The sequence below is a fragment of the Halobacillus shinanisalinarum genome (assembly GCF_022919835.1).
In the GTDB taxonomy this organism is placed as follows: Bacteria; Bacillota; Bacilli; order Bacillales; family Halobacillaceae; genus Halobacillus_A; species Halobacillus_A shinanisalinarum.
This window is the reverse complement of sequence record NZ_CP095074.1, coordinates 461,371-691,491: the sequence shown is the minus strand read 5'-3', so window position 1 is coordinate 691,491 and position 230,121 is coordinate 461,371. Positions and strand designations below refer to the sequence as shown.

Annotated in this window: 236 protein-coding genes, 2 tRNA genes, 17 pseudogenes, 3 riboswitches and 4 other annotated features (2 of these 262 cut by a window edge); of the genes and pseudogenes, 203 read left to right on the top strand and 52 right to left on the bottom strand. The window is 39.7% G+C overall.

All coding sequences use genetic code 11. The features are described 5' to 3' along the window. The 7 genes from ytxC to MUO14_RS03750 form a co-directional block, all read left to right on the top strand. Positions 1-191, top strand: partial view of a putative sporulation protein YtxC gene (gene ytxC / locus MUO14_RS03780; protein WP_244753707.1) — the end only. 631 nt of this gene lie to the left of the window's left edge; only the last 191 of its 822 coding nucleotides appear in the window; its start codon lies beyond the left edge, outside the window; the stop codon is at positions 189-191. A 44-nt stretch (positions 192-235) separates the two neighbouring features. Beyond that, positions 236-459, top strand: a binding site (T-box leader). A 59-nt stretch (positions 460-518) separates the two neighbouring features. Beyond that, positions 519-2,465: a threonine--tRNA ligase gene (gene thrS / locus MUO14_RS03775; protein WP_244753706.1), complete on the top strand. Its 1,947-nt coding sequence runs from the start codon at positions 519-521 to the stop codon at positions 2,463-2,465. Positions 2,466-2,625: 160 nt separating this feature from the next. Next, positions 2,626-2,754 (top strand) — a sequence feature (ribosomal protein L20 leader region). An 80-nt stretch (positions 2,755-2,834) separates the two neighbouring features. After that, on the top strand, positions 2,835-3,338 hold the full coding sequence (infC, locus tag MUO14_RS03770; protein WP_244753705.1) for a translation initiation factor IF-3: 504 nt from the start codon (positions 2,835-2,837) through the stop codon (positions 3,336-3,338). 28 nt (positions 3,339-3,366) lie between these two features. Then, on the top strand, positions 3,367-3,564 hold the full coding sequence (gene rpmI / locus MUO14_RS03765; RefSeq protein WP_079530483.1) for a 50S ribosomal protein L35: 198 nt from the start codon (positions 3,367-3,369) through the stop codon (positions 3,562-3,564). Between the two features lie 35 nt (positions 3,565-3,599). Next, positions 3,600-3,956 (top strand): 50S ribosomal protein L20, encoded by a 357-nt coding sequence (rplT, locus tag MUO14_RS03760; RefSeq protein ID WP_244753704.1) that lies wholly within the window; start codon positions 3,600-3,602, stop codon positions 3,954-3,956. 116 nt (positions 3,957-4,072) lie between these two features. Next, a complete protein-coding gene (locus MUO14_RS03755; protein ID WP_318036013.1) occupies positions 4,073-4,303 on the top strand; it encodes a DUF1294 domain-containing protein in 231 nt (76 codons plus the stop codon). An 88-nt stretch (positions 4,304-4,391) separates the two neighbouring features. Continuing rightward, positions 4,392-4,961 (top strand): TVP38/TMEM64 family protein, encoded by a 570-nt coding sequence (locus MUO14_RS03750; RefSeq protein ID WP_244753703.1) that lies wholly within the window; start codon positions 4,392-4,394, stop codon positions 4,959-4,961. Between the two features lie 64 nt (positions 4,962-5,025). On the opposite strand, the gene MUO14_RS03745 is transcribed toward MUO14_RS03750, so the two are convergent. Continuing rightward, the gene (locus tag MUO14_RS03745; protein WP_244753702.1) at positions 5,026-5,421 is read right to left on the bottom strand and encodes a sigma-w pathway protein ysdB; all 396 of its coding nucleotides are present in this window, start codon (positions 5,419-5,421) and stop codon (positions 5,026-5,028) included. Positions 5,422-5,529: 108 nt separating this feature from the next. On the opposite strand from MUO14_RS03745, the gene MUO14_RS03740 reads away from it, so the two are divergent. Further along, positions 5,530-6,012: a dUTP diphosphatase gene (locus tag MUO14_RS03740; protein WP_244753701.1), complete on the top strand. Its 483-nt coding sequence runs from the start codon at positions 5,530-5,532 to the stop codon at positions 6,010-6,012. 74 nt (positions 6,013-6,086) lie between these two features. Next, positions 6,087-7,172, top strand: coding sequence for a M42 family metallopeptidase (locus MUO14_RS03735; RefSeq protein WP_244753700.1), 1,086 nt, complete (start codon positions 6,087-6,089; stop codon positions 7,170-7,172). A gap of 43 nt (positions 7,173-7,215) precedes the next feature. Here the strand turns inward: MUO14_RS03735 and sspI are convergent, their stop codons facing one another. Next, positions 7,216-7,434 carry a small acid-soluble spore protein SspI gene (sspI, locus tag MUO14_RS03730; protein WP_244753699.1) on the bottom strand — a complete coding sequence of 73 codons (219 nt, stop codon included), beginning with the start codon at positions 7,432-7,434 and terminating at the stop codon, positions 7,216-7,218. Positions 7,435-7,580: 146 nt separating this feature from the next. On the opposite strand from sspI, the gene MUO14_RS03725 reads away from it, so the two are divergent. The 3 genes from MUO14_RS03725 to pheT all read left to right on the top strand — a co-directional run bounded on the left by MUO14_RS03725 (position 7,581) and on the right by pheT (position 12,114). Further along, positions 7,581-8,315, top strand: coding sequence for a TrmH family RNA methyltransferase (locus MUO14_RS03725; protein ID WP_244753698.1), 735 nt, complete (start codon positions 7,581-7,583; stop codon positions 8,313-8,315). Positions 8,316-8,364: 49 nt separating this feature from the next. Then, positions 8,365-8,593, top strand: a binding site (T-box leader). 47 nt (positions 8,594-8,640) lie between these two features. Next, complete coding sequence (gene pheS, locus MUO14_RS03720) at positions 8,641-9,675, top strand: phenylalanine--tRNA ligase subunit alpha (RefSeq protein ID WP_244753697.1); 1,035 nt, start codon at positions 8,641-8,643, stop codon at positions 9,673-9,675. Positions 9,676-9,687: 12 nt separating this feature from the next. Continuing rightward, positions 9,688-12,114 carry a phenylalanine--tRNA ligase subunit beta gene (gene pheT, locus MUO14_RS03715; protein ID WP_244753696.1) on the top strand — a complete coding sequence of 809 codons (2,427 nt, stop codon included), beginning with the start codon at positions 9,688-9,690 and terminating at the stop codon, positions 12,112-12,114. Between the two features lie 70 nt (positions 12,115-12,184). Here the strand turns inward: pheT and rnhC are convergent, their stop codons facing one another. Then, positions 12,185-13,108, bottom strand: a complete 924-nt coding sequence (gene rnhC / locus MUO14_RS03710; RefSeq protein WP_244753695.1) for a ribonuclease HIII — start codon at positions 13,106-13,108, stop codon at positions 12,185-12,187. 146 nt (positions 13,109-13,254) lie between these two features. Here rnhC and zapA point away from each other — a divergent pair, with 146 nt between their 5' ends. The 12 genes and pseudogenes from zapA to uvrC all read left to right on the top strand — a co-directional run bounded on the left by zapA (position 13,255) and on the right by uvrC (position 26,797). After that, positions 13,255-13,539, top strand: a complete 285-nt coding sequence (zapA, locus tag MUO14_RS03705; protein WP_396265801.1) for a cell division protein ZapA — start codon at positions 13,255-13,257, stop codon at positions 13,537-13,539. 1 nt (position 13,540) lies between these two features. After that, positions 13,541-14,089, top strand: a complete 549-nt coding sequence (locus MUO14_RS03700; protein WP_244753693.1) for a CvpA family protein — start codon at positions 13,541-13,543, stop codon at positions 14,087-14,089. A 231-nt stretch (positions 14,090-14,320) separates the two neighbouring features. Continuing rightward, the gene (gene polX / locus MUO14_RS03695; RefSeq protein WP_244753692.1) at positions 14,321-16,036 is read left to right on the top strand and encodes a DNA polymerase/3'-5' exonuclease PolX; all 1,716 of its coding nucleotides are present in this window, start codon (positions 14,321-14,323) and stop codon (positions 16,034-16,036) included. A gap of 25 nt (positions 16,037-16,061) precedes the next feature. After that, positions 16,062-18,409 (top strand): annotated as a pseudogene (locus tag MUO14_RS03690) (endonuclease MutS2). A 23-nt stretch (positions 18,410-18,432) separates the two neighbouring features. Beyond that, positions 18,433-18,840, top strand: coding sequence for a DUF350 domain-containing protein (locus MUO14_RS03685; RefSeq protein WP_244753691.1), 408 nt, complete (start codon positions 18,433-18,435; stop codon positions 18,838-18,840). A 212-nt stretch (positions 18,841-19,052) separates the two neighbouring features. Then, complete coding sequence (locus MUO14_RS03680) at positions 19,053-20,762, top strand: AMP-binding protein (protein WP_244753690.1); 1,710 nt, start codon at positions 19,053-19,055, stop codon at positions 20,760-20,762. Between the two features lie 87 nt (positions 20,763-20,849). Next, positions 20,850-21,449, top strand: a complete 600-nt coding sequence (locus MUO14_RS03675; RefSeq protein ID WP_244753689.1) for a fatty acid metabolism transcriptional regulator FadR — start codon at positions 20,850-20,852, stop codon at positions 21,447-21,449. A 6-nt stretch (positions 21,450-21,455) separates the two neighbouring features. Then, entirely contained in the window at positions 21,456-22,229 is a 774-nt protein-coding gene (locus MUO14_RS03670; RefSeq protein WP_244753688.1) for an enoyl-CoA hydratase, read from the top strand. A gap of 17 nt (positions 22,230-22,246) precedes the next feature. Continuing rightward, positions 22,247-23,020 (top strand): electron transfer flavoprotein subunit beta/FixA family protein, encoded by a 774-nt coding sequence (locus MUO14_RS03665; RefSeq protein ID WP_244753687.1) that lies wholly within the window; start codon positions 22,247-22,249, stop codon positions 23,018-23,020. Positions 23,021-23,047: 27 nt separating this feature from the next. Beyond that, a complete protein-coding gene (locus MUO14_RS03660) occupies positions 23,048-24,028 on the top strand; it encodes an electron transfer flavoprotein subunit alpha/FixB family protein (RefSeq protein ID WP_244753686.1) in 981 nt (326 codons plus the stop codon). Positions 24,029-24,261: 233 nt separating this feature from the next. Beyond that, positions 24,262-24,576 (top strand): thioredoxin, encoded by a 315-nt coding sequence (gene trxA / locus MUO14_RS03655; RefSeq protein WP_244753685.1) that lies wholly within the window; start codon positions 24,262-24,264, stop codon positions 24,574-24,576. Between the two features lie 430 nt (positions 24,577-25,006). Further along, entirely contained in the window at positions 25,007-26,797 is a 1,791-nt protein-coding gene (gene uvrC / locus MUO14_RS03650) for an excinuclease ABC subunit UvrC (RefSeq protein ID WP_244753684.1), read from the top strand. Positions 26,798-26,810: 13 nt separating this feature from the next. Here uvrC and MUO14_RS03645 read toward each other — a convergent pair whose 3' ends face one another. After that, positions 26,811-27,113, bottom strand: coding sequence for a DUF2507 domain-containing protein (locus tag MUO14_RS03645; RefSeq protein WP_244753683.1), 303 nt, complete (start codon positions 27,111-27,113; stop codon positions 26,811-26,813). After that, the gene (locus tag MUO14_RS03640; protein WP_244755753.1) at positions 27,017-27,244 is read right to left on the bottom strand and encodes a YslB family protein; all 228 of its coding nucleotides are present in this window, start codon (positions 27,242-27,244) and stop codon (positions 27,017-27,019) included. Before MUO14_RS03640 ends, MUO14_RS03645 begins: the two co-directional genes overlap by 97 nt. 289 nt (positions 27,245-27,533) lie before the next feature. Here MUO14_RS03640 and MUO14_RS03635 point away from each other — a divergent pair, with 289 nt between their 5' ends. The 6 genes and pseudogenes from MUO14_RS03635 (at position 27,534) to MUO14_RS03610 (ending at position 34,106) form a co-directional block, all read left to right on the top strand. Continuing rightward, positions 27,534-28,154 carry a succinate dehydrogenase cytochrome b558 subunit gene (locus MUO14_RS03635; protein ID WP_244753682.1) on the top strand — a complete coding sequence of 207 codons (621 nt, stop codon included), beginning with the start codon at positions 27,534-27,536 and terminating at the stop codon, positions 28,152-28,154. Positions 28,155-28,214: 60 nt separating this feature from the next. After that, positions 28,215-29,965 (top strand): annotated as a pseudogene (sdhA, locus tag MUO14_RS03630) (succinate dehydrogenase flavoprotein subunit). 15 nt (positions 29,966-29,980) lie between these two features. After that, on the top strand, positions 29,981-30,745 hold the full coding sequence (gene sdhB, locus MUO14_RS03625; protein WP_244753681.1) for a succinate dehydrogenase iron-sulfur subunit: 765 nt from the start codon (positions 29,981-29,983) through the stop codon (positions 30,743-30,745). 117 nt (positions 30,746-30,862) lie between these two features. Beyond that, on the top strand, positions 30,863-33,190 hold the full coding sequence (locus MUO14_RS03620; protein ID WP_244753680.1) for a sensor histidine kinase: 2,328 nt from the start codon (positions 30,863-30,865) through the stop codon (positions 33,188-33,190). Continuing rightward, a complete protein-coding gene (locus MUO14_RS03615; RefSeq protein WP_244753679.1) occupies positions 33,187-33,837 on the top strand; it encodes a response regulator transcription factor in 651 nt (216 codons plus the stop codon). Before MUO14_RS03620 ends, MUO14_RS03615 begins: the two co-directional genes overlap by 4 nt. A gap of 95 nt (positions 33,838-33,932) precedes the next feature. Further along, positions 33,933-34,106: a helix-turn-helix domain-containing protein gene (locus tag MUO14_RS03610; RefSeq protein ID WP_244753678.1), complete on the top strand. Its 174-nt coding sequence runs from the start codon at positions 33,933-33,935 to the stop codon at positions 34,104-34,106. A 1,569-nt stretch (positions 34,107-35,675) separates the two neighbouring features. Here the strand turns inward: MUO14_RS03610 and MUO14_RS03605 are convergent. The 4 genes from MUO14_RS03605 to MUO14_RS03590 form a co-directional block, all read right to left on the bottom strand. Then, entirely contained in the window at positions 35,676-36,293 is a 618-nt protein-coding gene (locus MUO14_RS03605; protein ID WP_244753677.1) for a hypothetical protein, read from the bottom strand. A 242-nt stretch (positions 36,294-36,535) separates the two neighbouring features. Next, a complete protein-coding gene (locus MUO14_RS03600) occupies positions 36,536-37,585 on the bottom strand; it encodes a hypothetical protein (RefSeq protein WP_244753676.1) in 1,050 nt (349 codons plus the stop codon). 477 nt (positions 37,586-38,062) lie between these two features. After that, on the bottom strand, positions 38,063-38,554 hold the full coding sequence (locus MUO14_RS03595) for an ImmA/IrrE family metallo-endopeptidase (RefSeq protein WP_244753675.1): 492 nt from the start codon (positions 38,552-38,554) through the stop codon (positions 38,063-38,065). A gap of 258 nt (positions 38,555-38,812) precedes the next feature. Continuing rightward, positions 38,813-39,235: a helix-turn-helix domain-containing protein gene (locus tag MUO14_RS03590; protein ID WP_244753674.1), complete on the bottom strand. Its 423-nt coding sequence runs from the start codon at positions 39,233-39,235 to the stop codon at positions 38,813-38,815. 164 nt (positions 39,236-39,399) lie between these two features. On the opposite strand from MUO14_RS03590, the gene MUO14_RS03585 reads away from it, so the two are divergent. From MUO14_RS03585 to spoIIP, 38 genes and pseudogenes are all read left to right on the top strand, one after another. Beyond that, positions 39,400-39,624 carry a helix-turn-helix transcriptional regulator gene (locus MUO14_RS03585; RefSeq protein WP_244753673.1) on the top strand — a complete coding sequence of 75 codons (225 nt, stop codon included), beginning with the start codon at positions 39,400-39,402 and terminating at the stop codon, positions 39,622-39,624. 69 nt (positions 39,625-39,693) lie between these two features. Further along, positions 39,694-39,834, top strand: a complete 141-nt coding sequence (locus MUO14_RS03580) for a hypothetical protein (protein WP_244753672.1) — start codon at positions 39,694-39,696, stop codon at positions 39,832-39,834. A 73-nt stretch (positions 39,835-39,907) separates the two neighbouring features. After that, a complete protein-coding gene (locus MUO14_RS03575; RefSeq protein ID WP_244753671.1) occupies positions 39,908-40,429 on the top strand; it encodes a helix-turn-helix transcriptional regulator in 522 nt (173 codons plus the stop codon). Positions 40,430-40,566: 137 nt separating this feature from the next. Then, positions 40,567-40,833, top strand: a complete 267-nt coding sequence (locus MUO14_RS03570; RefSeq protein WP_244753670.1) for a hypothetical protein — start codon at positions 40,567-40,569, stop codon at positions 40,831-40,833. 241 nt (positions 40,834-41,074) lie between these two features. Then, the gene (locus MUO14_RS03565; protein ID WP_244753669.1) at positions 41,075-42,100 is read left to right on the top strand and encodes a DnaD domain-containing protein; all 1,026 of its coding nucleotides are present in this window, start codon (positions 41,075-41,077) and stop codon (positions 42,098-42,100) included. Between the two features lie 45 nt (positions 42,101-42,145). Further along, positions 42,146-42,379 (top strand): hypothetical protein, encoded by a 234-nt coding sequence (locus MUO14_RS03560; protein ID WP_244753668.1) that lies wholly within the window; start codon positions 42,146-42,148, stop codon positions 42,377-42,379. Positions 42,380-42,874: 495 nt separating this feature from the next. Beyond that, entirely contained in the window at positions 42,875-43,303 is a 429-nt protein-coding gene (locus tag MUO14_RS03555) for an LptM family lipoprotein (protein WP_244753667.1), read from the top strand. Between the two features lie 67 nt (positions 43,304-43,370). Next, positions 43,371-43,562, top strand: coding sequence for a hypothetical protein (locus tag MUO14_RS03550; protein WP_244753666.1), 192 nt, complete (start codon positions 43,371-43,373; stop codon positions 43,560-43,562). A gap of 29 nt (positions 43,563-43,591) precedes the next feature. Then, complete coding sequence (locus MUO14_RS03545; RefSeq protein ID WP_244753665.1) at positions 43,592-43,855, top strand: hypothetical protein; 264 nt, start codon at positions 43,592-43,594, stop codon at positions 43,853-43,855. Positions 43,856-43,869: 14 nt separating this feature from the next. Then, positions 43,870-44,979 (top strand): hypothetical protein, encoded by a 1,110-nt coding sequence (locus tag MUO14_RS03540; protein WP_244753664.1) that lies wholly within the window; start codon positions 43,870-43,872, stop codon positions 44,977-44,979. Between the two features lie 12 nt (positions 44,980-44,991). Continuing rightward, a pseudogene (locus tag MUO14_RS03535) lies at positions 44,992-47,176 on the top strand (VirD4-like conjugal transfer protein, CD1115 family); the annotation flags it as partial. Positions 47,177-47,553: 377 nt separating this feature from the next. Then, entirely contained in the window at positions 47,554-47,742 is a 189-nt protein-coding gene (locus MUO14_RS03530) for a hypothetical protein (protein ID WP_244753662.1), read from the top strand. A 15-nt stretch (positions 47,743-47,757) separates the two neighbouring features. After that, a complete protein-coding gene (locus MUO14_RS03525) occupies positions 47,758-49,656 on the top strand; it encodes a pLS20_p028 family conjugation system transmembrane protein (protein WP_244753661.1) in 1,899 nt (632 codons plus the stop codon). A 39-nt stretch (positions 49,657-49,695) separates the two neighbouring features. Beyond that, complete coding sequence (locus tag MUO14_RS03520; RefSeq protein ID WP_244753660.1) at positions 49,696-49,998, top strand: DUF5592 family protein; 303 nt, start codon at positions 49,696-49,698, stop codon at positions 49,996-49,998. After that, positions 49,999-50,205 (top strand): hypothetical protein, encoded by a 207-nt coding sequence (locus MUO14_RS03515; RefSeq protein WP_244753659.1) that lies wholly within the window; start codon positions 49,999-50,001, stop codon positions 50,203-50,205. After that, a complete protein-coding gene (locus MUO14_RS03510; protein ID WP_244753658.1) occupies positions 50,196-50,633 on the top strand; it encodes a hypothetical protein in 438 nt (145 codons plus the stop codon). Before MUO14_RS03515 ends, MUO14_RS03510 begins: the two co-directional genes overlap by 10 nt. A 6-nt stretch (positions 50,634-50,639) precedes the next feature. Next, positions 50,640-52,555 (top strand): annotated as a pseudogene (locus MUO14_RS03505) (VirB4 family type IV secretion system protein). Between the two features lie 3 nt (positions 52,556-52,558). Further along, entirely contained in the window at positions 52,559-53,659 is a 1,101-nt protein-coding gene (locus MUO14_RS03500) for a lysozyme family protein (protein WP_244753657.1), read from the top strand. A gap of 27 nt (positions 53,660-53,686) precedes the next feature. Beyond that, the gene (locus tag MUO14_RS03495) at positions 53,687-54,262 is read left to right on the top strand and encodes a hypothetical protein (protein WP_244753656.1); all 576 of its coding nucleotides are present in this window, start codon (positions 53,687-53,689) and stop codon (positions 54,260-54,262) included. Beyond that, positions 54,263-55,126: a hypothetical protein gene (locus MUO14_RS03490; protein ID WP_244753655.1), complete on the top strand. Its 864-nt coding sequence runs from the start codon at positions 54,263-54,265 to the stop codon at positions 55,124-55,126. 240 nt (positions 55,127-55,366) lie between these two features. Further along, a complete protein-coding gene (locus MUO14_RS03485; RefSeq protein ID WP_244753654.1) occupies positions 55,367-55,624 on the top strand; it encodes a hypothetical protein in 258 nt (85 codons plus the stop codon). After that, on the top strand, positions 55,621-56,778 hold the full coding sequence (gene mobP2 / locus MUO14_RS03480; protein WP_244753653.1) for a MobP2 family relaxase: 1,158 nt from the start codon (positions 55,621-55,623) through the stop codon (positions 56,776-56,778). The genes MUO14_RS03485 and mobP2 overlap by 4 nt, the downstream gene beginning before the upstream one ends. 10 nt (positions 56,779-56,788) lie before the next feature. Beyond that, entirely contained in the window at positions 56,789-57,217 is a 429-nt protein-coding gene (locus tag MUO14_RS03475) for a hypothetical protein (protein ID WP_244753652.1), read from the top strand. 62 nt (positions 57,218-57,279) lie between these two features. Continuing rightward, positions 57,280-57,561: a hypothetical protein gene (locus tag MUO14_RS03470; protein WP_244753651.1), complete on the top strand. Its 282-nt coding sequence runs from the start codon at positions 57,280-57,282 to the stop codon at positions 57,559-57,561. Continuing rightward, positions 57,548-59,527, top strand: a complete 1,980-nt coding sequence (locus MUO14_RS03465) for an ImmA/IrrE family metallo-endopeptidase (RefSeq protein ID WP_244753650.1) — start codon at positions 57,548-57,550, stop codon at positions 59,525-59,527. Before MUO14_RS03470 ends, MUO14_RS03465 begins: the two co-directional genes overlap by 14 nt. Positions 59,528-59,600: 73 nt before the next feature. After that, on the top strand, positions 59,601-60,545 hold the full coding sequence (locus tag MUO14_RS03460) for a toprim domain-containing protein (protein WP_244753649.1): 945 nt from the start codon (positions 59,601-59,603) through the stop codon (positions 60,543-60,545). Positions 60,546-60,711: 166 nt separating this feature from the next. Further along, positions 60,712-61,806, top strand: coding sequence for a hypothetical protein (locus MUO14_RS03455; RefSeq protein WP_244753648.1), 1,095 nt, complete (start codon positions 60,712-60,714; stop codon positions 61,804-61,806). Next, positions 61,772-61,987, top strand: coding sequence for a hypothetical protein (locus MUO14_RS03450; RefSeq protein WP_244753647.1), 216 nt, complete (start codon positions 61,772-61,774; stop codon positions 61,985-61,987). The genes MUO14_RS03455 and MUO14_RS03450 overlap by 35 nt, the downstream gene beginning before the upstream one ends. A gap of 90 nt (positions 61,988-62,077) precedes the next feature. Next, positions 62,078-62,233: a hypothetical protein gene (locus tag MUO14_RS03445; RefSeq protein WP_244753646.1), complete on the top strand. Its 156-nt coding sequence runs from the start codon at positions 62,078-62,080 to the stop codon at positions 62,231-62,233. 194 nt (positions 62,234-62,427) lie between these two features. Further along, on the top strand, positions 62,428-62,769 hold the full coding sequence (locus MUO14_RS03440) for a hypothetical protein (protein ID WP_244753645.1): 342 nt from the start codon (positions 62,428-62,430) through the stop codon (positions 62,767-62,769). A 408-nt stretch (positions 62,770-63,177) separates the two neighbouring features. Further along, positions 63,178-64,098 (top strand): F510_1955 family glycosylhydrolase, encoded by a 921-nt coding sequence (locus tag MUO14_RS03435; protein WP_244753644.1) that lies wholly within the window; start codon positions 63,178-63,180, stop codon positions 64,096-64,098. Between the two features lie 98 nt (positions 64,099-64,196). Beyond that, entirely contained in the window at positions 64,197-64,748 is a 552-nt protein-coding gene (gene resA, locus MUO14_RS03430) for a thiol-disulfide oxidoreductase ResA (RefSeq protein WP_244753643.1), read from the top strand. Beyond that, positions 64,741-65,451, top strand: a complete 711-nt coding sequence (locus tag MUO14_RS03425) for a cytochrome c biogenesis CcdA family protein (RefSeq protein ID WP_244753642.1) — start codon at positions 64,741-64,743, stop codon at positions 65,449-65,451. The genes resA and MUO14_RS03425 overlap by 8 nt, the downstream gene beginning before the upstream one ends. Before the next feature lie 72 nt (positions 65,452-65,523). After that, positions 65,524-66,336, top strand: coding sequence for a prolipoprotein diacylglyceryl transferase (gene lgt, locus MUO14_RS03420; RefSeq protein WP_244753641.1), 813 nt, complete (start codon positions 65,524-65,526; stop codon positions 66,334-66,336). Between the two features lie 201 nt (positions 66,337-66,537). Further along, a complete protein-coding gene (locus MUO14_RS03415) occupies positions 66,538-67,920 on the top strand; it encodes a sensor histidine kinase (RefSeq protein ID WP_244753640.1) in 1,383 nt (460 codons plus the stop codon). Next, positions 67,917-68,588: a response regulator transcription factor gene (locus MUO14_RS03410; RefSeq protein WP_244753639.1), complete on the top strand. Its 672-nt coding sequence runs from the start codon at positions 67,917-67,919 to the stop codon at positions 68,586-68,588. Before MUO14_RS03415 ends, MUO14_RS03410 begins: the two co-directional genes overlap by 4 nt. Before the next feature lie 346 nt (positions 68,589-68,934). Then, positions 68,935-70,791: a copper-translocating P-type ATPase gene (locus MUO14_RS03405; protein WP_244755465.1), complete on the top strand. Its 1,857-nt coding sequence runs from the start codon at positions 68,935-68,937 to the stop codon at positions 70,789-70,791. 290 nt (positions 70,792-71,081) lie between these two features. Next, complete coding sequence (spoIIP, locus tag MUO14_RS03400; protein WP_244753638.1) at positions 71,082-72,230, top strand: stage II sporulation protein P; 1,149 nt, start codon at positions 71,082-71,084, stop codon at positions 72,228-72,230. Positions 72,231-72,395: 165 nt separating this feature from the next. Here the strand turns inward: spoIIP and MUO14_RS03395 are convergent, their stop codons facing one another. Together MUO14_RS03395 and MUO14_RS03390 are read right to left on the bottom strand one after the other, a co-directional pair. After that, a complete protein-coding gene (locus tag MUO14_RS03395; protein WP_244753637.1) occupies positions 72,396-73,523 on the bottom strand; it encodes a class F sortase in 1,128 nt (375 codons plus the stop codon). A gap of 378 nt (positions 73,524-73,901) precedes the next feature. After that, entirely contained in the window at positions 73,902-74,558 is a 657-nt protein-coding gene (locus tag MUO14_RS03390) for a DUF4396 domain-containing protein (RefSeq protein WP_244753636.1), read from the bottom strand. Positions 74,559-74,706: 148 nt separating this feature from the next. Between MUO14_RS03390 and MUO14_RS03385 the strand changes: the two genes are divergently transcribed. The 5 genes from MUO14_RS03385 to MUO14_RS03365 all read left to right on the top strand — a co-directional run bounded on the left by MUO14_RS03385 (position 74,707) and on the right by MUO14_RS03365 (position 78,413). Continuing rightward, positions 74,707-75,024: a metal-sensing transcriptional repressor gene (locus MUO14_RS03385; protein WP_244753635.1), complete on the top strand. Its 318-nt coding sequence runs from the start codon at positions 74,707-74,709 to the stop codon at positions 75,022-75,024. Between the two features lie 15 nt (positions 75,025-75,039). Further along, positions 75,040-77,445: a heavy metal translocating P-type ATPase gene (locus MUO14_RS03380; protein WP_244753634.1), complete on the top strand. Its 2,406-nt coding sequence runs from the start codon at positions 75,040-75,042 to the stop codon at positions 77,443-77,445. Between the two features lie 22 nt (positions 77,446-77,467). After that, a complete protein-coding gene (gene copZ, locus MUO14_RS03375) occupies positions 77,468-77,671 on the top strand; it encodes a copper chaperone CopZ (RefSeq protein WP_244753633.1) in 204 nt (67 codons plus the stop codon). Between the two features lie 382 nt (positions 77,672-78,053). Beyond that, on the top strand, positions 78,054-78,206 hold the full coding sequence (locus MUO14_RS03370) for a hypothetical protein (protein ID WP_244753632.1): 153 nt from the start codon (positions 78,054-78,056) through the stop codon (positions 78,204-78,206). After that, positions 78,207-78,413, top strand: coding sequence for a hypothetical protein (locus MUO14_RS03365; protein WP_244753631.1), 207 nt, complete (start codon positions 78,207-78,209; stop codon positions 78,411-78,413). Positions 78,414-78,548: 135 nt separating this feature from the next. Here the strand turns inward: MUO14_RS03365 and MUO14_RS03360 are convergent, their stop codons facing one another. Then, positions 78,549-79,442 carry a plastocyanin/azurin family copper-binding protein gene (locus MUO14_RS03360; protein ID WP_244753630.1) on the bottom strand — a complete coding sequence of 298 codons (894 nt, stop codon included), beginning with the start codon at positions 79,440-79,442 and terminating at the stop codon, positions 78,549-78,551. Between the two features lie 213 nt (positions 79,443-79,655). On the opposite strand from MUO14_RS03360, the gene MUO14_RS03355 reads away from it, so the two are divergent. The 3 genes from MUO14_RS03355 (at position 79,656) to MUO14_RS03345 (ending at position 83,099) form a co-directional block, all read left to right on the top strand. Next, entirely contained in the window at positions 79,656-81,122 is a 1,467-nt protein-coding gene (locus tag MUO14_RS03355; RefSeq protein WP_244753629.1) for a UDP-N-acetylmuramoyl-L-alanyl-D-glutamate--2,6-diaminopimelate ligase, read from the top strand. Between the two features lie 4 nt (positions 81,123-81,126). Next, positions 81,127-82,308 carry a D-alanyl-D-alanine carboxypeptidase family protein gene (locus MUO14_RS03350; protein WP_244753628.1) on the top strand — a complete coding sequence of 394 codons (1,182 nt, stop codon included), beginning with the start codon at positions 81,127-81,129 and terminating at the stop codon, positions 82,306-82,308. A 62-nt stretch (positions 82,309-82,370) separates the two neighbouring features. Beyond that, positions 82,371-83,099 carry an urease accessory protein UreH domain-containing protein gene (locus tag MUO14_RS03345; RefSeq protein WP_244753627.1) on the top strand — a complete coding sequence of 243 codons (729 nt, stop codon included), beginning with the start codon at positions 82,371-82,373 and terminating at the stop codon, positions 83,097-83,099. Between the two features lie 54 nt (positions 83,100-83,153). Here the strand turns inward: MUO14_RS03345 and MUO14_RS03340 are convergent, their stop codons facing one another. After that, the gene (locus MUO14_RS03340; protein WP_244753626.1) at positions 83,154-83,924 is read right to left on the bottom strand and encodes a YwmB family TATA-box binding protein; all 771 of its coding nucleotides are present in this window, start codon (positions 83,922-83,924) and stop codon (positions 83,154-83,156) included. A 173-nt stretch (positions 83,925-84,097) separates the two neighbouring features. Between MUO14_RS03340 and MUO14_RS03335 the strand changes: the two genes are divergently transcribed. The 29 genes and pseudogenes from MUO14_RS03335 to MUO14_RS03200 all read left to right on the top strand — a co-directional run bounded on the left by MUO14_RS03335 (position 84,098) and on the right by MUO14_RS03200 (position 106,367). Further along, a complete protein-coding gene (locus MUO14_RS03335) occupies positions 84,098-85,204 on the top strand; it encodes a multicopper oxidase family protein (protein WP_244753625.1) in 1,107 nt (368 codons plus the stop codon). A 547-nt stretch (positions 85,205-85,751) separates the two neighbouring features. Beyond that, on the top strand, positions 85,752-86,450 hold the full coding sequence (locus tag MUO14_RS03330; protein WP_244753624.1) for a response regulator transcription factor: 699 nt from the start codon (positions 85,752-85,754) through the stop codon (positions 86,448-86,450). 1 nt (position 86,451) lies between these two features. After that, positions 86,452-87,840 (top strand): sensor histidine kinase, encoded by a 1,389-nt coding sequence (locus MUO14_RS03325; protein WP_244753623.1) that lies wholly within the window; start codon positions 86,452-86,454, stop codon positions 87,838-87,840. Continuing rightward, positions 87,837-88,043 (top strand): hypothetical protein, encoded by a 207-nt coding sequence (locus tag MUO14_RS03320; RefSeq protein ID WP_244753622.1) that lies wholly within the window; start codon positions 87,837-87,839, stop codon positions 88,041-88,043. The genes MUO14_RS03325 and MUO14_RS03320 overlap by 4 nt, the downstream gene beginning before the upstream one ends. A gap of 25 nt (positions 88,044-88,068) precedes the next feature. Beyond that, positions 88,069-88,263 carry an SHOCT domain-containing protein gene (locus tag MUO14_RS03315; RefSeq protein ID WP_244753621.1) on the top strand — a complete coding sequence of 65 codons (195 nt, stop codon included), beginning with the start codon at positions 88,069-88,071 and terminating at the stop codon, positions 88,261-88,263. Between the two features lie 184 nt (positions 88,264-88,447). Further along, a complete protein-coding gene (locus MUO14_RS03310; protein WP_244753620.1) occupies positions 88,448-88,705 on the top strand; it encodes a hypothetical protein in 258 nt (85 codons plus the stop codon). 85 nt (positions 88,706-88,790) lie between these two features. Next, entirely contained in the window at positions 88,791-89,387 is a 597-nt protein-coding gene (locus MUO14_RS03305) for a class I SAM-dependent methyltransferase (protein ID WP_244753619.1), read from the top strand. Positions 89,388-89,534: 147 nt separating this feature from the next. After that, positions 89,535-90,469 (top strand): annotated as a pseudogene (locus MUO14_RS03300) (cytochrome c oxidase assembly protein). A gap of 132 nt (positions 90,470-90,601) precedes the next feature. Continuing rightward, on the top strand, positions 90,602-91,096 hold the full coding sequence (locus tag MUO14_RS24235) for a prolipoprotein diacylglyceryl transferase (RefSeq protein WP_255822157.1): 495 nt from the start codon (positions 90,602-90,604) through the stop codon (positions 91,094-91,096). After that, a complete protein-coding gene (locus tag MUO14_RS24230) occupies positions 91,036-91,428 on the top strand; it encodes a prolipoprotein diacylglyceryl transferase family protein (RefSeq protein ID WP_318036011.1) in 393 nt (130 codons plus the stop codon). Before MUO14_RS24235 ends, MUO14_RS24230 begins: the two co-directional genes overlap by 61 nt. A 920-nt stretch (positions 91,429-92,348) precedes the next feature. After that, positions 92,349-92,663 carry a DUF2933 domain-containing protein gene (locus MUO14_RS03285; RefSeq protein ID WP_244753616.1) on the top strand — a complete coding sequence of 105 codons (315 nt, stop codon included), beginning with the start codon at positions 92,349-92,351 and terminating at the stop codon, positions 92,661-92,663. A 314-nt stretch (positions 92,664-92,977) separates the two neighbouring features. Beyond that, entirely contained in the window at positions 92,978-93,577 is a 600-nt protein-coding gene (locus MUO14_RS03280; protein WP_244753615.1) for a peroxiredoxin family protein, read from the top strand. Next, on the top strand, positions 93,568-94,371 hold the full coding sequence (locus MUO14_RS03275; RefSeq protein WP_244753614.1) for an RnfABCDGE type electron transport complex subunit D: 804 nt from the start codon (positions 93,568-93,570) through the stop codon (positions 94,369-94,371). Before MUO14_RS03280 ends, MUO14_RS03275 begins: the two co-directional genes overlap by 10 nt. Positions 94,372-94,608: 237 nt before the next feature. Continuing rightward, positions 94,609-95,154, top strand: coding sequence for a sulfurtransferase (locus MUO14_RS03270; protein ID WP_244753613.1), 546 nt, complete (start codon positions 94,609-94,611; stop codon positions 95,152-95,154). Continuing rightward, positions 95,151-95,441, top strand: a complete 291-nt coding sequence (locus MUO14_RS03265) for a sulfurtransferase (RefSeq protein ID WP_244753612.1) — start codon at positions 95,151-95,153, stop codon at positions 95,439-95,441. Before MUO14_RS03270 ends, MUO14_RS03265 begins: the two co-directional genes overlap by 4 nt. Positions 95,442-95,894: 453 nt before the next feature. Next, a complete protein-coding gene (locus MUO14_RS03260) occupies positions 95,895-96,371 on the top strand; it encodes a cytochrome c maturation protein CcmE (RefSeq protein WP_244753611.1) in 477 nt (158 codons plus the stop codon). Next, a complete protein-coding gene (locus MUO14_RS03255; RefSeq protein WP_244753610.1) occupies positions 96,359-98,356 on the top strand; it encodes a heme lyase CcmF/NrfE family subunit in 1,998 nt (665 codons plus the stop codon). The genes MUO14_RS03260 and MUO14_RS03255 overlap by 13 nt, the downstream gene beginning before the upstream one ends. Next, entirely contained in the window at positions 98,340-98,579 is a 240-nt protein-coding gene (locus tag MUO14_RS03250) for a hypothetical protein (RefSeq protein WP_244753609.1), read from the top strand. Before MUO14_RS03255 ends, MUO14_RS03250 begins: the two co-directional genes overlap by 17 nt. After that, entirely contained in the window at positions 98,561-98,836 is a 276-nt protein-coding gene (locus tag MUO14_RS03245) for a cytochrome c-type biogenesis protein (protein ID WP_244753608.1), read from the top strand. The genes MUO14_RS03250 and MUO14_RS03245 overlap by 19 nt, the downstream gene beginning before the upstream one ends. A 16-nt stretch (positions 98,837-98,852) precedes the next feature. After that, positions 98,853-99,206, top strand: a complete 354-nt coding sequence (ccmI, locus tag MUO14_RS03240) for a c-type cytochrome biogenesis protein CcmI (RefSeq protein WP_244753607.1) — start codon at positions 98,853-98,855, stop codon at positions 99,204-99,206. Next, on the top strand, positions 99,196-100,155 hold the full coding sequence (locus tag MUO14_RS03235; RefSeq protein WP_244753606.1) for a hypothetical protein: 960 nt from the start codon (positions 99,196-99,198) through the stop codon (positions 100,153-100,155). Before ccmI ends, MUO14_RS03235 begins: the two co-directional genes overlap by 11 nt. After that, complete coding sequence (locus MUO14_RS03230; RefSeq protein ID WP_244753605.1) at positions 100,155-100,856, top strand: ABC transporter ATP-binding protein; 702 nt, start codon at positions 100,155-100,157, stop codon at positions 100,854-100,856. Before MUO14_RS03235 ends, MUO14_RS03230 begins: the two co-directional genes overlap by 1 nt. Next, positions 100,843-101,520: a heme exporter protein CcmB gene (locus tag MUO14_RS03225; protein ID WP_244753604.1), complete on the top strand. Its 678-nt coding sequence runs from the start codon at positions 100,843-100,845 to the stop codon at positions 101,518-101,520. Before MUO14_RS03230 ends, MUO14_RS03225 begins: the two co-directional genes overlap by 14 nt. 1 nt (position 101,521) lies before the next feature. Beyond that, positions 101,522-102,199 (top strand): cytochrome c biogenesis protein, encoded by a 678-nt coding sequence (locus tag MUO14_RS03220; RefSeq protein WP_244753603.1) that lies wholly within the window; start codon positions 101,522-101,524, stop codon positions 102,197-102,199. 22 nt (positions 102,200-102,221) lie between these two features. After that, positions 102,222-102,335 carry a CcmD family protein gene (locus MUO14_RS24685; RefSeq protein ID WP_396265798.1) on the top strand — a complete coding sequence of 38 codons (114 nt, stop codon included), beginning with the start codon at positions 102,222-102,224 and terminating at the stop codon, positions 102,333-102,335. A 26-nt stretch (positions 102,336-102,361) separates the two neighbouring features. After that, positions 102,362-102,883, top strand: a complete 522-nt coding sequence (locus tag MUO14_RS03215) for a TlpA family protein disulfide reductase (protein WP_244753602.1) — start codon at positions 102,362-102,364, stop codon at positions 102,881-102,883. An 18-nt stretch (positions 102,884-102,901) separates the two neighbouring features. Further along, positions 102,902-103,645, top strand: a complete 744-nt coding sequence (locus tag MUO14_RS03210; protein WP_244753601.1) for a hypothetical protein — start codon at positions 102,902-102,904, stop codon at positions 103,643-103,645. Positions 103,646-103,680: 35 nt separating this feature from the next. Beyond that, positions 103,681-105,618, top strand: coding sequence for a copper resistance CopC/CopD family protein (locus tag MUO14_RS03205; protein ID WP_255822155.1), 1,938 nt, complete (start codon positions 103,681-103,683; stop codon positions 105,616-105,618). A 149-nt stretch (positions 105,619-105,767) separates the two neighbouring features. Further along, a complete protein-coding gene (locus MUO14_RS03200) occupies positions 105,768-106,367 on the top strand; it encodes a zinc dependent phospholipase C family protein (protein ID WP_244753599.1) in 600 nt (199 codons plus the stop codon). A gap of 269 nt (positions 106,368-106,636) precedes the next feature. Here MUO14_RS03200 and MUO14_RS03195 read toward each other — a convergent pair whose 3' ends face one another. Continuing rightward, positions 106,637-106,876: a hypothetical protein gene (locus MUO14_RS03195; RefSeq protein ID WP_244753598.1), complete on the bottom strand. Its 240-nt coding sequence runs from the start codon at positions 106,874-106,876 to the stop codon at positions 106,637-106,639. A gap of 441 nt (positions 106,877-107,317) precedes the next feature. On the opposite strand from MUO14_RS03195, the gene MUO14_RS03190 reads away from it, so the two are divergent. From MUO14_RS03190 to MUO14_RS03180, 3 genes are all read left to right on the top strand, one after another. Continuing rightward, complete coding sequence (locus MUO14_RS03190) at positions 107,318-107,662, top strand: four-helix bundle copper-binding protein (protein WP_244753597.1); 345 nt, start codon at positions 107,318-107,320, stop codon at positions 107,660-107,662. Positions 107,663-107,889: 227 nt separating this feature from the next. Further along, complete coding sequence (locus MUO14_RS03185; RefSeq protein ID WP_244753596.1) at positions 107,890-108,735, top strand: Na+/H+ antiporter NhaC family protein; 846 nt, start codon at positions 107,890-107,892, stop codon at positions 108,733-108,735. Then, complete coding sequence (locus tag MUO14_RS03180; protein ID WP_244753595.1) at positions 108,711-109,433, top strand: Na+/H+ antiporter NhaC family protein; 723 nt, start codon at positions 108,711-108,713, stop codon at positions 109,431-109,433. Before MUO14_RS03185 ends, MUO14_RS03180 begins: the two co-directional genes overlap by 25 nt. A 520-nt stretch (positions 109,434-109,953) precedes the next feature. Here the strand turns inward: MUO14_RS03180 and MUO14_RS03175 are convergent. Continuing rightward, the gene (locus MUO14_RS03175) at positions 109,954-110,829 is read right to left on the bottom strand and encodes a cell wall-binding repeat-containing protein (protein WP_244753594.1); all 876 of its coding nucleotides are present in this window, start codon (positions 110,827-110,829) and stop codon (positions 109,954-109,956) included. 559 nt (positions 110,830-111,388) lie between these two features. Here MUO14_RS03175 and MUO14_RS03170 point away from each other — a divergent pair. After that, positions 111,389-112,204 carry a ZIP family metal transporter gene (locus tag MUO14_RS03170; RefSeq protein ID WP_244753593.1) on the top strand — a complete coding sequence of 272 codons (816 nt, stop codon included), beginning with the start codon at positions 111,389-111,391 and terminating at the stop codon, positions 112,202-112,204. A 96-nt stretch (positions 112,205-112,300) separates the two neighbouring features. Next, positions 112,301-112,507 (top strand): annotated as a pseudogene (locus MUO14_RS03165) (helix-turn-helix domain-containing protein); the annotation flags it as partial. Positions 112,508-112,774: 267 nt separating this feature from the next. On the opposite strand, the gene MUO14_RS03160 reads toward MUO14_RS03165, so the two are convergent. Continuing rightward, on the bottom strand, positions 112,775-113,299 hold the full coding sequence (locus tag MUO14_RS03160) for a spore coat protein (protein WP_244753592.1): 525 nt from the start codon (positions 113,297-113,299) through the stop codon (positions 112,775-112,777). 231 nt (positions 113,300-113,530) lie between these two features. Here MUO14_RS03160 and MUO14_RS03155 point away from each other — a divergent pair, with 231 nt between their 5' ends. After that, positions 113,531-114,115 (top strand): YdhK family protein, encoded by a 585-nt coding sequence (locus MUO14_RS03155; RefSeq protein ID WP_244753591.1) that lies wholly within the window; start codon positions 113,531-113,533, stop codon positions 114,113-114,115. 298 nt (positions 114,116-114,413) lie between these two features. Here MUO14_RS03155 and MUO14_RS03150 read toward each other — a convergent pair whose 3' ends face one another. Further along, positions 114,414-114,638 (bottom strand): hypothetical protein, encoded by a 225-nt coding sequence (locus tag MUO14_RS03150; RefSeq protein ID WP_244753590.1) that lies wholly within the window; start codon positions 114,636-114,638, stop codon positions 114,414-114,416. A gap of 353 nt (positions 114,639-114,991) precedes the next feature. After that, on the bottom strand, positions 114,992-115,711 hold the full coding sequence (locus MUO14_RS03145; RefSeq protein ID WP_244753589.1) for a ZIP family metal transporter: 720 nt from the start codon (positions 115,709-115,711) through the stop codon (positions 114,992-114,994). Positions 115,712-115,911: 200 nt separating this feature from the next. Here MUO14_RS03145 and MUO14_RS03140 point away from each other — a divergent pair, with 200 nt between their 5' ends. The 11 genes from MUO14_RS03140 to ccsB all read left to right on the top strand — a co-directional run bounded on the left by MUO14_RS03140 (position 115,912) and on the right by ccsB (position 126,257). Then, positions 115,912-116,241, top strand: a complete 330-nt coding sequence (locus tag MUO14_RS03140; RefSeq protein WP_244753588.1) for an ArsR/SmtB family transcription factor — start codon at positions 115,912-115,914, stop codon at positions 116,239-116,241. A 49-nt stretch (positions 116,242-116,290) separates the two neighbouring features. Beyond that, the gene (locus MUO14_RS03135; protein WP_244753587.1) at positions 116,291-117,238 is read left to right on the top strand and encodes a cation diffusion facilitator family transporter; all 948 of its coding nucleotides are present in this window, start codon (positions 116,291-116,293) and stop codon (positions 117,236-117,238) included. 205 nt (positions 117,239-117,443) lie between these two features. Further along, positions 117,444-118,058, top strand: a complete 615-nt coding sequence (locus MUO14_RS03130) for a copper resistance CopC family protein (RefSeq protein WP_244753586.1) — start codon at positions 117,444-117,446, stop codon at positions 118,056-118,058. 14 nt (positions 118,059-118,072) lie between these two features. After that, positions 118,073-119,221, top strand: a complete 1,149-nt coding sequence (locus MUO14_RS03125) for a copper resistance D family protein (protein ID WP_244753585.1) — start codon at positions 118,073-118,075, stop codon at positions 119,219-119,221. 301 nt (positions 119,222-119,522) lie between these two features. Further along, the gene (locus MUO14_RS03120) at positions 119,523-120,218 is read left to right on the top strand and encodes a DsbA family protein (RefSeq protein WP_244753584.1); all 696 of its coding nucleotides are present in this window, start codon (positions 119,523-119,525) and stop codon (positions 120,216-120,218) included. Beyond that, complete coding sequence (locus MUO14_RS03115; RefSeq protein WP_244753583.1) at positions 120,211-120,648, top strand: disulfide oxidoreductase; 438 nt, start codon at positions 120,211-120,213, stop codon at positions 120,646-120,648. Before MUO14_RS03120 ends, MUO14_RS03115 begins: the two co-directional genes overlap by 8 nt. Before the next feature lie 67 nt (positions 120,649-120,715). Further along, the gene (locus tag MUO14_RS03110) at positions 120,716-121,036 is read left to right on the top strand and encodes a YnfA family protein (RefSeq protein ID WP_244753582.1); all 321 of its coding nucleotides are present in this window, start codon (positions 120,716-120,718) and stop codon (positions 121,034-121,036) included. A 452-nt stretch (positions 121,037-121,488) separates the two neighbouring features. Then, positions 121,489-122,346 carry a cation diffusion facilitator family transporter gene (locus tag MUO14_RS03100; RefSeq protein WP_244753580.1) on the top strand — a complete coding sequence of 286 codons (858 nt, stop codon included), beginning with the start codon at positions 121,489-121,491 and terminating at the stop codon, positions 122,344-122,346. 138 nt (positions 122,347-122,484) lie between these two features. Further along, entirely contained in the window at positions 122,485-122,856 is a 372-nt protein-coding gene (locus tag MUO14_RS03095; RefSeq protein ID WP_244753579.1) for an ArsR/SmtB family transcription factor, read from the top strand. After that, complete coding sequence (locus MUO14_RS03090) at positions 122,849-124,981, top strand: heavy metal translocating P-type ATPase (RefSeq protein WP_304654213.1); 2,133 nt, start codon at positions 122,849-122,851, stop codon at positions 124,979-124,981. Before MUO14_RS03095 ends, MUO14_RS03090 begins: the two co-directional genes overlap by 8 nt. 94 nt (positions 124,982-125,075) lie before the next feature. Then, positions 125,076-126,257 (top strand): c-type cytochrome biogenesis protein CcsB, encoded by a 1,182-nt coding sequence (gene ccsB / locus MUO14_RS03085; RefSeq protein ID WP_304654212.1) that lies wholly within the window; start codon positions 125,076-125,078, stop codon positions 126,255-126,257. Positions 126,258-126,475: 218 nt separating this feature from the next. On the opposite strand, the gene MUO14_RS03080 is transcribed toward ccsB, so the two are convergent. Together MUO14_RS03080 and MUO14_RS03075 are read right to left on the bottom strand one after the other, a co-directional pair. Further along, on the bottom strand, positions 126,476-127,195 hold the full coding sequence (locus MUO14_RS03080; RefSeq protein WP_244753578.1) for a YwmB family TATA-box binding protein: 720 nt from the start codon (positions 127,193-127,195) through the stop codon (positions 126,476-126,478). A 198-nt stretch (positions 127,196-127,393) separates the two neighbouring features. Continuing rightward, a pseudogene (locus tag MUO14_RS03075) lies at positions 127,394-127,934 on the bottom strand (aldehyde dehydrogenase family protein); the annotation flags it as partial. Here MUO14_RS03075 and MUO14_RS03070 point away from each other — a divergent pair. After that, a pseudogene (locus MUO14_RS03070) lies at positions 127,928-128,474 on the top strand (aldehyde dehydrogenase family protein); the annotation flags it as partial. The pseudogenes MUO14_RS03075 and MUO14_RS03070 sit on opposite strands and share 7 nt — an antisense overlap. Continuing rightward, positions 128,449-128,595 (top strand): helix-turn-helix domain-containing protein, encoded by a 147-nt coding sequence (locus MUO14_RS24520; protein ID WP_318036010.1) that lies wholly within the window; start codon positions 128,449-128,451, stop codon positions 128,593-128,595. The pseudogene MUO14_RS03070 and the gene MUO14_RS24520, both read left to right, overlap by 26 nt. Positions 128,596-128,706: 111 nt before the next feature. On the opposite strand, the gene MUO14_RS03065 is transcribed toward MUO14_RS24520, so the two are convergent. Continuing rightward, a complete protein-coding gene (locus MUO14_RS03065; protein ID WP_244753577.1) occupies positions 128,707-128,880 on the bottom strand; it encodes a hypothetical protein in 174 nt (57 codons plus the stop codon). Between the two features lie 36 nt (positions 128,881-128,916). Then, positions 128,917-129,279, bottom strand: coding sequence for an ArsI/CadI family heavy metal resistance metalloenzyme (locus MUO14_RS03060; RefSeq protein WP_244753576.1), 363 nt, complete (start codon positions 129,277-129,279; stop codon positions 128,917-128,919). A 43-nt stretch (positions 129,280-129,322) separates the two neighbouring features. On the opposite strand from MUO14_RS03060, the gene tnpA reads away from it, so the two are divergent. The 3 genes from tnpA to tnpC are packed head-to-tail and all read left to right on the top strand — an operon-like array spanning position 129,323 to position 131,576. Continuing rightward, the gene (gene tnpA, locus MUO14_RS03055) at positions 129,323-129,625 is read left to right on the top strand and encodes an IS66 family insertion sequence element accessory protein TnpA (protein WP_244751848.1); all 303 of its coding nucleotides are present in this window, start codon (positions 129,323-129,325) and stop codon (positions 129,623-129,625) included. 11 nt (positions 129,626-129,636) lie between these two features. Next, positions 129,637-129,975 carry an IS66 family insertion sequence element accessory protein TnpB gene (gene tnpB, locus MUO14_RS03050; RefSeq protein ID WP_244751847.1) on the top strand — a complete coding sequence of 113 codons (339 nt, stop codon included), beginning with the start codon at positions 129,637-129,639 and terminating at the stop codon, positions 129,973-129,975. A 38-nt stretch (positions 129,976-130,013) separates the two neighbouring features. Next, positions 130,014-131,576 carry an IS66 family transposase gene (gene tnpC / locus MUO14_RS03045; RefSeq protein WP_244755462.1) on the top strand — a complete coding sequence of 521 codons (1,563 nt, stop codon included), beginning with the start codon at positions 130,014-130,016 and terminating at the stop codon, positions 131,574-131,576. Between the two features lie 164 nt (positions 131,577-131,740). Here the strand turns inward: tnpC and MUO14_RS03040 are convergent, their stop codons facing one another. Beyond that, positions 131,741-132,061, bottom strand: coding sequence for an ArsR/SmtB family transcription factor (locus MUO14_RS03040; RefSeq protein WP_244753575.1), 321 nt, complete (start codon positions 132,059-132,061; stop codon positions 131,741-131,743). A gap of 192 nt (positions 132,062-132,253) precedes the next feature. Here MUO14_RS03040 and MUO14_RS03035 point away from each other — a divergent pair, with 192 nt between their 5' ends. The 9 genes from MUO14_RS03035 to MUO14_RS02995 all read left to right on the top strand — a co-directional run bounded on the left by MUO14_RS03035 (position 132,254) and on the right by MUO14_RS02995 (position 139,372). Next, positions 132,254-132,598, top strand: coding sequence for an ArsR/SmtB family transcription factor (locus tag MUO14_RS03035; protein WP_244753574.1), 345 nt, complete (start codon positions 132,254-132,256; stop codon positions 132,596-132,598). A 13-nt stretch (positions 132,599-132,611) separates the two neighbouring features. Next, complete coding sequence (locus MUO14_RS03030) at positions 132,612-133,910, top strand: arsenic transporter (RefSeq protein ID WP_244753573.1); 1,299 nt, start codon at positions 132,612-132,614, stop codon at positions 133,908-133,910. Positions 133,911-134,171: 261 nt separating this feature from the next. Beyond that, entirely contained in the window at positions 134,172-134,591 is a 420-nt protein-coding gene (gene arsC, locus MUO14_RS03025; RefSeq protein ID WP_244753572.1) for an arsenate reductase (thioredoxin), read from the top strand. An 87-nt stretch (positions 134,592-134,678) separates the two neighbouring features. Continuing rightward, positions 134,679-135,047 carry an arsenite efflux transporter metallochaperone ArsD gene (gene arsD / locus MUO14_RS03020; RefSeq protein WP_244753571.1) on the top strand — a complete coding sequence of 123 codons (369 nt, stop codon included), beginning with the start codon at positions 134,679-134,681 and terminating at the stop codon, positions 135,045-135,047. 17 nt (positions 135,048-135,064) lie between these two features. Continuing rightward, positions 135,065-136,840, top strand: coding sequence for an arsenical pump-driving ATPase (arsA, locus tag MUO14_RS03015; RefSeq protein WP_244753570.1), 1,776 nt, complete (start codon positions 135,065-135,067; stop codon positions 136,838-136,840). Positions 136,841-136,860: 20 nt separating this feature from the next. Next, on the top strand, positions 136,861-137,808 hold the full coding sequence (gene trxB / locus MUO14_RS03010; protein WP_244753569.1) for a thioredoxin-disulfide reductase: 948 nt from the start codon (positions 136,861-136,863) through the stop codon (positions 137,806-137,808). Between the two features lie 42 nt (positions 137,809-137,850). Continuing rightward, positions 137,851-138,120 (top strand): iron-sulfur cluster biosynthesis family protein, encoded by a 270-nt coding sequence (locus tag MUO14_RS03005; protein ID WP_244753568.1) that lies wholly within the window; start codon positions 137,851-137,853, stop codon positions 138,118-138,120. 120 nt (positions 138,121-138,240) lie between these two features. Beyond that, positions 138,241-138,558, top strand: coding sequence for a YnfA family protein (locus MUO14_RS03000; protein ID WP_244753567.1), 318 nt, complete (start codon positions 138,241-138,243; stop codon positions 138,556-138,558). A 478-nt stretch (positions 138,559-139,036) separates the two neighbouring features. Then, on the top strand, positions 139,037-139,372 hold the full coding sequence (locus MUO14_RS02995) for a DoxX family protein (protein ID WP_396265831.1): 336 nt from the start codon (positions 139,037-139,039) through the stop codon (positions 139,370-139,372). A gap of 383 nt (positions 139,373-139,755) precedes the next feature. Here the strand turns inward: MUO14_RS02995 and tatA are convergent, their stop codons facing one another. After that, positions 139,756-139,953: a twin-arginine translocase TatA/TatE family subunit gene (tatA, locus tag MUO14_RS02990; protein WP_244753566.1), complete on the bottom strand. Its 198-nt coding sequence runs from the start codon at positions 139,951-139,953 to the stop codon at positions 139,756-139,758. 175 nt (positions 139,954-140,128) lie between these two features. Continuing rightward, positions 140,129-141,373: an amidohydrolase gene (locus MUO14_RS02985; RefSeq protein ID WP_244755461.1), complete on the bottom strand. Its 1,245-nt coding sequence runs from the start codon at positions 141,371-141,373 to the stop codon at positions 140,129-140,131. 863 nt (positions 141,374-142,236) lie between these two features. Between MUO14_RS02985 and MUO14_RS02980 the strand changes: the two genes are divergently transcribed. From MUO14_RS02980 to MUO14_RS02970, 3 genes are all read left to right on the top strand, one after another. Further along, on the top strand, positions 142,237-142,752 hold the full coding sequence (locus MUO14_RS02980; RefSeq protein WP_244753565.1) for a hypothetical protein: 516 nt from the start codon (positions 142,237-142,239) through the stop codon (positions 142,750-142,752). Positions 142,753-143,043: 291 nt separating this feature from the next. Further along, positions 143,044-143,307 (top strand): hypothetical protein, encoded by a 264-nt coding sequence (locus MUO14_RS02975; RefSeq protein WP_244753564.1) that lies wholly within the window; start codon positions 143,044-143,046, stop codon positions 143,305-143,307. Positions 143,308-143,889: 582 nt separating this feature from the next. Continuing rightward, positions 143,890-145,320 (top strand): YVTN family beta-propeller repeat protein, encoded by a 1,431-nt coding sequence (locus MUO14_RS02970; RefSeq protein ID WP_244753563.1) that lies wholly within the window; start codon positions 143,890-143,892, stop codon positions 145,318-145,320. 67 nt (positions 145,321-145,387) lie between these two features. On the opposite strand, the gene MUO14_RS02965 is transcribed toward MUO14_RS02970, so the two are convergent. Beyond that, entirely contained in the window at positions 145,388-145,615 is a 228-nt protein-coding gene (locus MUO14_RS02965; RefSeq protein ID WP_449768900.1) for a recombinase family protein, read from the bottom strand. 234 nt (positions 145,616-145,849) lie between these two features. Here MUO14_RS02965 and MUO14_RS02960 point away from each other — a divergent pair, with 234 nt between their 5' ends. Further along, positions 145,850-146,050 (top strand): hypothetical protein, encoded by a 201-nt coding sequence (locus MUO14_RS02960; protein ID WP_244755751.1) that lies wholly within the window; start codon positions 145,850-145,852, stop codon positions 146,048-146,050. Then, positions 146,050-146,649, top strand: a complete 600-nt coding sequence (locus tag MUO14_RS02955) for an ATPase (RefSeq protein WP_244753562.1) — start codon at positions 146,050-146,052, stop codon at positions 146,647-146,649. Before MUO14_RS02960 ends, MUO14_RS02955 begins: the two co-directional genes overlap by 1 nt. A gap of 156 nt (positions 146,650-146,805) precedes the next feature. On the opposite strand, the pseudogene MUO14_RS02950 reads toward MUO14_RS02955, so the two are convergent. Beyond that, a pseudogene (locus tag MUO14_RS02950) lies at positions 146,806-147,413 on the bottom strand (recombinase family protein). Positions 147,414-148,045: 632 nt separating this feature from the next. Here MUO14_RS02950 and MUO14_RS02945 point away from each other — a divergent pair. The 8 genes from MUO14_RS02945 to MUO14_RS02910 all read left to right on the top strand — a co-directional run bounded on the left by MUO14_RS02945 (position 148,046) and on the right by MUO14_RS02910 (position 152,500). Beyond that, positions 148,046-148,306, top strand: a complete 261-nt coding sequence (locus tag MUO14_RS02945; protein WP_244753561.1) for a metal-sensitive transcriptional regulator — start codon at positions 148,046-148,048, stop codon at positions 148,304-148,306. Positions 148,307-148,394: 88 nt separating this feature from the next. After that, positions 148,395-148,874, top strand: a complete 480-nt coding sequence (locus MUO14_RS02940) for a DsrE/DsrF/DrsH-like family protein (RefSeq protein WP_244753560.1) — start codon at positions 148,395-148,397, stop codon at positions 148,872-148,874. Between the two features lie 79 nt (positions 148,875-148,953). After that, entirely contained in the window at positions 148,954-149,253 is a 300-nt protein-coding gene (locus MUO14_RS02935; protein ID WP_244753559.1) for a rhodanese-like domain-containing protein, read from the top strand. An 11-nt stretch (positions 149,254-149,264) separates the two neighbouring features. Then, on the top strand, positions 149,265-149,840 hold the full coding sequence (locus MUO14_RS02930) for a sulfurtransferase TusA family protein (RefSeq protein ID WP_244753558.1): 576 nt from the start codon (positions 149,265-149,267) through the stop codon (positions 149,838-149,840). Between the two features lie 27 nt (positions 149,841-149,867). Then, positions 149,868-150,266 (top strand): DsrE/DsrF/DrsH-like family protein, encoded by a 399-nt coding sequence (locus tag MUO14_RS02925; RefSeq protein WP_244753557.1) that lies wholly within the window; start codon positions 149,868-149,870, stop codon positions 150,264-150,266. Positions 150,267-150,285: 19 nt separating this feature from the next. Next, entirely contained in the window at positions 150,286-151,419 is a 1,134-nt protein-coding gene (locus MUO14_RS02920; RefSeq protein WP_244753556.1) for an MBL fold metallo-hydrolase, read from the top strand. A gap of 19 nt (positions 151,420-151,438) precedes the next feature. Beyond that, positions 151,439-151,666: a sulfurtransferase TusA family protein gene (locus tag MUO14_RS02915; RefSeq protein ID WP_244753555.1), complete on the top strand. Its 228-nt coding sequence runs from the start codon at positions 151,439-151,441 to the stop codon at positions 151,664-151,666. Between the two features lie 54 nt (positions 151,667-151,720). Beyond that, the gene (locus MUO14_RS02910) at positions 151,721-152,500 is read left to right on the top strand and encodes a sulfite exporter TauE/SafE family protein (RefSeq protein WP_244753554.1); all 780 of its coding nucleotides are present in this window, start codon (positions 151,721-151,723) and stop codon (positions 152,498-152,500) included. Here the strand turns inward: MUO14_RS02910 and MUO14_RS02905 are convergent. After that, positions 152,497-152,667 (bottom strand): hypothetical protein, encoded by a 171-nt coding sequence (locus MUO14_RS02905; protein WP_244753553.1) that lies wholly within the window; start codon positions 152,665-152,667, stop codon positions 152,497-152,499. The two genes, MUO14_RS02910 and MUO14_RS02905, sit on opposite strands and share 4 nt — an antisense overlap. Before the next feature lie 106 nt (positions 152,668-152,773). Here MUO14_RS02905 and MUO14_RS02900 point away from each other — a divergent pair, with 106 nt between their 5' ends. The 19 genes and pseudogenes from MUO14_RS02900 (at position 152,774) to MUO14_RS02810 (ending at position 165,051) form a co-directional block, all read left to right on the top strand. Next, the gene (locus MUO14_RS02900) at positions 152,774-153,343 is read left to right on the top strand and encodes a class I SAM-dependent methyltransferase (protein ID WP_244753552.1); all 570 of its coding nucleotides are present in this window, start codon (positions 152,774-152,776) and stop codon (positions 153,341-153,343) included. Positions 153,344-153,396: 53 nt separating this feature from the next. Further along, entirely contained in the window at positions 153,397-153,786 is a 390-nt protein-coding gene (locus tag MUO14_RS02895; RefSeq protein WP_244755459.1) for a DUF302 domain-containing protein, read from the top strand. 425 nt (positions 153,787-154,211) lie between these two features. After that, the gene (locus MUO14_RS02890) at positions 154,212-154,619 is read left to right on the top strand and encodes a MerR family transcriptional regulator (protein ID WP_244753551.1); all 408 of its coding nucleotides are present in this window, start codon (positions 154,212-154,214) and stop codon (positions 154,617-154,619) included. 2 nt (positions 154,620-154,621) lie between these two features. Continuing rightward, complete coding sequence (locus tag MUO14_RS02885) at positions 154,622-154,882, top strand: thioredoxin family protein (protein ID WP_244753550.1); 261 nt, start codon at positions 154,622-154,624, stop codon at positions 154,880-154,882. A gap of 64 nt (positions 154,883-154,946) precedes the next feature. Then, a complete protein-coding gene (locus MUO14_RS02880; RefSeq protein WP_244753549.1) occupies positions 154,947-155,867 on the top strand; it encodes a hypothetical protein in 921 nt (306 codons plus the stop codon). A gap of 385 nt (positions 155,868-156,252) precedes the next feature. Next, the gene (locus tag MUO14_RS02875) at positions 156,253-156,411 is read left to right on the top strand and encodes a hypothetical protein (protein WP_244753548.1); all 159 of its coding nucleotides are present in this window, start codon (positions 156,253-156,255) and stop codon (positions 156,409-156,411) included. A 52-nt stretch (positions 156,412-156,463) separates the two neighbouring features. Continuing rightward, positions 156,464-156,637, top strand: a pseudogene (locus tag MUO14_RS02870) (heavy-metal-associated domain-containing protein); the annotation flags it as partial. Positions 156,638-156,930: 293 nt separating this feature from the next. Beyond that, positions 156,931-157,266 (top strand): NAD-binding protein, encoded by a 336-nt coding sequence (locus MUO14_RS24680; protein WP_396265830.1) that lies wholly within the window; start codon positions 156,931-156,933, stop codon positions 157,264-157,266. 159 nt (positions 157,267-157,425) lie between these two features. Continuing rightward, positions 157,426-157,698, top strand: a complete 273-nt coding sequence (locus MUO14_RS02860) for an HU family DNA-binding protein (protein WP_244753546.1) — start codon at positions 157,426-157,428, stop codon at positions 157,696-157,698. Positions 157,699-158,253: 555 nt separating this feature from the next. Then, on the top strand, positions 158,254-159,777 hold the full coding sequence (locus MUO14_RS02855; protein ID WP_318036008.1) for a recombinase family protein: 1,524 nt from the start codon (positions 158,254-158,256) through the stop codon (positions 159,775-159,777). Positions 159,778-159,802: 25 nt separating this feature from the next. Then, positions 159,803-159,904 (top strand): annotated as a pseudogene (locus MUO14_RS02850) (LuxR C-terminal-related transcriptional regulator); the annotation flags it as partial. Positions 159,905-160,094: 190 nt separating this feature from the next. Continuing rightward, complete coding sequence (locus MUO14_RS02845) at positions 160,095-160,544, top strand: MarR family winged helix-turn-helix transcriptional regulator (RefSeq protein WP_244753545.1); 450 nt, start codon at positions 160,095-160,097, stop codon at positions 160,542-160,544. 21 nt (positions 160,545-160,565) lie between these two features. Then, positions 160,566-161,386: pseudogene (gene racE / locus MUO14_RS02840) on the top strand (glutamate racemase). A 95-nt stretch (positions 161,387-161,481) separates the two neighbouring features. Further along, complete coding sequence (locus MUO14_RS02835) at positions 161,482-162,594, top strand: GerMN domain-containing protein (protein ID WP_244753544.1); 1,113 nt, start codon at positions 161,482-161,484, stop codon at positions 162,592-162,594. 141 nt (positions 162,595-162,735) lie between these two features. Further along, positions 162,736-163,494, top strand: a complete 759-nt coding sequence (gene rph, locus MUO14_RS02830; RefSeq protein ID WP_244753543.1) for a ribonuclease PH — start codon at positions 162,736-162,738, stop codon at positions 163,492-163,494. A gap of 4 nt (positions 163,495-163,498) precedes the next feature. Next, positions 163,499-164,095 (top strand): XTP/dITP diphosphatase, encoded by a 597-nt coding sequence (locus MUO14_RS02825; protein ID WP_244753542.1) that lies wholly within the window; start codon positions 163,499-163,501, stop codon positions 164,093-164,095. Between the two features lie 14 nt (positions 164,096-164,109). Next, positions 164,110-164,637 carry a metallophosphoesterase gene (locus MUO14_RS02820; RefSeq protein ID WP_244753541.1) on the top strand — a complete coding sequence of 176 codons (528 nt, stop codon included), beginning with the start codon at positions 164,110-164,112 and terminating at the stop codon, positions 164,635-164,637. Between the two features lie 94 nt (positions 164,638-164,731). Beyond that, positions 164,732-164,805, top strand: a tRNA-Gly gene (locus tag MUO14_RS02815). A gap of 172 nt (positions 164,806-164,977) precedes the next feature. Next, a tRNA-Arg gene (locus MUO14_RS02810) sits at positions 164,978-165,051 on the top strand. 691 nt (positions 165,052-165,742) lie between these two features. On the opposite strand, the gene MUO14_RS02805 is transcribed toward MUO14_RS02810, so the two are convergent. The 9 genes and pseudogenes from MUO14_RS02805 to MUO14_RS02765 all read right to left on the bottom strand — a co-directional run bounded on the left by MUO14_RS02805 (position 165,743) and on the right by MUO14_RS02765 (position 173,267). After that, entirely contained in the window at positions 165,743-166,198 is a 456-nt protein-coding gene (locus MUO14_RS02805; protein WP_244753540.1) for a CBO0543 family protein, read from the bottom strand. Between the two features lie 27 nt (positions 166,199-166,225). Continuing rightward, positions 166,226-166,729, bottom strand: coding sequence for a CBO0543 family protein (locus MUO14_RS02800; RefSeq protein ID WP_244753539.1), 504 nt, complete (start codon positions 166,727-166,729; stop codon positions 166,226-166,228). 288 nt (positions 166,730-167,017) lie between these two features. Beyond that, on the bottom strand, positions 167,018-168,022 hold the full coding sequence (locus MUO14_RS02795; protein WP_244753538.1) for a DUF3231 family protein: 1,005 nt from the start codon (positions 168,020-168,022) through the stop codon (positions 167,018-167,020). A 335-nt stretch (positions 168,023-168,357) separates the two neighbouring features. Then, entirely contained in the window at positions 168,358-169,599 is a 1,242-nt protein-coding gene (locus MUO14_RS02790; protein ID WP_244753537.1) for an MFS transporter, read from the bottom strand. A 292-nt stretch (positions 169,600-169,891) separates the two neighbouring features. Next, on the bottom strand, positions 169,892-170,362 hold the full coding sequence (locus MUO14_RS02785) for a DUF2254 family protein (RefSeq protein ID WP_244753536.1): 471 nt from the start codon (positions 170,360-170,362) through the stop codon (positions 169,892-169,894). A 148-nt stretch (positions 170,363-170,510) separates the two neighbouring features. Next, complete coding sequence (locus MUO14_RS02780) at positions 170,511-170,681, bottom strand: hypothetical protein (protein WP_244753535.1); 171 nt, start codon at positions 170,679-170,681, stop codon at positions 170,511-170,513. 117 nt (positions 170,682-170,798) lie between these two features. Continuing rightward, on the bottom strand, positions 170,799-171,485 hold the full coding sequence (locus tag MUO14_RS02775; RefSeq protein ID WP_244753534.1) for a Na-translocating system protein MpsC family protein: 687 nt from the start codon (positions 171,483-171,485) through the stop codon (positions 170,799-170,801). A gap of 213 nt (positions 171,486-171,698) precedes the next feature. Then, positions 171,699-172,433, bottom strand: a complete 735-nt coding sequence (locus MUO14_RS02770; protein ID WP_244753533.1) for an N-acyl homoserine lactonase family protein — start codon at positions 172,431-172,433, stop codon at positions 171,699-171,701. A gap of 104 nt (positions 172,434-172,537) precedes the next feature. Next, a pseudogene (locus tag MUO14_RS02765) lies at positions 172,538-173,267 on the bottom strand (SDR family NAD(P)-dependent oxidoreductase). 89 nt (positions 173,268-173,356) lie between these two features. Here MUO14_RS02765 and MUO14_RS02760 point away from each other — a divergent pair. Further along, positions 173,357-173,959, top strand: coding sequence for a TetR/AcrR family transcriptional regulator (locus MUO14_RS02760; RefSeq protein WP_244753532.1), 603 nt, complete (start codon positions 173,357-173,359; stop codon positions 173,957-173,959). Positions 173,960-174,111: 152 nt separating this feature from the next. Here the strand turns inward: MUO14_RS02760 and MUO14_RS02755 are convergent. Continuing rightward, a pseudogene (locus tag MUO14_RS02755) lies at positions 174,112-174,276 on the bottom strand (DUF4269 domain-containing protein); the annotation flags it as partial. A 623-nt stretch (positions 174,277-174,899) separates the two neighbouring features. On the opposite strand from MUO14_RS02755, the gene MUO14_RS02750 reads away from it, so the two are divergent. Beyond that, positions 174,900-175,124 carry a hypothetical protein gene (locus MUO14_RS02750; protein ID WP_244753531.1) on the top strand — a complete coding sequence of 75 codons (225 nt, stop codon included), beginning with the start codon at positions 174,900-174,902 and terminating at the stop codon, positions 175,122-175,124. 366 nt (positions 175,125-175,490) lie between these two features. Here the strand turns inward: MUO14_RS02750 and MUO14_RS02745 are convergent, their stop codons facing one another. Then, the gene (locus MUO14_RS02745; RefSeq protein ID WP_244753530.1) at positions 175,491-175,889 is read right to left on the bottom strand and encodes a ferritin-like domain-containing protein; all 399 of its coding nucleotides are present in this window, start codon (positions 175,887-175,889) and stop codon (positions 175,491-175,493) included. A 98-nt stretch (positions 175,890-175,987) separates the two neighbouring features. Between MUO14_RS02745 and MUO14_RS02740 the strand changes: the two genes are divergently transcribed. After that, positions 175,988-176,359, top strand: a complete 372-nt coding sequence (locus tag MUO14_RS02740; protein ID WP_244753529.1) for a VOC family protein — start codon at positions 175,988-175,990, stop codon at positions 176,357-176,359. Between the two features lie 103 nt (positions 176,360-176,462). Here MUO14_RS02740 and MUO14_RS02735 read toward each other — a convergent pair whose 3' ends face one another. The 7 genes from MUO14_RS02735 to MUO14_RS02705 all read right to left on the bottom strand — a co-directional run bounded on the left by MUO14_RS02735 (position 176,463) and on the right by MUO14_RS02705 (position 187,256). Beyond that, a complete protein-coding gene (locus MUO14_RS02735; protein ID WP_244753528.1) occupies positions 176,463-177,512 on the bottom strand; it encodes a homocysteine S-methyltransferase family protein in 1,050 nt (349 codons plus the stop codon). A gap of 146 nt (positions 177,513-177,658) precedes the next feature. Continuing rightward, complete coding sequence (locus tag MUO14_RS02730; protein WP_244753527.1) at positions 177,659-178,789, bottom strand: 5-methyltetrahydropteroyltriglutamate--homocysteine S-methyltransferase; 1,131 nt, start codon at positions 178,787-178,789, stop codon at positions 177,659-177,661. 64 nt (positions 178,790-178,853) lie between these two features. Continuing rightward, positions 178,854-180,059, bottom strand: a complete 1,206-nt coding sequence (gene metC / locus MUO14_RS02725; protein WP_244753526.1) for a cystathionine beta-lyase — start codon at positions 180,057-180,059, stop codon at positions 178,854-178,856. Positions 180,060-180,203: 144 nt separating this feature from the next. Next, a complete protein-coding gene (locus MUO14_RS02720; protein WP_244753525.1) occupies positions 180,204-180,365 on the bottom strand; it encodes a YezD family protein in 162 nt (53 codons plus the stop codon). A 122-nt stretch (positions 180,366-180,487) separates the two neighbouring features. After that, a riboswitch (SAM riboswitch) is annotated at positions 180,488-180,595 on the bottom strand. A 116-nt stretch (positions 180,596-180,711) separates the two neighbouring features. Then, the gene (metH, locus tag MUO14_RS02715) at positions 180,712-184,164 is read right to left on the bottom strand and encodes a methionine synthase (protein WP_244753524.1); all 3,453 of its coding nucleotides are present in this window, start codon (positions 184,162-184,164) and stop codon (positions 180,712-180,714) included. Further along, positions 184,145-186,007 carry a bifunctional homocysteine S-methyltransferase/methylenetetrahydrofolate reductase gene (locus MUO14_RS02710; protein ID WP_244753523.1) on the bottom strand — a complete coding sequence of 621 codons (1,863 nt, stop codon included), beginning with the start codon at positions 186,005-186,007 and terminating at the stop codon, positions 184,145-184,147. Before MUO14_RS02710 ends, metH begins: the two co-directional genes overlap by 20 nt. 112 nt (positions 186,008-186,119) lie before the next feature. Further along, positions 186,120-187,256, bottom strand: coding sequence for a methionine biosynthesis PLP-dependent protein (locus MUO14_RS02705; RefSeq protein ID WP_244753522.1), 1,137 nt, complete (start codon positions 187,254-187,256; stop codon positions 186,120-186,122). Positions 187,257-187,393: 137 nt separating this feature from the next. Then, positions 187,394-187,501: riboswitch (SAM riboswitch) on the bottom strand. A 342-nt stretch (positions 187,502-187,843) separates the two neighbouring features. Next, positions 187,844-187,940: riboswitch (SAM riboswitch) on the top strand. 523 nt (positions 187,941-188,463) lie between these two features. On the opposite strand from MUO14_RS02705, the gene MUO14_RS02700 reads away from it, so the two are divergent. From MUO14_RS02700 to cobA, 12 genes are all read left to right on the top strand, one after another. Continuing rightward, entirely contained in the window at positions 188,464-189,729 is a 1,266-nt protein-coding gene (locus tag MUO14_RS02700) for an ammonium transporter (RefSeq protein ID WP_244753521.1), read from the top strand. 32 nt (positions 189,730-189,761) lie between these two features. Continuing rightward, a complete protein-coding gene (locus tag MUO14_RS02695) occupies positions 189,762-190,736 on the top strand; it encodes a DUF294 nucleotidyltransferase-like domain-containing protein (protein ID WP_396265797.1) in 975 nt (324 codons plus the stop codon). After that, on the top strand, positions 190,733-191,458 hold the full coding sequence (locus MUO14_RS02690) for an exonuclease domain-containing protein (RefSeq protein WP_244753519.1): 726 nt from the start codon (positions 190,733-190,735) through the stop codon (positions 191,456-191,458). The genes MUO14_RS02695 and MUO14_RS02690 overlap by 4 nt, the downstream gene beginning before the upstream one ends. Before the next feature lie 34 nt (positions 191,459-191,492). Beyond that, positions 191,493-191,744, top strand: coding sequence for a MerR family transcriptional regulator (locus MUO14_RS02685; protein ID WP_304654211.1), 252 nt, complete (start codon positions 191,493-191,495; stop codon positions 191,742-191,744). Between the two features lie 168 nt (positions 191,745-191,912). Next, positions 191,913-192,233, top strand: a complete 321-nt coding sequence (locus tag MUO14_RS02680) for a MerR family transcriptional regulator (protein ID WP_244753518.1) — start codon at positions 191,913-191,915, stop codon at positions 192,231-192,233. A gap of 324 nt (positions 192,234-192,557) precedes the next feature. Then, positions 192,558-193,697 carry an NAD(P)/FAD-dependent oxidoreductase gene (locus MUO14_RS02675; RefSeq protein ID WP_244753517.1) on the top strand — a complete coding sequence of 380 codons (1,140 nt, stop codon included), beginning with the start codon at positions 192,558-192,560 and terminating at the stop codon, positions 193,695-193,697. Next, entirely contained in the window at positions 193,658-194,899 is a 1,242-nt protein-coding gene (locus tag MUO14_RS02670; protein ID WP_244753516.1) for a (2Fe-2S)-binding protein, read from the top strand. The genes MUO14_RS02675 and MUO14_RS02670 overlap by 40 nt, the downstream gene beginning before the upstream one ends. Positions 194,900-194,955: 56 nt before the next feature. Then, on the top strand, positions 194,956-197,094 hold the full coding sequence (gene nasC, locus MUO14_RS02665) for an assimilatory nitrate reductase catalytic subunit NasC (protein WP_244753515.1): 2,139 nt from the start codon (positions 194,956-194,958) through the stop codon (positions 197,092-197,094). Positions 197,095-197,139: 45 nt separating this feature from the next. Continuing rightward, a complete protein-coding gene (locus tag MUO14_RS02660) occupies positions 197,140-198,567 on the top strand; it encodes an MFS transporter (RefSeq protein WP_244753514.1) in 1,428 nt (475 codons plus the stop codon). 118 nt (positions 198,568-198,685) lie between these two features. Continuing rightward, positions 198,686-201,100 carry a nitrite reductase large subunit NirB gene (gene nirB / locus MUO14_RS02655; protein WP_244753513.1) on the top strand — a complete coding sequence of 805 codons (2,415 nt, stop codon included), beginning with the start codon at positions 198,686-198,688 and terminating at the stop codon, positions 201,098-201,100. A gap of 21 nt (positions 201,101-201,121) precedes the next feature. Further along, positions 201,122-201,448 carry a nitrite reductase small subunit NirD gene (nirD, locus tag MUO14_RS02650; protein WP_244753512.1) on the top strand — a complete coding sequence of 109 codons (327 nt, stop codon included), beginning with the start codon at positions 201,122-201,124 and terminating at the stop codon, positions 201,446-201,448. A gap of 19 nt (positions 201,449-201,467) precedes the next feature. Further along, positions 201,468-202,247: a uroporphyrinogen-III C-methyltransferase gene (gene cobA / locus MUO14_RS02645; RefSeq protein WP_244753511.1), complete on the top strand. Its 780-nt coding sequence runs from the start codon at positions 201,468-201,470 to the stop codon at positions 202,245-202,247. A gap of 86 nt (positions 202,248-202,333) precedes the next feature. On the opposite strand, the gene MUO14_RS02640 is transcribed toward cobA, so the two are convergent. Beyond that, the gene (locus tag MUO14_RS02640) at positions 202,334-202,957 is read right to left on the bottom strand and encodes an NAD(P)-binding protein (protein ID WP_244753510.1); all 624 of its coding nucleotides are present in this window, start codon (positions 202,955-202,957) and stop codon (positions 202,334-202,336) included. A 264-nt stretch (positions 202,958-203,221) separates the two neighbouring features. On the opposite strand from MUO14_RS02640, the gene MUO14_RS02635 reads away from it, so the two are divergent. Both MUO14_RS02635 and MUO14_RS02630 read left to right on the top strand, forming a co-directional pair. Then, positions 203,222-203,725, top strand: coding sequence for a DNA-deoxyinosine glycosylase (locus tag MUO14_RS02635; protein WP_244753509.1), 504 nt, complete (start codon positions 203,222-203,224; stop codon positions 203,723-203,725). Positions 203,726-204,559: 834 nt separating this feature from the next. Continuing rightward, on the top strand, positions 204,560-204,763 hold the full coding sequence (locus MUO14_RS02630) for a hypothetical protein (protein ID WP_244753508.1): 204 nt from the start codon (positions 204,560-204,562) through the stop codon (positions 204,761-204,763). 48 nt (positions 204,764-204,811) lie between these two features. Here the strand turns inward: MUO14_RS02630 and MUO14_RS02625 are convergent, their stop codons facing one another. Beyond that, complete coding sequence (locus MUO14_RS02625) at positions 204,812-206,110, bottom strand: hemolysin family protein (protein ID WP_244753507.1); 1,299 nt, start codon at positions 206,108-206,110, stop codon at positions 204,812-204,814. 513 nt (positions 206,111-206,623) lie between these two features. Between MUO14_RS02625 and MUO14_RS02620 the strand changes: the two genes are divergently transcribed. From MUO14_RS02620 to yihA, 5 genes are all read left to right on the top strand, one after another. Next, a complete protein-coding gene (locus MUO14_RS02620) occupies positions 206,624-207,604 on the top strand; it encodes a tetratricopeptide repeat protein (RefSeq protein ID WP_244753506.1) in 981 nt (326 codons plus the stop codon). Positions 207,605-207,776: 172 nt separating this feature from the next. Beyond that, positions 207,777-209,063 (top strand): trigger factor, encoded by a 1,287-nt coding sequence (gene tig, locus MUO14_RS02615; RefSeq protein ID WP_244753505.1) that lies wholly within the window; start codon positions 207,777-207,779, stop codon positions 209,061-209,063. Between the two features lie 322 nt (positions 209,064-209,385). Beyond that, complete coding sequence (clpX, locus tag MUO14_RS02610) at positions 209,386-210,663, top strand: ATP-dependent protease ATP-binding subunit ClpX (protein WP_244753504.1); 1,278 nt, start codon at positions 209,386-209,388, stop codon at positions 210,661-210,663. Between the two features lie 249 nt (positions 210,664-210,912). Further along, on the top strand, positions 210,913-213,243 hold the full coding sequence (lon, locus tag MUO14_RS02605; RefSeq protein ID WP_244753503.1) for an endopeptidase La: 2,331 nt from the start codon (positions 210,913-210,915) through the stop codon (positions 213,241-213,243). Beyond that, positions 213,233-213,826: a ribosome biogenesis GTP-binding protein YihA/YsxC gene (gene yihA, locus MUO14_RS02600; RefSeq protein WP_244753502.1), complete on the top strand. Its 594-nt coding sequence runs from the start codon at positions 213,233-213,235 to the stop codon at positions 213,824-213,826. Before lon ends, yihA begins: the two co-directional genes overlap by 11 nt. Positions 213,827-214,240: 414 nt before the next feature. Here yihA and MUO14_RS02595 read toward each other — a convergent pair. Continuing rightward, positions 214,241-214,526, bottom strand: a pseudogene (locus tag MUO14_RS02595) (transposase); the annotation flags it as partial. A gap of 114 nt (positions 214,527-214,640) precedes the next feature. On the opposite strand from MUO14_RS02595, the gene MUO14_RS02590 reads away from it, so the two are divergent. After that, positions 214,641-214,844: a transposase gene (locus tag MUO14_RS02590; protein WP_396265796.1), complete on the top strand. Its 204-nt coding sequence runs from the start codon at positions 214,641-214,643 to the stop codon at positions 214,842-214,844. Positions 214,845-214,960: 116 nt separating this feature from the next. Here the strand turns inward: MUO14_RS02590 and MUO14_RS24965 are convergent. Continuing rightward, a pseudogene (locus MUO14_RS24965) lies at positions 214,961-215,116 on the bottom strand (IS5/IS1182 family transposase); the annotation flags it as partial. Between the two features lie 325 nt (positions 215,117-215,441). On the opposite strand from MUO14_RS24965, the gene MUO14_RS02580 reads away from it, so the two are divergent. The 3 genes from MUO14_RS02580 (at position 215,442) to MUO14_RS02570 (ending at position 217,751) form a co-directional block, all read left to right on the top strand. Next, positions 215,442-216,254 carry a transporter substrate-binding domain-containing protein gene (locus tag MUO14_RS02580; RefSeq protein ID WP_244753501.1) on the top strand — a complete coding sequence of 271 codons (813 nt, stop codon included), beginning with the start codon at positions 215,442-215,444 and terminating at the stop codon, positions 216,252-216,254. A 77-nt stretch (positions 216,255-216,331) separates the two neighbouring features. Continuing rightward, positions 216,332-216,991 carry an amino acid ABC transporter permease gene (locus MUO14_RS02575; protein ID WP_244753500.1) on the top strand — a complete coding sequence of 220 codons (660 nt, stop codon included), beginning with the start codon at positions 216,332-216,334 and terminating at the stop codon, positions 216,989-216,991. Positions 216,992-217,010: 19 nt separating this feature from the next. Continuing rightward, on the top strand, positions 217,011-217,751 hold the full coding sequence (locus MUO14_RS02570) for an amino acid ABC transporter ATP-binding protein (protein WP_304654210.1): 741 nt from the start codon (positions 217,011-217,013) through the stop codon (positions 217,749-217,751). Between the two features lie 514 nt (positions 217,752-218,265). Here MUO14_RS02570 and MUO14_RS02565 read toward each other — a convergent pair. Further along, entirely contained in the window at positions 218,266-218,748 is a 483-nt protein-coding gene (locus MUO14_RS02565; RefSeq protein WP_244753499.1) for a LiaI-LiaF-like domain-containing protein, read from the bottom strand. Positions 218,749-219,071: 323 nt separating this feature from the next. Between MUO14_RS02565 and hemA the strand changes: the two genes are divergently transcribed. From hemA to spoVID, 7 genes and pseudogenes are all read left to right on the top strand, one after another. After that, on the top strand, positions 219,072-220,445 hold the full coding sequence (gene hemA / locus MUO14_RS02560; RefSeq protein ID WP_244753498.1) for a glutamyl-tRNA reductase: 1,374 nt from the start codon (positions 219,072-219,074) through the stop codon (positions 220,443-220,445). A 14-nt stretch (positions 220,446-220,459) separates the two neighbouring features. After that, positions 220,460-221,277: pseudogene (locus MUO14_RS02555) on the top strand (cytochrome c biogenesis protein). Positions 221,278-221,298: 21 nt separating this feature from the next. Then, complete coding sequence (hemC, locus tag MUO14_RS02550; RefSeq protein WP_244753497.1) at positions 221,299-222,228, top strand: hydroxymethylbilane synthase; 930 nt, start codon at positions 221,299-221,301, stop codon at positions 222,226-222,228. Further along, complete coding sequence (locus tag MUO14_RS02545; protein WP_244753496.1) at positions 222,228-222,986, top strand: uroporphyrinogen-III synthase; 759 nt, start codon at positions 222,228-222,230, stop codon at positions 222,984-222,986. The genes hemC and MUO14_RS02545 overlap by 1 nt, the downstream gene beginning before the upstream one ends. Positions 222,987-222,992: 6 nt before the next feature. Next, positions 222,993-223,970 (top strand): porphobilinogen synthase, encoded by a 978-nt coding sequence (gene hemB, locus MUO14_RS02540; protein ID WP_244753495.1) that lies wholly within the window; start codon positions 222,993-222,995, stop codon positions 223,968-223,970. Between the two features lie 26 nt (positions 223,971-223,996). Next, a complete protein-coding gene (gene hemL, locus MUO14_RS02535; protein WP_244753494.1) occupies positions 223,997-225,280 on the top strand; it encodes a glutamate-1-semialdehyde 2,1-aminomutase in 1,284 nt (427 codons plus the stop codon). 412 nt (positions 225,281-225,692) lie between these two features. Further along, a complete protein-coding gene (gene spoVID, locus MUO14_RS02530; protein ID WP_244753493.1) occupies positions 225,693-226,733 on the top strand; it encodes a stage VI sporulation protein D in 1,041 nt (346 codons plus the stop codon). On the opposite strand, the gene MUO14_RS02525 is transcribed toward spoVID, so the two are convergent. Then, positions 226,730-226,918, bottom strand: coding sequence for a hypothetical protein (locus MUO14_RS02525; protein WP_244753492.1), 189 nt, complete (start codon positions 226,916-226,918; stop codon positions 226,730-226,732). The genes spoVID and MUO14_RS02525 overlap by 4 nt on opposite strands. 132 nt (positions 226,919-227,050) lie before the next feature. Then, positions 227,051-227,273, top strand: a binding site (T-box leader). 53 nt (positions 227,274-227,326) lie between these two features. Between MUO14_RS02525 and MUO14_RS02520 the strand changes: the two genes are divergently transcribed. Continuing rightward, a complete protein-coding gene (locus MUO14_RS02520; RefSeq protein WP_244753491.1) occupies positions 227,327-229,969 on the top strand; it encodes a valine--tRNA ligase in 2,643 nt (880 codons plus the stop codon). A gap of 58 nt (positions 229,970-230,027) precedes the next feature. Further along, positions 230,028-230,121 carry the 5' end (the start) of a bifunctional folylpolyglutamate synthase/dihydrofolate synthase gene (locus MUO14_RS02515; protein WP_244755452.1) on the top strand. It continues 1,208 nt past the right edge of the window, so 94 of the gene's 1,302 nt are visible here — the first part of the coding sequence; the start codon lies at positions 230,028-230,030; its stop codon lies beyond the right edge, outside the window.

Here is a 230,121-nt window from a genome sequence, read left to right as displayed (position 1 = left end):
TAAAACAGTATCCTGACCCTTTTCTGGGAAAATTGCCGATTGACTTTGGAATTACTCCAGCACTTATTTATGCCCCGGAGGAGCTTATTATCTATTCAGACCAATCGGATGATGCGAAACTAGATCTTCTTACAAATTTATTTGAAGAAAAAGCGATTTGGAAGCCATTAGCAGAATTTCCTTTTAATTAGACTTGATTTCGTTCTTGTTTCCGGCTATAATACCTACATATTATCTAGCTGCATTAATGAGGACAAGAACACTAATTGACGCTTGTGTAGAGAGAGGAGTCATGGCTGAAAGCTCCTTCTTGACGGTTTAGCTGTTTACCACCTCTGAGCACTGTTTGTGAAAATTTATGAGTAATAAACAGCGTTTGGTCCGCGTTAAGGATGAATGAAGCCGCATGTTTGCGGAAATGTTTGGGTGGAACCGCGAGTAATCACGCTCGTCCCTTTTGCTTAGTTAAGCATGAGGGACGAGCGTTTTTTATTTTTTTAAAAAAAGGAGTGGCAAACATGGCAGAACCGATTCAAATTACTTTTCCTGATGGCAATAAGAAGGAATTTTCTAAAGGAACAACAGGAGAAGAAATTGCACATTCTATTTCTCCAGGCCTTAAAAAACAATCCCTAGCCATTAAATTAGATGGCGAAGACTATGATCTAAGACGTCCAATTGAAAGGGACGGAGCGGTTGAGATTCTAACGTACAAAAATCCAGAAGGAATCAATGTACTACGTCACTCCACTGCACACCTAATGGCACAGGCGATTAAGCGTTTGTATGGTGAAGTTAAGCTGGGTGTAGGTCCTGTTATTGAAAACGGATTTTATTACGATATTGATCTTGATGTATCATTAACGCCTGAAGACTTGCCTAAAATTGAGAAAGAAATGCAGCGAATTGTAGATGAGAATTTGGAAGTTGAACGGATCGAGTTGTCTCGTGAAGAAGCAATTGAAAAATATAAAGAACTTGGTGATGAATTAAAGCTTGAACTGATACAAGATATTCCTGCTGGGGAGTCCCTGACTATTTATAAGCAAGGAGAGTTTTTCGATCTTTGCCGTGGTGTTCACGTGCCACAGACGAGTAAAATTAAGATTTTTAAACTGCTGAACATTTCAGGAGCATACTGGCGCGGGGATAGCGACAATAAGATGTTGCAGCGTATTTATGGCACAGCTTTTGAGAAACAGGCACAGCTCGACGAGTATTTACATCTCCTCGAAGAAGCGAAAGAGCGTGACCATCGTAAATTAGGAAAAGAATTAGGATTATTTACAGTTAATCAGCAAGTTGGTCAAGGTCTGCCGCTATGGCTGCCTAAGGGTGCGACAATCCGCCGGAACATTGAGCGCTACATCGTCGATACAGAAGAACGGTTAGGTTATGACCATGTTTATACACCTGTACTTGGGAGTGTTGATTTATACAAGAAGAGTGGACACTGGGATCATTATAAGGACGATATGTTTCCGACATTGGAAATGGACAATGAAGACCTGGTGCTTCGTCCAATGAACTGTCCTCACCATATGATGGTCTATAAAAATGAGTTTTATAGTTATCGTAACCTACCTGTCCGTATTGCTGAACTGGGAACAATGCACCGTCATGAAATGTCTGGAGCACTTGCTGGGTTGCAAAGAGTACGGGCGATGACATTGAATGATGCCCATATTTTTGCTCGTCCCGATCAATTGAAGGATGAGTTCAAACGAGTGGTTCGACTTGTTCAGGAAGTTTATCGTGATTTTGGCATTAACGACTACAGCTTCCGCTTATCTTATCGGGATCCAGAAGACAAAGAGAAATATGTTGATAATGATGAAATGTGGGAGAAAGCACAAGCGATGCTTAAAGAAACAATGGAGGATATGGAGCTTGATTATGTTGAAGCCGAAGGAGAAGCAGCGTTTTACGGACCGAAGCTTGATGTTCAAGTGAAAACGGCGCTCGGTAAAGAAGAGACACTTTCTACTGTTCAGCTCGACTTCCATCTTCCGGAACGCTTTGACTTAACTTATGTAGGTGAAGATGGAAAAGACCATCGTCCTGTTGTCATTCACCGTGGTGTTGTTTCAACGATGGAACGTTTCGTTGCTTTCCTGATCGAGGAATATAAGGGGGCCTTCCCAACATGGTTGGCACCTGTCCAGGCGAAGATTATCCCAGTTTCTGCAGAAGTCCATCTTGACTATGCAAAAAAACTGGAAGATGAGTTGAGAGAAGCAGGGGTACGGGTAGAAGTAGATGAGCGAAACGAGAAAATAGGCTATAAGATCCGTGAGGCCCAGACACAAAAGATCCCATTTCAGCTTGTGGTGGGAGATCGAGAAATTGAGAACCAAGCTGTTAACGTCCGCCGTTATGGAGAACAAAATTCGGAAACGAAAACTGTTGCAAGATTTAAAGAAGAAATCAAAAATGAAATTGACTTAAAACTTTTGAATAAATAAGGTAAAAGCGTCATCCCTCTCGGTGACGCTTTTCAATTTTCCTTGATTATTATGGTGAAATCTTATATTATGTATGAGGAGCCTTACGAATAAGTAGTTTGCTATTGACGTAAGATGTGCAAGCATGCTACTATTGTTTAAGTAACTGAATGAACGGATCTGAGACAAGAAGAAGCACCCGCTTCTCACCTGATCGACGCGAGATGTGCAGTTGGCAGGTTACTTATCCTTTGTATTCTATAAGGGAAACGTGTGGGTGCAGTATGTGTACCGACACTTTTTTTATGGATTCAAAACCACTTGTCGATGACGGATCTCATATAAGTTTCTAAAATATGTTGGAGGTGGCTGACTATTAGCAAGGATAACATGAATGTTAATGAGAAAATTCGCGCACGTGAAGTAAGACTCATTGATGTAAACGGTGAGCAGCTCGGAGTTAAATCTCGTAATGAAGCACTTGATATTGCGACAAATGCCAATCTTGACCTTGTCATGGTGGCTCCGAATGCGAAGCCTCCGGTTTGCCGAATCATGGATTATGGTAAGTACCGTTACGAGCAGCAGAAGAAAGAAAAAGAGGCTCGTAAGAATCAAACGATTATCAAGCTTAAAGAAGTTCGCTTAAGTCCGGGAATTGAAGAGCATGACTTCAATACAAAGCTTCGTAATGCTCGTAAATTCCTAACAAAAGGCGATAAAGTGAAAGCATCTGTGCGTTTCCGCGGTCGTGCGATCACTCACAAAGAACTTGGACAAAAAGTTCTTGAACGTCTGGCTGAAGAGTGTCAGGACGTTGCTACCATTGAGACCAAACCAAAAATGGAAGGTCGTAATATGTTTATGATGCTTGCTCCTCTTGCGGAGAAGTAAGTAGAATTAGTAAAAGGAGGAAATTGTCATGCCTAAAATGAAAACCCATAAAGGTTCTCAAAAACGTTTCAAGAAAACAGGTAGTGGAAAGGTGAAGCGCTCCCACGCGTTCACAAGCCACTTATTTGCCAATAAATCTACGAAGCAAAAACGTAAATTGCGTAAGGCTACATTGGTATCTGCCGGAGACTTCCGTCGTATCAAGCACATGCTTCCGAAAAAATAATAAACGAATCAAGATTCATATAGGAGGGAATTCCAATGCCACGAGTTAAAGGTGGAACAGTGACACGTAAACGTCGTAATCGTGTCCTTAAACTAGCAAAAGGTTATTATGGTTCAAAACATGCTCTATTCAAAACTGCAAAACAACAAGTAATGAAATCAGGTCAGTATGCATACCGTGACCGTCGTCAGAAAAAACGTGACTTCCGCAAACTTTGGATTGCGCGTATTAATGCGGCAGCACGTATGAATGATATTTCTTACAGCCGACTTATGCATGGACTTAAGCTTGCGGGTGTAGAAGTAAACCGTAAAATGCTTGCAGACCTTGCCGTCAATGATGAAAAAGGGTTCTCAAGCCTAGCAAGTCAAGCAAAATCAGCTCTTAAATAAAAAGATCCAGTGCTCAGGTGGACTCAGGTTATTGAGTTGCTTTCTAGCAATTGGTTCTATGAAAAACCATTTCCGATCGGTAGGAAATGGTTTTTTTAAATTTCGGAGGTACTAATGTGGAAGTAATAGTATATGTTGTTTTAGGTATAAACCTTTTCTGCAGTATCGTACTTTTCTTTTTAGTGGGATCGGACAAAAGAAAGGCTAGAAAAGGGCAATGGCGTGTGAAAGAGAAACACTTGTGGTTATTTGCTTTATTAGGGGGAGCTATAGGGGGACAGCGGGCATGCACACTTTCCGACATAAGACAAAACAGACCCGCTTCAGATTCAGTTGGCCCGCGCTAGCTTTCTTACAGGTTGCTGTTTTACTGACACTGATTTGGTTCTATATCCTATAATATTGTCATAATCTGTAGGCAGGGAGGCGAAGTGGATGGCCGAAGCATCAACTGCCGTTCTGGCATGGATAGAACATCAAGGAGTATGGGCACCGCTTTTATTTATCGTTATTCATTTGTTGCGGCCCTTGTTATTTTTGCCGGTAATGCTTGTTTGTATAACAGGTGGTCTGCTGTTCGGACCTGTTGCTGGTACTGCCTATTCAGTGATTGGAACATTATTGTCCAGTTTGCTTTTTTACCGTATGATTCGTTTTGTTCCCTTCGGTCTGAAAAAAATGCAGGCTATGTATCAGAAATGGAATAAGCGAAGATCGCAATTAACGGTGAGGCAGGTTGCCATTCTCAGATTAATTCCTTTTATCCACTTTCATTTGTTATCGTACTGTTTGATTGAAATGAGTACAGATTTTAAAGACTATACAAAATCATCGTTGATGGCTAATTTCCCTTTGGCTGTCGTGTACACTTCAGTGGGACAATGGATTACACTGTTATCTATCCCGATGTTACTGGCATTATCAGGAGTTCTTGCATGGGCATGCTATATGGTAAGGAAAAAATATGAAGTTATGATCTGGCAGGATTTTTTCCAGCCAAGCTAAGTTAAAAAACAAGTTCAGTTCCCGGAATTCCGGGAACTGAACTTGTTTTTATTACTAAAGTAGCTTACTCATCAATGGGACGGATATTCAAGCGGTTAATCGGATACTTCCATTCAATCTCGGCATAAGGGTATCTCATTAACACTTGCTCTTCAAGGAAATATAAGTCATGTCTCTCAAGTCCCTTTAACTTTTCTGGGTGATGGGCGGAAATGTTTATATTAACGACTTCAAAGGATTCCTCTGTTGTACCAAGATACTTTTCACCTTCAAAAATTAGCCCTTTATAGGTAATTAAAAAATTCTGCTTCGTATTTTCAATTGTGTCATGAAAATAAAACTCTTGTTTATTCCGGGCATGGTCAAGTTTTCTCCTTGGATTGATAATAAATTTGTAGACTGTGTAAATAATGAAGAGTATAGCTATAATTAAGAGTAACCGAAATAGTATAATAATCATGGTTATCGTCTCCCTGTGATCGGTTGTTAGCTCATGTACGTTTTACAGTGCCGTTATGTTTCAAAAAATGATACATTTATATAGAAGAACTTTTCAAGGAGGATACATATGAATTGGGAACCTTTTTATAGTATGCAACATCAACTAGATGCTCATATAGCATCAGCACACGATCTGGAAGGTGTAAATGTCGTAGATCATAAAATAGTAGCACTCCTGGTAGAAATTAGCGAACTTGCAAATGAAACACGCTGTTTTAAATTTTGGAGTACAAAACCGGCGAGCGAGAAAGATGTGGTACTTGAAGAATATGTAGACGGCTTACACTTTATCTTATCCCTTGGACTCGACCTAGGTTTTCGCTATCAGACATCACCACTTAATGAGGTTACAAACGAAACACAAGCTTTTCTATCTATTTTCACAACCGTCGAGAATTTTAAACGTAAAAAAGACAAAGCAAGCTATACTGAGTTGTTTACCGCCTTTTTATCTCTTGGAAAAATACTAGGATTTCAGGAAGAGGAATTACAAGAGGCTTATAAGCGTAAGAACGAAGTGAACTTTCAAAGACAAGATGAAGGATATTAGACGTAATTTTTTGTGAATTCACAAAAAAACCTATATAATAGGGACTAGTGAGTAAAAAGGAGGAAATGTTACATATGGCTAAAAAAGACGAAACTTTGGTAATGCTTCAAGATTTAACTGATGCAAACGGAATACCAGGGAATGAAAGCGAGCCCCGTGATGTAATGAAAAGGTACATTACTCCCTATGCTGATGAGGTGTACACAGATAATCTCGGAAGCTTAGTTGCTAAAAAGACAGGGAACAAAAAAGGTCCGAAAGTAATGGTTGCCGGTCATCTCGACGAAATAGGCTTCATGGTCACACGTATTGATGACAATGGCTATATTTACTTTCAGCCCGTTGGTGGCTGGTGGAGTCAAGTTATGCTGGCGCAACGAGTGACAATCATGACTCGGGAGGGCAACTTAACTGGGATTATCGGCTCGAAACCTCCACACATTTTACCTGCGGACCAGCGTAAGAAAGCTGTCGACATCAAAGATATGTTTATTGATATCGGCGCCTCCAGCAAGGAAGAAGCGAGGGAATTTGGAGTTGTACCAGGGGATTCCATTGTTCCTTACTTCGAGTTCACGCAAATGAAGAACGAAAAAATGTTACTTGCTAAAGCTTGGGACAACCGAATTGGCTGTGCCATCGCGATTGAAGTATTAAAGCGTTTAAAATCAGAAAAACATCCAAACATTGTATACGGTGTGGGTACAGTTCAAGAAGAAGTGGGTCTTCGAGGGGCACGTACCTCTGCACATTTAATCAACCCTGATATTGCTTTTGGCGTAGATGTAGGGATTGCTGGTGATACACCTGGCGTTTCTGACCGTGATGCTTCAAGTAAAATGGGCGAGGGACCGCAAATTATTTTATATGATGCTTCCATGGTCTCCCATAAAGGAGTTCGGGACTTTGTTGTTGAAACAGCAGATGAAAACGCAATCCCTTATCAATTTGATTCCTTGGCTGGAGGAGGAACAGATTCTGGGGCTATTCATTTAAGCCATGACGGTGTCCCTGCCCTGTCCATTACGGTTGCCACACGTTACATCCATTCACATGCAGCGATGCTCCACCGTGATGACTTCGAAAATGCAGTGAATTTGATTGTAGAAGTGATTAAACGTCTGGATGATAAAAAAGTAAAAGAAATAACGTTTAACTAGGTGAGGCCTGAAGAAAAAGCCATCCCACAAGGGGTGGCTTTTACTATGCTTGCTTGTTTTGTAAGCTTTGCTCAAGAGTTTCAAGCATCTCTTGTTTATCTTGTTCGTTGGCTTCTTTCCAAATCATTTCAAATAAAACACCAAGTCCAGGAAGCATTTTTTCTTCCCCATTTTGAACAGCGTCTACAATTGTTGCTTCAAGCTGTTCGGTGTTGTGACCCGAAACATTGGAAAGGATTGCTTTTCTTAAGTTTAAATCCATTTTCTGATAACCTCCACTCTGGAATTACGTTTAGTTTGACCAAATGTGAATAAGCTATGTATGATAATAAAGAAATCTACGTGATAAAGAACGTTCAGAAAGTCCGATTTATTACCTTCTTGAATATGTACTATAAGGAGAACTTTATGATTACGTCAGTTAATAACTCAAAGGTGAAAGAGTGGAAAAAATTACATAAACGGAAATATAGAGATAAAAGTGGAACGTTTTTAGTGGAAGGTCTTCATTTAGTCGAAGAAGTTCTAAAAAGTGAATGGAAGGTCCTTGAAATTATTATTAGAGATGGAGAAAACTTTAATTTAGAATTAAAGGAACAGGTTACAATTGTAAACAAGCAAGTGTTTCATGCTGTTTCACAAACGCAAACACCACAAGGTATCGCCGCAATCGTTGAGCGTAAAAGGGATCATTATCAACCATCAGGCCTCACATTGCTGATTGACTCTGTTCAAGATCCTGGCAATTTAGGGACACTGATTCGGACGGCAGATGCTGCTGGATTTGATCATGTCGTCGTCGGAGAAGGTTCTGTGGATCCTTTTAATGAAAAAACGATTCGTTCAACGCAAGGATCGTTGTTTCATATTCCTGTTTTTCAAGGAAATCTGGAAAGTTTTGTAGACAAGCTAAAGGCAATAGGAGTGACAGTGTTTGCATCTGCCCTGGATAATGCCACGCCTTATAAGCAACTCACTAAGCCTGATCGTACGGCGCTGATCGTCGGTAATGAGGGCCAGGGAATTAGAGGAGAATTGTTATCCTCTGCTGACGAAAAGGTGTACATACCGATTTATGGTCAGGCAGAATCTTTAAATGTAGCGATTGCTGCGGCTATTTTAATGTATCATCTAAAAGAGTAGGCTTGCATATCTGAATTTCTTTCTCTATAATTAATGAACAGTTATATAGTAAATAGCGAGGAAAGAGCAAAGTAAATGACTGCACCATCGATTGAGGGAGGAAGTGCCTTGGACTGAGAGCATTTCCATCGTGGCAGTTGTTGAAATTTCACTCTTGAGCTGACACTCTTTAGAAGGTGTCCGGATTCCTATCCGTTATCTAAATCTTGAGTGGGCACAGGTAGTGTGTGTCAACAAGGGTGGTACCGCGAAACGATTAGACAAGTCTCGTCCCTTTTTTAGGGGTGAGGCTTTTTTATTTTTGATTTTGAAGGAGGAGCTTCGTATGAAGGAACGTTTGCAGGAATTAAAGCAAGAAGCGTTATCGAAAGTAGAGCAAGCCAATGATGTCCAGGCGCTTAAAGATATTCGTGTCGAGTACTTAGGGAAGAAAGGCCCTATTACTGAAGTATTACGCGGGATGGGGAAGTTATCGAAGGAGGAAAGACCCGTAATCGGGCAACTGGCGAATGAAGTCAGGGAAGAAATTGCTGAGGCAATAGAATTTAAACAAACACGTTTTGAAGAGGAAGAACTAGAGAAACAGCTTGAGGCAGAAAGTATTGATGTAACCTTACCTGGACGTCCTGTGCAAGTCGGCGGCCCTCATTTGTTAACATCTATTGTTGAAGAAATTGAAAATTTGTTTATCGGAATGGGATTTGAAATAAAAGAAGGTCCTGAAGTGGAAACCGATTATTATAATTTTGAAGCCTTAAATTTGCCAAAAGGTCACCCTGCCCGTGATATGCAGGATTCTTTTTACGTTACAGAAGAGCTTCTTCTGCGTACACATACCTCACCTGTTCAGGCCAGAACAATGGGATTGAAAAATGGATCAGAGCCAGTGAGAATGATTTGTCCAGGAAAAGTGTATCGTCGTGATACCGATGATGCGACACATTCCCATCAGTTTACTCAAATTGAGGGATTATTAGTTGATAAGCATGTTCGTATGAGTGACTTAAAAGGAATACTTGATGCTTTTGCTAAGCAAATGTTCGGGGCAGAGCGTGAAATTAGACTCCGTCCAAGCTTTTTCCCATTTACAGAGCCGTCTGTTGAGATGGATATTTCTTGTAAAATGTGTGGAGGAGAAGGCTGCTCCGTTTGTAAAGGTACGGGCTGGATTGAAATTTTAGGAGCGGGAATGGTTCACCCAAACGTACTCGAAATGGCTGGTTATGATCCTAAAGAGTATTCAGGCTTTGCCTTCGGTATGGGCCCTGAACGGATTGCTATGCTGAAGTATGGCGTGGATGATATCCGAAACTTCTATATAAATGACCACCGATTTTTAAAACAATATCATAAAGCGTAAGGAGGATCATACATGCTAGTATCGTTAAATTGGTTAAATCAATACATTAATATTCGTGATTATCAGCCGGAGGATCTTGCTGAAATCATCACGAAAACAGGTATAGAGGTTGAAAGTGTAGAACCTGTTGCCGAGAAAGTGACAGGTGTTGTCGTCGGACATGTAGTTTCGTGTGAACAGCATCCTAACGCAGATAAATTATCGCTATGTCAAATCGATGTCGGCACTGAAACGTTACAGATTGTCTGTGGCGCTCCGAACATTGCAGAAGGGCAGTATGTAGCGGTAGCTGTTCCAGGAGCAGTGCTGCCTGGTAACTTTAAAATTAAGAAAACAAAACTGCGTGGGGAAGAATCGAATGGAATGATCTGTTCTATGCAGGAGCTTGGCGTGGACGAAAAAGAGGTTCCGAAAGAATATCAGGATGGCATTTATGTTTTCCCTGAAAACGTTACAGTTGGTGACGATGCTATTTCTTTATTAAACTTAGATGATATCATTATCGAACTCGGTTTAACACCGAACCGTGCAGACTGTCTCAGTATGGCTGGGGTGGCCTATGAAGTTGCTGCAGCACTTGACAGGGAGTATGAGCTGGCCGAAGAGGATGTTCATCCGATTGCAGAGCAAGCCTCTGATTATGTTACGGTTCATGTTGAGGATGGGAAGGCAAACCCTTATTACGGTGCCTTCATTATTAAAGATGTCACAGTAGGTTCAGCACCATTATGGATGCAAAATCGCCTGACGGCTGCGGGTATTCGTCCGATCAATAACGTTGTCGATATTACGAACTATGTTCTGCTCGAATACGGCCAGCCGCTTCATGCATTTGATTACGATCGTTTTGGGTCAAAAGAGATCGTAACACGCAGAGCGAAAGATGGGGAAACGATCGTTACCTTAGATGAACAAGAACGAACATTAACTAGCGACCAGTTAGTCATTACGAATGGTACGAAGCCACAGGCAATCGCCGGCGTAATGGGCGGCGGAGAATCGGAAGTGAACAAGGACACGTCAACCATTCTTTTAGAAGCAGCTTATTTTGACCCGGCTATTGTGAGGAAATCCTCTAAAGACCATGGGCTTCGGAGTGAATCAAGCACACGTTTTGAAAAAGGCGTCGATCCAAACCGTGTTGAACGTGCTGGGAGAAAAGCATGTGAACTTTTTGAAAAATACGCTGGGGCAAGTGTGCTCTCTGGTGTAGTCAGCTATGATGAGTTAGACCGTTCCGAAAAGAAAGTAACCATTCAGACAGGACACATTAATGATCGGTTAGGAACAGAGATTACAAATAAGGAAATTGCTACTATCCTTAAACGATTGCAGTTTAACTTTAGTGAGTCAGGAGACAACTTTCACGTATCTGTTCCCACCCGTAGAGGGGACGTAGTCCTTTTTGAAGATATGCTTGAAGAGGTCGCACGAATTTACGGTTACGATAACCTTCCATATACTTTCCCATATGGTTCTTCTCAAGCAGGCGGCTTATCCCAGACACAGCAGTTAAAACGAAAAATGAAGGCTTATTTCGAAGGAGCAGGTTTAGACGAGGCGATCACGTATTCTCTAACAAGTGAACAGAGGGCTTCCATGCTTGTTAGTGGAGAAATAGCGGCACAAGCGAAGAAACCTGTTAAGCTTTCTATGCCAATGAGTGAAGACCACAGTCATCTAAGGTTAAGTATCTTGCCAGAAATGTTGCAATCACTCGCTTATAATGTGGCAAGAAAACAAAGCGATCTTGCTTATTATGAGATTGGAACTGTTTTTATCAGCGAGGAAGAACAAGTCACGAAACAGCCGAATGAATTATTGCGTGCTTCTGGTGCTTTAACAGGGGAATGGGTCGCTCATCCTTGGCAACAGGAGAAGAAGCCCGTTGACTTCTTTGTTGTTAAAGGAATTGTAGAAGGGCTAGCGGCTCAGTTGGATATACCTCTTACATTTGAGAAAAATAAACTTGACCGGATGCACCCAGGACGGACAGCTCTCATAAAAACTAATGGTACGGTCCTAGGATTCTTAGGTCAAATTCATCCGAAGCTGCAAAAGGAATTAGGCTTGAAAGACACCTATGTATTTGACATTAATGTGAATGAGCTCTTTAAATTGTACACGAAAGAAGAAGCATTCCAAGTGATTCCAAAATATCCTGCAGTTAGCCGGGACATCGCTTTAGTTGTTGATGAAGCAGTGCCTGCAGGTGAGATTGAAGAAACGATTCAATCTGCTGGTTCCCCACTCATTAAAGCCGTTCAAGTCTTTGATGTGTACCAGGGTGAACACCTTGAACCTGGCAAAAAGTCACTGGCCTATAACCTCGTTTATTTAAATCCTGAGCGAACATTGAAGGACAAAGAAGTAGAAGAGGCTCATAACAATATTCTAGATGCAGTAAAACAAACTCACCGAGCTGAACTTCGTGGATAAAGCGCAGGTTTAGTGAGAGTACATGAAACAGATCAAAAACAAGAAGCGTGCCATGGCACGCTTCTTGTTTTTAAGTTAGTTTACGAGCTTTTTCCAGTGTAGCAAAGTGTATCTTTGCAATTTCGCGAAGTTTCTCTTCACCGTACACATTGATAATCTTGGCTGCTGCTTTGTCGACAGTTCGGGAAGCGCCTTTAGGGATGGGGAGTCCTGTATCCATTTCTATCTGGTCCATTGCTTTAACGAAACTGGATCTCGCGATAATGGAAGCAACCGCAACTGAAGTGGAATAGCTTTCTGCTTTCGTCATAAAATAAACGCCTTTCTGAAGTGTTTTTCCTTCTGATTTCAGATGCTTTTGATACACGCTTGGCTGTGAGAATTGATCGACTAAAATAGCTGGTTTTTCTGGAGATATTTTTGTAAGTAAACTCTCTAATGCTTTGTGATGGAGCATTGTTTTCATTTTACCCTGTGTCCAACCCTTCTCCTGCCAAGTATTATACTTTGAATTATTTAAACGCAAGAGACTGTATGGAATGTTCATGTCAACGATTTGTTTGGCTATATGAGTAATTTGCTTGTCAGATAAGTGCTTAGAATCCTTGACTCCGATAGCTTTCAGCTGGCCGATTTGATGATCTTTTACAAAGGCTGCAGCGACTGTAATCGGTCCGAAGAAATCACCTGTACCCGCTTCATCTGAGCCAATATGAGTCTCGGAAAATAGCGAATCTGATGGGTGAAAGCGATGTGCTTTTGTGCTACTTGAGGAGGATGATGAAGGCATGGATGCTCCCCACCTTTTTGATTCCATTTCAGGAGATGTACCTTGGAAAAGCACTTTGCCTGACTGGTAGGCAGTTATGGTACAATTGATAGTTTTCGCTGCAAAGGCTGCATTAGCAGGAGTATTTGCTTTTAGATCTTGTTTATAAAAATGCTTCATTTCTTGAAGTTTATTTTTAGATAATCTTAATACAACTTGTGGCATATTCAAGTCCTCTCTATATGAAAAGTATAGAAATAGTATAGCAAATTAGGAGTGGAAACAGAACAAGGATCAAAAATAGCTTTTTGGTTTCCCAAATGTTTCGCTTCATGTTACTATTATGCTTAGGACTTGAGAATCAAGGGGGTATGGATGTGTCCCAATCAGATAAAAACAGAAGAAGAATCACAGTTGAGATTAACAATCGATCCTATACGATCATTGGTCAAGAAGAGCCGCACCATATCCGCATGGTATCCAGTCTTGTTGATCAGAAGATGCGTGAAATACATGAAGCTAATCCTAGTTTAGATACGGCTAAGCTGGCCGTTCTAACAGCAGTAAATACAATGAATGAATATATTAAATTGAAAGAAGAATGTACAGAATTAATGAATTATATAGATAAGATAGAGAAAGAGGACGACAACTAACATGATTGATTTACTACTTCTCATTATTTTATTTCTAGGAGTTATGGTGGGATTTAGAAGGGGCTTTATTCTTCAGTTGTTTCATCTAATTGGATTTATAGCTGCTTTTATCGTCGCTGTAATGTACTACGACAATTTAGCGCCTAAACTTATTCTCTGGGTGCCATATCCTGAACTTCCAGAAGGGGAAACCTGGGCGATATTTATGGAAAACCTGCCGCTTGAGCAGGCATTCTATAATGCCAGTGCCTTTGCGATATTGTTTTTTGGTGTGAAAATTATTCTGCAGATCATTGCTTCCATGCTGGATTTTGTTTCAGACTTGCCTGTACTGAAATCACTAAATAGTTTGCTGGGCGGTATTTTAGGTTTTGTAGAGAGATACTTTCTATTATTTATTCTTTTATACATAGCGGCACTAGTACCCTTAGGATTTGTTCAGAACGCCTTGGATGGTTCATTTCTTGCCCAGTTTATTATTGAGAGAACACCAGTACTCTCGAGCCAGATAAAGACGATGTGGGTTGAACAAGTGATTAGCTTGTTATAAAGGCAAGGGATCGCTATTTCTACTTTGTAGCGCTAAAGCCGTCCACACATATTTGAGCAGAAGTCAATCACCTTAAGGAGAGAGTACTTCCTCTTGACGGCGTTGGAAATGTATGTCGTGGCTGGTTTGGATAGTTGCGCTTTCAAAGAAAAGGTCGCTGTGAAAATTTCATAGCGGCCTTTTCTTTGTTCTTAACTGTAAAATTATTTTTATGAAAGGATAGGGTAATTTATGGCTATTGATAAAAAGAAAGTGGTTAAACTACTTGAAACCATTGCTGTTTACTTAGAACTTAAAGGGGAAAATCCATTTAAAACCTCTGCTTACCGAAAAGCTGCCCAAGCACTAGAGAGAGATGACCATTCATTAAATGAAATTGAGGATTTCAAAAAAATGAAGGGGATCGGTAAAGGGACAGCAGCAGTCATTGATGAATACATTGAAAATGGGGAATCAGAAACTCTTCGTCAATTACAGGCAGAAGTGCCAGCAGGATTAATCCCATTGCTGGACATTCAAGGGTTAGGCGGAAAAAAACTAGCAAAGCTTTACCAACAGTTAGGTGTAACAGATGCTGAATCATTAAAGGAAGCCCTCGAACAAGGAAAGGTGGAAGAGCTTGAAGGATTTGGCAAAAAGTCTGCAGAGAAAATACTGAAGACATTAAAGGAAGCTGGTTCAAGGCCTGAACGGCTGCCAATCGCACTGATGCTGCCGATCGCAGAGAAAATCGAAACCTTTTTAAAAAAGACAAAAACAATCAAACGCTTTTCCCGTGCAGGCAGTTTACGAAGAATGAGGGAAACAATTAAAGATCTCGACTTTATCATTGCTTCAAACGACCCAGTTCAAACAAAAGACGAACTGCTGGCCTACCCAGAAGTGAAAGAAGTGGTTTCCTCAGGTGAAACGAAAGTGTCTATCATTGTTAATGAAGGTTATGATATTGGCATTGATTTTCGAATCGTTGCACCACATGAATTTGCCTCAACTTTACATCACTTTACTGGTTCCAAAGACCATAATGTAGCAATGAGACAGTTAGCTAAACAAAAACAGGAGAAAATAAGTGAATACGGAGTGGAGAATGCGGAGACCGGTGAAATCCTAACCTTTGAAACAGAAGAACAGTTTTTCCACCACTTCGGCCTCCACTTTATCCCGCCAGAGGCTCGTGAAAATACTGGAGAAGTGGATGCGTTCAAAGATTCGATTACGCTTCTTAAGGAAAGTGATATCCGCGGTGATCTTCACATGCACTCAACGTGGAGTGATGGTGCACAATCGATCAGAGAGATGGCGGAGCAAAGTAAGGCAATGGGATATGAATACATTGCGATCACAGATCACTCCAAGTATCTACGAATAGCCAATGGACTAAATGAAGAGCGATTACGCATGCAAAGGAAAGAGATTGAAAAAATTAATAACGAGATGGAAGACTTTCATATTCTTGCTGGTATCGAAATGGACATTCTTCCTGATGGATCTTTAGACTTTGATGATGATTTCCTAAAAGAGATGGATTATGTCATCGCATCGATTCACTCAAGTTTTAATCAGTCAGAAGAACAAATCATGAAGCGGCTATCTGCGGCACTTGAAAACCCGCATGTTGATATGATTGCCCATCCCACTGGCCGGTTAATTGGCCGTAGAAGTGGTTACAACGTTCAATTGGACAAGTTGATTGAAGGGGCGAAGCAAACAGGGACAATTCTTGAGTTGAATGCTAATCCAAACCGATTGGATCTAAGTTGGGAATGGTTAATGAAGGCACAACAATCCGGTGTTATGATCGCTATTAATACGGACGCTCATAGTTATTCAATGCTCGAACATATGGAAATTGGTGTGGGAGCTGCACGAAAAGGATGGCTGCGTAAGGAATCGGTTCTCAATACGATGACGAAGAAACAGTTGATGAAACGTCTTGGCATCAGCTAGTTATAAAAAAGGAGACTTAACTTACATGAATCAACGAATCCTTCATGTTTTAGAATATAAGAAAATCATTGATCAATTAGGTAGCCAAGCCGCTTCCTCTCTAGGAAAGGAGCGGGCACTGGCATTAAAGCCCTCAACTGAACTTGAAGAAGTTATTCAGTGGCAGAAAGAAACAGATGAAGCAGCACAAATCATTCGGCTCAAAGGTCATGTACCTCTTGGGGGGATTTTTGACATTAAGCCTAGTATAAAACGGACGACTATCGGTGGCGTGTTAAGTGCGGTTGAATGTTTGGACATTGCCAGTACTGTATATGGCGGTCGCCAGCTGAAACGTTTTGTCGAGGATATGGAAGAACCAGAAATGCCAATTTTACGGGAGCTAGTAGAGGAAATCGTTCCTCTACATGAACTGGAAAGGAAAATAAGAGGCTGTATTGATGACCATGGAGGGGTTATGGATGGAGCTTCTGATAAACTACGTACGATTCGTTCAAAAATTAGGACATCGGAGAGCCGTGTTCGTGATAAAATGGAGACGTTCACGAGGTCAAAAACCAAAATGTTGTCTGATGCTATTGTGACGATCAGAAATGAACGCTATGTATTGCCAGTAAAACAAGAGTACCGTGGTTCGATTGGCGGTATTGTACATGACCAGTCGGCGTCAGGGGCAACACTTTTCATTGAGCCACAAGTGGTCGTTGACTTGAATAACCAGCTTCAGGAAGCACGTGTACAAGAACGACAAGAAGTGGAACGTATTTTAACAGAATTATCCCAGGAGATTGCCGAAGAGCAACAACCTCTCTATTCTAATGTAGGCATATTTGCCCATGTTGATTTCATGTTTGCGCGAGCGAAGCTGGGCAGGGAAATGAAAGCATCTATGCCGTATATGAACGATCGAGGCCGTGTTAATATCAAGCAGGCCCGACACCCGCTCATCGATCCAGAAGAGGTTGTACCAAACGATATAGAGATGGGTATAGACTTCACATCTATCGTCATAACCGGGCCAAACACTGGTGGTAAAACCGTCACGTTAAAGTTACTCGGATTGTTTACGTTGATGGCGCAGTCCGGACTTCAGGTACCCGCTATGGATGGTTGTGAACTGGCAGTTTTCGAACAAGTCTTTGCCGATATAGGTGATGAGCAATCGATTGAACAAAGTTTATCTACTTTTTCTTCTCACATGACTAATATTGTGGAGATATTGAAGCATGTAAATGACCGGACTCTCGTTCTATTTGATGAACTTGGTGCAGGTACTGATCCGCAAGAAGGTGCAGCTCTTGCCATGTCCATCCTTGATGAGGTAGTTAGCCGTGGAGCAAGGGTGATCGCAACAACCCACTACCCTGAATTGAAGGCGTACAGTTATAATCGTGAAGGGGTTACCAACGCTTCTGTGGAATTTGATATCCAAACACTGAAGCCGACCTACCGTTTGCTGATAGGTGTTCCAGGACGCAGTAATGCATTTGAGATATCCAGAAGACTGGGGTTAGATGAATCGATTATTGAGACGGCTAAGCAGCAAGTAGGCGTGGATTCTCAAAGTGTTGAAAATATGATCGCCTCATTAGAAGAATCAACGAGAAATGCAGAACGTGATTTTGACACAGCTGAAAAAACGCTAGAAGAGTCGGAAGAGCTGTACCGTGACTTACAAGCTCAGTGGAGACAGTTTGAGGAAAAAAGGGAACAGCTATATAAAAAAGCTGAGGCTAAAGCAGAAAAAGCTGTTGAAAAAGCGCGCCAAGAGGCCGAGGAAATTGTCCACCAACTCCGTCAAATGAAAAACCAGGCTGAGATTAAAGATCATGAATGGATTGAAGCGCGTAAAGCCTTGGATGAGGCCAAACCTGCCTTAACAAACACAAAAAATGAAAGTACCAAACCGCAAACTAGACAAGAAACAAGAGAATTAAAATCTGGAGATGAAGTAAAACTGTTGACACTAAATCAACAAGGCGTGGTAATTGAGCAAACGAATAGTAATGAATATCAAGTCCAGGTCGGTGTGATGAAAATTAAAGCCAAACGTAAAGAGCTTGAATTTATCAAGGCGAAGCAACCGTACAAGGAAAAACCAATGGCCACCGTTAAAGGTAAAGGGTATCATGTGAAAACGGAGCTTGACCTTAGAGGAGAAAGATATGAAGAAGCATTAAATCAGTTGGAAAAATATATCGATGATGCACTTCTAGCGAATTATCCGAGTGTTTCCATTATACATGGGAAAGGGACAGGAGCTTTAAGAACAGCTGTCCAAAACTATGCTAAAAACCATCGTCAAATCGCTTCCTATCGTGCTGGCGGAATGAATGAAGGGGGAGTGGAGTCACTGTCCTTGAACTAAGGTAAAGTCTTATAAAGGAGAGCTTATCATGACAGGATTTTGGGAGCATGCACTCGTGGAAACAGCGGCAAGTTATAGTGTTGTTGTACTATGCTTGGTCGTATTTATGGCTGTATTCGAATTGGTGACCACGTATAATAACTGGAAAGAAATCAAGAACGGAAATGTGGCTGTCGCAATGGCGACTGGTGGAAAAATATTTGGGATTGCTAATATCTTCCGATTCTCTATACAAGAAAATGATTCGCTGGTTCAAACAATGGGATGGGGTTTGTTCGGATTTCTGTTGCTGCTTATCGGGTATTTTATTTTTGAATTCCTTACCCCCTCATTCAAGATCGATGATGAGATCGCAGAAGATAACCGTGCGGTAGGTTTCATTTCTTTTATTATTTCTGTCGGACTGTCTTACGTTATTGGGTCAAATATTATTTGAAGGGTGGAGTAAAATGGAAACCCTTGCGAAAATTTTAATCGTAATCGCAGCACTTTTTATAGTAATCGGTATTGTGTACATGCTGTTATAAAGAAGCTCTCCTTGTATAGGGGAGCTTTTTTAAAATAAAAGTTCAAAAGCTTTAAATTATATTTCAAATTTGCTGAGGATATAAGTATAATAATAATAATACGAAGTGGGAGGGATTTTTAATGGAAAATGCTCAACGACCGTGGCTAAAAAATTACCCGCCTGAAATTCCGATAACGATGCAATATGATAAACGACCATTGCATCGTTTCCTGGAGGAAAGTAGTACGTTATACGGAGAAAAGAAAGCGCTTCACTTTATGGGGAAAGAAATGACTTTTAGCGAAGTATTTAAAGAGACACAACTCTTTGCGAGCTATTTACAAAAGCTAGGGATTGAAAAAGGCGACCGTGTTTCAGTTATGCTTCCGAACTGCCCACAATCGGTCATTGCCTATTATGGAATCCTTATGGCAGGCGGTATCGTTGTGCAAACCAATCCATTATATATGGAACGCGAACTTGACTATCAGCTTAAAGATTCTGGGGCAAAAATGATCGTTTGTTTAGATGTTTTATATCCAAAAGTGGCTAATGTCAAACCGAATACCCCTTTAGAACATGTCATTGTAACAGGTATTAAAGACTACCTCCCCTTCCCTAAAAACAAAATCTACCCTTTTATTCAAAGACGTCAATATCAGCTGTTAGTAAAACCAGAGCAATCTCAAGATACTCATTTGTGGAAGCATATCCTGAAAAATAGCAGTGGGCAAGTATCGCCTGTTGATATTGATCCTGTTGAAGATCTGGCTTTACTACAATACACTGGTGGGACTACTGGCTATCCAAAAGGGGTCATGCTCAGCCACTATAACTTGGTAGCTAACACACAAATGTCGATGGCTTGGATGTATAAATCACAAAAAGGCGAGGAAGTTGTTCTGGCTATTTTACCATTTTTTCACGTCTATGGGATGACATCGGTGATGAATTTGTCTGTGATGATGGGCTCAAAAATGATCTTGATGCCCAAGTTTGAACCAGAAGATGTACTAAAGGCAATTGAGAAGCTAAAGCCATCCTTGTTTCCAGGAGCTCCCACTATCTATATTGCTCTGTTAAATCACCCTGACTTGAAGAAATACGACTTATCTTCTATTGAAACCTGTATTAGCGGTTCCGCACCTTTGCCTGTTGAGGTACAGGAGAAATTTGAGAAGATTACCGGCGGGAATCTAATTGAGGGGTATGGTTTAACAGAAACCTCACCTGTGACTCATTCTAACTTTATTTGGGAAAACCGAGTGAACGGAAGTATCGGTGTACCATGGCCAGATACAGACGCTATGATTTTTAACATGGAGACGGATGAGGAAGTTGAACTTGGCGAAATAGGTGAGATTGCCGTAAAAGGACCTCAAGTCATGAGAGGATATTGGAATCGTAAAGAGGATACAGACAACGTGCTTAATACGGAAGGCTGGTTCCGGACAGGTGACATGGGTTATATGGATGAAGAGGGCTATTTTTACGTGGTGGACCGAAAAAAAGATATGATTATAGCCGGAGGATTTAATATTTATCCTCGTGAGGTAGAAGAAGTTTTATATGAGCATGAAGCTGTGCAGGAGGCTGTAATTATCGGTGTACCAGATGCCTACCGTGGGGAGACAGTAAAGGCTTTTATCGTAAAGAAACAAAGTATGGATGTAACAGAAGAAGAATTAAATGAATTCTGCCGCAATAATCTGGCTGCGTTTAAAGTGCCGCGCGTCTATGAGTTCCGCAATGAATTGCCAAAGACGGCTGTAGGTAAAATCCTGCGCCGAACACTTGTTGAGGAGGAAAAGAAGAAGTTGGGAGAAGCTGAACCTTTGCAAAACTTATAGATTGTTGACAGAATATTTTTTAATCTGTATCATGAAAGTGTGAATGACCATTCATTCATTTTCACAATAAATAAGGCAGGAGATATTATGAAGAAAAACAAACCTAAATACAAACAAATTATTGACGCTGCGGTCGTTGTTATTGCTGAAAATGGATATCACTCTTCACAAGTTTCAAAAATAGCTAAAAAAGCGGGAGTGGCAGATGGAACCATTTACCTTTATTTTAAAAATAAAGAGGATATTTTAATCTCTTTATTTCAGGATAAAATGGGCCAGCTTATAGAGAAAATTGAACTAGAAACAACTTCCCGGCAGACAGCTGAAGAGAAATTGCTCACTTTAGTACAAACGCATTTCGAACAGCTGGCTGCCGATCATCACTTAGCCATTGTTACACAACTTGAACTTCGTCAATCGAACAAAGAGCTTCGTTACAAGATCAATGAAGTGTTAAAGGGCTACATGATAGTAATTGATCAAATCTTAGATGAAGGCATCAAAGAGAAGATTTTTCGCGACAACTTAAATCGAAAGCTCGTTCGTCAATTAATTTTTGGTATGATGGATGAGGCGATAACCAACTGGGTTATGAAGGAGCAGCGTTATAACATAGTAGACCAGGCGAAGGATGTCCATAGTTTTATTATTAATGGACTGGCCCTTTCGCGAGACGTAGAGGAGTGAAAGCTAATGTCGACTGTTCAATTCCAAAAAGAAAATCACCTTGCACGAATTACCATTCAAAGCCCACCGGCAAATCCTCTCTCTAGTACATTACTACATGATCTAGCAGAAATAATGGATGAAATAGAGAAAGATAGCAGCATCAAAGCCATCCTTATTAAAGGTGAGGGGAAATTTTTCTCAGCAGGGGCAGACATTAAAGAATTTACCTCCTTCCAAGATGCATCAGATTATGAGAAGCTATCTAGTGAAGGCCAAGAACTTTTTAATCGTATTGAGAACTTCCATATCCCAGTAATTGCTGCTATTCATGGAGCGGCCCTCGGTGGAGGACTTGAATTAGCGATGTCCTGCCATATTCGCTATGTTGCAGAAGACGCGAAGCTAGGGCTTCCGGAATTAAACTTAGGAATTATCCCTGGTTTTGCCGGCACCCAGCGTCTTCCTCGTTACGTTGGCACACCTAAGGCTTACGAAATGATTTTGACAGGTGTACCTATTAATGGTGAGGAAGCCGTTGCTGCAGGGCTTGCTAACAAAAGTCTCCCTGTTGATGAATTGTTCGAAGCAGCAGAGAAGCTTGCTTTACAAGTAGCAGCCAGAAGCGGCCCAACCATTCACCAGGTTATGAAGCTAGTCCCCTATGCCCACACAAGTCAATTTCCAGAGGGCGGTAAAGCGGAGGCTCGAGCGTTTGGGGAGGTCTTTGGAAATGATGATGCGAAGGAAGGCATTAAGGCCTTTATGGAAAAAAGAAAACCAGCATTTAAAGATCAATAGTTTAGGAGGAAATCATAATGAATATTTATGTATTGCTTAAACGTACGTTTGACACAGAGGAAAAGATTTCAATCAGTAATGGCCGCATTGAAGAGGATGGGGCAGAGTTCATCATCAATCCTTATGATGAATATGCGGTAGAGGAAGCGATTAACCTTCGCGATGAGCATGGCGGAGAAGTTACTGTTGTTACAATTGGAGAAGAAGACTCCGAGAAACAACTGCGTACAGCACTTGCTATGGGAGCAGATAAAGCTGTTTTAATTAATACAGAAGATGATCTAGAAGAAGGCGATCAGTATACAACAGTTAAAATTCTTGAAGCTTTTTTTGCAGATCGTGAAGTAGATATTATTCTAGGAGGAAACGTAGCAATTGATGAAGCGAGCGGGCAAGTTGGACCTCGCCTAGCCGAACGCTTAGATATTCCTTTTGTTACAACGATTACGAGTATTAAAGTGGATGGGGAAAATGTTCAGATTGAACGCGATGTCGAAGGAGATGTTGAAAAAGTAGAGACAACACTACCTATACTCGTAACTTGCCAGCAAGGACTGAACGAACCTCGCTATCCTTCTCTTCCTGGCATCATGAAGGCAAAGAAAAAGCCACTTGAAGAGCTTGAAATTGATGACCTGGACCTAGACGAAGACGATGTTGAACCAAAAACGAAAACAACAGAAATCTTCTTACCACCTGAAAAACAGGCAGGTAAAGTATTAGAAGGCGAAACAGAAGACCAAGTAAAAGAGCTTGTATCTCTATTAAAAACGGAAGCGAAAGTACTTTAATAAACGGGATAGGAGAGGAGACTTGTTATGAGTAAAAAGGTAGTAGTAATCGGAGAAGCACGTGAAGGGTCGCTTAGAAATGTAACCTTTGAGGCCATTGCGGCAGCTAATATTGTCAGTGATGGAGGTGAAGTTGTAGGAGTACTCTGTGGAAATGGCGATTTAAGTGAAATGGGACAAGAAATGGTTTACTATGGAGCTGATCGGGTAATCACTGTTTCAAACGAAGAATTGAAAACGTATACAACGGAAGGTTACGGTCAAGCTGTTTACGCTGTCATTGAAGATGAGTCACCTGAAGGAATTATTATGGGGCACACGTCGCAAGGAAAGGATTTAACACCGAAACTTGCCAGTAAGCTTGAGTCAGGTCTGATTTCCGATGCAACAGAAATTGTAGCGGAAGGCGGAAACATTGTATTTACAAGACCGATTTATTCAGGGAAAGCTTTTGAGAAAAAGGAAATTACGGATGGACTTGTTTTTGCAACCATCCGTCCAAATAACATTCCAGCGCCGAATAGAGATGATTCTCTTGCGGGTGCAGTAACAACAAAAGATGTTGAAATTAAAAGCATTCGTACCATCGTAAAAGATATCATTCGTAAATCTTCAGATGGTGTTGATCTTTCTGAAGCTAAAGTTATTATCGCTGGCGGACGCGGTGTGAAGAGTGCCGAAGGATTTGAACCTCTGGAAGAACTTGCAGACGTTTTAGGAGGTACGGTCGGGGCATCAAGGGGAGCCTGTGATGCTGGATATTGCGACTACTCATTGCAAATTGGTCAAACGGGTAAAGTCGTGACTCCTGATTTGTATATTGCTTGCGGAATCTCAGGAGCCATTCAGCACTTAGCTGGAATGTCGAACTCCAAAGTTATTGTCGCGATTAATAAAGACCCTGAAGCGAACATCTTTAATGTAGCGGATTATGGCATTGTTGGTGACCTTTTTGATGTCGTACCGCAACTAATTGAAGAAGTTAAACAAATGAAAGTAAATGCATAATTCATTTAGAAAAGGCCGAAGCTAAGCAATGCTTGCTTTGGCCTTTATATATTTAATCAAGATGTCGCAAGTTTTCTAAAGTCTGGCTGCAATGTACTGCCTCTATCGACATAAAGTCAATACGCAACGCTGCTTTTCTTATGCTTACTCGGCTAAACGGAAACATATTGTTAGTCACTAAAAATAGAAAATGATATACTCGTATCAGACTAAATGGTCGAGGAGGAATGAAGATGGCAATTGTTAAAGGAACAGATCAAAACTTTACAGAAGAAACAAATGAAGGTCTTGTTATCGCAGATTTCTGGGCACCTTGGTGCGGACCCTGCAAAATGATTGCACCAGTTCTTGAGGAAATAAGCGAGGAGCAAGGCGATCAAGTGAAAATCGTAAAATTAGATGTTGATGAAAACCAAGAAACTGCAAGCAAGTTTGGTGTAATGAGTATTCCAACACTTCTTCTTTTTAAAGATGGAAAAGTTGTAGACCAAGTAATCGGGTTCCAACCTAAAGAAGCACTGGATGAATTAATTACGAAACATTCTTAATTGAAAGTAGAAGTAAAAAAGCCACGTTGCTGAGCAGCGTGGCTTTTTATCCCTAAAGACCGAGAACACCCCCATCTTCTTTAGGTGGGGGGTGTTCTCGGTCTTGACTTTCTGCTTGCCATCTTCCCTAAAAGCAGAGCAAGTTGTGGAACGATAATCAATGCCGATGTGAACGGCAGACTAAATATCTTACGAATAGTATGTCCCCATGCCTATAAGGCGGAGGGTCTAGCGGAGTTGTACCTAGGCAAACGTGTCAACTCCACGAGTGTTAAGCATGGCTTTGACACACTCGAAACCCCCACCTCTAAGCGTAAGCATAGGCGGGAGAGCATTCATCGCAATTTTAAGTAGGCACTTATTCCCCGCTTCAAGATATAAATGTGTTACGTTGCTGCGAGAACGTCTAACAAGTTGGAGTGATGCGAACATGAACGCGAATATTAAAGAGAAGCTTGCCGTTTTACCTGATCAGCCTGGGTGCTATCTTATGAAAGATAAGAACGAGACAATTATTTATGTAGGAAAATCGAAGGTACTAAAAAATCGGGTCCGCTCCTATTTTACAGGAGCCCATGATGGGAAAACACAGCGGCTGGTAAGGGAAATTATTGATTTTGAATACATTGTGACAACTTCGGATATGGAAGCTTTAATTTTAGAAATGAATTTAATAAAAAAATATGATCCAAAATACAATGTGCTTTTAAAGGATGATAAAACGTATCCCTATTTAAAGGTAACAGCTGAAAGACATCCGAAGTTGATCGTGACGAGAAAGGTGAAGAAAGATAAAGGAAAATATTATGGCCCCTATCCAAACGTAATTGCAGCTAGGGAGACGAAAAAACTGCTTGACCGTTTATATCCACTCAGAAAGTGTAATACGATGCCTGACCGTGTGTGTCTTTATTATCACATGCACCAATGCTTAGGTCCGTGTGAGTTCCCTGTGTCGAATGAGACCAATCAGGAAATCGTGCAAAGTATTACCTCGTTTCTAAACGGCGGTCATAAAGAAATAAAGAAAGACTTGCAGCAGCAAATGTATAAAGCATCGGAAGAGTTGGATTTTGAACGGGCTAGTGAATTACGTGATCAAATTGAACATATTGAGTCGGTTATGGAACAACAGAAAATGACATTGAATGATGAGGTCGATCGTGATGTCTTTGGGTATTCCTATGATAAGGGATGGATGTGTGTCCAAGTCTTTTTCATAAGACAGGGGAAGCTGATTGAAAGAGATGTGGCTTTATTCCCGTTTTTCGATGATCCCGAAGAAACGTTCCTTAGCTATATAGGGAGGTTTTATCTGCATCAAAATCACCCTTATCCAAAGCAAGTCCTTGTTCCTGTAGGGACGAATTCAGAAGTCTTAGAAGGAGCCATTGATACAAAGGTTGCTATCCCGATGCGCGGCCGAAAAAAAGAGCTTGTGGAATTAGCCAAGAAAAACGCGAATATAGCCCTAGAGGAAAAATTTGCTTTAATCGAAAGGGATGAGGAGCGGACGATCAAGGCGGTGGAAACACTGGGGGAACATTTAAATATAGAGACGCCCCACCGTATTGAAGCATTTGATAATTCCAACATCCAAGGTACAGATCCTGTATCAGCTATGGTCGTGTTTATTGATGGAAAACCAAGTAAAAAGGACTATCGTAAATACAAGGTTCGTGACGTAAAAGGCCCCGATGATTATGACACGATGAGAGAAGTCATTCGCAGGCGTTACAGCCGCGTATTAAAAGAAGGCCTCCCCTTGCCTGACCTGATTGTAGTTGATGGAGGAAAGGGGCAGATGACGGTAGCGATGGACGTACTTGAAAATGAATTAGGTCTTGATATCCCATTGTGTGGGCTTGCTAAGGATGATCAGCATAAAACGAGTGAATTACTCTATGGCGAGACACCTTTACTAGTCAGCCTAGAACGAAATTCTCAAGAATTTTACCTGGTTCAGCGTATTCAGGATGAAGTTCACCGTTTTGCTATTTCTTTTCACAGACAACTTCGTAGCAAAGGGGCCATTCAATCCGAGCTGGATGATATTCCAGGGGTAGGTCAAAAACGCAGGAGGCTGTTGTTGCGCCACTTCAAATCCGTAAAAGACATAAAGGATGCCTCTATGTCTGATTTAACCCGCCTGGGAATTCCAGAGCCAGTAGCTGATCAAATTTTGACACATTTGAATGAAGAGGAAAAGCCAGCTGAATAATCAGCTGGTCCACTCACCCCTTTATTGCTGTGATTTCAACCACGCTACCTTTAAGATTCTTTTCTTCTAGACATTCATATGTATCACCAGTAATAACCTGGGTCATTTGTGCTAAAAATCCACATTCTAGTCGAAAATCAACTTGGTATAGCTTTTGACTTAAACGTTTTTCAATGATATGCCCTTTTAATTGAAAAATAATTTCTTTTTTCTTTTCTTTTATAAGTGTGAGCTCTCCCCACCCCATGTATTGAAAGAATTCGTAGAGTTCTTCCCATGTTGAAAGGTTAGTTTCGCGGGCGATGTTTTTGCCCATATAATATAAAAGATAAGGGCATCTTTACCAAGAAAATCGGGCAACGTATAGTAACGCAGTAAATCAAAGCCTGCGCCAGTTGCTACTAGTGATGAGATATTGTCTGTGGATAGCTTAGCTGTTTCTCTCATGACGCTCATTCCTTTCTACACAATTATTATCGCTTGAATTATAAAAAGTCGCAACAGTAATTCATAGATTTCGTCTATTTGAAGAATTGTGTACATTTAAGCAATTTTTAGATCGTTTTCTTGACGCTATTAAATGATAGAAGTACAATATACGTGTCACAAATTGTACATTTGCCAGTTTTGTGTCAGGAATAAAGAGCTTTCCTATATTTTTAATGCGTTTTAAAAGCGCTTTACTATCTGTAAAATGTACATAATTCTAATCGTTATCATCTTGAGGGGGGTAAACATGGCAGGAACACGCGGATATGTTAACCGGAGATTACATTCATTATTAGGAGTACTACCAATCGGAATATTCCTGATCCAGCATTTAACTGTCAATTTTTTTGCAACTCGTGGACCAGAGGCGTTTAATGCGGCAGCTCATGTTCTGGAGAGCTTGCCGTACCGTTACGTATTGGAGATTTTTATTATCTACTTACCACTATTATTCCATTCTATTTATGGGGTATATATTGCGTTCACGGCCAAAAGTAACTTGTCGAATTTTGGACATTTCAGAAACTGGATGTTCATGTTCCAACGTTTCACGGGTATTATTACGCTCATTTTTATTGCTTGGCACGTATGGGAAACTCGTATCGCTATCGGGTTAGGCTGGGCTGAGCTGAACTATCAGTTGATGGAAGGCATTCTTACAGAGCCATTCTTTTTCTGGTTCTACATAATAGGTGTCATCTCAACTACATTCCACTTTTCTAATGGTCTTTGGTCATTTTTCGTCAGCTGGGGGATTACAGTTTCTCCACGCTCACAACTTGTAATGACTTATGCGAGCATCATCATTTTCGTAGCGATCTCTTACGTGGGTGTTCGTACGTTAATTCAGTTTGCTTACGGTGTTTAAAACTTCATTTTTATTTTTCGAAAGCAGATATATTGAAAGTTAAGGGAGTGAGTTTGAATCATGTCAAATAAAAATATTGTTATCGTTGGTGGAGGTCTTGCCGGGCTGATGGCAACAATTAAGGCAGCAGAACAGGGCGTTCATGTCGATATGCTGTCAGTAGTACCGGTTAAGCGTTCTCACTCTGTTTGTGCCCAAGGAGGTATTAACGGTGCCGTTAATACAAAAGGTGAAGGTGATTCACCTTGGGAACATTTTGATGATACGGTTTATGGGGGGGACTTTCTAGCGAACCAGCCTCCTGTTAAAGCCATGTGTGATGCTGCACCAAGCATCATTCACCTATTAGACCGTATGGGTGTTATGTTCAACCGGACACCAGAGGGATTACTTGATTTCCGTCGTTTCGGTGGTACGCAACATCACCGTACCGCTTTCGCTGGGGCTACAACTGGCCAACAGCTGCTTTACGCACTTGATGAACAAGTTCGTCGCCACGAAGTAAACGGATTGGTCACCAAATATGAAAACTGGGAATTCCTTTCTGCTATTGTTGACGAACAGGGCGTTGGCCGTGGGGTCGTTGGTCAGAACTTGAAGGATCATGAAATTAAGGCCTTCCCTGCTGATGCCGTAATTATGGCATCGGGGGACCTGGTATTATTTTCGGTAAATCAACAAACTCTGTCATTAATACAGGGTCTGCTGCTGGTGCTCTTTATCAGCAAGGTGTAAAGTACGCAAATGGTGAATTCATTCAGATTCACCCAACGGCCATCCCTGGTGATGATAAGCTGCGGCTCATGAGTGAATCAGCTCGTGGTGAAGGTGGTCGAATTTGGACTTATAAAGATGGTGAGCCCTGGTATTTCTTAGAGGAGAAATACCCGGCATACGGTAACCTCGTTCCACGTGATATTGCTACACGTGAAATTTTTGATGTGTGTGTAAATCAGAAGCTGGGAATTAACGGTGAAAACATGGTTTACCTTGATCTTTCTCATAAAGATCCTAAAGAATTAGACGTTAAGCTGGGCGGAATCATTGAAATTTACGAGAAATTCGTAGGGGATGACCCTAAGAAAGTACCGATGAAAATTTTCCCTGCTGTTCACTATTCAATGGGCGGTATGTGGGTGGATTTTGACCAGATGACAAACATTCCTGGGATCTTTGCTGCTGGAGAATGTGATTATAGTCAACATGGCGGAAACCGCCTGGGGGCAAACTCATTACTTTCTGCCATTTATGGCGGGATGGTGGCTGGTCCTAATGCTGTGAAATATACAGAAGGCCTTGAAACAATATCAGACGATATGAGTTCGAATCTATTTGATGAAAAAGTAAAAGAGGAACAGAATAAATTTGAAGCGATCATGAGCATGGACGGCGATGAAAATGCCTATCAAATCCATAAAGAACTTGGTGAATGGATGACAGACAACGTAACGGTTGTTCGTGACAATGAGAAGCTTCTTCAAACGGATGAAAAAATTGTCGAGCTGATGGAACGCTATCAGCGAATAAATATAAACGATACATCTAGGTGGAGCAACCAGGGTGCCATGTTCACACGTCAGCTTTGGAACATGCTTCAGCTGGCTCGCGTTATTACACAAGGTGCGTACAACCGTAACGAAAGCCGTGGAGCGCATTTCAAACCAGAATTTCCTGATCGAAATGATGAGGAGTTTTTGAAAACAACTATAGCTTCTTATGACAAAGAAAATAATAAACCTGTTATTAGCTACGAAGCAGTAGATACATCCTTAATCGAGCCGCGTAAACGCGATTATTCGAAAAGTAAATAAAGGAGGACAATCATCATGAGCGAAAATAAAACGATAACGTTTATCATTACGCGTCAAGACGATCCCGACTCTAGTCCTTACGATGAAACGTTTAACATTCCCTATCGCCAAAATATGAATGTCATTTCCGCATTAATGGAAATCCGCAGAAATCCGGTTAACGCTGAGGGGAAAGAAACCACACCCGTTTTTTGGGAGATGGGATGCTTAGAAGAAGTGTGCGGTGCATGTTCCATGGTTATTAACGGAACACCTAGACAATCCTGTACAGCTCTTGTTGATCAATTAGAACAACCTATTAAGTTAGCTCCTATGACAACATTCCCTGTTAACCGAGACTTGGCTGTCGATCGCAGCCGCATGTTCGACTCCTTGAAAAAGGTGAAAGCATGGGTGCCTATTGATGGAACTTACGATCTTGGACCAGGGCCGAAGATGCCTGAAAGCAAACGCCAATGGGCATATGAGTTATCTAAATGTATGACTTGTGGTGTGTGTTTAGAAGCTTGCCCTAACGTAAATAGCAAGTCTGATTTCATTGGACCTGCTGCTTTATCTCAAGTTCGTCTTTTTAATTCTCATCCAACTGGAGCTATGAATAAGAGTGAGCGTTTGCAAACAATCATGGATGAAGAGGGATTAATGGGATGCGGTAATGCCCAAAACTGTGTACAAGCATGCCCTAAAGGAATTCCTTTGACGACTTCCATTGCTGCACTTAACAGAGATACAGCCATTGAATCGTTCAAGAGTTTCTTCGGAAGTGACCAGCGCGTTTAATTCCAACTTAAAAATGCTACTGTATTCCGTAGGGTACAGTGGCATTTTTTTGTTTTATGCAGCCTATTGTCATAGTATAATAGATAGGATTGATCTCAAGTAGAGGTGAAGAGAGTGATGCGTGTGTTAAGTTGGAAGCAAACGTTACTGGTTTTATTTATTATCCTCTCAGCATGTTATATTACAATGATATCAGTGACTCAACCCTTTATAGGGATTGAACTAGAGCAAAATAGGAATAATGAATGGATCATTACTCAGGTCAAAGGAGATAGTTGGGCTGATGAGAAGATGATTCCTATTGGTGCCGAACTAACATCAGTTGAAGGATCAATCCCCGATGAGCATTACACGGTTCGAATGTTTCAAGAGTTAGAGAATGCCAAGGTATTTACAGTTGAGAATGCGGGTGAGAAGGTAACTTATTCATCAATAAATGAATCAACTTTCTTACATTGGACATTGTTTATTATTTTACCTCTATTATTTCTATGTGCGACATTTTGGATCTCCAAGATTGTGCAGAGTAAAGTGGCTAAACGCTTCTCTGCAAACCAGCTTATGCTGTTCTTTCTGTTAATTGCGCTTGGTTATCTAAGTAATAGTGGGGCTGTACGTGATGACTTATATAGTATCTTTCTCAATTCCATATTGTTTTTACTATCGCCAGTCGTGCTCATTCATTTTCTTTATAATTATTTCTCGGAGCTTAGAGTACATTGGTTCTCGAAAAAAATCTATCAAATATTATATATCCTCGTTACTCTGGTTACAGTTGCAGAAAGTTACTTTCTAATAACAGTTAGGTATCCAGCTTTCTTTTACCCTGTCCCTGGAACAATGCTTCTTATGCTTTATATCGTTTTATTTTTTATTATCTTTAAAGGGTTATCGATTTATAAGGATACCTCTGTAGGTACTGTATTTAAATATATCGGTGTAGGAATGTCAGTGGCCTTTTTCCCTTATATTTTCCTATATTTAACACCAGCTTTAACCATTCATGCAAAAATTATTCCCCTGGAAATAGCGGCTCTATTCTTAATCGCTTTACCAGTGACCTTTATGTATTTAGTGACGCGTGAGCGGTTAATCGATATCCATTTTGTGATAGGGCGTCTTCGTTATTATGCGTTAATATCAGCACTGCCCGGTGTATTGATACCTATCATCATTTCAATGATTGTTGAAAAAGATCTGACCATGATTGAACACTTACAAGTCTATCTAACTACACATTTCTTGCTGATTATACTATTGTCAATTAAAGAAATACTTGATTTCCGCTTGCAAAAATTTCTGTTTGTTGCAAGATACAGTTATCAGGAGAGTATGCATAGGATTTCTAAAGAAATGAAGGATCAATCGAATGCTGTTGATCTTATGAAAGTAATGCGTAAAGAAATTGGCAATGTATTAAAGGTGCGGGACATGTATATTTATTCCATCCACAACGAACGTAAGATGTATTGTGTGTATGACCCTATTCCCGCCGATATATTATGTCACTTTGATGACTATTTTCCTAACCGCCACTATGACGTTGGAACAATTCTTGAAACCGATAAAGGCTTTGGAGTGATTGTGGGTTTTACTTTAGATAAAATTACAATGCTTTGGTGCAGGGGAAAAAAAGATTATACTAGCTTAAACCGTGACGAGAAAACATATTTGCAAACCATTGCGCAAAACGCAAACATCGCCATTGAAAATATGAATTTAATTGCTGATTTAGTTAAAGAGCTCCGTACATTAAGAAGTGATCAAACCCATAAATATCCAACCTGGCTATCAAGGTTACTCTTCACTATCGCGGAGAATCAGCGAAAACAGCTATCTATTGATCTCCACGATACGGTTCTACAAGAACAACTCTATCTGTACAGACGAATGGATGATTTAATGAACAAACGAGCGGACTTACCAAAGACTCTGGATGCAGAGCTTTCCATGTATAAGGAGTCCCTTCTAGATAACATCCATTTAATTCGGGAAACGTGCAATGAATTACGTCCGGCGTTTATTGAGGAGATAGGACTCGTTCACTCATTAGAAACCTTAATAGAGCAATATCAGCTGCGATCGAATTTCACGGTCTATTTTACAAGTGAAGGATTTAATGCGAAGCTCGATCAGGAACATGTATTGGCCATCTTCCGAATTATTCAAGAGCTCTTAACCAATGCAATGAAGCATTCAAATGCTAAAATCGTTAAACTTAGTCTTTCCAACAATCATCATCAAGTTATACTTTTATATTCAGATGATGGGAAAGGAATGGATTATTCTTTCCAGCGTGACCTTTTTTCTCATATTGGGCTATCTGGAATCGAACAGCGAGTCAATGGACTGAACGGTTATTTAAAAATAGAGACGGCCCTGGACGAGGGCTTTAAATCAATTATTACTTTTCCCAACAAGGCTACAAAGGAGGTTGAAGTATGACACGGATTTTAATCGTTGACGATCATCCTGCTGTGGGGGCAGGAACAAAGGCTATGCTTGAGCAAGAGGAAAATATGAAAGTAGATGTAACCGACAGAGCAAATCAAGTAGAAACATTAATGAAGAAACAGGCTTATGACATCTTGCTTCTAGATTTATACATGCCTGGTATCAGTGGTGTAGACCTAGCTAAAAAACTTAAAAAAGATGCCCCGGATTTGACCATTTTAATCTATACAGGATTTGATTTAAATACACATTTTAATATGCTTGTTGAAGCAAACATAAACGGGTTCGTTAGTAAGACAGCGACTAGTGACCAGTTAGTTACATCGATTCGTTGTGCGCTAAGAGATGAAGTCGTCATCCCACTTCACTTATTCAAACAGCTTAGAAGATCAGAGGCTAGTATCAATCAACCTACTGACAAAAAACAAGCGACTGGCCCTTCTTTAAATGAAAAGGAACAATCAATCCTTAAGGAAGTGGCATCAGGATTGACTAATCGCGAAATTGCTCAATCTTTGCATATGTCTCAACGTAGTGTTGAATACACTCTAACAGGTATTTTTAATAAATTAGCAGTGAAGTCACGTACCGAAGCGTTATTTAAAGCACAAGAGCGTGGACTCGTGTCTAAGTCATAAACGGCCGGCACAGGGTGATGTTTTTCCACATAAGATATCATGACTAAATAATTCCCCTCATGCATCAGCTCTAGACAACAAGGAGGGGTACGCTTGTGAAGGAAGACGGCTACAGGCCAACACAAATTCTAACCAAGCGGGAGCGAGAAGTTTTCGAGCTTCTAGTGCAAGACAAAACAACAAAGGAAATTGCAAGTGAACTGTTCATTTCTGAGAAAACAGTTCGCAATCACATTTCCAATGCTATGAGTACCATTTGCAAACCGTAAGAAAGCCCGAGGGGATAAGGTTTCCACTCGGGCTTTATCTTTTGTTTATTCAGCTTATATTGTGTTATATTGTATGAACCTCTTTACAAAAGCTCAAATCTTTGGCCCAGCGCTTAAAATGTATGTATCGCTTATATCGTATTTAGGGATCCTATGAAGATTAAGAGCGGCAAAAGGGTAATGTACTAAAGTAGAGTGTTTCCCGAGTTCTTGGAACGTCTGAAATATAGAAACTTTTTACCTACATGATGAATGTAACAAAATTCATTGTAAAATTTCTCACGCTGAACTACTTTTTGCTATTTCACGAGCCTACTGCATTTCTCGATACCTTCATAATTTATTGATAAAGGTTTACTCTGTAAAAATACTTCGTGCTAATTTAAATCCATAAGCCGTTTAGGTGATACTATAATCCTCTTAAAGATACCAGTATGATATCTTTAATTAAGGGTAAGTTGTTCTGTGATTTAGCAAATATTTGTTATAAGACTACCCCTGCTTTGGAATTTTTTCACGTTTGAAAAAATAAAATTACTCAACTATTATGCTTTCACTTGTAAGGATCGGATTGTTAAAATGATTTTTATCAAGATCGTTTTTATCCATAGGGACCTGATCTATTAAGCTAGTCCTTAAGTGATTATCAGTTTGGATTATTTTTATCTTATATTTGTACTTCAGGTTATTGCCTTCATCATAAATCTTTACAAATCCATAACTGTCAGAATTAATCTCATCATACACTTCTTTCATTATTTTAAAATTCTCACTGAAATGTTTCCCTATTGAATGCTTACTCAATGTGTTATTGAAATTTCCAATAACTTTTATCTGTTCAACTTTATCAGTGTACAATTTAATTATAAATTTAAAATTATTCAATGGTAGCGGGGAATTAAAAATACATTGGTGCACTTCAGTCCCGTCCTGTTGAATATCCTTATAGAAAGACAACGAAGGTGAAATTAAATAAAACAGTTTAGTGTCACTGTTTTTTATAAGGAAATATGAATTCAATAAATCATTAATTTTGGGTAAGTACCCTTTACTATGAGGGTTCTTCAATAATCTGATATTCAAAATAAAATAACTCATCAAGACAAAAATAGTTACTATGATTAAATAGAAGATATAAATGCTGAAAACTATTGACGATTCTATTTCAAGTTCAATCTTAAAACTAAAATTAAACTTTGTGTAATAACCTACTAAAACACCAACAGTGAAAACTATAGAAAACCCTGCGAAAATAAAAGTATAGTATATGTATTTTATGAGGTGATCATTCTTAGTTTTTTCTCTATAATCTATTATATGACTAATGGTATCATTAGTTGATAACGTTATAGGATAATAAATTCTTTGAAGTATATTAGATGCTAGACTAAGTTTATTTTCGATAAAAAATGCAATTAATAATGTGATAAATCCAATGAAGCTCATAATCCCTGCAAATAACCAACTAATTAATGAAAATTGGCTTTCTAAAAAAGGATTGGGGGGATTGAGTAGTCAATATTGATTACCAATATTATGACTATTAGGTAAATTATGGCTAGGGCTAGTCTATGAAGAGCTTTGTACAAGATGACTATCCACTCCCTTTAAAAATTCAAGGACCTTTTGTTTATCAGAATTATTAGGAACACCAATAAGGGAACTTTTATCAATATGAATATAAGAATTGTTGATTTGTATAGTAAAGCTTGTAATATTGTTATAGTTCTTATTGATAAAATCTTTATATTTTCTATTTTTAAGATCAATGAGGTTTATTGTTTTTAATCCATTAGTATCATTAATGTCTAGGGAGGAAATTTTAAAGTCGTTAATTTGTTTCTTATCCTTTAAAAATAAATTAAAAACGTCAATTTTTTCTAATTCACTATCTAAATAATATTTTATTGTAGCTAGCAAGTGGTTGATTTTACTTTCCGAATCACTAAATATGAGCAGAATATTTCTTTTATGATCTATAATAAAGGAAATAGAGGTTTGCTTCTTAGAAATTATTTTGTCGTATAGTCTTATACTATCTAACCACGTGTATTTTATGTAAAATACATCACTACTTAATGATATCATTTCGAAATCCTCAAACCTGTCTGGCTTGAGGATTTCTAGTTCTTTTTTATATACGGGTGAAGTGAATTTGTAAATAACACCATCACTTTCGATGAACATTTTATTTCTCCCCCATATTCTGAAATTTACTTATTCTTCATCGATAGGATCATCTTCATCTTCAATAAAGGATTTTAACCTCTCTAGTGAACCATAAGCATTATTATACCCTATTGCATCAAAAATTATTTGCATTTGTTGAGTAACGTTTTCTAAGTCTTGACTACTTAATTCTTCAGGATCAAGCAGGTCTAGTAAATCATCTGACAGTTGTCCGACGCTTGTAGCTATTTCTTTGTAGACTAACTTATCCCTCGAGCAAACTTTTCGTAAATAGTATCTAGTGTTCTTTTGGTTTCATTCATATCATAAATGCCACTGGTACACATTTGAATATAGCAATCTTGAATGATTTCCATAACCTCTTCCTTAAACTCAGACTCAAATTGGTCGATAACAACAATTTTTAGAGTATCCATGTCTCTTTCTTTTACAGAAAAGGCACCGGAAAAATTTCTGTTATTATAAGTCATTTTAAGTTTAAATACTATTATTGAACTTCCCATAGTAATATACTCACAAGCAGACTGTGATGACAGTATATTACTTCCATTTAATGTGATCTTCTTAATACCTTCACTGTTTTGAAGGCGTCCCTCGGTATCAAATTTAATTTCTTCGAATTTAACCTCTATCCCATGTTTGCTAAGTCTATTATATATAAAGTCTAAGAAAATTGCAGTATTATAGCTTGCATTGCCAAGCTGGAAAGTTTGATTTATGTTCTCTCGGATTGTATATTGTGAAATAGGCCAGTTTAAATTATTTTTCAAGTAAGTACTTACGACATCATGAATAGTTTCATTCCCAGCATGAATTGTAAGTTTTTCTTTAATCTTATTAATAATAACAGGGATTCTATATACTGCAGTAAGGCTGTCAGTGTTTAGAACCCCACCGTGTCGCCATTTCTCCGCATATTCTTTGATCCGTAAATTAAATCTGTACTCATCTTCGGTTTCACAAGAGTCTTCTAATATTATAATGTAATGATTTTGAAATGGGACGCTATCAAACTTTTCGGATTGGTCTGTTTGAAAAAATTCTGTAGATCTTACCCTATAAGTATATGCTGGCCACCCCTTTTGATTAGTCATTACTGCCATTTCTACAAAGTCTTCTATTTCTCCCTCTTCAATAAAATCTGCAAGATCTAAGAAGTCAGGTAAAAGGTCCTGTTTGTTCTTTTGCTTTTTACCTCTACTCCATTTTGGGTTTGTTCTAGCAATGACTTCTTCAACATTTTGTGTGTTCAGTCTTTGGAAAACCCTCTCTAATAATGCGTTCAACATATTGACACTCCTTCTTTTATTTTAAGATTGGCTACTGTTACATTTACATTTTTTATCGTTGGTAAGCTGTACCACTGTGGAAAGTCTATCAGTAGTTTTATTTACTTTTTGTTCTTTGTTATTAAACGGAGCTCTGTGCCTTTTTATTTTACAATGATACATGCAAAATTCCTATACTTTCGAAAAATAAAGACAAAATATGATCAAAAATATTCCATTGGTTTCTGTGTTAAGAGCTGCCCAGCGAATGAACATGTAACGTTAGGTGTTTTGTGACCATTTTATTTGCATCACGTTAATTAGAAGGATGGGGATCTAACTGGACTTATGCTAATAGCTTGACCGTTGATTGTTAACAGAAAATACTAAGGATATTACTATTTTTCAGGGATAACCCAAATTATACCAAGTGAGAAGCGTACATTTGCAAACCATGACGAAGATAGCTCGAGGGGCAATGATTTAACCCCCAGGTTATCATTGTTTATTCAATATATATCGATTTTCCCTTTCTTTAATCTGCTGAAGGCGTTTCCTACAAAGCTCAGTTGTCACTCTAAAATCTTTTACCCACTGATCTAGTAGGTTAGGGTTGTTAATATCGTATTGAGAAATCATATGGTAGGGAAGGGCTGCATAAAAAGTAAAATGCCGGGCATCTCGTTCCTGGAGCTCACGAAATGCAGGAGGCATCATGGTTTGTTTCCCTACATGTCTAAGAAGATGACAAAACTCATGATAAAATTGCTCACGTTGAACTTCTTTAGTGCGCCTTGAATCCACCGTGATGGCCCGGAACCTTCCAAACACTTCATAGTGTGGGGATACAGGCTTACGGTGTAAAAAAGTTTCGTACTTCCGAGCGATGGTATAAGCCATGAGTTGTGAGGGTATAGTTATATGTAATTTTAAATACCAATCCGAGACCCAATCCTCTAAATGGGTTGTTGTATAAGTTGGAAAATACAAGATAAGCACCGTCCTTGCTAATTATTATAGGAACAAACGTTCGATTTATCAATAAAAAAATAAAGCATATTTAATGCCTTATTAAGGTAACCCTATTGTATTTTCTATATGAGTATATTTATAATCTACTGTTAATAAACCTTTTTCCTAGAGTGCCTGCATTGATAAAGATCCTAACCTTCACAGATATACAAATAAGTATTTACTTTACTGCTAGTGGTAATAAGTGCCGAGGCAGACGTTATTATTTTCTTCAGTTTAAATATCATCAACCTCTTTATGATCTTTACTCTTAAGATTTTTATCCCTACTCTTATTATATAAATAATCAAAATAATCCTCTAAACTACGAATATCTTCAGGAGACATCTCTTTCCATTTTTCAATATCCCAAAAACCCGCATCCTCAACTCCGTATTTTATAAAGAGGTTATTCGTTTCCCTAATAGGATCAAAGTTACTGTGAGTATCGTTATATTGATATTGCTCTTTTCCTAATAAGTAATCAATTGAGCAGTTAAAGAAGTCAGAAATTTCCCTCAGTGTATTATAGTCAGGTTGACGATTGCCAGATTCATATTTTGAAATTGCTGAGTAAGATAATTCAAGTTTCTTTGCAAGGTCTTCTCTAGATAATTTCTTTTTCTTCCTCAAAAGCGTTAACCTTTTATGAAAATCCATCGGCAACCCTCCGTTTACGACATTATAATATAATTTAATTTTACCCTATTTGTCCAATTTGATAAATAATATTGGACAAATTGGGGATTTTTTATTGACAATGGACGTTATGTCCATTAAGCTTTTCCTTAACAGGACGAATTGTCCAATGGAGGAGGGATAATTTGAGAATTAAACTTAAGTCTGTTCGCTTGGAAAAAGGCTTGAAGGATGTAGATTCATTAGCAGGAAAGATTGGTATTTCGGCATCGTATTATTACAAGATTGAAAAGGGATCTCGAAATCCTGGTATTGATTTAGCGAAAAAAATTGCAGATGAATTAGATCACACTGTTGATGATCTTTTTTTAAATCCAGATTTGGACACTTCGTCCAATGATGTTGTTTAGCTAATTATCTAAAGATTGATAGGGCTGTCCTCATTGATCCGTAGCATACACATAAAACGAGGTGATGATATGGCTAAACAAAAACAAAAGCAGTCGCCACTTAAGCTTGTGAAAGAAACGTTTGGTGATGTCCCAGCCAAGAAAGCTTTTCAACATGCTTTAGCCCCTTACTTCGATAAGAAGGAAGAGTATCAGACTAGCACTAAATAGTCATCCTGTAAAATTTTATATTGGCCCACTGTATTTTAGAACAGGTCCCAAAATACAAAAAAGGAGGGGGGCCATGAACTTTGGACAAGCTTTAAAACAACTAAGAGCAAGGCAAGGACTCACACAGGAACAAGTTGCTCATGACTTAAACATCAGTAAGCAGTTAGTATCACATGTAGAAACAGGAAGACGAAGGCTACATGAAGAAATAGCAAGAAAATCACTAAGTTGCTATGACGATCCCATTTACGCTATGAACGTTATGTATGAATTCTCAAATGGTTTTACAGCACCTCAACTTACTGGGACAAGCATTGAATGGCATCGGTTATGTATTAAGGAAATTACTGTTAGAGAAATGGAAAAGGCTTTGGCTATTCTAAATGAAGTCAGCCTATGTAAACCACCGAAGGAAGCAGACTGGGAAGAGAGAAAGAGGATCGCTAGCGCGGTTGATGAGCTCCTAGACACTGAAATCGCTATAAGTAATATGAAAGTAATTTTAGCCTCTGAGTATTCGATTTCATTAAGAAAACATATGAGTAGAAAAATTCCAGATTGGAAAGAGAAGGGCTGGATTAGGGGACAGATTTAAAAGCTATGAAGGAGCAAGAGATTTAACGATCATCATCCTTTATTAGTCGCATTAGCCATGCTGTATCGAAAAAAGTTTTTTAGTAACTGCCAGAAATCTTATTAAGTTCACTCGAAAAAATTGAAGGGAGGAATTATATGACAGAGAAGGAAGTTCAGAATCCTATAAATATCATTGCACATCAGTATGACGAGATCTTAACCGAGAGAGAATTGCATGTATTTGAAAAGGTACGTGATCAGCTTTTTATAGGTATGGTGAATGCCGCAACGGAAAGAGGGCTGAAGGTAGGAACTTCAATATCACCGGAAAATTTACAGTATTTTATGAAAAGAGCAGTTGACGGAGCATTGGTCGTAAATAATCTCAAACATAAAAAAACCGTTCAGGGCTGCAACCCATAAACGGCACGACAATATTTATAATATATCATGCATGGTTTGTCATCACAAGCTGTTGGGAGATGGAGAGATGAAATAGTGAGAAACCATTTTTATTTCATCTAAAAGGTGTATTAATTACCTAGAAACTGGGTCTTCATCGGATTTCTTAAAGTCAAGCTAAGGATGGATAGGGATTCTAGGTATTAAGGTATTTGTTTATTTTTATTCTGCTAAAGAAGATAACTCAGGAGGAGGGGTATAATTGCAAGGGTGGATAAAATTACATCGAAAGATCCTTCATAGTGAAATATTTGAGAATGAAAAGATGTTGAAGGTTTTTATATACTGTTTAACAAAATCAAGTCATAAGGAAGCAGAAACAAGGGTAGGAAGACAGAAGGTTCAACTGGAGCCTGGTCAATTTATCTTTGGCAGAAAAAAAGCTTCTGCCGAATTAAATATGAATGAATCAACAGTTCGAGATTATCTGAAAATCTTACAGGAGGACGGTGTAATAACCATCCATTCCACCAACAAATATAGTGTTATAACCGTTGACAACTGGGCAATCTATCAATCTAACGAAGAAGATGACGACAACAAAACAACACCAGAAAGCCAGCAAAAAGACAGCCCCCTACCATCAAAAGGACAGCAAAAAGACACATTCAAGAATGAACAAGAACTTAAAGAAGTTAAGAATGTAGAAGAATTTATACCTACTTCTACAACTGGGCACGCACAGGGGGATGCGATTCAATTTTATCAAACTAACTTTGGCATGATTCGTCCTCAAATCTCTGAGGAGCTCTTAACTTGGATTGAGGATCTTGGAGAGCAAATGGTTATTGAAGCCATGAAACGTTCTTTGGACCGCAATAAACCAAGCTGGGGCTATGTCAAAAGTATTCTCCACTCTTGGGTGAACAAAGGTGTGGAAAGTCTTGATCAGGCTCAGGGTGAAGAGGTTGAGTATAAAAATCAGCAAAATAGCCGGGCTTCGTTCTCCAAACGACCATATAACCAAGAAGTCTTGCCAGAGTGGTTTAAACCACGTGACCGACAACAAACAGACGAAAAACCGAAGGAACAACCAAGTCTTGAGAGTACGGCCCGAACCATTGAACTTGGAATAAAGTTAAAACGATCTCTAGAGGATATTCTTGAAGCAATTGATTACAGGTACGACCTATCAAAAGGGGATATTATTGCTATTAGTGAAGGGAGAAGATCAGCAATACAAATCTTACAATTCAAATCAAATCTAAGGATTGTAGGGGACCCCTGAAACTTAATTCAATATTTTCTAAAGGAATATGAGGAGGGGAATTATATGGGAAAGTGGAAAAAACACTTCGCTTTTTATGACATTTCATCCCAAGCCGATAACATCAAAACCTTTGAAGGAAAACGTTATGATGTACATGGTCTTTGGGCCATTGATAAAGATGGTCATTATGAGAAATTGGCGAGTATTTATTATCGTATTCGAACGGTAAAGGATAAAAAGTTTAGGACGATTGCCAAACGTCGAAATCCTAAAAGTGAGTTACAACAAGTCATATAATATATAACGATTCTAATACGTGCTTAAACTAGCACCTTTTGATCTTTGAAAAATACATATCTATGCTAGGGGGCGGAACGGTCGCAGGACATTCCTAGCAGTCGATAAACGTTCGATGCGTGGTACGTGAAATGCATCTAGTGACCGGTATGCGTTGTATTGATGATGGTGGCCTTTGCGAAGATGAGGTGAGATTCCGAAGAAATCTTCTAAAGAGCAACCTAGATACATAAAGTTCTTCGTATAAGCTAGAAACGTTGTACATTGCAGAGCTTCATGAAATTCATGATGCAATCTGCATAGGGTTGATTGTATCCAGCCATAAACAATTACTTATTTAAAGAAAACAGAGTGACAATTTGCTGTTTAAACATCTAACAGTCAGTTTGAGCATTTCTGCTTTAAGATGGTCCTACGTTTCTTTCCAAAACGTGGATTTTTGTTTGAGTAGGTGTTAGAATCGTTATACGAACCACTCAAGAAGGGATTGATCCGATGAAGAGACGATGGATCGGTGGTTTGGCTGGATTACTGTTGGCCTTTATCCTCGCAGGTTGTGGAGCCACAGGTCAAGTCGAGTCTTTATCACCAGAAGAAATGGAAAGTTACATTAAAGATAAAGAAAAAGCTTATATATTGCTTAATAATACTGAAGATAAAGAAGAGCGTAAGGCAAATATTAAGCTTGTAGAAGAAACCATTGAATCTATTAATGTGATGGAAATAAACGCTAAGTCAAAAGATATGCTTGATAATGGTTTAAAACCTAAAGATTTAGGCCTAAAGGATATTCAATTTGGTACTTTAGGTATTTATAAGGACGGAACTTTAGAGGAATATGTATCTTTAAGAAATGCCGATCATCCTACCGAAGATGAAAAGGAGAAGGCACTTCAACAATTTATTGACAATATAAACTCTTAACGCGAAGGGATCTTCTTAAGATCGCTTCTTTTTTTATGTCTAAATTCCTTGAAGGAGGTGATAAACAATGGGAGCGACGAACCGCGAAGTCAAACAATCGAAAGATCTTGTCCAAACACTTTTAACAGTTCAGGACTTTTCTTACAACGATTGGCTGCATGAGAAGCATCAGGAGTACATTCGAGAGAATCAAGATGTTGTGATGGAATCCCTGATACGGTACAAGGAATTGAAAGAAGAGAAAGACCACAAATACTAATACTAAAAATCAAAAAGGGAGAATCCAAGATGAATGTGTTTACGAATGACATTGTGCTATCTGCGATTAGTAACTTACAGGCCACCGGAGCTTCCATTCTTACGGCGATGCAGCTACTCGGAATTATTTCTGCAGCCATTGCCTTTGGAATTGGTGCTTACCACTTGATATGGGGTGGTGTTCGAGGACGCCAAAGTTCCTTGGTATGGTTTATAGGCGGTTCAGTTGGTTTGGTGGTCTTGATGGGGGCTACTGCGATCGCTGAGTATATTGATAGCCAGGTTGTCTTTTAAAGGAGGAAATACGAATGCGAGTTTTATTTACCTCTAAGATAGATGGGGATATTAACAGCTTTCAACCCTATCTTTTTCAGGAAGCCGTTGAAAAAACAGAGGAGTTGGACACAAAATGGAAGAAGAAAAACGCTGAACCAGTTCCCCTTGATTTCATGATCTCTAATGATGAGGGGGACAAATTGTATAATGGAACGTATGTTGTGGGGTCCGAAGAAACTACGAATATTTACGACCATGTATGTCGGAAGCTTATTCAGATGCCGATGAACCATAAACAACAAGAAACTGAACGCGACATCCTTCTTCAAAATTTAACGGCTCATACGCCCACGACTTATCAGCTTGATGTGACGGAACACCTAAAAGAGGATAGATTGAATCAAACGGGGTGGAAAACCTTAAGCAAACGTCAAAAAATCATGACCGGTTCCTTTGCTGGCCTTGTCATTGTAATGATCGTCATGTCCGTGGCTCTCGTTTTTATGTTGCGAAGTCAATCGCAAGCCATGCAACAGATGGATCAGGAGCTAAATGAAGTAAAAGCTACGAAAAATGTTTATGAAACGGCCGTAACGGGTGATATAACGGAGGCTATTGACAAGCTTCAAGCTCAAAGAAAGCTTAGTGATAGCGAACATGAAGCGCTTATTCACTTTCATTTATCAAAAAAGAATTATGAAGAAGCTATCAAGGAAGCTGGAAAGGAACAAACTTCGTTCTTAGCTGACCAAATTATGCAACTGCATGGAGTCGGAGAACTCCAAACCTTCCAAGAATCGTATCCAAGCCCGGCTGGTGCGTTTGAAATCGCGTATCATTCGGAAGCTTATGAAGAGACTATAGCTGTTGAGGACGTTCCGATGACAACAGAACGCTATAAGGAAAAAGGAATGGCATATTTAAAGCTTGATCAACTGGAAGAAGCGAAAAAAATGGCCAGCGAAGCAAAAAGTGATGGGCTGAACGAAAAAATCAGCTCATATGAACAGTTAGAACAAAAAATAACTCAGATTAACAGCCAAATCAAAACAGAGAAGCAATCAGATCAAAAGGACCAAGATAAAATTAAAGAATGGGAAGAACAAAAAAGCGAGCTTCAGAACAAACAAAATAATTTGTAGGGGGCGATCATCTTGAAATCATTCGTCGCTAAAAGGCAGGTGCTTATCCCATTGAGCATCTGCCTTTTTATAATCACGATACTCGCAGCCACATTTATATTGAACTTGGGATTTGCGATGTGGGCCACGGTTCAAACTTTTCCGGAGTTTAGTCAACCGTTCGTCATGAAGGCAGCGTACCTCACAGATTTTCACTTTAAACACTATCCATCGTTTTACGCCACAGCATCCGTGATTGGTCTGGTGGGTATCGCGTATATCAACTATAAACTGCGCAGTAACTTCCATCCTATTGGTACGGACGAAAAAGGGTCCCAGCGTTTTGCGACACGCAAGGAAATCAAAAAACAATATAAATCGATACCCGATCGTACGCAAACCTACCAGGGCCAGGGAGGTCCTGTGTTAGCTAGAAAAGCAGATAAGGCATACATTGATCCATCGCCAGTGAATAACTTGATTATCGGAACAACGCGAAGTGGGAAGGGACAAACCTATGTGATCCCAACCATCGATGCCTATTCCCGTTCGGAAGATCAGCCTTCCTTAGTCATCAATGATCCCAAAGGGGAGCTATTCGCCTCAAGCCGACAAACACTGGAGAGTCGAGGCTATGAAGTGGAAGTGCTCAATTTGATGAATCCGATGCAAAGCATGAGCTTTAATTTGCTAGAACTTGTTAAACAATCCTATTTGGATGGAGATTATTCAACAGCTCAAACGCTTTGTGAAACAATAACCCATATGTTGTATCACAATCCTCAAGCGAAAGAGCCCATGTGGGATGATTCCGCAAAATCGCTTGTTAATGCGATGATCCTCGCAATTACTGAAAAAAGTATCACCGAAGGAACCGAAGATAAAATCACCATGTACGCTGTTGCCAATATGCTATCTGAACTAGGAACGAAAAACGAAATTGATGATAATGGTCAGGAGTATAATGCGCTTGATCAATACTTTCAAGAGCTGCCGCAAGCGCATGTGGCTAAGGAACAGTATGCGACGAGTAACTTTTCCAAAGGAAATACACGATCCAGTATCTTTACGACCGCCATGAATGGTTTGACGAAATTTACCATGAGTGAGACAGCTAAGATGACAGCGAAGAACTCATTGGATTTGAAGAAGGTTGGTTTTGGACAATCCATGAAAGGTCGGGGTACACCGTTTTCCAAAGTGTATGTTATGTTCCCCGATGGTGCAACTGAAGTCAATCAGTCTGGAGAGAGTGGAACATGGACGATCAACTTCTCCTCCAAATTGAAGCCGGGAGATACCCTTACGATATGGCAAGATCATGAGCCGTTATCCGCGAAACAAAAACGGAAGCAACCCGAAGAGCCATGGAAACCCCTAGAAGGAAAAGAAAGAAGTCTGCTCAAGGTTCAAGTGAAGGAAATGGATGAGGAATCTGGGAAGGTTTACTTTTCCCTCCCATCCGGTTCTGTTCACGATCTAACGGTTTATCAGATCTGTTATTTTACCAAACCGATTGCGCTTTTCATGGTTACTCCGGACTACGATACATCGACTCACGCGATCCCATCGATCTTTGTGAGTCAGTTGTATTACGTCTTATCAAAAAATGCAGCGATTGCCAAAGGGCAAAAGTGCTTGCGTGAAGTGGTATTTATGTTAGATGAATTTGGTAATATGCCGGCCATTGCGGATATGGATAATAAGATTACAGTGTGTCTGGGGCGAAACATTCGTTTTCATTTGGTTGTTCAGTCCTACGCGCAATTAAAAGAATTATATGGAGAAGATGGACAGGCAACCATCCGTGGAAACTGTGGGAATGAGATTTATATTTTAAGTGCGGATTATGATTCCGCATCTTATTTTTCTTCCAAACTGGGCAAACAAACACTAAATACGCAGACCCGTTCAGGATCAACCTTTTCGCTCGACAAATCAAAAACTGAAAGCACTGAAGGGCGGGATCTCTTAACGGCCAATGAACTCCAGGAGTTAGAAGAAGGGGACACCGTAGTCCGTCGTGTATTGAAACGTCGCGATAAGAGAGGGAGGAAAATCCGAGCGTTTCCCATTTACAATACGGGCAAGCACAGCATGAAATATGCGCATACGTACTTGAGTCAGGACTTTGATACGAGTAAGGCGATTACGGAAGAAGAGATTGATACACCGCATCGGGGTGTTCGACCGCAGGACTTAGTGATCGATTTTACTTTCAAAGCTATAGCTGCAAAGGAAAGAAAGAGGTCTATAAAGGCCGATGAAGAACATACAGACGAAGGTCAGCCATTTCATGAAGACTCATGGAAGCAACAACAAAAGGTTGGTCAGTTTTTCGATGCGGTTACACTTCACATGATTCAAAAGCATATTGCTCCTCAACTGGATCACAGTGAGGAAGAGATGAATGAAGAGCCGTTGGAGGTTTTTCTATACAATTTGAAAATGTTGGGGGATGGCCAGGAAATCAGTCGGCAAGTTTATGGCCATATTCGTAAACAAATTGATAAATTAAGTCAGGAAAAAGATGCAACGGTTACTGAGGAAAGAGAACAAGCCGAACTATAGCTTGGAGAGAAAGGAGATATGAATATGACACAAACTCTGGACCAGGTGATGGATCTGTATAAAAACAACATCGAAGGTGGGGAAGAGGTGATTATTACGTTGTATGATGCAGTCGTTAAACTATTTGAAGGGAGCGAGACGCCGGTGGTAGTGGTAGTCGAACCGACGACAGATCATGTGAACACTACCCTTGTCGCCTTCTTAGATCAATAAGAAAGGGGTGAGCCAATGTCGGATGAAGAACTATTAGAGAAACTCCTCCAATTTTCAGAAGTCCTTCATACCAACAACATTTTTAGTTCGGGTCTCCGCATCATGGGATGGGGGATTATACTTTTCCTGAAAATGATTGTAGATAGTCTAGAAGGTATGGTAGATAGTGTGCTGACGTTGACTAATTTCTTTAGGAGTGAACCAGTGAAATCCTTTCTGGAAACGATTCAACCGGTCCTTTATATTTTGTTGGCTTTTTCTTTAGCAATAATCGGGTTGCGTTTGATCTTCAATAAGGAGAAAAATCGGGCGGAGATCCCCATGAACATCTTTATCTCGATCATGACGATATCTCTTTTAACATTTGGGATGGGGAAAGTCGATGAATTTACTGGAGATGCAATCGATGTTGCCCAGGTTGATACAGAGTCTTTTACAACTTCAGATCGGGTGATGATGAAGTATATTACAGACATTGCAGTCTATGATGAAACTGGATGGGAAACATCGGATATAGAAAAACGACATCACGTCAGCCCAGATAACATCGACAAAATTTCTATAAATGAGACGATCACGAGAGAGTTTGAAAAAGCAAATGGTGAACAACTATCATCTGAAGGAAAAGAAATTCTAATGAACAAAGTTGGTTTGGAATCAAACGGCGAAGAGGGTCTAGTTGAGCTAGGCAAAAGTAGTCTATTTGATTTTTTACCCGAACACTATTATCGCTGGGATGTGGAGTGGTTCACCGCGATAGTGACGCTCGGGGTTATGGCTTTTACGATGGTCTTGATTTCGATTAAGGTCGCGAAACTTTGTTTCGAGCTTGGATTTAATCACATCGTGGCGCTTATTATGGCGTATGCTGATATTTCTACCGGTCAACGCCTTAAAGCGATCATTAAAAACATTGGCAGCATTTTTGCATCGCTGATTATGATTTTCTTAAGTTTACGCGTCTATATGTATTACACCACTTTTATCGGTGACCACTTAGATGGTATAGCTTATTTAATTGCCCTTGTGGCAGGGAGTTTGGCTGTAATCGATGGACCAAACATTGTCCAGAAGCTCTTTGGTATTGATGCTGGACTAAAAAATGCCTGGCATGTAGCCATGGGCGGTTACTTGGCATCGAAAACGATTGGTCCACCAGCGAAGAAGGCTGTTGGAGCTGTAGCTAGTGGAGGAACTAGTGCGGTGATGCATTCAGGAGCTGGTGCAGCTGGAGCCCTTGCCGGTATGGCTGGTGGTAAAGGAAAAGGATCTTCTCAGAATGTTGAAAGTCCTAGTCCTACTCAAGGAACACCAGGAAAAGACTTTGGAGAGAAACTTGATCAAAAATCTGGAATTATTCAGTCCGATAAGGGTTCTGAACAACACTCTCAGCCCGCCTTACAGAAAAGCAAACGGGGTCAACAACTAGGTGAAGCTTCTTCTATTCCACGGAATCAAGAGCAACAATCAGATCATGTATCTGGTGTCTCCACACCTTCTATTCATGAAGAAATGCGGGACGAAGAACGAAAGCAACAATCGCCTAATGACAGCCGAACCCCTCGCCTACATGAGGAAATGAAACAAGGCAATCGACAAGTGGCTGCTTCCATAGAATCTAAGGAGCCAGTAGATCAACGCTCAAGCGTGATGCCGTTCGTTGAACAGGGGCAGAAAAGTCAACAAGCAATTCATGGAGATCAATCGAAGGCTCCAACAAGTACAGACGATATTCCCATGCCGAATCAGCATCGCACCGAACAGCGCACTATGGGTCAATATATGAAAGACCGGGTGAAGGACCGATTTAACAACAATCACAAGGTTCAGGGTGCTAAACGCACTTATAACCTATCACGCAATACTACGGAAAACTGGAAACATAAAATCCAAAAACGCGAACGAGGCTCTTAACCTTGTTGGCGTTTTTGTTTTAGAAAGGGAGATGGTACCTTGCATTATAAAATTCCTTCTGAAATCGGAAGTGAACTGAAGATCAACCGTCTGTTTTACCTGACAGACTTACTTGTCGTTTTAATTCTGGGAGGGATCGGTTTTACCTTGCGTTATGTCGTCCATCCCTCTTTGATTTGGTATTACGCAATCTTTTGGATCATCTTGATGTTGACATGGCTTGTGCGGCCAAAATCTAACCCGAAAATGCGTATGGTGAAGGCTTTGAGTTTAGCTGTGTTTCGGGATCGCCTTACCTATTGTTCTATGGATACGGAAGAAAAAGAGAAAGGAGAGTCCTAAATGGCCTTTTCTGAAGAACATGAAGAACAGCACGCCCTCTTTGATGAACAGCCGTTCAAGAAACGAAAAAAGAGACACAAAGGATCAAAGTCTCAGAAGAAAAAGCGATCGAAGGCCAAAGCGTCTATTGCTGATATTCTACCGATTCGAGATATGACCGATGATGGGGCTTTTCAACTTCAAGGAGATAGGGTTATATGGATATGATGCAGCTGCAAAGCAAGGATATATACTCACCTTCTATGGATGAAACGGAATACGACATCATGGTGATGGCTAAGTTCTTTCAGTCCTTTGCCTCTGACATTAAAATTATGTCGATGAATTTTCCGGTGGATATGCAGCAACAGCTTGACGCGGTGGATCGGAGGGTCAAACAAAATACTTCTCCCTTATATGAACGTTTCTTATTAAGAAAACGTGATGAATTAGTCTTTTTAGAACAACACCGAACGAACCGGGAGTTTTATTTATATATGTATGCCTCCAGCATCAAGCAACTCTCCGAATACCGGAACAACTGCCAGCGTTATCTCGGCCAGATTGCCCCATTACTTCCTTTAACGGAAGAGAAGAAACTTGATTTACTCTATAAGCTTTATAACCAAAATTCCAAACTGGAAAAGAGGGGGTAAAGAACCGTGTTTCAATTTTTTCAACCAAAAACGGATCAAGAAAAAACAAAGGCTAAGGGCTACAATCCGTATTTGCTGGCTCACATCCAACCACAAGGGGGATTAACTTCCAGGAGTCTTTTATCCGAAAAGGGGATGGGTACGAGGCATGTGTTCATGTGTATGCCTTTCCCAAAAATGTATCAGACTTCTGGTTAGAGCCGATCTTCAATATGGAGAATGTGATCACAACCATGGATGTTGTATCGGATGATCGGTACAAAGTACGCGATGGGCTAAACAAAGGGATGGCGGAACAAAGCTCTCGAATGATCAATGAAAAAGACAATGCTGGTACCATCGAAGCCCAAAACAATTACGACGATTTAAGAGAACTCTACAATCAAGTGTCAGAGCAAGGAGAAATCGTTAAGCGTGTGCATCTCCGTCATTACGTGAGTGCACCAACGAAGATTGAATTAGAGGATAAAGTGAAGGCTGTCCTATCAACATTGCAAGACGAGAATTTTCGAGGATCGATTTTCTTAAATGAACAAGAGTACGAATGGAAAGCTCTTCTATCAAGTTACAGCGACCAATCCACGTATCGTAATAAACGGGAAGGGCAGCCCATCCCAGCGTTAGGATTAGCTGGCGGTTTTCCGTTTCACTTTACGAGTTTACATGATCCTTACGGAACGTTTTATGGAACAACTTTGACTGGGGGGAATGTGGTTTTTGATTTGTTTCATCGCGATAACCAACGAAAAAGTTATAATGGCGTGATGGTTGGAGCCATGGGTGCTGGAAAATCAACTACCCTCAAGAAAATCATGCTCGATAATGCTATTAAAGGATACAAAGTACGAACCTTTGATGTAACGGGCGAATTTGCGGAATTAACGGAAGCATTGGGTGGAAAACAAATATCCTTAGATGGATCCGACGGGGTGATTAATCCGTTGCAAGTATATCGGACAGCAGAAGATGAAACCACATCATTTACACAGCACTTATCCAAGCTGACGACGTTCTATAAGTTCCTGGCCCCGGAAGCTAATGATAGTGAACTTAAAGAGTATGAGAATCTTTTACGAAAACTCTATGAAACTATTGGGCTCTGGAATGAGGATTCAAACATTACCCAGCAACCGGTGCATCATTATCCGATCTTTTCCGATTTCCTTACCTTTATTCAAGATCAGCTATATGAAGACATCAAGGGAGGGAAGCAATGGGAACAGGTGAGTCCGGAACGAAAGAGGCGTCTCGAAAGCATTGAGTTAAATATTCGTAACCTTGTCGAAACCTACGCTCACTTGTTTAATGGCACATCTACGATTGAACACTTTAACGAACAACAAGTCGTCACCTTCACACTTCGTGGTTTGTCCCAAATGCGTGCAGAAGTCTTTCAGGCCCAATTGTTTAATGTGTTGAATCTCCTTTGGGATTCGATGCTCACGAACGGTGCTCCTCAATTCGACGCCTACAACCGGGGAGAATTGGCTTTTGAAGATGCGGTTCGTTATTTGATCTTAATGGACGAAGCTCACCACATTATCAACACGAAAAAGAAAAGTGAAAGTGCCCTTGAATTTCTCACGAAATTTAGCCGGGAGGCTAGGAAGTACTTTGGCAGTTTGTTGTACGCGAGTCATACGATTCGCGACTTTGTACCCGAGGGATCCGATCAAAGCATGGTAGAAGAAATTAAGAAGCTCTTTGAGCTAACGCAATACAAGATCATTATGCAGCAGGATAGCAACAACTTAGATATGATGCAGCAAATCTTCGCCGGTCAATTAAGTCAAAGTGAGTTACATGAGATCCCGTATTTGCAGACCGGAGATACAATGCTGAGCATCCGTGCGGTTGAAAATATTCGCTTTAACGTGGAGGTATCGGACGAAGAATTAGCTTTATTTGGAGGAGGTGCTTAACTCATGCCATGGTCGTTAGTGCTGGGGCTTGTCCCGAGAAAAGTGTGGCTAGGGTTGGTTGGATTGGTCATGGTTCTTTTTCTCCTTCAAATGGTCTTATATGCATCGGCTATCGCTACGTTAATCGGCTTTCAAAAGAGTAAGGCTAGTGAAGATGTTCAATCGGTCGATGTGGTGAATGGGACCGCCCAAGTTTCAACTGCCGTGGAACAATACCGTCCATTGTTTGAAAAGTATGCAGCCAAATATGGGGTCTCCGATTACGTGGAGCTGTTGCTGGCCAAGACAATGCAAGAATCTGGTGGGAAGCTTGACGATGTGATGCAGGCCAGCGAATCTCTAGGGTTACCTCCCAATACGATTGAGGACCCCAAACGAAGCATTGATGTCGGGGTTCAATATTTTGCAGATATGTTAGAGAAAGCCGGGGGAGATGTGAAGCTAGCTCTTCAAGCGTACAACTTTGGAGGAGGGTTTATTGAGTACGCCAAGGAACATAACCACGGCGAATATAGCAAGGAATTAGCGATCGAATTTTCTCAGATGAAGTATCAAGAGTTGAAGCATACGGGGATGTATTCATGCATTAGTCCAGAGGCAGCTGCCCTTCAAGCTTGTTACGGCGATATTGGATATGTGGAAGCTGTTCTTCGTTATCTTAAAGGAGGTGTTGTCGAAGGAGATATACAGCCAACGGGAGAGTGGGTACGTCCGATTGCAGGAACCTTAAACCAAACATCTAACTATGGGATGAGGAGTGATCCCTTCAATGGAACATCGACGATGCACCGAGGGATCGACTTTGCCTGTACAAATGCCGTGACCCCTATTCGGAGTGTTGATCATGGTCAAGTGGTCAGAGTAAGCAACGGAGGAACGGGTTACGGAAATAGCGTGATCATTAAACATGACGAGAACTTATTTAGTCACTACGCGCATCTCTATTCTGTACAAGTAGATCAAGGGGAGACCGTTCAAAAAAGTGAAGAAATAGGAAAGTGTGGGACCACCGGAAACTCGACTGGACCCCATCTACACTTTGAAGTATTGACGAAAAATCAATATCGAACGGACGTAAACCCGGCTCCTTATATTGATCTGTAAACAAGTTGTGTACAGGGAGGGAAACGAATGAATAAACGGGTCGTATTCATTTTGTTTTTGGGCTTTTTGATCGCTTCGACAGGGTTTAATGTGTACATCCAAGTCACGGCATCAGACGACGATTTACAAGCCAAAATTCAGCAACTTCAAGCCGACAAACAACAAGTTTTGAACAAAAAACAGGAACTGAAACAGATCATGGATCAACAACGTCCAGCTAAGATTCAGACTCATCATCGTGTATTAGTTGATCTTGTATCTATGTTTGTTGAGACGGCTTTTGTACACAGCGAAGAAACCTATCAGGAACGAAAAAAGCAAGCCCAATCAATCATGAGTAATGAGCTGGTCAACACATTTTTTCCTACAGAAACCTATAAAGGACAAACGAAATCGAGCGTAGATCATGTCCAACTATTTATTGAAACGGGCCACTTTAGAAGCAACGATGCAACGGTCCTTGTTCGGTTTCAGCACACCCTACATTCTTTACAGAATGATCAAGAACAAGTTTCGAAAGTGTTCTTAGAAATATATGTCCATAAGCAAGATGGACGATGGAAAGTGATGGACTTTAAGGAAGCCACGCAGGAGGGGAAATAAATGAAAAAACAGACGAATGTGGTGAGGGAAGGCACGTCAAAAATGTACTTAATTGGACTAGGTACCATGACGGCGGCCCTTCTCTTTTTCTTATGTTCCGGTTTTGTATTTGGAAGTCAAAATCAGGTGAACGTTCAACAAACTCCGTTGAATGAACAACTAAACTTGAGTGGATCTGGAGAGATGATTATTGAAGAATGGACCTATAATCCGAACCGACAGCTGATGGTTGTCACCTTAAATATAGACAAATCAACAGACCTATTAGGTGATCCATTGACCTTTATTGCGCAGGAGAAAGCCAATTCTCAACGGAAGGTACCCACGACGATTGAGTACCATGATGAAGGCCAATATGTGATCAGTATCCAAGACGTGAGCCCCTCTTTTGAGGTGATGGCGTTAGACGTTCATAAGCACAAAGAAAAAGATGAAGAGCTCCTTGATGATCCTCAACAGGAAATGAAGGGAGGTGAAGAAGTCAAAGAGTTAGCGCGCATCTATGCCGATCAACGAAAAGTCAAAACCGATTCAACATTGACCATCCAAACGGAACAAGAATATGAAATAGCTGCCCTATCAAGAGATATCAAAGGGGCTAAACAAACGATGCAAGATAAGGAAAAACAGATTCAAAGAATCGAACAAAAACTACATGACATCGATCAAGAACTGGTGGAATTAGAATCAAAACGTCTGTATGAAACGGGTGAGGAAAAGGAACAAACCAACGCGAGAATTCGTCAACTAGAAAACGAAAAGGATCAACTCAATCGAGAAGCCACAGAGAACGAAACGACGATTCAAACCATACAGAAGAAGCTCACGATGTTGAAGGAAAAACGAGACATGATTGATAGATAACCATGAGAAAAAGCATCAACACAAGGACCACACATCCATGTGCAGGGACCACACATCCATGTGAAAACACGAAGGTGTGTTCCTATTTTAGCAACACAGTGACCGCACATCTGGAGATTTTCTTGTGCCCTCGTTTTGCCCGGCTCTGCCGGGATTCACACGCCAAGTGGGAACAAAAACCCCTTATGCTCTTCTCTTTATTCACTAGATTTAGGAACTTGATCAAAAGGAGTGATTTATATGGATGTAAGAGTTCGTTATATGGATCCAAAAACTGTTCAACTTATTGATGAACTTGCGAAGGAAAAAGGGATGAGTCGGCAAGAGTTTTTACACGCAAAGTTGCATCAATTAGCCCTCTTTCATGAAGAGAATCATCGTGAACAAAGACTGCAGCAGTTAGTTGATCGAAACATTCAAACGATGGCCCATTGTTATACAGCGATTCGAGAAATGAACGATCTTTTACAGTTTGAAGAACCAGGTGAAGAAACATGAGTGAAACTGTAACGCCTGGAGTGGTTTTAAAAACGAAATTCGTGACTGCAAATAAGAAAGGGTTTCAAGATTACGTCCGGTACGTGGACCGTGAAGAGGCCAAAGGAAAGGGGGAAACTCATAGGTCCATGTTTAGTTTATATAATCACTACATGGACGATCCAGATAAAACATCTGCTTTGTTTACTCAACAGTCGGATCATTTATCTGTTAAAGGAAAACAGGGTATTAAATCATTGTTTGAACAGGCTCAAAAAAATAACAGCATTATGTGGCAGGACGTGATTACATTTAATAATGATTGGCTTCAAAAACGAGGTGTTTATGATCCAAAAACTCACACTTTAGATGAAGACGCCTTGAAACAAGTAACACGTAAATCCATGAAGGCCATGATGAAAAAAGAAGGGTTAGAAGAGAGTTCCGTCTGGTCGGCAGCCATTCACTATAATACGGACAACATTCATATTCATGTGGCCACGGTCGAACCCCATCCAACTCGTGGGCGAGGTAAGCGTAAACCGAAAACGTTAGATGCGATGAAGAGTGAAGTCGTGAATGGATTAATGGATCGTACGCAGGAACGCAATCAAATTAACTCTTTGATCCGTGAGCATATGGTGAATTCAAAGAAAGAGAATAGCAGTATGAAATGGAGAAACAGAGAGATGAAGCCTTTGTTCCTGGAAGTGTACAATCATTTGCCTGAAGATAAACGCCAGTGGCACTATGGCTATCAAACATTGAACCCAATACGGCCGAAAATCGATGAGCTAACATCAAGGTACTTAAACAAATATCATTCAAAAGACATGAGACAGCTCCATGACAAATTGGATAAAGAGGTGAATGAATTAAAGCAAACTTATGGGGATGGACCAAAGGATAAAAAACGCTATCAGCATTACAAACAAAACAAGCTGGATGACCTCTATAAACGAATGGGAAATGCGTTCTTACAAGAAATGAAAGCTTATGATAGGCAACGTATTCCTATTCATGAACCAGGTCACTCCTATAAGTCTGTGCCTCCGGGTGTTCATTTACAACGATCTTTGCGAAGGATTCAACGCTCCATGGGTCAAACCTATGATCAGTTTATGAACGACTTGGACCATCAGAAATTGGAACGAGATATTGAAAGAGAAAGGTAGGTTGTTGATCATGAGGCAACGTCAAAATGTAACACTCCATGAGGAAACGATTAGATTAATGAAAGGGTATCAGGAGCAACATCATATTCGTTATCCAGGGGAAGCCTTGGACCGGATGGTTGCGGAGTGGGAAGAGCAACAATTCAAGGATCATTCCCAAGAATATGTCATGGGGTTGATGGCTCAACGTTTTCAGGAGGTGTTTTCCGATGAGATGAAACGGGTCAAGTTGGCAGCCAATCAAAGTGATAAAAACACGCAAGTTCTGCTGGAATTGATGAATGGATTTGCGATGGATCAAAACCTAGAAAGTTGTGTGACGACTCCAATATTTGAAAGTCAGGCGATGAAGGATGCCAAGGAAGCTGTCGAAGAACGAATCAGTAATCAAAGGCAAAAAAGAATCAGCACCAGAGAGTCACAAGCTTCTTCATCCTAACCAACCATCGGTGATGTAGCCGATTCATTATAGATTAAAAAATGACCAAAGGAGGAGATTTTATGATGTTGTTTAATAGCCGTTATGAAGTAGGCGTGTTTAAAAGTTTAGGGGATAACCAAGAGCTCGTGATCGAAGTTGGCCAACAGGAATACACCTTAACGTTGAGTGATGATGAAATGGCTGATGTGGAACAGCATTTGGTCAATCAAGAAAACTTACTCATCCCGTTCGATAAAAAGAGCAAGCAGCTGATGTTAAACACAGATCCAAACTATGAGGAAGAGGATATGGAAGAACTCATGAACATCAGCGAGGGAGGTGATGCTCATGGCCAAAAGTAAACGTACCTATCCCAAAAAGTCACCCGAACAGGTTCAAGAGGAGATCAATAGACTGACAGAAGGAATGGAAGAACGTATCTCGAACCACTTTCATTCGCCCGATCAGCTAAAAGAGTATTTGGATTTTATGGGAAAGTTTTACCGGTATTCCCCCAAGAACACCGCGCTTATTGATTCACAGTTTTCTGGTGCTGAAGCTGTTGGCTCGTTTGCCTTTTGGAAAGAAAAAGGGTTCCCCGTTAACAAAGGTGAACAAGGCATTAAAATTCTCGTACCTAATCGATTGGGCCAGCAATTTAAAAACAATGAAGGGGAATGGAAGTCCTTACAACACGCCACCAAACAAGAGAAGGAACAGGTTAAAGACGGTCAACTCGACAAACGAGAGGGCCGTCTTGTTTTTTCTATCGGGAGTGTTTTTGATGTGTCGCAAACGAGTGCATCCCAAAAAGACCTCCCTCACATATTCCCGAACAAATGGATCGATGGAAAGGTCGAAAACTATAAACCGTTGCGTCGAGGTATGGAGGCTATTGCGGATAAGAACAACATTCAAATCGTTGAACCTTATGAAGAGCTAGGGGCTGCCAAAGGAGTGAGTTACACCGGGAGAGGTGAAGTCGCCCTCAACCCTCGGAACTCAGAACGTCAGGATACGAAAAGCCTGTTGCATGAACTCACGCATGCGAAGCTCCACACGGAAGAAAAACGAGATCATTACACCAAGCCGGAAAAGGAATTTCAGGCAGAAATGACAGCCTATACGGTGGCCTCCTATTTCAATATTGATACCAGCGATTATTCCCTAGATTACCTTCATCAGTGGACGAAAGACCATGAGTTTAAGGACTATGAAGGGTTATTGCAGGAAGTTCAAACGACGGCCAAAGAGTTTATTTCAACGATTGAAGATTCATGGGAAAAAGAACAGGAAGGGGATAAAGACATGAAAATGACAACACCGTCCAATGAAAAAAGAGAGCGGAATATGGGCCAACAGATACAGGTGCAGGAAAACAACCAAGAGAAAGAAAAGGGAGTCTTCGATCCACTGCCAAATCCCAAACCTTATCAAGAAATGATCATCCTTGTAAATAAAGAGAGTCAGAATGTTAAAACCGTATCCATGGAAAGTCTTATAGACGTAGCCACACTACAGGTAGAGCAAAAAGAAATCAAACCGTTAGGGGACATCAGTTATCCGCAAGTCAAGCAAGATGAGCTGGTCAAAAAATTTAATCAAGCTAACGAAAAGGGCAAGGGTGCCTTTGTCGCTCTTAGTCCCGAACACCAAAAGAACCCGGAAACATTGCCTTCTTCCATGAGGAAGGCAATTGAAGGCATTTCAATCACTTCTGAAGTATTCAAGGAAGCCGATGCAAACAACGTAACGCCGGAGCACCCTTCTTTACAAAGATCACAACCATCCATCGAAAAAGAACCAAAGCAGGAAGAGGAAAAATTACCATCGGAGAAGCTACGTGACATGTACCGTCGGCAAGTCAGCACAACTGAACGAAACGAGAGCCCTTTTGAACCTAAATCTGAAAAGGAAAAAGGGGAGAATGAACTCGATAAACAAGCCTATAAAGATGCCTATAAAAAAGAGTTGATGAACTTTATTGAACCGAAGGTAGGAAAGGGACTGGATCAAGAGGAAAGCAACGATCGACAAGAACGTCTGAACCAAATGCGTGTCTTTGAAAAGACACATAGCATGGAATCCGTTTATAAACTAAAAAAAGAATCGCTGCAGGAATTAAAAGAGCTGCCGTTATCCGAATATGGTCAACAACGTTTAGTCCAGGTAGAAATGACATTAGATCAGGAATTTAGCGATCAGAAGGGGAAAAACGGAGAAAAGAGGAAAGGCAAGTCTGTAGAAGAAAAAGCAGATGAAAGTAAACAGGGATCTTCCCAACCAAAGCATAAAAAGCAACGGCAAAAAGTTGAAATGGAACGCTAGACAGGGAGTTTTATTCCCTGTCTTTTTTATTTTTTCTATTTGACATTGACATTCAAAAAGGAGGAAGTGCTGCATGGTGAAGCATGTAAGCGCGTCACAAGTGGAAATCGCACGAAATGTAGATTTGATAGACTACTTGCAGCGTAAAGGAGAACCGTTGAAAAGAGAAGGAAGGTATTACCGCCACCAAAAACATGACAGCTTAGTGATTAAAGATCAGATGTATGCCTGGAACTCGCGGGAGGAAAAGGGGGCTGGTGTGATAAACTTTGCCAAAATGTTTTATGGCATGAGTTTTCCAGAAGCTGTGTTAGATTTAAATGCTCAAGGTTATAAAATGAAAACCGATGGACAAGAGAGAAAATCGAAAGAACCCTATTACTATCCCGAGCAGTATGAGGTAGCCGGCAAAGAGAAAGCCAAAGACTATCTCACTAAGGAACGGAAGATCCACCCTAAAATCGTCGAATGGCTTGATCAAAAAGATTTAATTGCAGAAGATAAGCTCGGCAATGTCATATTTAAGTGGAAGCAACGTGGAGAAATCGTTGGTGCTGATCGTCAAGGTACTATCCCGATGAAAGATGGTACTATGTTTAAAGGAATTGATAGAAATAGCTACGGATCAGCTGGCTTTTCAATAGATATTGGAAAGCCGAATTCAATTTACTTATTTGAAAGTCCGATTGATGCTCTATCTTATTGGAGTATTAAGCAAGCAAGGCTTCAAAATACTCGCTTAGTTTCCATGTCTGGCTTAAAACGCCAAACGATGATCGATGAGATCAAACGCTTGGGGAAAGAAGGTCATACGGTTCGTCATGTAACTTTTTGTACTGATAATGATAAAGCTGGTTATAATTTTGCCAAGAAATATCAAAGGGTAATGACGGAAAACTTGTGTAGTACTAGCCTGCCAACATCTAAAGATTGGAATGATGAGCTGAAGAAAAGAGATAAACTAGGAAATGCAGCAAAAGAAAGTCGGAAGGATCAGTTGGGAATAGAACGGGGATAATGTGATGTTTTAATTTAGTAGTACAGAACGGGCAGCCATATGGTATTCTTTATACATTGAAAAGGCAACCGTGGTATATTGTAAATTTGAAATCTTGTTGATCACTGTGAAACAAAAAATGATCAGGTTAGTTTTATTACTCGCTTGATATTGGGGAGGTACTTGGATGAATAGAACTAGTGAGAGTGACATAGTCTTATCATCAATATCTAATCTTAGAAAGGACTATGATGAAGTATTAGGTTTGCTTCGCGATGAGGACAATAGACAACGTAATAACACATTGCTTTGGATTTTTAAGCCTTTCTTGAGAGCTTTATTTAATTATACTCCTTTCATGCCGAAAGACAAAAGTACTCTGTTAACAAAAATAACATCCTCTTCTCTTCTACAGCACTTAGGTATTATAGGGATTATTTTTAATAACAGTAATTTATTAAATAATCTACTATGGATAGCTGCAATAGTATTTTTTATCATATCGGTTGTGATAAATTTTAAGAGAGAAGTGACTATATATGATGAATACTTTGATATCTCTGCCTTCAGAAATTTAGAAAAAGTAATTCATACAAAGTTAGTATCAAAGTATGTTGAATCTGCTCCCTTTACGTTTAATTTACTGTACGACTATATTAGGGATTTAATTCAAAATTCAAGTGAGCACTTGGCTCAAATGATTAAAGACAACAAACAAAAAGAGGAAGAGAACAGTAACTTACGCCAGGAGTTAGAGAGGGCAAAAGTGACAGTAAGTTCTATGAGGAGATCTCTAAACCATCAAATCAACCTTCAAAGCCACTTAAACCGTACGATTTTAAGGATAACTGAGGGAACATTTGATAAAGATGATTTGATGATAGTATGTGAATTTTCTTTATTTAAGGAAGAAGGAGACAAGCTTACTCTTGATGCATCCCATGGTCTGACAAGGACCCCTACTGAACTAAAGATTGACGAATTATCTGATAGGCAAAAGGATTGGGCTGTTATTCGTGCATATTTAGACGAAAAAGAGGGAATATATGATGATGAATCTCATAACAGAAAAGTTGTTTCAAAACGTTTTCAAATGACGGACAATACAATATATGTATATAGCTTCCATTACGATAGCAACCGCGAGAACGATTATGGTATAATAAAGACACAAGAAGCCATTAAGACATTATACACTCTCATCTCTTTCTGGCATTCTCAACACACCATATCAGAGGAGGGCAAACATGATGAAAACCGAAGTATTAAGAAAAGAAACTAAAAAAGTCGATGCCGTAACCTCATCCTGGGATATACTAAAGTCTGCCAAAGAATTGGAAAAAAGAATTGATATTACTTTAGGTTCTGAATCAAGAAAAAACGATTCTCAATCTTCTCAAAAACATGAACAATTTTTAAGTGAACTTCAGGAAATGGAAAAGTTCCTTGCTCACAGTAATTAACCAAAAAGAACTATCCTTTTATTTGGATAGTTCTTTTTTTTATGCGGGATAATACCCTAATAAGGAATAGACAATTAGGAGTGTCCCGTGATGAGCAAACAGAAGTCTTCAAATGTTATTCAATTGTTCCCAAAAGCAAAACAGGTGGAAGTAACATCTGCTAAGGACTTATTGAAGGAAGCTGATCTTTTAATTAAAGACATCGATGAGTTATTAAATGATGAAAAAAATAAGAATAAAAGGTGATAAATGGGATCATTCTATCTAATTTTATCCCTGAACAAAAATGTCTCTTCACAATCTAAAAGGAAGGGTAGTTGGAGGAAAGTATTCAGTTGATGTGTTTTTATTATTGAAATATGACAGAAATTATGAAGAGCTAGTGTTAAGATGGTCTCCATTGATTTTGCCTCTCATATGTTCTCAATAACTGTTAAGTTATGGGGGTATTAAATTTAACTAGAAAATTTTCAATTATGCTAAGCAAAAGTAAATATAGCTGGTCCTATCTTGCAAGTTATATTGAAAATGAAGAAGTGCAACCATCTTTGACAATCTATAGTAAATCTTCCGAGGGAGATCACTTTATAAAACCAACTACAGCTTTGACTTTACGTGGGGAGAAATCAATTAGAAAATTGTATGATTATTTAATTTTGTTGGATGAGGAACACGATTTCTTTAATAAAGGCAAGTTCAGTAATTTAACAGAAACCTTTCGTCCATGTACTTTAACTGTTAAAGATCCTTTAACTATTATAGCTCTTAAAGAGGGGATTTAATATTTATTGAATCAGATTATTGTACAGAGAGTTATTACAAGCCTCCCAAAGAAATAAGCCTTGATTTCAATGCTATTGATCAGCTTTATTTCTTATTACAGCATATTTATGGGGTTCCAATTCACACGAATCCCGGTACTAAAGTACTAAAGAAAATAAAAGTGATAAGGAAAAAACTTCTTCTAATAGTGAAAATAAACAGATGTCTAAAGTTCAATCTGGATGGGGACTCCTAAAGTAAAAGGGGTTCTTTTTAGTTTCTGCTAAACATTTTGGAAGATTGCATACAGGATTGAATCCGTTTTTTACATAAAACCCCAAAGGAGTACCTTATAGACTCTTCACAAAATCTCCACAAAGTCAGTTTATACTCTTTATAGAAAGTAACTCTTATTAAGGAGAATGTTTATGAAATTTTTGTTTTTTGCGTTCATTTTAATTACTGTTATAACAGGCTGCAGCCAGGCTGACTCTAGCGATCAAGGGGCCTCTAAGGAGATAACGTCTCCTTTCCAAGGAAAAGTGGAACATGTTCATGGGATGGGATATTTAGATGAGGATACACTTGCCTTTGCTTCTCATACCGGATTAAAACTCTATCAGGATGAGAAGTGGGCCCAAACAACCTCACACAAAAACGATTATATGGGCTTTAATGTGGTTGACGAGGGTTTTTATACTTCTGGTCATCCAGGGCAGGAAAGTAATTTACCGAATCCTATTGGTATCCAAAAGGCAGCAGGTATTGATAAGGGGCTAAAAAGCTTGGCATTAGAAGGTGAAAGTGACTTCCATGCCATGGGTGTAGGTTATAGAAATCATTCGATTTATGTACTAAATCAACGCGCGAACTCACTAATGGATCTAGGACTTTATAGAAGCTTCGATGATGGAAAGACATGGGGGAAATTAAGGGCTGAAAACTTGCCAGAAAACATCTTTCAAATTGCAGTTCATCCGGATAATGAACAGATGGTTTCTGTGGCCACAAAGACTGGAATTTATCTTAGTAGAGACGCGGGAGATACATTTAAGTTGATCTCCGAAGAAGGGCAAGGAAGTGGCTTGTTTTTTACAAAAGAGAAGTTATATTATGGTATCTACAATAATGAGGGACAATCCTTTAAGGCTTATAGCTTGTCCGACGGATCGAAACAAGAGTTGTCACTGCCCGAGCTCGAAGAAGATGCCCTAATGTATGTAGCTAAACCCCCCAAACAGAATGAAAAGATAGCGATTTTCACCGTTAATGGGAGTAGTTTTGTGTCAAAAGATAGTGGTCAAACGTGGACCCAAATTTTAGAAGAAGGGGAAACAATTATAAATTAAAAAGTCACTAGTCTTATTAGACCGTGACTTTTTAGTCCGTAATAGGTTTGGATAGGTATGCAATAAAAAATAGATGAAGAAAGAAAGGTGTGTCTAGTGTGAAGAATCGCAAGAAACGATTCATCATGCGTGTTTCGATTTTAAGCGTATTTGCTCTTATAATTGGATTTGTTTTATACCAAAACTTTACAAAGGATTCAGGTGTTGTTAATGCGGGGGACATGGCACCTGACTTTAATTTGGAGACACTCTCTGGAGAAACCATACAATTAAGTGATTATAGAGGACAAGGGGTTTTCTTAAATGTATGGGCTACATACTGTAAACCCTGTGAGAAAGAGATGCCTTATATTGAAAATCAATATAAGTATTTTAAAGATAAAGGTGTAAAAGTGTTGGCCGTGGATGTGGGAGAAAGTGAGGTAACGGTAAGATCATTTGTAGAGCGTAAAGGAATGACATTTCCTGTTCTAATGGACCACGGGGAGCAATTGCTAGATATTTATGGTATTGGCCCTATTCCAGTAACATTTTTGATTGATGAGAATGGGAAAGTCGTTGATCGTATCACTGCTGGGATGACGGAGAAAGAAATCCATGATTATATGAAGAGAATACAGCCAAACGATTGGAGAAGTTCGAATGGCTGATGTCAATATATTGTTGGCCTTCGGTGCGGGGTTTTTATCCTTTATCTCCCCCTGTTGCTTGCCTCTGTACCCAGCGTTTTTATCGTACATAACAGGAATGTCGGTTGATGAATTGAAAACTAAAAACCTGTTGACTCAAAAACAGCCCCTCCTACACACATTATTTTTCCTTGGTGGATTCTCGGTTATCTTTGTTGCCATAGGATTTTCTACTTCATGGATTGGAGGATGGTTTATTCGCTATGATGATCTGATCCGGCAATTAGGGGCGATTCTAATTATCTTTTTGGGTCTAGTTACGGTTGGAATCTTTAAGCCAGGACTCTTCATGAGAGATTATAAAGTCTCCTTTAAAAATCGTCCTCAAGGGTATGTTGGGTCAAGTGCTGTAGGAATGGCTTTTGCGGCAGGGTGGACACCATGCACGGGACCTATCCTTGCTGCAGTTATAGCACTTGGTGTGTCATCTCCGAACCAGGCGGTCATCTATATGATTAGCTATGTACTAGGATTTGCTATTCCGTTTCTTATCATGGCACTGTTTATTGGACGTTTAAAGTGGATCAAGAGGCATAATAGAAAAGTTGTGAAATTTGGAGGATATGCCATGATTTTTATGGGGGTCTTTTTATTTTTTGGATGGATGACTCAACTGACTTCATTTATAACTAACGAATTTTTCGGGGGATGGACGGGATTCTGAGTAATAAAAGAGTTATTCTGACTTGTAGTTCCAACTTTTAATACCAAATGGTAAAAACTAAGGAGTGATGATATGGAATCATCCATTGAACCGTTAGGTCGGGTAGCTATCGAGTTCGGTCCCCTCACTATTTATTGGTACGGGATCATTATCGCACTAGGGGCATCTTTAGGTTTATATATCACCTTAAAGGAAAGTGAACGTGTAGGTATCGATAAGAATCACTTTATGGATTTAGTTCTTTATGCTATTCCGATTTCAATTGTATCTGCAAGAATATATTATGTTTTGTTTAAATGGGGTTACTACAAAAATAACCCCAGTGAAATTATAGCGATTTGGGAAGGGGGTATTGCCATACATGGGGCTCTGATAGGGGCGATCCTCACAACTGTGGTTTACGCAAGAAAGAAGAAAATCCCTTTTTGGAAAATAGTAGATACAGCTGCACCAGGGTTATTAGTCGGACAGGCGATCGGCCGGTGGGGCAACTTCATGAATCAAGAAGCCCATGGTGGACCTGTTACAAGGGGGTTTCTTGAAAGTCTCTCCCTTCCAGATTGGCTTATTAACCAAATGTACATCGAAGGAACCTACTATCACCCAACTTTCTTATATGAATCGATATGGAATGTTGCGGGTCTCGTCCTCTTGCTTTTTCTGCGACAAAAGGTGAGTTTGAAGCAAGGAGAACTTTTTCTTAGTTACGTAATCTGGTATTCAATCGGAAGATTCTTCATAGAAGGGATGCGTACAGACAGTTTAATGTTAACTTCCTCTCTACGGATGGCCCAGGTAATATCAATCTTGCTTATAATAGGTAGTCTTCTTTTTTGGTGGTATCGAAGAAAATTCAAAGAGCCTTTGCCTGAATATGGAGAGTAATACTAACTATGTTACGCCCAGTAATCCAATAATTAGTGTAGCAATGCATATCCACTAAAAACATATTGTTACTAATGCAGGGTTTGAATAGCTATAGTTCGGAGTTTCATAACTTCATTGCGTTTTTGATTGTAATGAAAACCAAGGAAGTTAAAGAACCTTTGAATCGTAATTAGGAACAAGTTTTTAAAAGGAGTACATATGAAAAATAAAATTTCACTGAAACTAGGGTTTCTATTTTTAATTTTAATGGTGCTTATTGAATTGATTTTATTTTTTGTTCTGTATACAAATTTGTCAAACCAGAGAATTGATGAAGTGTTGAATGGTTTGTTAGCTAGGGGCGGAGGGCATCGGGATGTACTTGAAAATAACTTTGACCCTTCTACCCTTGCTCATGTAGCTCTGATGGAATCAGAGGCTATGACAGATGTAGTTATAACTGATACGGGAGGGGAAATAATTGCTGCTTCTACTGAATTAGAACCTGGTATGAAAGAACTGATTAACCTTCCATTAGGTAACCTGACTCACCATGGAAGAGTAATTGAAAAAAGGTGGAAAACAGAGCCTTATGTTGCCACACTATCTCCTATAAAGGTAGGAGAAGAATTAGAAGGCTACGTGTACATGTTCTCACCTTCTTTCATTATTTCTGAAATTATTTCACAATTATCAAATCAATTCATCTTAGTTATGGGTATTACCTTAGTGATCACCATCGTTACCGTCTATATTCTGACAAAGCTCATTACAAAACCCCTGATTCACATGAAAGAAGAGACGGAGAAACTTAGTAAGGGAGAAACGAGGATAGACTTAAAATATAGTCACAATGATGAGCTTGGAGTACTCGCTCAGTCCATCACACGATTGGGTAGGGACTTAGACCGATTAAAACACGAAAGACATGAATTTTTATCATCCATCGCGCATGAATTGAGAACACCTCTGACCTATTTGAAAGGGTATGCTGATATTGTTTCCAAACCTGAAATGAATTCAGGAAACAGACAGAAATACTTAACTATTATTAAAGAAGAGGCCAAAAATCTTACAAACATGGTAGAACAACTGTTCCAACTAGCAAGAATCGACGAGAATTCTTTTTCTATCCAGCGAAAAAAACAAGTTATTTTCCCATTACTTAGACAAGTTAGAAATCGTATGTATCCTTTGTTAGAAGAGAAAGAGATAGAGTTGTATATCAGCTGTCCTGATGATGTATCTATATATATTGATGAAACACGTTTTCAACAGGTGATGAACAACATCATAGACAATGCCATTACATATAGTCCTCAGAAATCTACTATTTCTATTCGTGTCTTAGCAGAAGATAGTTATGTAGTGATAACTGTAACGGATGAAGGGCCTGGTGTCCCAGAAGAATCCTTGCCTTATCTTTTTGACAGGCTTTATCGTTTAGAAAAATCAAGGTCAAGAGCCTATGGTGGTTCAGGAATAGGTTTAGCCATTGTTAAGGAAATTGTGGAGGTCCACGACGGGAGGGTATTTGCACGAAATCTAAAACATGGAGGGCTATCGATCATCATGCATTGGCCAAAGGAGGAAGAAGAGTGAAGAGGTTACTTCTAGTAGACGATGAACGAAGAATGCTGGACTTACTGGGGCTGTATTTGGAGCCCCATGGGTTTCAATGCGACAAAGTATTAAGTGGTCACAAAGCGTTGTCATTATTTAAAACTTATCACTATGACTTAATTTTACTTGATATTATGATGATAGATATGGATGGTTTTGAAACATGTCGACGTATTAGGGAAATCACGGATATTCCTATCATCATGATTACGGCAAAGGACCAAAAACAAGATATCCTCCGTGGTTTAAAAGCGGGGGCAGATGACTATATTACGAAACCCTTCGATGAGGATATTATGTTGGCACGTATCCAGACACAATTGCGTCGGGGTGGGAAGAAACAGAATGTGTGGGTCTATGATCGCTTAATTTGGAACCAAGATACCTACCAGCTTCTATACCTCGATAAAGAAATTAATGTTACTCCTAAGGAATTTCAATTGATAGGGCTCTTAATGAAACGACCTAATCATGTATACGACAGAGAGCACCTTTTGGAGTTGATTTGGGGCAGTGATTCAGAAACAGAAAGCAGGACTATTGATTCACATGTCCGCAATATAAGGGAAAAGATTAGACAAAAAGGGTTTCCGATAGATAAGCATCTAAAAACTGTCTGGGGAATTGGATACAAATGGGTAAGCTAAGATAAATTCTTTTCTAAATGCATAGCTTATTTATGTTTCTTTTATACCCGTGTAGGGTATGAGTATAAAAGCAGGCGGCATAGGTGAACATAAATAATGCATATAGGAGGTTTTTAGAGTGCCAAAAGAACACGAACATCACCATAAGGAACAAGAAGGTAATGGAGACGAACATTCTCATGACGCACATGAGCACCATGAGGGCCACGAAAATCATAACCATAACGAAGAGGATGGACACGAAGGCCACGACCACCACGATCATCACGCACACATGGTGGAAGATTTTAAAAAACGATTTTATATATCCTTGATTTTCACGATCCCCATTCTCTTTCTATCCCCGATGATACAGGATTTCATCGGTTTGGAATTTTCCTTTTCATATGATCAGTATGTGTTATTCGGTTTAGCTACCTTTGTATTTTTTTATGGCGGCTGGCCATTTCTGACAGGGGCCATTGACGAGTTGAAAAATAAGAATCCAGGGATGATGACCTTGATTGGTCTCGCCATTTTCGTCGCTTATGGCTACAGTTCTATGGTCGTTTTTGGCTGGGAAGGCCGTAACTTTTTCTGGGAACTTGCAACCTTGGTGGATATCATGCTGCTTGGTCACTGGATTGAAATGAAGTCGGTTATGGGGGCTTCCAATGCGTTACAAGAACTTGTCAAGTTAATGCCTAGTGAGGCTCACCGAGTAAACGGAAATGGGGAGACAGAGGATGTACCGATTCATGAACTGAGTAATGAAGATCATGTGTTAGTGAAGCCCGGTGAAAAAATCCCGGTTGACGGTATCATTATGGAAGGTAAATCTGCTATAGATGAATCGATGCTAACAGGGGAGTCTGTGCCGGTAGAAAAGAATCAGGAAGATGAAGTCATCGGTGGTTCGATCAACAAAGAAGGAAGTCTCACGATTCAAGTGAAAAATACGGGAGATGACACGTACCTTTCTCAAGTCATTAACTTAGTAAAGGAAGCACAGAGTTCGAAATCTCGTGCTCAGGACCTAGCCAACCGGGCTGCAAAATGGCTGTTCTATTTAGCATTAGCGGCAGGGATTACTACTTTTATTATTTGGATCGCTATCGGATCAACTATTGATGTAGCTGTCGAAAGAATGGTGACGGTCATGGTCATTACATGTCCGCATGCCTTAGGTCTGGCAGCACCATTAGTTGTTGCTGTTTCAACGGCCATTTCAGCAAAAAAAGGTCTTTTAATCCGGAATCGCACCCAATTTGAGAATGCACGTAATTTAGATGCTGTCATTTTTGATAAAACAGGAACACTCACCAAAGGCGAGTTTGGCGTTACAGATGTGATCCCTGCACAAGGGTATGAGGCCAATGACGTGATTTATTGGGCGGCAAGTGCTGAACAGAATTCTGAGCATCCCTTAGCAAGAGGTATTATCCAAAAAGCTGAGAATGAAGATGTTTCCCTAGATGCTGTAGAAAACTTTGAATCGATGACAGGAAAAGGTTTGCAAGGTGATGTCGCTGGAAAAAATGTAAAAGTAGTCAGCCCAGGATATATGAAAGATGAAAATATTTCCTATGATACATCACCTTTTGAAAATCTTTCTGAAGAAGGGAAAACCGTTGTATTTGTTGTCCTCGATGGTCAATTAGCCGGCATGGTTGCTTTAGCTGATATGGTTCGGGATTCAGCGAAAGAAGCCATATCTGCACTTAAGGAAAAAGGCATCCATTCCATTATGCTGACAGGAGACAACCAGAAAGTGGCCGATTGGGTCGCAAAACAGTTGGATATGGATGAAGTGTATGCTGAAGTATTGCCTGACCATAAAGCAGATCAGGTGAAAAAGGTGCAATCAGATGGAAGAAAGGTAGCGATGACAGGGGATGGGGTTAACGATGCACCTGCTTTAGCAACAGCTGATGTAGGAATAGCTATTGGCAGTGGTACGGATGTGGCTGTGGAGACTGCAGACATCGTACTCGTTAAGAGTAACCCAAAAGATATTGTATCGATTGTAGAATTATCTAAGAACACGTATAAGAAGATGGTTCAAAATTTATGGTGGGCAGCAGGATATAATATCGTAGCCATTCCATTAGCAGCAGGTATCCTTGCACCTATTGGGATTATTTTAAGTCCAGCAGTTGGAGCTATTCTTATGAGCTTGAGTACCATTGTTGTAGCCATCAATGCCAAGTTACTCAAAGCATAGGTGACTAACCAAATAAATAGCCACTATTTATTAGAAAACAAGTCGGAGCATAGACACTCCGACCTGTTTTCTATGATGTTGTTATATATGCTCCCGTCAATAATAGGACTGCTATCACTATAGAATGAAAGAAACAAATATATTTGATAAAGATAATATATGTCTGATAAATATAAACCGAATAGATTCCAACAGTTAAAGGGATGTAGATACAAGGATAATTTGATTAATATATGTTAGTAGAAGCGCATAGACTAGACTATTAAATTGTTAGTTTAGGAGAGATATAAATGCATAAACAACGCCCTACTTCTTTCATTTCAAAATCTATGCGACTAATTATCAAATATACTTTGCCTATGATTGTTATTCTCTACCTAATCGTTACGCTTATCACAAGTACTGGATTAAAGGAATATTTTGTTTCTCCTTTTATTTATTCCATTTCAAAGGCAGCGCCTGAAGAGGCGGCACTTTTTATCATGGCCCAGGAGATGACACCCTTAAGGGTGCATTATTCTGACAAGGTAACGAAACAGTTTGACTGGATGGAAATGGCTACAAACGTGGATGTTGGGGATATCCGTAGTTTGTTAGGAAGAGAGATCCCAGGGCTTGAACGTTATCACACTGAAATTGCCATAGCTGGTAAAGGAACTGATTTAAGTACTCTTCCGGTGGAATCCCTTCCACCAACTGAAGAACAATTACAGAACCAAGAGGTCAACCAAAGCCAGCTAGACTTAGCTGAAGAGGAGGGGACGCCTCAAAAAAACGAAGAAATATCTAAAAAGTCAGTTTATATCTATCAGTCACACAGCTGGGAGGCTTATAAACCTTTAATCAAAAGTGAGCACCCTAATGCATCTAGCACAAATGAAAAAGTCAATGTCATAGCAGTGGGAACTAAATTGAAAGAAGAGTTAGAAGGCCGAGGAATAGGGGTCAAACATGATAAAACCAACGTAACGAAAGGTTTAAAAGAGAGGAATTTGGATTATACTCATTCATACGAATTTTCAAGAGGGCTTGTTCAAGAAGCTCTTGCACAAAACGATAATTTATCATATTTAATTGATATCCATCGAGATTCTCAGCCTAGAAGTATTACCACAACGACGATAAATGGAAAAGACTATGCACGACTCTTTTTCATAGTCGGTAAAGAAAATGAAAAGTTCGAACAAAATTTAGAAGTTGCTAAGGAGATTAATGCGGCACTTGAACAAAAATATCCCGGAATTAGCCGAGGAGTTTTTGTCAAAACGAAATTAGAAGGGAACGGGGTCTACAACCAAGATCTAACGAACCGTGCCATGCTTTTAGAATTTGGCGGCGTTGAGAATAACTTGAACGAACTTTATAATTCGATTGAAGCTTTTGCAGAGGTTTTTTCCACCTATTATCGAGGTGATGCAGAGAAGGTAAATGCGAATTAATGTTGCCAGTAAAATGAACAATACCCCGGACCGGGATCCTGAATAAAAACATTTGCTCTAATTCTGCAATCATGTAACCACCACAGGACATCCAGATTATAGATGTCCTGTGGTGGAGGTTACTGTTAAATAATAATATTCATGTTTTTAGGTATAGGTGGCCTTTTATTCGGATTTGCCAGGTTTGGATGGGACGGATTCGGTTCCATCCAAATATACCGTTGTTACATAGTAAGTGTATTTGGATGCTTTAGGATCGGTATATGTTTTGCGTTCGTGTTCGGAGATACTTGCGACTTTTTCGAAGTCTTCTCCGTTTTCACTGCGGTATACGCGGTAACCTGCGACACCGTCTACACGTACAGCGTGCCATGTAACGAAGGTTCCATTTACTTTGACACTGGTCGGTGCTTTAATATCATAATCTGTATCTTCTTGTGGTTCTTCTACATCTTTTTCTTCGTCAAGTGATGTTTTCAACTCAGAATAAACGACGAGTCGGTCCAGATAGGTTCTCTTTTCATCGTCAAAGACCCCGGTACAGGTGATTAGGTTAAGCCTTTTCTTGTCTGTTTTTCCGAAGATCTCTTTAATAGGCGCTTCGTCGGCTGGATAGCTTTCCAACTTCTGAACCACGTAGGTCAGCTCTTTGCCTTCTTCGTTTGTGACGATGATTTCGTCGCCTTTTTGTAGATTTTTTAAGTAGTAGAATACAGCTGGGCCTGATCGGTTGTCAACATGTCCGGCGAGGACGGCGTTTCCTGTGTTGCCTGGTTTCGTCCCTGGCTCGAACCAGCCTGCCACTGCATTATTTTTCGGTACACCCATTTGTCCGTTTTCAAGTACCCCTACTTCATTCACGGGTGCGTCGATACCGATACTTGGGACCTTCACATTGGTAGGGACGATTCCGTTGCTCATATCTGGTCTTTCGCTTTCGAAGTCCATCTCTTTGATGTCCCCCGATTTATCAACGACTGTAAATTCTTCTGATTTTAGTGAGAGATCAGAAGACTCATTTCCTGAGTCCTCTTCCTTGGTTGCCTGCTCTGGGGTTGAATCATAGGAGGAGCCAAAATTTGCCCACACATTTGAGTTGTACCCTGCAAGCAGGAGGGCCGCTAAGCCTACAATGATAAAATACGTTCTCCATTTCATGCCCATCACCTTTTCTTGTTTATTTAGAGAGGTGTTCCCTCCGTTAACATCCTTCCGGAAAGCTTGGTATGCTTTTTTCTCCAACTCCATAATGATCAAACATTTAATGACATCTTGTTCATTCGCGGCTATCACTTTTTCTTCTCTAGCTTCAGGTTGTGTTCTATTTGTTTTCTTACTTTGCTATCGTGAGTGGAGGACAATTGGATCACTTTTTTTATGAACTTTTTTGATTTTCTTGTGGTTTTTTTGGAATGGCTGTCTTGGTGATAGTTAAGGGTTTATTTCCTTTCTAATCTAGAGCCTAAAATTTCCCTAAAACCAGGTTTTTTAGCAACGGGTTTATAATAGCTCCTGTTGCCATATGAAGAACGGGAAGAGAAACAACGGTTACGGGCCTCCACATATCATGCATTTCAATTACATTTCATTATTAATGAGCCCCCCTTGTAGTGTATTTATCATCTTACTTCATAAATAATATACAACAATACTTTTTCTTCTAGTGAATCGCTACATTTCTTCTTTAATACCTCTCCTCACTAGCCACCAATTGGCAGGATAGCTGGTCAGGAAGCCTAAAACTAAAGCAATTTGCATCATAAACCAATACGTTGGCTCAATTGGTTTTGGGGGAGTGGTAAACAATACATAATGCACAATCGCCATCCACCCAAACATACCCACTTCAAAAGCAATCAAGGCTAAAGAATCAGCTTTAATGGCAGCTTTAATAGATTCCATAGCGCCTTGATCTTTATTCATCGGATAAATGGCATAAAATTGAAAAATAATACCAAATACATAGGCTAAAATAAATTCAACCGCATAGTGGGCAAACAATGTGGATCCCGCTATGGTAAAAGCTGTTAAAGCGACAATCGGAACGCCTACCGCATCACCTAATGTACAACCAGAAGAACAGTGACTGGTAGATGTAAAAACTTTTGCTGGTCTTCCTCTGTTATCTTCTATATCTAAATTTTTGGCTTTTAACCGGCCCCATTTAAAATAAGTCCATACGGCAAACGGTCCAAAGAATAACCCATTGATTGGCCAAACAAAATTCATAATTTTCATCAGCTGAGGATGTTTTAAAACATCGACTATGATGATTATGGAACATAAAAAACCTATTCCTAGCGCAACCCACGAAATAAGGGTTAACATTAGATCACCTCTCATTAATTATTTGTATAATATATACCCAGTATCAGTATTTATATAAACATATAGTGCCTTTAATTATTAAGGTAAATATCTATTGACTTATAATACCTGTATAGGGTATATTGTAAAAAAGGAGGCGTCATAAATAATGGAAGAGAATGTTTTGCCTGAAAATAGTGGAAAACAACCAGTAACTCCTAGAACAGATGATGAGAAGCAGGCCGTGTTAAATCGATTGAAGCGAATTGAAGGCCAAGTAAGAGGGATTCAAAAGATGGTGGAAAATGACCGTTATTGCGTGGATATCCTTGTGCAAATTTCGGCGATAAATAAAGCAATAAATAAAGTAGGCTACTCATTATTAGAGCGGCATACACATCACTGTGTTGCAGATGCGATAGAAAAAGGAGAAGGCGAAGAGGCTATTGATGAACTCATGAAAGTTGTTCAGCAGTTCTCCAAATAAGGGGGCATGAAATCGATGAGTGAACAAAAGAATGTCAATGTTGGAATTACAGGCATGACGTGCTCTGCCTGTGCCACGCGTATTGAAAAAGTATTGAATAAAATGGATGGCGTTGAGGCCAATGTGAACCTGGCCATGGAAAATGCTCAAATTAACTATAACGAGGATCAGGTTCAGCCTAATGATCTCGTCGAAAAAATTGAAAAGCTTGGATACGGTGTCCAAAAGGAGAAAGTTGAACTCGATATTCATGGGATGACGTGTGCGGCATGTTCCACACGTATTCAAAAAGGCCTAAGTAGGATGGCCGGAATTGAAATGGCCAACGTGAATCTAGCGACGGAAGCTGGCGTTGTTGAATATGATCCAGGTTTCGTTTCCCTTGATGATATTACTGAAAAAGTGAAGAAACTCGGTTATGAAGCTGTTGTTAAAAAGGATCGAGAGGAGCAAAAGGATCATAAAGAAGAGGAAATTAAAAAGAAGAAAAGGCATCTATGGATTTCGGTGATCCTTTCACTACCATTATTGTACACAATGGTAGCTCACTTGCCGTGGGATCTTGGCATACCGGTTCCTGAACTACTGATGAACCCATGGTTTCAATTTTTACTCGCAACACCAGTCCAGTTCTATATTGGAGCACCGTTTTACCTCGGGGCTTATCGTGCTTTGAGTAACAAAAGTGCGAACATGGACGTACTTGTAGCACTCGGGACGTCTGCGGCTTACTTTTACAGTGTGGTCGAGGCCATCCGTTGGCAACTAAATCCCGATGTAATGCCGGAGTTGTATTTTGAAACGAGTGCAGTGCTAATCACACTGATATTGGTAGGGAAATTATTTGAGGCCCTTGCCAAAGGCCGAACCACGGCTGCACTTACGAAACTTCTTAATTTACAGGCAAAAGAAGCGACTGTCCTTCGTGATGGGAAAGAGGAAAAGGTACCCGTTGAACAAGTACAGGTTGGTGACGTGTTACTAGTTAAACCGGGAGAGAAGATTCCTGTTGATGGAAGCGTAACGAAAGGTCAATCCTCGATTGATGAATCCATGATTACCGGTGAATCTTTACCGATAGAGAAATATGAGGGAGATACCGTTATTGGTTCAACGATTAATAAAAACGGTACATTACAAATGAAGGCGGAGAAAGTCGGGAAAGACACCGCACTTTCTGGCATTGTAAAAATTGTTGAGGAAGCTCAAGGTTCAAAAGCACCCATCCAACGAACAGCTGATGTGATTTCCGGTATATTTGTACCGATTGTTGTTGGTATCGCAGCGATTACATTTTTAGCTTGGTACTTGTTTGTTTCTCCTGGTGAACTACCAGTAGCACTTGAAGCTGCGATTGCAGTACTAGTGATTGCATGCCCCTGTGCACTCGGTCTTGCCACACCGACATCCATTATGGTTGGTACCGGTAAAGGAGCCGAGCAAGGAATCCTCTTTAAAGGGGGTGAATATCTAGAAGGGACACAGCAATTAGACGCCGTTCTACTGGATAAAACGGGTACGGTTACAAAAGGAAAACCTGAAGTTACAGATTTTGTTGCGTTTGGAAATGATGAAAGTGAGTTATTAGCTGACCTGGTTACAGCAGAAAAGGCATCGGAACACCCCTTGGCAGAAGCTATCGTGGAATATGGGGTAGAAAAAGATGTAGAGATAAAAGAAGCTGATCAATTTGAGGCTATACCTGGACACGGGATTCAAGCCAAAATAGACCAAAAGCAAGTATTCGTTGGAACTAGAAAGCTGATGAATCGTGAAGATATCAGCTTTGAGGAGCATGAAGAGAAGTTATCTCAACTTGAGGAAGAGGGCAAAACGGCCATGCTCATTGCCGTAGATGGTACGATCAAAGGTTATGTTGCCGTTGCTGATACGGTAAAGGAAACGTCTAAGCAAGGAATCCGTGATCTGAAATCACTTGGAATCGATGTGTTTATGATTACCGGCGATAATGAGCGAACGGCACGGGCCATTGCTGAACAGGTGGGTATTGATGGCGTTTTTGCGGAAGTGCTACCCGAAGAAAAGGCGGAGAAGGTTAAAGAACTTCAGCAACAGGGACAAAAAGTAGCCATGGTCGGAGATGGAATTAATGACGCTCCTGCCTTAGCAACGGCTGATATCGGTATCGCCATAGGAACTGGTACAGACGTTGCCATTGAAACGGCAGATATTACACTGATCGGCGGTGACCTTGAACATCTCAGTAAGGCGATCATCCTCAGTCGGAAAACGATGAAAAATATTCGCCAGAACTTGTTCTGGGCGCTTGCTTACAACTCTGCTGGTATTCCAATTGCCGCAATAGGGTTGTTGGCTCCTTGGGTGGCTGGTGCAGCGATGGCGTTCAGTTCCGTCAGTGTCGTTAGTAATTCGCTGCGTTTGAAACGAGCGAAAATATAAATTTATGAAGGGAAGATGTACGATGCAAACAACATTAAACGTAAAAGGAATGACTTGTGGTCATTGTGAGTCCTCAGTAAAAGCAGCGCTTCAGGAATTAAACGGTGTTCAAGATGTAAATGTTGATCTTTCTACAGGTAAAGTGGATGTCTCTTATGAGGGCGATGTCAGTGATGATCAAATGAAAGAAGCAATTGAAGAACAAGGCTATGATGTTGTTTCCTAACCTGAGACCATAACTCTTTTAAATTAAAAAGGCCTTTAGCTACAATAATGTATCTAAGGGCCTTAACTATATTATTTATTCTACATTATCTCCAGAATGTTTAATTAAAAGCTTTTTGTAGTCCTTGATTATGCTTATCCTCCTCTCCATAATGGACATAAATGGATCCTATAAGTTAATACTCCAATTGTATATAGTGAAATTTTAGCTTTCAGCTTTAAATAGTGGTAATTGTAATTGTTACGATTTAAAAGTTGGAACGTAATTCCTGCTTTTTTATTCTCTTTAACAAATTTAATTTCTAATGAGGAGACTACAGGAGTTCTCGGATTTTTGTATAAATTAGGAACAATAGGGAAAAAAATATTAGGAGTGGTATTGAGTGCTGAACACCGTTGATGTAGGACTTATGGCTAATCACCTTGATGCTCATAAAAGCATCATAAAAAGATTAGAACTTTATTTGAATAATGCAAAGAACCAACAACTTATTCATACTTTAGAACAGCAAATTGGCATTATGAAAAACCAGTAGGTGAAACAACTTCATAGTGGAATGGCTATGCAGCAGTCACATATTGGTAACCAATATGAAATGCTTGCCGAACAATTAGGCTGGTTAAATCCTCCACAAGCAACAAACCTAGAGCAAACCAATTCAATGAGTCCCTTGAAAAATACCCCGCACATTGGTGCAATGAAGAATCACCAGTATGGGGACCAACATTACTTTCAACAATAGGGTTGTAAAAATGTAGCTTGCTATACCTTAAGAAAAGGGAAGCAAGCTATTTAATTATTTTTTAAGATTTTAGATTGAGGTAGTTATCCAGCCAGTACTATATTGTTCCGTCTCTTGCAATGAATATCTGGCTTCTTAGGAGACCTTAATCGTTCCAAACATTCCTGATTCTTGATGTCCTGGCAGCGTACAAATAAAACGATATGTGCCACTTTCAACAGGAACAAAGGAGACACTTTTTTCTTCTCCAGGCGCAGCATGTACATGAATGTTATCATTCTCCTCACCATGATCATGGGTTTTATTTTTCTCAGCTTCCTCTACAGTAAGATTTATAATTTCCAAGTCGTGTTGTATCTCACCATTATTCTCCAATGATAATGTTACTCTCTCCCCAACCTGTATTTTCGTCTTATTAGGTGAAAAGGTGAACTCATCAGCTTTAATGCGTAAGTTATTTCCCTCTTCGTTATGTTCTGAATGACCTTGTTGGCCAGATATTGTTTGAGGGAAAATGGGACCTAATTGATTAAATGCAACAAAGATTAATCCCAAAAGAGCCACCGTTAAAAGTGGATTCCTAAACAAGGGTGTCTCACTTCTCTTTACTTCTTTTTGGATCATATAGAGAAGGAGTACCATAGTCGCGAGAAACAACGTAAACATAATTTTTACGATGGCATCACGATACTCTGGCGCAATCATTTCACCCAGCATTGCACCCATCATTCCCCCCATGAGACCGGACAGTAACCCATCAAGTACCGCCATAATACTGATGGGTACACCAGCTAAGAATCCAACAACCATCCCAGCAAGCATCCCCAATACCGTTGATAAAAATAAATTACCTGAAAATAGAATCCCCAAAATTAACCCCATCATTAGACCGACGCTCATTCCAAGGGTCATCGCAATCATCATGCCGGTCATACAAGTCACTTTCTTTTTGTAATAAACAGTCTTACCAACAGCTATGCCCGAGAGCAAGAGAATGGTTACAAGTATCAAGTATAACGGTGTGACCAATGTTGGTTCCCCTTTCTGCTTGTCCAGTATGTTTAACTATATGTATGTTTCAGCGCAAAATATTCTAGGGGGCAAGTCCCATGACAGTTATATTTGTTACAAATGATTAACAATATTAAGTGTTTATGACATGTAATGAAACTACACAGTTTCTGCACAAAAAAGATTTAAATTCAAAGGAGGGTTACATTGTTTTTAAGAGGAGTATAACCAATGAAATTAGAACATCTGATAGAGGAATTTGAAACAGAAATTGAAGACAAGAGTATGAGAAAAGATATAACCATTCAAGGAATTGCTGATAGCTCAATGGATGTTGAAAAGGATTTCGTATTTGTAGCTATAAAGGGCTTTAATGCAGATGGTCATTCATTTATTGAACAAGCTATTCAAAGAGGAGCTTGCGCTGTAGTAGGAGAAGAGGCTATTTCTAATTCATCCATACCCTATATAAGGGTGGAAAATAGTAGAAAGGCTTTAGGGGTTATAGCTAATAAATTTTATGGTTCTCCCTCCAAAGACAAGTTGTTGATTGGGGTTACCGGTACGAATGGGAAAACAACTACAAGCTATTTATTGAAACACATATTAGAAGAAAGTGGCGTATCTTGTTCGATGATTGGAACCATTCAAAATGTGATCAATGGGGAAGTCACTCAGTGTGTGAATACCACGCCCAATTCTCTTGTTTTACATGAACTTCTTTCCAAGAGTAGAGATGAAGTCATTATTATGGAGGTTTCATCACATGGATTAACGCAACATCGTGTAGAAGGATTGAAGTTTGATTATTGTTTATTTACTAACCTTTACCATGATCATCTCGACTATCATGCCTCCATGGAGGAGTATTTTCGTGCAAAATCTTTGTTATTCGATAAGTTAAAGGCGCATGGACAAGCCATCGTAAATACAGATAGTTTTTGGGGTGAAAAGCTATCTGCAAGGTTACAGGACAAAGGAAAGAGACCGTATACTATCGATGAATCTGAAGATAGTGATTTAAGATTGCTTAATTTCAATTTGGAAAATTCTACAATAACAGTTAAAGATAATAACGAATTGATCCATATCTGTTCTCCTTTATCTGGGGTTCATAACATGTACAATGTTGCAATGGCCTATGCAACAGCTAAACATTTAAAGATAGCTAAGGAACGTATTCTTAAGGCCATCTATGAATTTACAGGAGTGGATGGTCGGTTTGAAGTTTTCCAACAAGATAATGGTACTACTGTTGTAGTTGACTATGCACACACACCAGATGCTATTTTTCACTGCTTACGTACAGCAAGGCTCTGTGGTGCTAAAAGAGTCCTCCATGTTTTTGGATTTAGAGGGGACAGGGACCCAACAAAGAGACGAGAAATGCTGTCCATCACTTCAGAATTAAGTGATCACTATATTCTAACGGTAGATGACTTAAACACTGTTTCTCACAAAGAAATGATCGAAACGCTCAAATCCCTAAGTGATACCTTTGGGAATGAGAAGGGGGCAGTCGTTTCGGATCGAACTTTGGCCATAAAACAGGCATTGGATCAGAGTGAATCAGGGGATTGGATTGTTATTACTGGGAAGGGACATGAAAAGTATCAACAAAATTATGATCTGCCAGCTGAATCTGATAAAGATACAATCATGTACCTAAACAATATGAAAAAACGGTTATTGGAGTAGAAAAATGAAAAAAATGATATGGTTTATAACAACTATTCTAGCAGTAAATACCTTAATTACTACTGAAGCTCTTGCTCAATCCGATACTTCCCCGCCGATGATAGGTAGTGAGGCTGCCATCATGATTGATTCAAAAACGGGAACCGTACTTTATGATAAAAATGCAAATCAAAAAATGTATCCGGCTAGTTTAACCAAAATTGCAGCAGCTATCTATGCGATAGAAACCGGTAATCTAGAGGATGTTGTAACGGTCAGTCAGAAGGCAAGAAACACGGTAGGTACAAGGGTCTATTTAGAAGAGGGAGAACAAGTCTCTTTGAAAAAGCTGATTCAGGGATTATTGGTTAACTCCGGAAATGATGCGGGTGTAGCCATTGCGGAACACTTAAGTGGAAGTGTGGAACGTTTTTCTGCAGATTTGAATCAATACTTGAAAAATGTGATTGGTGTGGCGAATACCAACTTTGAAAATCCGCATGGCCTCTTTCATCCTAACCATGTAACAACGGCTAAGGATTTAACTAAAATAACCCAGTATGCCATGAAAAATGAGGTTTTTAGGAAAATATTCGGAACCGAAGAATTAAAGTGGAACGGAGAAAGTTGGGATACGACGCTTTATACCCACCATAAATTAATGAGACAGAAAGGTTATGAATGGATTACGGGAGGAAAGACAGGTTATGTAGATCAATCAGGATTTACTTTGGCAACCACAGCTGAAAAAGAGGGGTTAAGTGTCATCCTCATTACCTTAAACAGTGATTCGCAGGCGGACGCTTATAACGATACTATTAAGCTATTAAACTATGGTTTTGAACACTTTAAAACAGAGAGTATTTCAAAAGGAGCTACATTTACAGTAGATGGGAAAGAGTATAAAGCATCTAAAAGGTTACTTTTTACTCAACGCGTAAATGAGAAAGTGAGTAAAAAAATCAAAAAGGATGGAACTTTAGAAATTGTTAACCAGGACGGGACCGTACTAACTTCATTTCAGTTAGATAAGGTCAAAAAAGAAAAATCAATGGATGTGCAGACCTCAACAGCTCCAAAAAACGTAGAAGCAGGCTTAGCCATTGGCCCTAATCTCCCGAAACTATTATTTGTTGCCATAAGTATCGTTTTAAGTATCGTTTTAAGTATCGTTGGACTATTCTATAGACACCTTCGGAATACTTAGCGTAAAAACGAAAGTCACATCTCTTTTTCTTTGTATTATATTTTGTTTATGGGGTGGAGCTCATGTACCAAATCTTCAGTAATATCAGCAACTTTTTTAGCCAACCCTTTTTTAATTTAGCCAATCAATGGGAAGGCATTCCTCTCTTATCGGCTTTTCTCCTTGGTTTAGTTGGTGCCGTAGCTCCTTGTCAGTTTACTGGAAATATAGGTGCTATTACGATATATGGTAACCGTTCATTGCAAAAAAATGTTCCTTGGATGCATGTATCTCTTTTTGTATTAGGAAAGCTTGTGGTGTTCTCTGGACTCGGGCTCGTGGTTTGGCTACTTGGAAAGGAGTTTCAGGCAAACTTCACATTATTTATCCCTGTGATAAGAAAACTAATCGGACCGATTTTGATTTTAATAGGGCTTTTCATGGCAGGTTTTTTTAAGATGCGTTGGAGTGTTAATTTCGGAAAAATCCCAGAGCGATATATGAAGGACAGTAAGATCGGAAGCTTTTTAATGGGAGTAAGTTTTACTTTAGCTTTTTGCCCGACCATGTTTATTTTGTTTTTTATGACCCTAATGCCTGTAGTTTTATCCACTTCTTATGGAGTAGTTTTACCATCAGTCTTTGCGATTGGAACATCTGTACCACTATTACTTTCCATCTTCATCATTTGGTATTTTGAATTGGGTGGAAAGTTTATGAAACAAGGTCGAAAAATCGGTTCCGTTGTTCAGCGAATAGCTGGGTGGATTTTGATTATCATCGGTCTATTGGATACCTTAACTTATTGGTAAAAGTATTTGTCGCCCTAGTTCTAACTGGGGCGTTTTTTTTTAATGCTAATCGATTTAATAAAGGATGAGCAGTGGGGAACCGATTTCCACAATCGTTTTGTTTGTTTTTTGATCCGATTTAATAGACATTTGCAAGTTCATCATTTGACCTTCGCTCATAATTCCATTGGATAGGCGGTCTGAATAACCTTCAAATATCATTTGGCTGTCATCTTTATAATTACTTCTAACTGTTCCATCTAACTCCTTAAAAATCTTTTCCAAATAATTCGCTTGTTTGTCCTGATTCATGACCTGACTCAGCTCTTTCTGAAGGGTGAAGTTAAGTGATGGTGTAATGCCAGCTTCCTGTAGCCGATTCTTAATCAACTCCCAGTCCGTTAGAAATGCCTCCTTATTTCCATCACTCCCCGTTACTTTTATTAAAAGAAAGGCCTCATAGGATTTGGAATCTTCCCCTTTTGGTGTTCCAACCCATTTCATCTGAAGTTTACTCGTTTTGGACAAAGGCTTTTCCCCAATAAACTCCATCACCTGGTGGTTGCCGGGATGGCTTACTTCAGAGAACGTGATAGAAAATGATTTCTGTAACTCCTCTCCCATTGACATAAAGGCTTCTTTATTGATGGAATGAGGTACCTTACTTCCGTGAGCAATCTTATACTCAGTAAATCCGCCCATTTTCTCTACAGAGTTGATTAGGTTTGACGGGTCATTACTTGAAGAAAAAGTTGGAGTTATAGTAAAGGCAAAATAAAGTACAACGGCTAAAAAAAGCCCTAAAATTGCTGACTTCCTGTTTATTATAAACCATCGATTTCTCATGTCTCTTCCCCCATTTCTATCAACAAGGATGAACAGAAAAAGGCGGATTTATACATTGAAAACTAGATTGATAGGGAGTATCTATATATGGACGTTATATTAGGAATTGCATAATTTCTCGACAAATACTTGATAGAATACTAGGAGAATAATCATTAAAGGGAGTTGAAAGTATGAATAAGAAATGGGTCACTATCCTAACAATGACAATAGTATTAGGTGCTATATTTGCCTTTAACCAATGGGCTATTCCGTCTGAGGCTCAAAATGATTCTTCAGATAAGCCCCCAGCCAAATACGCAGATATTGAATCACCTGGCCTGGAAACAATGAGTGGGGAAAAGGTAAATGGGGTCAGGAAGTATGAGTTAACGGCCGAACCTGTGACTCAAAAATTCATCGATGGCTATAAGGTAAAAGCTTGGGGTTACAATGGTAGCAGTCCTGGGCCAACACTGGTGGCCAAAGAAGGCGACACAGTAGAGATCACCGTTAACAACAATCTACCTGAAGCAACATCTATACATTGGCATGGACTTGAGGTTCCAAATGATATGGATGGTGTGCCAATGGTACAGGATTCTCCGAAAATTGAACCAGGTGAATCTTACACTTATAAATTTAAGTTGGAACAATCAGGCACGTACATGTACCATTCGCATACAAATGTGTCTAAACAGGAGTTAATGGGCTTGGCAGGATCTTTTGTCATTCAACCTAAAAAACAAAATCAACAAGTAGATAGAGATATTGTCATGATGTTGCAGGAATGGACTCTAAAAGGTGCAGGTGGTCATGGATCTATGGATATGAACACGGGGAATGGCATGAATATGGAGCAAGAAAACAGCGACGAGAATCATGACGATGACAGTATGAAGGCGGATGGAAACAAATCAGGGGTCTATGAGATTAATCCTATGGGAATGGAGCCGAACATGTTTACGATTAACGGCAAATCTTACCCTTCAACGGAATCGATCAAGGTTACAAAAGGTGAGACCGTTCGTATTCGATTTACAAACCTAAGTGGCAATTCTCACCCTATGCATATGCACGGTGATGATTTTAAAGTCGTTGCGGCGGATGGCAATCGTATTAGCAAAGCAGCCCAACTTGAAAAAAATACTATCAATATTGCACCAGGGGAAACATGGGATGTTGAGTTCACTGCTGAAAACCTTGGCAAATGGCCGATCCATTGTCACAAACCTCACCACACCATGAATGCTAATGGTGAAACAGGCGGTATGTTCACCATCATTGAAGTTACTGAATAATAATTGATATAACAGAACCGACAATCATAGTATTGCTCATTTGACGTTAATGTACTTGATTGAGTGCAATTAAGGAAGTAAATAGATAGGAGAATTCGAAAAGTACAAATCACCAATTAGTGATTTGTACTTTTCCTTATTCATTAATTTATAACTATTTCAACCATATATCCCCTCTCCGTTCTCCTGTGTAACTTTCAATTTGTTAGCGTTTGTTGAACCAGCCACATAAATTCCTCAAAAATTTTGTGTACAATAGTAAATGTTCTATATAAATCAACTAGACTGGGGAATATAAAAGATATTAATGAAGAGATGTGCATCTTATCGTTAATTGCGGCTTAATCCTAATACCACTTCAAGTTCTTGTTCATAGTAAAGAAGAGGACGCTAGTGAAGAGACAATATATTATTGGGGTGCACAGATGATCTAAATGCCTCGTAAGTGGAGAATCTAGGTATTGTTGTTACAATTGAGAGAAAATCAAAAGGCATGTTAAAATATTTAAATTTAATATGGCCTTTAAAAACAAATGAGGGGTGTAGAGTGGATTATAGAATCCTTGTTGTTGATGATGAATGGAACATGAGGAATTTAGTTAAGATCTATTTGTCTAAAGAGAAATATCAAATTGATGAAGCCAAAGATGGTAACGAAGCCATACAAATGGCTCAGCAAAGCCCTTACGATTTAATGGTTTTGGATATCATGCTTCCAGATATTAATGGGTGGGAAGTTTGTTTAACCATACGCCAAACTAAACAAATGCCTATTCTAATGTTGACGGCTCGAAATGATATTAAGGATCGAGTACACGGTCTAAATCTTGGTGCGGACGACTACTTGGTTAAGCCCTTTGCTTCTGAGGAATTAGTTGCTCGAGTCAAAGCCTTACTTCGCCGCCAGAAAATCAATGAGGAAACAAATGATACTTTCTTACATTTTGAAAATTTATCAATTAATGAGGAGAGTAGGGAAGTTAAGGTTTTGGAATCTCCAGTTGAGCTAACTCCAAAAGAGTTTGATATTCTTTATTTAATCGCTAGCCAACAGAAGCGAGTGTTTACTCGAGAAATTTTATTAGACAGCATTTGGTCTCCAGGTGAATTTCGCGATTTACGAGCCATCGATACACATGTGAAAAATATAAGGGAAAAGCTACGAAAGATAGGACTATCATATAATCCTATAAAGACGGTTTGGGGTGTAGGTTACAAATTTAATATTTCAGAGGATTGGAAGTAAGATGAATAAAGTTGTTCTAAAACTTGGCGGGACCATTATGGCATTGTTTCTAATTGTGTTACTGCCATTAGGATATGTTGCCAACCAAATATTCACCAATTTTTATTATAGTCAAGTTCAAGAAGATATCGAAGACCTTTCTCATAAGTTTGCACTTACAATCACTTCGCTTGAAGACGAGGATTTTACCAGTATGTTTAAAACACTTGCTGATTTAACGAATAAAGAAATTTTAATTATAGATCCAGATGGAAAAGTCATCGTTAACTCTGGTGTCCAGAATCCCACTCTATCTAAGGAAGACATCAAACAATTATCAGGAGGGAAGCCCCTCCAAAAAAGATTTGATAATTCGAATAGAGAGAATAGTTACTTAGGGTCTGGTCATCCCATTATTCAATCGAATACGTTTAAGGGCGTTTTCTTTGTCTTGGCTCCCATAAACGATATTCAAGAACCTGTTGGTAAAATTAGAGATTTGCTCATATTGTCGGCTGTAGGTGCGCTATTTTTAGCCCTTGGATTTACATTTGTACTATCCAAAAAAATGTCAGACCCATTATTGGAAATGGAACAAGCGACTCGGGAAATTTCAAAAGGGAATTTGGATACAAGGGTGGATATTTCTTCTGGCGATGAATTAGGTTCATTAGGGAGAGCGATTAATGATCTTGCATTTGAAACAAATCGATATCGAAGTAATCGAAGAGAATTTTTTGCCAACGTATCACATGAATTACGCACCCCCATATCGTATCTAAAGGGATATTCCCAGGTGTTGAAGCAAGGTCTTTATCAAACGGAGCAGGAAAGGTTGCAGTATCTTAACATTATTGAAAATGAAACAGATCGGATGGTTAGGCTAATCAATGACTTGTTTGAATTGTCAAAAATGGAAGAAGGGAAAATAGAACTTCAAATGTCGAACCTCAACCTTGCAGAGGTTTTAGAAACCTCCTTTTTAAAAGTTAAAATAGAAATAGAGAAAAAAGGATTAACATTAAAAGGTCAAATAGACAATGGTGTCCCTGATATAGAGGCTGATGGCATCCGTATGGAACAAATCTTCACCAATCTGTTAGCTAATGCCCTTCGGTATACGAAAAAAGGATCCATTCATGTTGATGTTTGGCATGAAGAAGATCATGTACATGTGATTATTGAGGATACGGGTGTTGGAATTCCAGAGGGAGAACTTCCCCTCATTTTTGAACGTTTCCACCGTGTCGAAAAGTCTAGGTCGCGAGATCTGGGGGGGACAGGTTTAGGATTGGCTATTGTAAAGAATTTGGTTGAACTCCAGCATGGGGAGATCTCAGTGAGTAGCCAGGTGGGTATAGGAACGAGATTTGAGCTACGTTTCCCAGTAGCTGGTAAGGAGGCAACATGAAAAAAATAGAATGGTTAATAGCAGCGCTGCTGATTTTAATAGGTTTGATTTGTCTAACCGTTTCCTCCACAGTGATGTGGGGGACTGAATCGATAGAGACCTATCTGAAAACGTTCATACAGCTTTGTCTGTGGATGGGCATACCGATTTTAATTATAGGGATTATATATATCTTGTTTCTAAAGAAAAGAAAGGATAAATAATTTAACTTAAATGGAGTGAAGGTATATGATGATGGGCCCAATTGGTATGATTATATGGATCATTATTATAGGATTCATTATTTATGGGATTATTCAATTAATAACCAAATCATTTGAAAGAAAAGAAGATCCATCACTGCAAATTCTCAAGGAAAGATATGCAAAAGGTGAGATTAGTGAACAAGAATATGAGGAGAGAAAGAACACATTAGAAAGATAGTTTATATGCATTCACAAGTATGACAAATGTGTATAAGTTCACCCTTTATTGTACCATTCCATCCTAAGTAACATTAAGGTAGAAATCGGGTTTAAATAAAATGTGGAACTATTTATTAATCCTCACAAAATCAACAAAATCTTTGTTTACACTAAAACTGTAGAGAAAGAAAGGAGGAAAAACCATGAAACTAAAAAGAGTACCTTTTGTTTTGTCGCTTTCCTTGGCGGCGGTATTGGTTGTAGGACAAGGTGTATTAGCTGAAGAATCAGAAAGTGACAGAACGGGCAGCATGATGAACGGGAACGGAATGATGAACATGATGGAAAATGGAAACATGTCCCAAATGATGGAAGCCATGAATTCACCAGAGGGACAAAAGATGATGAGGACCTGCGGTAATTTTATGGAATCCCAGGAAGATGGCAAAGGAAGTAAGTGAGTTTTTAACCCCCCCTATTTAGGATAAGGCCTCATTCTGTGAGGCCTTATTTTAATCTAAAGGTGATATACAGAGGTGAATCGAAATGGGAAAATGGTTTTCGCGGATTTATGATATAGCAATGACCCCTTTGGAACAGGCCATGTTCAAAAAGGTTAGAAAAACACTCGTAAACGAAGCAACGGGGAGAGTACTAGAAATCGGCTCAGGTACAGGTGTGAATTTTCCTCACTATAAGAAGGCAGCACGGGTAGATGCAATCGAACCCAACCCTTTGATGAGGAAACAATCACTTAAACGTATCAAACAATCCCAAGTGAGAATTCAAACCTACTCAGTCCAGGCGGAAAAACTTCCATTTGACGATAATACATTTGACTCCGTAGTAGCCACGCTTGTGTTTTGTACGATTCCAGACCCTGTACAGGCTATCAAAGAAATCCAGAGGGTCAGTAAACCGGAAGCGAGCTTATTCCTTTTTGAACATGTAAGGATGGATCATCCCCTACTAGGGAGAATGCAAGATGGATTAACTCCTATATGGCTACGGATGTGTGATGGATGTCACTTAAATCGAGATACTTTAGGGTTATTAAAAAGTATGAATGTATCGATTTCAAGAGTCGATTCTCTATATAGAGGGCTTTTTTTAGCTATAGAATGTTCAAACAACACACAATGACATCAATAACCTTCCACATAAAAGGGGTGTAGTGGCAACCTCTGTCTCACAGATAGGGAGAAGCAAACTAAGCTTATGTTTTTACATAGATTTTTCCATATTAACAATGTGTAAGTTAGAAAAAGTCAAAACAAGGGGGTTACAAACATGAAAGTAAAAAATCATCTTAAAATATTAGGCTTAATACTATTTTTATTTGCCTTTTTACCGATTCAAACATTTGCTCACAACCCAGAAGTAAGGGCAAATGGAGACGAAAATTTATTTCAACAGTACACATGGTTTGAGATATTGAATCCAATCTTACTTGTTTCCTTAATAGTGGTCTACATTGTTTATCTTCGAACAATGCGTAAAATATCAAATACACGTTTAGGAGAGCGTAATCTTAAGAAAAAAATATGTTTTCTCCTGGGTTTATTAACCATTTATATTTCACTAGCAGGCCCTCTTGCTATCTTATCCAATAATCTTTTATTTAGTGCGCATATGCTCCAGCAGTCTTTTATGTATATCGTCATGCCTCCTCTCATTTTATTAGGCATGCCACAGGAATTTTATCAACTTTTGGATGAAAAGTTATCTAAACCAAGGTTCTTACGTATTTTAAAATCTCCTTTGTTTAATTTACTGTTATTTAACGTACTTTGGTCCTTTTACCATATACCCTCAGTATACGAATATTTTTCGGGCCAATTTATTTTATTGGAAATCTTGCATCTAGTCTTAACTGCATCTGCTTTTTTAATGTGGATTCAGGTGTTTGCACCGGAAGATAAGATTAATGAAATGTCCTATATAAAGAAGATTGGTTATATGTTTGCGAACGGAATATTAATTACACCAGCCTGTGCTTTAATTATTTTTGGGGTGATGTGATATATCCTTCCATATCTGAAGCACCCCAACTTTTCCCATGGTTTACCGACCTACAGGATCAGCGACTAGGGGGAATCATTATGAAGGTCGTTCAGGAGTTTTCCTATGGTACCGTGATAGCCTATGTATTTTTTAAATGGGCGAGATTGGAGAGAGCGAAGGATGCGCAAGTTGATGAGTATCCAAATGTGGTAGTAGAGTGACATTTAGGTTATTTGATTACTGTATTTAAAAAGGCAGGACCTAGCGAGAAAACCTAGTAACAATAGATGTGGCTCCTTATCTGAGTGGTTAAAAATTAACATGTAAAACATTTATGAAAAGAGGAATTTCAGATGAAACCCCTATTTAGTTTTGGTCCTATTACGATCCACTTTTTTGGTTTGATGATAGCCCTTGGTGCGTTGGTAGGCCTTTTATTATTTATAAGGGAAGCCAAACGAAGAAATTTAAATCACAACTTACTAACGGACATTGTTCTGTATTCATTAATAGGTGGCATCATAGGAGCACGGACTGTTTATATAGTCGTGTATAATCCTTCATATTATTTGGTCAACCCTATACAAGTATTTTTTATCCAAAATGGCGGACTATCCATTCACGGTGGGATTATAGGTGGATTATTGGTCGGTTATTTATTATTAAAGCGTCATAAGTTGCCAATCTGGAGAACACTGGATCTCGTTGCACCATCGTTAATTTTGGCGCAAGGTATAAGTAGGATTGGGTGTGATGTATTTGGCGGTCCAATTTCTAGTACTCTTCCTTGGGGGATGGAGATAATGGGGAACTGTTGCATCCCGCTCAAGCGTATGAGTTTTTATTAGACTACCTCCTGTTCGGTTATTTATGGTTACGATTGAAAGTGACTTCCTATAATGGTCAGGTCTTCTTGCATTATCTGATTGGATATATGACTATTCGTGGTATCGTGGAATTTGCTAGAATAAACCCTATGGTTATTGGTCCTTTTAGTGTAAGTCATATCATGAGTTTAATAGGTATTACTGTTGCCATTTTCCTTATCAGATACCGTAAGGGAAGTGAATCAGTCGATAAGGATAATCCAATTAAAAAAAGTGAATATATCAAAACTGGATTATTTGTGATATCCATTATGGTTTTTTCCTTACTTCTTTATTACGGAGTACAAGGGTGACAAATAGCAAAACATTCCTGATGTCATTAGACAGATAGTGAGGATCTAGAAAAACGAGCAGTGGATAGTTATATAGCCATTGCTCGTTTTTTATTAATTACAATAAAAAGATATTATGTAGTAATGGTCAACTGAAGGAGGGTAAGCAATTTAGATGGAGAACAGGTTGTTTTGCTTACTCCTGTAGAGTCCTAACATTTTGGAAGTTTCTCAACAAAAGGTTTATTAATGTGGATTAACGAGCAAGAATTACGATAGCCACATGACTAAAGCTTCATCATTCCTTCCATTCTCTTTAGACGTTTATCTATCATATCCAGTTTTTGTTCAATTTGTTTGGTTGTCTTCATATGCTCCATCATCATTTGTTTCATTTGTTCCATTTTATCCATCTCCCCAAAAAAACTGCTAATCACACCAAGTATCGTTAAGGTAATAGAAAGCATAAAGGTCAGGTCAGTATAATGGGAAAAGGGTTTTTCTTTTTTATGTTCTTTAAATGCCGTTATACTAGTTGCCATATTCGAGCATACACGGATTAAAACTCGTCAAAATGCCAGTCAAAAAAGTAACCATTAATGCAAATTAAAATTGAAACTCCGCTAATTGCCCGATTGTTTCCATCGCCATTCCATTTTTGGTAATACCCCCTTACAAGATATATAGGACAAAGTCAAAATCCTATAAACAAGATTTTATGATCAATTAAAATGAAATTAAACATGATCAGTTATCCCATTGGACCTGTTGAAGATTCGACTGGCTAAAGGGAAGGGACATTTGGAGAATTACCAGGTCTGTGATGGAATTGGTGGTTTTAATCTTTTATAAATTAAATCATTATATCTGATTTCCTCAAACTTTTCCCACATTTATGGCCTATACTAAAAACACCTAAATTAAAAGGGGGTGTAAGACAGATGAGTTGGGAGTTACTTATCCTGTTAGCTTGTCCGTTGATGATGATGTTCTGTATGAAAGGGATGTTTAGCGGTAACAAAGACAGGGGCGAAAAAGGTAAGGAAACAAAAAGCGCGGAAATTCAGCCAAAAACTTCTCCCCAGGATGTTCAATCTCTCCAAATCAAAATGGCCGAATTGATGGAAGAAAACCAAAAATTGATGAAGGAAATCAAAGACATGAAAGAAACCCAGTCATCGAAAGAATCCCCCACAAAAAATGTAGTCGGAATAAAAGAAGGGCAAGAAAAAAAGACGAATACAGAAGTATCGTAAATGGCTGTATGGGATCAACACGGATTAGGCGATAGGCGAGGAGGCATAGCCTGCTCGCCTTTTCGTTCTGATAAGCCTTCTATACACTTTGCTAAACGTAGTGATTCATCTGTAGAAATAAGATTTATGTGTGTTCGATCACCTCTTTTATATCTAGGAATAACTCATGGAATTACATCAACCTCACAAAATCTACACATTTTTTTGTTTAAATCATAGTGCTCCAATTGTAAGTTTTCACAGGGAGTAAAATAGTTGTTGGGTTATCGGATTACAAACCAATAGACAACATTCATTAGAAAGGAAGGCAGGTTATGAAGCACAATAAAAATCAAAAAGGACAAGGGAAAAGCTGGACGCTCTGGTTATCCGGTATTGTCGGCTTAGTATTGATTCTAACAGTTTTAGGATTCATCCAGGGGAAACAAATCACTAATACCAATGAAGCCGGGGTTCCGGTAGGAACCAAAGCCCCTAATTTTACTTTGGAATCTACCCAGGGACCCATCTCCTTAGCAGATTACAAAGGAAAAAACGTGGTCATATACTTTTATGAAGGAAATGGCTGACAAGCCTGTGTGGATCAGCTCGTTGGGCTGAATGAAAAAGTTGAAGAATATGCGAAGCACAATACGAAAATCCTAGCCATCACTACAGATCCCCTTAGGATGTCTAAACAGGTTGTACAAAAGTATAACATTCAAGTCCCTATATTGTATGATCCGAACCAGAGGGTAGGGAAACCATATGGTGTGACGGATGTGCCTGGTGGGATGGACATGGGTCCGGTAGATACCCACTCGATTTTTGTCATCGATCAGGAAGGGATTGTACGTTGGTATGAAATTTCTCCACAAGAAATGTATGTCCCTATCGAATCGGTTAATGAGGAGTTACAAAAGGTATGGGAGTGATTCGAGACCCGCGTATCATGCAGATTATGCTCCTTGGTACGTATGCGTTAACCGGAAAAATGTTATTGCAACTTCAATTCACAGTTATACAAATGGTTGTGACGCTAACTGTATGTATCTTGTTGGAATGGTTTTTTGTATATTTGAAAAATGGAACGGTCATGTGGCCGCACAGTGCGGTAATCACCAGTCTTGGTATCGTTTTGGTGTTACGGGCGGATACGGTTATTCCGTTTATAATGGCTTCGCTTGTGGCCATCGGCTTCAAACATTTGCTTCGGTACCGGGAGAGTCATATTTTTAACCCTTCCAACATCGGAATTTCGATGATTGTCGTTCTGTTTCCACTTACAACCTCCACAGACCCTGTCCAATGGGGATTCTATCTTTGGATTCTTGCTGTGATGTCTTTAGGAGGACTGTATTTGGTTCATAAGGTCCACCGTTTACCACTCGTATTATCGTTCTTTTTTAGCTTTGTGGGAATCCAGTGGATACGCCACATAATTTGGACTGATGCTTTGAATGCAAGTTTTAGCTCTTTTATGTGGGCCGGATTATTTGTTTTTACATTTAACATGATCACTGATCCAAAGACATCCCCAAAGGATGTAAAGAAACAGATCTACTTTGGATCTTCTATCGCTTTGACTTCTCAGGTCATCATCCACCTGAACATCCATAGCGCTTTGTTCATTAGTTTAGCTATCATATGTTTAGGACAGTTCCTTTGGAAGTGGGTCCGTGACCTTAGCATGTCTAAAGGAAAGCAAGCCTCTGTTAAGACGAATTGAAAAACGTGAAAGAAATGATTGTATATCAGTGTGATTGAATAGGGGTTTAAAGCCATGAAAAGGTTAATCCATTTCACTATCTTTATATAAAATTAGGAGTCTTCACACTTTCACCAAATTTTTTTGTCAGTCTATGAATAGAAAGTTAATAGGATAACTTTCTGGACATTCATACCCCTTTAGTGGTGATGTCATCATATAGTTGAATAATCTGGAGAAAAGAAAGGAATGAGACGTATGGAGAGATGTAACGAAACTCTTGTTTCAACGCAGTGGGCGGATGATCACAAAAGTGATTCAAATGTACAGCTTGTTGAAGTAGATGTAAACAATAGGGCTTATGAGTCCGGCCACATCGAAGGGGCGATTGCCTGGAATTGGTCGACACAGTTGAACGATCAGATTCGCCGTGACATTTTAGATCAAGACCAAATGAAGGAATTGCTCGAGCAGTCGGGTATTACACCTGACACACTCATTGTGCTATACGGGGACAACAATAACTGGTTCGCTGCGTTTGCTTATTGGCAGTTGAAGATGTTTGGTCACGAAAAGGTGAAGCTTATTAATGGTGGGCGCGTAAAATGGGAAAAGGAAGGACGCTCCTATACAGAGGAAAATTTCAGTGTTGAAGGAGTTAACTATCCGTTACCAAAAGAGGTTCATCCGTCCATTCGCGCGCTACGTCCAGACGTAGTTGGTGCACTCAAGAGTGCAACAGCATTTATCGACGTTCGAAGCCCTCAAGAGTTTACAGGTGAGATCATCGCTCCCCGGGTATGACGGAAACCGCACAACGCGGTGGCCATATTCCTGGTGCGGTTAACATTCCTTGGAAGACGGCAACAAACGATGATGGTACTTTCAAATCAACGGAGGAATTGAGAGATATCTATGCTGATAAAGGTGTAACCCCTGATAAAGAAGTCATCACTTATTGTCGTATTGGAGAACGGTCTGCACATACATGGTTCGTGTTGCACGAATTACTCGGCTATAGAAATGTCCGTAATTACGATGGTTCATGGACAGAGTGGGGCAGTATGGTCGGCGTGCCTGTTGAACGGTAGCCCTTCTTTTAGGTATTGGATGGTTTTCAAAGGTACATGATAATGTGAAATAAATTAAGGTGAGAGATAGCGTGGGATGGTTCCTCAAAAGAATCTAAAAAAGAAAGAAGCGCAAGGTCTTCAAATTTAACTCCCATTGATCAATTAAAAATTCGTCTAGCAAACGGTGAGATCACAATGGATGAGTATCTCCGAACAAAAGCAGTCTTAGAAGAATAGAAACACAAAACCCAGCAGCTTTATGAAGGCGCTGGGTTTTGTGTTATTCAAGCCAATTATATCCGTTAATCTTTTTGGTATGAAAATGTTTGGCTTTCCTCATAAAATATACATATTTTTTGACTATAATCCAATAAGGGTAAAGCTCAAAGGGAATATTTATTTGGTTTTCCAAATAGGGATTTTGTCCATGCAGGAAAAAGGAAACAAAAACGAAGAGGACGAGGTGGTTATATGAAAAGACGATGGAAATTAATTCTCGTGGCAAGTCTTTTCTTTGGTGTAATAGGGACGCTGATTTATACCAGCATCGGAAATGCTGCTACATTTTATATGACAGTGGACGAGCTGAAGGCCAAGCAAGAACAGGCAATTGGAAAGCCTATCAAGGTTAGCGGAAAGATTGTCGGCGAGTCGGTTCAATTTGATGCAGATAAGATCTTGCTAACATTTGAGTTACGTGGGGAAAATGGGGGCACTTATCGCGTCCCTATCAAGTATGAAGGAGTTAAACCCGACACGTTAAATGATGGCTGGGAGGCCATTGTAGAAGGTGAGCTAACAGAAGATGGTACATTAGTTGCTTCCGAATTGTTAGTGAAATGTCCTTCGAAATATGAAGCGATGGAGAAAGAAGGGCAAGAACCTCCACCTAGTCATCCTGAATCAGAAAAAACACAAAAAGGTGGTTACGAGGAATGGGAGAAATAGGCCACTGGGCCCTTATATTTGCACTGATAATTGTTTCTTACGGTTTGATTTCGCATTTAATAGCGATACGAACCGGTAGTGGAAAGTGGCTACGGAGTGCGAAACATTCCGTACTGATACTAGCAGGACTCACAACGCTTGCATCTGGATCTCTGATTTACTTATTAATTATCGGAAATTTTGACTATGAGTATGTTGCTCATTACTCAAGTACAGACATGGCGCTCTTTTACAAAATTTCTGCATTTTGGGGAGGGAATGCTGGTTCCCTATTACTTTGGTTATGGATCCTCAGCATTTATACCGCACTAGTCACATGGTCCAAACATAGAGAAAGCGATCAATACTTACCGTGGGTATCCATTTTCTTGTTGGTCATCAATTTGTTTTTTCTTCTTATCCTCAATACGATTGAATTCCCATTTGCCTTAAATCCCGAGGAAGTAAGTGAAGGAAATGGATTAAATCCACTGCTACAAAATCCGGGAATGGCCGTACATCCGGTTACGCTTTATTTGGGGTATATCGGGTTTGCTATTCCGTTTGCTTATGGCATGGCAGCTTTAATGTTGAAGAAAGTTGATGCTACTTGGCTAAAAGTAACTAGACGTTGGACATTAGTCTCGTGGTTATTTTTAAGTATCGGAATTATTTATGGTTCTCAGTGGGCTTACGTTGAATTAGGATGGGGAGGGTTCTGGGCCTGGGATCCTGTAGAAAACGCTTCCTTACTACCTTGGTTGACAGGCACAGCTTTTCTTCACTCAGCGATGATTCAGGAAAGAAAAGGAATGATGAAAAGATGGAATATATCGCTTGTGACTACGACGTTCCTTCTTACTATATTTGGAACCTTTCTAACGCGTAGTGGTCTGCTTTGGTCGATTCATGCTTTTGCGAACGGTCCGATTGGAGCCTACTTCTTAGGATTTATTGGCGTATTATTAGTTGGTTCACTAGCCTTGACTTCATCACGTTGGTCCTTATTAAAAGCAGATGGCCAATTTGAGTCCCCCGTTTCAAGGGAAAGCGGTTTCTTGTTGAACAATCTTTTACTCGTCGTATCAGCCTTTACTGTGTTTTTGGGTACGGTCTATCCGGTACTTTCGGAAGTGGTCACAGGTTCAAAAGTGATGGTTGGCGCCCCCTACTTCAACCGTGTGAATGTTCCGATATTTATTGCGTTAATTCTAGCCATGGGTATCGGCCCTGTTCTAGCTTGGAAGCGATCCAGTTTAAAGGCATTGAAGTATAATCTAGGGGTGCCCCTTGTCATTGCATTCATCATAGCGGTCGGATTAATAGCTATAGGTATTAATAACTGGATGGCTGTTTTATCGATTAGTAGTGCTTTATTTGTAATGATGACGATCATACTTGAGTTTTCTAACGCTGTCCAAGCAAGGATGAAAGCAACTGGGGAAGGCCTTATCCGTTCTTTTCTTATGTTATTTGTAAAAAACAGAAGAAGATATGGTGGCTATATTGCGCACCTTTCGATTGTTTTTATTGTCATTGGACTAACAGGAGCTAGTGCTTTTTCTGTAGATTTACAACGGGGTCTTAATACAGGAGAAAAAATGGACGTTGGCAAGTACACTCTGGAGTATCGAGGGCTAGGAGAAACAACAACGGATTTAAAGCGAATCGTATATGCAGAGTTTCTTGTTGAGAAAGGTGGTAAAGAAATGGGTGTGATCCGTCCTAGTAAAGAGTACTACACGAATGGAAACCAACCGGCAACTGAAGTTTCGGTCGTCAGCACCTTAAAGGAAGACCTCTATGTCGTTCTAAATGGTTGGGTAGAAGAAAGTGGGAAAGCCATTATTCAAGTAAAGATTTTCCCTCTTATTTCTTGGACATGGTTTGGGGGATACCTATTAATTCTTGGTTCCTTAATCGCGTTATGGCCAGAAAGATCCCGTAGAGTAAGAGAAATCCCTCGGTTGAAAATGGAGTCGATACAAAATGGCAGTAAAACTTAAAAGGTTCTATCTATATTTAACCACGATCTTGTTTATAACCATTTTTCCACGGCAGGGTCTTGCACTTGAGGATAAATTGTCTGTGACAAGAAGTGAGGTATTGAACGTAGCAAAAGAAATCCATCCACCGGGTTGTACAGACTCGCGGACGGCTGATTACTGCCAGCGATCTAGTGCTTACGAAGTTCGGGGGAAATTCAGGGCTTGCTTGAACAGGGCATGAACAAGGGACAAGTTATCGATCATTTGGTTCAAAAATACGGTGAACGTATCTTAGCTGCCCCAGCTGCAGAAGGGCTCCATCTAATCCCCTGGCTTCTTCCGGGAATAGTTATGGTATTGGGTGGTGTACTTGTTGCAATCCTTATTTATCGGTGGGTGAAAAAGAAACCCAATGATTCAGAAGAAGAAAGTCGTTCCCAAGCATTTACAAAAGAGGATGAATTAAAGGTTCAGGAAGAATTAAAGAACTGGTTATAAGAAGGGGAGAGTACGAATGCCAACAACGATTATTATCATATTAGGAGTAGTCATATTAATGATTATTCTTTCTCCTTTTTTATCCAAAAGGTCTGAAAACCAGATCTTCAGGGATCAAGGAAGTGACGACCAGGAGAAAGAATATATTTTTTCTCAGTTGGCTGATTTAGAATATGACTTTCAGATGGGGAAGCTGTCTGAATCTGATTTTAACAAATCGAAAAGTGAATTAACCGCTAAAGCTACAAAGTTTGTTCAACCAACGGAAAGCAGATTAGAACAAACGCAAGCAGAGGTAGATCATCAAATAAGAATTCGTTTAAAGAAAAACGGGTTGGAACCCAAGACGGAGGGCCGTTATGAAAGTTAGACAATTTCCCTATATCCTTGTCATCATGGCTATATTTTCTTTTATGATTTATCCATCCCAAGCGTTTGCAGATAGTAAGTATCCTGTTCGGATAACTAATCAGACCATGGTCGTCTTCCCAGTCGATGAAAACACCATCCAAGTTGTTCAAAGTATGAGTTTTAAGAATAACGGGAAGCAAAAAGAAGAAAAACTACCCATTTATCTTCCAGAAGATTATGCTGATTTACAGCTTGGAGAAGGATTAACAGAGGAAAATATCGAGAAAACAGCAAAAGGAATCATTGATAAGACCGGTCTTGATGGTGGAAAAGAAAAACAACTCGTTGTTTTTTATAAGATGCCCATGTTCAATAGCTCTTCCCAATTTGCAATTGAACAATCCTATGTAACAGAGAAGGTTCAGGTTGCTATTCAAACGGGCGTTTTATCATTTACAGCAAGCGAACTGCTGCCACAGTCTGAACTATTTGAAATGAACGGTAAAGAATTCCGGCGTTTCACTCATGTAGATGTTCACCCAGGTGAACCATGGACGCTTTCCTTCCGATTATTGAATACATCTACACAGTCACCTTCAGAAGAGGGGGAACAGAACAATGCAAATAAACCAGGAGCAAAATATACGGAAGACGGATTGAAAATTATCGGAAATGACGGTTTTGGCTATGGAAAGGCGGCTTTTACTATTGTCATTATTATTGTCGCACTTGCAGCCGCCTTACTAGGATTAAAGCGAGACTTACTAAAAACAACTGGGGATCATAGAAAAGTCAAACGATCATGGCTTGTGGATGAAAAGGAAATGCTGTTTGAAGAAATCATTCAGTTGGAAAGAGATTACCAGTCCAACCTAATAACAGAGGGAACGTACGAAAAGACAAAGGAAAAAACAAGGGAACATCTTGTTCGAGTGACAATGGAATTGAACAAGGGGTCCCAGGGATAATGGAATTAAAAAATGTCAATTTATTAATGAACGAAAAAAACGTGCTACGATCAATCAACCTTCATTGGAGACAAGGGGAGTCTATCGCGTTAATAGGGGCCAATGGGGCAGGTAAATCCTCCTTACTTAAAGTGCTGTCTACCTTGGTCAAGCCCAGTTCGGGTAATATAAAATACCCTGTCGGTATTTCGATAAGACAATGGAAGGAATCGCTAGGGATAGTGTTTCCGGAAACATTTCTATATGATGGGCTAACCGGGTATGAAAACCTGCAATTTTACCAGAAGTTGTACGGGAAGGTTGACAAAGATGGAATTGCTCAAGTTTTGGAGCAGGTAGAACTATCACAAGTTCAACATGAACTCGTAAGTTCCTACTCTAAAGGTATGAAACAACGGTTATCTATAGCAAGGGCCCTCGTTCACTATCCGACATACTTTCTTTTAGACGAACCCTTTGATGGACTTGATTTGGCTTCAAAAAAGATACTTGAGGACCTTTTACAGCAAATGCACAAAAAGGGTATGAGCTATGTTTTGGTTAGCCATGATACTGAGCATGCGTGGAAACTGTGTGACCGGGCGCTTCTTATGCATAAGGGCAGTATTGTATTAGAGGAGAAGTGTACTAGGGAAGGCTATCTTCGTTTCTCAAATCTATATAACACCTTGTTTAAGGAGAATCAACATGATATTTCTTAGACAAGTTTCTTTAATAATAACTCGTGATTTACGGATTGAATTTAGAAGTAAGTCGCTTTTGCTATCAATGGTTGTTTTTGCATTATTATTTCAGGTATTTCTTCAGATTGTATTCGATGCTAAAACACAGGCCATTCAAATGGTTTCCCCAGGTGTTTTATGGTTGCCTGTATTGCTATCAGCTATGCTTGGTTTTAGCAAGTATGGGTCAGCAGAAAGAGAAAACGGAGCTATTACAGGTCTGTTGGTGTCTCCCATGGACAAAGGGGCGCTATTCTTAGGGAAGCTAATAGGAAATTATCTGCTCGTTTTTATTGTAATCATGACTTCTGTACCCATTTTCTTTTTATTTTTAAAGCAACCATACCCCGACTCCATTGGATTGTTGATAGCTACACTTCTATTAGGAAGCTGGGGTTTCGTAGCAATAGGTGTTTTTTTCACTACTCTAGCACAATCAAGCAGTGTCACTGAGTTGCTTGTGCCGATTATGATTTTTCCATTAGCTGTACCTTTATTTTTAGCAATAATCCAGTTAACGGAAATGGCACTATACCCGACACTTGGTATGGGAGAAGACTTATGGATTTTGTTATTAATCGGGTATAATCTTATTTTCACCATTGTCCCTTTATTCTTATTTGATCTATTGCTGGAGGTTTAGGATGATAAAAAAATATGTAAATCAAATGAAGTTATCTTTAACTGTAGTAGCAGGAATTTTAATGGTTATCCAAATATATATGGCGTTTTACTATGCTCCGACAGAGAAATTTATGGGGCATATCCAACGGATTATGTATTTCCATGTTCCAAGCGCCTTTGTCGCCTTTGCTGCGTTTGGGATTGTATTTGCAGCTGGTCTTATGTACTTATATACAAAAAATAAGAAGTGGGATTACTTAGCGTTATCATCGGCAGAAATTGGGGTTGTTTTTACAACATTTGTACTCATCTCTGGCTCCCTTTGGGCACGACCCGTTTGGAACGCCTGGTGGGTATGGGATGATCCACGGTTGGTTACATCTTTAATCATGTGGTTTATTTATGTTGCTTACTTGATGATTCGAACCTCTGTTCAAGGAGAAGAACGCTATCGTAAGTTTTCAGCTATTTTTGGAATCATAGGGTTTATTGATGTACCATTAGTTTATTTTTCGGTGAAGTGGTGGAGAACCATCCATCCAAAGGTCATTGATAAACAAGGCGTACACATGCCACCAGAAATGGCTCAAACATTATTCTTTAGTATCTTTGCGTTTTTGTTTCTCTTCGTAACCTTACTGCTTTATCGCTATGTACTTGAAGACCAACGAGAAAAAATAAAAGAACTAAAAAAATAACCTGGAAAAGGACGGTATAACTATGACTTATTTGTTTGTAGGTGTATTCATTCTATGGATTGGTATTTTATTCTATATGGGTCGACTATACAGCCAACAAAAGAAAGTTTCACGTAAGTTAGACGAGTTACAGTGAAAAATTTTTAAGAAAGGGGAGGGAAAATGCTTAGGAAGATTATACGGATCACTTCTCTTATCGCCATTTTAGCGGGGTTTACTTATGTAGCAATTAATTTAGGTCAGAACTCAACTGCGGCTGAGATAGGGGACCCTGCACCTGATTTTACTCTGGAAGATATGGATGGAAATATGGTTAGCTTATCGGATTATCAAGGGCAGTTTGTCGTTTTGAATTTTTTTGCATCCTGGTGTCCACCTTGTAGAGAGGAAGCACCGGAACTGCAAGATTTTGAGGAACAGTACGGAGATCAGGCAAAATTGTTGTTCCTCGATCGTGCAGAACCGAAGGTAAGCGTCCAAGAACATATTGAAGAGTTTAATTCTACGTCAACTTATCTGCTAGATTATAACGACTCTATGGCGAAGCCGTATGGGGTCAGAGGGCAACCCGAAACCTTTTTCATCGATGAGAAAGGAGTGATCCGTTACCATCATGTTGGGCCCATGACGACGGAATTTGTGGTTGAAACAGTAAACAAGTATAGAAAGACACCGTTGAAATAAATCATTTGAGGGATATTCATGAATATAAGCTTATTTAATCAACTTGTTGAACTGTTTAATTTTTTAACAGATCCACTATGGGAGTTATATAACTCCCATAATGGTTATGAGGGGGAACCGTTTCTAGGTGCTGTATTGTTAGGAGCTATAGCAAGTACCTATCCTAGTCAGATTGCTGCTCACTTAGGTGCTGTTACTTATATCTCTAGCGAAATGGTTCACCGGATTAATTGGTGGAAAACGGTTATTGGTTTCTTTACGGGTAAATTGGTAAGTGTTTACTTGGCAGTAAGCCTTATTTTATGGTCAGAGAGTACGTGGGTCACTTCTTTTTTTGAGAATATAAGGCCTTTAAGTGTCCCAGTTTTTTTGCTATTAGGGATATCCCTTCTAACACCTATTATTATTAAAAGTTTCCACAAAACAGCAAAAAAGAAAAAAGTAAAAATAGGGAACGGTCCATTTTTAAAGGGAGGATTAATAGGTTTCATACTCTCTCTTTTTATGGATCATGGTGTCATCAACCTTTTACGACTATACACTCCATGGTTAGCTAATGAATCTGTAGCCAATAGTTTGTTCATTTCTTTTTTATTTGCTTTTACATCTTTTGTGCCTGTTTGGATATTCAGTATAATGGGTTACGGTTTTAAAGTGGATACCTTTTTAAGGAAGCATTCCACGAGGAAATCACTTCACCTATTTTTTGGATTTTCACTTATTATAATTGCATTAAATCTCTTTTTTCTTTATCAAAAGTAATTAGAAAAGAGCTAGAAAGGCAGCTGTAGATTACTATGAATAGATTTACCTTACGGACAAGCATATTGTCTTACTTTATTTTGTTCTTCTTTTTGTTATTTGCTTATGCCTCACCTGCAGGGGCCCATTCTTCACTAGAAGAAACGTTCCCTAAAGGGGGTAAAGTTTTGGAGGAACCACCCTCAACGATTGAGGTTTGGTTTCAAGATCCCGTCGTTACTCACGAGGGTTCTATCAAGGTGATCAATTCAAAGGGTAAAGAAGTCCCTATTTTAAAGACTGAACGAGATCCTAAAGATGCGGGGCATGTTATCACAACATTAGATAAAGAATTAGCACCTGGAGAATTCACAGTGAAAATTAACGTAATTGCTCAAGATGGGTTTATCATTGAGGAGGAGTTTAGATTTTCGATTAGTAATGCAGCAAAGTCTGAATCTGAGGAATTAAAACTAGTTAAATCAAATGTTTCTGATGGAGAAATACACAAAGGGCCCCTGGGACAAATAGAATTATGGTTCAATCAACCAGTTGAGGTAAGAGCCATTGGCATTTTTAATCATCATTATCAGCCCGTTGGAACGAAAAAACCACAGGTCGATTCAGATAACCCAAGGCACATAACTGTTCCAATTTCAAACAAGCTTTCTCCTGGGACTTATCAAATAACTTGGAGTGCCTCACCGGCTAATCAAGACATGCAGACCGTTCTAAATAACACACAAGATGTGTTTTATTTTGCAGTTGACAAGTTTTCTTCGATGACACCCGTTCAAGCAAATACGGGTAATTTTGATTGGAAGACTCTAAGTTTCTCCTTTGGACTTAAGCAATTAGCCTATTGGTTAACATTTATTGGGTTAACAATCTTGTTCGGAATATCGTGGTTTTATTCCATTCTCTTAAAAAACAGGGTCGAAGAAACTCCGCAGAAGAGCACACAGCTTCTATTTTATCTAGTCAGCCTAGTAGGAATGACTTTACTAATTATTCATCATAGATTAGATCTTCCTGAATTAGCAATAAAAGAATTTTTATTGTTAAAGTTCACATGGATCCCTATTTTACAAGTGGTGCTTCTCACCCTAGGTATGTGGATAAAAAAGATACGTTTATTATTATTTGGTATGGCCTTAATATTATGGCCCTTTATCATCGGTCATGCCTCTTACCCACGTTACGGTGGTTATTTTACTATGATCATGACTGCTTTTCATGTTATTGCTGTCGCCATTTGGATGGGGGGGCTTTTTTCACTCATTGCCAAACCGAAACATCATGAGAAAAAGGAATGGCTACAAAGAGTCGGTCCCTCTTTTTCTAACTGGGCCATGATAAGTGTTAGTGTCATCCTATTTACAGGTATATGGATGACGGTCGAGTTTTTGCCCTCTACTTCATTAGAAAGTCTGTTAGAAAGCGAATGGGGTAGGTCTTTACTAATGAAGACCGTACTGTTCTTTTTATTAATCATAATAGGATATGTCCAACGAAAAACGGTTAAGCAGCTTAGTTCCAAATTTACGTTTTCCTTTTTCAAAAGAGTTAGAATAGAAGCAGTATATGGGCTCATCATTTTCTTTTTTGCGGCATCTTTAGTTGCGGCTAACCCTAGTGCAGCTGAACAAGGAGTTTATAGGGAAACACCAGAAGCACCAAATAATTTGGATTTGAATGTTGAAATTACTCCGCTAGAGATGGGGTTAAATACCATTACGTTAGAATTCAAAGAAAACCCTAAAATTAGAAATGTGAAAGTCGAACTGAGTATGCCACCTACATGGCAAGTTGAAAATAATGCGTTTCAAGTTGGGAAAGGAATATATAAATTGACCGGAAATTTACTACATGGTGCTGGAACGATTAATATGAAAGTGAAAGTTCTGATGGAAAATGGGAAAGAGGTTCGGTTACCATACACGATTGTGGTGCCTGGAGAAGTACGTAATCAAAGCGAAAATACTTCCATTTGACTAAAAGATATTTGAACTGTAGTGGAGAAACTTGTTTGGTTAAATAATACTCCTCAAATAAATTACTGAACATAACAACCGATCTAAGTTTCTTCCATGATACAGGGGTTTGTATTTGTACCAAATAATAAATCGATAGGGGGTGCTTTATGAATACAATACACCATGGCTTCTGGACATATTTTATCTTTCGAAAAAAACGGCAACTGGTTAAGTGGTTTGTCATAGGTTCAATTGCACCAGATATTATCTATTTTGTGATGTTTCTGTATTTAGGGGTACAGAAGGAAATACTAACCCTTTCTTTATTGCTAGATCTATTTAAGATGCCAATGTTTGGATTTCCTTCAGATAGTTCAAACATGGCTTTGACTCAATTACATGACTTTATTTTAGAAATGTTTCAGCATCCCATTGTAGAGATTTTACGATTTACTGGACATTCCTTGCTCGTTTGGACCATTCTTTCAGGTCTGGTATATTGGAGAATGGGTTTTAAGCTTTCTCCACTTAAGGCTTTTTTATTGGGATGGTTAGGACATATCCTTACAGATCTATTAACCCATGCAACGGATGCTACACCCATTTTATATCCTTTGAGTGATTTAATTGTACGAAGCCCAATTTCATACTGGAATCCGGATTACTATGGTAAAGAGTTTAATATAGTCAATAACATCCTACTTGTTTTGGCAACTGTTTATTTAATAATAAGGTTTCTGCAAAGGGTGACAAATAGGGGGAAATAAAGTTTTCATAACAAAGCTTTATTTGACAAGAATCGTTAACCTATGTATAAGTTGTTTCATCAATAGAATTATAAAATTATTGGAGAAAATAACAAGAATTCCACTTATTTTTAGGATGTGGGATGTAACTGAAGGTTGGAAGGCGATAACCACTGAATAGATAAAATAGAAGCAATGGACCGCAGACAAAAAAATATTGTTTTTCTAAGTCTTTCACAATACACATTCATCAACTTTTTGACTTGGATTAGTATTTATAATACATCCCTTTATTCATAAATTAGCGCTAGTAATATTATCCCCCCTGTCACTATAGGAACAACTCCTAACTTAACATACTCTGACGTAACATCCATTATAAACACGAGGATAAAAAGGATTACTCCATAGGAGATCATAAGTTTTGCAAGACTTCGAGCTGCCCTTGTAAATTTAAGGATTGTTAAAGCGAAAATTATTGTGGTAAGTGTGATTAGGATGGATAAGGCATTCTGTACTAAGAAGTCCATGCTCACACCTCCTCCCCTATATAAAGTTAACTACTTGAAACATATTTCCCCCTTATAGAAAATCCCTATTAGATGGTTGAAAAATACCCCTACTCGGTTTAATTCTATACATATAACTTAATTACCTTCCCATACCCATTATACTGACTGGTTATCTACAGAGGAGTTGAACTCCTTAAACGAGAGATCATCTTTCGGAGATATATTGGATTGTCGGTTTTCTAGCGCTACTTTCACTATTTAGGGGGATGTCTTTATTATTAGAACGAGTGTTTAATGTAAGGGTGGCTAAACACTTCTACTGATGTCTGACCTCCTTCATTGTTTCTCACTAACAATATAATTGATAATTTTGCAGATTTAGTGCAGATAATTCAGCCGATTGATTCAGTATTGATATGTGGAGAATGGTTAAAGTATTAGGGATAAGGAGGTATTAAAATGGGAGTATTATCAACATCACCGTCAAACATGGATACATGTATTGAAGCTTGTTTTCAATGCCTAAGAGCATGTGAAGAATGTCTGACAGCTTGCTTGCAAGAACCTGATGTACAAACAAGGGTTAAATGTATTCAAACATTAAATGACTGCGCTGAGATTTGTAATCAATCAGTACAGTATATGTCGCGTAACAGTGCATTTTCACCCCAATTGTGCGGCCTATGTGCAACGATTTGTGAGCAATGTGCAGAAGAATGTGAGCAGTTAAAAGACACGCATTGCCAAGAATGCGCAAAAATCTGCCGGCAATGTGCAGAAGAATGCCGTAAAATGGCTGGTTGATTTTTAACTGCTAAGTAGAGTTTCGGGAAACAATTCCCGACACTCTACAGGTGTTCATTAAAAAGTTTTTATAATTATAGAGTATAAAGTGAAACTCCAGTCAATGACGAAAAGATTGACGAGATTGGCAAACCAAGGGGAGGTATAGTCAATTTTAATAAGGGCATAGATAAATTGGAAAGTTGTGCTAGTGAGCACAGAATCATAAGTTGCGAGGTGAAACAATTATGGATTACTCATTATGGCTTTCTATCGTTCCTTCTATTATTGCTATTGCATTAGCAACCTGGACAAAACAAGTGATTCCATCCTTGTTGATAGGTTTATGGGTAGGTAGCTTTATAATAACTGGTTCCTTCCTTGGCTCTATTTCTCAAACCGTAGAATATATTGTGGGGGTTCTGTCTGATCCAGGTAACCTCGATATACTTCTTTTTTTATTTGTGTTCAGTGGTTTGGTGGCTCTTATCCAACTTTCTGGGGGTGTCCAGGCTTTTGCACGTTTCATGGAAAATTACATTAATAATGCAAAAAAGACTTTAATTGTTTCTTGGCTTTTACTACCTATAACCTTCATTGACTGTGGATTTCGTGTAGTAGCAACAGGATCTATTATGAAACCCTTGGCAAAAAAATTCTCGGTTTCTAGGGAACGTTTAGCGTATATGTTAAATAATTCTGCTAGTCCTGTCATTGTGTTAATTCCTGTTGCTACAACTTATATCGGTTACATCCTAGGAGTAATAGGAAAAGGCATGGATGCAGCTGGGGTTGAGGGTTCAGGATTTCAGCTTTTTTTAGCCAGTATACCATTCCAGTTCTTTAGCTTTACCTCGGTTGCCGTGGCACTACTTTCCGTGATTGTCGGATGGAATTTTGGGAAAATGAAACAAATGATCCAATCATCAAAAGGAGATTGTACTAAGTTAAGAAATCAAGGTAAACCTTCTTTATCAACCGCCCATTCTATGGAAATGTCCAAAGAGATTGGAAACACGGATAAGGCGGACACTTCCAAAGACCAAATGGGGTTACTTCAAAAGGAGATATGGAACAAATGGATATGGGTGTAGGTGAACCATCTATAAACCCCAGATTGTTTAACCTACTACTTCCAATTGTTGTATTAATCCCCTTAAGCTTTTATTTAATATGGTGGAGTGGTCAAAAGGAGACTGAAAGTCAAAGTATTATTGAAATATTCACCGCGGCTAATCCTTCAAGGTCCATGTTCCTAGCGTTATTCATCACAGTGATGTTTACGGCTGCATTATATCTAATTCAGGGGATTAAATTGAAAGAAATGACTGACAAGTTTATTAAAGGCGGCAATAAGTTAATGACAACCATTGTTATATTAGCAGTTGCATGGCCTATATCGGACGTATCACAGGACCTCGGGTTGACGGATCTGATTCAAACCACCTTAGGTGGAACACTTACGCCTGTATGGGTGCCGGTGATAGTGTTCATTGTATCCGGAGCTGTAACTTATTTTATTGGTTCTTCTTGGGGGGCATGGGCCTTAATGATGCCTATTGCTATTCCACTTGCTGTGGCTACAGGTGGTAGTATCCCTCTGGCAGTAGCTGCAGTTCTATCTGGAGGTACGTTCGGTGATGTTACCTCACCAGTGTCAGGAATGACTGCAATGTCCGCCGGTGCTGCAGGGGCTGACCATATGAAATATGTTCGAGCGATGACACCATATAACCTCATAGCCGCATCATTAGCAGCAGGACTATTTTTCGTAGTGCCATTTTTCAATTGAGAGAGGACATCGTTATCGTATGATTTGGATGGAAAAAAAAGAGAATCCTAAACCCGTATCTCACTATCTAGCTGTTTGTACAGTGTTGAAGTACGCTGCGTCAGAGACGTCTGGGAGATCATCAGCTTTTGTTGCAACAACAGGGAGTGTTTAATCTGAATATGTTCCAAGTTCCAATCTGTCTACATGTAACAGGGTACGAGGTTTGATGTTCGATTGTATAATGATATCTATAAGATAGATCTGCAAGGAAAAACCAGTTTGATCTAAATCCCGGTCGGTCCCTATCGTTTTGCCCTCCCCCGCGTTTAGAGGGAAGCTTGCATGACTAGGGGAGGCAGTAAAAGAAACAATTGTGTAGAAACAGAAAAAGCGCACAGGCACTATGTACATTGCCAACATGCGCTCAAAATTGCCATCCTCGTGCAGGTGCAAGCCGACAAATGGCTTTCTTAAGTTCTTCTTAAGTTCCAATACCGATAGAAAGATTTGACTTGAGTCGCAACGACACAGTAAAAGTCTAATTCCCCGCCTCCTTAATCAAACGTTCTTCCAGTTTCACTTGAGTGAGATCAGATATGTCATCGAAGTCCCCAAGGATAAATCCATGCATAAAAGGTGGTCTTGGCGGTTCCCTCAAAACAGGATTGAGTTTTAATAAATATTTATCCACGATCTTTGGAACTTTGGAACGTCTAACGAGTAAAAGTGGGGTGTGTTTACCAATGTGGCCGAGTAATGAGCCGGCAACGACTTTCCGCCATGATGAGGTCGTACCGAAAGAAAAGGCGTGCCCACCTCTTTTCTTTCGACTCCAGCCTATTTGACTTTCAGACGACGACCTCACTGCAAACTTCACACTGAGATCATACGGAGTATTAGCCTCAAGGTGGTCCACATCTTCTACAATTGATTTAATTTCTTTTTCTACAGATGTACTAATGGATTTTTCTGATCCAAACAATGTGATATTACGATCTGAAAATCGCCTCAATATTCGCCGCGTTTCCTTAGGTACAGAATTTCTATAGACAAAAATAATCGGTATTCTAGTGTGAGCAGTATAGTACAAGGCAGGCAAAGCTTCTTCCCCATCATCAGCAGAGGCAACGATGAGGTGTTGTTTCCCAAGTTCTCCTTCCGGAGGAATGGTAACCAGCCGAAACTTAGCAACTTCAGCGGCTGTTTGGAAAACATTCTCCGAGCCAAGACGCAAAGTCGAAAAGCCATGTTTTTTTAGTTCATTTTCTACATTTTCACTAATAGGACCAACTAAAATCACCTGTGCTGGAACACCTTCACCTGTTGGAGCAAGCCTAATGATTTCGCCTAATGTTTCTTTTATTAATCTTTCTTTTTTGGGTGAGCAAAAAAGAGGCACCGATGGGATGATCAATCAGGGGCGCCCCGATATAACTGAAATGAAAAATATTTGCAGGCACCAAGATAACGGTTGGAGGACGCCAGAATACATTTTTACTCGGGTATACTAGCTGTGAAACCTTTGTAGAAAAGACATATGGATCTTCTTCGTATATTCTTGTTGTATCGACCGTATCAAAAGTCGAACCCATAATATCTCCACCTTTCTTTTGTAATGATTTCATTTAAAAGCGATAGTTAGTGTTCATGTCGTACTTATTTTATATGTTTCATATTCATGCGGAGTTCTTAGAATGCAGTATCTACGCTATTTGGGACTACTCCAAGAACGTGTAAAGGAAAAATCCCCATTAGTTCGAAACTGTTAGAGTTAGCTTTTCATTCAACGGTTTTGGATCTCCAAATCAATCACGTAGTCTAGTGCAATTATTCCTCCTGCAATAATTGACTTTAATTTTCCTATAACTTAAAATGTTTACCTAAAGAAACTTTTTAGACCTAGTGAATAAGATATTAGGAAATTAAAATGCTCTCCGTTATTGAGGGATCTTTAAATAGGGGGAATATTAAATATGATTGATTTCTTTCTAGACCAACATCCAATAGCTCAGGCTTTAATCGCCACATGCTTTACATGGGGTATGACAGCACTTGGCGCTGCCCTAGTATTTACCACTAAAACACTGAACCAAAAACTGTTAGATGGGATGCTGGGTTTCGCTGGGGGAGTCATGATCGCCGCAAGTTTTTGGTCCCTTCTTTCCCCAGCCCTTGATATGGCTGAGGCTGACGGCATACCTGCCTGGATTCCCGCAGCAGTGGGATTTTTATTAGGAGGATTTTTTCTATGGGGAATTGATAAAATCCTTCCGCACCTTCATCCTACTTCACCTGTCGGAGAAGCAGAGGGGATTCATCCGAATAAAAAAAGGCGAAGTACTTTATTAGTGCTAGCGATCACGTTACACAACATACCTGAGGGGCTTGCCGTGGGGGTTGCATTTGGGGCTATCGCAGCTGGATTCCCTTCAGCTTCCTTAGCAGGGGCTATTGCTTTGGGAATCGGCATTGGTATTCAAAACTTTCCTGAAGGGGTTGCGGTTTCGATGCCCCTTCGAAGGGATGGGATGTCCCGAAGGAAGAGTTTTATGTACGGACAGTTTTCAGGGATGGTTGAGCCTATTTCTGCCGTTATAGGGGTAATGGCCGTTACATTAATCGAGCCTCTTTTACCCTATGCCCTAAGCTTCGCTGCTGGTGCCATGATTTTTGTCGTAGCTGAAGAGGTCATACCAGGCTCTCAAGAAGAGGGAAATAAGGATTTAGCATCGATGACCTTAATGATAGGTTTTACAGTAATGATGATTTTAGATGTAGCACTTGGATAAACAGAATCTACTCGGGAAAGACCAGAGTAGACTCAAAAAAGTAAATGTCAGAGAATTAAGTATCCATGAAAAGTTAAATCGGTACCCGTATGTTCTATGCGTCAACGTAAAGGAATAGGACTTGCCAAAAAAGGGGGTAAATATCGGGGGCGGGTAAAAAAATATATTCGAAACATTAAGGTACGACTATGCCTAAAGCTTTATAAAGAAGGGAATATGACCGTAAAGAAAATTTGTGAAACTACAAATGTGTCAAGGTCAACCTTGTACAGAAAATTGAAAGAAGGAAATAAGAGAAGATAACCATAGCATAAAGTTAATATTTCCCATTTATCCTTCAATTTTTGAATCGTTTCCGTACCCTCTTTAAACAATGTTGCATCGACCAGCATATCTCCCCTTTATTTTACAAGTAAGTGAGGTTCATGGACACTGTGGAATTGATGCGCTTGGTTTCAATAGCACTACACCTGGCCCACTCATTATTCTCAGACAAGGGGTAATGAATGTGAAGTAAGCAATAATACTGAGTAAATTATAAAGCCAGTACCTGTGAAAAGGAACTGGCTTTTACTTATTTAATATATGCTGAAAATGCTGGTACGTATTGATTTGATCCTGAACGGATACATGCGGTACAAATGCCCAACCCATTCTTTTGATAAGTTCACCATATCTTTCCTGAAATGCAGCTTGTTGCAGTGCCATCTCAATGTGTGCGTGTCGAACATTAGGGTCTTTCATCATTAAAGCAGAGACAAAGTTGTTATCTGCCATAGATTTTGCTCCGGCCCGTGCTTCTAAAGCGATCGATTTATTGTTTAATGTATTCCTTCCCCATGCTTCTTCTCGACGATACTGATTCCCTGTATAGAATTCGAGAGGTGGAACTTCAACATATTCGTTTTGGTACGGATTGATCAGCATTAACATCACTTTAACGTGAGTACGCATTACCTCGATTTGAAGATCAATGATTTGCTTTAATTCAGTATTTGTTACTTCAGTATGGTAATATTTAAGTTTATTAAGCATCCCTTCGTGGGTTGACAGATGTTCAGCCATCAGCCCGAGGTCTGTAGCCGGTAGAGTCATGGATATCTCCCCCAAAATAACGTCATCTGCCTATTACCATATGAGAAAGAAAGAGAATTGGTTCTTAATTAATGTGGGAAAGATAACAGTCGTTCTACAAACGCATAAACATTGATTAGCAATGTTGTTAGCAGGATATCCCCAGGTGTACACCCTACAGATTAAACAATTGACCTTTATACTGCAGGGGGGTATTATATAATTAAGTCAAAATTTTGAAGGAGGATTAACATGAAAAGGAAAAAATTAATAATGATTGCAGTTTTATTACTCGTTTCCGTATTTACATTAGCTGCGTGTGCTAGTGATAATGGGGAAAGTAACTCAGCCGATAATGAGGAAAATAAGGAAATGGGTTCAGGTTCTGATGAAAGTATGGATATGGAGCATTCAGGCTCAGGAGAAATTCCGGAAGATTTAGCAGTTGCAGAAAATCCAAAGTTTGAAGTTGGAGACCAGGTTATCCTTACAACAGATCACATGAAAGGGATGGAGGGTGCAGAAGCTACCATTACTGGTGCCTACAATACTACAGCTTATGTTGTCTCCTATATACCCTCAACTGGCGGTGAAAGAGTGACAAATCATAAATGGGTCATACATGAAGAAATAAAAAATGCTAGTGAAGAGCCTTTGGAACCCGGAACAGAGATTACATTAGATGCATCACATATGGAAGGAATGAGAGGTGTTACTGCCAAAATTGAATCGGCCAAACAAACGACTGTGTATATGGTCGATTACATTTCGACGGTCACCGGTGAAAAAGTTAAAAATCATAAATGGGTCACAGAAAGCGAAATATCAGCCGAGTAATCTGGACTGTTTATAATATAAACGAAGTAATATCTTCAATATTTATAATGACCCCCGTGTTATATTTTCCAATGGATCAATGTTCTCTCCTTAGAAACGTACGTCTGATATGATGACCTTATGAGAAGGGTGGAATCAATTTCAATTAGTCAATTTCCCTGATAATCTGATTGTTATATAGATTCCGTCCTTCTATTCTTTTTTAATCTAGATTCTCAATCACATTATTGAATAAAGAGGTGTAAGGTCTCTCGAGGTAGGAATTACTTTATAGATGAAGAACTTAAAAAAGTGCAAATTACCAATCATTGGTTTGCACTTTTTTGGCCACTGTCATCATTTCTTCCATTCTCTTTAACCGTTCATCAATCCTATCTACCTTTTCTTTTATTTGTCTGGTTGTCTGCATATGTTCCATCATCATTTGTTTCATTTGTTCCATTTTGTCCATTTCCATCATCGGCATATTCATTTCAGTTCGTCCTGTGTAATAAGGGTAATAATGCGGGTGTTGATAATACAATTTTTCCTCACTCCTACTATGGGCGTTTTAACATTATTATATGGATACTTCCAACACATGTTCTTTATTTTTTACAGGGGTTAATGGTGAAAAGATTATCTTATCAAAAGGTAGGAATAATCAATTAGTGGCCTCCCCAGTAATTCTAACTGTTACAGATATTTCTTCTTTCTCTTCTTTTTCACCCAAAGTGTTCAATTGGACTACAACCAGAGAAAACAGTCCTTGTGTTTGTTGACTTTTACAAAAGTGAATTTTTTTTAATAAGGCTTTTATTTCTTTAACCGACCCATTTGTATTATTGATGGAGTGTTATCGCAACCCGAAAAATGTTGGACATAAAGAATTTGGACTTAGCTCAGTGTTAACGTAAATAAGTATATAACAGCCAAACCCACCATACCTACAATTAAACTGTATAACATGGAGGACTGTTTAACGGATTCCTTAAAAATCTCTTGTATGGCAACCATGAAAATAACGGAAATCGTTATATTTACAACGAATGCTAGTAAGTAAGGGAAGTCCATTCCGATAAAGTGGCCAAATAGAGAACCCATTGCGATAGGAAAAGAAACGATCACGGTACATATCATCCAGGTTCCCATTCCAAACCCAGCTAGAAATAAAGGGGTAAATATAATAATCCCTTCGGGAATGTTATGTAAAAAAAGAGTTAGTAGTATAACGTTTCCCATATCAGTGTCCTCCATTGCACCAAGGACAATTCCCGTTGGAATATTATGAACGGATATACTTAGGGTTAAAAGAATCCCGGTTCGAACAAAGATGTCTTTTTGAGGACTTCGGGTAATAATCGTAACCTTATCTATTAAGCGATGGATAAGGCGAAATAGTGCAATCCCTGTCATGACTCCCACTAGAAGGATGATCCATCCCCCTAGCCGTAGACTTTCAGGAATCATTTCAAAAAACAATAAACCCATGATTAAGCCTGTACACAATGAATAAATAAAGCTTTGTTGAACGCCTTTCATCATCCAAGCGAAAATTCCACCAATCCCTAATCCAGCTCCAGAAGCAATAGCTCCTATAATCCATGCAGGTCCCATTCAATCTCTCCATCATTAATCTGGCATTTCGAGTGAAGGTCAAGCCTATCCTTCCTTATAACTGGTATATGTTTGACGAACATTTATCATGCTTGTAATATGATCATATGTGAATATATACATATGATGAAGGGAACTATAATAAAGGGGAGCTAACGAATGTTCCAAGTAAGTAAATCAAGAAAATTGAGGTGATATACATGGAGGAATCAAAAGAAAAGGGTGATATGGATCAGCCTAATGAACTTGATGAAGAAACCTTATTTATTGTTTCACAAACATTTAAAGCCCTGTGCCATCCTACACGAATTCGCATCCTTCATTTGCTTTTTCAAAACGAATACGCCGTAAATGAAGTAGCCGAACATCTGAACCTTAGACAGTCAACCGTCTCGCACCAACTCACGTTTCTCAAAAACCTACGCTTAGTAAAGTCCCGTAGAGACGGCAAGAGTTTGTATTATTCCCATGATGATGAACACGTTATGAATATGCTAAACCAAACCATTAAGCACGCCAGTCACTGTTAAGAAACATTAAATGAATATGAATGACAAATAAAATTAGGAGGAATGACAATTGGGACATGACCACGGACACGATCATTCGCATGGTGCAAACAAAAAAGCCTTAACGATTAGTTTTATCATTATCACTCTGTATATGATTGTGGAAGCCATTGGGGGATTCTTAACCAACAGTCTTGCTCTCTTAGCTGATGCGGGACATATGCTGAGTGACTCCGTTTCGTTAGGGGTTGGTCTTATAGCCTTTATATTGGGAGAAAAGGTGGCCAACTATAGCAAGACTTATGGATATAAACGGTTTGAAATCCTAGCTGCCCTCTTCAATGGAGTTACACTCATATTAATTGCGTTGTACATTTTTTATGAAGCTTTTCAGCGCTTTACGGATATCCCTGAAGTAGCTTCTGTTGGAATGCTAACGATAGGTATTATCGGTCTTGTTGTAAACCTCGTTGTTGCTTGGATTTTGATGCGTAAAGGGGATACCAAGGAAAATATAAACTTACGAGCTGCTTTTCTACATGTTTTAGGTGATTTATTAGGATCTGTGGGGGCTGTTATTGCTGCCCTGCTTATCATGTTCTTAGGGTGGGGATGGGCCGACCCTCTTGCAAGTGTCATTGTAGCTGTCCTTGTATTAATTAGTGGTTGGCGTGTAGCCAAGGATTCTGTTCACGTCTTAATGGAAGGGACACCTAAAAACGTAAACGTTCAAGATATCACAGACACGATAGAAGCGATTCCTGAGATTTTAGGCATCCACGATTTACACGTATGGAGTATTACAAGTGGGCAAAATGCTCTCTCCTGTCATGCTGTGGTTACGGAAAATTTAACAGTCCAAGAGTGTCAGGAACTATTAAGAAATGTTGAATCCCAACTAAAGGATAAAGATATAGGCCATGTAACGGTCCAAATGGAAACTAGTGAACACCCTCATGAGGATTCTCTTTTATGTAAAAGCGAACATGAAAAGCACACTGACCAACATGATCATTAAAATTGTATGGCTTGCCTCCATCGCTACAGCTTTGGGGGCTTATTTGTGTGATGTGAAGTGACTCTTCCCTCGTTTTTGAACACTTTCAAACAATTAATAGATTTAAAAGCCTTTCTTGTTATGAGGTGATATTCTGAGTGTAATGGGTGCTGTTATAAGCTTGAAAATTCTTTAAAAAACCAATGATTGCAGAAAGGAAGGTTTGATGAACAAAAAAGTCTCAGCTTTGTTTATGGTATTAGCATTGATCGTAAGTATGATTCCAATGAAGTCCGCAGAAGCACACTCTGTATTAGAAAATTCAACACCAAAAGAAGGAGCAACTCTAGAAAAGCCGGTAGAACACATTGAATTATCTTTTAACACGAAAATTGAAAAAGGAAGTACTCTGTATGTTCTGAATCAAAAGGGAGAAAAAATTGAGCCAACCTCAGTTACCGTCAAAGGTAATGTTTTGCAAGCTAGTTTTAAAGAAAGCCTTGCATCAGGTACATACCAGGTAAAGTGGAAGATTCTTGGAGCCGATGGCCATTTAATTGAAAAACAATATAGCTTTACGGCATCGACGACTCATGAGGGATCACCAGACACAAATAATCCAGGCAACTCAGGCCAAACAGATAAGGCAAATCCAGAAACTGAAAACCCGGGTAATTCAACCTCCCAACAACAAGAGACAGATGAAAAAAAAGCTTCACAGCAGGTTAAGAGTGAAAATGAATCCAATCCATCTCCATTCATGTATGGAATGATTATAGTTATACTCATTGCCGGGGCCTTATTATTGTTCTGGATGTTATTTAGTAAGAAAAGACAATAAGGGTGTGTTCAATCATGATAATTGTATTAACGTTATCTGAAATCTTACTATATATTTGTTTTTCTATGTTAATCGGGGCACTCGTTCTTCTCCTTGTCCCAGAAGGTTACAGACCTCAAATTCTAATACCTAAAAAGTTATTTTATGTAGCCACAGGAATTATCCCTATAGCTGCTTTATTTCCAGTTATCCGAACGACCTCCATCTTTTCGGAAGATCGGGATATGTGGTTCATTTTTAAAAATGTATTATTAACCTTTGAAGTAGGTCAATCCTGGGTGTTTATTACCCTTATATCAGTTATCCTCATTCGAGTAATCATAACAAAGAATTTCAAAGGCAATCCTGTCCTACTCGCTTTAGCTCTATTATTAACCATGCTGATGCTTTTGGGCTACACAAGATCTAGTCATGCAGCAACCATTACAGAATGGCAAGGTTTTCTGGCTCATACATTTCACTTTTTGGCTGTTACGGTTTGGATAGGCATTCTTTTTGTGGCCAGCTGGTTTTCCAAGACAAAGGATAACTGGTTGCGTTTCCTTAAATGGTTTACCCCTGTTGCAGTAGTTTGTTTAATTATTGTATCCGTGGCAGGATATTTTACGATGAGTATTGATATTAATTCATACGACAATCCTAACGCCTCAATTTTTCAAGAGTACCAGAATAGTTTAATCGTTAATTATGGACAGGCTCTGCTTTTTAAGCATTTATTCATGATTTCCTTAGTATTATTCGCGATAATTAACGGAATTATTTTTCGAAAAAGGAATAATGATGCATCTTTTAACCCCTTAAAGTGGGCGCGATTAGAAAGTATCTATGCGTTAACCATCTTTGGACTTACCGCATTCATGGGGCAGTCATGGCCTCCTCATCAAATCTATAGTTTGATCAAGTCTTATGGGGCTTCACCTCTATACACAACGTTCACGCAAAGCAACCTGGTCAATACTATTCAAAGTGCGGAGATGCAGGAAGTTTTTAACGTAAGTTTCTCATTTGGATTTATGAGTTACCTCCTATGTATCTTGGGCGTTTTATTTATGGCTATGACAATTATAGCAGCCGTAAAACGTTCCTCGGTTGCTATGGCCTCAAGTGCTACGTTACTTATGGTTTTATCATTCTATTTTGCTTTAATGATGGCAATTCAATAAAGCATTTGGTCTGATGATATAAGGAATTTAACCATACATGTCCCTAACTAGATTATGTGAAAGAAAAAGGAGTCTTTTTATGATGGATCCATTTTTTTGGTCTGTTATTCTCATGGCGGTAGGTGTTGCTGTCATCTTTATTATTTTCTTAACTATTCTCCTAATGCGAAATAAGAGAAAATGATCTGATGAGAAGGCAGAGTTATAATCAGGATAATCCCCAGCTATTTTTTCGTGAAAAGGATTCTAAATTAAACGTCCCTTACCGTTATAAAACTAATTTATTAAGGAGTGATGAAATATGACTAATAAGAGAAAGAATCCGATGCCCGTGATTGTGGTGGTTACTCTGGTCGTTATAGGGTTGATTACAGCACTTGTTGTATTAAATAGTCAAAGCAAAAGTGCAGTAGAAAGCGATAATAATACGACAAGTGAGTCCCCTTCGATAAAGAACCACCCTACTATAGGTGAAGACGATGCACCTGTACAAATCATTGAATTCGGTGACTACAAGTGCCCTTCCTGTAAGGCATGGAACGAGCGTGTCTATCCGCAATTAAAAAGGGAATTCATTGATACAGGAAAAGTTAATTTAACTTACATTAATACTTTGTTTCATGGAGAAGAATCTGAATTAGCTGCTAAAGCTGGAGAGGCTGTGTATAAACGAAATCCGGAAGCTTTTTGGGAATTCCATAAAAACCTTTTTGAAGCTCAGCCTAGTCAAAATCATGATCAGAAATGGGTGACTGAGGGTAAAGTTCTTGAAATAGCCAAAGAAAGTGTGCCTTCGATTGATCTGGCTCAAATGAAAAAGGATCTTCACTCTGGTGCGATTGCTCAAGAAGTCCAAAACGACATGAACCTAGTTAACGAATATGGTATCCAACAAACCCCTACTATCATGATCGAAGGTCAGATTGTAGAAAACCCGTTTGATTACGAGGCCATTTCTAACTTAATTAACCAGAAACTGGAGAACAAGAATGGATAAAGCCGTAGGAAATCGTAAAAAACGTTCGTCTTATGCTCTTTACATCGCTTGGCTTGTCTCTGTCCTTGCCACTCTTGGCAGCCTCTACTTCAGTGAAATCCGGGGATACGTTCCTTGTGAACTCTGTTGGATTCAAAGGATTTTTATGTATCCAATGAGTATCATCCTTGGCATTGCCACGTTTTTCAATGATCGTAAAGTTATTAAATATGTGTTACCTTTATCCATTATTGGAGGGTTTGTTTCTATTTTTCATTACATGGAGCAGAAGGTACCTGGATTTGCCGAAATCAAGCCGTGTACTCAAGGGGTCGCTTGTAGCTCTGAATATATAAATTGGTTTGGTTTTATAACTATTCCTTTCCTAGCATTACTCGCATTCAGTCTCATTACTATATTTCTGTTTGCAGGGAGAAAGAAAAACGTATAAAAGACCATCCATAAGGAAGGCAAATGTTTAAAGTGAAATGTATTGATATATAAGGGAGTACGTGACTATGGTTATTTTACTTTTTCTTCTGGCCGGGCTAGCTGAAATTGGTGGCGGATATCTGATTTGGCTTTGGTTGAGGGAAGGAAAACCTTTTTATTGGGGGGTGTTAGGCGGATTATCCTTAGCTATGTATGGTGTTATAGCTACCTTTCAAACTTTCCCTTCTTTTGGGAGAGTTTATGCGGCCTACGGAGGAGTTTTTATTATATTATCTGTCCTTTGGGGATGGGGCATTGATAAAAAAACGCCTGATTTTTATGACTGGGTAGGTGCAGGTATATGCTTAGTTGGAGTGTCAGTAATGTTGTTTGCACCACGCCAATAAAAAAGGGGGTTATCAAAGTATCATACAATCAAATATGTCACCTAAAGCTATCGTTGAAGTTTGGGGAAATACAGTCGATGTCTTTAAGAGACACAAGATTCCACTAGCTGAAAAAGCTATAGAAACATTGGTTGAAACCGATACATTGACTCCTCTTCTTCAAGAACTCAATGCTATTGTTGGAAGTTCAACGGATACTTGTATAGAAGGTGGCTGACAAATGCCATCTCAAAGGGAGTAGGTTACTCCTTTAATCGCACATATTTTAATTAATCCTTTAAGGAGAGCTTTATTGGAGAGGTATAAAAGGAACACCCATGGCTAATAGGTTGTTCCTTTTTTTACGGCCATTTAAATACTGTATAGTATTTCTTGCATCTTAGTTAGATACACTCAAACGAACGTTTTACTAAAGGATAAGTTGGAAATAATGTGGTAAGGGAGGTGATGAAATGGGGTCATTAAGTGCTAAAAATGGAGCATGGATTAGTACTTTTGCCTATTTACTTGTTTCGCTCGTAAAAATCATCGTTGCTTGGCAGGTTAATTCCGTGGCATTAATGGCCGATGGGTTTAATAATTTTACGGATATTATTACATCGGTTGCCTTAATTATTGGACTTAGGATTGCAAAAAAAGACCAAGATGAGAACCACCCATACGGCCATAGAAGAGCAGAAAACATAACCTCATTAGTCGCTGCCTTTGTCATTGCTACAATAGGGATACAAATTTTAGCTGATACCGTTCGTGCAATTTTAAATCAAGATTTTGTTACACCGGATCCTCTTGCAATATGGGTTGGACTCGGGAGTGGTCTGTTCATGATTTTGATCTATTTTGTGAACAAAACCATTGCCTCGAAAGTCGATAGTCAAGGATTAAGAGCGATAGCAAAAGATAATTTATCGGATTCGATCGTAAGTTTTGGAACAGTCGTTGGTATCGCGGGCGCTCAATTCGGTTTATCATGGCTTGACCCAGTCACAGGAACAATCATAGGCTTAATCATTCTTTGGGCAGCATGGGGAATCTTTAAAGAAACCGCCTTAATTTTAACTGATGGGATCGATCCAGAAAAGATACGCCAATACAAAGAATCGATTTCAGATGTTCAAGAAATAGTGAAGGTCAATGATGTGAAAGCGAGAGTCTCAGGAAATAAAGTTATTATAGATGTTGCTGTTACTCTTCAATCAGATTTACCAATAAAGGAAATGACTCAGGTAAGCGAAAAAATTAAAGAGTTAATGCAAAAGCAACATAACAGCCTCATGACATTTGTTGAGATAAAACCTTCAGTTAAATAATTGGGAACTGGAGGTTTTTAATTTCTTCACAAAACCTAAACGAAAACAAAGTGATATTAACAAGCTGAAGCAGTTGATAAAAAGCGTTGTATCGCATATTATAATAATCAAATGATTATTTGATTAAGGGGTGGAAAAATGAGTTCTAGTGATCGCTGCGAAATATTTTGCTTTGATGAGAAAAAGGTCAAACGTGTGCAAAGCCAATTGGATGAAATAGATTTTGAATCCACAGTGACGATATTTAAAGCTCTTGGTGACCCAACGAGAATCAAAATTGCCTTTGCCCTGACACAAGAGGAAGAGTTATGTGTGTGTGACGTTGCCAACATTATAGGTTCTTCTCTGGCTACGGCTTCTCACCATCTTCGTCTACTGCGAAATCTAGGTATTGCAGGTTACCGAAAAGAAGGGAAGTTGGTTTTTTACTCGTTAAAAAATAAACATCTTGGATCTTTAATTCCAACCGTTTTAGAGCATCAACAGGAAGAAGTGGTTTCAAATGGCTGACAGTTTACAAATGGCAGAACCAAAAACGAATTTCCGTGTTCAGGGTTTTACCTGAGCAGATTGCGCTGCTCAGTTTGAGCAGAATGTCAAAGATTTGCCGGGCGTACAAGATGCCAAAGTGAATTTTGGTGCTTCCAAAATCGCTGTTTACGGAGAGGCCTCCTTGGAAGAGGTAGAAAAGGCAGGATCCTTTGAGGGATACAAAATTTATCATGAAAATGAACAAGTCGATGACGAGAAGGTTCCATTTTGGAAAAATAAAGCGATGATTCAAATTGCCTTGGCAAGTGTGTTGGTGCTAGTAGGATGGTTGCTGAGTCTTAATACGGAAGAAAATGTGGTACCCATTCTCTTATACGGTTCAGCTATGGTAATCGGGGGTTATAGTTTATTTATCAAAGGACTTCGCAATTTAGTACGTTTCAGATTTGATATGAACACTTTGATGACTGTAGCAATCATTGGTGCTGCTGTGATTGGGGAATGGAGTGAAGGTGCGATTGTCGTATTGCTGTTTGCGATCAGTGAAGCACTTGAGTCTTATTCCATGGATAAAGCTCGTAACTCCATTCGTGACCTAATGGACATCGCACCCAAAGAAGCTCTCATTCGCCGAGGGAATGAAGAAATGACTATATCCGTCGATGATATTCATATTGACGACATTATGATCGTCAAACCCGGACAAAAGTTGGCCATGGACGGTTTGGTTGTCAAAGGAGCATCAACCATCAATCAGGCAGCTATCACTGGTGAATCGATTCCGGTTTCCAAATCAAAGGATGACGAAGTCTTTGCCGGGACCTTAAACGAAGAAGGGTTGTTGGAAGTCCTTGTCACGAAACGGGTGGAAGACACGACCATTGCTAAAATTATTCATATGGTTGAAGAAGCCCAAGCTGAACGTGCGCCTTCTCAAGCCTTTGTCGATCGTTTTGCAAAATATTATACGCCGGCGGTCATCGTCATAGCCTTATTGATTGCCATTATCCCTCCTCTTTTCCTTAACTGGGGATGGAGCGAATGGATTTATACCGGGCTTGCGGTTTTAGTTGTCGGTTGTCCTTGTGCATTGGTGATTTCAACCCCCGTATCAATCGTCACTGCAATTGGGAATTCTGCCCGAAATGGCGTGCTCATTAAAGGCGGTGTGTATCTTGAAGAAGCAGGTGCACTATCTGCGATTGCCTTTGACAAAACTGGTACGTTGACCAAAGGGGTTCCAGAAGTAACCGATCTGGTTTATTTAGAAGAAGAAAAAAACCGTGATCTTCTGGGCGTTGCGGCGGCCATTGAAAAAGGCTCCCAACACCCGTTAGCCGCAGCCATCGTTCAAAAAGCCGAAGATGAGCAATTAGATATAAATTCTTGGTCGATCGATGAATTTCACTCTTTAACCGGGAAAGGTGTGCAAGCCAAACTCAACGACGCGACCTACTATGTCGGCAGTCCGAAACTCTTTAACGAATTGTTACCATCGGGTCTAGATAGTGAGGTATCATCTCAGATTGAAACGCTACAAAAACAAGGCAAAACCGTAATGGGCCTTGGAACGAAGGAAAAGATTCTCTTACTCATTGCTGTAGCTGATCCGGTTCGGGGAAGTAGTCAGGAAATTATTCAGAAACTGCATAAACTCGGGATCAAAGAAACCATCATGCTTACCGGAGATAACGAAAATACGGCTCTGGCGATTGGAAAACAACTTGGCATAAGCAAGGTAAAAGCAGAGCTGCTTCCTGAAGATAAGCTGAATGCGATTAAGCAATTAAAGGAACAGCATAAGGTGGCCATGATTGGTGATGGCGTTAATGATGCGCCCGCACTAGCTACAGCCGACTTAGGCATTGCCATGGGAGGGGCTGGAACTGATACGGCTCTTGAGACAGCAGATATTGCTCTTATGGCTGATGACCTGGATAAACTACCGTTTACCGTCAAGTTAAGCCGAAAGGCACTGCAAATCATCAAACAAAACATTAGTTTCTCACTAATTGTAAAGGCTGTGGCCTTATTGCTAATCATTCCGGGATGGCTAACTTTATGGATTGCTATTCTGGCAGATATGGGAGCAACACTTTTAGTCACCTTGAATGGGTTAAGGCTCCTTAAAACAAAGAAATAATGCAGAACAAAATATCTGAAAGCCGGTCATTTTATCAAAATGACCGGCCTTTCTATAACAAGTCCGAATTAGTAACAGGTAAGGAGGATATACAATGGAGTTGACTACAATAAGCAGTAACTTGCTTTATGCTGCATTTATTATTTATTTAATTGCTACATTTTTCTTCGGAGGAACGATTCGTGATAAGAAAAGGAAGAGTGCGGGGAAGGCGGGCAACATTGGCATAGCCTTGACTATTATAGGGTTCCTTAGTCAAGTCGGTTACTTCTTTACAAGGTGGGTTGCGAGTAATCACGTTCCTGTTAGTAATTTATATGAATTTACAACATTTTTTGGCATGATGCTTGTCCTGGCGTTTATTGTTATGTATTTTATTTACCGTATCAACATTCTAGGACTGTTTGCACTGCCTATAGCCCTGCTAATTATTGTTTTTGCTAGTATGTTTTCAAGTGAAATATCCCCACTTGTTCCATCATTGCAGTCCCATTGGCTTTATATCCATGTAACAACGGCATCACTTGGGGAAGCTATTTTATCGATTAGTTTTGTGGCAGGGTTGATCTTTCTAATCCGCCAAACGGACCAAAGTAAAGGATCTAAGCATACCTTTTGGCTAGAGAGCGTGATTTACATGCTAGCTGCAGCTTTAGCGTTTATCATCATCTCTTCAACCTTCAATGCGATGAATTACGAAGCCACATTCGAAGCTCCTGTTGAAGGACAAACTGTGGAGATTACTTACCAAATGCCAGCTATAGCTGGGCCAACAGACGGCGAGTTACTTACTGATAATATGACTCCACTTTTTAATGTGCCAGAGTGGATGCGTGGTGTGGATGCAGCTGTTAAATTCAATACGATCCTCTGGTCCTTCCTTGGGGGCCTTGTTCTTTATTGGCTGATACGTTTAATCTTAAGAAAGCGCATTGGGGCAGCAATCCAGCCTCTATTGAAGAAAGTGAACCCAGAACTTGTTGATGAAATCTCTTATCGGGCAGTGGCGATTGGGTTCCCTATTTTTACCCTAGGTGCGTTGATTTTTGCGATGATATGGGCCCAAGAAGCTTGGAGCCGTTTCTGGGGATGGGATCCTAAAGAAGTGTGGGCTTTAATTACCTTCTTTTTCTATGCTGCTTTCCTGCACCTCAGACTTTCAAGAGGATGGCATGGAACGAAATCAGCATGGCTTGCTGTAGGAGGGTTTGCCATCATTATGTTTAACTTACTTGCTGTAAACTTAATCATATCTGGTTTGCATTCCTACGCGTAAGTGATCCTTTTGCTGTGATGAAAGAGTGTGCCAAGTTTGACTATGATCATTGTAAACAATTTACTGAAGCAGGTCGTAAATGTGCCGATGAGTGTGAAAACTAGGCGTATAGAAAGTAAATAAAAACACAGGCAGTCATAATTGTTAACTGCCTGTGTTTTAGTTTGTAAATGTTTTCTTGTGCTGAAATGCAAAACTTGCTGATTATACCTAGGGCATCAATATTCTGTAATTATAATAGGGGAACCAATTGTTACTTCTGTATGTGCGCCCCTGTCTCGATTAGCAACTTGCATATTCATGGCTTGTTTATCTCCTAACGGAACTTTAACATCCCACTTGGATGAATAGGCGGAAATAGAAACAAAATTATCCTCATATATACCATCGACAGTCTTCCCAGACATAGACCGTATAAGGTTTTGAGCTTCTTTTTTTATACTATTGTTGTGACCTTCTACTGTATAAAATACCTTATGTTTATCCATTTTTGATTTATAAAGATTATAGACTTGCTCCCAAACATCAATGCTCCATTTCTCCCCATCGATATTATAATTAACACTTAATTTATAATTTCCTTTCATGGGGTAATAGATGATCGATATTTGTTGATCTACATTAGCTCCCTTATCTTTGACACCAACCATTTTATAATGGTTTCCTTTAAATTGTTCCTCGGACCATTCAAAGCCTTGTTCACGGGACTTTATTTCTTTCACCCTATTTCGAACACTTTCTATACTATCAAATGCTACGATTGATTCCTTTATGGCCATGGACCAGGACGCTATTTCTATATCTGCTTCTTCAGCTTTTTCAGTAATCTCCAATATTTCAATTGGCTTTGCTGCACTAGTTAATTCACTGGATATTAAAAAGAAGGAAATAAATATTGATACGGGTATCATTAGATAATATAATTTTTTCATACTCATCTTTTTCACTCCCTTTAATAACATCTTAGCCGGGGAGAAAAAAGATATACTAGGTTAAGAGATTCTGTTAAGCCAGATTCCCATTTTCCTGACGTTACCCCTCTGTTGAGTGAGATTTTAAGGTTGGGGCATTAAAGAAGACCTCTAGTAATAAATAGAAAGAGCATTTGCCTAATAAAAGACAAATGCTCTTCTTCATTAAATACTAAGCGATACATATTTCACTTCTAAATATTCTTCGATGCCTTCTTGCCCGCCTTCGCGACCCAAACCACTTTGCTTCATACCGCCAAATGGTGCTTGGGCTGCCGATGGAATGCCATCATTCCATCCAATAATTCCGTATTCAAGTCCCTCTGAGATACGGGTGCCCCTTGATACGTTTTGTGTAAAGAAATAAGCTGCAAGACCAAACGGGGTATCGTTGGCTGCTTTTACTGCTTCATCATCATGGTCATATTTTGCAATGGGAAGAATCGGCCCAAAAGTCTCCTCATTCATAATAACCATGTCATAATTGGCATCAGCTAGTATAGTTGGCTTATAAAAGTAAGTACCTTTATCTGTATCTGCTTGGCCTTCACCACCAGTGGTTACCCTCGCTTCTTTTTTCTGGGCATCCTCCACAATTTACGGACGGATCGTTCCTGGAAAAAGGGAAAACCACCGTATTATGGCGTCCTGCTTTTTCAAAACCTTCATTATTGATTAAAGGACCGACATCAATACCATCTTCTAATGATTAAACAACCCGTCGGCGTTGTTGCGGCAATTACACCATGGAACTTTCCAGCAACTATGATTACAAGAAAGCTTGGGCCAGCTTTAGCTGCAGGTTGTACGTTTATCGTAAAGCCACCTGAAGAAACACCCCTCACGTGTATGAGACTAGCAGAATTAGCCGAAGAGGCAGGCATTCCAAAAGGTGTTTTCAATGTCGTGAATGGAAATCCAGAAAAATTCTCAGAAACGGTTATGTCCGATATGCGTGTTCGTAAATTGACATTCACCGGTTCAACGCCTGTCGGTAAGCTGTTAATGAAGCAGGGTGCTGAGCAAGTCATGAAACTTTCCCTTGAACTTGGCGGGCATGCACCAGTAATTGTATGTGATGATGCAGATCTCGATCAAACCGTCGAAATTGTTAATGGCGGCTAAGTTTAGAAATAGTGGCCAGACCTGTATTGCAGCTAACCGCGTTTATGCTCAATCAAGTATTTACGACGAACTTGTTAGACGAATGACCGCCGAAGTTGAAAAGCTTAACGTTGGTAACGGATAAAATCATTTATGATGAAGTTGTAAGATTGCTTAATCAAAAAGAATCTGTGATGAATATTCATAGAAAGACAGGTCTTTCTCGTAATACGATTTATGCTATTAAGGATAAGCTTAAATAGAAAGGTATTTAATTTGAATTACCACGGTATAATTACAATCCCGGTAGAGCCAAACGGGTAAAATTTATTAAACTCCCCAAACATCCTAAATTTGGGGAGTTATTAATAAACTTAACAACACGTGGCACAACACACAGAGTTGGTGTTTTCATTTTTCCAAAGATTCATTGGCAGTTTCAGTTTCTTCTTAGGGGTTGCTTCTAATTTCCAACCATTAAGGTTAACTTCATTCAATTGCTGCTTATTGTCTTCAATCCTTTTAGTTATCGCATAGATATTTTCCATCGTCTTCCCTCCTAATTGCAGCATACCTGCTCGGTTTTATTTTTTTTCAGCGTCTTGTTTCGTATAGAAAAATTCCCACTCGTTACCGTCAGGATCGGTAATCCAGAACTTATCTTGAAGAGCGTAACAACAATTGGTGTTCATTTCATCATGCGTGAAAAAACCTAATTTTTCTAGACGCTGTTTATGATGATCGATATCTTCTTGTTTCTCCACCTGTATTCCAAAATGGCCTACCTGATTTCCAGACACTTCAGATCTTACATTCAGCGTAAAGTTTAGTTGCAAAGCTTCAGGCATGTACTTAGCGTAATCTTCCTTTACTTTTACGGGGGTTTCACCGAAAACCTTCGTATAAAAGTAAGCGGAAAATAATGCCCACCTTCTAATCCTCCTCATGGCTGTGAGATACTACAGTCAGAATTTCTTAGGAGGATTGCTGATGAGCCAAACGGATAAACAAGCTCTTTGGGAAGATCGGCTGATTCATTTCCATGAATCCGGTCAGACGGCCAAAGAATGGTGTAACAACCATCATATAAATATTCATACCTTTCGCTATTGGAAAAGGAAGATTCAAGTATCAGCTGAGCCGGCGCCTTCCTGGGTGGCTGTAGAAGTTGAAGAAGAGTCTTCGCAACCATCTGTACATATTTCCATCGGAAAAGCGACGATTGAAACATCCGAAGATGTCTGTCCGGAACACTTGGCCAAAGTGTTGAAAGTAGTCCAGGCTGTATGTTGAACGTGGCGCACGTGGAGAAGGTTTACCTCGCCCAGGGCAGTACAGACTTGCGAAAGTCGATTGACGGTTTGTCGATCCTAGTCCAGGAAGCGTTCGAGTTGGATCCCTTTTCTCCCTGTCTGTTTGTCTTCTGTAACCGAAAACGGGATAAAGTGAAAATTCTCCAGTGGGATCACAACGGATTCTGGCTTCATTATCGTCGCCTGGAAAAAGGAACGTTTCATTGGCCTTCAGACGATGACGCTTCCGTCATGCCTGTCAGTCGCCGTCAATTCCGGTGGCTGATGGACGGGCTGCCTCTTCACCAGCGAGGAGCCCATCGGGCTGTTCACGCAAGAACATTGATTTAAAAGAAGGAATTCGTCTATTTATGTCGAATCCTTTTTTTATGGACACAAAGACGAAGATCCCAAAGACAATGGAATCACTGGAAAAACGTTGTCTATCACTCGAAGATGAAAACGCCAAACTGGCAGCCAAGGTAGAATGGTATGAAGAACAATTCAAATTGAGCCAGCAGAAGCGTTTCGGTGCTTCGAGTGAAAAGATGAACCCTGATCAGATTTCCCTTTTCGATGAGGCAGAAGTCACTTCCAATTCGAAGGAAGAGGAGCCGACCATCGAAACGATTGAATATAAACGGAAAAAACGAAAAGGGCAGCGTGATGAGATGATGAAAAGCCTTCCTACAGAAACGGTGGAATACCACCTCGAGGATCAGGCTTGTTCGTCATGTGGTCATGACATTCATCAAATGAGTACGGAAGAGCGTCGTGAATTAATTGTGATTCCCGCGCAGGTGAAAGTGAAAAAACACGTGCGCCATGTATACAGTTGCCGGCAATGTGAACAACACGGGGTAGAAACCCCTATTCACACAGCTCCTATGCCAAACCCTGTTCTTCCGAAAAGTCTCGCATCCCCTTCAAGTTTGGCATTTTTCATGAGTCAGAAATATGTCGAGGCGTTGCCTCTCTATCGTCAGGAAAAGCAGTTGGAACGTATGGGAATCCCTTTATCCAGAGCCACCATCGCCAACTGGATGATCCACGCAGCGCACCACTGGTTGAAGCCTTTGTTTGACCAGCTTCATCAAGCCATGGTGAAGCATTCATCGGTGCATGCGGATGAGACACCTCTTCAGGTGTTGCGGGAAGATGGAAAGGCAGCTGAGTCTAAGTCCTATATGTGGCTGTACTGTACCGGTCGCAACGGACCGCCCATCGTTCTGTATGATTATCAGCGTACGCGAGCTGGTAAGCACGCGAAGCGATTCCTTACATCGTTTTCCGGCTTCCTCCAAACCGACGGGTATGGAGGCTATCATAAAGTGGACGGCGTAAAGCTGATGGGCTGTTGGGCTCACACCCGCCGAAAATTCGACGAAGCTCTGAAAGCAGCCCCATCTTCTTCGACATTGGTAAATAGTGTCGCCAGGGAGGCGCTTCAGAAGATTCAGCGATTGTATGATATCGAGAAGAAAAGCAAAACGTGGACAGACGAAGAACGCCTGGAGTATCGGAAAGAGAACAGTAAACCGATATTGGAGGACTTTTTGGAGTGGCTGAAGAATCATAAAGCCAAAGTTCTGCCGAAGAGCAAGTTAGGGGAAGCCATCACATACTGTTTGAATCAATGGGATCAACTGGTCGTCTACCTGCAAGGTGGACAGGTAGATATCGATAACAATCGAGCTGAACGATTCATCAAACCATTCGTGATCGGCCGCAAGAACTGGCTGTTTTCAAATAGCCTGAAAGGGGCTGAATCAAGCGCCATCATTTATAGTGTTGTAGAAACGGCGAAAGCCAACGGCTTGAACCCTCTCTACTATCTTACGTATTTATTCGAACAACTTCCTCAGATGGATCTTGACGATTCAGAGGCTTGGGAAAAGGTTCTTCCCTGGTCCTCATCGTTACCCGAAATCTGTCAAGTTCCAAAGAAGTAATTCCATAATAGAACAAGCCCTCATCTATTCATAGGTGGGGGTTATTTTGCGCTTACGTATAAAACTCAATAGACTTTTCAAGGTCAACTACATTTAACCCAACGTGTACGTTCATTTAATCTCCTCCATTTAATCAATTTTTTTTGATTTATAAGATAAAAAAATTAATCTCGACGAAATAGGCAACAAAGCTCTTCGGATAGTAGATGATTGATCTCGGAATGATTTAATGTATAGTAACTCCAAGTACCACGTGTTTCTTTTTCAATAACTTGGGCATCCATCAATATCTTTAGATGGTATGATAACTTCGATTGAGGCAGCTGTAACTTTTCCGATAGGTCACAAACACATACTTCACCATTCTCTGTGATTTCGTGTAAGATGTGGAGCCTTCTTTGATCAGCAAGGGCTTTAAATTTCTTTTCATATTTACTAAACGTGCTCTGTAAGGATACATCGGTTAATTGTATGTGTTTGGTCATTTCGAATCCTCCTTTAATCAATTTATTTTGATGTAATAATTAGAGTGTAATGGATTATATTCTCGAAAGCAAGTATTAAATCAAAAAAATTTGATATTAAATAAGGTGTGGAAGATTAGCTAAATAATAAGAGTAATTAATTGTTGCAAATATAAGTATATGCTAATATACTAATCGTGCGAGGTGATGTTCATGGAAAAAACAATGATTGAATTAGAAAATGCTGCTCAAACATTGAAGCTATTAGGCGATAAAACGCGCTTAACAATTATGGGGTTAGTAAAGGATGGAGAATGTTGTGTCTGCGAATTTGTAGAGGTCTTGCAAATGAGCCAGCCTTCCATCAGTCAGCACTTGAGGAAGCTTCGGGATGCGGGACTTGTAAAAGAACAACGGAAAGGACAATGGATCTTTTACTCATTAAACACTTCTCATCCGACATACCCAATCATTCAACAAGTTTTAGAACAAATACCTGATCAGAAAGAGAAATTACGTGCATTGGAGGAAGCTGGTCTACGTATCCAATGCGATTAGTAGGGGGATTCATTTGAATTTAGCGATTATAGCAACGATTATTTTTTTACTTACACTGGTGTTAGTGATTTGGCAGCCCAAAAACTTAGGAATTGGCTGGTCCGCATGTGGGGGAGCCATCCTAGCCTTACTGTTTGGTGTAGTTGATTTCCAAGATGTATTGGCGGTAACGGATATCGTTTGGAATGCCACCTTAACCTTTGTAGCGATTATTATTATTTCACTTATACTTGATGAAATTGGATTTTTCGAGTGGGCCGCCCTTCATATGGCGAGGGTAGCCAAGGGAAACGGGAAAAAGATGTTTGTGTATGTCATTCTTCTAGGAGCTATTGTTGCGGCTCTTTTCGCCAATGATGGGGCTGCACTCATTCTTACTCCAATCGTTCTAGCGATGGTAAGAAATTTAAACTTTAAAGAAGCCATGATTTTGCCGTTTATTATGGCAAGTGGTTTTATCGCAGATACGGCCTCGTTGCCCTTTGTTGTGAGTAACTTAGTGAATATCGTATCGGCAGATTTCTTTGGCATTGGATTTATTGAGTATGCGACACGGATGATCATCCCGAACCTCTTTTCGATAGGGGCGAGTATCCTCGTGCTTTATTTGTTCTTTAGGAAGAGCATTCCAGAGAATTATGATTTAAGCCAACTTAAGGAACCAACACAGGCGATTCAGGACCATAAAATGTTCCGTTTATCCTGGGGTGTGCTTGCTGTATTACTTGTTGGTTATTTTGCCAGTGAACCTTTAGGGATTCCGGTATCCATTATTGCAGGAATTGTAGCGATCTTCTTCCTTCTCATGGCGAGAAGAAGCGCTGCAGTTGAGACGGCAACGGTTGTAAAAGGAGCTCCTTGGGCGATTGTCTTCTTCTCAATCGGGATGTATGTGGTCGTTTATGGGTTGCGTAATGTAGGCTTAACGGATGTGCTGGCCAGTGTTATTCAATATACGGCTGAACAAGGACTATTTGTGGCCACCATTTCAATGGGATTCATTGCAGCTATCTTGTCATCGATTATGAACAATATGCCGACCGTTATGATTGATGCGCTTGCCATCGCCGAAACAAATACATCGGGAATTATGAGGGAAGCGTTAATTTATGCGAACGTCATTGGCTCCGATTTAGGACCGAAAATTACACCGATCGGTTCGTTAGCGACACTGCTTTGGCTGCATGTTCTTTCAACCAAAGGCTTTAAGATTTCATGGGGATATTACTTTAAAGTAGGTATTATCCTTACGATACCGACGTTGTTCATAACGTTAACAGGTTTATATTTATGGTTAACGCTCATTTTATAAGAAAACGATGGTCACTTTTAGCTTAATAGATCATGCCATGTCCCAAGGAGGACGAAAGAATGCCACCTTCTATTAAAGTTGCTGTGTTACTAAGTTTCTTGAGTGTATTTTTGATATCTACGGGGATAGGGTTAAGAAGTATAAGTCCTTACGCCCCATTGTTAGGATGTTCTCTAGGGACCATTTCTCTCTTCCTAGCTGGGCATTATAAGGGAGTATTAGAAGAAAAAACAATTAGAAACAAAAAGGAGAATTCACCACATGTCTAAGAAATCAATATACTTTTTATGTACGGGTAACTCTTGTAGAAGTCAAATCGCAGAAGGCTGGGCCAAAAAACATCTTGGCGATGAGTGGGATGTAAAAAGCGCTGGCATCGAAGCCCACGGATTAAATCCAAAAGCCGTTAAATCCATGGAAGAGGTAGACATCGATATTTCAAACCAACAATCTGATGTCATTGACCCTGAAATCTTCAATACGGCAGATCTAATCGTCACGTTATGTGGAGATGCAGCAGATAAGTGCCCGATCACGCCTCCTCATGTTAAACGAGAGCACTGGGGATTTGACGATCCTGCTAAAGCTGAAGGAACGGAAGAGGAACAATGGGCTGTTTTCCAACGTGTTCGTGACCAAATCGGTGAACGTATCCAACGATTTGCTGAAACCGGTGAATAAAACTTTCATAGCCAAGACATCTTATGTTTTGGCTATTTTCCTAAATACTATATAAGTATATAGTTATTTTATAATGGAGGGATCTTTATGAATAAGCTTGAAATTTACGATCCAGCGATGTGCTGTTCTACGGGGGTCTGTGGTCCAAGTGTAGACCCGGAATTAACCCGTGTCGCAAGTGCTATTTTTTCTCTACAAAAAAGAGGTTTTGATATAGAACGATACAATTTAGCCAATGAACCTGGCAAATTTACTGAAAATAAAGCCGTGACAGATTTTCTTCAGGAGAAAGGTCCTGATGCACTCCCTGTCATTTTATTAAATGGAGACATTGTAATGGAATCCACGTATCCAAGTAATGATGAGCTATCAGAGTGGTTTGACATCGACACAGAAGAATTAAATGATCGACCTAAAAACAACAGTGTCACGATTGATATCAGTGAACTGAAATAATAAAGGTGTGGAAATGTATGTTTCAATCGTTTAATCCAAAGACTTTTGAGAACACCCAATTCTTGTTTTTTACAGGAAAAGGAGGGGTCGGCAAGACATCGACGGCATGTGCAACGGCCATCCATTTAGCCGATGAAGGAAAAAAAGTGCTGCTTGTCAGCACGGATCCTGCATCCAATTTACAAGATGTATTAGAAGTTGAGCTAACGAATACACCAAGGCCTGTTCCTAATATAGAAAACTTGGATGCTTCTAACATCGACCCGGAAGAAGCAGCCGAAATGTATCGGGAAAACGTTGTTGGTCCTTACCGTGGCAAATTGCCTGATACAGCGATAAAAAGTATGGAAGAACAGTTATCTGGTGCATGTACAGTGGAAATGGCTGCATTCGATGAATTCTCGAATATTATTTCAGACCCAGCCATAAGGAATCGTTACGATCACGTGATATTCGATACGGCACCAACCGGACATACGTTGAGACTGTTACAACTCCCAACGGCTTGGAATGAATTTTTGGAAGAAAGTACCCATGGCGCCTCCTGTTTAGGGCCTTTATCAGGCTTGCAAGAGAAAAAGGAGCTGTATGAACAAACCGTAAAGTTCCTTTCGGATAAGGACCAAACGGCTTTAATTTTGATTACTAGACCCGAAACGTCTTCTTTATATGAATCCAATCGTTCTGCCAATGAGTTAAGGGAAATTGGTATAAAAAATCAAATGCTCATTGTTAATGGATTATTGCAAACGCATCTTTCCTACGATGAAGTTTCATCGGCTTTTTACCAGCGGCAACAAGAAGCTCTAAAAGGCTTTCCAAAGGGACTTAAACAAATGCTCGTTTACTCGTTGCCGTTTGTTTCCTACTCGCTTACAGGGGTTGAGAACCTTCGTTATCTATTCAAGCAATATACCATGCCGGCAAAAGTAGAGACTCAATCCCAACAAGAGAACCTTCAGTTGCCTAAATTGAGTTCTGTAGTTGATCGCTTTTCTGAAAGTCAAACAAGAGTTATCTTGACTATGGGAAAAGGGGGCGTTGGGAAAACAACGGTCGCTTCCTCCATAGCCGTAGGGTTAGTTGAAAAGGGTCATAAAGTGCATCTAACGACGACAGATCCAGCTGCGCATTTGGAGTACACGTTTTCAGATACATTCGATCATGAGAAGCTATCGATTAGCTCGATTAATCCTAAAGATGAAGTGACAGCTTATAAAGAAGAAGTATTGTCACAAGCAAGCGAAAGTTTGGATGAACAAGGTCTCGCCTATCTCAAAGAAGATCTTGATTCCCCTTGTACGGAAGAAATTGCTGTCTTTCGAGCTTTTGCTGAGCAGGTCGCGAAGTGCGAAGATGAAATTGTTGTCATCGATACGGCTCCTACAGGGCACACGTTATTACTTCTTGATTCCGCCGAGAAATATCATAAAGAGCTGACGAAATCGACAGGAGAAGTACCAGAAAGTGTAAAAACATTACTCCCACGGCTACGAAATCCTAAGGAAACAAGTGTCGTCATCGTTACGCTAGCCGAAACGACTCCGGTACTTGAAGCCGAAAGACTGCAAAAAGATCTGGTGCGGGCCAATATTGACCCTGAGTGTTGGATCATTAATCAAAGTTTACACGCAACAGAAACCCAAGACCCTGTGTTAGCCGGAAGAGCCAAAACCGAAAGAAAATGGATTGAAAAAGTGAGAGATGAATTGGCTCAAAACGCTGCGATTATTCCATGGATCAGTGAAGAGAAAATCGGTTATACCAAGCTAAAGGAATTCATAATAAACTAACTAAGTATGGAGGCATCATCATGGAGAAAGTCATCATTTTAGGAACAGGACCAGCTGGATTAACGGCAGCTGTCTACCTAGCTCGAGCAAATATGGAACCATTAGTCATCGAAGGACCTGAGCCAGGAGGTCAACTTACCCTAACAACAGAGGTAGAGAATTTTCCGGGGTTTCCTGATGGCATCATGGGACCAGAACTTATGGATAATATGAAAAAACAAGCTGAGCGATTTGGAGCCACGTTCAAACGTGGCTGGGTAACCGATGTACAAGTGGAGCAACGTCCTTTTCAATTATCTGTAGACGGTTTGGGAGAGCTTGAAACGCAATCATTGATTGTCTCTACAGGAGCATCAGCCAAATTGTTAGAAATCCCTGGCGAGAAGGAAAGCATCGGAAAAGGTGTCAGCACTTGTGCGACCTGCGATGGCTTCTTCTTTAGAGGAAAGAAAGTCGTGATCGTTGGTGGAGGAGACTCTGCGATGGAAGAAGCGAATTTCCTTACGAAATTTGCAAGCGAAGTCCAAATCGTTCACCGTCGTAACGAATTAAGGGCATCTAAAATTATGCAGGATCGTGCCCGTGATAATGAGAAAATCACTTGGGCTCTTAACAAAACCCCTGTTGAAATGGTATCGGACGGGATGAAGATTTCTGGGTTAAAAGTAGAAGATAACGAGACAGGTGAAGAAGAGCTGATTGAAACAGACGGCATTTTTGTTGCGATTGGCCACAATCCTAATACCGAATTTTTGAAAGGGAAACTGGATATGGATGAGAAAGGCTATCTTTTAGTCGAACCCGGGACGACGGATACCAATATTCCTGGCCTATTCGCCTGTGGGGATGTTCAGGATCAAAAGTACCGTCAAGCCATTACGGCTGCAGGAACGGGATGTATGGCTGCCATGGACTCTGAACGATTTCTTGAAGGAGAAGCCGTTATAGATTGGAGTCAAAGTCTGTAGGTCGATTTTCGAGTTATTCAACTAATGAGAGGAGAAAAAATGATGAAAATTACTGAAGATGCCAAACAAACGTTAAGTAAACTTATAGGGGAAAAGGGAGCCGAAGGAATCCGCGTTCACTCCGTAGGAGGAGGTTGTTGCGGTCCCCAAATAGGGCTATCCCTTGATCAACCAGAGGAATCCGACACGGTTGAAGAAGTAAATGGGATTCGCGTCGCGATCGATCAACAAGTAAAGGACACTGTTGATCAGGTAACTTTAGATAAAAATGGAGAACAATTGGTGCTGTTAGGGTTAGATAATTGCTGTTAAAAAAGGTCTCTTCGGAGGCCTTTTTATTTAACCTGGAGATGCGTTCTTACAACCATAATAGGCGATTTGAGGGCCAAATGTTAAATTGATAGATATATAAAAGAGGGAGGATATATATTTATGGTTATTATGCTTTTTCTCCTAGCAGGACTAGCTGAAATTGGTGGTGGATATCTAATTTGGCTTTGGTTGAGGGAAGGAAAGCCTTTTTATTGGGGCATATTTGGAGGAGTATCTTTAGCATTATATGGTGTAATCGCTACGTTTCAAACGTTCCCCTCTTTTGGAAGAGTTTATGCAGCTTATGGAGGAGTCTTTATTATATTATCTGTCCTGTGGGGATGGGGAATTGATAAGAAAACACCAGATACATATGATTGGTTAGGTGCTGCAATATGTGTAGTTGGAGTGTCAGTGATGCTTGTGGGGACCTCGTAATTAAATAAACTCATAAGGCCTCAAGGCTTGCTCCATAATAGATAGAGGTTGCGGAAAAGTGCAAGCTTAGTTTCTCAGCATTTAAGCGAGAAATTAAGCTTTTTATCTTTCAAAATCCTTATCGTTGTAAATCCGCATTTTCCGGACGCTACCCCTTAATGGTCTTGAAATAGCGTAAAATGATAAGAATGTTCCTCAACGTAGGGATTTCCGGGATTTTATGGTAAAAACTGTGGTAAAAACCTGGCCAATTCCTTAGGCTTCCATTTCTTATGGTGATGTTCTGGTATTAATTTATTGACATAAGTTAATTATTAAAATAAATTTGATTACTAAAAGTAATCAAATAAAGTACATAGTCAGTTACTCGGTTTTAGAGAGTATTATTTCAAGGAGTGGTAGGATGGTAAGCAAACAAGAGACAGGAACTATATCTTAAGGATTGTTTTAGGTTTTATATTTTTTATGCATGGATTAGATAAAAGGAGGAATAGGTAATACTGCTGGTTTCTTTGAAAGCATTGGCGTTCCCGGCTTTTTAGCCTACATCGTTGCGACTATAGAGCTTGTTGGTGGCATTGCGATGGTATTAGGAATCGGAACGAAATTGGTTTCCATTTTATTTGCAATTATTATGATTGGCGCCATGTTTACGTTGAAATTTTCGGCTGGATTTGAGCTAGATTTGGCCTTCTTAGCCATGTCCGTTTATATTGCTCTATCAAATAGAGTTTCATTTTCATTAGACAACGTGATTTTTCCTTCAAAACAGATTTCCCTTAACCATAGCTATAGAGGCATAAAAGTACAATAAAAGAGGAAATAAGTGGTTTTTTTAGAGGCTAGTTTTATTCTTTATGTTCGACTAGCTTTAAGCTTCTTGAAAATGTTCCGATGAATCAGACCTAAAATGGGAATTAATGCCTCGACGCGTGAAAATACTAACATACGAAAAAGGACGCCCTTCTCATACATGAAAGCGTCCTTAATCAAATTAAGAGTTGATATGTCATGTTGCAGTGTTAGTATGGCTTATTTCTTGCGTTTTATGTACAGAGAACCATTTTAGTTAGAAAAATCCCCTTTGGTCATAATTGGCATTGCATTATGGGCCCCCCAACATTTTACTTTCCACTTGCATTAGCATTTTTGTCAATTAATTCATAGTCCTAGACAATTACTAAATCCCCTTTTAATTTATTTGTCTGATTTTTCTTTCTCAGTAGATGTTTCTGACTTTGTATCATCTGTGACAAGATCTTTAGTAGACTTTTTAAATTCTCTTAATGTTGATCCAAATGCTCTTCCGATTTCCGGCAGCTTAGAAGGTCCAAAAATAATTAGGGCGATAATTAAAACTAGTATCAATCCCGGCATTCCAATATTTTGTAGCATAGTTTCCTCCTAGGATATTTTGTCGTTCCTTCTAGACGTTTATGATCATTTTTAGAATAGCTTTCTTAAATCAATACTCTGAACAAGTTTTTAATCTGTGATTACAGTTATAAACCTTGGATAATAGCTGCGGGTGCTACATAAAGCACCACTTAGAATTGATGATCAATTTTATCTAATTTTTATGGCTGTTTCTTCTAGACTTCACGCTATCAAGAGAGCCCGAAGAAAGAGTACCCTTGTGCAGCACAGCAGCACGCTCAGGCAACCTGGCTACGGTTTCGGCTGAGCAGCTTGCCGGAACGAGAACGGCAGTCGCAGCGTCGCCAACCTTCGGCCATATTTGTTTACCGGACTCGTCTAGCGGTGTAATGCCGCCGGTAGCAAGGGAAAGTGCACGGGATAGGTTGTATTCATTGGACCACCCATACAGCTTTGCAGCGAGATGTGCCTTCTGTAGCGTATCGCCGATCCCGAATGGTGACCAGTGATCCGTAATACTGTCATTTCCAAGCATGATGTTCACCTTCTGCTTCTGAAGCAGCGGGATCGGCATAACGCCTTTGCCGATTGGAGGGTTTGATGCAATGGAGATACCTAGCGATGCAAGGCGGTTTGCCATTTCAACGTCAGCGCCATCCGTTAATGAGGCGAGAGAGAACGCGTGGCTAATCGTCACTTTACCCTGCAGACCGGCTTCCTCAGTCAGATCTGCCAATCTGCGAATGGCCTTCACGCCCGTATCGCCGGATTCATGAAGGTGAATATCAATTCCAGCTTTGTTGTCCACCGCGATTTGTACCATAGTTTGCAATGATTTTTCCATATCCCCGTCAACCAAGGTTGGATCTAGTCCACCAACATGCGTAGCTCCATGCTGCATGGCGTCGCGCATCAGTCCCTCTACATTTGAACGAAGCAAGCCATGTTGAGGAAAGGCAACGATTTCATATGATATTTTATCTGAATAGTTCTCTAATGCACGCTTTAGGTTCTCAAGATTTTTCAGACCAACTACTGGATCGATGTTACAATGGCTCCTGGCATATGTTGAGCCGTAGCCGAGAATCAGCTCAATTAATTTTTCTGCACGCTCCTGAGCGGTTGGAAGGAGTTCCAAAAGCAGTGTCTGCTCCAATTCAATCATGTCGAAAATACCGTTTTCTCTTTTTGCTGCCGCTTTCCAAGGGCCGCCATAATAGGTTTTATCCAAATGAATATGCATGTCTCTAAAAGAAGGGAGAAGTAGCATTCCTTTCGCGTCATAGCAATCGATCCCTTTTTCATAAGGGGCTGAAGTGTCAAGAATCTTGGTAATAGTCCCTTTATCAACTCGGAGGTTGCGCAATACGGTGTCGGTAGCAACGACTTGGCCATTTTCATACTGATATCCACTTTCCACTCGAACATTCAACACCATATAGGAACTGTTTTTTCCCGGTTTTTTGCTGTTATGTTTATCCTTTTTTTCCTTGGCATCAGCGCTTGCCGTTTCAGATACAATTAATCCCATCGTACCCGGTACACCGAGAACAGCGGAAGCGCCTCCAATTTTTCCCGCGTTACTTAGAAACTTTCTACGGGTCAAACCTTTGTTTTCCTGATCCATTTGGAAATCCTCCTCTTGTAAAGTTGTTATTTAGACAAACAATTGAAATACCCTCCTGAAATAACATAGTGTTTAGCTTCTTGCGAACACTTCTGCTGTGTAACTCCCCTGGACAAATTGATCAAATTGCTATTACCTATTAAGACACTCGTTAGTTTCCACTTGTTTTTGCTTTGTCACCGATTCTTTTTGAATAGAATAAACGTTCAGTACTAGAGTACCCGCCACTGTTCCGTAGAGCAGTCTGTCTCTAGTACCTCCCTTTAAAGTAGGTTAGAATAATTATACTAAATATTCCGACATTTAACACCTCATAGACGCCATTTTTGAAAAACATTTTAAAAAACTTCTTGGTCTATGCTTGATGGTGGGGTATTCCATGGTTTTGTTAAAAACCGCGAAAGAATAGAGGAATTGATTAAGTCGTAGACGATTGGTAGTAAAGGCACCTCTTTCAACAGAGGCGCTTTTTATTATGATTACCAATATATTCACTAAACCAAACAGGATCCTTATATTCCTTGTTTATTTATTTTTTCATTGGTAAACGAATTTCTCCACTTTACTTTGGTTTTTGTGACACTTTTAGTTTTGTTTATATTCTTCAATAAACATTTACCCAAAAAATAATCCAATGCATACAATATTTAAGGCAAATGTTCGGAGGGATCGCTATGCATGATTATTTAAATCAAATTCTAACCTATTGGCAAGGAGCCCCGCTTGAAGGGGCAAAAACAATCATTGATAAATACGGATACCCGCAGGAAGCAACGATAAGTAGACTAATATGGTATAACAATGGACCATGGAAACGGACGATTGTGTTTAAGGATCCAGTACCTCATAACTTTCCAACCCCTCATCTGGACTTTCTTGAGCAAACCATAGATTATGAAGTGCCCGTACACTTATTTGATGAAGTCGCCGCCTTTGATGGAAGTGTATATCCAGATCGGACTACAGGTGAGGCATCGGCAAAGTGCCATAAGGAAGCCATGAATTTCTTGTCTTTAAATTTGCTAAATGACATTGTAACTGGTGGGCGTGATGTTGCAGGGGCAAAAGTCTTTTATGCCCGGACAGCAGCAAATTTTAGTAAACACAACATTACATCTCCATATACAGAAGGATTGCTTTTCCCAAAGCAATATAACACTGCAGATCCTGGCATCATATATTTTAAATAAGGTTCCTAAATAGGTGTCAGGCTTTTTGAATTTTGTATCAGTGGAAATTTTTATTAGGCCCTATATGGTTAGTAATGGTGTATTGTTTTATCTTGAAATTAAGGATTCCAATGTTCTTTCTTATTTTTTCTTTGATCCGTCATGAGGTGCAGGGAAATTGGATTAAATGGTAAATAAAAAAAGATCCTAACTACACAACCATCTTAGTAAACTGAAGGCTTGGGTTATTAGTTTCTATTCTAATTTTCGGACTGATTGAATTCATCTTCCCTGGTTTCGTCGGTGCGGACCATGGGGGGTAGCCATGAGGATAGTGGCGGTGCAACCGGGGGAATCAGCGGTATCGGGGCGGCAGTGGCTATATTTAACTTTATTTTTATTGCCTTAATTATACTGGCTGTCATCGGCTTGCTTATCGGTTTGGTCGGGATAACCATCCGTTATTTTAGTCGGCACGATCAGGATTTTTTCGACGATGACCGCAATAACGATCGGGATGACGACGAGGAGTACGATCGATACCGTGGAAACAGAAATCGATCTCGTCGCAGGTAGGCAAAGCCGATGTGGTTAAAATTAAGAGGTTTATCCTGGTCGTCACCAATATCCTGCTGAGCCTTTTACGGCTGATAATTAATCGTTTTTTTAATTATAATATCTCTTTGACCCTCCGCTTTTTAACGGTAATAAAGCTAATGTAAAACTTTCTATCTAATAGCAGGCGAAGTTTCAGCTAAATGTCAATGGAAGCGACAAATATACAACCTTTGAATCTTGTCCATGACATTGGGGTTACGTGCCAGTTAGAAATGATTAAGAGTAACATAGCTATAACTCAGGTACAGTGACGCATAGGTTCTTTAACATATTAATGTGATACCTTGAATTTTCCATCTATCAGGTTTGTCTTATCATTTTTTTATATAACAGCCATTAATGATTCTTATAATTTAGGGGCCATTTTCTATGGTATTGTAAAAAAAAGCGCGAGAGGAGCATGGAGAAAGTGCCCTACCAACCAGAAATACTCTTGGGAGGTTTTTTAGATGAAAGCAAAAATCATGGTTATTAGCAACACTCTTGATGACCATAGTGGTTCTTGCAGCGTGTTCGAATGATAAAAGGAGGTATCTTTTCATGATACGACAATATCGAAAATCATCTTATGTCATGCTGCTTATTGTTACATTATTACTGTTAGTCGTAAGTGCATGCAGCAGTAAACAGAACGCTCAACCTGAAAGTGAAAATAAAGAAAATAATGCAGGCACAACTGAAGAAAATACTAATACGGAGAATAAACAAATCCCTCTGATCTATGTAAACAATCGAGAAGCAAATACAGTCCAAATCATTGATCCTACAACATACAGTGTTGTCAGCACTTTAGAAGTAGGAGAAAAACCTACATATGTTCAAGTAACCCCTGATGGAAACTATACGTATGTTGTTAACAGCAAATCGGAGGATGTTTCAATTATCGATACCAAATCAAATAAAGTAATTAAAACAATTCCAGTCGGTAAAACGCCTAAAGGAGTGAACTTTACAACAGACGGGAAATGGGCCTATGTTATAAATGAAGGTGAAGATACTGTAACCGTCATTGATGTTGAAGAAATGAAGGAAACTACCGTCATTAAAACAGGCAAATTCCCTCATAACGGCATTTCCAGTCCGGACAGCAGCAAATTTTATGTGACAAATACAGCTTCAAATTCTATATCCGTTATTGATACAGAAAGTCAATCTGTTATCGATACAATTGAAGGCGTAAACGATCTGCCGCATAATTTAACGATTACACCTGACGGAAAAACACTTTGGGTAACGTTAACAAAATCGAATGCTATTGGAATTGTTGACTTGGAAAAAGGAGAAATGGTTGAAACGCTCCCTGTTGGCAAAGGGCATCACGTGATTGATTTAACGAATGATGGTAAAGTTGCTTATGTTGCGAATATTGGAGCCAATACTGTTACAGTCATTGATACAGCATCAAAAGAAGTCGTGAAGTCCATTAAAGTGGGACAAGGTCCGCATGGTATTGCGATCACACCGGACAATAAGGAAGTCTATGTACCTGTTACAGAAGAAAATAAACTTGTTGTCATTGATACAACAACAAATGAAGTGATCCACACCATTGAAACAGATGCCTTCCCATTTTTCACAGCAACAATAGGCAGCCGTGGTACAGCACATTTTACTGAAGCATCAATGAAGGAAAGTCATCATTCAGAAGAAAATTCATCCGGAACACAAGAGGCTTCAGATGACTCACAACAAGAAGCATCAAAAACGGTTCTTGAAAGCTCCCCTCTTTTAAAAACTGATGAAACCTATACGTATACATTTAATGAATCTGGGGAATATACTATTCACTGCGACCCTCACCCATATATGACAATGACGGTCAATGTTAAAGATGGTGAAAAAATGGAGGAACAAACAGTCGAAATAAAAGACTACACTTATATACCAGAAACACTTGAAATTACACCTGGTACAACAGTAAAGTGGATCAATAAAGATACGGTCCAGCATAACGCTGTAATTGAAAAGTGATATTCATAGAGGCACTCATCTTGTTATGATAAGTGCCTTCTTCTTTAATTTATTCTTCAACAAATGGTTATTGAACCCCTCGCGTTCGTTTGTGTGCATTTTCGTTATGATTTTGCACCGTATCTCCCTCACGTAGATACTTCATCATTTCGGTGAACGCCGGTCTATCTTTTTTCGTTCCCGTGATTTTTTCCGAGTAGATATTTTTCTCCTCCACACCGTATTGCTTTAACGCGTCAAATTGCATATGTAAATTTTGATCCTTTGTGCTGACTCGGGCATACCCAAATAACATATTTTGTAACTCCTTTTGAAGTTTGTTATTTCTATGTTGTCAAAAAGGTTAAATGATGTATATAATGATATTTTGTTTTTGATACGCCTTTTGAAACTGCGTAGGTGCTGATATGTGGGTGAATAATTTTATAAACTTTTAAAATACCATTCGTTATCAAAAACGAACGAACACTTATGACAGTAGGAATGGTGTCTGATATAATTTAGATATAAAACAAAGGTGGTGTGTTGTATGCTAGAACGTGAAAGCGAATCCCAAGGGAGAAAATTTGCTTGGGTAGATAGATGGGCAAAGATGACTGGTGATCGGGCAAAAATTGATGCTAAAGCAAATAACACATATATTGTTTATGAAACAGAAAACGGACTCGTAAAAGAATATCCGGATGGAACGATTGTCAAATTTGATACAAAACCAACTGGTGATAATTAATGGGGTATGACAAACTCCCTCCTATGATGTATGTTTTCGCTGGAAACAACGGTAGTGGAAAAAGCACGCTACGTAGCCTGCTAATCGATAAGTTAGGCATTGATATCAATATTGATCCGGATTCAATTGCTCGAAGACTGGACCCGAAAGCACCCGAAACCAAACAATTTGCAGCAGGAAAAGCAGCTGTGAAACTGGTCTATGAGTGCATTAAGGAAGAGAAGAGCTTTTCGATCGAAACTACGCTGGCTGGGAAAAATGCCATCCATCAAATGACCAAAGCCAAAGAAGAAGGCTTTGAAATCACAATGTTTTACGTTGAATTAAGCCACGTAGAACAAAACATTGAGCGAGTGGCATTGCGTGTAAAAAATGGCGGGCACCATATCCCGACAAGCGACATCCTGAAAAGGGATACGACTTCTAAAGAGAACCTGCTTCGAAATTTATCCCTCGTTGACAATCTTGTCGTCATCGATAACAGTAAATCAGATGGAGAACTGGTTTTAGAAATCTCCAATGGCCGTATAACTTTTGAAGTTGACGACCTTCCTGACTGGGCATCCCCTATAAAAAAGACATTCAATACGACAACATAAAAGATTCTCCTGTTAATTTAATAGGAGAATCTTTTTGCATGTGTCTAACTATGGCTTTCCTACCCCCAGCTATCCATTGCAACTAGCATCTATTATAATGAAGGTTTTCGTTATAAAGTTGCTTTGTTACTCTAACCGAAATACTTGTAACCACCGTTACACCTGATTTTCTTTAAGTTGTTTCACCAATTTATAAAAGGTGGTCTTTTTAACGCCAGCCTGCTGCATGGCCCGTGTCGCTGTAATCTCACCACTCTTCCATTCATAATAAGCTTCCATGAACTCATCCGTAGTCTTTGCTTTGGGACGGCCAAAAGTTTTCCCTTGCTGCATGGCCACATCAATTCCTTCACGCTGTCGTTTTCGAATCCGGTCCCGTTCTTCCTGTGCCATCCAAGAAAGGATTTGCAAAACGAGGTCGGCTATAAAGGTCCCCATGCTATCCTTATATTGGGTGGTATCGAGTAGTGGCATGTCCAACACTACAATGTCGGCTTGAAGCTCCTTTGTAATGGCATTCCATTCCTGCACAATTTCCTCTTTATTCCGACCGAAGCGATCGAGGGAATGAATGTACAGCACATCCCCGGGCGAAGGATTCGTTTTAAGAGCTGGTACTGCTCCCGTTGAAAATCTTTGCCACTCACTTTATCAATAAAGATATCACGTTTGTTGATCCCTTGTTCTTTCATCGCGGCGACCTGGCGTTCCTCACTTTGGTCTTTGCTACTCACTCGTATGTATCCGTAATGCCGAATTTCCATTTAAGGGTACCCTCTCTTCATTTGGTTTTCTCCCATAAAGTATACCTGCTTTCGTTCGTTAATGTACATGGAAAAACGTGAACGTTCGCAATAAATTTTTTGGGTTTATGAACGCTTAATTTTATAGATTTAAGAGATCTGTGGACTGTTCGTAAAAGTGTACTTTTACAAACGGAACAAAATCATTTTACAGAAAAGGGCTATTGTTAAGTATTGGTTAAGGTCCATGGGAAAGCTGTATTGTAAAAGGGAATTTTTATGTAATGTTGGGACTAATTATTGCTATAATCGTTTTTAATTTGATTGCCTTTAGAACAAATAGGCGATTGAGTATAAACCAAATCGTACATATATGGATGTTTACCATCGCTTTGCATGGACTTGCTGATATGCGCCATTTATCAGGTTTATTTTTTTTAGGAAAGCATATGCCTTCAGTTAGAATCTTTACTTACAAATCTTTTTAGGACCTTCTGAAGCTAAAGGGAATGAAAATTGATTATATGTCGTGTGTTTTTAAAAACTATAAAATTCTAAGCGTATGATGGAAGCATAAATCTAGACAATTTGTAAATGAGTTAATACAATACATAGTAGAGTATATAAAGCAATTCATAAAGGAGATATAGAATATGGAGTTTTCACAGGATTTAAAACTACGATTAAAGCGGGCAGAAGGACAAGTCCGTGGCGTGCACAAAATGATGGAGGAAGAAAAAGAATGCAAAGATGTCATTAGTCAGCTATCCGCAGTAAGATCGGCCGTTGACCGTACGATTGCTACGATCGTTGCTGAAAATCTGGAGCGATGCATTCAAGAACAGGCGGACAAGGGAGAGGACACAACTAAAGTAGTTCAGGAAGCCATCGAATTATTAGTCAAGAGCAGATAAGAAAAGATTAAGGAGCAATTAGATTTGCTTTTTAATTTTCATTTGTTAACATACCCATAGATGTATATGTACGGAAGGAGAGCTGAAAATGTCAGATCAAAAGAAAACGACCATCGTTTTGTTTAGTGGTGACTATGATAAGGCAATGGCCGCGTATATTATTGCCAATGGGGCTGCGGCCTATGATCATGAAGTAACGATTTTCCACACGTTTTGGGGATTAAATGCCCTACGAAAAGATACTCAGGTGACAATGAAGAAAGGTTTTATGGAGAAGCTATTCAGTAAGATGATGCCTAGAGGTACCGATAAAATGGGTCTTTCCAAAATGAACTATTTAGGCATGGGACAGAAGATGATAAAAAATGTCATCAAGAAACATAATGCCATGCCTCTACCTCAATTAGTAGAAATGGCACAAGAGCAAGATGTGAAATTGATTGGTTGTACGATGACAATGGATTTACTTGGCCTTCAAAAAGAGGAACTCCTTGACGGGATTGAATACGCGGGGGTTGCTGCTTATATTGGAGATGCAGAAGAGGGTAATGTTAATTTATTTATATAATTTTTTGGGTTTATCATACCCATACATGTATTAGTGTTCAAACAAGTTATAGAGTTAAAGGAAACTAGGAGGGAAAGTTATGAAGGAAATTACAGCGAAAGGGCTAGAGAAGAAAGTAAGAGATGGAGAAAGGGTAAACATTATTGATGTGCGAGAAAGTAAAGAGGTAGCACAAGGAAAAATTCCTGGTGCCCAGCATATACCGCTAGGGCAAGTGCTGGATCACCTGGATGAAATGGGTAAGGAAAAGCATTATTATATCGTTTGCCGTTCCGGTGGTCGAAGTGGCAAAGCATGTGGAATATTAAGTAAGCAAGGCTGTGATGTAACCAATATGGCAGGCGGTATGCTTGATTGGTCTGGAGAAGTAGAGAAATAGGAGGTATTCACATGAATATTAAGTCACATGAAATATTAGATGCTAAAGGATTAGCATGCCCTATGCCCATTGTGAAGACGAAAAAGGCAATGGCCAACTTAAATGAAGGGCAAGTCATTGAAGTTCAGGCTACAGATAAAGGATCTACTGCCGATTTAAAAGCATGGGCAGAAAGCACAGGCCATCAGTACCTTGGCACGGTAGAAGAGGAAGAGGTATTAATGCATTACGTGCGAAAGGCTAGCGAGGCCGAAACGAAAGGAGAAACAAAACACGAGGTGATTACGGATCTAGAAGACCTCCGAAATAAAGTAGATGGTGATGAGGATCTATCGATTATAGATGTCCGTGAACAAGCTGAATTTGCATTTGGTCATATTCCGGGAGCCATCAATATTCCCTTAGGAGAGATTGAGGAACGTTTTCAAGAGCTAAACCAGGATGATGAGCTGCATGTCATTTGCCGTACAGGAAGTCGAAGTGACCTAGCTGCACAAAAATTAAGTGAAAAAGGTTTCAAACATGTGAAAAATGTTATACCTGGAATGTCTACATGGGAAGGTTCGATGGAACAAAGTAAAAAATAGCTCATTTATATAAGGAGGAATTTTAAAATGGACCATACAAAAGTCGCCATTATTGCAGCGAACGGTAGCTTGTTTGACGCGTATAAGGTATTTAATGTAGCCACAGCAGCTGCAGCATCTGATGCAGAGGTAGGAATCTTCTTTACGTTTGAAGGGTTGAACTTAATTCATAAAGAAGGGCACAAAAGCTTACCACTGCCAGAAGGTAAAGAGCATTTTCAAGAGGGATTTGAAAAAGCAAACGTTCCTTCTATCGAAGAGTTAGTCGGAATCGCTCAAGAATTAAATATTAAATTAATTGCCTGCCAAATGACGATGGATGTCATGAGTTTAGAAAAGAGTGATTTTATTGATGGAATTGAAGTTGGCGGGGCTGCTTCATTCATCGATTATGCGAAAGACGCTAATATTTCATTAACATTTTAGGTAAGGGAGGAGAAACAGAATGACTGTAAAAACTATCACAACAAGTGAGTTAGCAAAGAAAGTTGTAAATCATGAAGAGACATTGATTTTAGATGTTCGAAATACGGATGAATTTGATGATTGGAAAATTGAAGGCGGAAGAGTCAAGGTCATTAACGAACCTTACTTTAATTTGCTCGATGGGATTGAATCTGTAGAAGGGAGCTTGCAAAAAGATCAAGAAGTCATCGTCGTATGTGCGAAAGGCGGATCTTCCGAAATGGTTGGAGAATTGCTTGAAGAAGCTGGCTATTCTGATGTTTATTCCCTGAAAGGTGGTATGAAAGCTTGGAGTGAACACTTGGAACCAACGAAAGTCTCTGATTTAAGTGGGGGAGGAAGCCTCTATCAATTTGTCCGTCTAGGAAAAGGTTGTCTCTCCTATTTCATTGAATCTGACGGAGAAGCTGCGGTTATAGATGCCAATCGAATGACGGATATCTATGAAACATTTGCTAAAGAAAAAGGTGTGGAAATAAAACATTTGATTGATACCCATTTGCATGCAGATCATATTTCTGGAGGACGTCAATTAGCGGAAAACGTTAAGGGTTCCTATTATTTACCTCCTAAGGATGCAACAGATGTTACTTTTGACTATACAGCACTTCAAGAAGGTAATGATATCGTTGTCGGGAATACAACGGTACAAGTACAACCGATTTATTCACCGGGTCACACCCTGGGGAGCACATCCCTCATCATTGGTGATCAATATCTTCTTACAGGGGATATCTTGTTCATTAAGTCCATTGGTCGTCCTGATCTAGCAGGGAAGGCAGAAGATTGGATAGGAGATCTGCGTGAGACATTATATAAACGGTATAAGGAGCTCTCTAATGACTTGGTGGTGCTCCCAGCTCACTATTCATTTGCCGAAGAGCTTGGCAAAGGTGGTAAAGTGTCTGCCCGATTGGGAGATCTTTATCAGAAAAATTCAGGTCTTCAAGTCGATGATGAAGGTGAATTCAGGAGAATGGTGACGGATAACCTTCCGCCACAGCCTAATTCTTATGAAAAGATTCGCCATACCAACATGGGGAAAGCGAATCCGGATGAGGAAGAACGTAGAGAAATGGAAATTGGACCTAACCGCTGTGCGGTTCACGGGTAATTAAAAGGAGGAGAAAATCATGGAAGCAGTAAAAAAATTAGATGCAACAGGATTGGCTTGCCCAATGCCGATCGTTAAAACCAAAAAGGCCATTCAGGAATTAAACTCAGGTGACGTATTAGAAATTCATGCAACGGATCAAGGAGCTAAAAGTGATCTAACCGCATGGGCTAAATCAGGTGGCCATGAATTGCTACAGAATACTGAGGAAGAAGGCGTATTGAAATTTTGGATTAAAAAAGGTTAAGTGTGAATCAAAAAGGGGAGGACAGTGTTCTCCCTTTTTACAAAGGGGGAGAGAATGGACCTAGCATTTATCATTACGATTTTTTTCATTGGCTTTATAGGATCCTTATTGTCCGGCATGCTGGGCATCGGCGGTGCCATTATCAATTACCCCTTGTTACTCTATATCCCGATCTTGTTTGGATTTGAGGGATTAAGCGCTTTTGAAGTATCCGGTGTTGTGGCTGTGCAAGTGTTTTTTGCGACATTATCTGGTGTTTGGGTCTACCGAAAAGGCGGATATTTAAACAGGAGTTTAATTATAACCATGGGGATCAGCATATTAATTGGAAGTTTAATCGGGGGAATTGGGTCACGACTCCTAACGGAAGAAGGTATCAACCTTGTATATGGGCTATTGGCAATCCTCGCTAGTGTAATGATGTTCATCCCCAAAAAAGGCATAGATAAAGCCGATCATGAAGACCTTCATTATAACAAAATAGTGGCAGCTGTTCTGACCTTTTTTGTCGGGCTTGGTGCAGGCATTGTTGGTGCAGGAGGGGCCTTTCTTCTTGTTCCTATCATGTTAGTCATATTAAAAATCCCAACCAGAGTAACCATTGCGACTTCATTAGCTGTAACGTTTATTTCATCCATTGGTGCCACAACAGGGAAAATAGCGACAGGGCAAGTTCCGTTTGTTCCGGCCCTTGTTATGGTGGTAGCTAGTTTAATTGCCTCACCGTTAGGAGCAACTTTAGGTAAAAAAATCAATAGCAGGTATTTGCAAGGAATATTGGCATTATTAATTTTTGCTACAACCATTAAAATCTGGTTTGACATCCTATATTAATCTTGAACGGTCTCAATATAGGATTCAAGGGCAGGATGATATTCTTTTTCGTAATGCCCCTTAGGGCAGAATTTAACCACTTGGCTAGAGAGTAAACTTGTTCGATTTACTGTTAAATGTTCTTTGCATTGAGGGCATTTTTCTTTAAAAAGATTCTTTATAGTCATTTATTAAACCCCCTTCACAAAGAATATTGTAAAGCTTATCCGTATACTTGGTATTATAACAGGAAATTAGACACGATAAAAGTGATAGATTGGAGAAGTGAGTAGAGTGGGAGGACACCGATTTAATCCTGAAAAGGCTGATAAATTGTTAAGCGAGGACAGACAACAACAATTACCCTATAAACAGATCATGGATATGCTGGAGTTAAGTAAACGTGACGTTATTGCCGATCTGGGAGCTGGAAATGGTTATTTCACTATACCTATGGCCGGGCATACGAAAGAACCTGTCTATGCCGTGGATATTGAGCCTGAAATGATTGATATGTTAAAGAATAGGGCAGCAGAAGCCCGGGTTAATAATATTGATTATCTCATTAGTGATTTAGAACATATCCCAATTGACTCACAATCGGTTGATAAAGTGATGGTCTCCTTGGTTATTCATGAAGTTCCGAGTATTGAGAATGCTTTAACTGAAATTAGGCGAATTTTAAAACCAGGTGGAATTGTTTTGTTTATCGAGTGGGAAGCGATTGAAACAGATGATGGTCCCCCAATCCATGAAAAAATTCCTTCAGGGGAATTGGCTGAGACCTTACAAGCACAGGGATTCGAAACAACAGTCTTTCAACTTTATTCAAGTCATTATGCCATTAAGGCAAAACGAGTTTAAGAGGTTAGGTTAAAGAGGACTTTATGACAAAGTATCAGAAAGGGGACAGTTTAATGTTTCATTATACAGTGGAAGCCAATCAAACAGTTGAGGAATCAGTAAAGGTATTGGAAGAGGTACTGAAACAGGAAAAGTTTGGCGTTCTTTGGGATTTCGATATTAAAGATACTCTGGAGAAAAAGGGATTCGATTACGATCAGAACTATAGAGTTCTTGAAGTTTGTAATCCAGAGGCGGCAAAAGAGGTTTTAACACAAAACTATATGGTCGGTTACTTTCTTCCTTGTAAAATTGTTGTGTATGAAGAGCAAGGAAAAACAAAAATTGGGATGCCTAAGCCAACAACACTCATTGAGCTAACGGGGGATGAATCATTACAAGCATTTGCAGAAGATATTGAATCTAAGCTTGTTGCATGCATGGACAAAGCTGCCAATAAATAATATCCCTGTTAGTAGACTGTATAAGATGATAAATAGATGATGCAAAAACGGGAGCCCCATTTCACGATTTGAAATGGGGCATTTTTTGCGCGGGTTATACCCTGATCTTTTGTTAAAGAAATATAAAAGAATCATCCATTAGTTTTGTTTAATATGGATGATCCTCTATTTTTTGTTTGTGCAAAATAAATATTAAAACCGCACAATTTAAATTATAAATTGATAGGTAAATTCTTTTCATCAGATTCTTGTATCAAAAACGAACGTTATTGATAAGTATATGGATTTTATGTGTGAAAGAGTATCTTCAACAATGCGAACGGCCATTTAATGGAATAATGCCTAATTGATAAAAAATGATAAAATTTATTATTGACCCTGTACCATAGTACGGAGTCCATACTAATAACTGAGGAGGGGATGAAGTGGAAGGATTAACAATAAGCCAAGTAGCCAAAGAAGCAAATGTCAATATTGAAACCATTCGATATTATGAAAGGCGTGGATTGATTTCTGAGCCTCCTCGAACGGAATCAGGTTACAGGAAGTTTCCTCTAGAAGTCGTGGAAGATATTAAATTTATCAAGCGAACGCAGGATTTAGGGTTTACTCTCGAAGAAATTAAAAACCTTTTAGCTGCTTCAAATGATGAAAAGTTTCGTTCTGAGGAAATGCACGATTTTGCAACAAGTAAAATGAAAGAGATTGAAGCGAAAATTCATGATCTACACAAAATGAAAATATTGCTTGAAGACTTGGCAGAAAAGTGCCCTGGTTCTGGGATATCAAAAAATGAATGTCCAATTATTAAAAATTTTAAAGGAGTGAATTAGAAATGGCTAAACGATTAGTAGAAGTATTTACGGCGGGTTGTAGTGTTTGTGAGGGTGCTGTGCAAGAAGTGAAAGATTTAGCTTGTGATAATTGCGAAGTAGTGGTTTATGATTTAAATAAAAAATGCGACACACTCGAATGTGAAGCAAAAGCGAAAGAGTATGGTATGAAATCTGTTCCTGCCGTTGCAATCAATGGGAAATTGGTCAGCAACAACGGCATCGACACCGATGCGTTAAAAGCAGCTGGCTTAGGTCAATAAATAACGAATGGCAAGGGTGAGATTTTCACCCTTGCCATTATTATGCAAGAAAGGAGAGTTGTCCATGAATAAGGCGGTATCAAAGAATGTAACAATTATTTCATATGTCATTGCCATTACATTTATTATCACGATGATTACGGCTTCGCTCATGTTAAATAATCATCAAATTATTTTGCCGGAACTTGCTGCAATGGCGATTGCCATGTGGGTATATCGAGAACCTGGATGGATCAGGCAACCATCGAAGGTTCTTTTTGCCCCGTCCTTCACTGCTGTCATTGGCTTTATGGTTAATCTATTACCCATTTCTTATGTAGGAAAAGTAGGTATCACCCTTGTGCTTTTGATGCTCTTACTGCGTCTCATTCGATCGAATCTGGCACCATCTATTGCAACAGGCTTACTGCCAGTGGTTATAGATGTAGACGGATGGTCATTTATTATATCGACTTTCATTCTTACTTTCATATTGATGCTTGGGGTTCTACTATTTAGATTAAATAACGGTCTTGAAAAGAAGGTGAAGATACAGTACAAGTACATGGTCGTGTTTTTAGCGTTGAATTTCGTATGGATTGGTTTAACTTGGGCCGTTGGCTATCCCCAACTAGCGGCAATCCCACCTATTCTTGTCGTTGTTTATGAATCACTTCAGAAGCCTATGTACAATGGGAAAGTAGCTTTTAAGCAAAGTCTTGTATTGACCATCTCTGCGACTGTCGGCACGCTGTTGTACTTCGCTTTTGATTCGTGGATATTGATAACGTTGATAAATATGATATTAATGTGCATTCTGTTGCGGATTGTTGGTGTCCGTATCCCAGCAGTGTACGCTTTTCCATTGCTCCCGTTTATCTTTCCAGATAAAGTGGTAGCGATGTTGCCGTTAGGTTCATTGGTTACATGTGTATTTCTGTTTAGTTCAGTTTTAGCGTATAAAAAGGTGGAAATAAAACAACGGGAAAAAGGGCTCCTAATGTGACGTAAAAGGGATCATGTATGAAGGGACCTGTAAAGTAAGCAGTCTGATGATCAGGAGATCGTAGAACGCACGGACGATGAAACCATGAAAGTTTTCCATAAATATTCAGAGTGAGGAGCGAGACCAATGAAGATAGAGGTCGTTACTTCCGGTGTGCCCGGTTGCAAAAGTTGTGAAGCAACAAAAAAGCGTGTTCAAGACGTCCTAAAGATTTTCCGAGTGTACAATTTGGTGAAATTGACTCTTTGGAAGAGCCAGAACGCATAGAATCTCTAGGTGTGATGACTTCGGGTGCGATTGTCATCGACGGAGAAGTGGTTTTCTCCAGCCTCCGAAAGAAAAAGTGCTTCGCCATAAAATTGAGGAAACGATGACATGAAAAAACATGCCGTCTATAGCGTTAGCCATTGTTGCTGTTGTGGTCGCCTATCCCTCAGTGAATTGGGAGGCTGATAAAGAAGCAACTGAAACGGAAAATGTGACATTAAGTAACGGTGGTCAAATCGCTTTATCAGGAAGCTGCGCTTTCCGGCAATCCCGGTGAGAAAAAAGTCGCTTTGACAGGTCTAGGTTTATTCTGAACGAGCTGTCAAGCTGCGGTCGCAGCTGCGTTGGAGGAAACTGATGGTGTTCAATCCTCCCATGTCAATCTTGAACAGGATCGCGCAACCGTGGTCTATCAGCCAAAGGTTGTATCAACCAAGGAAATTAAACAATGTATTACCGATCTTGGTTATCAAGTTAGTGACGTGAAGGAGGTTCAGCTTTGAATACGATTTATGAACAGTTAGCCGGACTGGAGGCTGTGGCACCTTTCTCGTACTTATTGGTTTTGTTAGCGGAATTTGAGTATTTGTTATGTACCGATTTTAGTCATGTTTAGTGGTTATATGGGCAAACATGCGGAAGAGGGAACCGGTAAAGCCCGTCGGTATTCTGATGGGGCTACAGCAACTAGGGGTAAATAAGGTAAAGGCCAAAGTGGCCATTTAGTTATTGTAGAACACCTTTTTGGAATTAAGATGGAAGGAATAAGTTTTGAAATGCTTGTCAATATGGCCTCATTATTTGCTGTGTTTGTTATTTATCGAACGGAAAAGGAGATGCGTCTAGCCAGGAAGTTTTATCAAAGGCACATATCCAACAGGCTAAAGCTATTGTCATTACTTCTGACTCATCGAAAGGGGAATTAGAAGTAGATCGGTATAGTATTGTGATCACGATTGCTGCAAAGATTGCTAATCCAAGTATAAAGATCCCTACTGAAATTCTCACAGCGAAGCAATCGGAACATGCCAGAAGAGCAAGGGCTACTACTATAATCCCAGCTTATGAATCTTTGGGCAGGGAAATGTATCATCAAATTTATAATAGTGTAATAGAGAGTTTCAATAGATAGCCCCACACGTACCCATTTCATAGATGGAAGGTTAGTCAATCCGGAGATACCAACAAAGGGTCAGAAGTATATATTTGAAAATCCTTCTTTCCTTTGATAACTTCGGATATATATGGTAGAAAGAAGAGTACGTTATTCTTAAAGAAGGAGAGATAATTTATGAACAAAACAGAATTAGTTAATAAAGTTGCTGAGGATTCTGAGCTATCAAAGAAGAATGCAGGTAAAGCCGTGGATTCTATTTTGGAATCTATTACAGAAGCACTTTCAAACGAAAATAGTGTTCAAATACTAGGTTTTGGTAACTTTGAAGTAAAGGAAAGGTCAGCACGTAAAGGTCGTAACCCGCAAACAGGTGAGGAAATAGAAATAGCAGCAAGTAAGGCACCCGGATTCAAGCCAGGAAAAAGCCTTAAAGAAGCAGTAAAATAAGATAATTTTAAAATCAGCATTATACATTGACCCCTTTTTTTGTCTTGGGGGATAATTTTATCCTGTTTAACAACAAAAGCCAACTTCCTTATTAAATTAGCTTTCTAGAAGATTTGTTGATACATTATAATTCATAGGTGCAGTTTAGATTGTTGTTAAATTCACAATTTATATCTGAATTGTGACCTTGTAATGTATTTATAATTATCTCCTCGATATTCCATATATTAGTAACTTATTCACTATCCTTTCAGATGTTTATTTTAATCCTTGTCTAATCAATAAAATTGAATTTTGTGTCAATTTAAAATAAACAAATTCAGGTAAGACAACTGAATAAAATCACATACCAAAAAGGCTCTTGCAATTAGCAAGAGCTTTTTTGCATCTGTATAAAGATGTAATAAAATAGGTTTAGGAACATTTGTTCCCATATCGATTGAATTATATTATAATGTAATCGATCATAAATTTAAATTAAGTGTATTTTCTAAGTAATATAAGTCTACACATCCTCAATGTAAAATTAAGGTGTGCACTGAGAGGAGTGGGGAAGTGGATCTTAATAACAATAGCCAAAAAGAGATTACTAAATACGAAGATTATCCTTACTTAATGTATGTTCGAGTATCTACTGATAAAGACGAGCAGAAAGATTCTGTCCCAAATCAGATTGATATATGTAGATATTGGCTAGATAAGAATAACTTTGAGTGGAATGATGATGCTGTTTTAAAAGATGATGGACTAAGTGGAACATTATTTTTAGAGCGCCGAGCTATGCAATTAATATTAAGTAAAGCTCGAAATCGAGAAATAAAAATGGTTATATTTAAGTCTATTCACCGTTTGGCTCGTGATTTAAAAGATGCTCTGGAAATTAAAGAAGTACTAATTGGGCACGGTGTTCGTGTTGTCACAATTGAAGAGGATTATGATAGTTACTATGAAGGTAAAAACGATATGAAATTTGAAATGTACTCCATGTTTGCTGCTCAATACCCTAAAACACTATCTGTTTCGATAAGTGCCTCGTTAGCTGCTAAGGTTAGGCGAGGTCATCATATTGGGAAGGTTCCTTATGGTTATGACCGTGTAGACCATAAACTGAAAGTAAATGAGAAACAAGCTTCAGTAATTAAACAAATATTTGATTGGTACACAATAGATAACATTGGCTTTAAATCTATAACGAACAAATTAAATGAGGGGGTAAAGGATGGTTCTATATTGAAACCTAAAACCAAGGATTACTGGGGGGTTACAACTGTACAAAGGATTATTCAAAATCCTATTACATGTGGAACTTTCATTCTTAATAGATATGCGCATATTAAAGTTGACGGTAAGAAGAAACAAATCCAAAACCCAAAAGAAAAATGGATAGTATTCGAAGATCATCATCCAGCTATAATATCTAAGGAACAATGGGGGAAGGCAAATAACAAAGATAAAAAAAGGTATAACACAAAAATATCAGAATGGAATGAATTCAGAGGCTTACTTAAGTGCAAAGAATGTGGTTCGAATATGGTTACAATGCTTTCTTATAAGCGTAGAAAAAGCGATGGTCATAAAACGACCTGGAAATATTTAAAGTGTAGCGCCTATCGCAGGGCTGGTAACTCCGCGTGTGTAAACCATGTTCCCATAAGATATGAAGACTTCAGAGAGTTTGTTTTAAATTTACTATTAAAAAAGTGGGAGGACATTGAGCTTGATTTTGAGAATAGCTTTGGTAAAAACAGGGTAAAAAAAGTTAAAAACCTCGAAAATCAAATCAAACAAATTGAATCGAAAAAAAGTCGCCTAGTTGATATGTACCTAAATGAAATGTTGGATAAAGAGGAATATATGAAGCGAAAATCAGCATTTGAAAATGAACTGCAAAAGTACCAAGATGAAATTTATATGTATAATAAGGATGAAACAAGTGAAGTCGAAATTAAAAATATCAGGGAAGCATTCAATTCTTTAAATAACAGAGATCAAGATTTGAATCGTGTATTCAAAGAGATCATTGACCACATTGACATATTCCAAAACGGTGATGTTGAGGTTACCTATCTAATTGGATGATATTGGTCGAATTAATGTTAAGGGTTCGCTAAGGGTACACATTTCAAATGCAATGCAGAAGCTTGGGGTGAAAGGGAGATCTCAAGCCGTAGTCGAATTATTACGGATGGGTGAGCTTGAACTCTAAAGATAACTGTGTTGGCATCAGAAATGGTGGGTCCTTTCAGGTACTGGATAATTCGTTTTACTCCATACCTGAAAGGTTTTTTCATTTGCAGGGTGACCATTGATGTCTAGTATGAATATAGATATCTTGAATTTTTTTAATAAAACCGCGAGAATGGTAGATATAAATTATTTCGTTAGGAGGGCTGAATATGGAAGAGTCCCAGACGACATCAACCATTGCAGATGTTGAAAAGGAATTACGATACATATCAGGGATCATTAAACAAAAGGGGCGGGAAATTTTAAACCATTATCCCATTACTGCTCCTCAATTCGTCGCGTTGCAATGGTTACTTGATAAAGGTGATTTGACGATAGGCGAGCTCTCAAGCCATATTCACCTGGCCTGCAGTACGACAACAGACTTAGTTGACCGAATGGAGAAGAATGAATTGGTCGAGCGGATTCGTGATCCGAAAGATCGACGTGTCGTTCGTACACACGTTTTGGAAAAAGGAAGGCAAATAATTCATGAGGTGATTGAAAAGCGTCAGCACTATTTAGAAGAGGTACTTAGCGGTGTACCAAAGGAAGAGGTTCATAAACTTAACCATTTATTACATGTACTTCATGAAAATATGCGTGATACATCGAAGTAGAAACAGAAATGAGGGGTATTCGTGGAACAGCCGATAGGAGTTATAGATTCAGGAGTAGGGGCTTAACTGTTGGACGCGAACTAATGCGTCAGCTTCCCAAGGAAAAATTCATTTATTTGGGTGATACGTTAAGGTGCCCTTATGGACCGAGAGAAAAGGAACAAGTTAAAGACTTTACATGGCAAATGGTACACTACTTACTACGTAGAGATATTAAGATGCTTGTGATCGCTTGTAACACAGCGACAGCTTACACGCTGAATGAGCTTCAATCTGCGTTATCAATACCTGTGATCGGAGTGATCGACCCAGGGGCGCGTGCGGCGATAAAAAACAGTAAAAATAAACGTATCGGTGTTATAGGTACGGAAGGCACTATAAAAAGTCAGGCTTACCCAGAAGCACTCAAGTCGATTGATCACTCTATTCGCGTGAATGGACTAGCCTGTCCTCCATTTGTGCCTATGGTTGAGAATGGGATTCTTCATGGACCGGAGACGGAGAGAATCGTAGCTTCTACTCTTGAGCCCTTAAAACAAATGAACCATATAGATACACTTATTCTAGGATGTACTCATTATCCTCTAATCAAAGAGTTAGTTCAAAAGGAAATGGGTAGCCATATCCAGGTGATAAGTTCCGGTGAGGAAACAGCTAGTGAGGCTAGTTTGATATTAGCCTATCATGATGGTTTATCACAGGGAGATACAGTGCCTGTCCATGAGTTCTATACGACTGGTGATATGGAAAAATTCAGGTTGGTAGCGAACAGTTGGTTTGAGGAACCAATTAAAATTTTGAAACTTGTAGAACTAGAACAATTCGAAAGCTCTGCTAAATAGTGCAGAGCTTTTTTCTTTGGATCTTAAAAATCTAGGTCTAAACGGAAATGTGGCTCGTATATATGATAGTACAAACTATCATGGGAGGGAATAGCATGAAAACATGCGGTATTAAACCCTTATCGATTGCTGTATTACTAAGTACAGGATTGCTGTCGGGTTGTTTATTTGAAGGGGAGCAATCATTGGAGGAGATTGATGCTCCGCCAGAAGAAGAAACGGCGGCAAATCCTGAAACAAATACAGAGGAGCCAGCTCCTGAGAAAGGAAGTGGAGAAGAAAGTGCTGAGGTAGAGGAAGGTATGGAAGGGGAGGAAGCGGCTTCAGAAACGGTTGCAAGGGAACTGTTCCTTATTGATTCTAATGGGATGGTCGTTCCACAAACGGTAGAATTGCCAGCTTCTAAAGAAGTTGCTACCCAGTCACTTGAGTATTTAGTTAAAGATGGGCCAATATCGAACTTATTACCAACAGGTTTTGAAGCGGTTCTTCCTGCAGGTACTCAGATTCTTGGAATGAATTTAAAAGATAATGGGACGATGGTAGTTGATGTTTCCAAAGAATTTAAAAATTATCAAGCAAATGAAGAACAAAAGATTTTGGAAGCGATGACTTATACGGTAACCCAGTTTGATAATGTCGATCGAATGAAATTGTGGATTAATGGTCATGAACTTAAGGAAATGCCTGTGAGCGGGACTCCTATCTCTAAAGGAGTCTCCCGTTCAGACGGGATCAATGTTCATGTTGGTAACAATACAGATGTTGTTAGCAGTAAAGCGGTCACTGTTTATTATCCTTCCCAGCAAAGTGGACAGGAAGTATATCAAGTCCCTGTAACAACGAGGGTGGATGCGGAAGGTGAACTGTACACCTCTTTAGTACAAACGCTCCTTGAAGGTCCAGAACTTGGATCATCTTTACAGCAACCATTCAACAAAGAAGCGGAAGTAACTAGTGCAGAACTTACAGATGGAGTCTTAAGTGTAACATTCAGTGAGGGTCTGCTAAATGGACAAGAACCAAAAGCAGTAGCTGAACCAGCCCTTGCCAGCCTCGTAATGAGTTTGACAAACATGAAAGAGGTTGAAGCTGTTGAAGTGAAAGTAGAAGGTGTGGAGCAAGTGCTGAACGAGGCGGGCGAGCCGCTAGCTGAACCAGTCACACGATCTGATATTAATGGAGCTAGTGAACCGGAGAGTTTATAAAATAGAGATGATGGGCCACTATAAAGTCATAGTGGCTCATTTTTTACATAAGGGACAAGTAAGTGTTATCTGTTTCTCGGCATTTTTTTATGTTAAGATGAGCAAGGTATATATGAGTGAACGAAAGGGAGGACATTGACGATGAGAAGCGATCGCCAGGTCAATGAATTAAGAAAAGTTACCATTGAAACAGATTATGTGAAACACCCAGAGGGGTCTGTACTTATAAGTTTTGGAGATACGAAAGTGATTTGTAATGCAAGTGTTGAGGAACGAGTCCCCCCTTTTCTACGCGGCCAAGGAAAAGGATGGATTACCGCAGAGTATGCGATGCTGCCACGCGCGACCCAGCAACGGAACATTCGCGAATCCTCAAAAGGAAAAGTATCAGGAAGAACAATGGAAATACAGCGTTTGATTGGTCGTGCTTTACGAGCTGTAGTGGACCTGGATAGCATTGGCGAACGTACACTTTGGGTTGATTGTGATGTGATTCAAGCCGATGGTGGTACGAGAACAGCATCGATTACAGGAGCTTTTGTTGCGGTAGTCCTTGCTTTTGGAAAATTAGTAGATAATGGTGTGCTGAAAAAACTCCCTGTTACGGACTTTTTAACAGCTATTTCTGTCGGTGTCCTTCCAGACGGAAAAGAAATCTTAGACCTTTGTTACGAAGAGGATAGCAAGGCCGATGTCGATATGAATGTCGTGATGACAGGTCAAGGAGAATTCGTTGAGCTGCAAGGCACGGGGGAAGAAGCCACTTTTTCAATGCAACAGCTGCAGAAGATGTTATCCCTAGCACAAGAAGGTGTAACTGAGCTTACACATTTACAAAAAGATGCAATTGGCAAATGGGCTGAGGTTATTGATAAGTCGTCAGCTGTTAAGGAGAAATAATCTTATGAAACAACTAGTAATTGCGACAAAGAATGCTGGCAAAGTTACAGAGTTTAGAGAGATGTTTTCTAAGTATCAAATATCCGTTAAGTCATTGCTTGATTTTGATCAGAGGATTGATGATATTGCAGAAAACGGAGTAACCTTCGAAGAGAATGCGACTATTAAAGCAGAGGCCATCGCAGCGAAATTCGAAATTCCTGTCGTTGCTGATGACTCGGGTCTTGAAATTGATGCATTAGATGGAGCACCTGGCATCTATTCGGCTCGCTATGCAGGAGAAGATAAAAATGATCAGAAGAACCTTGAAAAAGCACTTCGTGAATTAGATGGCGTTCCCGATGAACAACGTACAGCACGTTTTGTATGTGCAGTTGCTGTGGCGCGTCCTGGACGAAATACATTTACTGTGAGAGGGACTTGTGAGGGGACAATTGCACGCCAGCCAAAAGGTGAAGGTGGCTTTGGTTATGATCCTATTTTCGTCCCCCTACACTCGGACCGGACAATGGCCGAGCATACATCTGAAGAGAAAAATTCGATCAGTCACCGAAAGCATGCTATCCTGGAAATAGAAAAATGGTTACAAGATCTAACGTAATGAGGTGATTATTTTTGCCAAAAGTACTGATTGTTAGTGATACGCACGGGCTTACAGACGAAGTTAGTAAAATAAAGCAGCGTCACCAGCATGAAGTCAATGCTATGATTCATTGTGGCGATTCTGAGTTGGGTTATCATTCAGAAGAATTAAAGGACTTTTTCTATGCAAAAGGGAACTGTGACTTTGAAGTAGACATGGAGAATGAGCAAGTCGTAAAAGTAGGCGGTCTTACAATTCTTGTTGTTCATGGTCATTTACATCAAATAAAATCAACATTAATGCCTTTATCCTACCGGGCTGATGAAGTCGGAGCACAAATAGCCTGTTTTGGCCATTCACACATGGCAGGAGTAGAAAAGGTGAATGAAAAATTGTTCATAAACCCTGGAAGTGCGAGACTCCCTAGAGACCGTGAAGAACCAACCTATGCGGTTTTAGAATGGGATACCCTTGATAACATACAAGTTCAGTATTATCAGGTTAATGGGGAGGCTTTGTCGGATCTGAGGATGGAAACATCTCTAGCAGCAAAGAAGTAATTCTTTGCTGCAGAGTTGTTGACAAAGAGACCAGTATTTACTATAATTAATCTTGTCCGAAAAAAGCGGGCGGTTTGGAATTTTACATAGTTATGCGGGTGTAGTTTAGTGGTAAAACCTCAGCCTTCCAAGCTGATGATGAGGGTTCGATTCCCTTCATCCGCTCCATAATAATTTACATATATCCTCCCAGTAGCTTAGCTGGATAGAGCATGAACGAATATGCTTCGAAGCGAAACATCAACGTATCGATTCCAAAACATCTTGGATAATCCTCAAAGAATCAGGGCGACAGGTTATACTGAAGTAGATTGATTCTTGTATTAATTTGAATAACTATGTCCCAGTAGCTCAGCTGGATAGAGCAACAGCCTTCTAAGCTGTGGGTCGCAGGTTCGAATCCTGCCTGGGACACTAATTAACAAAACGCTGAACCTCTTGTATATCAAGGGATTCAGCGTTTTTCTTGTTATGAATGGTTTGAGGCTGTATTAGTCCAAAAGTGGCTTTTGGTGCAGAATTGGGGCAGGATTTTTTTCATGTATTGTTCTTTATGGTATCTTTACTACAATCTAACTTTTATAATTTTAAATACGTAAACTTCCATAATATGGGGTGTGTTTAAATTGTCCAACTTCTCTAGAGAAAAATAAATTGAGGATACCCCGACCTTTATTGGTATTTCTCAATATATATATAATACATATAAAAAATACTTGCTTGAAGACATAGAATATCTTTATCACTATACAAATTTAGATGGATTATCGGGAATGATTGATTCACAGGGATTATTGTTCAATACATGGCCACGCCATTCTGCTATCGAAAAGTCCTTCAATCGGACATCTCTTCATTAAGATCCCATTACCCGAGTTTCTCGAAAGGGAAAGAGTCTGGATAAAGTTAGGTTCTTACGATCAACAATTTGATATGGCAACGTAAAAAAGCCTCACCTTAATGGATGCGGCTTTTCTTTACTGTTTTTTGATAATTATTTGGGCTATATCTAGTTGTTGTGATACATCTAAAACTTCTTTACTTGCAGGATCCTTCTGATACTCTTCATACATTTTTATCGGCTTCTATGTTCCATAGAAGCAAACTAGGGTCTATTATTGAGCAGCCCCATAGAAGAACGAACAATGACCATAAAAATGAACACGCTTATCCAAGTATAGTACCAATCCCATTGAAGGTATTTGATTAGATCAGTGTACATTTCTAAAAAAGACTCAACAATGGTCAAAGCTCCACTATATACTGCTGCCTGCCAAACGATCCCGAAAATAGCGGAATGATAAGTTGTTTGGTAATAATAAATACAAATAACTGGGAATAGCAGAAACTCAAAAAGAACACTTCCGTCAAGGTGTTTAAATAATGTCACAGGAAATGTTAGAAAATGATATTCAACGATTAAGTTTCCCAAAAAAACAGCAAAATAAGCAGTCGTAAAATAAATTAACAGCCAGTTTCTACGTGGGGGCTTTTTTAAAGAAAACAGTAAGAGCGTCGCCCCTAATATATAGAAGATCCATAATAATATAATCTCCACCATAAAAAACCTCCTTATAACGACATTTAATTAAAAACCCATCCAGGGGACATCAAACGAGGAAATTAGAAAGCTAATAATGATAACTGAAGCGAGATAGGCCAGAATAGGTTGCTTATAATGGAGCCGTAACATAGGAAACATTATGATCACAAATAAGAACGACCACCCCAATGACCAACCATGTTCATAATAAATACTGCCATTTAGGTAGCCGATCCATTCAATCCCTATGTAAATAATGACCCATTTTCCAATATGCAGGACTTGTTTTCCAAGCTTATGAGGGTAATTTGATAGGAAGAGAATTACCGTACATGGGAAAACAATAAAAGTGTAAAACAAGGCTACTACAGTTTGGGGGAATCCTAAATTGGATTGCACCGTCCATAAATGGTAATCGACAGTTAATAAGAAGTATAGTAAATCCATAGCCGACATATAGATAATAGTCGCATGAAAGTCGTGAAATCGACTCCAATCTGCCCAACGCCATGCAGCTAATATTGCCCAAACAACTATGAGAATATGCATTTGAACACCGCCTTAAAATACTTGCCATGAAGGCATCAGTAATCTTAGGTTACCCATTCGGTAGGTAGATATGAACCTGGAATTTTGTTCGATGCCTGGGATGATAACTACGAGTAAATATTTTATTTGGAACTACAAAGCAAGAAGTCCTAAAACACAAATATTTCACATTATAGTTCACAAAAGGAGCTTGGATTCCAAGCCCCTTTTTCTATCCCATACTTCTTGATCTATTAAGTAATCATTCCCCATGGAACGTGACAATCCAATTATCCCTTCCTGATCATTCTACCCTTTTGCCAAGTCTTTTCGGTCGGGGGCCATTGGCGGTTTCTCAAGCCATCCCTTCTTAATCATTAACTTCGAACCCTCCGAAGCATACTCGCCTACTTCCGCCATCATGCGTACATACGCCCCTGCAACATCTTTTCTCGGAGAAGCTCCTGCACTTGATCCATAATAACCGATTGAAGAACTGTTTAAGGCTGTAATATGTAGCATCATCAGTTTATCCGAGAATGGAGATACCTTTGATTCGGTCGGCATGGCATCGGATGTACTTGGAGTCATTAGATTGCTTTCATCTAGAAATTTAGATACAACCTTACTATGATGGGCTGCTATTTCAGCACCACGGAGCATATAATTACGGACTTTCTTATCATTGGCTACTTGACTAAACCCCGTAATTAATCCCCTTCCTAATACATTTCGCTGCAAATTAAAAAACAGAAAGGAAATTTCAACGGAAGACAACGGACGTTGCTCACCCAGCCATCCGGCTAAAAATTGCTTGCTATGAATGAAATCAACTTGTTGAGGATAAGGAATATAAGGAGGACGAATAAAAATCCCTTTAGTCTGCATGACTTCCGTTGCTCGGTTAAACAGTTCTGACGATGACTGTATGCAGTGCGTAAAATAGTCCCGAATATCATTTCTGGCAGCGTTAGGCAAGGCGATACTGTAGGTGTTTAAACCCAACGCGCCCATCTGCTGGATATATAGAAGCATAAACGGATCTGAAAACAGACGTGGGGATTGTAAGTTAACATCCTGTTCCCCGAATCCTTGTGGGACAGGAAGCTTTTCTTTATGAAAAATATTCGTTAAAACTTGAATATGCTTTTCAGCCAATTCTAACCCATAGGCTAATACAGCGCGTACATCATCATCCTCCGTCGTTTCTAAGAGATACGATATCGTACATTTTCCTAACGTGTCATTCTGATAAGCTCCCCAAAGTGATGATAATTCTGCAGATGTCAAATTTGGATTATGATTGATTTCCATGCGAAATCCCTCCGTTCTTTAAGATTAATTTTCCCCAAATAAGAAATTTTATGTTTTACTAGCACATCAGGTTTCCCTCTTTTAAGGAAACCTGCGTATTACTTGAATAATAAATCATTCGATTCATCAGATCTTATTCAGAACGCGCCACTTTTTACAAAGAAAGAGCGCAAGCCTTATTTCAAAATTGCGCTCCGTTTAAGGAATAAATAGTCTATTTTTCAAAAAACGATTTACTTTATTTTTATCTTCTAATTTCTTTTTAAGCCCACGAACACCAGCAGTTTTTTCCATTCATTATTCCAAGGCAGGGCTTAGTTTAAGCTTGCTTTTCTTCAGCTTCTTTTCTCTTGAGCTGCTTCTTTCTTTTCCTGAACTGCCTCTTTTTTCTCTTCCTCCGCTTCTTTCCTCTCTTCTTTTAAATCCTTAATCTTTTCATAACGCTGACGCTGGCGGTAGCCATAAGTGGAAGCCAGGACGACCTCTTCATTTTCAAGGGCAGACCCTAGCGCGCCGATGATGGTAGAGATACTTGTTGCTGTCCAAGCAATGTAGAAGTAGTTGATATACCCTATACTTCCGGATAACTGAGATTCGAGCATACCTATTGGAATAAGGACGATAACAGCGACAGAAAACAGGAGAAATAATATCAGATAATACATAGTGACCGTACAAAAAAGTGTGAAAAAAGTCGCGGCATTGTATAACTTTCTTATATAATCGGATTTTCCATCAGCCTTTCTTTCCCATAACCGGTGCGCCAGAATGACCCAAACGACCATGGCCAATATAGAAGTGATCGAAAGTATGAACATACGCCATGTGCTGTAATCATTACTGAGCTTCCATAACGTCGGAAAAACAAGGGCGTACGAACCCGTAGTAAACGCAATGATGATGATCTTCATAAAAGCTGGAAACATAGCCCACGGACGGTTAGCACGCACCATCCCTGACAGAATTCGTAAGGCACCGCTCACACGTGACTTTATAGTGAAGCGAACATCGACCTTAGATTCATGCTCTTCCGGTGTTTCTCGCTGAATAGGAGACAGAATCTCAAATGCACGTTTTCCGACCAGTCTCGTAGATTTTTTATTTTTCAATTCTTCGTGTTTGTCATCGTCTTTAGCCTGAATTCGCTGTTCTGCCTGCTCTCGGTCTTCATCTGAACTTCCATAGTACATCTCATTAACTAATTGTAAAATCGATTCGCGTATGCGTTTGTACATGGGGATAGACCCAAGACCGGGAAGGCTGATCAAGGCGACATTCTCGTCCTCAAAAGCCTCGGCAACAATCGGTTTCTTTCCTTTAAATAAGGGTAAATCAGTGAGGGAGATCGCAAAATCCCATTCCTTATCGCTCTTTATATCTAAGGTGGCCCCCAGCACTTCCAGTGAATTAGCCGTTCCGCCAGTTAGAGCATCCTCTATATATTCTATATTCCAATTGTATCTCTCACTCACATAATAATTGAGCAAATCAGACAGTTCACATTTTAAATCTTTTCCTAATTTATTCGGGTATCCTGGTGCTGTGATTAATCCTAACGTTTTGGTTGGTTTGCTCATATCTTCACCTTTCCTGCTCCTATCATCTATTTAATACTATATAACCATATTTAATTTTATTTAAACCGGGGTGAGAAGGGGATACCAGGGATGAGAGAGGAATTCCGGTACCCGGGATCCAGAAAAACAAGAAAAAACCTGACAATAGAATTTTTGAGTTGCTTAAAAGCACCACGATGATTAAACATATTCAGGTTAAGAGAGAGGTTTAAACTGATTATCTGACCATAATTTTATACTTCTTTGTCTTAATTCATCGAAATTTAATTTTATTAATACTATTGAATCCATGTTAAAAGACTGTATCTAGACATTTTACCATAGGCACAGTAACAAAGACTTCCTTTTCGGAACTTCCGATAAACCAGGACAATACGAGTACATAGATAAAGCTTCCATTGAAAATGCCAAGAGCATGTTGTGTCTGCTTGTCAGAAATAAAGTTAAGCAGCATCCGAGGTAAAAATTGGCCGCTGAATGTAGTTAGAACAACGAGTAAAGAGTTTAATGTGAAAGCACTTAGTGTTAAAATCCCTCCAATCAATGTACTTACTAGTGTTCTCGTAACTGAAGCACTAAAATGAAAGAGTTCTTGGGCGTACGGCGCTAAATCTACAACTAGATCCATAAATAGAGTTGCAGCAACAAGGAAAAGGGCTAAACCAATATAAATAATGTGCATGTACCAAAGGGTCATCTGCATTTTCCGTTGTCTTTTCGACATTTGTAAATATTTTTTTAAGTGATACAGGTAATAAATCAAGTACCATGTATATATCTCCTTCCTGATCGTGATGTAATTAATCTGATATTCGCTCAAAAGGAACCATAAACCAAACTTTAAGGACGAATGGATGACATGTGTAAATCCTATTAGAACGATCCTTACTAAAACCTTTATAGAGTGATATTTACCTTTCTTCTATGATAAAATCATATTTTTCTGGTAAAACATTAGCTTCTTTTACATGATCCAGAAAAGACTTGGCTTCTTCATAGCTTTGAAAACAAAGCTCCTTTTCATTTTGAGCAATTTCAACCCTAAATCTATTAGCATCTGTAGCAATAATTGTAAATGGCATTGTGTCTCCTCCTATCAAAAACTATCTATTTCTTTAAAAAATAAAAAAGCCGAAAAGATGTGATATCTTTTCGGCTTATGTCCAGCTCTATTTGTCTAGCTCATTTCTACCTAGTATTTAGTTTGGTTTTAGGATAAAAAGTATATAGCTTTTATCTTTGTGAAAGTCCCAATCCGCAAAGACATCGATAACTTGTTTATCTAAAATACTTTCGCAGTAGGACTGTCTTAATAGTGTTTTTTCAAGCTTTCGTTTAGTCAGTTTTAATGTCTCTCCAAATCCAGAGCGAATTAACTCTTTTTCTATTCTGACAAGAATACCATCACGAACAATCAAGAGTGTACGCGAATTCAACATATATGAATCGACATGTTCCGGTGCTTTTTCTGCCTGTTCGCTTACACGGATAATCTCTTCATGTATTTTTTCCTTGGTTGTGTAGTTAGGAAGACCTTCATCTTCTTCATTCTCATTAGCAAGCACACCTAATAGCATACCAGAGTGGGCGGATAGAGACCAGTCATAGAAAATTTCGTCGACTTTTAGCCCGGTCATAAGTTTAAGTGTGGCTTTTATCTCGGGCAGAAGTTCAGTCATCAATAAGTCTCGTGTCTCCTCTACCTTCATATAATGATCCTGACCAACCAGTACGCGCTCCATAGGGGCTAAAAACTCGCGAAGATACACCGTGATATATGGACCATCAATAGAGACATATACGGATGTAGGCCCCTTTCCAAAGTTATCCCTGAATAACTTTCCTATGTAGCTCGCTACTTCTGATTGCAATGTTTTCTTTTCCATGAAATTCATCCTTTATGAAGACCAGACTTTTTTATTCCAATCTCAGTCAATTATTATAAACACAACCTTTTCTATTATCAAGTCATAAAGTTATTCACACAATTTGATATACTAAATAGTCATTATGGATTTCAAATTCAAACCGTTTTCAATAAACTTTTTTGAAGTACTTTTTCTATAAGAAATTGAGGACTGGTGAAAAATTATGCTCGTTCAATCATAAAAATCAGGAGAAAGTCGTAGGTTCTGCCATTGTTCAAAGTCGTGTCCATAAATTGTTAGTGCAACGTGTTCAGACTGCTTGATACCGCTCAGTTTTTTTGTGCTTTCCCGTACAAGTGACTCATCGATATCAAATGGTTCGATAGGCCGCGTTGCAGGATCGGTATGATTCTGAGAAGGTATAGCATCGATAGCAAGCAATACAGGGCCCGTGTGTGGAAGATTGATAAGAACGGACTGATGACCAGGAGCATGGCCGCTGCTTTCTAAAAGCGTTACCCCAGGTACAATCTCGGTATCGCCATCCAACAGTAGAAAGCGAATTCCAGAGGCGCCCCATTGATCTTCAGTCATCCTAAAGCGATCTACTTCTCCTTTTATGGCAGCATGATATAGACGTCGCTGAACCACAATCTCAGAGTTTTTAAATGAGGCCAGGTTACCCGCATGATCGGGGTCAAAATGGGTGCAAATCACATAGCGAATGTCCTGTGGTGTTATCCCCAAAGTGGCTAATTGATGCCCAACATAATCGGGCTCATCCATGATGTGAGGCAAATAGGGGGTATGACGATACTTTCCAACAAGACTTTGAGAAAGGCCTGTATCTATCAGAATGTATTCATTTGAGTCGGTTTCTATTAAATAGGCAGGTACAGGGAGTTCTTCACTAGAATGTTTTTGTGGTGGGCGCACCTTGCCCACTTTCATCAGAAAAAGTTTCATTTATTTCGTTCTCCTTTCTGGAGAGACCTCTCCAAAATCACATTTATTTATGGTTAACATACATTCTATCCTCGTTTCGATTTGCATTCTTGCAGGTTTTAGGACTATATAACATGCTTGTTAAGTTCAGTCAGTTCTGCTTTAATGTCGCTAGATGTGCGATCAATGAATGTGCCTGTCGGTCCGTCCTTCCTTCCCAATGGTAGCAAGGTTTACAATTGCATCCGTTCCTTCTTGTACTGTTTGGTGTCCGGCATGTCCATTGAGATCGGTAGCTGTGGCTCCCGGATCTGCAGCATTGATACGAATATCAGGCAATCCTTTCGCGTATTGCACAGTGAGCATGGTAACAGCAAATTTTGAGGAAGTGTAGGCAAGAGCATTTACCTTTGACTCCAAAGTATCAGGATTTGTCACCATTCCCAATGATCCTAACCCACTGGAAACGTTGACGATAGTAGGTGCATCTGATTTTCTAAGCAAGGGTAGAAAAGCATTTGTCACACGGACAGTACCAAACACGTTTGTTTCATAAATCTGTCGCATTACGTCTGATGTAACATCTTCAGGCTAAAAAAGCACCTGTAATCCCCGCATTGTTGATAAGAACATCAAGACGACCTTCGTTTTTTAAGATTTCAGCTGTAGCCTCGCTGAAAGAATTATCTTTTGTCACATCTAGAAGCACGAACTGAGCACCGAGTTCATCGGCTGCTTTTTGACCGCGATCTACATTGCGCGCACCAATGTAGATCTTGTGACCGAGTTCAGTAAGCCGGCGGGCCGTTCGTAGCCAAGCCCCTTATTTCCGCCTGTGATGAGGGTAATAGTCATATATAGGGATCCCTTTTATGAGTTTTTAATGTAAGATATCTATTACATTATATTATAATAGATTTAAGAAATATCAAGGAAGTGAAAACATGTCAACCAATAGACCGAAGTACCATCACGGTAACCTGAGAAAAACACTTATCAGTACATCCCTTGAATTGATTGCAGAAGTCGGACTGGAAGGTTTTTCAGTTGCCAAGGTAGCCAAACAAGCAGGGGTATCTTCTGGAGCCCCTTATCGTCATTTTACAGACCGAGAAAGTATACTTGTGGCAACCGCAGTCGTTTACCTAACAGAGCTCACATCAAGGATGCGAATTGCGGTAAATGCAGCAGGAAAGAACCCAACTGATCGGCTGGCTTCGACTGCCGGCGCATATGTACAGTATGCGATTGAATACAATGTCGGTTTTGAATTGTTTGCTGTAGTAAAGGGTGTTCATTCTGCAAAACTTTATGAACGTAGCCGTGAAATGATCAATTTCCTTATGTTGGTAGTTCAGGAAGCTAAACCGTATGCAACGTGGAGCGAGATTGTCGAGTTAATGGAAGCACATCTCGCTATTAGCCAAGGGTTTGCCCATATGTATTACCAAGGTAGCTTTGCTAAAATAAAACTAACACAAGAAGAAAGTATAGAACGAGTAACAACTGCAGCTCAATACCTTATTAACGGTTGGATGTACCAGTAAGGCAGGATATCTCAGAGAATCATTTCACATTCAACAGTAAGATTTATATAGCGAAGCAGATGCCTTATAAATTTTGTTTTATAATAGAAAAAGGGCAATAACCTTGTGCGGCAATCGTCCTTTTTCTTAAAGACTTGAAATCAAGATATATTTCACTTTAAGTTCGTACGCAGCCTATAAAAATCTGAGCAATACGTTGTTATAATCCCTTCCTCAATTCCATATTGAACCAGGTCTTCATAATGATCTCCAGAAATACCTAATAATTCACAGAACGCTGGCTCAGTCTTATATCTCTGTTTTTTTAGTTCAATTACTTTATCTTTAAGTGTTCAATGTTCTACCATAATTAGTATAAAACAGGTAACCACCTCTTAATAATGTGCCAAATATCTAGAAATCGAGTCTTCAACAATCCTGCCCGTTCGTATTATAATGTAAAAATCAAAAAAGTTTAGAAATCGAGATAATTATGGTAATATATCTTTTTACACTACATATACAAAACAAAAGATATAGAGAAATTAGAGACGACTTTAATAAAATACAGGTATAAGGTAGTGTAGCCTTACATCATTAAATTGGTGTGGGGCTTTTTATTTTGTAAAAATTTCATGTATACATACAAACCTGCTTTGATATAATAGAACGAATGTTCGGTTATTGAGGGGGAGAGGAAATGGATGGTTTGTTTAATCGTGCTGCTGGCCAAAACTAGGAGCTACAGCAAACGTGAGATGTCACAAAGAGTTATTAGATTGTTACAGTTAGTGAGAAAGATGATGTTAGCCTGAAAACTGGAAACAGGGAATGGAGATTTTTATACTGAAAATAATAACTCTTAGGGGATGCGTTTAAAATTTAAGTTTCCAACACGCTAAACTATACAGGCACCCATTACTTCTAATGTAATATGATTATATTGGAAGGAGTGATGGCAGTGCCTTGGCAACAAAAAGTTAGATATTTAATAGGTCAACCTGTAGGAATTTCATTAACAAATGGGCAAGGTACATCAGGTGTTTTGTGCGGTATATCAGGTAACAAAATTCTTGTAATTGAATACTTGTATCAAGCACAGTTCGCCTTAAAGCAATATGATGCTTTCATGATCCAGGATATTAATGGGTTTCCACCTTGTCAGAACCAACAACCTCTTTATTAACGAAATCGGGGTTGTCCAAAAAGTCTCAATAGACTGTTGGGGGCAGCCCTTTTCTTTGTCCTAGAAAAAATTCGCCTCATTCTTTTAATTGCGAGCGACAAAAATCAACAAGTAACTAGAAATGAGACGAATTTTTATGAGTAAATCTTCAACTACTTTTTAACATGGGGTACTCGTACTATCATTGGATTAAGTGATTCAATTCCAGTCAATAGTATTGCTCATGTGATTCACCATATAGTCGCACAAGTGGATGTCGAATAGGAGAAGTGACAGACGGTACTAAAGGAGCAACTTTTTTAACGTTCTATTTTGTTAAAACGAGGATGTCCCGAAATACCATTTTTAAAAAAATGTTTTGTTTCCCTAATAAATATACGAATTCAACATTTCTACGTGCTGTCTGTCTTTATCCAAAATCTCTTTAATTAATTGATGACTCTCTAGATCTAAATCCCCTTTAACAATCTCTTCTGAAATTTCAATCCCATAGTAATCTTCTCCCTTTAACGTGGTCTCAACAATTCCTTCCGTTGTGTCAGGAATTGTCCATTGACTAATGAAATTTTGAACAGAGCCAACGACACCTTCATCATCTACTGGCACGCCCCCAAAATTTTGGACTCTTTCTTCAACAATTGACGCATGTTGCTTATGGTCTTTCTGGATGTTTTGAAACTCATTTTTGATATCTTTCAACTTCTCTATAAAGTGTTCATAAGCATGAATACCCTTATATTGCCCTTTTAGAAATGCATTTTCCATTCATCCATTATCAAACCTGCAGCATCTCCCAGGAGCAAGAAAGAAAATGTTAAGATGTATAATAGGGTATTGAAAACATTATTAAAGGAGTTGATTTAATGTACGAAGGCATTCACCATGTGTCTCTACTCGTTAAAGATATCGAAAAGTCTAAGCATTTTTACGGGAAGATACTTGGTTTTCAAGAAAGTGAACTCCGTCCTGATTTTGATTTTCCTGGGGTATGGTATCAAGTTGGCTCGACACAAATTCATTTAATTGTACATAATGAAGGAAAAACTTTAAGGGGAACGAGAACCATCGACTCCCGAGATGGACATTTTGCTATTCGCGTGTGGAATATTGAAAAATTCATTGAAAGAATGAGGGAGTATAAAGTAGAAATTTTAAATAAACCCACTAACCAAACAGATTGGCATCAAGTATTTGTTAGCGACCCAGATGGGAATTTGATTGAATTCAACCGTTAGTATTTGATGCCCATAAGAGCACCTCTAAGTCAAATATAAGCTAAAATCTTATTATCAGAGAAATTAATCCTGTGATCGAATCACGATCACAGGATTTTTCTCCCTATGCTTTCACTTTATAAGAAGTGATGTGGGGTTGTAACGTATCATCAGTTCCGAATAAAAAGTGTTTCTCCATATCTGGTGAGTACGTAGAATTTATAGCTCTACGTCCGACAGTTTCCACAACTTCCCGCAGCATGCTAGGGGAAGCTCCACAACACAAGCCAATATAGTTCACGCCGATGTCATGAGCTGCTTTTGCCCACTTGGCTAACTCATAACGGTTACAATAGAGTGGATCCAGTGACGTTGGGAAGGTTGTATCGGTTGGAAGACTGCAAGAACAGCCTCCGTCAGGCAAATTGAAGAAGGTAGGGTGATCCTCCGATGTTCGGTAAGGAATCGGCAATGCTCCAACATAACCATCGACCGTTTGACGGATTTTTTCTACATACGGCTGCATTGTTACCGGTCCGCGAAAACAGTTCATTCCGACAACCAGCGCTCCTTCCTCTTCTAACAAACGGCACGCTTCTTCAACAGTGTATCCATCGCGTAGGATATTTTCTCCCATCAGACCAAAAGTGATCACAGCAGGTAGTCCTTGTTTAGTGATTTCCTCCAAAGCGATTTTTGCTTCTTCATAATAATAGAAGGTTTCCCCATTTACAAAGTCCACACCTTCATCTTTGCACCATCCGACCATTTCAGCAAACATGCTACGCACACTTGCAATCGACTGTGGGTCTTTAGGGTTAAACAAGTTTGTGTTTGAAATGTTACCAGCTACTAGCGCTTCTTCTTCCGGGTGTTCTTTTGCTACGTCCTTAGCTAGACGAATCGCTTGTCGGTTCAATGGTTCCAACAGGTCCTCCTTGCCTATAATGCGCATTTTTTCACGGTGCGCATTGTATGTAAAAGCTAAAACGACATCAGATCCAGCCAACATATAATCACGATAGGTCTGTTTTAATGCTTGTGGATTATCTAGTGCAACCTCAGGTACGAATGACCCTGCTTGTAAATATCCTCGCCGCTCTAATTCAAATAAATATCCTTCCCCGCAAATCACTGGTCCGTCCTGCAAACGCTGTTCTAATGATCTTTTCATCTTTTATCATCCCTTCTTAATTAAATACATACATATATAGTTTTTATTAAAAAAGAGGGAGAGGATCATATGTGAAATCTTCCCGCTCTTTTAAGGCCTTCATTCGCACCGTTAACTCAGGTATTGGCTTCCATGTATTAGAGAACTTACTTCCATACATCCTTAGAGATCGTAATAACATGTTTAAGCTTTTCCCATTGCTCCTCCTCCGTTATTAAATTTCCTTCCTCTGTGGAGGCAAATCCGCATTGTGGGCTTAAGCACAATTGGTTGAGATCAACGTATTCAGAAGCTTCATTAATTCTCTTCTTAATTGCATCTGCATCTTCAAGTTCTCCAAACTTAGACGTTATGACACCGAGAACGATTTGCAAATTTGAACGTTTGACGTGGCGGAGTGGCTCAAAGCTGCCAGAGCGCTCATCATCAAATTCAAGGAATAAACCATCGACATCGAGTCCATTAAATATAGTCTCTGATACCGTTTCATATCCTCCAGTTCCGGAATAGCTTGATTGAAAATTACCGCGACAAATGTGCAGCGTTACTTTTAGATCATCAGGGCGGTCAGCAATAGCTTCATTAATAGTGTTTGCAAAGATCGTACTCAGTTCCACAGGTGCAAATCCTGACCTCCGAATTAAGCTGTTTCCTTCTTCTGAGAAAAGCTGGGACCAAGCTGTGTCGTCTAACTGGAGATAGCGGCAACCTGCGTCATAGAAAGCACGAATCGCCTTTTTGTATGCAATAGTTAAATCGTGTACAAATCCTTCCGTAGTATCATAGATTTCTTTTATATTTTTCCCTCTAACGAAAAGCATATTGGGACTTGGTATTGTAAACTTTGCCGTATGTGACTCCGCAATACTATGAAGAAACTTATAATCTTCAAGCATGGGATGGTCAGTGAAATCTATCTTCCCTGTGACCTTAACACCATAAGCTTTGGTTACGGTATTATGAAATTCCAATCCTTTTTCCGGTACAAATCCTTCGACCCCATCCAATCCCTCAAGGAAATCAAAATGCCACCAGGCACGACGAAAATCACCGTCTGTGATGGCTTCAAGGCCGATTTCTTTTTGTTTTTCAACGATTCTAATAATTTCAGTATCTTCAATTGCACGTAATTCTGCAGAATTTATGTCACCAGCTGCTTTTTGAAGACGAGCCTTTTCAATTCGTGCTGATCTTAATAAGCTTCCTACATGATCAGCCCGAAATGGGGGAACAGTCCCTCCTTTGTTCTTTAATCCTGAAGTTACACTTTTACTCATAATTATTCCTTCTTTCTTTAGTGATTGTGATGAACTCTTGCAAGATAAGTGTACTGTAATTGAATCAACCCCTATTTTGTAATAAAATACGTTTTTTGTTTACCGATTGAGTTGCTGCTTCTAGAGCTTGATCGATATCTTTGATTAGATCATTTACATGCTCGAGTCCAACTGAGAGCCTAAGCAGTCCATCGGTAATTCCTCTTGCTTCTCTTTCTGTTTCTGGCATAGCAGCATGTGACATTGTTGCAGGATATGATAGAATCGACTCTACTGCACCAAGACTGACAGCAAAAACGGGCAGACGAATGTGTTCAACAAATGCTTTCGCGGCTGTTTTATTAGGTAATCGAAAAGAGAGGAGTGCACCAGCCCCCTTCGATTGCCGCACGTGTACAGGGTACCCAGGATGAAAGGAAAGTCCGGGGTAGTAGACTTCACTAATGAAAGAATGCTCATTAAGGTGGGTTGCTATTTTTAATGCTGTGTCAGAAGATTGGGTTAGCCGTGCCCCTAATGTTTTGATTCCTTGAATTAAATGGTAGGCATCCTGTGCACCTAAAATCGAGCCAAACGAGTTTTGAATAAATGATAGTCTTTCACCAAGTTCCTTATTCTTAGTTACGGCCAGACCCGCAACGATATCACTGTGCCCGGAAAGGAATTTGGTAGCACTATGAAGGACAAGATCTACTCCAAACTGGAGTGGATTCTGGTAAAGAGGTGTCATAAAAGTGTTATCGACAAAAGTTAGACAGCCATGTGCTTTGGCTAATTTTACGATTCCCTCTATATCTGTAATATTTAAGCAAGGATTGGAAGGTGTTTCCATATAAAAAACTTTTGTATTTGGTTGAATTGCCCGACATGTTTCATTCAGGTTGGTCATGTTAACGAAGGTATGGTCAATATTGAATCTTCTCAATACTTCTGTGATCAAGCGATAGGTTCCACCGTAAACATCCCTAGAAATTAAAACATGGTCACCTGAAGAAAGGAGCATAAAGGCAGAAGAGATAGCAGCCATCCCTGAGGCGAACGCTAACCCTGTTTCACCACCTTCCAGGTCTGCAATGGTTTGTTCCAATGCTTGCCTTGTTGGGTTACCCGATCTGCTGTAATCATATGGACCAAACGTATCGAAGCTCTCCTGGTGATAGGTAGATGACAAGTAAATGGGAACGTTTACTGCCCCTGTTTTTTGTTCCTTATTCCCATAAGTTGAAGCATGAATGAATCTGGTTTCCAGTTGGTCTTTATAAGAACTCATCGTCAGTTTTCCTCCCTCTCCAAAGCCTAAAAGATTTTTACTAAAATAACTTCTCAATCAAAAAGGCATCTTTATATTCCGATGGGTATCGAAGATAAAGATGCCTTTAGTTGACTAATCGGCATAAGCAATATTCAGTTTGAGCTAATCATTGTCTGATTTTTTATTTAGTGGGTACCGCTTTTTTTCAGTGCACTCAATTTGTGTAATTTCTCCATCATGTACTGTTATGGCTACAGACCCATATTCTATGTTTTCTAAAGCTGATATAACGTCATTAATTTTTTTCTCTAGAGTGTTTTTCATACCATTACCTCCTCTGAAGAATGCAATCCGCTATTTTTTGCCTTTGGTAAGTCCAATCAGCAAGCAAAATAAAAACCTCTTCTTGTAATAAGAAGAGGTTAAGTAGAACGTTTACTTTTCTCTTCTTATCTTTTCAAGCCTGAACGGCTTGCTGGAATTGGCACAGTACTTTAGTTAAGTCTGCTGCCGAGGTTTCAATGGGCCAGTCCCTCCACCTCTCTGGATAAGAAAAATGTTATTCATTTGATTATCCTATAATTTACACGTATTAATATTTCTTGTCAATCGTTTAATGGAAAAATTTAAATTATTCTAAAATCAGACAGGACTTTGCTATTCACACACTCTAATGCACATTGAAATAACGCGCCTCAGGATGAGCGAACACAATGGCCGTAACCGAAGCCTCTGGTTCCATCATACATTCCTCGGTCAATTCAACTCCAATTTGTTCTGGTCTAATCAATTGAAATAATTTTCTCTGATCCTCCAAGTCCGGGCAAGCTGGATAACCGAAAGAATACCGCTGTCCCTGGTATTTAGCTGAGAAACGCTCTTGCATCGTAAAGTCTGTCGGGTCGGGGAATCCCCATTTATCACGCATGAGCTGATGGATGTGTTCAGCCAATCCTTCCGCTGTTTCTAATGCCAGTGCTTGCAAGGCGTGGCTTTTCAAATATTCCCCCTGTTGTTTCATGTCCAGGGAACGTTGCCTGATTCCTTTTCCAGCTGTTACAGAGAAGAATCCTACGTAATCCATTTCTCCGCTTGAGATCGGACGCAAGTAGTCAGCTAAACAAAGATAGGGATCACGGTTTTGGCGTGGAAAAGTAAAACGCTCGATGATCGTTTGATGATCGGCTGGATTATAAATGATTACGTCATCTCCATCGGATTGAGCAGGAAAGAATTGATAAAGTGCAGACGGTTGAATCCAGTTCTCTTTTTGCGCTTTTAAAAGTAATTCATCTACGACCTCTTTTAGTTGGAGTGCTTTATTATTTTTCTCTGCCAGCAACTTTGAGAATTTACCCTTTAGTCCCAAATGGTGTCCAATCAGCATCTGCATGTTAATAAAAGGTTCAATATGAGCAACAGAATAATCTCGTAAAATGTGTTGTTCAAAATCGTTCGGTTTGTAAACAGGAATAGTCTTAGATACTTTGGATATTGGCTTCTCAGCTACAGCCGTTGCAGATTGGGTTTGGGCTTGCTCATGACTTCTGGCTATAGCCTTAGTTTGTTTTTCTTGCTGTTCACGAATGAGCAGTGTGCGATCCTCCTGGTTACTGAGCCGATTTGATAGAGCGAGTCCGTCCATTGCATCTTTTGCGTAGAAAACGGAACCGTTATATTGAGGAGCGATTTTCGTATTAGTAAACTTTCTTGAAAGGGCAGCGCCCCCCACTAATATCGGTAATTCAATTTGTTGCTGTTTTAAATCCTGGGCGGTCAAAACCATTTGCTGGGCTGACTTGACAAGTAAACCTGATAGGCCAATGGAGTCTGGCTCCTCTTCTTTAATGTGTTTGATTAAATCAGATGGGGTTACTTTAATACCTAAATCAATGACGTCAAAGCCATTGTTGCTTAAAATGATGTCTACAAGGTTTTTACCAATATCGTGGACATCTCCTTTAACCGTGGCAAGAAGAATTTTTCCTTTTTTATTTGACGTATCACCCTTTTCCATATGTGGTTCAAGGTAGGCAACAGACGCCTTCATGACCTCTGCACTTTGTAAAACTTCAGCTACGATGAGCTGGTTATCGTTAAATAAGCGCCCGACTTCAGCCATTCCAGTCATGAGTGGACCATTGATGATTTTTAATGGTGTCGGATAAGTTTCTAGTGCCTTCCCAAGGTCAGGAATCAACCCTTCCTTCGTTCCTTCCACCACATAATGAGCTAATCTTTCAGGTAAGCTCATTGTCGAAGTCGGTGCCTTTATTTCCTTTTTTTTGCCTCGGTAGAATGCCGTAAAAGAAGCAAGTGTAGCATCAGTCGTTTGAAAAAGAAGCTCGTTCGCTTGTTTAATTTCCTTTTCTGCTATGGAGGCATAACGTTCCAATTTTTCTGTGTTGACAATGGCGTAGTCGAGACCTGCTTTTGTACAGTGATAAAGATAGACGGCATTTAGTACTTCTCTCCCAACTGGTGGAAGGCCGAAGGAGACGTTGCTGACACCTAGAATGGTTTGACATTCTGGGAGTCTCTCCTTGATCGAACGGATCCCTTCGATTGTTGCATTAGCGGAGCCGATGTATTGTTCATCGCCCGTTCCAACAGGGAAGACAAGGGGGTCAAAAATTATATCGGATTCTTGAAGGCCATATTCATCCACCAAAATATTGCGAGATCGGAGGGCAATTGCAAGTTTTCTTTCTGCTGTAAGTGCCATCCCTTCTTCGTCAATGGTTCCAACGACGACAGCTGCACCATATTGCTGAACTAAAGGAAGGACTTCTTTAAAACGTTCTTCTCCATCCTCAAGATTGATAGAATTGATAATTACTTTTCCTTGGGAATAAGTGAGCGCCTTTTCAATAACGTCAACATCTGTAGAATCAATAACCAGAGGCGCTTTCACTTTATTTACTACTTGTTTCATAAAGGCTTCCATATCCTGTACTTCATCGCGATCCGGATCAGCAAGACAAATATCAATGACCTGAGCGCCTTTTTTTACCTGGGCCCGGGCAATTTCCGAGGCTTCCTCCACTTTCCCTTCGGAGATCAAACGTTTGAATTTGCGGGAACCGATCACATTGGTTCGTTCACCGACTAAAATAGGACGGTCATTTTTGTCCTCATAGATAAAGGGATCGATTCCTGAAACAGCATGCGGATGAGAAGAAGGAGCCTTGCGTGGCTTGATGTCCTTCACCGCTTCTACGAGTGCTCTAGTATGCTCTGGTGTTGTTCCACAGCAGCCGCCTACAACATTCAGCCAACCTTTTTCAGCAAAACCGGAAACTTTTTTAGCTAATGATTCAGGTGTCTCATGATAATGCCCTTCTTCATCAGGAAGTCCGGCATTAGGGTAACAGCTGACGGAGGTTGTTGCTAATTCCGACAAAGAGCGTATATGGTCACGCATGAATTCTGGTCCTGTTGCACAGTTCAGTCCGACAACGGTAGGTTTCATGTGCTCAAGTGACAGGTAAAAGGCTTCGATATTTTGCCCAGCCAACGTGGTTCCCATCGGTTCGATTGTTCCCGAAATCATTAGGGGAAGCGTTTGGCCAAGAGAACGAAAGGCGCGTGTGATTCCAAGATAGGCTGCTTTAACATTAAGCATATCCTGGGAAGTCTCCAATAATAGCAGATCCACGCCGCCTTTGATCAGCCCTCTTGCCTGTTCTTCATAAGAATGCGTCAAATGCTTAAACGTTGTACCGCCCGTTACGGACAAGGTTTTCGTCGTCGGTCCCATCGCGCCAGCCACGAAACGCGTATGCCCGTTTTTCGAATAACGTTTAGCTATTTTTTTAGCAATTTGAGAAGCTTTAACATTAATTTCTTCTGCTAAATGACCTAATTTGTATTCATCGAGTACAAGGTCTGTTGCCCCAAACGTATTGGTTTCGATAATATCCGCGCCTGCTTCAAGGTATTGGGAATGGATCTCTTCAAGAACACGGGGGGAGGTAATGTTGAGGTATTCATTGCATCCTTCATAGCATTCTCCACCGAAATCTTCTGCTTTAAGGTCAGCATTTTGCAGCATTGTTCCCATAGCGCCGTCGAGTACAAGAATTCTTTTTGAGAGCTGTTGTTCAAATGACTGGGCTTCCATTTACAATCGTCCTTTCTTTGCGTTGTTGAGTTTTTTTCTTGATGTAGTGGGTTAGTTCTTCCGTTATTTCATATCTTAAAAATGGCGTGATTAAGTAGATCCCATTAAAAAGCTCGACAGCAGCGTCTATTAAGGATTTGGCAATTGAAATTCCTTCAGATTGAGCGCGTCCGGGATCATGACTGGAATTTTCCATACGCTGTCTAATTTCTTGAGAGAGTGTAATCCCAGGTACTTCATTGTGCAAAAATTCAGCGTTACGTGAGCTGATAAGCGGCATGATCCCAATATAAATGGGAGCTGATATATGCTTAGTTGCCTCATAGATTTCTTTCAATTGCTTCACACTGTAAACGGGTTGACTAATGAAATAGTCCGCTCCATATTTAATCTTTTTTTCAAGTCGGCCAACTGCACGGTTGAGGTTGCGGACATTCGGGTTGAAGGCGGCCGCGACTGAAAAATTGGTGTTCATACCGAGTGATTTTCCAGAAAAAGAAATGCCTTCGTTCAGCTGTTTAATATAATGAATTAAATCGAATGATGAGAGATCATAGACGGATGTTGCCCCAGGGAAGTCGCCAATTTTGGTCGGGTCCCCTGTGATTGCTAAGACCTGGGTGATCCCGAGAGTATGCAGCCCCATCAAATGTGATTGCAGGCCGATAAGGTTTCGGTCACGACAGGAGATATGGACTAAAGGGTTAATATCGTATTTTTGCTGGATAATGGAGGCGATCGCTGTGTTGCAAATTCTTGGGCTGGCCAGTGAATTATCTGCTAACGTAACCGAATCCACTCCAGCTTCTTTAAGTGCCTTAGCTCCCTGTAGGTAACGATCCGTATTAAGCCGTTTCGGTGGATCAAGCTCAACGATGATCGATGGTCTCTTTGCTGCGATTTCGTGAAGGTGGGGCTTGGTATTTTTAGCTTCTAGCTGTGTCTTTGGTACGGCTTTTTGAATAGGTATGTCCTTGTGTTCAATTGGCGTCTTACCTTTTACCTCATCAGCAATGGCCGCAATGTGCTCGGGTGTCGTACCACAACAGCCGCCGATCAATCGAGCCCCTTGTTTGTGAAGGGCACGGGCGCTGCTTTTGAAATAATCAGCCTTCGTCTTGTACACGAGCCTGCCATCCTGATAAGCTGGTAAACTAGCATTCGGGTAAGCAGAAAGAACGGCTTTACTAGGAAGCGGAACGTTCTCGAGTGACTGGATCATGTGATAAGGACCTAGTCGACAATTGACTCCAATTACATCGGCCCCCGCTGTTTCTAAGGTCGTCAAGGCTTCAGTCAGCGAGGTACCGTTCTGCAAAACGCCAGGCTCATGCATGGACACTTGGGTGATGATAGGGAGATTCGTTTCTTTTCGAGCAATTTGTAAGACTGTCATGAGTTCGTCTAAGTCATAAAAGGTCTCCATTAAAATACCATCCACTTCTTCAAACAGCATACAGTAGAGCTGTTCACGAAAGCTTCGTTTAATTTCAGTAAGGGATACCGCTTGTTTTTTGATACCACGAATACCGCCGATCGTTCCTGTCACATAATGATTTTCTGTTGCCGCTTGCCGGGCAAGTCTGACTGCTGCCGTGTTGATTTCTTTTACCTTGTCTTCTAATCCATACCGAGATAGTTTTATATAATTGGCGCCATACGTATTTGTTTGAATGATATCAGCGCCAGCATCTATATAGGCTTTATGGACATTGATTATTTCTTTGGCATGGGAAAGATTCAACTCTTCAAAGCATTGATCGATTCCGTAAGAGTAAAGCAATGTTCCCATGGCACCATCTCCTACTAATGTCCGGGTTTGAAGGGCTTCTTTCAGGTTCATGATTATCCTCCTGTCTTCGTTTGTAATTCGGTGTACTGCAGAGACTGAGCGGCAATTTTCCTTAGGTTATCCTTGAAAAAAGAGGTGATTTTCAGCCTTTGTGTACATGTTTCTAACGGGGCACTTGCGTCTTTGTGCTTTGCTTCCCTCGTAAACTAGTTAGTGCTTTGTCAAGATCGTCTAGCAGGTCAGCGATATGTTCAATTCCAACTGAAAAGCGCAAGAGGCGGTTGCAAACCCCGTAGTGTTTTCGCTTTTCCTCAGGGATGTCGGCATGGGTTTGAGTCGCTGGATACGTGATGAAGCTTTCCACACCCCCAAGACTCTCTGCAAAGGTAATGATGTTGAGATTTCTTAAAAAAGGGTCAATACAGTTCTCAGCTTCGAGGCGAAAGGAAACCATGCCACCACGGCCAGGATAGAAGACATGTGTGACAGCATGATGGCTTTCTAAAAAGGAAACGACTGACTTCGCATTTCTCTCATGCTGATTCATCCGCAAAGGCAGAGTTTTCATCCCTCTCATAAGCAGCCAGGAATCGAAGGGGGAGAGGACAGCGCCAATTGTGTTTTGATAGGTCGCTAACTTTTTACATATGTCAGGATCTTTAGCGACAAGTACCCCCGCCAAAACATCATTGTGACCGGCTAGATATTTCGTTGCGCTATGAATGACGATATCTGCACCTTCTAGTAAAGGTTGCTGTAGAATTGGCGTATATAACGTGTTATCTACGACGAGCAGAAGGTTATATTTTTTTGCAATTCTAGCGATTGCAGGAATATCAGCCACATGCATAAGCGGGTTTGTGGGTGTTTCGATGTAAACGGCTTTGGTCTTTTCAGTTATATACTGATCTAGGTTGGATAGATGCTGACTATCACAGTATTGAAATTGCAGTCCGTACTGATCGGATAGGTGTTCAAACAAGCGATAACTTCCACCGTATAAGTCTTCGGAAACGAGAATTTCATCTTGATGTCCAAATAAGGACAAGGCAGTTTGAATAGCGGCCATTCCTGAACTGAAAGCGAAACCCGCCTCACCGTGTTCGATTTCTGCAATGGAGCGTTCAAGGATCGCCCTTGTGGGATTACCTGTTCTGGAGTAGTCAAAGCCTGTTGATTCACCAATGCCCGAGTGTTGATAGGCCGTAGAAAAATAGACGGGAGCACTAATGGCTCCTGTCGAGTCTGCATTATTTTTACCGGTATGAACTAATTTCGTCTCCGTATGAGAGGTACACATCTTCATTCTCCTTTTTATAAAAAATATGGAAGTTGTTCAAAGCTATCGAATGGTAAGTCGTCAATTATTGAACATGTACGTTTAGATAAAATAAAAAAGCCTTCTTAAGAAGAAGACTTTACGATACCCTATCCTTCTTCTTATCTCCCAAGTTCAAAAAACTTGGTGGAATTAGCACCATACTGGTTAAACCAGTGGTTGCTGAGGTTTCATCGGGCCAGTCCCTACACCTCTCTTGATAAGTGAATAATATATAATTTTTTGTTAATGAATGATCTACACCAACTTAAAAACAAAGTAAGAAGGTATTTACTTTACTTTCAGGATTAGCTTTAAGTGTTGTTGGTCGATTCATTGCGACCTGTGTCTTTTCGTTATTCTTGAACGTGATATTTTATGGTTGGTGGTTGCGAATTACACTACACGAAAAAAAACAAGGAATCAAGGGAATATTCAAAAATTTTAATAATTTTTTAAATCCGATTAAAACACTAAGAAAAAAAGGCTTTAAAGTGGATACATATAAATTTTTTGTTTAATGACAGTAGCTAACTGCTGTATATTTTTCTGTAATCAAATAGAATAATTTCTTGTCCAGAGGGGTGGAGAGACTTGACCCAACGTAACCCCGGCAACAGACTATTCATAGTACTGCGTTAACTCCTTGTGCTTGATAGATAAGAAGAGATTTAAAATTATATTAAGTGACTACCAGATAACTAAAGGTAGCACTGCCAAATTTATTTTGGTCAGATGCTGCCTTTTTTGTTGTCTTATTAATAAGCTGCCAAGGAAACAATCATTATTTCGTTTAGGAGGGCACCTTAGGAATCATAATGCAGTTTATTTATGATTCCCTTTGCTCCTGAGATGAACAAAGTAGCGAATGCCATTGGACCTTGGTGGGTACTGTTGTGTAGCAAAGGAAACGGGGTTACTAACTTAGCTTACTTCACCAACAGCAATGGATTTAAATCACAATCATGTGTAGAAGTACTGTGTATTGGATAACGCCTTTAATTAGCTAAGCCGTTCAGTCATCAGTATTTTCGCTGAAAGATCGTACTCTAATCGGATGGGTCTTTTTTTCTTCTAAAAATACTATGTCAGATAATCTGACAGATTAGTTGTGCGAATATTTTGATACTGGTAAATTAATATCTAACAAGCAATGTTAATAAATATTACACAAAAGAGGAGAATTATAATGGATGAGATTTTTCTAATGAATAACTTATGGATTGTTATCTGTACGGTTTTGGTGTTATTTATGCAAGGTGGATTTATTTTACTCGAAGCAGGATCAACAAGAATGAAAAACGCTGGTCATATTGCCGGCAAGACAGTTTTTACCATAGGAATTGTATCGATAGTCTTTTGGGCTGTAGGTTATGGACTAATATACGGGGAAGGAAATGCATTCATAGGGTTTTCTAATTTCTTTTACGGTGATGCGACAACGATCGGGGAAGGGTTAGCTGGTTCTGTAGACTTCTTTTTCCAGCTGGCATTTGCTGCAATTGCCATGACGATTGCCTTCGGTGGTTTTGCGGAACGTGCAAAATTATCCGCTTATGTTATTTTTGCAGTCCTGTTTTCTATTTTGGTTTATCCTGTTATCGCCCATTGGATTTGGGGAGGCGGTTGGTTAGCTGAGCATGGAAAGCAAGATTTTGCTGGTTCGACTGTGGTTCATTTAACGGGAGCTATGGCCGCTTTCGCTGCTACAATTATTTTAAAGCCGCGTATCGGTAAATATAATAAAGATGGTTCTTCGAATGAAATTGCCGGACATAACCAGGTGTTTACGGCATTAGGTGTACTTATTCTTTGGGTAGGTTGGTTTGGATTTAATGCAGGGAGCACATTTGGTGTAGCTGATGCCTTTTTTGGTTATGTTGCCCTCAATACACAATTAGCAGCTGGTGCAGGTGCAATTGGTGCTATGCTTGTTGTTTGGGCTGTCACAGGCAAGGCGGATGTTCCGACAACACTAAATGGAGCTTTAGCAGGGCTTGTTGCTATTACTGCCTCTTGTGGATTTGTTGAACCTTGGGCGGCTGTTATTATTGGTTTGATTGGTGGGTTTATTGTTTTTTTCAGTATGAAGTTCTTTGATAAGAAGAAAATTGATGATCCTATCTTTGCTTTATCTGTTCATGGTACGGTCGGTGTATGGGGCACACTTTCAAATGGACTATTTGCAACAACTGAATTAGCAACCGTTGGGCAGGCGGGTTTATTCTATGGTGGTGGATTTGCCCAGCTTGGTGTACAGGTGTTAGGTGTTGTTAGTAGCGGACTTTATGCGTTCGCTGTCGCATTCATCATCTTAAAAGTAATGGAGAAAGTGATGGGTGGGCTTCGTGTATCAGAGGAAGAAGAAATAATCGGCCTTGATTTAAGTGAGCACGGTGGTTATGGCTACCCAGAGAGCATCCCTCAACCGAATTCGAATCAAACAGGTGCTTAAGATAAAACGCTGTTAATCGAAACAAAGGATTGATGCGAGTGTTGAAAAGTTATGTAGAATTAAGACAATGGCGTGTACGGAATCTGAATGCTGTTTCGACTGACCATAGGAGGTTAAACTTATTCCACGATGAGCTGATTAAGGCAACGGTTCAAGTGGCTATGGAGAAAGTTCGAGGGGAGTGTGGGGATCCCCCTGCTCCCTTTGCTTTTTTTCTGATGGGAAGTGCGGGAAGGTTTGAACAGTCAGTTTGGAGTGATCAAGACCATGGAATTATCTATGATAGTAGTGATAATTGCCAAACTTATTTCCTGACGTTAGGGGCTGAAATTAGCCACGGTTTAACCCTTGTCGGCTATGAACGATGTGAAGGAATGGTAATGGCATCCAATCCACTTTGGTGCCAGTCCATTCATGCTTGGAAAGTACAAATTTTAGATTGGTTAACGGAAGCTAGTTGGCAATCCCTGCGTCATTTTTTAACCCTGTTTGATTCTCGTGTGTTAATTGGAGAGGCAGACTATTTAAACAAATTAAAGAATAAGGCATTTACAATCCTACAACATCAGCCGGAGCTCTATCTTCGCTTAGTGGAGAATGTTGATTTTATAAAAAAAGGAGTAGGTGTGTTCGGTCAATTGCTTCCAGAGCAGCATGGAGAAAAGGCAGGGAATATTCAGTTAAAACAAACAGCTTTTTTTCCTTATGTAAATGCAATAAGGTTGTTAGCTTTAAAAGAGAGGATAGGTTGTTCATCTACTTTATCACGGTTTAAAGAGCTTCAGCCTATCTATCCATTTGTTAAAGGATTTGAAGGTGATTTTATACAATTGCTTGAATTTCGTCTGTATTTTAGGAAAGATGCGAAGAGCTATAAAGAAGTGCAGCTCATACCGATTGATACCTTATCAAGAGTTAATAAACAGGAACTTAAACAGGTGATAAAAAGAGGTCATAAGCTTTTTTCTGAAACCAAAACAATAGTAGAAAAAGAGTGCTCTCCATGATTATGGATCAGGTGATTCAATTCATAAAACAGTTGTCTGGGAGATCGGATGGCTTTACATCGTTATCAAGCCAAACAGATCCAGAGAAGATTGCTTATATGAGAGATTTACAGCGTGAATTAAAAACCAAAGATGTCTTAGATAGTACATTTGATGAATTAAAAGTGGTTGTGTTTGATTTAGAAACGACAGGGTTCTATCCGTATAAGGGGGATCGGATTTTATCGATTGGCGCCGTCAAGATGGAGGGGGATCGCATTCTGGAAGAAACCTTTTATTCACCTGTTTACAGTGCTTCTGCCCCTTCCGAAGAAATTCAACGTTTGACAGGAATAACGAAAGACATTCTTGAAAATGCGGCCACGCTTCATGACGTGTTGAAAGAATTCTATCAATTTATTAAGAGTGATGCGTTAGTTGCACATCATGCTAATCATGAGAAACAATTTATGAAGCATGCAACTTGGATGGCGTTAAAGAAAAGTTTTCAACACCGCATCATAGATACATCTTTTTTGACAGAAGTAGCTGAACCGGAGTCAAGGTTATTTACACTTGATGAATGTTGTGCTCATTACGGAATTAAGATTGACAAGAGGCACCATGCTCTACATGATGCTGTCGCTACAGCGAAACTGTGGGCCGAATGTGTCCGTGAAATGCAAACATTAGGCTTTTCTAATTTGAAAGAAGTATATACACACATCGCTACTTTAAAATGATTTTCTTATTTATAAAAAAAGGGGGAAAGGGGGTATGAACAACGACATCCCTTATGATGAAGCAACTTTTCCAATTAGTGTAGTCAAAGATTTGACCTTGTTGTCTGGAAGGCAAATCCGATATTACGAGGAGCAAGGACTTGTTAAACCAGGAAGAAATAAGGGGAACTGGCGTATTTACTCAAACAATGATATTAAAAAATTAAAAGAAATTAAACGATTAATCGATCAAGGGCTCAACATTGCGGGCATAAAAGCAATGCTTAAGAATCGTAGAAATGATTAACTCTCTTCTAGTAGAAACCCAGTAAGACAAAAAGTAAAACAGCAGTACTATAAGGTAATCTGATGATTAGCTGAAACAATGAGTCAGATTATCTTATCTATTGTTCTCGTTTTTTTGTTCATGTGGTAACGTAATGTTAAAAAAGCGACGCTTAGAGGGGGAGGTACTTTGGCGGATAACTATAAAAGTAAAAAGGTGATTTCTATAGGGGTAGTCAAGGAATTGACAGGGCTTTCAGAACGCCAAATTCGGTATAATGAACAACGAAAGCTGATCTTTCCAGAGCGAACGGCAAACGGAACACGCAAATATTCTTTTTCGGATGTGGAGACATTGGTGGAAATTGCCGAAAAGCGGGAAGAAGGAGTTCAATCTTTTGAAATTAGAAAAGAAATGCTAAAAGATAAGCAAAAGAAAGAAGGGGAATCTCAGATGCGTAGAAAAATGATTCGCGGTCAATTAAATGCGCATTTTCGTGCGAACGACTAGAAACCAAGTGAGTTTTGTTGGCGCGCGAATCCCCCCTTCTTTCTTTTGTCTAACTTAAACTAAACCAAAAATTAACTTATCCTTCTGTACGGAGAAAAGGACTAACTTGCTAACGTAGCGAGTTAGTCTTTTTGTTTTTCTGAATACTATGGGCGATCGAAAAATTATAATTTAAAATAGTGTGTTAGTTTTCCTTACATGTTGTGTGATGTGAAGCGGAGCTTATGCTACAGTTAAATTAATGAAATATTAAGAAAAATAGTTAAGCTATTGATGTTCATTTTTTAAACTAATTAATACGTTCTTTTACAACTTTTGGAGGTGATGAAAGTAGGAAAGCAAAAGCTTGTGTTAATTGGAAATGGCATGGCGGGTGTACGTTGTGTAGAGAACATTCTTAGAGAAGATAATGAGTCCTTTGACATTACAATTTTCGGAAGCGAACCACATGCTAACTATAGTAGAATTATGCTTTCCTCCCTATTACAGGGGGAAACGACGTTTGATGATATTATGATTCATTCACATAACTGGTACTTGGAAAATAATATTCGGCTCTTTTCTGGTGAAACAGTAACGGAAATTGATAAAGAAAAGAAGATGGTAAAAACCGATAAATGCAGGCAAGTGCAATATGACAAACTAATTATAGCTACAGGATCTTCCCCGGTTATGTTACCACTCCAAGGTATAGAAAAAGAAGGAGTAATATCCTTCCGTACTATAGAGGATTGCCAAACAATGATGCAAATGGCAAAAACGTATAAAACAGCAGTAGTTATAGGTGGGGGGTTGTTAGGTTTAGAAGCTGCAAGAGGGCTGTTAAATATTGGAGTAAAAGTGAATGTAGTCCATATCTCCAGTTATTTAATGGAAAGACAACTGGATCAAGATGCATCGCGGATGCTCCAAGAGGAATTGGAAAGTCAAGGCATGAACTTCCTTTTTGATAAAGAATCTGAGGAAATTGTTGGAGAAGAGCGTGTGGAGAGGGTCCGTTTTAAAGATGGTTCAGAAATAGAAACAGACCTTGTTGTTATGGCTGTTGGGGTAAGACCAAATATTCAATTAGCACAAGACAGTGGGATCGAGACAAACCGAGGCATCCTCGTTGATGACTTTTTGTCTACCCATTCTCCCGATATATATGCGGTTGGAGAGTGTGCAGAGCATGAGGGAATGGTTTATGGGCTGGTCAACCCCCTTTATGAACAAGGGGCTGTTTTAGCTAAGCATTTATGCAGAAAGAGTACCTCAGGATACGCCGGCAGTGTTCTTTCTACCCAATTAAAAATATCTGGGGTCGATGTTTTTTCTGTGGGTCAATTTACTGCAGAAGGGTCAACTAAAGCCATTCACTATAAAAATGAGATTGAAGCTGTTTATAAAAAAATTTATTTCCGGGGAATAAAGTCATTGGTGCTGTGCTATTTGGAGATACGCGAGAAGCTTCCAATCTACTAGATACGATTATTAAACAAAGGGTAGTTGCCGATCGAGACAAAGACTCCTTATTGGTGTCCACTGACCCTGGAGATTCTTTTGTTGCTTCCTTACCGATTGAAGAACATATTTGTACGTGTAATAGCGTATCTAAGGGGTCAATCATTAGCGCGGTTCAGCAGGAAAAATTATCAACCGTAGATGAAGTAAGACAGTACACGAAAGCTTCCAGTTCATGTGGGGGGTGCAAGCCTGCTGTTTCAGAATTGCTGGCTTACATTCAAAGTGACCATTTCGATGAGGTAGTAGAACAGATTGCGTTTTGTGATTGCACAACCCTTACAGAAGAAGAAGTCGTTTGGCAAATACAGATGAGAAGTCTGGTTAATGCACAAGAGGTAAGGGAGAAGCTTGAGTGGGAAAACAAGGCAGGTTGTCCGACTTGTCGTCCTGCTTTGGGATACTATTTGAGTATGATTTATCCCGATTATAACCAAGAAAATGAAGGTCTTTTGTTTGAAGAACGGATGAGAGCAGCTACTCAATCTAATGGAACATTAACGGTTGTTCCACAGTTCTATGGGGGGATACTTGACACCAAAAAACTCAGAAAAATCACGAACGTAACAGAAAAGTATGCTTTGAACCAGATCGCCATTGCTAGTGATCAGCGAATTCACCTGTTGGGGGTAAGACAAGATGAATTATCAGGGCTTTTAGATGATCTCAACATGCCGATCCGTTCATCTGGTGAAAGCTTGGTTGAACCGATTCAAACAAATATTTGTGAGTATGCATGTCAGTGTGATCAATCCTTAATAATGGCTTCAGAGTTGGATGAGAAAATGGAATTCCTGAAAACTCCTTTTCGCATTAAAGTTGCTATTTCTGCTTGTGAACATAATGGAGCCGAATCTATGACTAAAGATATTGGTGTTATAAAAGTAAAACGAGGCTGGGAAATGTATGTAGGAGGCAGCAATGAGGCTAATGTTCGTTCAGGTAATTTATTATGTGTCGTTAGCACAGAACAAGAAACGTGTGAGATGATCACTGGATTTATTCAATACTATCGTGAGTCCGCCAACTATCTTGAACGAATATGGCAATGGATGAACCGTGTGGGACTGATTCATATAAGAGAAGCTTTATTTGATGAAGAAATTCGTGAACATTTACTGAAAAACTTTGATGCCGATAGATCGAGGAAGAAGGCTATTTAGAAAGAAATTATTGAGTCAATACTCAAAAGAACACTGGAGAAAAGGAGGGGAAGGGTTTGACTGATCTAATGTTAAAGTATTTTCGAACCAAGCAGCGAAGGGTTCAATCAGAGAAGGTTTACGATACTCAATGCCCTTTTTGCAGTATGCAGTGCAAGATGCAATTGATTGAACAGACGGTTGTTTCGAGGAAAGTATACAAGACGGTTGGAAAGGATAACCCGACAACAAGAGGCCGGTTATGTGTAAAAGGAATAAGTGCACATCAGCATGTACTGAACAATCAGCGCGTTATGCAGCCATTGTTAAAAGTGAATGGTAATTTTGTAGCAATTACATGGAAGAAAGCATTAGAAATTATCAAAAAAGAGTTTACTACCATCCAAGAGCAGAAGGGTTCAGATGCTTTGGCGGTCTATGGCAGTGCTTCACTCACGAACGAAGAAGCGTATTTATTAGGAAAGTTTGCCCGTGTTGCACTGAAGACAAAACATATTGATTATAATGGCCGATTGTGTATGGCTTCGGCGGCTACAGGGGCTAATCAAACCTTTGGACTCGATCGAGGATTTACGAACTCATTGCAGGAGATTCCGTACACGCGCTGCATCATTTTGGCCGGAACCAATATTGCGGAATGTCAACCTACCATTATGCCGTATTTTGAACAAGCTAAAGAAAACGGGGCCTACATTATTGCTATTGACCCTAGAGAAACGAAGACAACTGATATCGCTGATTTGCATCTAAAAAATAAACCAGGTACAGATGCAACATTGGCCAATGCATTGCTGAAAGTAATTGTAGATGAAGGATTAATAGATAAGGAGTTTTTGAGAAAGCGGGTCAATGGTTTTACTGAAGTATCCCGTCACCTTGCGAAATTGGACTTAAATGAATGTGTCATGATGACTGGGTTGGCAAAAGAACAATTATACCAAGCAGCTCAAACATTTGGTCAAGAGGATTCGGGGATGATTTTCACAGCAAGGGGCATTGAGCAGCAAACCAATGGAACTGAGACTGTCCGTGGATTCATCAACCTATTGCTTGCGACAGGTAAAATCGGTAAACCCTATTCCGGTTATGGCGCAATTACTGGTCAAGGGAATGGGCAAGGGGCAAGGGAGCATGGACAGAAGGCGGATCAGTTGCCAGGTTATCGTTCAATCGAAAATAAAGAAGATCGATATTATATCGCTCAGGTATGGGGTGTAAAAGAGAAACAATTACCTGGTCAAGGGGTTTCAGCTTATGAAATGTTTGAAAAAATCGATAAAGGAACCATCAATGGGATGTTGGTCATGTGTTCAAATCCAGCTCTCTCAAGTCCCAATGCGAATTTTGTGAAAAGGTCACTAAAAAAACTCGAGTTTCTTGTGGCAGTCGATATGTTCATATCAGAAACGGCAGAATTAGCTGATTTAATCTTACCGGCTTCATCCTATTTAGAAGATCAAGGAACCATGACGAATTTAGAAGGGAGGGTGACTTTAAGGGAAGCGAGTCGACCGTTGCCTGGTGAGGTAAGACATGATTGGCAAATCATTTGTGATATAGCTGGGATAATAGGAGAAAGGGGAAAGTTTTCTTTTCATTCTGCTGAAGAAATTTTTGAGGAACTTAGAGTGGCCAGTCGAGGAGGACGAGCGAATTACTACGGAATAACCTATGACAAAATACGAGAGAAAAACGGTCTTTTATGGCCATGTCCTGATATAGATCATCAAGGAACAAAACGGTTATTTGAAGACGAATTTGCCCATCAAGATGGTAAGGCAAGTATGGCTGTGATTGAAAGAAGTCCTAAACACGCGAAAGTGAACCTAAGTGAGAAGTATCCGTTATTTTTAACTACAGGAAGAGTGATGTCGCATTATTTAACAGGGGAACAGACTAGAAATAGTCCGTCATTAGCCGCAAGAAACATTGAATCGTATATGGAAATTCATCCTGACACAGGCGAGAAATACCAGGTGAAGGATCACACTTTAGTTCAAATTGAATCAAGATACGGCAGGATTGTCGTTAGAAGTAAATGGTCGAAGCGAATTCGAAAAGATACTGTTTTTGTTCCCTTTCACTGGGGAGGAGAGCAAAATGTCAATCGATTGGTTGCTGATGACTTGGATCCATTCAGTCAGATGCCGGGATTTAAGGTCACGGCTGTTAACACAAGGCCCGTTCAAAGTTAAGAATGGATTTTGAAAGAGTAATAGTGTTATTGGAGGGTGACTTTGATGCAAGAAACCTATAAAGGCAACAAGCAGATTCTATTTTTGTCTACATTAGCCTTTTTTGTCAGTGTAATGGTTTGGTTTAATATGGCCCCTTTCAATTCTACTATAATGGAACAACTTGGTCTCACGAAAGAAGAGGTAGGTGTATTGATGCTTGTTAACCTGGCGCTAGCGATTCCTGCCCGTATCGTCATGGGTCAGTTGGTTGATCGTTTCGGTCCTAAGAAAGTATTTTCTTTGTTGTTAGTCGTGATGAGCATTCCTTGTTTTACTTTTGCTCTTGCAAATTCATATTGGCAATTACTGATTTCACGACTACTGCTAGGGATTATAGGTGCTAGCTTCGTAGTAGGAATTCGAATGATTGCTGAATGGTTCCCTCAAAATAAATCGGGCTTTATGCACGGAATCTATGCAGGCTGGGGGAACTTTGGATCTGCACTGGCCTCCTTCACCCTGCCCTTGATCGCTTTATGGGTAGGGGAAGAAAACGGATGGAGGTATGCCATTGCTATGACAGGGGTTATTTCACTCATTTACGGATTTATATATTACCGGAGTGTAGAAGATGCCCCTCCTATGAAGGAATTTAAGCGTTCGAAATCTGCAAAAGGAATGAAGGCTACAAGCTTTGTGGATCTGATCATCCTCGTCGCAGCTTATTTTCCTATTTATGGAGGGCTGGCCGTGCTTATATGGTCGTTGCAGCGGACCAGCTTACTGACACTGGAATGGGCAATAGGACTCTACGTCTTGCTAGGGGTATTATACATGCATCGAGCCGTGAAAATAGCTCTGGAAAATCGAGCTTATTTAATGACGGAGATACCTATACCAGAAAAATACTCAATGAAGCAAGTAGCTGTGTTAAGCCTTGCTTACTTTTCTGCATTTGGAGCTGAATTGGCTGTCATTTCTATGCTTCCTATGTTTTTTCAAGAAACATATGCCCTGGGATCGATTGGTGCAGGAATGATTGCCAGTAGTTTTGCCTTTACCAATTTGATTGCGCGCCCGGCAGGAGGATGGATGAGTGACCAATTTGGTCGTAAAAAAGTGCTTATGATTTTGCTGTTTCTACTGTCGATTCTCTACTTCGGAATGTCTTTTCTATCAGGCCATTGGCCATTGGCTCTTGCCGTTCTATTAACAATGTCCTGTTCAATGGTTGGTCAGGCCGCATCTGGATCTGTATTTTCGATGGTCCCTTTCATCAAGAAAAACAATACGGGACAAATTGCAGGGATGGTAGGAGCTTATGGGAATATTGGTTCTGTTTGCTTTCTTGCGGTTCTTAATTTGATGTACCCGGCAGCCTTTTTTAGTGTTATCGGAGCAGGTGCATTCCTTTGCTTCATTTTCTCCTGCTTTATAAAGGAACCTTCTTTGCATGCATTAGAAAGACAAAAAGTTTCCAGGGGAGCATGAAGAACAGAATTCCTTATCGTTCTGGAATCAAGTAAAACAATTTAACTTGCTGTAGAAGGCATTTCATTCATGATATTCCATGCATTTTATTAATCATATGTTCGGAGGGATTTGTGATATGGGAAAAAAACAAAAGTTAGTGCTTGTTGGTAATGGTATGGCAGGAATTCGGGCGATTGAGGAAATATTAAAGATATCTCCAAGCCTGTTTGATATTACGGTGTTCGGAAGCGAACCTTATCCCAATTATAATCGGATTCAGTTGTCCAAAGTTCTTCAGGGGGATACAAACATTGATGACATCACATTAAACAGCTGGGAATGGTATGAGGAGAATGACATCTTATTATACCCAGGAGAAACCGTTACAAGCATTAATACGGAAAATCAAATTGTGTCTACTGATAAAGAACGTCATGTAGTTTACGATAAATTGATTATGGCTACTGGATCAGTGCCGTTCATGCTTCCGCTTCCTGGGGCAGATAAGGAAGGGGTGACTGCCTTTCGTGATATCAAAGATTGTGAGCAAATGATCAAATCGTCCGATCAATATGAAAAAGCGGTTGTCATTGGTGGTGGATTATTAGGTTTGGAAGCGGCGAGGGGATTATTGAATCTTGGAATGAAAGTTGACGTTGTTCATCTTGCGGATTATTTAATGGAACGGCAGCTAGATAAAACAGCTGGAAAGATGTTGCAGAAGGAATTAGAAAACCAGGGAATGAATTTTTTACTGGAAAAACAATCTGCTGAAATTATTGGAAAAGATCGAGTCGAAGGTCTCAAATTCAAATATGGAGAAGAGATCAAAGCAGATTTAATCGTGATGGCTGTTGGAATAAAGCCGAATATTAGTCTAGCAAGTGAAAGTGGTATTCCGGTCAATCGGGGAATTATTGTTAACGATCATTTAGAAACAGAAGTACCGAATGTATTCGCAGTTGGTGAATGTGCAGAGCATAAAGAAATAGTTTATGGACTTGTCGCACCACTTTATCAACAGGGACAGGAGGTGGCTAAACGGATTTGCGGTGTGGAAAGTGGAGGATACCTTGGATCTGTATTATCCACTCAGCTGAAGGTATCAGGTGTTGACGTATTTTCAACTGGAAAAATCAATGAAGATGAAGACACGAAGTCTGTAAAAGTGTTTGACGATTGGCATGGTGTTTATCAAAAAGTACTAGTAAATGAGGGGAAAATTACAGGGGCCGTTCTGTTCGGGGACACAAAAGATGGTAATCGACTGTTAAGCCTCATTAATAAAGGAGCAGCTATAGAAGAGTACACAGACAATGATCGCTCTGAAGAGACTGGAATCGATCTCATCGCCTCTATGCCTGAGGGAGAAATCATTTGTGGGTGTAATGGCGTGACGAAAGGAACAATCTTGGAAGCGATCAACAGCCAAGATTTGACTACAGTCGAACAAGTTAAGGGCTGTACAAATGCTTCGAGATCCTGTGGAGGTTGTAAACCACTCGTATCCGATTTATTGGAGTATACGTTAGGTGAAGAATATGACAAGAATCAAAAAGAATCCATTTGTGCATGTACGACTTTATCCAGGGATGAAGTAATAGAAGAAATCAAGGAGAAAGAATTGACCCACACAAGGGAAGTAATGAATGTCCTCGGCTGGTCTTCAGAAGAGGGGTGTTCAAAGTGTAAACCTGCATTGAATTATTACTTGGGCATGCTCAATCCGACAGAGTATAAAGATGAAAAAGAATCGCGATTTGTTAATGAAAGATTACATGCCAATATTCAAAACGATGGCACGTATTCAGTTGTTCCACGTATGTATGGCGGCGTAACCAATGCCGAAGATTTACGGAAAATTGCCGATGTAGCAGATAAATACGAAGTAAAAATGATCAAAGTGACCGGGGGACAGCGACTTGACCTGCTAGGTGTCCAAAAAGGAGATTTGCCAAGCATTTGGTCGGAGCTCGATATGCCATCAGGTTCTGCTTATGCGAAGGGATTACGTACAGTAAAAACATGTGTCGGCGCAGACTTTTGCCGGTTTGGAACACAGGATTCAATCGGTTTAGGGGTTCAAATGGAGAAGAAATTTGAGGGGCTTAATACACCACATAAAGTGAAGATGAGTGTATCAGCTTGTCCGAGGAATTGTGCTGAGGGATCAGTTAAGGACGTAGGGGTCGTCGGATTAGATGGAGAATTTGAAATATACGTCGGTGGTAATGGCGGGACACATATGAGAAAGGCTGAACTCCTCGTTAAGGTAAAAACAGATGAAGAAGTATTAGATACAACAGCTGCTTTTCTCCAATACTACCGAGAAAATGCCAGTTATTTAGAAAGAACATCTTCTTGGGTTGAGCGAGTTGGCATTGAACATATTCAGACCGTCCTCTCAGATAAGAAGGTGTTGATTGATTTGAATCAGAGAATGGATGAGGCCCTGTCAGTTGTGCAGGATCCTTGGTCAGAAACCCTAGAAGATGAAACATTGCTGAGAGACCTTTATGAAAATGTAAAAGTGCCTGCAGGTTTAAACTAGTCTAACGAGGAGGAACCGGAAATGGAACAACTATTAAATAAGATTTTTGTAACAAAGGTCAATGAACTGCCAGAAAAGTTAGGGAAAACCGTTCAAGCAGGTGACTTGGAATTAGCCATTTTCAAACTGGAAGGTGGTGATATACGTGTCATAGAAAATCGCTGCCCCCATAAAGGTGGGGTGCTTGCTGAAGGAATGGTGAGTGGGAAACACGTATTTTGCCCGATGCATGACTGGAAAATTAGCGTCGTTGATGGAAAGGTCCAGGACCCCGACGTAGGTTGTGTACAAACGTTTGATGTAGAGGTGAAAAACGAAAACGTATATGTCATTTTACCGCAAAAATAATGCTTCAAGGAGGAGACTTATGTCAAAGGTATATTTAGTTGGGGCAGGGCCAGGAGATCCCGATTTAATTACGCTTAAAGCAGTCAAATGTATTCAGCAAGCTGATGTTATTCTATATGACCGCTTAGTGAACGAACAATTACTTGGAGAGGCGAGCTCTGATGCGGACCTAATATTTTGTGGAAAGCATCCAAAGTTTCATACTTTGAAACAAAAAACGATCAATTACTTGTTAGTGAAATATGCAAAGCAAGATAAAACGGTCATTCGGTTGAAGGGGGGAGACCCGTTTGTCTTTGGGCGAGGAGCTGAAGAAGTGGAAGCGTTAGCTAAGCACGGAATATCGTGTGAAGTAGTCCCAGGAATTACATCTGGGATTGCTGTTCCCGCCTATGCTGATATTCCAGTAACCCACAGAGACATGGGAAGTTCTTTTGCAGTAATTGCGGGGCACAGGTCCAAGGGAAACCACAAAGAAATTGACTGGAAAAGTCTAGTGGATAATATCGATACATTGGTCATTTATATGGGGATCAGCAATCTTCCTCAAATATGTGAACAATTGATGAAGAATAAGAAACGCTTGGATTCACCTGTTGCCATTATTCAAGAGGGAACAACGGAACATCAACGCGTAATTACGGGAACACTTGCAAACATTGTCCATCTGACGGAACAGTCCGGGGTATCTAACCCAGCAATAATCGTTGTCGGTGAAGTTGTCCGTTTCCGAGATCGTTTACAGCAATTGAAAGTTATGAATCAAGGGATGATCGACCCCAGCGCAATCGAAGCATGATGAAATAGGGTGATCCCATGCAAGCCGTTCTATAGATTGATCACAGCGATGTAGACGGATAAAGGCCTCCTATTTCACTATCTAACTCAATTGATATTCTTAATGTAATGCTCCAGTGAATGGAGCATTTCTTTTTGTGTTTGAGGGTCTAAGTATACTTCAGAGAGAATCTTATGTAAGTAATTGTTTCTTTCTTGATGTGAAAAACTTGATTGCTTTAACAGCTGACGAACTTCAAATAAAAAATCGAGATATTGTTCATAGCGTTCGTCATATTGACACGATAAGTCTTTTTTTATTTTCTTCGCTAAGAGCGGACTGGCACCTTGTGTAGAGATAGCTACGGTCAATTTACCTCGCTCGAAGTGAGCAGGGAAATGTACATTGCCAGCATCAGCTTCATCCGCGGCATTGATTAAGCAATCAGAAGGAGCAGATTCGACAACAATTCTATTAGCTGTTCTATTATTGGTAGCGGTAATGATTAAGAATGCGCCCTCCACATCATCAGGAGAAAAATATTTCTGTTTCCAATCTATTCTGGCTTTTTCGTGGTGATGGATAAGTTCTGGAATAAGCTTTGGACTGATCACAGTTAAGAAGGCTTCAGTATCGAGTAAACTGTCTACTCTGCGTTTAGCCACATGACCACCACCGATAACTACAACCTTTTTTCCTTTTAAGTCAAGCATTAATGGAACGAGTGTCATTTAGTAAAAGCCTCCATAATCTTTGATACCCCTATTATCCCACTTCTTTAAACCACTAACAAACAAGATTTATAAGGGCATGAACACACCTTAGTAAGGATGGAACTTAGAACAGAGATCGATCATTATACGTGACACTAATTAATGAGAGTCCTAATATATCCTTATTAACTCCTTTTTAGAACAGGTTAAAAGTTGGCTAGGATATTATACTAGTTACAAAGAGAGCAAGAGAATTTAGAAAGGGGAGGCGGAAGCAGTTATATGGAAAGATACATCTATTCATTGAGTCCCGTAATTGACAAGGATGCAAAAGTGCTGATTTTAGGATCCATTCCTGGGAATAAGTCATTAGAAACTAATCAATATTATGGAAACCCTCGAAATCATTTCTGGAAGATTATATTTTCGGTTTATGAAGAGAGTGGGATAGAGGATTATGAAAAAAAGTTGTCTTTCCTTAAGGAGCACGAGATAGCCCTATGGGATGTGATCTATTCATGTCAAAGAAAAGGCAGTCTTGACTCGAACATAAGAGTTGAAGTACCAAATAAATTAACAGAATTGATACATGAGCATAGGCAGCTTAAATTAGTCATATTTAATGGTACGAAAGCCTACAATACTTTTAAAAAACATTTCGACATGAAAATGTTTACTGGGGTTGATTTTAAAAAAATGCCTTCTACAAGTCCTATTCCTGGTAGATTTAATAAAACAATAGAGGGAAAGATAGAAGATTGGAAAATAATAAAGGAGTATTCCTGATAAGAGAGGCTGCCTTGCTGTGAAGCGAAGCAGCCTCTCTTTTGAGTTGAATCATGTATCTAGTTCTTTTAGAGGGTGTTTAAAAAGTCACCAAATGATAAATGGCGAATTTCTTCTCATTCGTCAACTTTTTAAACACACACTTATAGATGGATTGACTTTGAACGACTCAGTTATTCATGACCCTCATTTTAGAAGGTCACGAAGGATGAAACCAATAGTAATTATTGCGATTATAAACATTAAAATCAAAGTAAAGGAACTAGGAAAAGTCTGATAGATACCGATTGAAAAGCCTGTAAGCATAATGGATAAAAACGTTCTTTTTTTAAGTTTCATAGTGATTGGCTAGGCATGACTCTGCTTAGCTTATCGTCACCTCATTTCACTGTTATTATTTCATGGATCTATATGAAAAGTACACATCTCTTCTACCCCAACAGCATGTATGGCGAACTCTCAGCAAAAGGATACTAATTTCTTACCATATGTATTTATTTTGTCTGTGCTGTCAATACTACAGTCGAAAAGGGTGAAAATCATTACTGTTATTCTATGGATGAGGTCGATCGCCTTTTAAAAGGATGTTCAAAATGTCACCGAATGATCAACGGCGAATTTCTTCGTTGCTCGGTTTTCCGATCCTCACATAGGAAAGACATACGCTGTGGTCCTCAAAACTATCGTGCCTCGAACTTCTTGCGACGCGCAAGGAACGTGCTCGTGTCGACTTGTCACAGGGGGTAACGATCTTTGTTGACGTTCTCATTCGTCAACCTTTTGAACACACACTTTTAAGTAATGCAAATACTTCTGCAGAAAAGGAGAGGTCGCTTGGATAGAGTAACATTGCACGAACAGGTGCTTTCTTTAAAAGGAAAAATATTTTCAGGCCAATTAAAGTTCAGATGTAGAGACGACTACATTCTTCAACAACTTGACAAAGTAAAAGAAGAGGATGATGGGCTAATAGATGTAAGCACAGTTTCCTCCTCATTAATCATTCTATTGGACGCAACAAAAGATGAATCATTATAGGAAAGGCCTCCTTAGTTTTTAAAGGGGGCCTGTTTTTTCTATTCGTTATCAACCGTTTGCTGTTCTTTCTTTCCAAGCTTTTATGGATAGAATTTGTTGATCTTCCATTTTTATAACTTTGAAGTGATAGGACCCATGTGATAGAACGGATCCTTCATTTACGTCTATTAACTGATTGTACATCCATCCGGAAATGGTATCGACGTCTTCATTTTCTAGTTCTATGTCAAAATAGTCATTGGTATCCTGGATAGATGTTTTTCCATCTATGATAAAGGAGCCATCTTCTTTTAAAGTAATGGTTTGTACTTCTTCATGATCAAATTCATCCCTAATATCGCCAACAATCTCTTCGATTATGTCCTCAGCAGTAATCATTCCTGAGGTGCCGCCATACTCATCTGTTAGAATGACAAGATGAGTACGCTCTTGCTGCATTCTAACTAATAGGTCATGAATTGGAATATTTTCGAAAACCTTTAAAACCGGGCGAACGTACTTCTCAAGTGTTTCAACCTTGTTCCAGTCGTTATAAAAGAGTTCCTTTAAATGGAGGACACCGATGATATGGTCTTTATCATCTTCAAAAACTGGATATCTTGTGAACCGTTCTTCATTCATGAAATGTAAGGACTCTCCTATTGGATCTTCGATGTCAACGACAGCCATATCAGTACGGGGAATCATGATTTCCTTCGCGGTTCTATTATCGAAATCAAAAATTCTGTCCACATACTCAAATTCTGATTGATTAATTTCTCCCTGCTGGTAACTTTGGCTTAAAATATGGCGTAGTTCCTCTTCCGAATGGACTTCATCAGATTCTTTCGCAGTCTGATAGCCAAAGGAACGGACTAACAAGTTTGCCGAGCCATTTAACAACCAAATTAAGGGGTACATAATCTTGCTATATATAATTAAGGGGCCAGAAAGCATCAGTGTAATATTTTCTGCCTTTTGTATGGCAACTGTTTTTGGGGCAAGTTCTCCAAGTACAACATGTAAAAAGGTAATGACAAAAAAAGCAATTGCAAAGGTAATGGCATGGCTTACTGATGAAGGCAAGTTAAATCCTTCCAGTAATGGGTGAAGCAATACTTCTAAGGTTGGTTCTCCTAGCCAGCCTAACCCAAGAGCTGTTATGGTGATCCCAAGCTGATTAGCTGACAGATAGTAATCTAAATTACCTGTTACCCTTAAGGCATTTAAGGCCCTCTTATTACCGTCAGCCGCCCGGGCCTCTAATTTGGTACGTCTTACTTTCACAATTGCAAATTCGCTTGCAACGAAAAACGCTGTTAATAATATTAACAGAGCCACCGCTACAAGCTTAATCGTCGTTTCCATATCATATCTCCTCTTAAGTCAAGTTATGGTGAAGAGTCTCCAATTTATATTGTATCGAAATAAACAAAATTATGCCAATTGAAGGTCTAAGGATAGTATGACGGTTTGTTGACTTTTATGGACTCATTTTAAACTATATTATAATGAAGAAACTGGAGTGATTGTAGTGAGGGTATAAAAGCAAGTGATTAACTATATATCCTTCCATGATGCTTAAGTTCGTACAGAATTTCCCGCATTGTGATATAATTTTATTAATCTTTCATACATATACATACTAACCGGGAATGATCGGTTGATTATATGAAAAGAGACGCCCATTTGGACGTCTCTCTTCTATATTTTATTAAGGGGAGGTACATCCATATATTTCGTTAAGGCTTTAAAGCTTTAGGGTGTTCTAGAAATTTTTTTGTTAAAAAAGTTCTCGAATTAGTTTGCCTTGAGATTATTATCGGAGAATATAGGTAAGAATAGGTAGAAGGTATAAAAAGGAATGAGGAAGGGTGGCTTATGGAAAAATATACAGGGGATATTGTCATGTTCCCAAAGTGGAAAACGAAGTTAGAGAATGAGGGCCTCGAGGCTGTAAGACAAAAAAGGTATCAGGAGGCTGTCGAACTTCTTCTTCCTTTGGTTAATTACGAAGTGGCTTCACGTGAGGTTGTGACAGGCCTGCTAATGAGCTGGGTAGAGCTTGGCCAATACGATGATGCTGAAGAATTGTGCCAGGACCAAATGAAATTTGATCCAGAACAATATTATCATTATTTACATATATACATAACGATCCTATTCCAAGACAATCGCTATTTAGAGCTGGTGGATTTATTAGACGAAATTTTTGAGACAGAAGACATTCCTCATCAAAGCCGCACACAACTATGGCAAATGTATGAGGTTAGTAGTAAACTGCTTCAGGATTCTTATCAAAAACAAGGGGAAAAACTAGCTCATTCATTTTTCGCAGCTATCGAAAATGATGATTTACATAATCAATGGCTCTCGATCCAACAATTGATCAAGCAACCGATTCTGAATAATACAGAATCATTTGAGCAAGTACTAATGAGCGATTCGGTCCATCCAATTATTAAAACAGCCATCATCCATTGGTTTAGAGATAACAGCGTTGGCCGTGAGATTCATTTGCATAAATTCTCAAAAGATATTACTGTCATTCCTGCACGGTTAAATTCATTTGAGTCTGAATACATCATTCAACAAATTCAGTTAAGGCTTGGTGCGATGGAGCAAAGTAATCCAACTATGTATGAGATGGTCATTCGTCTATTAATTCATTATTGTTACGTGCGTTATCCACTGTATCCGAATGAGGATGAGCTTGAATATATTGTGGAGGCTCTAAAACAGCTTGGTCATGAATACTTACAACTCCCTTATCCCAAAAAACAGGACAGTAGAGAAGTTGAAAAGTATAAAGAAGAGATTGAACTGTGTGAACAACACTATGTTTTGCTTGTCGGAGAATGATAAAGCGTTTGTTTCTATTTTCAGGGATAGAACAGTTACAGATGTTGAAAGCGTCTATGTTTGTGTTATAATATAGTGGTTGCAAATGAGATTCGTGTGCATATAGAATCATAGAATCGATAATGGTCGTCATCAGACGTAAAAGGAAATTATAGATGTTGGAGGGAAATTTATGTCAGCAAAATGGGAAAAACAAGAAGGTAATCAAGGGACACTCACAGTTGAGGTGCCCGTAGAAGAATTCAACAAAGCCCTTGATGGTGCCTTTAAAAAAGTAGTGAAACAGGTTCAAGTGCCTGGTTTCCGAAAAGGGAAAGTACCACGCAAACTTTTCGAACAGCGTTTCGGTGTGGAATCCCTTTATCAAGATGCACTTGATATCGTTCTACCTGATGCATACTCTAATGCTGTTGAAGAAACAGGTATAGAGCCAGTGGATCGTCCGGAAGTTGACGTGAAACAAATCGAAAAAGGGGAACCGCTTGTGTTTACTGCTGAAGTTACAGTGAAGCCTGAGGTGAAACTTGGCGAGTACAAAGGCCTTGAAGTGGAAGAGCTAAGTACTGAAGTGACGGATGAAGATGTTGACAATGAACTGAAACAGCTTCAAGAAAAACAAGCTGAACTTGTTGTTAAAGAGGACGGCGAAGTAGAAGACGGTGACACTGTAGTTATGGACTTCGAAGGGTTCGTTGACGGTGAAGCTTTCGAGGGCGGAGAAGCCGACAATTACTCACTTGAAATCGGATCAGGATCATTTATTCCAGGTTTTGAAGAACAGCTTATTGGCAAGAAATCTGGCGAAGAAACAGATGTTGAGGTAACTTTCCCTGAAGAATATCATGCAGAAGACCTTGCAGGTAAGAACGCAACATTTAAAGTTAAAATTCATGAAATAAAAGGAAAAGAACTTCCTGAACTTGATGATGAACTTGCTAAAGACGTTGATGAAGAGGTTGAGTCTTTAGATGAACTTACGAAGAAAACACGTGAACGCCTTGAAGAGCAGAAGAAGACAGAGGCGGATAATCACAAGCGCGATACACTTGTTCAAAAAGCGAGTGAAAATGCGGACGTTGATGTTCCGCAATCTATGGTTGATACAGAACTTGACCGTATGGTTAGCGAGTTTGAACAACGCTTACAAATGCAAGGCATGACTAAGGACATGTACTTCCAATTCACTGGGCAGGATGAAGACGCACTTCGTGAACAAATGCAAGAGGATGCTGGCAAGCGGGTAAAAACAAATCTTACGTTAGAAGCAATCTCTAATGCAGAAAATGTAGAAGCTTCTGATGAAGACATAAATGCGGAGCTTGAAAATATGGCTTCCATGTATCAGACAGACGTAGCACAGTTGACTCAAATGCTTGGCGGAAACACAGATATGATTAAAGAAGATCTAAAAGTCCGTAAAGCCATTGATGTTTTAGTTGATAATAGTAAATCAGAATAGTAAGCTAAGAAGACAAGGGGCAGGGCGCACCTTGTCTTCTCATATATTTATGTTACATAAGTAATACTTAAAAATGATTGAACCATGTATGAACAACCTGTCTTTTCACATATAATAGTAGAGCGTCTAATGTTTGACTAATTAACTATATATCTACATAATGAGGACGGTGCAAAGAAAGTCCATGCACACCTCTAAATAGGTATTACTTTTTTGTTTTTTACGAATCTGGTATGATGGGCAAAAGAAACAGGTGCTTGAATACCAAGATGGGTTCTTCAGTCGCATACTATTGCGTCATTTTATTAAGGGGTGAATTGGAATGTTTAAATTTAATGAAGAAAAAGGACAGCTAAAATGCTCTTTCTGCGGAAAGAGTCAAGAACAAGTTCGAAAGCTGGTAGCTGGACCTGGCGTTTATATATGTGATGAATGTATTGAATTATGCACGGAAATCGTTGAAGAAGAGCTAGGTAATGAAGAGGAAGTGGAATTTAAAGAAGTTCCGAAGCCTCAGGAAATTCGCGGTATTCTTAATGATTACGTAATTGGTCAAGATCAGGCGAAAAAGAATTTGTCTGTAGCGGTATACAATCATTATAAGCGGATAAATGCTGGTGTGAAAAATGATGATGTAGAGTTGGCTAAGAGTAACATTCTTATGTTGGGACCAACAGGTAGCGGGAAGACTTTACTCGCACAAACACTTGCCCGCATCTTAAATGTGCCGTTTGCTATTGCTGATGCTACATCGTTAACAGAAGCAGGATATGTTGGCGAGGATGTAGAGAACATTCTGCTTAAACTTATTCAAGCAGCAGATTATGATGTAGAAAAAGCTGAAAAAGGCATCATTTATATTGATGAAATTGATAAGGTTGCCCGTAAATCAGAGAACCCGTCAATTACCCGTGATGTATCTGGTGAGGGTGTACAGCAGGCATTACTTAAAATTCTTGAAGGGACACAAGCAAGTGTGCCCCCACAAGGTGGTCGTAAGCACCCTCATCAAGAATTCATTCAAATCGATACAACCAATGTATTGTTTATTGTTGGCGGTGCATTTGATGGGATTGAACAAATCATTAAACGCCGTTTAGGTAAAAAAGTCATTGGTTTTGGTTCCGGTCAAGTCGATGTAGATGAAGAGAAAGATGAACTTCTATCAAAAATACTTCCGGAAGATCTATTAAGTTACGGGCTTATCCCTGAATTTATTGGTCGTCTTCCTGTTATTGGAAGCCTTGAGCAGTTAGATGAAAAGGCCTTAGTCGAAATCTTGACCCAACCAAAAAATGCTCTGGTTAAACAGTATCAAAAGCTCCTGCAAATTGATCATGTGGAACTTGAGTTTGAGGAAGAGGCTCTTCGTGAAATCTCAAAATTAGCAATTGAGCGTAAGACAGGGGCACGGGGACTTCGTTCAATCATTGAGGGAATCATGCTTGATGTGATGTATGATCTGCCATCCCGTGATGATATCGAAAAATGTATTATTACAAAAGAGACTGTAACAGCGGAAAAAAGTCATCCTAAATTGATTCTGACAGACGGTACTGTCGAGGATGAAAATAAAGAAACACCTAAGGAAAGTGCTTAAACCTATAAGGAATTTCATGATTTCTTAGCTATGAGCCGCGCTACGTTTCCAAGTAGCGCGGCTTCTATAATATAAGGAAGTAGTTCATACATAGAGCATGAATCGCCAGCTGATGGTTCATAATAGGCGTAGTGTGTGGTGAAAGGCAGGCTAACTCTACAGTCTTTTTCCCTATGGCTAACGTTTTACATTCTATATAGATTTCTATATGATAAATATACGAATGTGCATTATTCGGAGGTGCAAATATTGACAGATAAACTTAGAACGCAAATCCCCCTCCTTCCATTAAGAGGACTATTGGTGTACCCATCCATGGTACTGCACCTTGATGTAGGCAGAGATAAATCAGTTCAAGCACTAGAGCAAGCAATGATGGATAACAATGAAGTGTTTTTAGCTTCTCAAAAAGAAATGAATATTGATGAACCTACTGCTGACGATATTTATAGCGTAGGAACAGTAGCAACGGTTAAACAGATGGTAAAACTTCCAAATGGTACAAATCGTGTTTTGGTCGAAGGCCTCTATCGTGCTTCGGTCGAGCACATAACAGAAGGGGAAGAATTTTATCAGGCAGATATCATAAAACTAGAGGATGTCCATGAAGATCTAAATGAGGAAGAGGCTTTAATGAGAACATTGCTTAGTCAATTCGAGCAATATGTCAAGGTCTCAAAAAAGGTCAGCCAAGAAACGTTTAACACGGTATCTGATATTGATGACCCTAGTCACTTAGCAGATATGGTTACCTCACATCTTCCTATAAAAATAAAAGACAAACAGAGCATATTAGAAATGGAAAACGTAACAGCACGTTTAAAGGAACTCATTGAAATTATTGGAAACGAACGTGACGTCCTGCAGATTGAACAAAAAATTGGTCAACATGTGAAAAAATCAATGGAGAAAACGCAAAAAGAATATTATTTGCGTGAGCAAATGAAAGCGATCCAAAGTGAATTGGGCGATAAAGACGGCAAGTCAGGAGAGGTTGCCCAGCTTCGTGAAAAAATCGAGGAAGCCCATATGCCTGAACGGGTTGAAGCCATCGCTCAGAAGGAATTAGGAAGATATGAGAAAGTTCCCCAAAGCTCAGCAGAGAGCTCAGTCATCCGCAATTACATTGAATGGCTCGTCTCCCTGCCGTGGTCTGAAGAAACAGAGGATAATCTCGATGTTGTCCATGCAGAGAAAATACTTGACGAGGATCATTATGGTTTGGAAAAAGTGAAGGAACGGGTGTTAGAGTATTTAGCTGTACAGCAGCTTACACAATCCATTAAAGGACCGATTCTTTGTTTAGTGGGGCCTCCGGGCGTTGGTAAAACTTCTCTAGCTAAATCGATCGGCAGGGCAATTAACCGCAATTTTGTTAGAATCTCATTAGGAGGTATCCGTGATGAGGCAGAAATTCGTGGACATAGAAGGACCTATATCGGTGCTATGCCAGGCCGAATTATCCAGGGGATGAAGCGAGCTGAAACGGTAAATCCCGTCTTCTTATTAGATGAAGTTGATAAGATGGCTAGTGATTTTCGTGGCGATCCTTCCTCTGCTATGCTTGAGGTACTAGATCCTGAACAAAACAGTACATTCAGTGATCACTTTATCGAAGAACACTACGATTTATCAAAGGTCATGTTCATAGCTACAGCAAATACGATGACCTCGATCCCAGGGCCGTTACTCGATCGGATGGAAGTGATCTCGATTGCTGGGTATACAGAGGTGGAGAAGCTTCATATAGCCAAAGAACATTTGCTGCCTAAACAGATTAAAGAGAATGGGTTGACGAAGAATCAACTTCAATTTAAAGATGAAGCATTACTGAAACTTATCCGTACGTACACGCGTGAAGCTGGAGTCCGTAATTTAGAGCGGCAATTGGCAAGCGTATGCAGGAAGGCTGCCAAGATTATCGTTAGTAAAGAGAAAAAACGGGTTGTTGTTACAGAGAAACAACTTGAAGAACTACTAGGCCGTCCACAATTTCGCTATGGACAAGCAGAACTTGAAGACCAGGTTGGTACGGCTACAGGTCTTGCCTATACGGCAGCAGGCGGTGATACGTTATCAATAGAAGTATCAATTTACCCAGGTAAAGGCAATTTAACATTAACGGGTAAACTTGGTGAGGTAATGAAGGAATCTGCACAAGCTGCGTTTAGCTATATCCGCTCAAAAGCCAATGAGTTGATGATTGATCCTGACTTTGTTGAAAACAATGATATTCACATCCACGTGCCTGAAGGGGCCACACCTAAGGATGGTCCTTCCGCTGGGATAACGATGGCAACGGCACTCGTTTCGGCTTTGACTGGTCGTCCCGTAAAAAAAGAAGTTGGTATGACAGGGGAGATTACGCTGAGAGGGCGCGTTCTGCCTATCGGTGGATTAAAACAAAAGTCTCTTAGTGCCCATCGTGCGGGGCTTTCAACAATTATTATCCCATCAGAAAATGAAAAAGATTTAGAAGATATCCCAGAAAGTGTACGTGAAGGGTTAACCTTTATACCTGTCAAGCATTTAGATGAAGTGCTTGATCAGGCGCTGGCGGCTGAAAATCATGAAGGTTAATCAGGCAGAGATTGTGATTAGTGCGGCTGGTAAAAAGCAATACCCTAAAGAGTTTATTCCAGAAATTGCTCTAGCTGGCCGTTCTAATGTTGGGAAATCTTCTTTTATCAATAAGATGATTCAACGTAAGAACTTAGCGAGGACGTCATCAAAGCCTGGAAAAACTCAAACGTTAAATTTTTATAAGATAAACGAAAGTTTTCATTTTGTGGATGTGCCGGGTTATGGATATGCTAAGGTGTCAAAGAAAGAACGTGCCAAATGGGGACGTATGATGGAGGAATATTTTGCTGAAAGGGAACAACTTCAAGCAACAGCTCTAGTTATTGATGTCAGGCATCAACCTACTGAGGATGATTGTGTGATGTATGATTATTTAAAACACTTCGAGCTCCCAGTGATGGTAATCGCAACGAAGCTGGATAAAATAAAAAAAGGGCAGCGCGATAAACAGTTGAAACTTGTTGCTGACACACTTGAAATGGATGATGGAGATCAGCTTATTCCCTTTTCCTCCGAAACAGGAGAAGGAAAAGATGCTGCATGGAAGAAAATGCTGGAATACTTGAATAGCAATCGTTAGTAAAAAAGAGGTATCATTACTTTTAGTGATACCTCTCAGCTTGTAGAGAAATCCCTTGTTTTTTCTCTGCAAGCTTTTTTTGTACATACATACGGGCGAATACTGCTCGCTTTCCGCGGACGAACGCCCGAGTCTCCTCGTGAAACCCACACTGCGGGGCCTCGGATCGCCCGTTTTCCCGCAGGAGTCTCGCAGTATTCGCCCTTCCGTAATCGAAAAAGACCCCCTTCACCTAATTGACCCTAGCTAGGTGGAGGGAATCTTCTTTATGTTCTGACAGGCTGCTGTCAGTCGCCTGTTCCCGAACCTTTTGTTGTCAATGCAAAGGACAATAACGCAGCCCATGCAGTTCTTTTACACATAGCGCGTGACGGTTTTCTGATGCTTTTGATTTGCGGGAAGAGGACATTCCTTTTCTACGTAGACTTCTTGTTTGGAGAACTTTTTCTTATTGGCGTTGGCCTTCAAGTGAATAGAATCTGTAAAAAGTACACACCCCGCTACCATGCGGTGATTCATGGCCTGAAGCAAGATTTCATCAAAGACTTCTGAAAAGATATCTGTATCTTTATAACGCATTCTACGATTTCTGCTGATGGTCGAGTGATGAGGCACTGGGTCCGCCTAAAAACCATCGGTCAGCCACATTCATCTGAATTTGTCATTCTAACTCCCGTTCCGAACGAATGCCATGGAAATACCAATGAACATCGTTTTAATTGCCAAATGCGTGGTTTAACTCCAGCGTCTTTAGACGGTATCCGCTTTTAGCCTTATCTTTTGATATCTATACTTAAGTTATGAGGTGAAAAGTATGGACGGATATAAGAAGAATAGTCATGCAGTCTATGATGTCAAGAGATCATCAAGACTTCTTCAGGATCAATTCCCTGAACTGAAAAAGAAATACTGGGGACAACACTTATGGGCGAGGGGTTATTTCTGTGTCACAGTTGGAACGGTGGATGAAGAAACAATAAGAAATTATATTGCAAATCAGTTTAGGATTGAAGAATGAGTTTAGTCAATATTAAATTTGCTTAAGCATCCGGAGTTTGAGATGACTTCAGTCTTAAGAACGACTTTAGTCGTAGACATTTTATGTCCAAATCCACCTGCTTTAGCAGGTGGTCGTTTAAAGAGCACAAGGGGATCAAGGGAAGGTTGACCATTTTTCTCCGAATAATAGGGACGGACTTTTTCAGGGATAAAGGAAAAATCTATGTATTGGTCAATCTTACGAAGCAAGTGGCCCTCCGGCACAAGCTCTTCAATCGTAACGATCTCCATCTCATTTTGTCTTTCTTTTCTGGATTGAAACAAAAGATCACCGCCTAAAAAGATTCTATCTATAGGATCAACAAAAGTATAACAAATGAATGCAGTGAATTTACCTGATATATGGACGGGTTGTTAACAGCCCAGTAGGGCCTATATTAAGATTATTCGAAAGCATATAAAGGAATAGATAAGCATATAAAGGATTTTGATAGACTAGTTGTATATTTTACATGTATTTCGTTATTTTTACATTTATTTAAATTTTGGTAAAAGTCAGAATTTTGTATATAATTAAGGGTATAGCATCAAAAAAATGGGGGGAGAGATAGAGTTAATGAAAAAAATATTATTTACATTATTCCTGGGTACTCTTATGTTCTTCACGCTCGTTGCTTGTGGAAGCGGCAATGAAGAAAAAGCTTCATCAGATTCAAACACTTCAGGTGAATCTTCTGCTGGATATGACATTGTTGAACAAGGAAAGTTAACGTTTGCTGCATCTGGGGAATTTCGCCCATTTAGTATGACAACTGGCGGCGAGATGACGGGGTTTGATATTGATGTTGGAAATGCAGTGGCAAAAGAGCTTGGCTTAGAACCGGTTCAGGAAAAATCTAAATTTGCCGCCATTGTAGAGGGGGTTAAATCTGGACGCTATGATATTGCGGTAGCTAGCCACACCATTACAGAAGAACGTGCCAAAGAGGTAGACTTCTCCACCCCTTACTATTATTCAGGTGCACAAATTTTCACCAGACCAGATAGCAACAGCGAAACATTAGAGGATTTAGAAGACCTTGAAATAGCTGTATCAAAAGGCTCGACCTACGTTAAATTTGCTGAAAAAGTAACGGATAAAATAAAAGTATATGATAGCGATGTTGTTGCCTTGCAGGCGCTTGCGAAAGGTCGGCATGATGCTGTCATTACCGACTTCCTTACAGGAAAAGAGGCGATTGGAGAAGGGCTTAAAGTCAGAGGAAAGAAAATCATTGATCGCAGTGACCAAGCGATAGCTGTTGCAAAAGGTAATGATAAACTGCTGGAAGATATTAATGCTGCATTAAAGACACTTAGGGAAAATGGTACGCTTGAAAAGATAAGTAAAAAGTACTTTAGCGATGATATAACAACTGTACCTGAGTAGGCTGTTTAATGACGGATAAGACCTGATTAAAGAGTACGCTTTGCGTGCTCTTTTTCACTTGAAAGGGAGTGTAGGTGATGGAATATAGTGGATTTTGGGATGCTTTAGTTGAAAGCCGGGGCCTCTTTGTTGAAGCTGCATTTATGACATTAAGACTTACAGCAGTTTCAATATTCATGGCCGTTTTCATAGGTCTATTCTTTGCTTTACTAAAAATTTCAACCTTCAAACCATTGGGGTGGCTGGCTAATGTATACATTTATATTGTTCGAGGCACCCCACTAATTGTCCAAATCTTTGTATTCTACTATGGACTTACTGAAATATGGATGATGAGCGGTTTTTGGGCTGTCTCTCTCGGTCTCGCATTCCATAATGGAGCTTATATTGCCGAAATATTTCGTGGGTCGATCCAGTCAATTGGAAAAGGGCAAACAGAGGCGGGCCGCTCACTAGGTATGAGTCATTCATTAACGATGAGTCGGATTATCTTGCCTCAAGCTCTAAGACGAGCATTGCCACCGTTAGGAAACCAGTTTATCATTGGATTAAAGGATTCATCTCTAGCAGCTTTTGTTGGAGTAGCAGAAATCTTTGCTGTCGCTACGACGCAGGGAGCGAATACATTTGACTATATGACCTGGTTACTCGTTAGTGCGGTCTATTATTTGATCCTTGTATTCCTGCTTACGATTGTAGTCAGTCTAGTCGAAAAGAAATTAGCTGTAAGTGATTAATGGAAGGAGGTCGGATCGTTTGACTGAAGCTAAAGAAATGATTCGCGTAGATAAACTAAATAAATATTTTGGGGATCTACACGTTCTTAAAGATATTGATTTTAAGGTGAAGGAAAGTGAGGTAGTTGTTTTAATAGGGGCTAGTGGTTCAGGAAAGAGTACCATGCTTCGCTGCTTGAATTTTCTTGAACTCAGAAACAGTGGGGAAGTGACCATCAGAGGAGAAGATGTTGACCCTAAAAAAGATAATTTAAATGTGGTGAGACAAAAAGTAGGTATGGTTTTCCAACATTTTAACTTGTTCCCACATAAAACAGTGTTAGAGAATGTGACAGAAGCGCCAATCCAAGTAAAGAAGGCTTCAAAAGCTGAAGCGTTAAAAGTAGGAAAGCAGCTGCTTAAAAAAGTTGGTTTGGAAGATAAAGCAAATAGTTATCCTTCACGTTTATCGGGCGGGCAGAAGCAACGTGTTGCTATTGCAAGAGCACTTGCCATGAAACCTGAGATTATGCTGTTTGATGAGCCGACTTCTGCGCTTGATCCAGAGCTAGTAGGCGAAGTTCTGCAGACAATGAAGGACTTGGCTAAAGAGGGGATGACGATGGTTGTTGTAACTCATGAAATGGGTTTCGCTCGGGAAGTAGCTGATCGAGTTGTCTATATACATGAGGGCAGAATTGTTGAAACAGGTCATCCGCACAATATTTTCGATCATCCAAAAGAAGACAGAACGAAAGCATTTCTAGGCTCTATTTTGTAGAAGAAGGGAAGCTTCATATAGACGAATAAAATAGCTAGAGGTAATAGTCTTCTGGTTTGCCTCATTAATGCATAAAAAAGCCCCACTCATTTAGGCAAGAGGCCTCTGAAAAAGCGACATTTGTTCATTTCTATAACGAATGTATTTGTCATTTTTGTTATGTATGAAATGGCCGTATGATTTTTTTGTACAAAGACCTCAGATATACAAGCTGATATCTGTGCTCTCTTGGTGGGTTCCGTTATAAACAGAGAAAGGTGGCAGGGGAACGCGTCGTTCCCCTGCCACCTTTCTCTGTTCCTAACCTTTATTCCAGTAACGGCTTTTAATTCAATAACCACATTCCCATTATTCCTGCAATCATCTATACCATTTCATAGTGAGTTTACTTAAATCAGTAATCGAATACTGTATAAATACGCACGGCTATGCAATAATGGGGTTGGTCATCTTCTTTTTTTACTATACACAGACTTTTCAGTGGCCTCCTTAGGCAAGCTGGCCTTTTTATGTATTATTTCTTTTTATTAAGCAAATAGATACCAAAGCCAATTAAAATAACGGGCCAGAAACTTTCAATCCAATTAAATAACAGATATATAAAATGGAACCATCCAGGATTGGGAGTAGACAGCAGGGCAAACAAAGCTACACCAATTAATATGAATCCGGGGATCCAGCCTGATTTTGTTTTAAGAGACCTAAGTATGAGCGCTGCCCCTACGAGAAGAGGGTACACCCCCCAGTGATCAATCCAGAATGCATAATGAGTTCGACCATGAAAGTGAATACCTAATCCAAGCAGCAAGGCGCCAGTAAAAATATTAGAGTATTCCCTAGTCAGGTAACTATGTAATAAAAAGGCGATACCAATAATAATAAGTAAGGTCGTCCATGAGTAAAAAGGGTTCAAATAGGGAATATTAAACTGACGTATAAGAAAATATAAACCAAGACCAATTAATAAGAAACCTGCGAAAGAATCTGGCTTCTTCATAACATGACACCCTCCAGAAATACATAGATTAGAAATGCAGAAGCGCTCGTGACGGGTATAATCATACAAGCCTAGAGGAGCTTGACGATTATTCTCATCTCAAGAATTGATTTCTTGCGATTACAAGTTTATTTTGGTATATTACAATCGAGTTATTAATTATAGTGTTTCTAATCTGAGAATATAAAGTGATTGATTATCCTATTTATATCCTATCACAAGGGATTCAAATTCTGTTCATATTTTCACAGAAAAAATCAACGTTTTCATGTTATAATAAGTAATATGTGATAAGTTAGGAACGTTATATGGGGGTAGATGAAATGCACATTTTAGCTGTCGGACTCAATTATAAAACAGCCCCTGTGGAAATTCGGGAAAAACTTACATTTTCAGATGAGAGCTTAACTGAGGCAATGCAGAAGCTTAATGCCCAAAAAAGCGTGCTTGAAAATGTAATCATTTCTACATGCAATCGTACAGAAATCTACGCTGTTGTCGATCAGCTGCATACGGGGCGCTACTATATTAAACAATTTTTGGCTGATTGGTTTACTATTGAAAAAGAGGATTTCTCACCGTTTCTTTCTATTTATGAAGCGGACGGAGCTATGGAACATTTGATGCGTGTAACATCTGGTCTTGATTCCATGGTATTGGGAGAAACGCAAATCCTGGGGCAAATGAAGCAAGTTTTTTCGAAAGCTCAAGAAGCCAACACAACGGGAACAATATTCAATCAATTATTTAAGCAAACCGTAACAATGGCTAAGAAAGGACATAAAGACACAGGTATTGGGGAAAATGCTGTGTCCGTTAGTTATGCAGCTGTTGAATTAGCTCGCAAAATTTTTGGTGACCTGGTTCATAAACATATCGTTATTATCGGTGCAGGAAAAATGGGTGAACTTGCCGCGAAGAACCTTCAAGGCTTTGGTGTTAAACAAGTAACCGTTCTTAATCGTACATTATCGAAAGCTCAAGTAGTCGCTGATCAATTTAGTGGACAAGCAGATACGATGGAAAATCTAGATGCCGTTCTTTCAAGTGCTGATATTGTAATTAGTTCAACAGGATCAAGTGAGTATGTTCTAACACGCGAACAAATGGAACCTATCCACCGCTCTAGAAAAGGAAAGCCGCTTTTCTTCGTAGATATTGCTGTACCAAGGGACCTTGATCCACAAATGGAAGAACTTGAAAGTGTCTTCCTCTATGACATTGATGATTTACAAGGAATTGTTGATGCGAACTTAGCTGTTCGTAAACAAGCGGCCGAGGAAATCGAAATCATGATTGAAGCTGAAATTGTAGAATTTAAGGAATGGCTTCAAACGATCGGGGTAATCCCTGTTATTTCTGCGCTTCGGGCGAAGGCGATGGGAATTCAATCTGAAACAATGAGCAGTATTGAAAGAAAAATGCCTGATTTGACGGAACGTGAAAAGAAAGTTTTGCGTAAGCATACCAAAAGTATCATTAATCAGATGCTTAAAGACCCTATTCTTCAGGCGAAAGAACTTGCTGCGAAGCCTGACGCTGAAGAATCCTTGCGTCTCTTCACACAAATCTTTGGAATTGAAGATACAGTGGAGGAGGAAGCGAAGGAACAGGAGAAAAGAAATAATAAGCCCGTAAAGTTTGATACAGAAGATGCTGTATCCTTTCCCACACTTACTCAAACTGTAAATTCATAGGGTGGAGGTTTACTATGTTCGAACTTAAGTGGGTCTATGAGTTAATCCTCTTCCTGTACGGCTGCAGTTTAATTGGATACTTTATTGACTTTATTCAAAATAACCGGAAGGCGAATATAGCTGCCTTCTGGTTACTTAGTATGGTTTGGGGGCTACAAACTCTTTTTTTATTAAGGCAAATTTTTGTAGAGGGAAACTTCCCGGTCATGACGGTTTATGATGGACTTTATTTTTACGCGTGGATATTAGTTACTTTTTCGTTAATTATAAACCGACTGTTTCGTGTGGATTTTCTCGTGTTTTTCACAAATGTTGTTGGGTTTTTAGTTATGTTGCTCCATATTTCAACGAGGGCGCAAAATGTTTTAGATGACCAGGGAATAGAGCTAGTCCATGAGATGTTGGTTGCTCATATAACCTTGGCGATTATTTCCTATGGTTTTTTTACATTTTCGTTTATCTTTTCAATGATGTATTTATTACAATACCGTTTACTAAAGCAAAAGAAGTGGAATACCAAATTGTTTCGTCTCGGAGATTTAACGAGGCTTGATCATTTTTCATATATATCGGTTATTCTGGGTGTGCCGCTGCTTCTTATAGCTGTGATTCTTGGAGTGACTTGGGGTATGTATCAGAAGATGTCTTTTATTGGTATGACTCTAAGACGCTGGGGTCATTTATCGTCCTGCTAGTCTATATGATCTATTTGTTTTTGCGTGTTGTTAAAGGGTACCAGGGCCGAGTAATTTCTATATTCAATTCAGCAGCATTTCTGTTTCTATTAATCAATTTCTTTTTATTCGGCTCATTGTCGAATTTTCATTTTTAGTTTTCTTGAGGAGGATGTAAGGTGCGAAAAATAGTAATAGGATCACGGAAAAGTAATTTAGCGATTACACAAACGGAATGGGTTATTGAGCAGTTAAAAAGAATAAATCCTTCTTATGAATTTGAAATCAAAAGAATCTCGACAAAGGGTGATCAAATCCTCGATGTTACGTTAAATAAAGTCGGGGGAAAAGGTTTGTTTATAAAAGAAATCGAACAAGCTATGTATAACAAGGAAATTGATATGGCTGTTCATAGCATGAAGGATATGCCTGCTATTGTAGCTGAGGGGTTAACGGTTGCTTCTGTCCCTGTCCGTGAAGATCATCGCGATGCCTTCGTATCCAATGACCACGTAGCTCTAAAGGACTTAAAAGAAGGGGCGATTGTCGGGACGAGCAGTTTGCGCCGCGGCTCACAAATTAAAGCCATTCGACCTGATCTTGAAATTAAATGGATTCGTGGAAACATTGATAGTCGTCTTCAAAAGCTTAAAAATGAAGAATATGATGCCATCGTGCTAGCAGCTGCCGGTCTTAAACGGATGGGCTGGAGTGATGACCTCGTAACTGAGTATTTAGAGCCTGATGTTTGTGTCCCTGCAGTAGGACAAGGAGCACTCGCTCTTCAATGCCGTGAAGATGATAAAGAACTGGTTGAGTTTCTTCAGCAAATCAATCACAGGTATACAGAGACCACTGTCAAGGCTGAACGTAAATTCCTTCATGATTTAAATGGCGGCTGTCAAGTTCCAATCGGCGGCTATGCTTATTCACAGGGAGATACAATTACGCTGACAGCTCTAGTAGGAAAGCCTGATGGTACAACGATTCTTCAAGAAACCGTGACAGGAAAAGACCCTGTGGCAGTAGGAACGGAGGCTGCAGAACGTCTTAAAAAACAAGGTGCTCAAGAGATTGTTGATCGGGCGATAGAGGAGTATGACCAGTAATGGGACCGCTAGAAGGGAAAAATATCCTGATTACAAGGGCATCTTCCCAATCTTCATCTATAACGAGGGAGATTGAACAAAAAGGCGGGAGAGTGATTCATGTCCCTCTCCTCCAGTTTAAATTGAAAGACTCAGTAGAAAATAAGCACATCCTTACTAAACTTCACGACTTCAGCTGGGTTTTTCTAACAAGCTCTAATGGCGTGAAGTTTTTTTTCGAACTGCTATCGCTTTATGACGTTAAAATTCCTCGCTCATGTAAATGGGCTGTTGTGGGTGAGAAAACGGCTGAAACGCTTGAATCATATGGGGTGAAACCTGATTTTATCCCAACAAACTATCGAGCAGTAGCAATGGTAGAACAGTTTTTCGAGCGAGTAGGAGAGCCAGGGAAAATATTATTTGTCCGTGGCAATCGATCAAGAAAAGTGCTGCCTCACGCTTTCTTGCAACAGCAGGTATTTTTCCAAACGGTTACGGTATATGATACGCTAGTAGTGGATGACGAGGATGTGCTGATACGAAAACTTGACCAGCTTGATGCGCTTACGTTTACTAGTCCTTCAACAGTGGAGGCATTTATGCAACGGATAGAAAAGCGTCAAGAAGAAGCGCTGCATATCCCCTGTTTCTGTATCGGGCCAACGACAGGAGAAGCAGCCAAGTCTTATGGGTTTCAAACAGTCTATATTCCAGAGGTATACACAATAAAAACTATGATTGACAAAATGGCTGCTCATTTTGATAAGAGAGGATAGTTTTCGATGAATGATTTACAGTTTAAAAGACATCGCAGATTAAGAACAACGGAGTCAATGCGCTCCCTCGTTAGAGAAACACACCTTCATAAAGAAGATTTAATTTTCCCAATCTTTGTTGTAGAAGGGGATGGAATTAAAAGTCCTGTTGAGTCTATGCCAGGTGTTCATCACGTTTCACTAGACTATTTATCTGAAGAAATGGACGAGCTTGAGCAATTAGGGGTGCGTTCTGTTATCGTATTTGGTGTTCCCAAGGAAAAAGATGCGGTTGGTACGCAAGCCTTTCATAGGGAGGGAATCGTCCAACAAGCGATTCGGCATATAAAAAAACACCATTCTTCTTTGACGGTAATTGCTGATACGTGCTTATGTCAATATACCGATCATGGCCATTGTGGTGTGGTCAGGGATGGTGACATTGCTAACGATGAATCACTAGGATACATTACAAAAACAGCCGTGAGTCAAGCAGAAGCAGGAGCTGATGTGATTGCACCATCGAATATGATGGATGGTTTTGTTGCTGCGATTCGCCACGGGCTCGATGAAGCAGGTTACAGCCAAATTCCTGTTATGTCTTATGCTGTAAAATATGCTTCAGCCTTTTATGGTCCGTTCCGTGATGCTGCACATAGCACACCGCAATTTGGTGATCGCCGCGCTTATCAAATGGATCCGGCTAATCGCTTGGAAGCTATTCGTGAGGCGGAGTCTGATGTCGAAGAAGGAGCAGACTTCCTCATCGTTAAGCCAGCTCTATCTTACTTAGATATTATGAGGGAAGTAAAAGACCGTTTCAATTTACCGCTTGTAGCCTATAACGTGAGCGGGGAGTATTCAATGATTAAGGCCGCTGCTAAAAACGGCTGGGTAAATGAACAAGAAATAGTGATTGAGAAATTGACCTCTATGAAGCGGGCTGGGGCTGACTTAATTATTACTTATTTTGCTAAAGATGTTGCGCGTTATTTAGAGCAATAATTTGTGGTAGGGAAAGGGTGGTAAGGATGAAAAACTTTGAACGATCTACGGATGCATATAAGGAGGCAGTGGATTTAATGCCAGGTGGTGTAAACTCACCGGTCCGTGCTTTTAAGTCTGTGGATATGACCCCTATTTTCATGGAACAGGGAAAAGGGTCGAAAATCTATGATATTGATGGTCACGAGTACGTAGATTATGTGCTAAGCTGGGGGCCATTAATTCTAGGTCATGCTGATGACCGTGTTGTGGAATCGCTAAAAAAAGTGACGGAACTTGGGACAAGTTTTGGTGCACCCACATTAATTGAAAATAAATTAGCTCAGCTTGTGATTGATCGTGTGCCATCCATTGATATGCTGCGTATGGTAAACTCTGGTACGGAGGCTACAATGAGTGCATTGAGAGTTGCACGTGGGTATACGGAGCGTAATAAAATCCTTAAGTTTGAAGGGAATTACCATGGTCATGGAGACTCGTTATTGATTAAAGCAGGCTCTGGTGTTGCAACACTAGGATTGCCCGATTCTCCAGGTGTACCTGAGTCGATTGCAAAAAATACGATTACCGTTCCTTACAATGATATCGAGAGCGTTCGATATGTATTTGAACAATACGGGGATGACCTGGCTGCTGTCATCATCGAGCCAGTATCCGGCAATATGGGTGTGGTTCCGCCGCGAGAAGAATTTTTAAGTGAGTTGCGTACATTAACCGAAAGTAATGGAACTGTACTTATTTTTGATGAGGTGATGACAGGTTTTCGTGTTGGTTACAATAGTGCACAAGGGCATTTCGGAGTAACTCCGGATATGACTTGCCTCGGTAAGGTGATCGGTGGAGGGCTGCCTGTAGGTGCTTATGGAGGTAAACGTGAGATCATGGAGCGTGTAGCCCCTGTTGGTGATATTTATCAAGCAGGAACATTATCAGGAAACCCATTAGCAATGACTGCAGGATACGAAACACTAACGGCTATGAATGAGAACGCCTATCGGGAAATTAATAAAAAGGTAGACCGCTTAATTGAAGGGTTTACTGCAGCGGCAGAAAAATACCAAGTTCCCCTCACAGTGAACCGTGCTGGATCTATGGTGGGCTTCTTCTTTACAGGTCAGGCTGTAACAGATTTTGATACAGCTAATCAATCTAACCTCGACTTATTTGCGAAGTACTATCGGGGGATGATTGAAGAAGGTATCTTTCTACCGCCGTCACAATTTGAAGGGATGTTTTTGTCCCTTGCCCACACGGATGAAGATATTGAATTTACCATTCGTGCGGCAGAAAAGGTTTTTGCCAAATTATAATGAATCAGTCAGGACATTGCCTTTTAGGGTGATGTCCTTTTTTATCGTCCAGGAAATTATAAAAATATTTGCCTGTGGATAAGCTTACATGAAGTTAGCCACACCCAGCTCCAGCACCCGAGACACGCAAGACTAGTCAATCGCCTCCGTGGCCCCACAGGACGTGGGGTCGTCCGACGTTGAAACAGGATGTTTCGAACTTAGTCGAACATCCATGAAGTCTTTTCCACTGCGCCGCTTGTTTTATGCTTGTCGTGTCTACCGGGGCGCCCCGCGCTTTTGTTCTTTCGTGTCTAGTTTCATCCCGGGGCAGCCTAACGTCCTTGCTTTTTGAATTATGTATATAAAAGAGACTTATGCATATGGTGTAATAAACAACTATGTTGATTTTAAATAGGGAGGGGACGTTATTTTGGATAATAATCAGGAGCAAGTTTTTACATTTCACTTAAATGAGTCCTTATGGTTTCAAGAAGGACAGGGAGTTCGTGAATTAATTGGTATATCGTTGGAACCAGAAGTAACAATAGAAAACTTAGGGGAGGACGTCCGTCTTAAAGGTACCGTTGTTCTAGCTGGTGAATATATGCCAGGGCAAGAAGAGGATAAGTATGCTGAAACACCGGCCATTCAATCGGTTCGCGTAGTTGACTCTGTAGAAAGAGGAGAAGAAGGGATCTTTCAATTCAATCACTCCTTTCCTGTGGAGGTGACCATTCCAGCTGATCGTGTGATTGATATGGATGATGTGCACATAAATATTGAAAGCTTTGACTATGAGCTTCCAGCTGAACATCAACTAAGACTTCAGGCTCAACTTAATATTAATGGGTTGAGACAGGAGGAAGCTGTAGAAGAACCTGAATATGAAGAATATGATGAATCAGTGACCATTGGGCCAGTTGATTTTAACAAACACGATGAATCAAAACAGGCTGATCCAAGGAATGAGGCACCTGTATTGGACCTTCAAGAACATCGAAAGCAACAGGAACCGGAACCGGATCAATCTGAAGACCTTGAAACTAGTGGAGATAGATGGCCATATAAGAAATCACAAAGCTTATCCGACTATTTTAACGAGAAGAAAGGGAAGCAAACACCTGATGTATCCTCTGAAAGCACAAGTGAATGGGAAGGAACATCGAATATGTTTGGGAGTGATGTATCTCCATCTCCATCGCCAGTTTCTTCTTATAAGGCAGAGGAAGTGCAGGAGGATGTGGAGAACGAACCTTCCTCTGCAGATGTGAATGGGATTAAACAAATATTTAAGCACTTATTCCCGAATCGGGAAGACACGTACACACAAATGAAAATGTATATTGCTCAAAATGACGAAACTATTGAAGAAATTGCAGAAAGATATGAAATCCCGGTTAAGCAATTGGAGAAAATCAATGACTTGGAAGCAGATGTTACTCCTGGTCAAATTGTATATATCCCGAGTTAAATCCACTTTAAGTGGAAAGCTATATAGATACAAATAAAGATACCTGCTAAGAAGACATCCAGGGTAGTTGGGAAAAAGATGGTTCGAAACACTTGATAAATCATAATCGGCAATGTTGCTCGTTCAAGAATGTATAGGCAATGTCTGCACCACGGCGGCAGTCGATATCGATAAAAACGACTCATCTAATGACCTCCTTTTTCATAAAGTGTAAGTGTCTTAAGCACTGAGATTATGCAACAAATTCGCCCATTTCACAAAAAAAGTTGACTTCGATAGTGGATTCTTTATACAATATGAAAAAGAATACCTATATGTGAAATGCCGTGAAAGGGAAGAGTACGTGAATAAACGCTTCAGAGAGGAAAACGACTGCTGAAAGTTTTCCAGATTGTTTATTGATGGAAGGTCGCCCTGGATGCAGTTTCTTTGAAGCTAAGTAGGAGAAGCCGGTTCGAAGCCGTTATGAACAATAAGTGTACAGAGGCAACTCTGTAAATTAAGGTGGTACCACGGATAGTAATCTCTTTCGTCCTTTTTCAGGATGAAGGAGATTTTTTTATTTTCACGATTATTTAAAGGAGGAACACGGAATGGAGCAACGAGACGTAACCATGCCTACAAAGTATGACCCGGCTGCAATTGAGAAAGACCGTTATCAATATTGGGTAGAAGGCAAATTTTTTGAAGCGACAGGTGATGTGAATAAGGAACCTTATACGGTTGTTATCCCACCGCCAAACGTTACAGGTAAACTGCACTTAGGCCACGCTTGGGATACGACACTGCAGGATATTTTGACCCGTGTAAAGCGGATGCAAGGGTATGATGTGTTATGGCTTCCCGGCATGGACCATGCTGGTATTGCCACACAGGCGAAGGTTGAAGCCAAACTCAAGGAACAAGGAACAACACGCTATGACCTTGGTCGCGAGAACTTCTTGGAAAAATCATGGGAATGGAAAAAAGAATATGCCCAATTTATTCGTACACAATGGGAAAAGTTGGGCCTTGGGTTAGATTATTCTCGTGAGCGCTTTACGCTTGATGATGGTTTATCTGAAGCGGTTAAAGAAGTTTTTGTAAAGCTATATGAAAAAGATCTGATTTACCGTGGAGAATACATCATCAACTGGGATCCCGCAACAAAAACCGCCTTGTCTGATATTGAAGTGGAATATAAGGATGTTCAAGGCGCCTTTTACCATATGCGCTACCCGCTAAAAGAAGGAGAAGGTTCCATAGAAATCGCTACAACTAGACCAGAGACGATGCTTGGAGATACTGCAATTGCCGTACATCCTGAAGATGAACGTTATAAGCATTTAATTGGCAAAAAGGCTGTCTTGCCGATTATTGGTCGTGAGTTGGATATTGTAGCAGATGATTATGTAGATATGGAATTTGGTTCAGGGGCCGTGAAGATCACGCCAGCCCATGACCCGAATGACTTTGAAATTGGGAATCGACACAACCTAGAGCGTGTCCTTGTGATGAACGAAGATGGAACGATGAATGAAAAGGCAGAAAAGTATCAAGGCATGGATCGTTTTGACTGCCGTAAGCAAATTGTAAAACATCTTCAAGGAGAGGGTGTCCTTTTTGAGATTGAAGACCATTTGCATTCGGTCGGTCATTCTGAGCGTAGTGGCGCTGTAGTTGAGCCTTATTTATCTACGCAGTGGTTTGTTAACATGGAGCCGCTTGCGAAAGAGGCAATAAAACTTCAAGGCAGTGACGACAAAGTTAGTTTCGTTCCGGACCGTTTTGAAAAAACATATCTGCGCTGGATGGAGAATATTCGTGACTGGTGTATTTCCCGTCAATTATGGTGGGGGCACAGAATCCCTGCCTGGTATCATAAAGAAACAGGTGAAATTCATGTAGGAAAACAAGCACCAGAGGATAGTGAAAATTGGGAGCAAGATGAAGATGTACTTGATACTTGGTTTTCTTCCGCTTTATGGCCGTTTTCAACTATGGGCTGGCCTGGTGAAGACAGTGAAGATTTCAAGCGCTTTTTCCCGACAAATGTTCTTGTGACTGGCTATGACATTATCTTTTTCTGGGTCAGCCGAATGATCTTCCAATCGATCGAATTCACAGACCGCCGTCCATTTGAAGACGTTCTCATTCATGGGCTCGTGCGGGATGCAGAGGGCCGCAAGATGAGTAAGTCGCTTGGTAATGGCGTTGACCCGATGGATGTCATTGAAAAGTATGGTGCGGATTCCTTACGTTATTTCCTTTCAACGGGGTCAGCACCTGGGCAAGATCTCCGCTTCCAATGGGAAAAGGTTGAATCGACATGGAATTTTGCCAACAAGATTTGGAACGCTTCACGTTTTGCCTTAATGAATATGGGTGACTTAACCTATGAGGAGATTGATATAACGGGAGAAAAGTCGGTTGCTGATGATTGGATTTTAACGAGGTTGAATGAAACGATCGAACAAGTTACACGAAACATTGACAGATATGAATTTGGTGAAGCAGGCCGTCACTTATACAATTTCATCTGGGATGAATTTTGTGACTGGTATATTGAAATGGCAAAACTGCCGCTTTATGGAGAAGATGAAGCACGCATTCATACAACACGCTCGATTCTGGCTTATACTTTAGATCAAATTATGCGTATGCTGCATCCATTTATGCCATTTATCACAGAAGAGATTTGGCAGCACCTCCCACACGAAGGGGAGTCCATCACCCAAGCTGCTTGGCCACAGGTCAAAGAGGAGTTTCATAACGAAACGGCTGTCCAAGAGATGGAGCGGCTTGTATCGATTATTCGTTCTGTACGTAACATCCGTGCTGAAGTAGATACACCAATGTCTAAAGAAATACAGCTGATGGTTCAGGCGAAGGATGACACGGTTGTTGCTGAGCTTGAGAAGAATCGTAGCTATTTAGAGCGTTTTTGCAATCCGAGTGAACTTGTAATCGCAACAGAACTTAAAGCACCTGAAAAAGCAATGTCGGCCGTTATCACAGGTGCAGAGCTTTATCTTCCCCTTGCCGGGCTGATTAACATTGATGATGAAATTAAACGGTTGGAAAAAGAACGGCAAAAATGGGATAAGGAAGTGGAACGAGTACAAAAGAAACTTTCCAATGAAGGCTTTGTTAGCAAAGCACCTGAACAGGTTGTCGAAGAAGAGAGGACAAAAGAGCAGGACTACTTGGATAAACGGGCGAAGGTAGAAGCTCGAATGAAAGAATTAAAAGCATAAGGTACGGATACGGGAGGGTATTCAGATGAATACTCTCCTCTTTTTTCGAAGGAAGGTTATATCGATGAATTATCATGATGCAATACAGTGGATCCATTCACGTGAAAAATTCAAAATTAAACCAGGGTTAAAACGGATGGAATGGATGATGG

What these genes read in the sequence shown, in the direction of transcription:
- thrS (WP_244753706.1), top strand. Translation starts at nt 519, where the DNA reads ATGGCAGAACCGATTCAAATTACTTTTCCTGATGGCAATAAGAAGGAA.
- infC (WP_244753705.1), top strand. Translation starts at nt 2,835, where the DNA reads ATGAATGTTAATGAGAAAATTCGCGCACGTGAAGTAAGACTCATTGAT.
- rpmI (WP_079530483.1), top strand. Translation starts at nt 3,367, where the DNA reads ATGCCTAAAATGAAAACCCATAAAGGTTCTCAAAAACGTTTCAAGAAA.
- rplT (WP_244753704.1), top strand. Translation starts at nt 3,600, where the DNA reads ATGCCACGAGTTAAAGGTGGAACAGTGACACGTAAACGTCGTAATCGT.
- MUO14_RS03750 (WP_244753703.1), top strand. Translation starts at nt 4,392, where the DNA reads ATGGCCGAAGCATCAACTGCCGTTCTGGCATGGATAGAACATCAAGGA.
- MUO14_RS03745 (WP_244753702.1), bottom strand. Translation starts at nt 5,421, where the DNA reads ATGATTATTATACTATTTCGGTTACTCTTAATTATAGCTATACTCTTC.
- MUO14_RS03740 (WP_244753701.1), top strand. Translation starts at nt 5,530, where the DNA reads ATGAATTGGGAACCTTTTTATAGTATGCAACATCAACTAGATGCTCAT.
- MUO14_RS03735 (WP_244753700.1), top strand. Translation starts at nt 6,087, where the DNA reads ATGGCTAAAAAAGACGAAACTTTGGTAATGCTTCAAGATTTAACTGAT.
- sspI (WP_244753699.1), bottom strand. Translation starts at nt 7,434, where the DNA reads ATGGATTTAAACTTAAGAAAAGCAATCCTTTCCAATGTTTCGGGTCAC.
- MUO14_RS03725 (WP_244753698.1), top strand. Translation starts at nt 7,581, where the DNA reads ATGATTACGTCAGTTAATAACTCAAAGGTGAAAGAGTGGAAAAAATTA.
- pheS (WP_244753697.1), top strand. Translation starts at nt 8,641, where the DNA reads ATGAAGGAACGTTTGCAGGAATTAAAGCAAGAAGCGTTATCGAAAGTA.
- pheT (WP_244753696.1), top strand. Translation starts at nt 9,688, where the DNA reads ATGCTAGTATCGTTAAATTGGTTAAATCAATACATTAATATTCGTGAT.
- rnhC (WP_244753695.1), bottom strand. Translation starts at nt 13,108, where the DNA reads ATGCCACAAGTTGTATTAAGATTATCTAAAAATAAACTTCAAGAAATG.
- zapA (WP_396265801.1), top strand. Translation starts at nt 13,255, where the DNA reads ATGGATGTGTCCCAATCAGATAAAAACAGAAGAAGAATCACAGTTGAG.
- MUO14_RS03700 (WP_244753693.1), top strand. Translation starts at nt 13,541, where the DNA reads ATGATTGATTTACTACTTCTCATTATTTTATTTCTAGGAGTTATGGTG.
- polX (WP_244753692.1), top strand. Translation starts at nt 14,321, where the DNA reads ATGGCTATTGATAAAAAGAAAGTGGTTAAACTACTTGAAACCATTGCT.
- MUO14_RS03685 (WP_244753691.1), top strand. Translation starts at nt 18,433, where the DNA reads ATGACAGGATTTTGGGAGCATGCACTCGTGGAAACAGCGGCAAGTTAT.
- MUO14_RS03680 (WP_244753690.1), top strand. Translation starts at nt 19,053, where the DNA reads ATGGAAAATGCTCAACGACCGTGGCTAAAAAATTACCCGCCTGAAATT.
- MUO14_RS03675 (WP_244753689.1), top strand. Translation starts at nt 20,850, where the DNA reads ATGAAGAAAAACAAACCTAAATACAAACAAATTATTGACGCTGCGGTC.
- MUO14_RS03670 (WP_244753688.1), top strand. Translation starts at nt 21,456, where the DNA reads ATGTCGACTGTTCAATTCCAAAAAGAAAATCACCTTGCACGAATTACC.
- MUO14_RS03665 (WP_244753687.1), top strand. Translation starts at nt 22,247, where the DNA reads ATGAATATTTATGTATTGCTTAAACGTACGTTTGACACAGAGGAAAAG.
- MUO14_RS03660 (WP_244753686.1), top strand. Translation starts at nt 23,048, where the DNA reads ATGAGTAAAAAGGTAGTAGTAATCGGAGAAGCACGTGAAGGGTCGCTT.
- trxA (WP_244753685.1), top strand. Translation starts at nt 24,262, where the DNA reads ATGGCAATTGTTAAAGGAACAGATCAAAACTTTACAGAAGAAACAAAT.
- uvrC (WP_244753684.1), top strand. Translation starts at nt 25,007, where the DNA reads ATGAACGCGAATATTAAAGAGAAGCTTGCCGTTTTACCTGATCAGCCT.
- MUO14_RS03645 (WP_244753683.1), bottom strand. Translation starts at nt 27,113, where the DNA reads ATGGGCAAAAACATCGCCCGCGAAACTAACCTTTCAACATGGGAAGAA.
- MUO14_RS03640 (WP_244755753.1), bottom strand. Translation starts at nt 27,244, where the DNA reads ATGAGAGAAACAGCTAAGCTATCCACAGACAATATCTCATCACTAGTA.
- MUO14_RS03635 (WP_244753682.1), top strand. Translation starts at nt 27,534, where the DNA reads ATGGCAGGAACACGCGGATATGTTAACCGGAGATTACATTCATTATTA.
- sdhB (WP_244753681.1), top strand. Translation starts at nt 29,981, where the DNA reads ATGAGCGAAAATAAAACGATAACGTTTATCATTACGCGTCAAGACGAT.
- MUO14_RS03620 (WP_244753680.1), top strand. Translation starts at nt 30,863, where the DNA reads ATGCGTGTGTTAAGTTGGAAGCAAACGTTACTGGTTTTATTTATTATC.
- MUO14_RS03615 (WP_244753679.1), top strand. Translation starts at nt 33,187, where the DNA reads ATGACACGGATTTTAATCGTTGACGATCATCCTGCTGTGGGGGCAGGA.
- MUO14_RS03605 (WP_244753677.1), bottom strand. Translation starts at nt 36,293, where the DNA reads ATGTTCATCGAAAGTGATGGTGTTATTTACAAATTCACTTCACCCGTA.
- MUO14_RS03600 (WP_244753676.1), bottom strand. Translation starts at nt 37,585, where the DNA reads ATGTTGAACGCATTATTAGAGAGGGTTTTCCAAAGACTGAACACACAA.
- MUO14_RS03590 (WP_244753674.1), bottom strand. Translation starts at nt 39,235, where the DNA reads ATGGATTTTCATAAAAGGTTAACGCTTTTGAGGAAGAAAAAGAAATTA.
- MUO14_RS03580 (WP_244753672.1), top strand. Translation starts at nt 39,694, where the DNA reads ATGGCTAAACAAAAACAAAAGCAGTCGCCACTTAAGCTTGTGAAAGAA.
- MUO14_RS03575 (WP_244753671.1), top strand. Translation starts at nt 39,908, where the DNA reads ATGAACTTTGGACAAGCTTTAAAACAACTAAGAGCAAGGCAAGGACTC.
- MUO14_RS03570 (WP_244753670.1), top strand. Translation starts at nt 40,567, where the DNA reads ATGACAGAGAAGGAAGTTCAGAATCCTATAAATATCATTGCACATCAG.
- MUO14_RS03560 (WP_244753668.1), top strand. Translation starts at nt 42,146, where the DNA reads ATGGGAAAGTGGAAAAAACACTTCGCTTTTTATGACATTTCATCCCAA.
- MUO14_RS03555 (WP_244753667.1), top strand. Translation starts at nt 42,875, where the DNA reads ATGAAGAGACGATGGATCGGTGGTTTGGCTGGATTACTGTTGGCCTTT.
- MUO14_RS03550 (WP_244753666.1), top strand. Translation starts at nt 43,371, where the DNA reads ATGGGAGCGACGAACCGCGAAGTCAAACAATCGAAAGATCTTGTCCAA.
- MUO14_RS03545 (WP_244753665.1), top strand. Translation starts at nt 43,592, where the DNA reads ATGAATGTGTTTACGAATGACATTGTGCTATCTGCGATTAGTAACTTA.
- MUO14_RS03540 (WP_244753664.1), top strand. Translation starts at nt 43,870, where the DNA reads ATGCGAGTTTTATTTACCTCTAAGATAGATGGGGATATTAACAGCTTT.
- MUO14_RS03530 (WP_244753662.1), top strand. Translation starts at nt 47,554, where the DNA reads ATGACACAAACTCTGGACCAGGTGATGGATCTGTATAAAAACAACATC.
- MUO14_RS03525 (WP_244753661.1), top strand. Translation starts at nt 47,758, where the DNA reads ATGTCGGATGAAGAACTATTAGAGAAACTCCTCCAATTTTCAGAAGTC.
- MUO14_RS03515 (WP_244753659.1), top strand. Translation starts at nt 49,999, where the DNA reads ATGGCCTTTTCTGAAGAACATGAAGAACAGCACGCCCTCTTTGATGAA.
- MUO14_RS03510 (WP_244753658.1), top strand. Translation starts at nt 50,196, where the DNA reads ATGGATATGATGCAGCTGCAAAGCAAGGATATATACTCACCTTCTATG.
- MUO14_RS03500 (WP_244753657.1), top strand. Translation starts at nt 52,559, where the DNA reads ATGCCATGGTCGTTAGTGCTGGGGCTTGTCCCGAGAAAAGTGTGGCTA.
- MUO14_RS03495 (WP_244753656.1), top strand. Translation starts at nt 53,687, where the DNA reads ATGAATAAACGGGTCGTATTCATTTTGTTTTTGGGCTTTTTGATCGCT.
- MUO14_RS03490 (WP_244753655.1), top strand. Translation starts at nt 54,263, where the DNA reads ATGAAAAAACAGACGAATGTGGTGAGGGAAGGCACGTCAAAAATGTAC.
- MUO14_RS03485 (WP_244753654.1), top strand. Translation starts at nt 55,367, where the DNA reads ATGGATGTAAGAGTTCGTTATATGGATCCAAAAACTGTTCAACTTATT.
- mobP2 (WP_244753653.1), top strand. Translation starts at nt 55,621, where the DNA reads ATGAGTGAAACTGTAACGCCTGGAGTGGTTTTAAAAACGAAATTCGTG.
- MUO14_RS03475 (WP_244753652.1), top strand. Translation starts at nt 56,789, where the DNA reads ATGAGGCAACGTCAAAATGTAACACTCCATGAGGAAACGATTAGATTA.
- MUO14_RS03470 (WP_244753651.1), top strand. Translation starts at nt 57,280, where the DNA reads ATGATGTTGTTTAATAGCCGTTATGAAGTAGGCGTGTTTAAAAGTTTA.
- MUO14_RS03465 (WP_244753650.1), top strand. Translation starts at nt 57,548, where the DNA reads ATGGCCAAAAGTAAACGTACCTATCCCAAAAAGTCACCCGAACAGGTT.
- MUO14_RS03460 (WP_244753649.1), top strand. Translation starts at nt 59,601, where the DNA reads ATGGTGAAGCATGTAAGCGCGTCACAAGTGGAAATCGCACGAAATGTA.
- MUO14_RS03455 (WP_244753648.1), top strand. Translation starts at nt 60,712, where the DNA reads ATGAATAGAACTAGTGAGAGTGACATAGTCTTATCATCAATATCTAAT.
- MUO14_RS03450 (WP_244753647.1), top strand. Translation starts at nt 61,772, where the DNA reads ATGATGAAAACCGAAGTATTAAGAAAAGAAACTAAAAAAGTCGATGCC.
- MUO14_RS03445 (WP_244753646.1), top strand. Translation starts at nt 62,078, where the DNA reads ATGAGCAAACAGAAGTCTTCAAATGTTATTCAATTGTTCCCAAAAGCA.
- MUO14_RS03440 (WP_244753645.1), top strand. Translation starts at nt 62,428, where the DNA reads ATGGGGGTATTAAATTTAACTAGAAAATTTTCAATTATGCTAAGCAAA.
- MUO14_RS03435 (WP_244753644.1), top strand. Translation starts at nt 63,178, where the DNA reads ATGAAATTTTTGTTTTTTGCGTTCATTTTAATTACTGTTATAACAGGC.
- MUO14_RS03425 (WP_244753642.1), top strand. Translation starts at nt 64,741, where the DNA reads ATGGCTGATGTCAATATATTGTTGGCCTTCGGTGCGGGGTTTTTATCC.
- lgt (WP_244753641.1), top strand. Translation starts at nt 65,524, where the DNA reads ATGGAATCATCCATTGAACCGTTAGGTCGGGTAGCTATCGAGTTCGGT.
- MUO14_RS03415 (WP_244753640.1), top strand. Translation starts at nt 66,538, where the DNA reads ATGAAAAATAAAATTTCACTGAAACTAGGGTTTCTATTTTTAATTTTA.
- MUO14_RS03405 (WP_244755465.1), top strand. Translation starts at nt 68,935, where the DNA reads ATGATACAGGATTTCATCGGTTTGGAATTTTCCTTTTCATATGATCAG.
- spoIIP (WP_244753638.1), top strand. Translation starts at nt 71,082, where the DNA reads ATGCATAAACAACGCCCTACTTCTTTCATTTCAAAATCTATGCGACTA.
- MUO14_RS03390 (WP_244753636.1), bottom strand. Translation starts at nt 74,558, where the DNA reads ATGTTAACCCTTATTTCGTGGGTTGCGCTAGGAATAGGTTTTTTATGT.
- MUO14_RS03385 (WP_244753635.1), top strand. Translation starts at nt 74,707, where the DNA reads ATGGAAGAGAATGTTTTGCCTGAAAATAGTGGAAAACAACCAGTAACT.
- MUO14_RS03380 (WP_244753634.1), top strand. Translation starts at nt 75,040, where the DNA reads ATGAGTGAACAAAAGAATGTCAATGTTGGAATTACAGGCATGACGTGC.
- copZ (WP_244753633.1), top strand. Translation starts at nt 77,468, where the DNA reads ATGCAAACAACATTAAACGTAAAAGGAATGACTTGTGGTCATTGTGAG.
- MUO14_RS03355 (WP_244753629.1), top strand. Translation starts at nt 79,656, where the DNA reads ATGAAATTAGAACATCTGATAGAGGAATTTGAAACAGAAATTGAAGAC.
- MUO14_RS03350 (WP_244753628.1), top strand. Translation starts at nt 81,127, where the DNA reads ATGAAAAAAATGATATGGTTTATAACAACTATTCTAGCAGTAAATACC.
- MUO14_RS03345 (WP_244753627.1), top strand. Translation starts at nt 82,371, where the DNA reads ATGTACCAAATCTTCAGTAATATCAGCAACTTTTTTAGCCAACCCTTT.
- MUO14_RS03340 (WP_244753626.1), bottom strand. Translation starts at nt 83,924, where the DNA reads ATGAGAAATCGATGGTTTATAATAAACAGGAAGTCAGCAATTTTAGGG.
- MUO14_RS03335 (WP_244753625.1), top strand. Translation starts at nt 84,098, where the DNA reads ATGAATAAGAAATGGGTCACTATCCTAACAATGACAATAGTATTAGGT.
- MUO14_RS03325 (WP_244753623.1), top strand. Translation starts at nt 86,452, where the DNA reads ATGAATAAAGTTGTTCTAAAACTTGGCGGGACCATTATGGCATTGTTT.
- MUO14_RS03320 (WP_244753622.1), top strand. Translation starts at nt 87,837, where the DNA reads ATGAAAAAAATAGAATGGTTAATAGCAGCGCTGCTGATTTTAATAGGT.
- MUO14_RS03315 (WP_244753621.1), top strand. Translation starts at nt 88,069, where the DNA reads ATGATGATGGGCCCAATTGGTATGATTATATGGATCATTATTATAGGA.
- MUO14_RS03310 (WP_244753620.1), top strand. Translation starts at nt 88,448, where the DNA reads ATGAAACTAAAAAGAGTACCTTTTGTTTTGTCGCTTTCCTTGGCGGCG.
- MUO14_RS03305 (WP_244753619.1), top strand. Translation starts at nt 88,791, where the DNA reads ATGGGAAAATGGTTTTCGCGGATTTATGATATAGCAATGACCCCTTTG.
- MUO14_RS24235 (WP_255822157.1), top strand. Translation starts at nt 90,602, where the DNA reads ATGAAACCCCTATTTAGTTTTGGTCCTATTACGATCCACTTTTTTGGT.
- MUO14_RS03285 (WP_244753616.1), top strand. Translation starts at nt 92,349, where the DNA reads ATGAGTTGGGAGTTACTTATCCTGTTAGCTTGTCCGTTGATGATGATG.
- MUO14_RS03275 (WP_244753614.1), top strand. Translation starts at nt 93,568, where the DNA reads ATGGGAGTGATTCGAGACCCGCGTATCATGCAGATTATGCTCCTTGGT.
- MUO14_RS03270 (WP_244753613.1), top strand. Translation starts at nt 94,609, where the DNA reads ATGGAGAGATGTAACGAAACTCTTGTTTCAACGCAGTGGGCGGATGAT.
- MUO14_RS03265 (WP_244753612.1), top strand. Translation starts at nt 95,151, where the DNA reads ATGACGGAAACCGCACAACGCGGTGGCCATATTCCTGGTGCGGTTAAC.
- MUO14_RS03260 (WP_244753611.1), top strand. Translation starts at nt 95,895, where the DNA reads ATGAAAAGACGATGGAAATTAATTCTCGTGGCAAGTCTTTTCTTTGGT.
- MUO14_RS03255 (WP_244753610.1), top strand. Translation starts at nt 96,359, where the DNA reads ATGGGAGAAATAGGCCACTGGGCCCTTATATTTGCACTGATAATTGTT.
- MUO14_RS03250 (WP_244753609.1), top strand. Translation starts at nt 98,340, where the DNA reads ATGGCAGTAAAACTTAAAAGGTTCTATCTATATTTAACCACGATCTTG.
- ccmI (WP_244753607.1), top strand. Translation starts at nt 98,853, where the DNA reads ATGCCAACAACGATTATTATCATATTAGGAGTAGTCATATTAATGATT.
- MUO14_RS03235 (WP_244753606.1), top strand. Translation starts at nt 99,196, where the DNA reads ATGAAAGTTAGACAATTTCCCTATATCCTTGTCATCATGGCTATATTT.
- MUO14_RS03230 (WP_244753605.1), top strand. Translation starts at nt 100,155, where the DNA reads ATGGAATTAAAAAATGTCAATTTATTAATGAACGAAAAAAACGTGCTA.
- MUO14_RS03225 (WP_244753604.1), top strand. Translation starts at nt 100,843, where the DNA reads ATGATATTTCTTAGACAAGTTTCTTTAATAATAACTCGTGATTTACGG.
- MUO14_RS03220 (WP_244753603.1), top strand. Translation starts at nt 101,522, where the DNA reads ATGATAAAAAAATATGTAAATCAAATGAAGTTATCTTTAACTGTAGTA.
- MUO14_RS24685 (WP_396265798.1), top strand. Translation starts at nt 102,222, where the DNA reads ATGACTTATTTGTTTGTAGGTGTATTCATTCTATGGATTGGTATTTTA.
- MUO14_RS03215 (WP_244753602.1), top strand. Translation starts at nt 102,362, where the DNA reads ATGCTTAGGAAGATTATACGGATCACTTCTCTTATCGCCATTTTAGCG.
- MUO14_RS03210 (WP_244753601.1), top strand. Translation starts at nt 102,902, where the DNA reads ATGAATATAAGCTTATTTAATCAACTTGTTGAACTGTTTAATTTTTTA.
- MUO14_RS03205 (WP_255822155.1), top strand. Translation starts at nt 103,681, where the DNA reads ATGAATAGATTTACCTTACGGACAAGCATATTGTCTTACTTTATTTTG.
- MUO14_RS03200 (WP_244753599.1), top strand. Translation starts at nt 105,768, where the DNA reads ATGAATACAATACACCATGGCTTCTGGACATATTTTATCTTTCGAAAA.
- MUO14_RS03195 (WP_244753598.1), bottom strand. Translation starts at nt 106,876, where the DNA reads ATGGACTTCTTAGTACAGAATGCCTTATCCATCCTAATCACACTTACC.
- MUO14_RS03190 (WP_244753597.1), top strand. Translation starts at nt 107,318, where the DNA reads ATGGGAGTATTATCAACATCACCGTCAAACATGGATACATGTATTGAA.
- MUO14_RS03185 (WP_244753596.1), top strand. Translation starts at nt 107,890, where the DNA reads ATGGATTACTCATTATGGCTTTCTATCGTTCCTTCTATTATTGCTATT.
- MUO14_RS03180 (WP_244753595.1), top strand. Translation starts at nt 108,711, where the DNA reads ATGGAACAAATGGATATGGGTGTAGGTGAACCATCTATAAACCCCAGA.
- MUO14_RS03170 (WP_244753593.1), top strand. Translation starts at nt 111,389, where the DNA reads ATGATTGATTTCTTTCTAGACCAACATCCAATAGCTCAGGCTTTAATC.
- MUO14_RS03160 (WP_244753592.1), bottom strand. Translation starts at nt 113,299, where the DNA reads ATGACTCTACCGGCTACAGACCTCGGGCTGATGGCTGAACATCTGTCA.
- MUO14_RS03155 (WP_244753591.1), top strand. Translation starts at nt 113,531, where the DNA reads ATGAAAAGGAAAAAATTAATAATGATTGCAGTTTTATTACTCGTTTCC.
- MUO14_RS03145 (WP_244753589.1), bottom strand. Translation starts at nt 115,711, where the DNA reads ATGGGACCTGCATGGATTATAGGAGCTATTGCTTCTGGAGCTGGATTA.
- MUO14_RS03140 (WP_244753588.1), top strand. Translation starts at nt 115,912, where the DNA reads ATGGAGGAATCAAAAGAAAAGGGTGATATGGATCAGCCTAATGAACTT.
- MUO14_RS03130 (WP_244753586.1), top strand. Translation starts at nt 117,444, where the DNA reads ATGAACAAAAAAGTCTCAGCTTTGTTTATGGTATTAGCATTGATCGTA.
- MUO14_RS03125 (WP_244753585.1), top strand. Translation starts at nt 118,073, where the DNA reads ATGATAATTGTATTAACGTTATCTGAAATCTTACTATATATTTGTTTT.
- MUO14_RS03120 (WP_244753584.1), top strand. Translation starts at nt 119,523, where the DNA reads ATGACTAATAAGAGAAAGAATCCGATGCCCGTGATTGTGGTGGTTACT.
- MUO14_RS03115 (WP_244753583.1), top strand. Translation starts at nt 120,211, where the DNA reads ATGGATAAAGCCGTAGGAAATCGTAAAAAACGTTCGTCTTATGCTCTT.
- MUO14_RS03110 (WP_244753582.1), top strand. Translation starts at nt 120,716, where the DNA reads ATGGTTATTTTACTTTTTCTTCTGGCCGGGCTAGCTGAAATTGGTGGC.
- MUO14_RS03100 (WP_244753580.1), top strand. Translation starts at nt 121,489, where the DNA reads ATGGGGTCATTAAGTGCTAAAAATGGAGCATGGATTAGTACTTTTGCC.
- MUO14_RS03095 (WP_244753579.1), top strand. Translation starts at nt 122,485, where the DNA reads ATGAGTTCTAGTGATCGCTGCGAAATATTTTGCTTTGATGAGAAAAAG.
- ccsB (WP_304654212.1), top strand. Translation starts at nt 125,076, where the DNA reads ATGGAGTTGACTACAATAAGCAGTAACTTGCTTTATGCTGCATTTATT.
- MUO14_RS03080 (WP_244753578.1), bottom strand. Translation starts at nt 127,195, where the DNA reads ATGAGTATGAAAAAATTATATTATCTAATGATACCCGTATCAATATTT.
- MUO14_RS03065 (WP_244753577.1), bottom strand. Translation starts at nt 128,880, where the DNA reads ATGGAAAATATCTATGCGATAACTAAAAGGATTGAAGACAATAAGCAG.
- MUO14_RS03060 (WP_244753576.1), bottom strand. Translation starts at nt 129,279, where the DNA reads ATGAGGAGGATTAGAAGGTGGGCATTATTTTCCGCTTACTTTTATACG.
- tnpA (WP_244751848.1), top strand. Translation starts at nt 129,323, where the DNA reads ATGAGCCAAACGGATAAACAAGCTCTTTGGGAAGATCGGCTGATTCAT.
- tnpC (WP_244755462.1), top strand. Translation starts at nt 130,014, where the DNA reads ATGGACACAAAGACGAAGATCCCAAAGACAATGGAATCACTGGAAAAA.
- MUO14_RS03040 (WP_244753575.1), bottom strand. Translation starts at nt 132,061, where the DNA reads ATGACCAAACACATACAATTAACCGATGTATCCTTACAGAGCACGTTT.
- MUO14_RS03035 (WP_244753574.1), top strand. Translation starts at nt 132,254, where the DNA reads ATGGAAAAAACAATGATTGAATTAGAAAATGCTGCTCAAACATTGAAG.
- arsC (WP_244753572.1), top strand. Translation starts at nt 134,172, where the DNA reads ATGTCTAAGAAATCAATATACTTTTTATGTACGGGTAACTCTTGTAGA.
- arsD (WP_244753571.1), top strand. Translation starts at nt 134,679, where the DNA reads ATGAATAAGCTTGAAATTTACGATCCAGCGATGTGCTGTTCTACGGGG.
- arsA (WP_244753570.1), top strand. Translation starts at nt 135,065, where the DNA reads ATGTTTCAATCGTTTAATCCAAAGACTTTTGAGAACACCCAATTCTTG.
- trxB (WP_244753569.1), top strand. Translation starts at nt 136,861, where the DNA reads ATGGAGAAAGTCATCATTTTAGGAACAGGACCAGCTGGATTAACGGCA.
- MUO14_RS03005 (WP_244753568.1), top strand. Translation starts at nt 137,851, where the DNA reads ATGAAAATTACTGAAGATGCCAAACAAACGTTAAGTAAACTTATAGGG.
- MUO14_RS03000 (WP_244753567.1), top strand. Translation starts at nt 138,241, where the DNA reads ATGGTTATTATGCTTTTTCTCCTAGCAGGACTAGCTGAAATTGGTGGT.
- tatA (WP_244753566.1), bottom strand. Translation starts at nt 139,953, where the DNA reads ATGCTACAAAATATTGGAATGCCGGGATTGATACTAGTTTTAATTATC.
- MUO14_RS02985 (WP_244755461.1), bottom strand. Translation starts at nt 141,373, where the DNA reads ATGGTGTTGAATGTTCGAGTGGAAAGTGGATATCAGTATGAAAATGGC.
- MUO14_RS02980 (WP_244753565.1), top strand. Translation starts at nt 142,237, where the DNA reads ATGCATGATTATTTAAATCAAATTCTAACCTATTGGCAAGGAGCCCCG.
- MUO14_RS02975 (WP_244753564.1), top strand. Translation starts at nt 143,044, where the DNA reads ATGGGGGGTAGCCATGAGGATAGTGGCGGTGCAACCGGGGGAATCAGC.
- MUO14_RS02970 (WP_244753563.1), top strand. Translation starts at nt 143,890, where the DNA reads ATGATACGACAATATCGAAAATCATCTTATGTCATGCTGCTTATTGTT.
- MUO14_RS02965 (WP_449768900.1), bottom strand. Translation starts at nt 145,615, where the DNA reads ATGTTATTTGGGTATGCCCGAGTCAGCACAAAGGATCAAAATTTACAT.
- MUO14_RS02960 (WP_244755751.1), top strand. Translation starts at nt 145,850, where the DNA reads ATGCTAGAACGTGAAAGCGAATCCCAAGGGAGAAAATTTGCTTGGGTA.
- MUO14_RS02955 (WP_244753562.1), top strand. Translation starts at nt 146,050, where the DNA reads ATGGGGTATGACAAACTCCCTCCTATGATGTATGTTTTCGCTGGAAAC.
- MUO14_RS02945 (WP_244753561.1), top strand. Translation starts at nt 148,046, where the DNA reads ATGGAGTTTTCACAGGATTTAAAACTACGATTAAAGCGGGCAGAAGGA.
- MUO14_RS02940 (WP_244753560.1), top strand. Translation starts at nt 148,395, where the DNA reads ATGTCAGATCAAAAGAAAACGACCATCGTTTTGTTTAGTGGTGACTAT.
- MUO14_RS02935 (WP_244753559.1), top strand. Translation starts at nt 148,954, where the DNA reads ATGAAGGAAATTACAGCGAAAGGGCTAGAGAAGAAAGTAAGAGATGGA.
- MUO14_RS02930 (WP_244753558.1), top strand. Translation starts at nt 149,265, where the DNA reads ATGAATATTAAGTCACATGAAATATTAGATGCTAAAGGATTAGCATGC.
- MUO14_RS02925 (WP_244753557.1), top strand. Translation starts at nt 149,868, where the DNA reads ATGGACCATACAAAAGTCGCCATTATTGCAGCGAACGGTAGCTTGTTT.
- MUO14_RS02920 (WP_244753556.1), top strand. Translation starts at nt 150,286, where the DNA reads ATGACTGTAAAAACTATCACAACAAGTGAGTTAGCAAAGAAAGTTGTA.
- MUO14_RS02915 (WP_244753555.1), top strand. Translation starts at nt 151,439, where the DNA reads ATGGAAGCAGTAAAAAAATTAGATGCAACAGGATTGGCTTGCCCAATG.
- MUO14_RS02910 (WP_244753554.1), top strand. Translation starts at nt 151,721, where the DNA reads ATGGACCTAGCATTTATCATTACGATTTTTTTCATTGGCTTTATAGGA.
- MUO14_RS02905 (WP_244753553.1), bottom strand. Translation starts at nt 152,667, where the DNA reads ATGACTATAAAGAATCTTTTTAAAGAAAAATGCCCTCAATGCAAAGAA.
- MUO14_RS02895 (WP_244755459.1), top strand. Translation starts at nt 153,397, where the DNA reads ATGTTTCATTATACAGTGGAAGCCAATCAAACAGTTGAGGAATCAGTA.
- MUO14_RS02885 (WP_244753550.1), top strand. Translation starts at nt 154,622, where the DNA reads ATGGCTAAACGATTAGTAGAAGTATTTACGGCGGGTTGTAGTGTTTGT.
- MUO14_RS02880 (WP_244753549.1), top strand. Translation starts at nt 154,947, where the DNA reads ATGAATAAGGCGGTATCAAAGAATGTAACAATTATTTCATATGTCATT.
- MUO14_RS02875 (WP_244753548.1), top strand. Translation starts at nt 156,253, where the DNA reads ATGCCGTCTATAGCGTTAGCCATTGTTGCTGTTGTGGTCGCCTATCCC.
- MUO14_RS02860 (WP_244753546.1), top strand. Translation starts at nt 157,426, where the DNA reads ATGAACAAAACAGAATTAGTTAATAAAGTTGCTGAGGATTCTGAGCTA.
- MUO14_RS02845 (WP_244753545.1), top strand. Translation starts at nt 160,095, where the DNA reads ATGGAAGAGTCCCAGACGACATCAACCATTGCAGATGTTGAAAAGGAA.
- MUO14_RS02835 (WP_244753544.1), top strand. Translation starts at nt 161,482, where the DNA reads ATGAAAACATGCGGTATTAAACCCTTATCGATTGCTGTATTACTAAGT.
- rph (WP_244753543.1), top strand. Translation starts at nt 162,736, where the DNA reads ATGAGAAGCGATCGCCAGGTCAATGAATTAAGAAAAGTTACCATTGAA.
- MUO14_RS02825 (WP_244753542.1), top strand. Translation starts at nt 163,499, where the DNA reads ATGAAACAACTAGTAATTGCGACAAAGAATGCTGGCAAAGTTACAGAG.
- MUO14_RS02805 (WP_244753540.1), bottom strand. Translation starts at nt 166,198, where the DNA reads ATGGTGGAGATTATATTATTATGGATCTTCTATATATTAGGGGCGACG.
- MUO14_RS02800 (WP_244753539.1), bottom strand. Translation starts at nt 166,729, where the DNA reads ATGCATATTCTCATAGTTGTTTGGGCAATATTAGCTGCATGGCGTTGG.
- MUO14_RS02795 (WP_244753538.1), bottom strand. Translation starts at nt 168,022, where the DNA reads ATGGAAATCAATCATAATCCAAATTTGACATCTGCAGAATTATCATCA.
- MUO14_RS02790 (WP_244753537.1), bottom strand. Translation starts at nt 169,599, where the DNA reads ATGAGCAAACCAACCAAAACGTTAGGATTAATCACAGCACCAGGATAC.
- MUO14_RS02780 (WP_244753535.1), bottom strand. Translation starts at nt 170,681, where the DNA reads ATGCCATTTACAATTATTGCTACAGATGCTAATAGATTTAGGGTTGAA.
- MUO14_RS02775 (WP_244753534.1), bottom strand. Translation starts at nt 171,485, where the DNA reads ATGGAAAAGAAAACATTGCAATCAGAAGTAGCGAGCTACATAGGAAAG.
- MUO14_RS02770 (WP_244753533.1), bottom strand. Translation starts at nt 172,433, where the DNA reads ATGAAACTTTTTCTGATGAAAGTGGGCAAGGTGCGCCCACCACAAAAA.
- MUO14_RS02760 (WP_244753532.1), top strand. Translation starts at nt 173,357, where the DNA reads ATGTCAACCAATAGACCGAAGTACCATCACGGTAACCTGAGAAAAACA.
- MUO14_RS02745 (WP_244753530.1), bottom strand. Translation starts at nt 175,889, where the DNA reads ATGGAAAATGCATTTCTAAAAGGGCAATATAAGGGTATTCATGCTTAT.
- MUO14_RS02740 (WP_244753529.1), top strand. Translation starts at nt 175,988, where the DNA reads ATGTACGAAGGCATTCACCATGTGTCTCTACTCGTTAAAGATATCGAA.
- MUO14_RS02735 (WP_244753528.1), bottom strand. Translation starts at nt 177,512, where the DNA reads ATGAAAAGATCATTAGAACAGCGTTTGCAGGACGGACCAGTGATTTGC.
- MUO14_RS02730 (WP_244753527.1), bottom strand. Translation starts at nt 178,789, where the DNA reads ATGAGTAAAAGTGTAACTTCAGGATTAAAGAACAAAGGAGGGACTGTT.
- metC (WP_244753526.1), bottom strand. Translation starts at nt 180,059, where the DNA reads ATGAGTTCTTATAAAGACCAACTGGAAACCAGATTCATTCATGCTTCA.
- MUO14_RS02720 (WP_244753525.1), bottom strand. Translation starts at nt 180,365, where the DNA reads ATGAAAAACACTCTAGAGAAAAAAATTAATGACGTTATATCAGCTTTA.
- metH (WP_244753524.1), bottom strand. Translation starts at nt 184,164, where the DNA reads ATGGAAGCCCAGTCATTTGAACAACAGCTCTCAAAAAGAATTCTTGTA.
- MUO14_RS02710 (WP_244753523.1), bottom strand. Translation starts at nt 186,007, where the DNA reads ATGAACCTGAAAGAAGCCCTTCAAACCCGGACATTAGTAGGAGATGGT.
- MUO14_RS02705 (WP_244753522.1), bottom strand. Translation starts at nt 187,256, where the DNA reads ATGTGTACCTCTCATACGGAGACGAAATTAGTTCATACCGGTAAAAAT.
- MUO14_RS02700 (WP_244753521.1), top strand. Translation starts at nt 188,464, where the DNA reads ATGGATGAGATTTTTCTAATGAATAACTTATGGATTGTTATCTGTACG.
- MUO14_RS02695 (WP_396265797.1), top strand. Translation starts at nt 189,762, where the DNA reads ATGCGAGTGTTGAAAAGTTATGTAGAATTAAGACAATGGCGTGTACGG.
- MUO14_RS02690 (WP_244753519.1), top strand. Translation starts at nt 190,733, where the DNA reads ATGATTATGGATCAGGTGATTCAATTCATAAAACAGTTGTCTGGGAGA.
- MUO14_RS02685 (WP_304654211.1), top strand. Translation starts at nt 191,493, where the DNA reads ATGAACAACGACATCCCTTATGATGAAGCAACTTTTCCAATTAGTGTA.
- MUO14_RS02675 (WP_244753517.1), top strand. Translation starts at nt 192,558, where the DNA reads ATGAAAGTAGGAAAGCAAAAGCTTGTGTTAATTGGAAATGGCATGGCG.
- MUO14_RS02660 (WP_244753514.1), top strand. Translation starts at nt 197,140, where the DNA reads ATGCAAGAAACCTATAAAGGCAACAAGCAGATTCTATTTTTGTCTACA.
- nirB (WP_244753513.1), top strand. Translation starts at nt 198,686, where the DNA reads ATGGGAAAAAAACAAAAGTTAGTGCTTGTTGGTAATGGTATGGCAGGA.
- nirD (WP_244753512.1), top strand. Translation starts at nt 201,122, where the DNA reads ATGGAACAACTATTAAATAAGATTTTTGTAACAAAGGTCAATGAACTG.
- cobA (WP_244753511.1), top strand. Translation starts at nt 201,468, where the DNA reads ATGTCAAAGGTATATTTAGTTGGGGCAGGGCCAGGAGATCCCGATTTA.
- MUO14_RS02640 (WP_244753510.1), bottom strand. Translation starts at nt 202,957, where the DNA reads ATGACACTCGTTCCATTAATGCTTGACTTAAAAGGAAAAAAGGTTGTA.
- MUO14_RS02635 (WP_244753509.1), top strand. Translation starts at nt 203,222, where the DNA reads ATGGAAAGATACATCTATTCATTGAGTCCCGTAATTGACAAGGATGCA.
- MUO14_RS02625 (WP_244753507.1), bottom strand. Translation starts at nt 206,110, where the DNA reads ATGGAAACGACGATTAAGCTTGTAGCGGTGGCTCTGTTAATATTATTA.
- MUO14_RS02620 (WP_244753506.1), top strand. Translation starts at nt 206,624, where the DNA reads ATGGAAAAATATACAGGGGATATTGTCATGTTCCCAAAGTGGAAAACG.
- tig (WP_244753505.1), top strand. Translation starts at nt 207,777, where the DNA reads ATGTCAGCAAAATGGGAAAAACAAGAAGGTAATCAAGGGACACTCACA.
- clpX (WP_244753504.1), top strand. Translation starts at nt 209,386, where the DNA reads ATGTTTAAATTTAATGAAGAAAAAGGACAGCTAAAATGCTCTTTCTGC.
- yihA (WP_244753502.1), top strand. Translation starts at nt 213,233, where the DNA reads ATGAAGGTTAATCAGGCAGAGATTGTGATTAGTGCGGCTGGTAAAAAG.
- MUO14_RS02590 (WP_396265796.1), top strand. Translation starts at nt 214,641, where the DNA reads ATGGACGGATATAAGAAGAATAGTCATGCAGTCTATGATGTCAAGAGA.
- MUO14_RS02580 (WP_244753501.1), top strand. Translation starts at nt 215,442, where the DNA reads ATGAAAAAAATATTATTTACATTATTCCTGGGTACTCTTATGTTCTTC.
- MUO14_RS02575 (WP_244753500.1), top strand. Translation starts at nt 216,332, where the DNA reads ATGGAATATAGTGGATTTTGGGATGCTTTAGTTGAAAGCCGGGGCCTC.
- MUO14_RS02565 (WP_244753499.1), bottom strand. Translation starts at nt 218,748, where the DNA reads ATGAAGAAGCCAGATTCTTTCGCAGGTTTCTTATTAATTGGTCTTGGT.
- hemA (WP_244753498.1), top strand. Translation starts at nt 219,072, where the DNA reads ATGCACATTTTAGCTGTCGGACTCAATTATAAAACAGCCCCTGTGGAA.
- MUO14_RS02545 (WP_244753496.1), top strand. Translation starts at nt 222,228, where the DNA reads ATGGGACCGCTAGAAGGGAAAAATATCCTGATTACAAGGGCATCTTCC.
- hemB (WP_244753495.1), top strand. Translation starts at nt 222,993, where the DNA reads ATGAATGATTTACAGTTTAAAAGACATCGCAGATTAAGAACAACGGAG.
- hemL (WP_244753494.1), top strand. Translation starts at nt 223,997, where the DNA reads ATGAAAAACTTTGAACGATCTACGGATGCATATAAGGAGGCAGTGGAT.
- MUO14_RS02525 (WP_244753492.1), bottom strand. Translation starts at nt 226,918, where the DNA reads ATGAGTCGTTTTTATCGATATCGACTGCCGCCGTGGTGCAGACATTGC.
- MUO14_RS02520 (WP_244753491.1), top strand. Translation starts at nt 227,327, where the DNA reads ATGGAGCAACGAGACGTAACCATGCCTACAAAGTATGACCCGGCTGCA.